This window comes from Sphingomonas gellani (assembly GCF_900110035.1).
Classification (GTDB): domain Bacteria; phylum Pseudomonadota; class Alphaproteobacteria; order Sphingomonadales; family Sphingomonadaceae; genus Sphingomonas; species Sphingomonas gellani.
The window spans coordinates 1-220,263 of record NZ_FOCF01000006.1; the positions used below are offsets into that span (position 1 = coordinate 1).

Sequence of the window (220,263 nt, forward strand, 5' to 3'; positions counted from 1 at the left end):
CCGAACCCAAGGGCAGATTCCCACGCGTTACGCACCCGTGCGCCACTAGACCCGAAGGTCTCGTTCGACTTGCATGTGTTAGGCATGCCGCCAGCGTTCGTTCTGAGCCAGGATCAAACTCTCAAGTTTGATGTTCCATGATCTCGCAGGTGGAATAACCCGCGAAACCACAGCTCACGACAAGAGCCGATTTCCTGCACATCACATATACTGTGGATATGTAACGAGACATATGAGATCGGCTTACTAGCTTAACGTGTATCCACGGGCTTGCCACCCGCAACACACGAGCCGCCGCCCACATGTCCCTTCATCTCAATTACAATGTCAAAGAGCCAAAAACCCCGGCGCGCCATCAACTCCCCCTCAAGAGAGCCTGCACACCGGCCGTTTCCAGAACCACTCCAGCAACCCGTCCGGGTCACCGCTGCGGTGAGAGGTCATCTAGATGGCGATTCGGATTCGCGCAAGCCCGAATTTCAATTTTTTGACAGCATCGGACCTTCCGGCCCTCACGTGCCTCGCACGCGTGCGTACAGGCACGCTGAGTGGTAGACCGGCCTGGAGGAGCAAAAGCCATGAAACTCAGCGCCCGCAATCAGATCCCCGGCCGCGTGACCGCGATTACCCCCGGTGCCGTCAACGGGACCGTGAAGGTCGACATCGGCAACGGCATCATCGTCACCGCCAGCATCACGGAAGAGGCCATCGCGGACCTTCACCTTTCCGAAGGCGATCGGGTCACGGTGGTGGTAAAAGCCACCGACGTCCTGATCGGCAAGTGACGTGCAGCTCGGCCCCTTCAAGCTGAAGCTGCAGTTCGCGTGTGGCGACGGCTACGCGCTCGGGCCCGGCAAAGCCGATCTCCTCGATGCGATCCATCACGATGGCTCCATCTCCGCCGCCGGCCGCACATTGGGCATGAGCTATCGCCGGGCCTGGCTCCTGGTCGACGAGATGAACCGGTGCTTCGACGAGCGTGTGGTGGAGACGGCTCCCGGCGGTGGCCGCAAGGGCGGCGCCCGCCTGACCGACGTCGGGCTGGCCATCCTGGCCGACTATCGCGAACTGGAGCGGGCAGCCGCCGAGCTTGCGGCCCATCCGGCCCATGATCGCCTGACCGCCCGCCTGCTCGATTGGCCGACCACGCCGCGACAAGGGTGATCGCCAGAGCTGACGCCTAATAACAGGATTTCGCTTGCACTATATCCAGTCGGATATTGTGTTCGTACGGATATGGATGGATAGCGCCGCCCACCTATCGGGGGTGGCCTTCATGAGAATCAATCCAACAGCACTGCTATCTCTCGCGGGGCTGATGTCCCCTGCCCCACTCGCGGCGCAGACGATGGCAACGGCGGATGACGGTCCGCAGATTGTGACCGGCGGAACCCGGACCGCGGGCGAAACCCGAATGCCCGACGTGATCGTCACCGCACGCCGCAGGGAAGAGAATGCGCAGGCGGTCCCAGCGTCGCTCAACGTCGTGGGCGGCGACCTGCTCGACCTCAGCTACACCGTCAATACGCAAGGGGTGACCGCGCTGATCCCCAGCCTGAACTACAGCTCGGCCAACCCCCGCAACACCGCGCTCACCATTCGCGGGCTGGGCTCCAGCGTCGTTGCCGTTAGTCAATCCAATGACGGCCTCGAACCCGGCGTCGGCTTCTATGTCGATCAGGTCTATCACGCCCGCCCGGCGACGGCCGCATTCGACTTCGCCGACATCGCACAGATCGAGGAACTGCGGGGGCCTCAGGGTACGCTGTTCGGCAAGAACACGACCGCCGGCGCGATCAACATCACGAGCCGTGCGCCGACCTTTACGCGCGAAGGGTTCGCGGAGCTGAGCTACGGCGATTACAACCTGGTCCAGGCGCGCGGATGGGTATCGGGGCCGATCAGCGACACTGTTGCCTACAGGCTGTCAGCGGTGGCGACCCGACGCGACGGCATCCTCGACAATGTCGCCACCGGGCGGGCGGCCAACACCGTCGGCACGCAGGCAGTGCGCGGGCAGTTGCTGTTCAAGCCGAGCGAGACGCTCCAGACCCGCATCATCGCCGACTTCACCAACTTTCAGGCCTATTGCTGCACCCAGGTCTTCGTCCGGGTCGGCGAGACCCAGCGCCCCTTGTCGCGCCGATATGCGTACCTCGCCGGGCAATTCGGCTATGCCCCGGCCAGCACGGACCCTTATGATCGCCGGATCAACTATGACGGCCCGCTCGGCGTCGACACCAACGAGGGCGGCGTGTCGGCGATCACCGATTGGCGTGTCGGTATCGGCACGATCACGGCGGTGACCGCGTGGCGGTTCTGGAACTGGGACGCGGAAAACGACCGCGACTATACCGGCCTTCCCATCCAGCTGTCGCAACACATCCCCTCCCGCCAGGACCAGTACAGCCAGGAGATCCGCCTCGCCTCCGACGGGGAGCGCCGCATCTCCTATGTCGTCGGCCTGTACGGGTTTCGTCAGCGGATCACCGGCCGCCCGATCAGCATCTACGGCCCCGCCGCCGCCGGCTGGCTGATCGGGCAGACCACCGGCGCCAACAACACGCCGGTGCCCACCAACCTGCTCGACGGATACGGCCAAGACGGACGCACCGACTTCCGCACCCAAAGCTACGCCGCGTTCGGGGAAGTGAATGTCCGCATCGTGCCGACGCTGACCGCGACCGGCGGCCTGCGCTACACGCATGAGGACAAGGACGGGTATTACTCCACCTTCACCTTTGGCGGGCCGGCCGCGACCAGCTCAGCGCTCATCAACGCACGCCTCGGCATCCTGCGCGGTCAGAGCTACCAGGCGCACGACAAGGACGGCAGCTTGTCCGGCCGCGCCAATCTCGCCTGGAACGTCACCGACGGCGTGTTCGGCTATGCGAGCTATGCACGCGGGTTCAAATCCGGCGGGATCAACATGTCCGGCCTGCCGCTCAACGCGCAGAACCAGCCGGCGCTCGCCACGGCCGTCGTGCGCCCGGAACGCAATACGACCTATGAGGTGGGCCTGAAAACCCAGCCCTTCGATCGCCGCCTCGTGTTCAACATCGACGGCTTCTACACCCGCGTCCGCGATTTCCAGGCCACGATCGTCGACAGCAGCCAGACCGCGGCCCTGCGCGGCTATCTGTCGAACATTCCCAAGGTGACGGTGAAGGGGATAGAAGCGGACGCGACCGCCATCGTGGTGGCGGGCCTCACGGTCCGGGCCGGCGTCGCTTATTCGGACGGTCGCTATACCGACTATCCCGCCGGCCCATGCCCGCTGGAGCTTCAGACGAACCAGACGGCGGTGTGCAGTCTGACGGGAAAGCGGCTCGCCTCACTACCGCCATGGGCGATCACCGCCGGCATCGACTATTCGCATCAGGTCGCCGGAGGATCGGTGTTCCTCCACGCCGACACTGCCTCGCGCAGCGGCTACAATGGCGATCCGACCCTGTCACGCTACACGAGGATCGACGCCTACAACCTAACCAATGCCAGTATCGGGTACCGCTTCGCCGGCGGGCTGGAACTGGCGGTGTTCGCCCGCAACCTGCTCGATTCCAACTATCTTCAGAACGTCACGGTCCAAGCCGGCAACTCCGGCCTGATCCTCGGCACGCCGGGCGATCCTCGCGTCATTGGCGTGACGCTGCGCACCCGGCAGTAAGACCTGGCGGTCGCCGGACGCGGGGGCGACCGCTCGGCCAAACGCTGACTTACGGCCCGACGTCCGCCTCGTCCGTCTTGACCCGCAGCGCCTTGCCAGCCTTGAACCCCAACGCAGAGCCGACCCGGTCGTCCCAGCCATAGGGGTCGTTGCGGACGATCGGTTCGCCCGCGTCGTCGAACAGCACCGTCTGGTACAGCATGCGCACCGGGATCTGCCGGGGCAGCTTGACGAAGGTCTCCTTGCCGGTCGCACGCGCCTGATGCCACTGGTCCAGCACGCCCTCGTCGGTCGCCAGCATCTCCGCAAAGCCCAGCGCGTCGTCGACCCGCACGCAACCATGGCTGCGCTGGCGCTGGACCAGCCCGAACAGCGGCTTGGCCGGGGTGTCGTGCAGGTAGATCGCGTGGTCGTTCTGCATGTCGAACTTGACCAAGCCCAGCGAGTTCTTCGGGCCCGATGCCTGGACGATCCACCCGTCCTTCCAGCTCATGTTGTTCGCCTTCAGATAACCGGCGCCCTTGCCGGCGATCTCCTTCTGCTGGACCGATCGTGGAACGGTCCATGTCGGATTGGCGACCAGGCGAAAGATCGGCGAACCCAGCTGCGGCGTTTCCTTGTCCGGCTCACCGACCACGACCTTGCGGCTGTTGACCAGCTTGCCGTCGCGCCAATAGCTCAACCGTGCCGCCGCCAGGTTCACGTCGATCCGGGTCGCTGGCGGCGTGCGTTCCAGCCAGCGCAGCCGTTCCATGTTGACCGCAATGGAACGCGCGCGATCCACGTCCGACATGTTCAGGATGCCCAGCGCGTCCGCGCCGATGACGCCGTCCGGCTCCATGCCGTAATCAGCCTGCATCCGCTTCACCGCGGCGACCATGGTGGGCGTGTAACGGTCGCCCGTTGCCGCCGCCTGGTCCAGATAATCCAGCACGACCAGCTCCCGCGCGATCACCGGCAAGCGCGGGTCGCTGGCGCCCGGCTTGATCGATTCACCCGCGTCGGAGATGGCCGGGGTCGGCGCCGCCGGCTTCTTCCGCAACGCCAGATAGGCCTGACCCAGCTTCTTGTAGTTCGCATCCTGCGGCGCCAGCGAGTTCAGCCAATCACCGACCTTGCCGGCGCGCAGGGCGTCGGCCAGGCCACGGCGCAGGTCGGGCTCCGGCCGCGGCACCGTGTACACGTCGTACAGCTTCTTCGGGTCGGTCGCGCCGTGTGCGAGCGCCCCGGCATAGCTCAACGCCGTCTGCGTCAGCGCCGCGTCGTCGGTCCCGCTCACCGCGAACGGCATCTGGTCGAGGCCATGCATCGCCCGCTTGCCGATCGCGTCGCGCAATTGCGCGGTCGTGTCCTTGGTCCACCCCGCCTGATCCGGCGTTTGAGCCGATGGCGCCGTGGCGTTCCCACCCTGCCCGCTCGGTTGCCCGCAGCCCGCGACAAGGAACACTGCCGCCAGCGCCGATCCCGATAGCAAACCCCTCACCCGCGACTCCCTTTCAATCCGGCGCAAGAACGCCTCTGCCGGTCGAAAGGCTCCGAGGCCGCATCGGGATCGCGTACGGGGTGGACGGGAGAACGGCGTAGCAGTCGGCGCCGCCCCCGGCGCGAACTCAATGCGTCCCAGCCTAACTCACCCGCACTTGCTGTACCCGCACTGATGACAGGTCAGGCAACCCTCCATCATGTACGCGGTCCGGCGCTTGCACGACGGGCAAGGCTCGCCATCCTCGTCGAACAGCTCGCGCTGGGGTTCGGAATGCTGCCGCAGGATGCGTCCGATCAGCGCGATCAGGCTGGGTGCGTAGCTGCCCTTGGCCTCGTGCTCCAACCGGATCAGCGCACCGCCCTTGGGCGAATGGACCCGTTCCAGTTCCTCGAACAGGAACGTTGCATCGCCACGCCGGCACGCCGCCGACAGCGTGCGTGTCAGCGCCGCCATGGTCTCGAAATTCTCGACCGAGCTGGTGGAGATGAAAATCTCGAACGGCACGCGGCGACCGTCATCGTGCACATAATCGTTAATCGTCAGGTAATAGTTCTCGCCGTCGATCGGCCATTTGATCTTGATCGTCTTGCCGCTCAGCACCTCCGGCCGCTTCAGCACTTCGCTGGTCGCTGCGGGATTCGGCACCACCTTTTCGGCGGGGGCGTCCTGCTTCACGCTCAGCACCGCGCCGCGCACGCCGCTCGGGCGATAGGTGGTGCACCCCTTCATCCCCGCTTCGTACGCGGACAGATAGACCTGGCGGAACTCCTCATAGGGCATGTCGGCGGGGCAGTTGATCGTCTTGGAGATCGCCGCGTCGACCCATGCCTGCGCCGCCGCCGCGACGGCGATGTGATCCTCTACCCCCAGTTCCAGCGCGGTGACCATATAGTCGGGCATCGGCGCGGCGCCGTCATGATCGGGGCGCCGGCTGTACAGGTGCCAGCCGTAATCCTCGACCTCGAACGTCTCGTGCTGCTGCTCGGTCGCGGTCTGCTCGACCACCACGTTGCGCGTGTAGTGCCAGGCGAAGGTCGGCTCGACGCCCGACGAGACGTTGCCATACAGGATCGACGTCGTCCCGGTCGGCGCCAGCGTCAGCAGCACGCCGTTGCGTATGCCGTGTGCGGCGATGTCTGCGACCAGATCGCCCGGCAACTTCGCCAGGAACGGCGCCTTCGCGAATCGCACCTTGTCATAGGCCGGGAACACGCCCCGCTCCTTCGCCAGCGTCACCGACGTCCGGTACGCCTCCTCCGCGATCGCCCGCCCGACCTCCTCGACCAGCGGCACCGCCTGCCGGCCGTAGCGAACGCGCATCTGCTGGAGCAGGTTGCCAAGGCCGGTGTAGCCCAGCCCGATGCGCCGCTTCGCCAGCGCCTCCGCCTTTTGCTCGGGCGTCGGGAATGGCGACGTGTCCAGCACGTTGTCCAGGAACCGCACACCCACGCGGACGGCCGCGCGCAGCCGATCCCAATCGACCCGAGCCCGGTCCGTGAACGGGTCGAGCACCATGTTCGCAAGGTTGACGTGCCCCAGGTCGCAGTCGCCGTTGGGTGGCAACGGCTGCTCCCCGCACGGATTGGTGGCGCTGATCGTCTCGCAATAGTTCAGGTTGTTCAGCCGGTTGACCCGGTCGATGAAGATCACGCCGGGTTCGGCATAGTCGTAGGTGGTGCGCGTGATCAGGTCGAACAGCTCGGCCGCCGGCATCCGCCGATAGACGTACCAGGGCCGCCCATCGCGTTCCGTCACCGCGACATGGTTCCCGTCGGCGCGCGGCACCGAAAAGCCCAGGTCCCAGTCCGCACCCTGCCTGACCGCGGCCATGAAGTCGTCGGTTACGGCCACCGAGACGTTGAAGTTCTTCAGCACGTCCTTCTTCGTCTTGGCCGTGATGAAGGCAACCACGTCCGGATGCCAGATCGGCAGCACGCCCATCATCGCGCCGCGCCGCGATCCGCTCGACCGGATGGTCACGCACATACCGTCCCACATTACCATGAACGGGATCACGCCCGACGAGATCGACCCGGTCCGCCCGACCAGCGCGCCGTCGGGCCGCAGCGTCCCGAAATCCATGCCGATCCCGCCGCCCTGCTGCTGGGTGAAGGCGGCGACGTTCAGCGCGGGCATGATGCCCGCGCCCGGCAGGTCGGGCTCGCTGTCCATCGAATCCTGGATGATCGGGCTGACGAAACAGTTGATCCACGTCACCCGCTTGCCCGTTCCCGCGCCGGCAAAGATGCGGCCACCGGGCACCCAGTCCCGCGCCTCCAGCGCCGCCAGCGCCGCCAGCGCGCGGTCGCGTTCTTCCGCACTATCGTTGGCATAGACACCGGCGACGACGCGTCGGAACGTCTCCGAAACGCTTGCCTCGTCCGCATGGCGGTACTTCTCGCGCCAGATATGCGTCGTGATCGGCTGCGCGAGCGGGCCGGTGGCAGTGTCGGTCATGCTGTTCCTCACCTCGACGGCAGATGGTTTGCCGAGTCGCCGCCGCGAACGGGCGGGCTTGTGGCCAACCGCATTACGGTGCGACGACGGCATGCTATTCATATAGGCGTTCGGTCACGTCGCGCGATGTCGGGCAACGATTGTCGCGATCACGACAGACGCCCGGATCACGATTCGCGAGCCAAGGCATCAGGTGCAAGGTTTCCGCCCATCTGGACCTCCAGCCCTCGACGCGAACCGCCGATGGAGCGATCCGGATGCAACCTCCTACCGACAGCATCATCCGCCGCTACTCCGGTGCGATACGTACAGACATGCGGCTCCGCGTCGTGCCCCACCGATGGCGCTTCGATCGAGGTTTGCACGGACGAGATCAGCCAAGGGCATCGATGCGCCGCCAAGGCCGCCGATCACCGGCTCGGCACATCGGGCTGGATGACGAGGCCGACCCGGATCGCAGGGGAAGTGGCGGAGAGGGTGGGATTCGAACCCACGGTACGTTTACACGCACAACGGTTTTCGAGACCGTCCCAATCGACCACTCTGGCACCTCTCCGCATGGAGGCAAGGCCGCTGGGTGGCGGCCCGATCGCTTGGAGGGCGCGCCTCTAACGCATGTCTTTACGTTCCACAAGCGGCTCGCTTGTGCGATTGCGAACAGGCACTAGATTGGGTCGATGCCTCGTCACGATCCGGTCGATCCGGCCACCAGTGCTTCCGTCATCGCCCCGCCGATCGCACACGCCCGCTTCTCCATCGGTGAGGTGGTGCGTCACCGCTTGTTCGATTTCCGCGGCGTGATCTTCGACGTCGATCCCGTCTTCGCAAACACCGACGAATGGTACGACGCGATTCCGGAGGCGATCCGGCCCGGCAAGGACCAGCCCTTCTACCACCTGCTCGCGGAAAACATGGAATCGACCTATGTCGCCTATGTCAGCCAGCAGAACCTGATGGCCGACGACAGCGACGAACCGGTGGACCATCCTGCCATTGCCGGGCTGTTCACCGGTTTCGCCGACGGGCGCTACCGCCTGCGCAATCAGCACCGTCACTGAACTGTCGCGCCGGAGCCATGACTCCGGTTGACATCGGCCGGCCCGTCGCTTAGCTGCCCGGCTTCATCCCGGCGGGGCCACCCGTGCGGGCACATGTTTTTCGGGAAGTGAATCAGGCCATGTTCGCAGTCGTGCGCACGGGCGGCAAGCAGTACCGCGTCGCCGCCGGAGACAAGATCGTCGTCGAAAAGCTGGACGGCGATGCCGGCAGCCAGATCACGCTGGGCGACGTTCTGCTCGCCGGCGAGGGTTCGGAGCTGAAGAGCGTCGAGGGTTTGACGGTCGCGGCCGAGATCATCGCGCAGGCGAAGGCGGACAAGGTCATCGTCTTCAAGAAGCGCCGCCGCCACAACTATCGCCGCCGCAACGGCCACCGCCAGCAGCACACGATCCTGAAGATCGTGTCGGTCGGCTGAACGCAGCGAAGCGCAGGAGCAAAATAGCATGGCACATAAAAAGGCAGGCGGTTCGTCGCGCAACGGTCGTGATTCGGCCGGTCGTCGTCTTGGCGTGAAGAAGTTCGGCGGTCAGGAAGCGATCGCGGGCAACATCCTCGTGCGTCAGCGCGGGACCAAATTCTATCCGGGCAAGAACGTCGGCATAGGCAAGGATCACACCCTGTTCGCGCTCGTCGATGGCCGCGTGGTGTTCCACGACGGCAAGCTCGGCCGAAAGTTTTGTTCGGTGGAACTGGCGATTGCCGCCGAGTAACATTGGGTAACCAGACGGGTTGCCCACCAGGGTGACCCGATCCCCGCCACCGGCGGGGACTTCAAACAAGGGAGGCGGGTCACCCCGGCTCCCTTTTTCTTTGCTCCCTCGGCCCATTGTCGCCGCCGTGTCACGTCGACGCGGCAGCGGCCGACACGAGGAGAGCGCGCATGTTCGCACGAACGGCAAGACTGACGCTGCGTCCCGGCTGGCCCGAGGACGCCCCCGCCCTGTTCGACGCCATCGCCCATGAGGCGGTGGCGACCCGGCTGGCCCATGTGCCATGGCCCTATCGCATCGATCATGCCCGCGACTGGCTGGCGCCCGATGCCGCGGCGACCGGGGCATCGACATACCGCATGCTGATCCTGGCGCACGATCGTGGTCCCTCCCCCGTGCTGATCGGCGGCATCGGCCTGCGCCATGAGGGCGGTAAGCGCGGGCACGCGGCGGAACTCGGCTATTGGCTGACTCCCGCCGCCTGGGGCCGTGGATATGCGACGGAGGCGGGGCGCCAGGTGGTCGCGATCGCGCGGGACGCGCTGGGATACCGCCGGTTGGTTGCGCATCACCATCTCGACAACCCGGCGTCCGGTCGCGTGCTGCGCAAGCTGGGCTTTCGCGAATCGGGCCGCGCGGCGCGCCCGTCGCTGGCCCGGCGCGCGATCGTCGACAGCGCCGCCTATGCGCTGGACCTGGACAGCGACGGTGGCGACCGACCCGCCATGCCGCTCGCGGCATGATCGATGCGGACCGGCGGCTGTGACGGCCGCCGGTCCGCATGCGGGTCGCTTTACCGGAGCCGACGCGCTAGGCGCTGATCCATGCATTTCCTCGATCAGGCCAAGATCTTCGTCCGCTCTGGCGCCGGTGGCCCCGGCGCGGTCAGCTTCCGGCGCGAAAAGTTCATCGAATATGGTGGTCCCGACGGCGGCAACGGCGGCAAGGGCGGCGACATCGTGTTCGAGGCGGTGGCCGGTCTGAACACGCTGATCGACTTCCGCTACACCCAGCATTTCCGCGCCCCCCGTGGCCAGGGTGGTGCCGGCTCGAACATGACCGGCGGTGGCGGCGACGACCTGGTGATCCAGGTGCCCGTCGGTACCCAGATCCTGGCCGACGACGAGGAGCGCTCGCTGCTGGTCGACATGACGACGGTGGGTCAGCGCGTCATGTTCCTGCGCGGCGGCGATGGCGGGCGCGGCAACGCCAGCTACAAGACCTCGACAAACCGGGCCCCGCGCCAGCACGGCACCGGCTGGCCCAGCGACGAGGCGTGGCTGTGGCTGCGCCTCAAGCTGCTCGCCGATGCGGGGCTGGTGGGGCTTCCCAATGCGGGCAAGTCGACCTTCATCAACGCCGTGACCAATGCGCAGGCAAAGGTCGGGGCCTACGCCTTCACCACCACCCGCCCGCAATTGGGCGTGGTCCGCCACAAGAGCCGCGAGTTCGTGCTGGCCGACATCCCCGGCCTGATCGAGGGCGCGGCGGAGGGTGCCGGCATCGGCGACCGGTTCCTGGGGCATATCGAGCGGTGCCGCGTGCTGCTCCACCTGGTCGACGCGAACGACACCGATGTCGCCGAAAGCTACCGGATCGTGCGCGATGAGCTGAACGCCTATGGCGCGGGGCTGACCGATAAGCCGGTGGTCGTCGCGCTGAACAAGATCGACACGCTGGATGACGAACTGATCGCCGCCCTGTCCGCCGAACTGGAGGAAGCCAGCGGCGCGATCGTGATCCCGCTGTCCGGCGCCAGTGGCACCGGCGTCGATTGGGCACTCGACAAGCTGTTGGAGATGATCCCGACCACAGACTCACCAGTCGACGACGATGGTGCCGAGGACGAGGTGCAATGGTCGCCGGTGTGATTCAGCACTGATCGGCCGGCAACCGAAGCCGGTTGGCGGTTCGATCCAGCCGCGTTACCCACAGCCATGCTTTTTCCCCCCGCCTCCTGCCGCCGGATCATCGTAAAGGTCGGATCGGCGTTGCTGGTGACCCCGGACGGCGAGGTTCGCACGGACTGGCTGCGCGGGCTCGCCACCGACCTCGCCGCGCGCCGACAGGCTGGGCAGCAGGTGGCGGTCGTGTCGTCCGGTGCCATCGCGCTGGGTGCCCGGCGCCTCGGCCTGTCCAAGGGCGGCCGCGCGTGCCTGGAGGACGCGCAGGCCGCCGCCGCCGTCGGCCAGATCGCGCTGAGCCAGGTGTGGGCCGAGGTGCTGGCGGCGGAGCAGCTGACCGCCGCACAAATGCTCGTCACCCTGGGGGATCTGGAGGATCGCCGCCGCTACCTCAACGCATCCGCCACACTGGACCGCCTGTTGTCGCTCGGTGCGGTGCCGGTGCTGAACGAGAATGACTCGGTGGCTACCGAGGAAATCCGCTTCGGCGACAACGACCGGCTAGCCGCGCGCGTGGCGCAGGCGGCCGGCGCCGGGGGCGTGATCCTGTTGTCCGACATCGACGGATTGTACGACCGCAACCCCGCGCTGGCGGGCGCGCGCCACATCCCGCGCGTCGAACGCATCGACGACGCCATCATGGCGATGGCCGACACCGGATCGGGTTCCGGCATGGGATCGGGCGGCATGGTGTCGAAGATCGGCGCCGCCCGCATCGCCAACGCGGCGGGCGCACATCTCGCGATCGCGTCCGGGCGGATCGAGCGCCCCCTTTCTACCGAGCGCCGGCACAGCCTGTTCGTGGCGGAACGCAGTGCGCCCGCACGAAAGGCGTGGCTGGCCGGCGGCCTGACTGCGGCAGGACGCATCCATGTCGATGCCGGTGCCGCCGAAGCGCTCGCTCGCGGCGGCAGCCTGCTCGCGGCGGGCGCGACGGGGGTGGAGGGGCGATTCGCGCGCGGCGATCTGGTCGCGGTGCAGGGACCGGCCGGCGGCACCATCGCGCGGGGCCTGTCGGAATATGACGCCGACGATGCCGCACGCCTGATCGGCAGGCGCACCGCAGACCATGCCGAAATCCTGGGCCATGCGCCGCGTGGTGCACTGGTCCACCGCGACCATCTGGCGCTGCTGTGATCCTGGCCCTGACCGGCGCGACGGGCTTTGTCGGTCGCCACACGCTGGACCGTGCGCTGGCGGCTGGCCATTCGGTGCGAGCCCTGACCAGGCGCGCCCAGCCGGCACGTGATGACGTGATTTGGGTAGAGGGGGCGCTGGACGACGCCGCGGCGCTCGACCAGCTCGTGATCGGCGTCGACGCGGTCGTCCATATCGCCGGCGTGGTCAGCGCGCCCGACCGCGCGGGCTTCGCCACCGGCAACATCGACGGCACGCGCATGGTGGTCGCTGCGGCGGAACGGGCAGGCGTTCCGCGATTGGTTCACGTCTCCTCCCTCGCCGCGCGGGAGCCGGGCTTGTCACTCTACGGCTGGTCGAAGCGTGAGGCGGAGGCGGTCGTGGAGAGCAGCCGCCTGCACTGGACCATCGTGCGACCCAGCGGCGTATACGGCCCGGGCGACACCGAGATGGTCGACATGTTCCGCCTCGCCCGTTTCGGCGTGGCGCTGACGCCGCCTGCAGGACGCGTGTCGCTGATCGCGGTGGAGGACCTGGCCGCATTGCTGGTCATCCTTGCCGAGAACGGCCCCGCGAACGCGCTGTACGAGGTCGATGACGGAATGCTGCTCAGCCATGCCGCACTCGGTCGCGCGATCGGGCGCGCGGTCGGCCGCCATCACCTGATCCCCATCGCCCTGCCCGCCGCCGCGCTGCGCCTGGGCGCGCGCATCGACCGTCGGCTGCGCGGCGCGCATGCGAAGCTGACGCCCGACCGGGTCGGCTATCTGCTCCATCCCGACTGGACCGCCGATCCGGCCCGGCGACCGCCCGCCACGCTGTGGGCGCCCGCGACCCCGTCCGACATCGGCCTTGCCGCGACCGCACGGTGGTATCGCGACAGAGGCTTGCTATAGCGCCGCAACGTCGCCGCATTTGCGGGCAACACCGGAAACCATCATGACCGACCGTAGCCAGATCTTCGACACCGTCGCCGCCCAGATCGAGCCCTTCAACAAAAAGGGCGTGAGCTTGAGCGAGGCGACCACGTTCCAGGGCGACCTGGAATGGGACTCGCTGACCGTGATGGACTTCGTCGCGGCGATCGAGGACGAATTCGACATCATCATCACCATGAACATGCAGGCGGAGATCGAGACGATCGGCCAGTTGGTCGACGCCGTCGCCAAGCTGAAGAACGACGCGGCATGACCGAAACCGGCCTGCAGCCGGAACGGCTGGACCTCGACCCCGCACCGGTCGCGCCCGAACGCGACTTGATGAGCAAGTTCGACCCGCTGATCGCGGAGCGGCAGCGCCTGCTCGACAGCGGCGTCACCGACCCCTTCGCCATCGTCATGGAGGAGGTCCGCTCCGCGACCGAGGCTGTGATCAAGGGGCGGGAAACGATCCTGCTCGGCACCTACAATTACATGGGCATGACCTTCGACCCGGACGTGATCGCGGCCGGCAAGCAGGCACTGGAGCGATTCGGGTCGGGCACCAACGGCTCGCGCATGCTCAACGGCACGTTCCACGACCATATGGAGGTCGAACAGGCGCTGCGTGACTTCTACGGCGTGTCGGGCGCGATCGTCTTTTCGACCGGCTACATGGCCAATCTGGGCATGATCTCCACGCTGGTCGGCAAGGGCGAATACGTCATCCTCGACGCCGACAGCCACGCGTCGATCTACGATGGCTGCAAGCAGGGTTATGCGGAGATCGTCCGCTTCCGCCACAATTCCGTCGAGGACCTCGACAAGCGACTCGGCCGCCTGCCCAAGGAGGCCGGCAAGCTGGTGGTGCTTGAGGGCGTGTATTCGATGCTGGGTGATGTCGCCCCGCTGAAGGAGATGGTCGCCGTCGCCAAGAAGCATGGCGCCATGGTGCTGTCGGACGAGGCGCATTCGATGGGCTTTTACGGCCCCACCGGACGCGGCGTGTACGAGGATCAGGGCCTGGAGGGGCAGGTCGATTTCGTCGTCGGTACCTTCTCCAAATCGGTCGGCACGGTCGGCGGCTTCTGCATTTCCGACCATCCGAAGTTCGAGGCGATCCGCCTCGCCTGTCGCCCCTACATCTTCACCGCCAGCCTGCCGCCGAGCGTGGTGGCCACGGCCACGGCCTCCATCCGCAAGCTGATGACCGCCACGGAAAAGCGTCGGCGTTTGTGGGACAATGCCCGCCACCTGCACGGCGGCCTGACCCAGCTGGGCTTTCGACTCGGTACCAAGACGCCGGACAGTGCGATCGTCGCGGTGATCCTGGAGGATCAGCAACAGGCCGCGGCGATGTGGCAGGCGCTTCTGGACGGCGGGCTGTACGTCAACATGGCGCGGCCACCCGCGACTCCGGCCGGCACTTTCCTGCTGCGCTGCTCGCTGTGCGCCGAACATAGCCGGGAACAGCTGGATCGGGTGTTGGGCATGTTCGCCGATGCGGGCCGCGCCGTGGGCGTGATCGCATAGGTTATCGCCCCAAGCGGGCAAGGATAATCCCTTAGCTTTTCGCTAACGATTGCATGTCCTATGCTGTGGCCGTGGAGCGCGACAGGGGCAGTCGGATTCCCGCGAAGGGACAGGGCAACTGGCGGACCATCACGCTCGTCGTGATGGGGCTGCTGGGGGCCGCGACGCTTGTCGCGCTGATCTTCATCCTGGGTGGCGCGACTCGGGAACGCGACCATGCGCTGCGGGCGCAGACGCATAGCTACGACGTGATGATCCTGGCGCGCAGCCTGTCGGGTACCATGGCCCGGTCGGAAGCGTCGCTGGGCCGCTACGTCATCTCCGGCGACCGGTCGCTAGGCCAGTTGTACTTCGACCAGTGGCGCCTCGCCGCCAGCCAGATCGACCGACTCGGCCGGTTGACTCATGACGACGCGGGACAGGCGGGCCGCATGGAACGCCTGCGCCGCGCCTTCGACGCGCGGGGCCGCGAACTGGCCGAAACCGCGTTGGCGACGAATTACGGCAAGAACAGCCAGGCCTTTGCCCGCTACTACCAAGCGCGAAAGGCGCAGCCGCTGACCGCGCTGGACGGCACACTGGACGCCATCATCGCCCGCGAACGCGCCCTGCTGGACCAGCGCACCAGCGCAGCCGACGCGACCGTGGTCCGCGCCAGCCGCATCGCATTCGCCTTGGCGGTCTTCGGCGTGCTGCTGGTGCTGGGGGCGATCGCGCTGGGCTGGGTCACCGTGATGGCGGTGGAGGAACGCGCCAGCGCGAAGGAGGAGGCGGAGGACCAGCGCGAACGGGCAGAAGAACTCGCCACCGCCGTGGCTCAGGCGACGCACGAGCTGCGGGCGCAGGAGGCGAAACTGCGCCAGGCGCAGAAGATGGATGCGGTCGGCCAGCTGACCGGTGGCATCGCGCACGACTTCAACAACATGCTGGCGGTGGTGCTGGGCGGGCTGGAGCTGGCCGCGCTGCACCTGGACGACCACCCGGACTTGGCGCGGCGCAATATCGACAGTGCCGCGGAGGGTGCGAACCGTGCCGCCGCGCTGACGCGCCGCCTTCTCGCCTTCAGCCGTGAGGAAGCGCTGCGGCCCGAGTCGCTCGTCGCGGCGGACCTGGTCACCGGCATGTCCGACCTGCTCGATCGAACGCTGGGCGACGCGATCACGCTGCTCTTCGATGACCGATCGGTCGGATGGCGGGTGCGGGCTGATCGGGTGCAGCTGGAAAACGCGGTACTCAACCTGGCGGTGAACGCGCGCGATGCGATGCACGGGCGCGGCACGCTGAGCATCGCGACCAATTTCCGAACTCTGAAGGCGGGGGAAGTCGACGGCTGCGGCGCTGGCGATCATGTGACGCTGGCTGTCACGGACACCGGCCACGGCATGACGCCCGAAGTGGCCGAACGCGTCTTCGAACCCTTCTTCACCACCAAGGAGGCGGGCAAGGGCACCGGGCTGGGGCTCAGCCAGATCTTCGCCATGGTCGACCAGATGGGCGGCGGCATCGCCATCGATACCGCGCCCGGACGGGGGACGACGGTGACGCTGTTCCTGCCGCGCGACATGGCCGTATCCGCCGCGCAGCCGGTCGACGCGCCGGCCCCGCTCCGCCCCCGTGCGCCCGACAATCTGCGCGTGCTGGTGGTGGAGGACGATCCCCGCGTCCTCGCCGCTACCATGAGCGCGCTGGAGGAACTGGGCCATCATCCGATCCCCTGCGACGATCCGCTGACCGCGCCCGACCTGCTGGACCGGCACGATCCGGTCGATCTGGTGGTCAGCGACGTGCTGATGCCGCGCCAGACCGGGCCGGAGATGGTCGCCAACTTCGCCGCACGGCATGGTGACGTGGCGGTGCTGTTCGTCACCGGGTTTGCCGGCGACAACAATGCCGTCGATTTCGGCGACCGCCCCGTGCTGCGAAAGCCATACACGCTGGTCGGGCTGGAACGCGCGATCGGCGCAGCGATCACGGCGGAGCGACCCCGCATGACGAGCCAGGGAACCGCAGCGACCATGGACCCCGACAGCATCGCGGCGGAATAACGGCCGCACGCATTGGGGGCTGACGCTTAGCCCACCGTTCCGTATAGACAGGACCATCCGCCCGCCGGAGGCCGCGTTTCCCGCCGATGAATTCCCTTGACCGCTACATGGCCCGGCTGATCGCGGTGCCATTGTTCTCCACCCTGCTGATCTCGGCCATGCTGTTGGTGCTCGACCGCATGCTGCGCCTGTTCGACTTCGTCGCGACGCAGGGCGGCCCGATCAGCGTGGTGTGGCGCATGCTCGCCAACCTGCTGCCGGAATATCTTGGCCTGGGCATTCCCATCGGCCTGATGCTGGGCGTCCTGCTCGCGTTTCGCCGCATCGCCACCAGCAGCGAGCTGGACGTGATGCGCGGTGTCGGCATGAGCTATTCGCGGCTGCTGCGCGTGCCCTATGTCTATACGATGGTGCTGGCGCTGCTGAACCTGGGCATCGTCGGTTACGTCCAGCCTCAGGCGCGCTTCGCCTATGAACGGTTGCGGTTCGAGTTGCGCACGGGCGCGCTGGGCGCATCGATCAAGGTCGGCGAGTTTACCCATCTGGGCAATCGCATGACGATGCGGATCGAGAAGAGCCGCGACAGCGGGCGCGAATTGTCGGGCATCTTCGTCCATGCCCAGACGCAGAAAGGCGACTGGCTGGGTGTCACTGCGGACAAGGGACGGTTTTACCGCACGGACGATCCCGACGTCATCATCTTCCGCCTGAACCACGGTGTGCTGATCCACAATCGACCCGAATTTCCCGCGCCGCGCGTGCTGACCTTCTCGCAGCACGACCTGCCCATCGACCTGCCCAAGTTCGGCAGCTTCCGCCAGCGCGGCGGTGACGACGATGAGCGCACGCTACCCGAACTCGCCATTTCCGGGCACAGCAAGGCCGCGCCGCCAGAGCAGCGCAACGCCAGCCGCGCGGAGTTCCACTTCCGCGTGACGGAGGTGCTGTGCATGTTCCTCCTTCCCCTGCTCGCCCTGGCGCTGGGCGTCCCGCCGAAGCGGTCGACCTCCGCGCTCGGCGTCATTGTGGGCATCGTGATGATCGTGACCTACTTCAAGGTAAGCCAATATGCGCAAAGCGTGGGGGAACTCGGCCGGGTCGACCCGCTGATCGCGCTGTGGACGCCGCTCGCGGTGTTCGCGGGCCTGACCTTCTGGATGTACTATGTCATTGCCTACGTGCCCGGCGGCCAGCCCATCGGCGCGCTGGAACGCGCGTTCGACAAGGCGCTGAAGGCGGTTACCCGCTATCTGCCCAATCGCCGCCGCAAACATGCGGTGGCCGCCTGATGCTCTCGGCCATCTTTCCGTCGCGCACCGTGGCGCTGTACATGGTGCGCCTGTTCCTGGTGCGGACCTTCGGCATCGTCGCCGGTCTGGTGCTGGTGCTGCTGACGCTCAACCTGCTGAGCGAGTCGGGCAAGATCCTGGCGGTGCCGGGCAACGGCCAGGACCAGATCTGGACCTATGTGTCGTTGCGGGGGGCCGAGCTGATCGCCTTTGCCGTCCCCTATTCGGTTCTGCTCGGCACCATCCTGACGCTGATGCAGATGAACCAGAACAGCGAGATCATCGCGCTGAAATCATCCGGCCTGTCCGCGCATCAGGTGCTGGCGCCGCTGCTGCTCGCCAGCGTCGGGGTCGCGCTCGCCTCGTTCGCGTTCAACGACCGGGTGGTCACCCGCGCGACCGCGACGCTGGGGCGGTGGCAGGACCTGGATTATGCCGCAGTGCCGGTCGATCGGGGCGAGCGGACCGACGTCTGGGTCCGCAACGGCGACGACCTGCTGGAGGTGGATCGCATCCGGGGCCACGGCAACGCCGCACGCCTGAGCGGCGTGACGCTGTACGATCGCACCGGCGGCAACCTGATGGCGATCCTGCGTGCCCCCCATGCCCGGCGGGAGGGCAATGCCTGGCGCGTTGACGATGCGACCCGGTTCGACGTGGCAAGCGGCAAGCAGACCAAGCTGGGATCGGTCCTGATCGCCCCCGGCGTCGGGCCGGATCAGTTCACGCTGGCGACCGTCGATGCGGACGGGCTGTCGTTCCGCGCGCTGCGCTCCGCGATCGATGACCTGGACGCCGCCGGCCGCCCGACCAAGGCGCTGGAAGGTGCGTTGTGGCACAAGCTGTCGGGGCCGCTGTCCGCGCTGCTCATGCCGTTGCTGGGCGCGGTGGCGGCGTTCGGGATCGCGAGGTCGGGCAAGCTGTTCGTGCGTGCAGTGATCGGCATGGCGCTCGGCTTCACCTATTTCGTAGCCGACAACTTCGCACTCGCGATGGGCAATCTCGGCGCCTATCCGCCGTTCCTTGCGGCCTGGGCCCCGTTCCTGCTGTTCTTCCTGATCGGTGAGGCGGTGCTGATCCGCACGGAAGAGTAGAGAAAAGGGGCCGCCGTTCACGCGAACGACGGCCCCTTTTTTTGACTTCCCTGAACAACCCGATCAGCGGCGCGGGCGCATCGTGTTCGACACGAGATAGCGCACCAGCCCCGGCAATCCGCCCGGATAGCTCGCCTTGTGGTAGGAGGACCCTTCCTCCAACGCCGCGCTGATCCGCCGATGCGCCTCACCCAGCGAGTGATAGGGCAATCCCGGCAGCAGGTGATGCAGCGCATGGTAGCGCAGCCCGACCGGCGCCCACAGTCCCGGTAGCAGCGCGGGCGGCGGCACGTTGACCGAGTCGAGATACTGGGCGGTCAGGCTCATCACCTCCCCATCCTCATTCTCCCACAGATGCGCGACCAGCGTGCGGACTTGGTTCAGCAGCGCCACGGCCGACACGATGCCAATGCCGATGCCGAACGAGCGGAGCGGGATCACGCCCGTCGCCACCATCGTCAGCAGCGCGATCGCCCAAACGCTCGCCGCCGCATCGATGCGGTTGAACTGCTTCAGCGCAGCCCCCTCGGGCACCTTGCGACGGAACTGCGGATTGATCGCCAGCGCGGAGAACCGCTCGATGACCGGACGACGCAGCGGCGGGACGATCACCGACAACGGCGCCAGTATCGCGAACCGGATCAGGAAGCCGACCGGTGCCAGGATCGAGATCAGCAGAAACAGCGGCAGCGTCCATGGCTTCATCGACGCCAGCGGCAGATATTCGGGATCCTCCGCCGTACCGTAACGGTGCTTGGTGTGGTGCAGGTTGTGCACGCCCTCATACATGAAGGACGGCGTCAGCATCGGCACACCGACGATCGCGTTCCAGCCCAACCGGAAATGCGGCAGGGCGGAGTGCTTCATGTGGCTGATTTCATGGATGAAGAGCAGCGCCCGGTACAACGCCAGCACCGACACGATCCCCGCCGCCACCGCCAGCCACGTGACATGCGTCGTCGCGGCAACCGCCAACGTGGCGTATCCGAGCAGCGCGGACCCGACCATGTCGGACCAGTACAGCGCCTTGTTCGGGCGCGCGAGATCGCGGGTCAGTTCAGCCGCGGCGCGCAGCATCGCCTTGTCGTCGGCGATCACCGGCCTTGCGGCACGGGCAGGTGTTGCGGCTTGCGGCGACGAGGCTGCACGCGGCAGGGTCAGCGAGCTGTTCATGGCTTGATCCATTGCCTGGATATAGTGGCGGCAGCATGGCGTTTCGACCTAGGGAATCCACGGAAACGCCACTCGCCATGATCGATCGAGACGCTTAATACACGTCCATCAGGGGGAAGCATGACCGATCAACTCACCATCCGGCCAATCGACACGAAGCGGGATCGGAAAGCGTTCGTCGACCTGCCTTTCCGCCTGTATCGCGATGATCCGAGCTGGGTACCGCCGCTAAAGGGTGAGGCTTTGGGCCTGATCACGCCGGAAAAGAACGGCTGGTACAGCCATGCCAAGGTGCAGCTGTTCCTTGCCGAGCGCGCGGGTCAGGTGGTCGGCCGCATCTCCGCGCATATCGACACGCTGGCGCTGACCATGCCCGCCGAACAGGGTTTCGGTCCCGGCACTGGCCAATGGGGCCTGATGGAGGCGGAGGATGAGAGCATCTTCACCCAGCTTCTCACCCATGCGGAGGGCTGGCTGCGCGAACAGGGCATGGTGCGCGCTCTTGGCCCCATCTCCCAGTCGATCTGGGAGGAGCCAGGCCTGCTGATCGAGGGGTTCGACCACGCCCCCACGATCATGATGGGGCACGCCAAGGCCGAATATCGCGGCTGGATCGAGCGTGCCGGCTATCAGCCGGTCAAGCAGCTGCTGACCTACGAACTGGATATCACCCAGGAATTTCCGCCGATCGTGAAGCGGATCATCCAGGCCGGGGAAAAAAACGCGCGCATCGTGGTGCGCCAGGTCGACAAGTCGAAGTTCGAGGAGGAGGCTGCGATCATCCTCGACATCCTCAACGATGCGTGGTCCGACAATTGGGGCTTCGTTCCGCTGACCCCGCCCGAAATCAAGGACGTCGGGGTCAAGCTGAAGCCCATCGTGTTCAACGACCTGATCCGGATCGCGGAACTGGACGGCCGGCCCGTGGCGTTCATGATCACGCTTCCCGACCTGAACGAGGCGATCAAGCCGCTGAAGGGCAATCTGCTGCCCTTCGGCTGGGCCAAGCTGCTGCTGTGGCTGCGCGCGCCAAAGGTGCGCACGATGCGCGTCCCGCTGATGGGGGTGCGCAAGGAGTTCCAGTCCTCTCGCCTGGCCAGCCAGCTTGCCTTCATGATGATCGAATATATCCGCCGCGCCTCGGTCTCGCGCTACGGCGCCAGTCGTGGGGAGATCGGCTGGATCCTCGACGACAATCAGGGCATGCGCTCGATCGCGACGACGATCGAGAGCCACGTCAACAAAGTGTATCAGGTCTACGGTCGCGATCTGTGACGGCCGGCCACGACGCGCATCCGGCGCGTCGTGGCGGCTGTCCGTGCCTCACTTCTTGAGCGGATCGAAGCCTTCGTTCAGCCATTCCGCCCGCGTCATGCAGGTCTTGTGACGGATGCGCGAACCGGTCGCCTCGGTCATCACGCAATAGCGGGTCGGCTTCGCAGGCGCGGCCTGGCTTTCCGAAGCGACCGGCGCCGGTTCCGGCTTCGGCTCGCGGATCGCGAGCGCGGGGGTGGCGGCGATCAGACCCAGGCCGGCGAACATCAACAACGACTTCATGGCATCATCCCTCAAGATGGAGCGGCCCGTTTGCCGCTCACCCTCAAGGCCTTGCATCCGCCGTGCCAAGTCTGGTCGCGCCCAATATCAATGACTTAGCCAAACGGCGCTCACGCCCGCCGCCAAGTGGTGGCAAACCCCGCCATCGATTGGGATCAGAAGAGGATCGCGCCGCCAAAGGCCAGCCGGATGTCAGGCGTGCTGTGGTTCAGACCGGCGGCGGCGAGCAGGTCCAGCTGGGTGCGCCTGGTCGGTTTGAAGGCGATCGACTCCGCAGCCAGCACGTGTGTCTCGCCGCCCATAGGGTCGTCGTCCCGCTCCACGGACACTTCGCTGGTCAGCGTGACCTGTTCCGACACCTGGTATCCCAGGCCGACGATACCGCTGTCATTCAGGTGTCGGCCGTGGCCGTCCTCGTCCGCCAGTGCGGCGACCTGGCCAGTAAAGGCGAGGTTGAGCGATTTGCTGAGGTCGTAGGTGACCGGGATCACCGCACCGCCTTCCCAGGCACCGTCGCCGATCGGCTGCCGGCCCAGCGGCAGAATGACGAATGGCTCGATCCCGAACGACAGGCCATCGCCGCCCGGATTGCGGAGGTTCTGCCGCACCGCCAGTCGCACATCGCCCACACCGTTGGTGTGGGTGACACCGCCCGCAGCCTTGTTCCGCTCCCGATCGGTGCCGAACGCGGTCCAGCCGACCTGCACCTCCGTCTGCGGGCCGATCCCGATCCGTGCCAGCAGGTCCGCGACGATGAACTGATCGTCGCGTGCATCGGCGGTGTCATCGCGCTGCCAGTCGAGTGCTGAGTACTCGAACTGCACATGGCCGGGCTCGGTCGTGCACGCCGACGACCCCAGGCTGGGGCGGTTCGGGCAAAAGCGCGGATCGTCCCCGCCACTTCCGCCGCCGCTGCCGGACTGCGCCAGCGCCGGCGACGCAGCCACGACCGTCGCCGCGACCAACCCAAACAGGAGTGCCCGTGTCTTCATGCGCCTGAAATCCTATCCGGGCGTGTGGTTAGCCCGAAGCGCCCTAACGCAGCCTTACCCAAGTGGGTGCATGGTCGCTGGCTTTTTCTCGGCCGCGATGCGCCTTGTCGACGCCGGCATCGACCAGGCGGTCGGCCGCGCGCGGGCTGAGCAACAGATGGTCGATACGGAACCCGGCGTCCCGCTGCCACGCCCCGGCCTGATAGTCCCAGAACGTCCAGATCTTTCCCGCAGGATGACGCGTGCGCAGCGCATCGGTCCAGCCGTCCGCGAGCAGCCGGCGATACCCGGCCCGGCTCTCCGGCTGCATCAGCGCGTCCTCTGCCATGGCACGCACGGAGAAGGTGTCGTCGTCATGCGGAATGACGTTGTAGTCGCCGGCGAGCACCGCTGGCACCTCTTCGCTGAGCAACTCCGTCGCGCGCGACCGCAGCCGGTCTAGCCATCGCAACTTATAGTCGAACTTGGGCCCCGGCCGCGGATTGCCGTTCGGCAGGTACAGCGACGCGACCACCATGGTGCCGCCATTGCCGTCGGGCACTTCGCATTCCAGATACCGGCTGTGCTCGTCCTCCGGCTCCCCGGCCAGGCCGCGCACCCGCTCGATCGGCTGCGCACCCCGGGTCAGCACGGCCACCCCGTTCCAGCTCTTCTGACCATGCCAGACCGCGCCATAGCCCGCGGCCTCTATATCGGCCGCCGGAAAGCTGTCGTCACTCGCCTTCAGTTCCTGGAGGCAGACGACGTCCGCGTCACCCTCGGCCAGATACTCCAGCAGACGCGGCAGGCGCGCCTTGATGCCGTTCACATTGTAGGTGACGATCTTCATGTCGCTGTCCAGTCCGACGATCAGATCGCGAAGCTGGAGCCACAGCCGCACCCGGACGCAGCGTTGGGATTGTCGACGCGAAACGCCGCGCCGCCCAGCGACTCCACATAATCGACCTGGCAACCCCGCACCAGGTCCATGCTGACGCTGTCGACGACCAATCGCACGCCATCGATTTCCGCAACCGTATCGTCCGCGTCGGGGCTGTCGGCGAAACCGAACCTGTACTGAAAGCCCGAACAGCCGCCCCCATCGACGGCCAGCCGCAGGATCGCGGGCTTGTTCTGCTTCGCCGCGATCGCCGCGACGCGCGCGGCGGCGGAGTGGGTCAGGGCGATGTCGGGAGCCGGGTTGTGCATAAGGAGCATGTAAGCGGCGGGCGAGCCTGCGACAACCGCGCCAGGTCCGCCGCATCAGCGTATGAAAGCGGTGGCGATCAGTCCTGCGGAGCCGGGCCGTCGACCGACACCGGGATGGCGTGGACCGACTGATCCTTGGCGGCCAGTAGGTAATCGGCCGTGGTCAGGAACGGGATCGGGTTGACCGCATGACCGTCGATACGAACCTCGTAGTGCAGGTGTGGGCCGGTCGAACGACCCGTCGAGCCCATCAGCGCGATCAGCTGCCCGCGCGTGACCTTCTGCCCGTCCGACACCAGGATCTTCGACAGGTGGCCGTACCGGGTGGCGATGCCCTTGCCATGATCGACCTCGACCATGTTTCCGTAACCGCCCAGGCGGCTGGCATGATCGATGATGCCATCCGCAGTGGCGTAAACGGGGGTGCCGACCGGGCCGGGAATATCGACCCCGGCATGCATCGCGGCGGTGCCGCGGAACGGGTCGGAGCGAATGCCGAAATTGCTGGTGAAGCTCAGCTTGTTGACCGGCTGCACGGACGGGATGGCGATCGCACCGTGGCCGCCCAGGCCGGGCTGACCGATCGTGTCCAGCTTCTTCCAGCTCATGAACAGCGAGCGGAATTGCTGATCCGCCTTCAGGTCGTTCGTCGCCTCGACACTGTTGACCGGAACCAACGGGCCTCCGACCGCCGCCGCCTTGCCACCGTCACCCTCCGCCGCGTGTGCCGCCATGGCGGGAGCGATGGCGAGAGCGGCAAAAAGTGCCAGCGAAACGGGAAGCTTGGTCATCAGCCCTCTTCATGCCGTGCACCGAAACCGCGACGGGCCGGCACTGATTTGATCCACCCTGTCGGCGCCGTTCGACCCGCGCCTTACGAGTGGGTTTGTGACCGATTGTCTCAGGATGACGCAAGGGGCTCGTAGAAATCGCGCGTCAGACCGGCTGACTCGCGCGCCGAGTCGTTGAACGGAGGCTTCAGGCCACCGCGAAAATGCCGTGAAACCAACGCTTGCCAGTGCGTTGCAGGCCGCTCGACGCCATCGCGGGCGCATCCGTGCAGGAACCAGCGGGTCCCCACCGACACGTGCCGGATCTCGTCGGAATAGATTCGTTGCAGGATACGCGCGCTGGTCTCGTCGCCCGCCGAACGGAACCGGGCCACCGTTTCCGGCGTCACGTCCAGTCCCCGCGCCTCCAGCACCATCGGCACAACCGCCAGCCGCGCCAGCTCGTCCTCGGCGGTGCCTGTCGCCGCCTGCCACAGGCCGGCATGAGCGGGCATCGCGCCATAGCGGCTCCCCAACCGCTTCAGCCGGCGATCGAGCAGCGCGAAGTGGATCGCCTCGTCCGCACCCACTCCGATCCAGTCATCCACGAACGCCCGCGGAAAGTGCGCACCGAACCGCCCGGCCATGTCGAACGCCAGATCGATCGCGACGAACTCGATATGCGCCAACGCGTGGATCAAGGCGAGGCGCCCGCGATCGGAACCACCCTTGCCCCGTTTCGGCATGCGGTTCGGCGGCAACAGCTCGGGCTCGGCCGGCCGTGCAGGTTCGACGGGCATTGCGATGTCGAACCGCCACGCCAGCAGCCCGCGGCGCCACTGACGCGCCGTGCGCCGGGCAAGCCTCACTTTGGTCGCCGGATCCGCCGCGTCCAGCACGTCCCGGCATGCTTCCGCGATCGTCTGAGGCGTCGCCCCGCTCATGGTGCGGTCTGCAACGCGCGGACCGCCTCCAGCACCGCCTCGGCATGGCCCGCGACCCGCACCTTTCGCCAGATGCGGACCGCCCGCCCGTCGACGCCGAACAGAAAGGTGGCGCGCTCGACACCCATATATTTGCGGCCGTACAGCGTCTTCTCGCCCCAGACGCCGAATGCCTCCGTCACCGCGCCGTCCTCGTCAGACCCCAGCCTGATCGACAGGCCGTGCTTTTCGGAAAAGCGAACATGGCTGGCGGCACTGTCACGGGATATGCCGGTCACGCTCGCTCCCGCGGCGGCAAACGCCTCCGCCAGCGCGGAAAAGTCCTGCGCCTCACGCGTGCAGCCCGACGTATCGTCCTTGGGATAGAAATAGATCACCGCCGGCAGGGGCAGGTCGGACAGCGCCATGCGTGTCCTGTCCGCCAGCACCATCGCGATCGCCGGCATCGTGTCGCCCTCGTTCATGCAGTCTCCTCCGACACGGCGGCCCATACCGCCGCCACCTGTTGTCGCGTTCGATCCAATCTGGCGACCACGTCCTCCCAATCGCCCGCACCGACCGCGCCCGCGATCAGCACCCGCGTCGCTGCCGATGGCTCCGTCGCATCGGGTGCGACCAGTCGCATCGTCACCAGCATCCGTGTCAGGAAGTCATGCGCCGCCGCCATCGGCTCCGGCAGCAGATCCGCCCCGACCAGCTGAGCGATGGCGCGGCCCAGATCCGGATCGAGCCCGACGCGGCCGGTCAGCTGAGCAACGTGGACCGCGAACTCCAGGTCGACCAGCCCGCCCGGCAACAACTTCGCATCCAGCGGGCCGCGCGGCGGCTTGTGCGCGGCCATGTCGCCCCGCATCGTGCGTGCATCGGCCCGGATGTCACGCGCGGGCCTCTCGCCGCTCAGCACGCGGGCGATCACCTCCTCCACCGCAGCGCGCGCAGCCTCGGACCCGAACACCGGCCGGGCGCGGGTCAGCGCCATATGCTCCCATGTCCATGCCTGCTCACGCTGGTACAGCGCGAACGAATCGAGCGATACCGCGATGGGCCCCGCCGCCCCCGACGGACGCAGCCGCGTGTCGACCGGATAGAGCGGCCCTGCCGCCGTCGCGACCGACAACGCCGCCGTCACCCGCTGGCACAGCCGGTTATAGTAGAGCGTCGCGCCAAGCGGCTTCGGCCCGTCCGACTCCCGCGCGAAATCGCCCGTGAACAGGTAGATCAGGTCCAGGTCGGACGCATGGGTCAGCGCCCCGCCCCCGAACCGGCCCAGCGCCAGGATGACCAGCTCGCTGTCCGGGACCACGCCGTGCGCGCGCTCGAACTCGGCCACCGTCGCTGCGGCCAGAACCTGGGTCGCCGCCTCCGCCACCCGCGCGTAGCCTGCCGCCACCGCCAGCGGGTCGGATGCGCCGGCGACCACCTGAGTCCCTAAGGCGAAGCGCGCCTCGCCCACCACGCGGCGGACATGATCCAGCCGCGCGCCATAATCGCCGCGCACGTCGCCGCCGCGCATCGCCTCGGCAAGCGCCGCGACCGGCGGCACATCGTCCAGCGCGCTCGCGTCGATCAAGCTATCGAGCAGTTCCGGCCGCCTTGCCAGCGCCTCCGCCAGTGGCGGCGCATGGCTCAGGATCGCGGCGAGCAGCGCGGTCAGCGTGGGACGCGCCTCCAGCAAACGGAACACGTTCACCGCGCTCGGCAGGCGTTCGAGCAGCCGGTCGAAGCGCGTCACCGCCTCACGCGGGTTGGGCGCACCGGACAGGGCCGGGATCAGCACGGGCAGTACCGCCTCCAGTGCCTCCCGCGCCGCCGCGCTGCGCAGCGCCGGATAGACGCCTGCCCGCCAATGGCCGATCCGCTCCGCCACCCCGGTGTCCGCCAGACCCTGTTCGGTCAGTGCCTCCGTCAGCATCACCGGATCGCGGGACAAGGCGGGGCGCCGACGGTCGTCCAACGCGTCATAGATGCGCGCCACCGCCTCGACATGCGGGCGCAGCAACGCGACCAGCTCCGGCCCATCCTCCAACCCATGAAGCCGGGCGACCCCGTCCAGCGCCGCGCCCGTCGGCAGGGCGTGGGTCTGCCGGTCGTCCACCATCTGCACCCGGTGCTCGATCGTACGCAGCAGCGTGTAGGCGTCGCTCAGCGCGGCCGCTTCTACGGGATCGATGCGCCCTGCATCGGCCAGTCGTGCCAGCGCATCGCGCGTGGCCGGTGCGCGCAGGGCCGGGTCGCGCCCGCCATGGATCAGCTGGTGAATCTGCGCGAAGAACTCGACCTCGCGGATGCCGCCACGCCCCCGCTTCAGATCGAAGCCGGGACCCAGCACCTGGCCCTGCGCATGATGGTCACGGATCCGCGCGGAGATATCGCGAATCTCGCGCAGGGCGCCGAAGTCGAGCCCACGCCGCCAAACGAACGGACGGATCGCCTGGAGGAAGCGATCCCCCAGGGCGCGATCGCCCGCCGCCGCACGCGCCCGGATGAACGCCGCGCGTTCCCATGGCAGCGCCTGGCTTTCGTAATAGCTGACCGCCGCATCGAACGGCAGCGCGATCGGCGTAACCTCCGGCGACGGTCGCAGGCGCAGATCGACGCGCAGCACGTAGCCATCGCCGTCACGCGCCTGCAACAGCTCCACCACCCGGCGCGCGATCCGCACCGCCGCGTCCTCCGGCTCCTCGCGCGGTCGGCATGGCAGCGTGTCGGGATCGAAGATCAGGATCGGGTCGATATCGGACGAATAATTGAGTTCGTGACTGCCCTGTTTGCCGAGCGCGATCGCCGCAAAGCCGATCGGCTCCGCGCCCGGGGTCCGCTCCGCGATGGCGGCACGAATGGCTTCATCCAGCGCTCGATCGGCAAAGCCGGTCAGCTGCCCCGTCACCGCCGACAGGTCCAGCGCGCCGGCCAGGTCGCCGATGGCGACGCGCAGCGCGAGTTGCCGCCGCTCCAGACGCAACCTGCGGCCGATAGGCATGTCCGCGTCCGTCGTCATTCGTTCGGAGACGTCCCCCGACGCCAGCGCCTGCGCCTGTTCGGAATTGCGGTTCAGCAGGTTGGCGAGGAACGGCGACCACGTCGTCGCGCGCATCACCGCGCCGCCCCAGTCGGGCGCGTTCAGCGCTGGCATGATACTTTACGCAAAGACACGGCTTTTGTGGGAAACCGCAGCCGCTTCCGGCCGTTCAGGACCCCATGGTCACGCCGACGCCCCCTGCCACGAAGCGACCAAAGCCCCAGGTGGTCGCCCTGCCGCGCGAGTCCGATGCCTTGGGCGCGAGCCTGCGCGGGGCCTTCGCAATGCCGGATATGTCCGACGACCTGCGGACGCTTCTGTCGCGACTCGATACCGCCACAACACGCCACTAGAGCAAGCGGGTTACTGGCTGAGAAGCGCTCAGCCGGCTCACGTTTTCTGCGACTATCCACGCTCAACCATCCCAGCGCTCTATCGCAGGGCGGCGCGCCCCTTCAACGTCCGCGGCTGAGCGCGTCGACGTCTCCCATGATCGAGTCGAGCGCGGTGACATCGGGATCGACCTCATGCTCCCGGCGCGACGGCAACCTGCCCTCCGTCAGTATCGCTTCCAGCGCCACACGTCCGCGCGCGACACGGCTCTTGATCGTGCCGACGGCCACCTGACAGATGTCGGCCGCCTCTTCATAGGCGAACCCACCCGCACCGACCAGGATCAGTGCCTCGCGCTGCGGCTGCGGCAGGTGCATCAGCGCGCGTTGCATATCGCCCAACTCGACGTGACGATCCTGGCTCGCGGGAGCGGCCAGAATACGATCAGCCACCAGATCGTCCCATTCCCCCTTGAAGCGCGCGCGGCGCATCTGGCTGAGGTACAGGTTGCGCAGGATGATGAAGGTCCAGGCACGCATGTTGGTGCCGGCCTGGAACCGCTTGCGCGCCGCCCATGCCTTCAACAGCGTTTCCTGCACCAGATCGTCGGCCAGATCGCGGCTGCCGGACAGTGACCGACCAAAGGCGCGCAGATGAGGAATGACCTGCGCCAGCTGCGTCTTGAACTCGGGATCGGACAGCGACACGTGCTCAACGGGCGGCGCGTCCGCCTCGTCATGCTCGTTGCGCGTTGCGGCTTGGCTCATGGAAATCCGATCGGAAGGGCGCGCACGATTGTCGCCGCCCGAATATAGGGGGCGGGGCGGGCATTGCCAAACCCCGTGCAAAAAAGGGCAATCAGCCCAGAACGATCCAGGCGAAGACCACGATCACCAGTACCAGGGATATGGGCAGGATGTACCGCGTCATGTGCGGGGTCGCCCCCGCACGCGCCTTGTCGGTTTCGATCTGGATGCGCTCGTTCGGATCAGCCATGCGCGTTCAAACCCCCGGAATCCGTTTTGGGTCCGTAATTACCTTATGCCTCCGCCGGCACCGTGCTCTCATCGAAGAACAGGGCCTGGCTGATCGCCGCCTTCACCGTCGACCGCTGGAACGGTTTGGTGATCAGGAACGTCGGCTCCGGCCGCTCGCCGGTCAGCAGCCTCTCCGGGAAGGCGGTGATGAAGATCACCGGCACCTCGAACTCGGCCAGGATGTCCTTCACCGCATCGATGCCCGACGAATCGTCGGCCAGCTGGATGTCGGCGAGCACCAGGCCCGGCCGATCCTCCAGCGCCAGCGCCAGCGCCTCGTCCCGCGTCACCGCCACGCCCGTCACGTCATGACCAAGGTCGCGGACGATGGTTTCGATATCCATCGCGATGATCGGTTCGTCCTCGATGATCAGGACGCGCGCGCGGGTCTGCTTCTCGATCTCCGCCAGCGCCTCCGCGACCAGCCGCTCCACCTCGCTGGTGTCGACCTCGATCAGGAACGCCGCATCTTCCGGAGTGAACCCCTCCATCGCGGTCAGCAGCAGCGCCTGCCGCGACAGCGGCGTCATGCGTGCGAGGCGAGCCTGCGCCACCGCCTCCTGCCCTTCGGCACCGCCGGCGGACGGCTCATCCGCGACGTCATAGTTTGCCGAATTCCAGATGCCCTGGAACATACGGTACAGCCCCAGGCGCGGATCGATGTCGCGAGGGAACTCCGTCGGCGCGGCGACGATCGCTTCCAGCGTCGCACGGACATAAAGATCGCCCTGCTCCTGGCTGCCCGTCAGCGCCCGGCTGTAGCGCCGCAGGAATGGAAGATGCGGCGCGAGTTGCTGTCCCAGCGACATGGATGTGTGTAACTCCGTGAAAGGCGTGCCGTACGCTGTGCGCCGGACCGCTCCTTAAAGCAATATTGGGCGAGGCGGTCGGTCGTTCCCCGGCCCGTTTCAGGACCGATGGTCGGATTTTTCGCTCGACAAGGGAACCAACGACCGGGCATTTGGTTTCAGCGCGACAAGATCATGCGAGTGCCGGACCGGCGCTGGTTCGGGTCGTGTTCATGCCATGCTATTGCCCGTTGTGGCCGTGCAAGGGGGAAGTCTTTGAGTTCGGGCCACGATACGCCGATGAAGCCGTCTGCCACTCCACAGGCGGCAGGGGAAAAGGCGGAGGTGACACAGCGCCGCACGTCCGACAAGAACGCCGCATCCGGCGGGGCCGGACAGGATCGCGACATGGGTTCCGCCTTGCGGTCCGTATATCAGTGCGCCGTTGACGAGGCGATTCCGGACGACCTGCTCGATCTACTCGGCAAACTAGACTGACGGGGGCCTGATGGCCTCCCTGACAAGGCCCGTTGCCGACCCGGTGGACGGTGAATTGCCTGACTCTCTCACCGACCAAGGCGAGGCGGACATGTCCGCTGCCGGCAGGCCGCTGTCCGCGGTCGCTCGACTGCCCACCGGCATCAAGATCTTCCTGATCATCAGCACGGCACTGCTGCCGCTGGCCCTGATCGCAATGGTCGCAACCTTGCAGATCACGCGGCTGGCCGATGCGGAAACGCGTGCCAGGCTGCGCGTCGCAACCGATGAGAGTGCGCGGGCGATCGCCATCGAACTGGGCGGCGACATGAGCGCACTCAGGGTCGCCGTCGCTGCGCTCGCCGCCGATCCTGGCGATGCCCCCAGTTGCGCTCGTGCGCAGGGCGTGTTCGCGCAACAGGCCGCGCGGGGCACGCGGTTCGCGATCCTCGATCGCTCCGGCCACCTGTTGTGCGGCCAGGCCGTCGCCGCCGCGGCGATGGACAGCGACGCACCGCGCGGCCCGATCCATGCCGCCATCGTTCCGGGCGAGGGGTTGGTGCTGGAAACGGCCGGCCCCCGCCGCAACCTGGTTGCCCGCGCCTTCTTCTCGCTCGACTTCCTGCGTCAACTGGGCACGCCCAGCACGCGCGAGAGCATCTACGCCTCCGAACTGGTGCAGGAGGGTGAGGCGCTCGACCTTTTCCCGGATCGCGAGCGCGCCGCCTTCGACCGCGTCGAGACGGTGATGATCGACCTCGGCATTGATGACCTCGCCTTGCGCAGCAGCGTTCGCCGTGCGCCCATTTCGTCGTCACTGGTGGTCGCGCTGCTGTTGCCGCTCGTCATGTGGGCCGCCGCGGCCGGGATCGCCTGGTTCGTGGTCGACCGGCTGCTGATCCGCCCGTTGCGACAACTTCGTGCGGGCGTCGCCGCCTATCGGCCGGGCGAGGAGATCGAGACCGGCATCGTGCGTCAGATGCCCGCCCAGGAGATACGCGAGCTCGGGGAAACCTTTCGTGCGATCAGCCGCACGGTCGCCGTGCACGAGGCGGGCCTGGCGGAGGGTGTAGTCCGCCAGACCAAGCTTACCCGCGAGGTCCATCACCGCGTGAAGAACAACCTGCAGGTGATCGCCAGCCTCATCAGCTTTCACGCGCGCAGCGCCGTCAGCCCCGATGCGGCTGCCGCCTATGCCTCTATCCAGCGGCGGGTGGACGCCCTGGCCGTGGTGCACCGCAACCACTTCGCTGAAATGGAAGAAAGCCGCGGGCTCAACCTGCGCGCGATGATCGGTGAACTGGCTGGCAACATCCGGGCAACGGCGCCGGAAAGCTCGCACGGTATGGGCATCACGCTCGAGGTCGAACCGCTGTTCGTCAATCAGGACGTCGCGGTGGCGGTCGCGTTTCTCATCACCGAAACCATCGAACTCGCGCTGAGCGTCGATCCCGTCGCCCAGATCCGCGTCGCCATGCGCCAGGATGCCGACGCGCCGGATCGCGGAACGATCCGCATCGTTTCGCGCGCGCTGGTCGAAAGCGATCTGCTGAAGGAGCGTATCGGCGGCCGTTACGGGCGGGTGCTGGAGGGCTTGTCCCGTCAGTTGCGTTCGAAGCTCCATCAGGATCCCTTGAGCGGCGCCTTCGAGATCAGCGTCGCCATTCTGGGGCGTGATTGATCTGACGTTTTCGGATGTTTTTTGCAACTCGTCGCGGAACCGGGTTCTCCCATCGCCGTTATGCTCTTCGGATAGCGACCTTGTGCCCCCCGCTCTCGCTATCCATGACATAGGCCCGAAGGCATTCACCCTCCCCCCCCCCGGTGATGTCTTCGGGCCTTTTGGCATTTTTGGGAATGCACGCCAAACCTTCCCGCCATCTCCGCCGTACCTCCGCGACTACGCGTTCGGAGCAGAGCGAGCGTCTTGCTGCCGCCCAGCGAGAGTTTGGCCGGATCCTCACGCTCGCGGAACGATTTCCCCGGTCGAGACATTGCGATGGTGGCAATTGCCTTTTTGGAGAACAAAGATGGTCAAGGTTCTGCGTGTCGCACTGGTCGCCGGCACTCTTCTGGTCAGCGCCTGCAACACGGTCGAGGGCATGGGTCGCGACGTGAGCTCGGCTGGCAAGACGGTCGCCAAGACTGCCGACGACGCGAAGTAAAAGGCTTGGCCGCCGCCTTGTGGGTGGCGGCCGCCTGGTCCTGTTCGGACACGGGAAACGGGCTCCTGCTTTGATGGCGGGAGCCCGTCGTCATTCTACCGTTAGGGCGCGGCGAGAAGACCTTGCGCCGTTATTCGCCGAGAAAAGCTCAGTCCGTTGTCGCCGGCACCTGCGCCTCGCGTGACCGCTGACGCTCGGTGAACCAGATGCCGATGATCGCCAGCTCGTACAGCGCGATCAGCGGTATCGCGAGCAGCACCTGGCTCATCAGGTCGGGCGGCGTCAGAACCGCCGCTACGGCCGTCGCCCCGACGATCGCATAGCGCCGGGCAGAAATAAGGCCCTTGCGCGTCACGATGCCCGCCCGCTCCAGCAGCATCAGCAGCACGGGCAACAGGAACGCGGCCCCGAACCCGAACAGGAACTGCATGATGAACGTCAGGTAGTTGCCGATCGCAGGCAGTGCCTCCTGATGAACCCCGCCGATGTTTCCCTGAAAACCTAGCGAGAACCGCAAGGCCATCGGCACAGCGACGAAATACGCGAGAGCGGCGCCCGACAGGAACAGTACCGGTGTCGCGAACAGGAAGGGGAGAAGAGCCAAGCGCTCCTTCCGATAAAGGCCCGGAGCCACGAACTGCCACAGCTGGTTGGCGATTACCGGGAAGGCGATCATTATAGACGCAAAGAACGCGACCTTCACCTTGACGAAGAACGCCTCGAAAATCTGCGTGTAGATCACCGTCTTCTGACCCGCCGACAGCAGCGGCTGGACCAGGAACGCGAAGATGTTTTCCGCAAAGTAGTAGCTGACGCCAAACGCAACGACGATCGCCGCGATGCAGTAGAGCAGGCGCCGCCTGAGTTCGATCAGATGATCGAGCAGCGGTGCGCGGCTGTCGTCCAGTTCGTCGCGAACGGTGTCGTCGTCGAGATCGCTCACGATGTCACTCCGTCGCCATGAGCGGAGCCGGCGCGTGGACCGGCGCGGTCCGCAGGCGCTGGCTCGACATGCGGCGTGTCCACGAACAACGGTGCCGGAGTGGAAAGGGCCGGGCGGTCCTCGTCCGCGTGAGCCGCGATGTGCCCCTCGCCTTCATGGCCGCTGTCATGGGGCGGCAACGCTCCATCCCCTGCGGACACGGGTTCGTTGTCCCAGCTACGCTCGACCGGTTCGGCGGGCGTGGGCGGATGTTCGCGCATGATGCGCTCGTTCTCCGCCGCCCACTTCTTCTCCATTTCCTCCAGCTCGGCCTCGCGCACCATGTTGTCGAAGCCTTGGCGAAACTGGCGCGCCACCCCGCGCGCGCGTCCGACCCAATAGCCGACGACGCGCATCGCCTTCGGCAGGTCCTTGGGCCCGATCACCACCAGCGCCACCAGCGCGATGAGCAGGAGTTCGGAGGAGTCGATACCTAGCATCGGCGCTGTGGCCCCGCGTCAGGCCGGGACAGCCGGCACGGTTTGGTCGAAAAAGGAACGCGCGATCAAGCTTCGTCGTGGACGCGCTTGCCGTCGCGGTCGAACGCCGGCTCCGCCGCCTTCTGCGCCTCGATGCGGGGGGACGGCTTGCTGCGCGGCTCGTCTTCCTCGGCCATGCCCTTCTTGAAGTTCTTCACGCCCTTGGCGACGTCGCCCATCAGGTTGGAGAACCTGCCCCCGCCCAACAGCAGGATGGCGACGATGGCGAGGACGAGCAGGTGAATGGGGCTGAAGCTGCCCATGGCGTTACACTCCTGAAGGCTATGGCTTATCTAGTCGCGATCGTCGTCCATTGCCACCGGCAAAGCCGCTTCGCCGTCTTCCCCCTCGTCGATGTTAATTTCCGCCGGCACGGGGTCGAGCAATCCGGCCGCGCGCAGGTCCTCTATGCCCGGCAGGTCACGGCGACTCGCCAGCCCGAAATGATCCAGGAAGCCGGCGGTCGTGGCAAAGGTGAGCGGCCGACCCGGCACCTCGCGCCGGCCGGCGGGGCGGACCCACCCCGCCTCCATCAGCACGTCCAGCGTACCCTTGGCGGTCTGCACGCCCCGGATCGCCTCGATCTCCGCGCGCGTGACCGGCTCGTGATAGGCGATGATGGCCAGCGTCTCGATGCCTGCGCGGCTCAGGCGACGGGAGTCCTCCCGATCGCGGCGGAGCAGGTGCGCCAGGTCGCCCGCCGTCTCGAAATGCCAGCGCTCGCCACGTCGGACCAGCGCGATGCCGCGTCCGGCATAATCGTCCGCCAGCCGGTCGAGCGCCGCGCGCACCGCGCCCGCCGGCACATCCTGCCCGACATGGCCGCGGATCGTCTCCGCCGACAGCGGCTCGGTCGCGGCGAACAACACCGCCTCCACCGCGCGGACGATCGGGTCGGCGGGCGTCATGACAGGCGGCGCAGGTACAGGGGTGCGAACGGCTCCTGCTGGCGCAGTTCCACCCGCCCCTGCCGCGCGAGTTCCAGCGCCGCGAGGAAACTCGACGCCAACGCCGACTTGCGCAGCCGCCCCTCCGCCTCCGGCAGGAACCGCTCGATCACCTGCCAGTCGACCGCGATGCCCAGCAGCGCGGACACCCGCTCCAGCGCAGCGTCCAGCGTCATCACCTGACGGTCGGCGACAACGTGCATGACCGGGCGGGTGCGGGCGGTTACACGACCATAAGCGGCGATCAGGTCGAAAATTTCCGCCTGCCAGCGCGCATGGCGCACCATGCGCAGCCCCTCCGGCGCGCCGCGCAGGAACACGTCGCGGCCCATCCGGTCCCGCGCCAGCAGGCGCGCGCCCGCGTCGCGCATCGCGCCCAGCCGCTCCAGCCGCAATTGCAACCGCGCCGCCAGCTCCTCCGGGCTAGGCTCCACCGTCGGATCGCGCGGCAACAGCAGCGCCGACTTGAGATAGGCGAGCCACGCCGCCATCACGAGGTAATCGGCCGCGACCTCCAGCTTCAGCGCCTGCGCCCGGTCGATAAAGGCCAGATACTGCTCCACCAGTTGCAGGATGGAGATGCGCGTCAGATCGACCTTCTGCGTACGCGCCAGCGACAGCAACAGGTCGAGCGGCCCTTCCCAACCGTCCAGATCCAGGGTCAGCGCATCGTCGGCCATGCGCGGACGCTAGAGCGGAGTCGCCCCATGGGGAAGCGCCCCGCTCAGTTCGCCAGCGCGAGCAGGCGGTCCCGCGTCTCGGTCAACGCCGCAATGTCCCCGGTCGGCGGGCCGACACTGGCCATCGCCCGTGCCAACCGCGCTTCCCCCTTTGCCGCGATGCTATCGAGCCGCCCGGCGATCTCGACCATCTCGTCCATCCGCGCCCAGCAGTCGAGCACCACGTCGCATCCCGCGGCGATCGCGCCCGCCGCTTTCTCGCCGGCCGTGCCAGAGAGCGCCTTCATGTCGATGTCGTCGGTCATCAACAGGCCGTCGAAACCGATGCGGCCGCGAATCACATCCTCGATCACACGGGGCGACAGGGTCGCGGGGCGCTCCTTGTCCCAGGCCTCGTAGACGATGTGGCTGGTCATCGCCATCGGCGCCTGGGCCAGGGCGCGAAACGGGGCGATGTCCTCCTCCAGCTCCGCGTCCCCGGCGGTGACGGTCGGCAGCAGGTGGTGCGAGTCGACCAGGGCGCGGCCGTGACCCGGCATGTGCTTGACCACCCCGACCACCCCAGCTGCCGCCATGCCCTCCAGCGTCGCGCGTCCCAGCGCCGCGACCCGCATCGGTTCATGGCCGTATGCGCGGGTGGAGATCGCCTCCGTCGTTTCGGCGCGCGCCACATCCAGCAGGGGCAGGCAGTTCACGGAAACGCCGACATCCGCCAGCATCAAGCCGAGCGCCTGACCATTCGCCCGCGCCGCCTCGATCGCGGACATCGGCGCGATCTCGTACAATCGGTCGAACGCCGGGCCGGCGGGAAAAGCCGGCCAGTGCGGCGGCCCCATCCGCGCCACCGGTCCACCCTCCTGATCGATCAGGATCGGCAGGTCGTCGCGCCCCGTCAGCGCCCGCAGCGCATCCGTCAGCGCCCGCAATTGTACCCGATCGACGATGTTGCGCCGGAACAGGATAAACCCGACGGGTTCCGCTTCCGCGAAGAAGGATCGCTCGTCGGCGGTGAGTTCTGGCCCCGACAGGCCGAAGATGACCGGCTTCATCCCGCCCGCCTAGCCGCTTTGCGCCGACGGTGCGAGCAGTCGCTGTCCGCGCGGCTCAGCTTGCGACGAAGCACGACTCTCCGGCGACGCGCAGGCGGCCGCACAGTTCGGATGCCTGGTTGGTGCTGCCAGCGTTGACGCGCAGCCGAAACAGGGTGCGGCCACCGGTCGCCACCGGCTGCACCGACTTGCCCAGGGGCGCGAGATAGGCGAACCGCTTGGAATAGCTGGTCCACGCCGCGTTCGCCGCCGCCTCCGTCGGATAAGCGCCGAGCTGGACAAGCGATCCGCTGGCGGTCGGGGCGGCAGCGTTGCCGCGCGTTTCGCCGACCGGCACCGCCGCCACCAGCTTGCCGGCGCGCGAGGGAACTTTCGCCACCGCGGTCGATCCGGCGGTCGCCTCCGGCTTGGCGGGTGCAGACACCGCCCGCTTGCCCTCCACAGGGACTTCGGGAACCGCGTTCAGGTCGATCGCGCCGGTGCCGCCGTTCTTGCCCGCGCTGGTCGCGATGGCGGCGTCACCCTCCCCCTTCACCTTCATGCCGCCCGTGTCGGTCGGGCGCACCTTGTAGTCGCCCTCCTGCGCTGCAATCAGTTGTCCGTCAGGCGTCGCCTGCCCGCGTTGCAGCGCGTAGACGGCGTACACGATGCCCGCCAACACGACCAAGCCCAGCAGCACGAACGCGATCACACGACCCATCGGCGGGCCATGCGGCTGGTCCGGCTCCACCGTTTCCAACCAGGGAAGCCGGTCCTCGTCACGCAGGTCGATGTGATCGGCCATCACTTCATCTCCGAAACCGCCTCGACCCCCATGATGCCGAGTCCGTTGCGGATAATCTGCGCCACCGCATTCGCCAAGAACAGACGCGCCGCGCTGACCGCGTGGTCGTCCTCCTGCAGGAAGCGGCGGTCCGGACGGTCGTTGCCGACGTTCCACAGGGCGTGGAAGGCAGCCGCCAAGTCATAGAGGTAGAACGCAATTCTGTGCGGTTCGCGCGCCGCCGCCGCCGTCTCCACGGTGCGCGGGAACTGTGCGGCGAACTTCACCAGCTCCAGTTCCTCCGTATCAAGGCGGGACAGGTCGGGCACGCCGGCATCGATCGCGATCCCCGCCGCCTCGGCACGCCTGCCCAGCGATGCGATCCGTGCATGGGCATATTGGACGTAGAAGACCGGGTTGTCCTTCGACGCCTCCACCACCTTGGCGAAGTCGAAATCCATCTGCGCATCGGCACGCCGCGTCAGCATGGTGAAGCGGACCACGTCCTTGCCCACTTCACGCACCACATCGGCCAGCGTCACGAAGTTGCCGGCGCGCTTCGACATTTTCACCGGCTCGCCACCGCGCAACAGGCGGACCATCTGCACCAGCTTGACGTCGAACCGCGTCTTGCCGTCGGTCAGCGCCGCGACCGCCGCCATGATCCGCTTCACCGTGCCCGCATGGTCGGCGCCCCAGATGTCGATCAGCTGGTCCGACCCTTGCGCCTTTTGGTAGTGATAGGCGAGATCGGCACCGAAATAGGTCCATTGACCATTCGACTTCTTGATCGGCCGATCCTGGTCGTCGCCAAAGGCGGTGGACCGGAACAGCGGCAGCTCCACCGGCTCCCAGTCGTCGGGAACCTCCCCCTTGGGCGCGTCCAGCACGCCGTCATAGACCAGCCCGCGCGCGCGCAGCTCCGCCTCGGCCGCTGCCGGCTTGCCCGCGGCCTGCAACTCCGCCTCCGATGCGAACAGATCGTGGTGGATGCCCAAGAGCGCCAGATCCTCGCGGATCATCCCCATCATCGCGGCCACGGTGCGGGTGCGGAACAGCGACAGCCACTCCTCCTCCGGCGCAGCGACGAAGCAGTCGCCGAACTCCTCGGCCAGGGCCTGCCCCACCGGCACCAGATAGTCGCCCGGATACAGCCCTTCCGGGATCGCACCGATCGCCTCGCCCAGCGCCTCGCGGTACCGCAGGTGTGCTGAGCGGGCGAGCACGTCGACCTGACCACCCGCGTCGTTGACGTAGTATTCGCGCGTCACCCGGTGCCCGGCGAATTCCAGCAGGCTGGCCAGCGCATCCCCCACCACCGCGCCGCGGCAATGCCCCATGTGCATGGGCCCGGTCGGGTTGGCGGAGACATATTCGACGTTGACGCTGGTCCCCTCACCCGCCGCGGACCGGCCATAGGCATCCGCGTCGCGCAGGATCGTCGCCAGTTCGTCGCGCCAGGTATCGTCGGTCAGCCGCAAATTGATGAAGCCGGGACCGGCCACCGTGACCTCCGCCACCTCGGGCAGCTTGCGCAGCTCCGCCGACAGCGCCTCGGCCAGCGCGCGCGGATTGGTCCCCGCCGGCTTCGCCAGCACCATCGCGGCGTTGGTGGCCAGGTCGCCATGGCTCGCATCGCGCGGCGGCTCCACCGTGACGTTCTTGCGGTCCAGGCCGCCGGGCAGCGTCCCGGCCAGCGTCAGGTCGTCGAGTGCGGCATCCAGATGCGCGGCAAAGCGGGTGTACAGGGTCATAGCCGCCGCGCCCTAAACGATGCGCCGCGCTTGCGCAAAGCGGCGCGCTGCTTGAGCGTAACAGGGACAGCGCCGCGTCTGGTCAGAACCCTTCGGGCAGGTCGATCGGGCCAACGACTGCCCTGTACCGCGAGACCGCGAACCGATCCGTCATGCCTGCGATAAAGTCGGCGATGTGGCGGCTGCGCCATGGCTCCCCGACCGGCAGGCGCTCGCTCCACTCAGGCGGCAGCGCGCCGGGATCGGCGGCATAGGCGGCGAACAATCCCGCGATGACGCGGTTCGCAGCGTCGGCCGCCTCCAGCTGCCGGGGGTGGTGATAGAGGTTGGCGTACATGAACCGCTTCAGGTCCCGCTCCGCACCCCGCATCGCGTCGGAAAAGCCGACCAGCGCCCGGCCTGCCTGACGTACATCGTCGACGCTTTCCACGCCGCTGGAGGAGAGACGCGCACGCGTCTCGGCGATCAGGTCGTTGACCATCGCACCGATCTGGCCGCGTACCAGCTCCCCGATCAATCGGTCCCGCGGCACGTCCGGGAACCGCGCGCACACCCCCGCCCAGCCCTCCGCGACCAGCGGCACAGCCAGCAATTGATCCAGGGTCAGCAATCCCGCGCGCAACCCGTCGTCGATGTCGTGATTATCATATGCGATGTCGTCGGCCAGCGCCGCGACCTGCGCCTCCAGCGACGACCAGCTGCCGAGGTCTAGGGGGAATTCCGCATCCGCCTCCGCCAGCGCCCATCCCGGACGCCGCACCGGCCCGTTGTGTTTGGCCAGTCCCTCCAGCGTCTCCCACGTCAGGTTCAGTCCCGCCCAGCGCGGATAGGGTCGCTCCATCGCGGTCAGCGTCCGCAGCGTATGGCCGTTATGATCGAAGCCGCCGCGCCCCTCCAGCGCCGCCTTCAGCGCATCCTCGCCGGCATGGCCGAACGGCGGGTGGCCGATGTCGTGCGCCAGGCACAACGCCTCTGTCAAATCCTCGTTCAGGCCCAGCGTCCGCGCGATCGTCCGCCCGATCTGCGCCACTTCCAGGCTATGGGTCAGCCGCACGCGGAAGTGATCGCCATCTGGGGCCAGGAACACCTGCGTCTTGTGGCGCAGGCGGCGGAAGCTGATCGAATGGATGATCCGGTCGCGATCACGCTGGAACGCGTCGCGCGGGCCGCGGTCGGTGGCCGCGCCTTCCGCATGGAGGCGGCCCCGGCTGTGCGCCGGGTCGGCCGCCCAGGACGCGCGTGCGATCATTTCGTCGCGGGCAGCTTGGACAGCTTCTGTCCCGCATCGCTGGTGAAGGTGGACGCGGACACCCCCTTCTTCGCCAGGCCATTGACGAACGCCTGCGCCTCTTCCTGCGTCTTGAACGGTCCCGTCACCACGCGGTTGGTCGCGCGAAGGGGCGTGGTGTAGCCGCTGCGCCCCTTGAACGTGTCGGGCGCCTTGGTCCGCACACCGGACCACGCCTTGGCCAGATCGCCCTGGCGGGCGCCGGTCGCGACCTGAACCCAGATCCGCTCCGGCTCAGCCTTGGCGGCCTTCTTTTCCGCTGCCTCCTTGGCGGTGGCGGCGTCCTTGGCAGCCGCGGCGCGACGCTCGGCCGGAGACTTCCGCGCAGTCGCCTCCCGCCGCGCAGTCGCTTTGCCGCCCTTCACCGGCGTGTCGGCGGCGTCATCCGCCTCGTCGGCAGCCGCACGCTGCGAAGCCGCACCGCGTTTGCGCGCAGTGGCGCTTGGACGATCGCTGTCGGCGTCTGCGGTGCGAGCCCCCCGGCGGCCAGCCCCGGCCGAACGGCTGGATGCGCCCTCCGCCTCGTCAGCATTCGCCGCGGCTCCGGCCGTTCGCCGTCGACCGGGCGTCGCGGAACGACCGGTCCCGGACCCTGCCTCGTCAGCGGTGTCCACAGTTCCCGCCGCCCGGCGCCTTCCTGTGGTGGCGGACCGGCCGGTCTCGACATCCTGTCCCTCTGCGGCCGCGACGGGCGTTCCCCGACGAACGACTGCCCGGCGCGTCGAGGGCGACGATGCCGGCACGACTTCCTTGTCGGCCGCGGCGATCTTTTCCACGGCCTCGCGACGGTCGGCACTGTCCTCGTCCGCCTTGGCCTTCGCCTCCGCGACACCGGCGCTCGGCAGGCGCGGTCGACGAACCGGCGCTTCGACGCCCAGCTCGGACGCAGGGATGGACAGGTTGGCGATAATGCGCGCCAGAACCGCGTCCTGCGCCGGCCGCACCGGCGGCGGCGGGGTTCCGACCGAGCCGGCATCGGCCGCAGCACCCGCGGTCACGAAGCCGGGTTGCACCGTCGATCCGCCGGGACCGGCGGGCTGCACCACCGCAACGCTGGCGTCGGCGGGCACTGTTGCCGAACCCGAACCAACGCTGGCAACCGTGGCGCCGCCAACCGGCTGCACCACACTCGGCGCCGCGCCAGTAACCGGAACGGAGGGCACGGCCGCGACATTCGTAGTCGTGATCGTCGGCGCGGGCGAAGGAAGCGCCGTACCGACCGCCTGGGCCGAGCCACCAGTCGACGAAACGCTGCTTGGTGCTACGCCCGCAACCGATGTTGGAACAGGCTGAACCGACCCAACCTGCACGGGGGCAACCGCCACGGGCGCCGCGCCCACCGGCGTGACGGAGGTCGTCGGCTGCGCGATCGGCGGCGACTGCGTACTTGTGGCCGCCAAAACGACGCCAGCGGCCGGTCTGCGCGCCACGCCCGCGCGTGCGTTGGCGCGGCGATCCGCCTCGCTGGAGGGAAGCGGCTGCACATAGACAGGCTGCGTCGTCGGGGCCGCGGCATACAGCGTGCCGCTGACCGGCGGGACCACTGCGTTTTGCGCATTGCCGGCAACCGCCGATGCCACTTCCGTCCGGCCGCCGCGCCGCCGCGACTCGCGTGTCGAGCGCCGATCCGGCCGCGTCGCCACGGGCGCGACGACCTGGTTCGCAGCAAGCGCGACAGGCTCCTGCGGCTCGGGCGCCAAGGGGGCCAGCGCTGGTGTCAGGCGCGCATCGGCCAGCCGCTCGGGCGTCGCGCGCACCTCGCCGAAATGGACGGCAAAGGCCCGGTCCACCGCGCCCAGCATCGGCAACCGCTGCAAAAACGGCTGCAATCCTTGCGCCATGCCCGGCGGCATCATGGTGGTGGCGATGGTCGACCCGCCACGCACGTCGCCGTTCATCGCCAGGATGAACGCCCGCGCGCGCCACGCTCCGCGATCCGACTTGCGCACCAGCGGCTCCAGCACCGCCAGCGCCTCGTCCTTGCGACCCGAAATACCCAGCGACAGCGCGTAGCGGCGTGTCGTTTCGTCGTCCGCCCCGGACTTCAGGGCCAGCCGATAGTCCCGCTGTGCCCGGTCCTGCTGACCGACCAGATCATAGGCCAATCCCCGATCCGCCGCGATGCGCGACGGCGCGATCCCGAATGCCTCGGCTTGCTGGAAATAGCGCAGCGCCTCGCCGGGCCGCTCCGCGCGGACCAGGATGGTGGCCATTCCCGCCTTCGCCCGTGCGCTGCGCGGATCGACCTTGTCCGCGCGCGCGAACAGCGACGCCGCGCCGCTGAGATCGTCGATCTTCAACGACAACTCGCCCGCGTCGAGCAACGCCTCGACATTGTTGGGGCTGACCGCCAGCCGGCGCATCGTGTCGGCCAGCCGATCGGCATCGGTGGAGCCCGGCAGGGGCTGCACCACCGCTTGCCCGCGCGCGACGGCGGGACTGCACAAAAGCACCGTGGCCAGCGCCAGGGAGGAGGGGATCAAGGATCGCATGAGCAAGGGTCGGACTAAGCCACATCGCGGGTGAACCGGCAATGTCCCGACCTGTTCCGGCACGACGAACCGTCCCGCGCCGGCGACGGGCCGGCGCGGGACGGACGTCTCACTGGTTGTTCTGGCGGTGCAGGAAACGCGGAATGTCGAGCGGCGGCTGACCATCGCCCTCCGCCTCGTCCTTCTGCGCGCCGCGGGCGGCATTGCTCATCCGCTCGAACAGCGTTCCGCCCAGCTTCACGCGAGGTGCTGCCGGCGCGGCGTCCGCCTCACCGTCGCTGCCGGGGGCCAGCCAGCGACGCCGCGCGTTGGCGTCGTCCGACACCGGCTTCGCAGCGGAGGGCTGGGCAGCGGCAGGCTGGGCGGCAGCGGGCTGAGCCGCCGGCCGGGCGGTGACGCTCGGCTGGACGGGGGGCCGCTGCGCCTGCACCGGTGCGCGGGCGGAGATGGTCGGGGAGGGCGCACGGGCCGGCGCGGCGGGGGCTGGCGGTGTCGGCGCGGCGGGCGCCTCCACGACCGCATCCGCACCCAGCACCAGCTCCTCCGCATCCGCCACAGGCTCGTCGCCATGCGGCTCGGACGCACCGAGGTCGAGCGGCTCCGCCTGCGCGTCACGCCCATCCGCCTGTTGCGAAGTGGCCGGATTCGGCTGCGATGCAGAGGCCTGAGGCTGGCCGGGCTGTGCCTGCGTGGCACCGCTCGGCCGGTACGATGCCGCCTCGTCGGGCTTGCGGCCCAGGCCGAAGCTGAAGCCGCGCGTGGTCGTCGGCTCCGGCTGGGCGGCCTGCTGCGACGCCTGCGGACGCGCTTCGGCCTCAATGCCGGTGGCGACCACGGACACGCGGATGCGCCCTTCCAGCTCCGGGTTGAAGGCCGAACCCCAGATGATGTTCGCGTCCGGATCGACCAGTTCGCGAATATGGTTCGCCGCCTCGTCCACTTCCAGCAGGCGCATGTCGTCGCCGCCGGTGATGGAGATGATGACGCCCTTTGCCCCCTGCATCGACACGCCGTCGAGCAGCGGGTTCGCGATCGCCTTCTGCGCCGCTTCCAGCGCGCGGTTGTCGCCCTCGGCCTCGCCGGTGCCCATCATCGCCTTGCCCATTTCCTGCATCACCGACCGCACGTCGGCGAAGTCCAGGTTGATGAGGCCGGGCATGACCATCAGGTCGGTGATCCCGCGCACGCCCTGCTGCAGCACCTCGTCCGCCATCGCGAACGCTTCCTTGAAGGTGGTGTTGGCGTTCGCGATCAGGAACAGGTTCTGGTTCGGGATGACGATCAGCGTGTCGACATACTTCTGCAGCTCTTCGATGCCCTGATCGGCGGCCTTGGACCGGCGATTACCCTCGAAGCTGAACGGCTTGGTCACGACACCGACCGTCAGGATGCCCATGTCGCGCGCCGCCTTGGCGATCACCGGGGCCGCGCCGGTGCCCGTGCCGCCGCCCATGCCGGCGGCGATGAACACCATGTGGCTGCCCTCCAGCTGCTTGGCGAGCTGGTCGATCGTTTCCTCGGCGGCGGCGCGGCCGATCTCCGGCCGGGCACCCGCGCCCAGGCCCTGCGTGATCTTGGAGCCGAGCTGCACCCGGTGCGGCGCGATCGACTGCTTCAACGCCTGCGCGTCGGTGTTCGCGACAAGGAAGTCCACGCCCTGCACGTCCGCGCGCATCATGTTGGCGATGGCGTTGCCGCCCGCGCCACCGACGCCGATCACGGAGATGCGCGGGGTCAGTTCATCCACATCCGGCGCAATGAATTCGATGCTCATCTTGTTCGTGTCCTTCCGCCCAAACCCCGGGTCAGGTCGGGGGCCCAGTTAACCGTCGTAGCTTAGCCTGCGCGATGTTTCACCCGAAAACGCGCGCCGCCCCATCGAATCAATAGTTCGCCCTCGCCGCCTGCATCAGCTTGCGGAACACGCCCATACCCTTTGGCCGATGAACGGCGGTGTGCCCGACCGGCGCGATCGCGCGCAGGTCGACCGGATTGGCCGCCGCGTAGAAGGCGAGCCCCGCCAGCGTGGCGAACGCCGGCCCCGCATGCGCATCGGGCAGCGCCGTCAGCCCACGCGGACGGCCGACGCGCACCGAGCGACCCAACGCCTGCTGCGCATAGTCGGCGATCCCCTTCAACTCCGCACCGCCACCGGTCAGCACCACCTGGCGACCCACCGGCCCCTCGAACTTCAGCTGCGCCAGCGCCTTGCGCACCTCGCCCATCTGATGCTCCAGCCGCTGGCGGATCACGCCGATCAGCGCCGCCTTCGTGATCTGGGTATGGCCGTGCGCATCGTCCTCGCTGCCGACCGGCACCACCGGGATCATGTCATGATTGTCGCGCGGTGACGCGTTGGCCGACCCGTGGAAGCATTTCATCCGCTCCGCCTCAGAACGGCGGGTGCCGAACGCGGATGCGATGTCGTCGGTGATGTCGGCCGCGCCCATCTGGATGGAGGTCAACCCGACCAGCATGCCGCCCGCGAACAGCGACACGTTGGTGATGCCTGCCCCCATCTCCACCAGCGCCACGCCCAGTTCCCGCTCCTCTTCGGACAGGCACGCCAGGCCGGTCGCGACCGGGGAAGCGATGATCGTCTTCACCTCCAGATGGGCCGACCGAACGCATAGGTCCAGGTTGCGCACCGGCGAGCCGTCCGCCGCGACGACATGGATGTGCACGCCCAGCCGATCCGCGTGGAGGCCCAGCGGCTTCTTCACCCCGGTCAGCCCGTCCAGCGTGTACAAGGCAGGCTGCGCATGCAGCACCATGCGCCCCTGCGGATCGATGGAGTTGCGCCCCGCCGCCAGCAGCGCGTCGATATCCGCCTGTTCGACCCGGTGGCCGCCCAGCTCGAACTCCACCTCCGCCACGTCGCTGACCAGTCCGCCGGCGGAAAAGCCGACCCACACGTCCTCGATGTTCAGGCCCGCGATCCGCTCCGCCTGTTCCACCGCCTCGCGCACGGCGGCTTCCGTCGCGCCCATGTCGGCGATGTAGCCGCCCTTGACGCCCCGGCTCTCGCGCTGGCCCGTGCCCAGCACGATCAGTTCGCCGCCATCGCCCTTTTGCGCGATCATCGCCGAAACCTTGGACGATCCGATGTCGAGCGCCGTGATCAGGCCCTCGGGTGCCGCCTTTGCCATCAGCCTTCTCCCCCACTCGTGCTTGCAACGGCCTGCGCCGCCGGACCGCTGGAATTGCCCGCCTTATCGTCGCCCGCTCGGCCGGCGCTCTTTTCCTCGGCCGTCGGCGCGGGTGCGCCGTCGTCCTGCAACCGGTGCGCCATGCTCGCGCCCGGCCGCCGCGCGACCAGCTTGACCGGATCGCGCATGTCGAAGCTCAGCCAGCCGCGCCCGAGCAGTGGATGCGCACCATCCTTTTCCGCGAACTGCACCAGTGCCGCCGCCGAGCCCTCTTCGGGCAGCTTCAGCGTTTCGCCCGATTCGAACGTCAGGTCCCAGCGCCGGTTGCCGACCCATGTCGCCGCCCGGATGCGCGGTTTCAGCGCGGGCGCAGCGGCCAGCAACGCCTGATAGGCGACCTCCTGCCGATCCGCGCCGGGTCCGATGACCAGCGGCAGGTCCGGCATCGCCGCCGGATTGACCGGATCGAGCAACTGCCCCGTCTCATCGATCAGCGTCAGCTGGCCGCGGTCCTGCCACACTGCCGCGGGCGTGCGTTCGGTGATGCCGATCAGCAGCGTGTTGGGCAGTCGCCGTGACACATGCGCGTCCGCGACCCAGCCATAGCGGAGCAGGCTCTGGCGCACCTCGGCCAGGTCGATGGCGAAGATCGCCTGATCCTTGTGCCCCTGCAACGCCAGCGCATACACCGTGTCGCGGTCCATCCGCTTCAGCCCGACGATGTCGATCTGCTCGACGCGGAACCCGGCGCGGCCGGCCCCCTCGGCCAGCGCACCGCCGATCATGCCGGGCACGCCGGCCCAGACCGCCGCGCCCAGCACCGCCACGCCGCCGATGCCCGTGATCGTCCACGTCACGATGCGGCGCAGCGTATCCTCGCCGACCGGCAACGCACCGATCAGCCGGTCCATCACCGATACCTGCTTGACCGGCACCTTGCGGCGCGGTGCCGGGCGCTTCGGCGGTGGGCCGCGGCGGATCGTGCGGCTCATGGCGGACCCGCCCCGACCGCCGCATCGCGCAGCGCCTCGTCAACGATCGCCTGCACCAGCGCGGGATAGCTCATGCCGTTGTGCCGCGCCTGTTCGGGCACTAGGCTCAGCGGCGTCATGCCGGGTTGGGTGTTCACCTCCAGCAGGAACAGCCCGTCGACGCCGCGCTCGTCGTCCCAGCGGAAATCGCTGCGGCTGCACCCCTTGCACCCGAGCAGGCGATGCGCCTCCAGCGCGAGCCGGTTGCACGCGTCCGTGATCTCGTCGGGAATCGCGGCCGGATAGACATGCTCCGTCATCCCATCGGTGTATTTCGCGTCAAAATTGTACCAGCCGGACTTCGGCCGCAGTTCGGTCACGCCCATCGCGCGGGGGCCTTCCGCGCCGGCCAGCACCGCCGTGGTCAGCTCCCGCCCGCGTACATAGGGTTCGGCCAGCAGCTCATCGAACTCCTGCCACGGCCCCGCCACATCGCGGCCGATGGGCATGCCGTAATTGCCGTCCGCCGTGACGATCGCCACGCCCAGCGATGACCCCTCGTTGACGGGCTTCACCACATAAGGGCGCGCGAGCGGATCGCCCTCGAACAGATCCGCCGACTTCACCACGCGCCCGCCGGGCATCGGAATGCCGTTGGGGACCAGCGTCTGCTTGGTCAGCACCTTGTCCACCGCGATCACCGACGTGGCGAGCCCGCTGTGCGTGTAGCGCAGGCCCATCAGGTCCATCATCCCCTGCACCGTGCCGTCCTCTCCCGGCGATCCGTGCAGCGCGTTGAATACCAGATCGGGCTTCGCCTCCGCCAGTCGTGCGGCGACATCGCGGTCCATGTCGATCCGGGTGACGCGGTGTCCCAGCGACTCCAGCGCGTCGGCCACGCCCGCGCCGGATTGCAGCGACACCGGCCGCTCGCCCGACCAGCCGCCCATCAGCACGACGATATGCAGCGGCGCGGTCATGCCGAACGCCCGACCCGCTGGATTTCCCATTCCAGCGTCACGCCCGACTGTGCCTTGACCCGGCTCCGCACGTCTTCTCCCAGCGCCTCGATGTCCCCGCTCGTCGCGTTGCCCAAATTGAGCAGGAAGTTGCAATGTTTTTCCGACACCTGCGCACCGCCATGCGTCAGCCCGCGACATCCGGCGGCATCGACCAGCGCCCAGGCCTTGTGCCCGTCCGGGTTCTTGAACGTCGACCCGCCGGTCTTCGACCGCAACGGCTGCGACGCCTCTCGCTCGGCGGCGATCCGGTCCATCTCCGCGCCGATCACCGCCGGCTCGCCCGGATGGCCGCGAAAGGTGGCGGCGATCACGACCGCGCCGTCCGGCAGGTCGCTGTGCCGATAGGTGTAGCCCAGCGCCGTCGCCGGCAGCACCCGCCGCTCGCCGGACCGCAGGATCACCTCGCACTCGACCAGCACGTCGCTCGTCTCGCGCCCGTACGCGCCGCCGTTCATCCGCACGAACCCGCCCACGGTGCCCGGAATGGAGCGCAGGAACTCCAGCCCCGCGATGCCACGGTCGCGCGCGGTGGAGGACACCAGGATGCCGCTCGCCCCGCCGCCGCAGCGCAGGATCGTCGGCTCCGGGCATTCGACCTTCGCGAACGGCTTGCCCAGCCGGATCACCACGCCGGCCACGCCGCCGTCGCGCACGATCAGGTTCGACCCCAAACCCAGCGCCATGACCGGCACTGCCGGGTCGAGCGCGCCCAGGAAAGCGCTCAGGTCCTCGGCATCAGCCGGCTCGAACAGCCACTCGGCCGTGCCGCCCGACTTGAACCAGACCAGCGTCGCCAGCGGCGCGTTCGGGGTCAGCCGGCCACGCACCGTCGGCATGTCACCCGGCGCCGCTGCAGGGGCCGTGACCGCGATCATGCCGCCTCCACCCGTCGCCCGGCAATCGCATCGGCCAGACCACCGGCCCATTTGGTGATGTCGCCCGCGCCCAGGCACACCACCATATCGCCCGCCCGGATCAGCGTCGACAGTTCGTCGGCCAGTTCCCCCGCATCCGCCACCGTGCACGCCGACCGGTGCCCGCGCCGCTTCAATCCCTCGACCAAAGCCGCCGCATCCACGCCCGCGACCGGCGCCTCGCCAGCGGCATAGACGGGCGTGACGATCACCTTGTCGGCGTCGTTGAAGGCGCTCTGGAACTCCTCCATCAAATTGCCCAGGCGGGAATAGCGATGCGGCTGCACCACCGCGATCACGCGGCCGGTGCTGCCGCCGGACACGCTCTCGCGCGCGGCGGCCAGAACCGCGCGGATCTCCACCGGATGGTGCCCGTAATCGTCGATGATCGTCGCGCCGGCCACCTCGCCCACGCGGGTGAAGCGCCGCTTCACGCCGTCGAACGCGTGAAAACCGCGCGCGATCGTCGCGTCGTCGATCCCCAGTTCCAACGCCACGCCGATCGCCGCCAGCGCGTTCTGCACGTTATGCCGACCCGCCATGGGCAGCTCCACACCCTCGATCAGCCGGGTACCGCCGTCGCGTTCGCGCACCACACAGTCGAACCGGTTGCCGCCCGGCATCGGCTGCACATTGGCGCCGCGCACGTCCGCCTGCGCCGAAAAGCCGTAGGTGACGACGCGGCGGTCGCGGATGCGCGGCAGGATGCCCTGCACCTCCGGATGGTCGAGGCACATGACCGCCGCCCCGTAGAAGGGCACATTCTCCACGAACTCGACATAAGCGTCCTTCGCCGCGTCGAAGGACCCGTAATGGTCCAGATGTTCGGGATCGATGTTGGTGACGACCGCGATCGTGCCGTCCAGGCGCAGGAAGCTGCCGTCGCTCTCGTCGGCCTCCACCACCATCCAGTCGCTTGCACCCAGGCGCGCGTTGGAACCGTAGCTGTTGATGATCCCGCCGTTGATGACGGTCGGATCCACCCCGCCCGCATCCAGCAGCGCGGCGACCATCGACGTCGTCGTCGTCTTGCCGTGCGTGCCCGCGACCGCAACGGTCGATTTCAGGCGCATCAGTTCGGCCAGCATCTCCGCGCGGCGCACCACGGGAATACGCTTCTCCAGCGCCGCCTCGACCTCCGGATTCGATCGAACAATCGCGGTCGACACCACCACCACCGCCGCGTCCGCGATGTTGGCCGCCGCGTGGCCGATCGTCACCGTGATGCCGCGATCGCGCAGCCCCTGGACGACATAGCCCTCCGCCACGTCGGAACCCTGCACGCTATAGCCCAGGTTCTTCATCACCTCGGCGATGCCGGACATGCCGATGCCGCCGATCCCGACGAAGTGGATCGTGCCGATATCCGTCGCGACACCCCTCATGCGAAGGCGGCCTTCGGCTTGGCAGGCGCACCGACCGGCAGGCGCACCAGCGGCGCGTCGAGGCTTTCAACCAAATCGGCCAAGTCGCCGACCGCATTTGGCCGTCCGACGCTCTTCGCACGACCCGCGGCATTCTCCAGCGCGGCGGGATCGAGGCCCAGTTTCTGCATCTGCTTGGCCAGTTCCACGGCGGTGAATTCAGATTGCGCGATGGTCCGCGCACCGCCCACGCGCGTGATCTCCCGCGCATTGGCGGTCTGGTGGTCGTCGGTCGCACCGGGCAGCGGCACCAGGATCGCGGGCCGCCCCGCCGCCGTCAGCTCCGCGATGGTCGACGCACCCGCGCGTCCGATCACCAGATGCGCCCAAGCGAGCTGTTCGGGCATGTCGGGGAGGTATGTGGCCAAATCGGCGGCGATCTGATGCTCCGCGTATTGGGCGCGCGCGGCATCGATATCCTCGATCCTCGCCTGATGCGTCACCTGCAAACGCCGCCGGAACTGCACGGGCAGCATGGCCAAGCCATCGGGCACAACCTTCGACAGGATCGACGCGCCCTGACTGCCGCCGGTGACCAGCACGCGAAAGATGCCGTCCTCCTCCAGCAGCGGATAGGCGCGGGTGCGCAGCGCCAGCACCGCCTCACGCACCGGGTTGCCGACCAGATGCACCTTGTCCGCGAAGCGCGAGGACAGCCGCTCCGTCTTGTCATAGCTGGTGGCGATCGCCTGCACCTGGCCCGCGACCAGCCGGTTGACCCGGCCCAGCACCGCATTCTGTTCGTGAACCGCAGTCGGGATGTCCTGCGCAAAGGCGGCGAGCAGCGCCGGGAACGCCGGATAGCCGCCGAACCCGATCACCGCCGCCGGCTTGAACGTGCGGTACAGCTGTCGCGCCAGCGCGCGGCCCCGCCACATCTCACGCGCCGCCGGCAACCAGCCCGCCGGCCGCTTCGCCTGGAACCGCCCAGCCGGCAGCACATGCGTCTGGATGCCGTCGAACAGTTCCGGAAAGCGGCTGCCGCGCGGGTCGGTGATTAGCGCCACGCGGTGCCCGCGCCGCGTCAGCTCGGCCGCCAGAGCAGCGGCGGGGACCATGTGCCCCCCCGTGCCGCCCGCCGCCAGAACGAAGTGCTTGGCCGTCATGCCGTTCCCCATTTCACCACATAGGGGCTGCGCGTCAGGAAGGGATTGCGCCGGGTAAAGGCGAGCAACAGCCCCATGCCCACCGACAGCGCGATCATCGACGACCCGCCATAGCTGATAAAGGGCAGCGTCATGCCCTTCGATGGCGCCAGCCCCGTGTTCACCGCCATCGACACCAGCGCCTGCGCGCCGAACTGCACCGCCAGCCCGGACGCGGCCAGCAGCTTGAACTCGTCATGTTCGTCCAACAGCTTCACGAACACCCGCACCACGATCGCCAGGAACACCAGCGCCACCACCGAACAGGCGATCAGCCCGAACTCCTCGCCGATGACCGAGAAGATGTAATCCGTATGCGCCTCGGGCAGCCCGAACTTGGCGCTGCCCGCGCCCGGTCCGGTCCCCGTCCAGCCACCGGCGGTCAGCGTGCGGTGCGCCGCATTGACTTGAAAATGGTCGGCGGCGCCCTCCCCCTCCAGGTCGGGGAACAGGAACGCATCGATCCGCGCCCGTGCGGTGCCGTAGAACAGATACGCCGCGACCAGCCCCGCCGGCACGCACGCGATCAGCCCGACCAGCACCCGCGTCGGCGTGCCCGCGATCATCAGCAGCGCCATCCACACGGTGCAGAAGATCACCGTCTGACCGAAATCGGGCTGCATCATCAGGATGCCCGCCACCAGCGCGGTCATCGCGCCGGTGATCAGCACCGTGGGCAATTCCTCGTCCTTGGCCTTCAGCGACAGCAGCCACGCGATCGACACGATGAACAGCGGTTTCAGGAACTCCGACGGCTGGAACTGCGCGAAACCGCCGCCCAGCCACCGCTTCGCCCCGTTGACCTGCACGCCCAGCACCGGCGTGAGCGCGAGCAGCGCGACGAACACCGCCGCGCCCACCAGCGCAAAGCGGCGCGCGGTCGGCACGGGCAGCATCGAGACGCCGATCATCACCGGCAACGACACGCCGACCCACATCAACTGGCGCCAGAAATAATATAGCGGGGTCAGCTTGTGATGCTCACCCGAATAGCGGACCGCCGTCGCCGGCGACGCCGCCGCCACCGCCACCAGCCCGATCGCGATCAGGAACAGGGTGAGCAGCAGCAGCATCCGGTCGATGTCCCAGAACCACGTGCCTAGCGGCGAACGATCGCCCCGGCCGCCGCGCCGCTTCACCTTCGCGATGATGCCAGCGTCCTTGATGCCAGCGTCGGCGTTCATGCCCCCACCTCCTTGCCCAGCGCATCGACCGCTGCCCGGAACGCGCGCCCGCGATCCTCGAAATCGCGGAACTGGTCGAAGCTGGCACAGGCCGGCGACAAAAGCACCACGTCGCCCGCAATCGCCTGTGCCGCCGCGAGACGGACCGCCGCATCCAGCGTTCCCGCTTCCTCCACCGGCACCTCGTCCTTCAGGATCGCGGCGAAGCGCGGCCCCGCCTCGCCGATCGTGTAGGCGCGCACCACATGGCCGAACGCGGGCGCACAGGCGTCCAGATCGTTGCCCTTGGCCTGTCCGCCGACGATCCAGTGGACGCGCGGGTACGCCGCCAATGCCGGTGCGGCGCTGTCCGGATTGGTCGCCTTGCTGTCGTTGATGTACGTGACGCCATCGATTGTCGCGACCCGCTCCATCCGGTGCGGCAGCCCGGAAAAGCTGCGCAAGGCCCGGTCGATCACGCGATCCTCGACGCCCAGCACCCGGCACGCCGCCACCGCCGCGCGCGCATTGTGCAGATTGTGCGGGCCTTGCAGGCTCGGCCAACCGGCCCGCCCGTCCAGCGGCACGTCGTCGATGAACAGGATCGGCAGACCGTCCGCCGCGCCGCTCAGCACGTCATGCTCCGCCTCCGCCCGGTGGTCCACCACCGCGACATGGGGCCCGGCCTGCATCGCGAAAAGCCGCGCTTTCGAGGCGGCATAGCCATCCAGACCGTCATACCGATCGAGATGGTCGGGCGTCACGTTCAACAGCACCGCGACGTCGCAATCCAGGCTTTGCGTCAGGTCGATCTGGTAACTGGACAGCTCCAGCACATAGACGCCGCCCTCCGGCAGCGGCTGCTGCGCCAGGATCGGTAGGCCGATATTGCCGCCCATCAGCGTCGGCACGCCCGCTTCCTTGCAGATGTGCGTGACCAGCGCGGTGGTCGTCGACTTGCCGTTGGTGCCGGTGATGCCGACCACCTTGTGCGGCGGCAGGTCGGCGCGCGCGTGCGCGAACAGCTCGATGTCGCCGATCACCGGCACACCCGCCGCCCGCGCACGCGCCGCCAGCGGATGCGTGTTCAGCGGCACGCCGGGCGACACAACCAGCGCATCGAAGCCCGCCAGGTCCAGCGTGTCGAGGTCCGCGATCGTCACGCCCGCGACGTCCTGTCGCCGGCCGGAGTCGCTGTCCCACGCCATCACCTCGGCACCGCCCGCGACCAGCGCCTGCACCGTCGCCGCGCCCGAACGCGCCAGACCCAGCACCGCAAACCGCCGGCCCCTCCAGGCGCGCGCGACGATCACCGCAGCTTCAACGTCGACAGGCCAGCCAGCATCAGCACGAAGGCGACGATCCAGAACCGGATCACCACCGTCGGCTCCGACCAGCCCAGCTGCTCGAAATGGTGATGGATCGGCGCCATGCGGAACACCCGCTTGCCGGTCCGTTTATAGAAGAACACCTGGATGATGACGGACAACGCCTCCACCACGAACAGGCCGCCGATGATGCCCAGCACGATCTCGTGCCGCGCGACCACCGCGATCGTGCCCAGCGCGCCGCCCAGCGCCAGGCTGCCCGTGTCGCCCATGAACACCGCCGCCGGCGGCGCGTTGAACCACAGGAACGCCAGCCCCGCGCCGACGATCGCCCCGCACAGGATGGTCAGGTCGCCCGCGCCCAACACGTGGTGGATGCCCAGATACGCGGCAAATTTCGCGTTGCCGACCAGATAGGCGATCACCATCAGCGCAATGGACGCGATGATGACGGGCATGGTGGCCAGGCCGTCCAGTCCGTCGGTCAGGTTGACCGAATTGCCGAACGCCACGATCACGAACGCCGCAAAGAACGGATAGGCATAGCCCAGGTCCAGGTACATGCGCGTCGTGAACGGCAGGTACAGGTGCGTCCCCGCCTTCCACGTGATCAACGCCGCCGCCAGCCCCGCGATCAGGAACTCCAGCAACAGCCGGGTGCGGCCCGACACCCCGGCGGTCGACGCCTTTCGCACCTTGTCGTAATCGTCCAGGAACCCGATCGCCCCGAACCCCAGCGTCACCGCCAGACACGCCCAGAAGAATGTGTTCGCGAGGTCCATCCACAACAGGGTGGACAGCGTCAGGCTGGTCAGGATCATCAGCCCACCCATGGTCGGCGTCCCCCGCTTCGACAGGTGCGTCTGCGGTCCGTCGGCGCGGATCGGCTGCCCCTTGCCCTGGCGGATGCGCAGCCAGCCGATGAACTTCGGCCCGATGATCAGGCCGATCAGCAGCGCGGTGGCGACGGCCCCGCCGGCGCGAAACGACTGGTAACGGATCAGGTTGAGCAGACCGGGAAACCCGAGATGCTCGGCGATGAGATACAGCATCTGGCCCCTATTGCCCCCGCAGCGCCGCGACCAGCCGCGACAGGCCCACGCCGTTCGATCCCTTGATGAGTACCGCGTCGCCGGGGGACAGCAGGTCGCGAAGTCCCTCGATCGCGCGCGCGGTGTCGGGCACATGAACGACCCGCACCGTTTTCTCAAGCACCCCGGCCAGCGGTGTCATCGCTTCACCGACCAGCAGCGCCGTTTCGACGCGTGCGGCCATGACCGCGTCTGCCAGCCCTGCGTGATAGCGGGCCGAGTCCTCGCCCAACTCCCGCATTTCGCCCAGCACCGCGATGTGGCGTCCCGGCTCCTCGGCCAGCACCGCCAGCGTCGCTCGCATGGAGGCGGGATTGGCGTTGTAGCTTTCGTCGATCACCAAAGCCTCGCCCCCGCCGACCCGCGCGAGAAAGCGTGCGCCCCGCCCGGCCAGCCCGCCCAGCTCCGCCAGCGCAAGTCCAGCCAGGCCCAGGTCGGCACCGGCCGCATCGACCGCCGCCAAGACGGCGAGCGCGTTGGACACCCAATGCGCGCCGGGCTGTGACAAGGTGAAGCTCAATTCGCGCGGGCCCAGCCGCGCCGTCACGAAGCTGGCACCGGTCGGAAGGCGTATCGCCTCCACCGCGCGAACATCCGCGTCCTTGCCCGTGCCGAAGGTGACGATCCGGCCGGCATGCGGCTGTGCCGCCGCGATCAGCCGGTCGCGATGCGGGCTGTCGAACGGGATGATCGCCGCGCCGCCCGGCTCAAGGCCCTGGAAGATCTCGCCCTTGGCATCGGCAATGGCGGCCTCGTCGGCGAAGAACTCGGTGTGCGCCGGCGCGATGGCGGTCACCACCGCGATGTGCGGTCGCACCAACCGGGTCAGGTGCGCCAGTTCGCCGGGATGGTTCATGCCCATTTCCAGCACCGCCGCACGCGTACCGCGCGGCATTCGCGCCAGGCTGAGCGGCACTCCCGTATGATTGTTGTAGCTCTTCACCGATCGATGGACGGTTCCGGGAAACGACCCCCGCATCGACCGGTCCAGCGCGGCGAACAGCGCTTCCTTCGCGCTGGTCTTGCCCACCGATCCCGTGACGCCGATCACGGTTGCAGCGGTGCGAGACCGCGCCGCGCGAGCCAGATCCTCCAGCGCGGCGAAGCTGTCGTCCACGCGGACATTTGGTCCGTCCGCGTCTTCGCTGACCAGCGCGCCGGATGCCCCTTGCGCGAAAGCCTGCGCCAGGAAGCGATGTCCGTCCGTCGCGTCACCCTTCAACGCGACGAACAGGTCACTGGGACCGACTTCGCGGCTGTCAAAGGCGACACCCTCGACCGAAAACGCGGCCGATGCCGTGCCGCCGGTCGCGTCCGCGATCTCGGCGGCGGTCCACAGGGTCACTTTTCGCCGGCCTCCCCCGCGGGGCGGGCCTGTTCGCCGCCGAAGCGCAGGCCCAGCTTTGGCCGGGGCTGCCGCGCCGGCTGCGGCCGGATGGGCTGTTGCTGGTTCACGATGGTCGCTGCACTCACGCTGCACTCTCCCGCGCCACGGTTACGTCGTCGAATGGCAGGACCAGGTCGCCGACGACCTGTCCCTGCTCGTGTCCCTTGCCGGCGATCAGGACGATGTCCTCCGGCCCTGCTTCGCGGATCGCGGTCGCGATCGCCTGGCGCCGGTCACCGATCTCCTCGGCGCTAGGCGCACCCTTCAGGATGGCGGCGCGGATCGCGGCGGCATCCTCGGTGCGCGGATTGTCGTCGGTGACGATCACCCGGTCCGCCTGCGCTTGGGCGACCTGGCCCATCGTCTCGCGCTTGCCCGCGTCACGATCGCCGCCCGCGCCGAACACCACCGACAGCCGGCCGCCGGCATGCGGCTTCAGTGCCGCGATCGCCGCCTCCAGCGCGTCGGGCGTATGCGCGTAATCGACATAGACCGGCGCGCCGCTGCGCGCGATGGCCGCACGCTCCAGCCGGCCGCGTACGGGTTGCAGGCGGGACAGGTTGGCCAGTGTCTGTGCCGTGTCGCCGCCACAGGCGATCACCAGCCCGGCAGCCACCAGCGCGTTTGCCGCCTGATATCCCCCGATCAGCGGCAGCCTGACGCGGTGCAGCGCACCCTCCGCCTCGATCACCAGTCCCTGCCCAAGCAGGGTTGGATCGCGCTCCACCAGGCGCAGCGTCGCGCCCCGTGTACCGACCGTCACCAGCCGATTGCCCCGCGCATGCGCCAGGTCGATGACCCGCGCGGACTCGACGTCGTCGGCCCAGACCACCGCCACGCCATTTGCGCTCAGCACCTCGGAAAACAGCCGCAGCTTTGCGGTCAGATAGGCGCCCATGTCGCCATGATAATCGAGATGGTCCCGCGACAGGTTGGTGAACGCCGCCGCCGCGACATTCAGCCCCTCGGTCCGATATTGCGTCAGGCCGTGGCTCGACGCCTCGAACGCCAGGTGCGTCACGCCCTCGCGCGCCAGGCCCGCGGCGTTGGACAGGAACGTCACCACATCGGGCGTCGTCAGCCCGGTCGACACACGCTCATCGGCCGTTGTCACGCCGAGCGTGCCGATCGACGCGGCGGCATGCCCCGCCATGCGCCACAACTGCCGCGCCATCTCCACCGTCGACGTCTTGCCGTTGGTGCCGGTCACCGCGACCGCGATTTCGGGGAACGGCGCAAAGAAGAGTGCCGCCAGTTGCGCGAGGCGTTCGCGCGGGTTCTCGGCGGCGATGTGCACCGCGCCCGTCACCCGTGCCTCCGGCCGGGCGACCACCGCCACCGCGCCGGCCCTGATCGCGTCGTCGATGAAGGCCTCTCCGTCGACCCGCAATCCTCGGAACGCGCCGAAGATCGTCCCCGGCGCGACCTTGCGGTGATCGATCGCAAAGCCGGTAACCGTCGCCGTCTCGCTTCCTCCGGTCAGTTCGCCAAGCTTCATCGGCCGCTCCTCAATTCGCGTCCGTCTGCTTCTCGCCCGGCGCCGTCCACAACAGCGGCAACAGGTCCGATTCGTCGATATCGTGGGTCGCGTCGGGGATGACGCCCAGCATCGCACCGACGCGGCTGACCACGCGCCCGACCACGGGTGCCGCGTTCCAGGCCGCGGTCTTCCAGCCAAAGGTTTCCTTCGTCGCCTGCGGGGAGTCCAGCATGGACAGCACGACATAGCGCGGATGGTCGATCGGGAACGTGCCGACAAAGGTCGCCATGTTGCGCGACCGGTCATATCCGCCGGCGGACGGCACCTCGCCCGTGCCCGTCTTGCCGCCCAGCCGATATCCCGGCGCATCGCCCTTGCGGCCGGTCCCCTTCATCACGATCAGGCGCAGCATCTGGCGCATGCGATAGCTGGTCGCCTCGCTGATCACGCGACGGCCCGCCGCGACGGGATGATCCGGCCCGACCTTGAGCAATGTCGACGGCCGCCAGGTACCGCCATTGACCAGCGCGGCATAGGCGGCGGCGAGTTGCAGCGGCGTGACGGCGATGCCGTGGCCATAGGCCGTCGTCATCGTGGTGGTGCGCGCCCAATAGGTCGGCCACAGCGGCCGGCCCTTTTCGCGAAGCTCGATATCGGGCTGCGTATTCAGGCCCAATTTGCGGAACATCGTCTGCAGGCGCTGCGGCCCCAGTTCGTCGGCCACGCGCGCGGTGGCGATGTTGGACGAATAGATCAGCAGTTCCGGCATGTTCAGCCAGCGCTTCGGATCGCCGCGCTCGTCATGGATGGTGAAACGCCCGACATGCAGCGGCGCGGTCGCATCGAAACGGCGGCTGATGTCCTTCACCACGCCGGTTTCCAGCGCGGTCGCCACGGTGATCGGCTTGAAGGTGGAGCCGAGCTCGTACACGCTCTGCACCGTGTTGTTGCGCAGCTGTTCGCTGCCCGACATGCCGACCCGGTTCGGGTTGAACGTCGGCAGCGACACCATGGAGATCACCTCCCCGGTGTCCACATCCAGGACGATGCCCGCCGCGCCGCGTGCCGAGAATGTCGCCATCGCCCGGCCCAGCTCGGACTCCATTGCCGCCTGCACGCGCGTGTCGATCGACAGGTGGACCGGGTGCCCGGTGGTGGACGGATCGAGCAGGCGGGTATCCAGCACGCGCTCCATGCCGCTCATGCCGTGGCCGTCGGTCGACAGAAAGCCCAGCGCGTGCGCGGCCAGCGTGGATTGCGGATAAAGCCGCTGGGTCTGGCGGCCGAACTCGATCGCCGGCTCACCGATCGCGTTGACCTGTTCGACCAGCGCCGGGCTGGCGCGCTGCTGCAACCAGACGAAGTTCACGTTGCGGGTCAGCTGGCGATAGAACCAGGCCTGATCGCCCCGGTCGGGCATCAGCGCCGCCAGCTTCGCCGCGATCTCCGCCGGATCGCCGAGCAGCTTCTTGGGATGCACCGCGATGGTCCACGCGTCGATCGTCCGCGCGAGCGGCGCACCGTTGCGGTCGACCAGATCGCCACGCGCCGCCAGCGTCGCCACCCGCGCCGTCTCGTCCGCCGGCGCGGCGAACACCGCCAGCTGCACCAGCCGGCCGATGACCAACAGCACCGCCGCAAGGAACAGCGCCAGCAGCATCATCAGCCGCGTGTGGCTGGTCGCGACCAGTTGCTGGCGCTGGCCGGCGCTACGCTGCTGAACGACGGGACGGGCGACCAGAACGCTCAACGACGGCGACCCGCCTCGGCCCGTGCGCCCGACAATAGGTCACCCAGCGTCGTATCGGACAACAACTTGCGATCCAGCATCGCCATCGCTTGCGGCCGCACCTTTGCGACCGCCGCGTTGGCGCGCTCGGCACTGGCCAGACGCGCCGCCGCCGGGGTGGCACGAGTCGGGACGGGCTCCAGCGCCTTGATCTTGGCGACGCGCGCTGGGCTGGCGCTCGCCACCGCAACCGGAGCCGATGCAGAGGTGCGGGCGGAGGCCATGCGCACCGGCGCACTGACGGCAACTGCGGGCTGCACGCGCGGGGGAGCGATCGTCGGCTGGACGGGAGTCACCGGCGGAACCGTCGCGACGACCGGCGCCGAAGGCACGACCATCAACGCCGCGGTCTGGATGCCCGGCGCGTTCGGTGCGCTGACGTCCATCGCCGCCAGTTGCGCCTCGTCGCCGACATACTGGCCGGCGACGGGCGCCGACAGGGCCAGCGTGTCGCCGTTCCACTTTTCCAGCTGGGCCAGATTGGCGCGCGTGTCGAACTCGGTTTCCAACGCGCGGATGTCCCGCTGCGCCGCCTCGATCTGGCGGTTCATCGCCTCCAACTTCTTGCGCTCGGCGGCGACCTGCAGCGACACCAGGTAGAAGCCGAGCACGATCGCGACGCAACTCGCGAACCAGCCCAGCCCCTTCAACCGATACGCCGCGATCATGCCACCACCTCTTCCAATTCGATCGGTTGATCCCAGGCCGGCGCAGCCGTGCGCCACGCCGTCCGCAACGTCGCGGAGCGCGCGCGCGGATTGCGTGCCAGTTCCGCCTCGCCCGCGCGCACCGCCTTGCCGACATTCTCGAAACTCGGCGTCCGTGTGGCCTTCACCGCGGGTAGATGACGCGAAGCTGAAGGGGCAGCACCCGAACGGTCGCGCAGGAACCGCTTCACCATGCGATCCTCCAGGCTGTGGAACGTCACCACCGCCAACCGGCCGCCGGGCTTCAGAACACGCTCCGCCGCCGCCAGACCGTCGGCCAGTTCGCCAAGCTCGCGGTTCACATGGATGCGGATCGCCTGGAACGCCCGGGTCGCCGGGTCCTTCTTGTCGTGCGGACGGTGGCCCAGCGCCTTGCGGATCACATTGGCCAGATCACCCGTGCGCGTGATCGGCCGCGCCGCGACGATCGCCCGTGCCACCCGGCGCGACTGACGCTCTTCGCCATATTGATACAGCACATCGGCGATCTCGCCCCCGTCCGCCTCGTTGACGAAGTCGGCGGCGGACAGCCCCTCCTGGCTCATCCGCATGTCCAGCGGTCCGTCCGCCTGGAACGAGAAGCCGCGGTCCGCTTGGTCGAGCTGCATTGATGAGACGCCGATGTCCATGACCACGCCATCGACGGGCGCGTCCAGCGCCTGCTCCATCGTGGAGAAGTCGGCGTGCACCAGTTCGAGCACACCGTCCGACGCGTCGACCAACGCCTGCCCGGATGCCACCGCCTGCGGATCGCGGTCGAACGCGATCACCCGCGCCCCCGTGCCTAGCAGCGCGCGGGTGTAGCCGCCCGCGCCGAACGTCGCGTCCACCATCGTCTGTCCGGCCATCGGCGCCAGCGCGGCGACCACCTCTTCCAGCAGCACCGGGATGTGCGGCGCGTTGAGGGGTGTGGCGGACGCGCTCACAGCTGCACGCCCTTTTCGGCCATGTAGAAGCGGATCATCTTCTTCACGGTCTTGTCCAGCGTCTCGTCCGCCAGAGCGGTCGCCGGGTCCCAGATCTCGATCCGGTTGTTCATGCCGAAGAAAAAGGCGTGCTGGCCGATATTGGCGTGGAAGCGCGGAAAGGCCGGCATGATGAAGCGGCCCGATCCGTCGAAGGGCACGGCCTCTCCCGCCATCGCGCGCCGCTGGATGTTGTAGTCGTAGCTGCCGTCGGCCGCCGTGTGCTCCGCCTCATGCGCGTCGAGCTGCGCGGCCTTCACCTCCACATAGGCGGGGTCATAGGCGACCAGGCATTCCTGCACCTCGTGCGGGCCGATGATGATGGTTCCGCCATCCTTGCCATCAGGACGCGGCGCGTTCGCCGCCAGCGTGGTGCGGAGCGCATTGGGGATCGCGACCCGGCCCTTGTCATCGACAAGACCGATCCCGTGCCCCTGATATCGCCCCCTGGATGCCACCTACGCCCTCGCACACGGCGGAAGCCTCACTGTCCCGGCGAGCGCCTGAAGGTCACCCGGCCCGATCGAACACGAACAGTGAATCTGCCGCCTTTGTCACGTCGCCAGACGTAACATAGGGCATATGGGGAAACAACGGGATATTCGGGGATAATCGGGGATTGGGCGACTAAGACCCTGTTTTCACTGCGTTCAACGCGTTTCGACGACGCACGCCCAAGGGCGCCAAGGCGCGGCAGAAGCGCGCGATTTGGCGATCACGGGGCGCGATCCCCGATTCTCCCCGGTCGTTCCGGGCCGTCATGTCAGTTGGCCGGCGAGGACGCGGCGTTGCCCGCGCTGGCGGTCACGCCCAGATCGGCAAGCGGCTCTCCACCCGAATCCGTGATGTTGGCGACGGTCATGTTTGCGACCACGTCGGCCCGCGACGCGCCTACGGCGGCGACCGGCCGCTCACGGTTTACGGCGCGCATCACCGCGCCCGCGATCCCGATCAACAGGATCACCGCGACCAAGCCGATCAGCCCGACCTTGGCACGCTGCATCGCTTGTGAAGTGTCTCGCGCGGTTGTCATGCGTCGGTCGCACGCCTTAGTCGATCGGACGCCCGATGTCGATTCGCGGCCATGGCGTCAGGTCGCCGCCGGCTCCACCAACCCCTTTTCGCGCCGCCATTCCGGGTTGTGCAGAGAGGAAAGATAGCGGAACCCGGTGTCGCACAGGATGGTCGCCACCCGCGATCCCGGACCCAGTTCGCGCGCCAGCCGGACCGCGCCCGCCACGTTGATGCCCGACGACAGGCCGAGGCACAGCCCTTCCTCGTCCAGCAGCCGGCGCACCCAGGCATAGCCCTCCTCGTCACCGATGCGATATTGCGTGTCGATCGGCGCCCCTTCCAGATTGGCGGTGATACGCCCCTGCCCGATTCCTTCCGCCAGGGAGGACCCTTCCGACTTCAACTCGCCACGTGCGTAATAGTCGAACAGGGCCGCGCCATGCGGGTCGCTGAGCGCGATCCTAACCCGTTCGTCCTTCGCCTTCAGGCCCAGCCCGACGCCCGCCAGCGTCCCGCCGGTTCCCACCGCACAGGTGAAGCCGTCGATGCGGCCGTCCATCTGTGCCCAGATCTCCTCCGCGGTGCCGGTGATGTGGGCGCGACGATTGGCGACGTTGTCGAACTGATTGGCCCAGATCGCATTGTCATGCTCCTCTGCTAGTCGCCGGCTGGTGTGCACGAAATGGCAGGGGCTTGAATAGGGCGCGGCCGGCACCAGCACCAGTTCGGCACCCAGCGCGCGCAGCGTGTCCATCTTCTCGCGGCTTTGCGTTTCGGGCATCACGATCACCGTGCGATAACCCTTGGCATTGGCGACCAGCGCCAGGCCGATGCCGGTATTGCCCGCCGTGCCCTCCACGATCGTGCCGCCGGGCCGCAGCACGCCCCGCGCCTCCGCATCCTCGACGATGCCCAGTGCCGCGCGGTCCTTCACCGATGCGCCGGGATTGGCGAACTCGCACTTGCCAAAAATGTCGGCGCCCGCCGCCTCGCTCGGCCCTTTCAGCCGGACCAGCGGGGTGTTGCCGATCAGGTTCAGCGTGTCGGGGATCGTGGTCATCGCTGCTAGATGGAGGCGCCACACGGTTCGGGCAAGCGAGCATGGCTTGGCGACGGGCAAGCTGGACACGCCCCACTCCCGCGGCGCATGCACCGCGCCGATGGCCCCTGACGACGCGTTGAAGACCTCCTTCCCTCCGGTGACCAACACGGCCACCCGCGTGCTGGTGCTGGGCAGCCTGCCCGGCGACCGATCGCTGAAGGAAAGGCGCTACTACGCACACCCGCAGAACCAGTTCTGGGCGCTGGTCGGCGCGGCGGTCGGCCGCGACCTCGCATCGCTGACGTACCCGGATCGGCTGACCGCGCTGCTCGCATCGGGCATCGGATTGTGGGACGTGATCGGCACCGCCCGGCGGCAGGGGAGCAACGACGCGGCCATCCGCGACCACCGCGCCAACGATCTGCGCGCCTTGTGCGATCAACTGCCCCATCTGCGCGCGATCGCCTTCAACGGCGCGACCGCGGCGCGTATCGGCACTGCCGAACTCGGCGCGCAGGACGACGGTCGCGGTATCGCGCGACTGACGCTGCCGTCGTCCAGCCCGCTGCATACCGTTGGCGTCGCCGCGAAATTGCCTGACTGGATGGCGATACGCGACTTCCTGAATTGAACATGTTCTCCTATTGTTCACATCGAAATGAGTCGTGTCCTCGCCCTGCCGCCGCGTCCGCTGCGCTGGCTGTTCCTTGACCTGAACAGCTATTTCGCCAGTTGCGAGCAGCAGCTTCAGCCAGCCCTGCGTGGCCGGCCCGTGGTGGTCGCGCCGGTCGGGACAGACACCACCGTGGCGATCGCGGCATCCGTGGAGGCGAAGCGGTTCGGCATTTCCACCGGCACGCCGATCTGGGAGGCGAAGCAGCGGTGCCGCGAGTTGGTCGTCACCCCCGCGCGACACGAGCGCTATGTCGCCTTTCACGACGCGATCGTGGCGGAGGTCGGCCGCCACATTCCCGTCACCCAGATCTGCTCGATCGACGAAATGGCGTGCCGGCTGCTCGACAACGAAAACGCGCGCGACGATGCGGTGGCCCTGGCGCTCCGGATCAAGGCGGGCATTCGCGAACGCGTCGGCACCTGCCTCACCTCATCGGTCGGCATCGCGCCCAACCGGTTGCTGGCGAAGCTCGCCTCCGACCTGCAGAAGCCGGACGGACTGGTGGTGTTCGAGGAGTCCGACCTGCCCCATGCGCTGTTCCGGCTGAAGCTGACCGACATCGCCGGGATCGGCACCAACATGCAGCGGCGCCTCGCCCGCGACGGGGTCAACGACATCGCCCAGCTGTGCGAACGCACCCCGCGCCAGGCCGGCGGCGCATGGGGCGGGAGGGACGGCGACCGGCTATGGTTCCTGCTCCACGGCGTTGACCTGCCCGGCCGCGCCAGCAGGACCCGCACGGTGGGGCACAGCCACGTGCTCTCGCCCGGACGTCGCGGCGCGGAACCGGCCCGGCTGACCGCCCGCCGCCTGGCGCTGAAGGCGGCGAGCCGTTTGCGGCGCAAGGGCTTTCGCGCCCGCCTGCTGGTGCTGCATGCCCGGTTCGAGGACACAAAGGCTCCCTGGCGCGGCTCCATCCGCCTGCCCGCGACGGAGGACAGCTTCACCGTCCTGCGCCACCTGGACGCGCTGTTCCCCCGCCTCCACGCCGCCGCACGCGAACGGCCGGGCGGATTTCGGCTGCGCATGATCGGCGTCACGCTTGCGGAGATCGAGCCGGCGGAGGCGCAACAGGGTTCGCTGTTCGCGCACCTGTCGCCCGACGATCCGCTCGCCCGCGAGACACGGGGCCTGTCCCTGTCGCGGGCGATGGACCGGATCAACGCGCGCTTCGGCCGCAACGCGGTCGCCGTCGGGCCGCTGAACGGCGGCCGGCTCGACCGCATCGGCACCAAGATCGCGTTCGGCCGCATACCGGAGCCGGGGGAGTTCCACGAATAGTTCCGGTATGCGACACCCGCATCATCAACGCTTGACGCGATTTGCTGCATGCGCGAAGCGACCGGGCGCTATGAAGAGCCCCCTTCTCCTCCCCACCGCCGTCCTGCTGCTCGGCTTGTCCGCCTGCAACAAGTCCCAGCCCCAGGTCGTTGAGTCCAACCCAGATCCGATGGCGACCGCGCTCGCCAATCGCCCGCCGGTCGAGCTGCCGCCGTCGATCAAGGCGGACAAGACCATGCGCTGCAAGGACAACAGCCTGGTCTATGTCACCTTCTTCGATGGTGAGAAGCAGGCGCTGGTCCGCACGGAGAAGACGGGCACCCCGACCCGCCTGACCGCACCCGCTGCCGGCGAGCCGCTGACCGCGGAAGGCGGCTGGAAGATGACGGGCACCCCCGCCACCATCACGCTGACCCGTCCGGGCAAGGCAGCGCTGTCCTGCAAATCCTGACGGTCTGATCAGGGCTAGACTCCATTCGGGTCGGCAGCATCGCTGCCGGCCCTTTTTCATGGCTCCACATCGCACAGCCGACCGGCCGGCATCTCCGTTACGGCCGCGAACGTGCTTGCCAGTCCGGCCGGGCCCGTCCACCCTTGCCGGCCGATGACCTCTCTCGATCCGCAACTCGTCCTTGGCGCCTATGCCGTGGGGGTGTTCCCGATGGCGGACGGCCGCGATGCGGACAGCGTCTATTGGGTGGAGCCACGCACGCGGGCGGTGATGCCGCTGGACGGGTTCCGCCTGTCGCGGTCGCTGCGCAAGGTCATCGCAGGCAACCGCTTCCGCGTGACCGCCGACACCGCCTTCGGTGCGATGATCGACCTTTGCGCCGAACAGGCGGAGGATCGGCCGGACACGTGGATCAATCCCGGTATCGCACAGGTCTTCGCGCGGCTGCATGCCATGGGTTTCGCCCACTCGATCGAGTGTTGGGATGGCAACCGGCTGGTCGGGGGATTGTACGGCCTGGCGCTGGGCCGCGCCTTTTTCGGCGAGTCGATGGTCAGCCGCACGAGCAACGCATCGAAAGTGGCGCTGGCCTGGCTGGTCGCCCGGCTGAGGGCGGGTGGCTACACGCTGCTCGACTGTCAGTTCCAGACCGACCACCTCGCCTCGCTTGGCGCGGTGGAGATCAGTCGGGCCGATTACGTCGCGTTGCTTTCGGAGGCACTGTCCGGCGTGGTGGGTGCGGGGCTGACGGCGGGTGCGTCGCCCGATGCCGCATCGGCGGCCGGCGACTTCTTCGCTTTGGACCGGGCCGGTCGATCGGCGGCGGCGTCACCCGACAGTGTGTCGGCGGCGTTGTCCGGCCACGACATCGTGCAACTCTTGACCCACACGTCGTAGACCGGGTGTTGCACCACGTTCAGCGCCGGACGCTCCTTGAACAGCCAGCCTGAGAAATAGCGGCGCCAGTGCCGGTCCGTGCCCTTGGCATCCAATTGGACGAACGCGCCGGTCAGCTGTTCCTGCTCCCACGGCGCCGCCTTCTCGCACGCACGCAGGCGGATCACCGCATCGCCGACGCGTACAGCAGCCCCCGGCTTCATCGTCAGGTCGCGGCTGACGCCGTTGCGCTTGTTCAGCAGGCCCAGCACCGCGACGCGCTGCGCCATCGGTGTACCGCCGGTCGGCAGCGCCGATGTGGTCGCGTCCACCGTCTCGATGGTTTCCGCCGGCGCGGCATCGTGGTCGCCGCCGGGCACGAGCGCCGTTTCGGAAGGTTCGACGAAACCGGCCCGCTGCCGCTGCCACGCCTGCCATCCGAACCAGCCGCCGACCAGGACGGCCAGTGCCAGCACGGCGATCGCGATCGCGCGCCCATGTTTCATGCGCGGTCCCCGACGCCACGGCGCCAGGGGACGCCGGCGCGGCTCACGCGTCCGGGGTCCAGGCTTCGTAATCGCCGGTCGCCGCCTGGCGATGGCCGCCCTTCTCCAGGGCGCCGGGCGGACGATAGGCGAGCGCGGTGCCCGTCATGTTCGCGACGGCCGGCTTCTGCCACGTGCGACGCGGCGGCAACGCACGGTCGGGTACGTCGTCGATCTGGTGGTGCAGCCAGCCGAACCATTCGGGGGGCACGCGGCTGGCGTCGTTGGAGCCACCATAGATGACCCAGCGCCGCGGGCGCCCCATGGTGTCGCTTCCACCCTGCCAATAGGCGTTGCCCAACGCATCCTCACCCACCCGGGTCTTGCCGCGCAGGCCGTACAGCACGGTGCTCCAGCTTGCGCCGTTCCACCAGGTGAAGGGGTTGAGGTTGATGCCCATGCGCCCGCGCTTACCCTCGGCAGCGTCTGCCTTCAACCATTCATGCCGACGAGGAGGAGCGGAGGCCGGGGATCGCGCGCGTCACCGCTTGGGCGGCAGCGTCACGCGATCACCCTCCGCCAGGCCCAGTTCGCCCGCACGGCCGCCGACCAGTTCCAGCACCGCCGCGACCGGCTCGTTGGACGATATCGGCTGTTCCGAATAGGGCACGGTGTTCTCCGCGATGCGCGCGATCGTGCCGTCGGCTCGGATGAATAGGATGTCGAGCGAGGTCGGCGTGTTCTTCATCCAGAAACTGGCCACGCGCGGCGAGCTGCCATCGGGCGGGTACGGATAGAACAGCATGCCGCCGTCCTTTTTCAGGTCGGTACGGAACATCAGACCGCGTTCCTGAGCCTCGGGCGTGCTGGCCGCTTCGACGGACAATCTGGTCGAGCCGGACGATCCCGCCAGCGTCACCGGCACCGTTCCCGTCGGCGTCGGATCAGACCGGGCGCAGCCGCACAGCAACAGGGTCGTCGCGACGATCAGCATGGGCGTGCGCATCACTGGTCCTCCGCCCGCCGTTCCTCGACGACGACCGCCAGCGGCCCCTTGTGCGCGTCCGCGATGCGGGCCCGCATCGGCAGGTCGGGCTCGATCCCCGTCAACCCGGCGCGGCGCAGCGTCTCCATATGGACGAACACGTCGCTGCCGTCGCTGTCGCGCACCAGGAAGCCATAGCCCTTCAGGCGATTGAACCATTTCACTGTCACGCCCTCGAACGATCCCGCATGGTCAATCAGCGACACGGGATCGATCCGATCCCCTTCGCGCCGCGCCCGTGGCTGCACCTCCTCCACCGCGCCCGTCAGGTCGATGCCGACGATCTCGCGCGCCTGATAGCCACGGCCGCGCAGAACCGCCCGCGTCTCAACGCGCGCGCCCTCGGGCAGGCTGCGCCGGCCGTGCGGTTGCAGAACGGAAAAATGGATCAATATGTCGCCCAGCGCCGGATCGTCCGCCACCGCGAATCCGAACCCGCGCGTGCCGTCGAACCACTTGATCGTGCCATCGGCCGCGATCAGGTCGCCCGTATCGGCGTTCCCGTCCCTGTGCGTGTCCTCGCGCATGTTCGTTGCCCCCAACGAGCCCTCTGCTAGCATGGTTCGACGTCATCGCAACGCACCAGTGCCGTCAAATCGTCCGCAAACGGCTCCCCAGGCGGGGTTTCGAGGATTTGGCGGGCCAGCGACAGGCCGTGCCCCGCGCGCAGCATGGCGGCGAGCTGCTTTTCGCGCACCGCGCGATCGGCCGGCTGCGTGGCGAACGGCCCCAGTCGCCGCCGCCTGGCAAAGGTCATTGCCGATTCGACCGCCGCCGCCTCGACCTGGGGCGCGACGGTCGCCGCGTCCTCGGCATCGATGCCCGCCGCGCGCAGCGTCACTTTCACCCGTCGCTCGCCCAACCCGCGTCGCGCCATGCCCCGCGCCCGCGCCTCCGCAAAGGCGAGATCGTCGATATAGCCGAGTTGCGCCATCCGCTCCGCCACCGCCACGGGGTCGGCGGGCGGCCCGTCCCAGCCGCGCTCCCGCACCTTGCGGCGCAGGTAATCGGCCAGCTTTCCCCGCGTCGTCGCGAACCGCTCCACATAGCGGAGCGCCAGCCGGTCGAGCTTTGCGGCGTCCAGCGGGGGCGGGCGGCGCCGCTCGGGATGGGATGGCGGGGACATCAGGCCATGTTTGTGCCACAGTGACGACCGAATGATAAATGGGGATCGCTCGCCGGGCGCTTTCCATGACCGAATTGCATGACGAACCGGGACACTGATCTGCCGATGACCACCGACCGCCAGCCAACGGGCTCCCCCGTGCCGACGCCCCCGGTTTCGCTCGTCCCGACGCCAAGCGTGGACGACATGCCACGCCGCTTCGCGGACTTCGCGACGCTGGGCGAGGCATTGGACTATGCGGCGAAGGGCGAGCGCGGGCTGAACTTCCACGACGCGCGCGGCACGCTGGTGCGCCCTTATCCCTTCGCGGAACTGCGCCGCGATGCGTTGGAGGCGGCGCATCGCCTGATCGCGTCGGGCATCGCGCCGGAGGATCGGATCGCGCTGGTGGCGGAAACCGGACCCGAATTCGCGGCCCTGTTCTTCGGCGCAGTCTATGCCGGCGCATGGCCCGTACCGCTGCCGCTGCCGACATCGTTTGGCGGTCGAGACTCCTATGTGGAACAGTTGCGCGTGCAGCTGGCCAGCTGCGACCCGCGCATGCTGATCTTTCCGGCCGAACTCGCGCCCATGGCCTCGGAGGCCGCGCGCCTGGCCGATGTCGAGGGGATCGACTGGGAAAGCTTTGCCACCCGCGAGGCGCCGGCCGGTTCGCTGCCCGCTGCCGACACCGACGCGATCTGCTACCTGCAATATTCCAGCGGCTCGACGCGCTTTCCCCATGGCGTCGCGATCACCCACCGCGCGCTCCTCAACAATCTCGCCGCGCACAGCCATGGCATGGAGATCGCGGGCACTGACCGCTGCGTCTCGTGGTTGCCCTGGTACCACGACATGGGGCTGGTCGGCTGTTTCCTGTCGCCGGTCGCCAACCAGGTGTCGACCGACTATCTGAAGACGGAGGATTTCGCGCGGCGTCCGCTGGCGTGGCTGGACCTCATCACCCGCAACCAGGGCACCACCCTCTCCTATTCGCCGACCTTCGGCTACGACATTTGCGCCCGGCGCATGTCGTCGCAGACCAAGGCGTCGGACCGGTTCGACCTGTCGCGCTGGCGCGTGGCCGGCAACGGCGCCGACATGATCCGCCCCGATGTGATGCAGAGCTTCGTGGACGCGTTCGCCGACGCCGGCTTCCGCGCCTCGGCCTTCCTGCCCTCCTATGGTCTGGCGGAGGCGACGTTGGCGGTGTCGCTGATGCCGCCGGGTGAGGGCATCCGGGTCGAGTTGGTCGAGGAGACCGAGCTGTCCGGTGGCGGTCACGGCCAGACCGGCCCGCAACGCCGGCCTCAGCGGTTCCGTGCGATCGTGAACTGCGGCAAGCCGGTGCGCGACATGGCGGTCGAAATCCGCGAGGAGGACGGCACACCCCTGCCCGATGGCGCGATGGGCAAGCTGTGGTGCAAGGGGCCGTCGGTGATGGTCGGATATTTCCGCGATCCGGAGGCGACCGCCGCCTGCATGACGGATGGGTGGCTGGACACGGGCGACATGGGCTACATGTCCAACGGCTATATCTACATCGTCGGCCGCGCCAAGGACATGATCATCGTCAACGGCCGCAACCACTGGCCGCAGGACATCGAATGGGCGGTGGAACAGCTGCCCGGCTTCAAGGCCGGCGACATCGCCGCGTTCGCGATCACCACGCCGGGTGGCGAGGAGACGCCGGCCGTGCTGGTCCAGTGCCGCGCATCCGATGAGGAGGAACGCGTCCGCCTGCGCGAGGAGATTCGGGAGCGGGTCCGCTCCGTCACCGGCATGAACTGCGTGATCGAGCTGATCCCGCCACGCACCCTGCCGCGCACCAGCTCGGGCAAGCTCAGCCGGGCAAAGGCGCGCAACCTGTATCTGGCCGGAGAGATCAAGCCGTACGATCTGGCCGCCTGATGCACGACCGACCTTGAGCAGGGCTCGCTTCGGCTCGGCGCCGCAGGAGGGTCCCTCAAGGTCGAACGTGGAATAACAGGCCGACGCTTTTTTTGCGGGTTTCCGCTCGGGTTGCAAACGATCCGCTAACCTCGACCCGCTACGCCGGGCGCGTGACCACGACACCCGCTTCCGACACCAGCAACGCCGACCTGTCATGGCCGGTCCTTCTCGGCCTGCGCGCGGGATCCGACCCCGCGGAATGGGGCCGCATCCGCGCAAGCCAGCTGCACGCCGCGCGCGGGCTAGCCGTGTTCCTGCTCGGCGTGAACCTCGTCTGCGCGGCCCTGACGGTGTCGCTTTTCATGGAGGCCACGCCGCTGCTGCCCTTGGCCGGATGGGCGGCGCTGGTCACCGCGGTCGCCGCGACGATCAGCGTACGACGCCTGTCCACGCCGCGCGTGCCGGACGGCTATGTCTCTATGGAGACTTTGCGCAAGACGGCGTGGGAGGGTGCCGCGCTGGCGCTGGCGTGGTCGGTGCCGCTGTTGCTGTTCGGATCGCAGCCCGGATCGCCGTCGGCCTATGGCCTGTGGCTCGTCATGTCGCTGCTGATGATCGCGACCGTGCTGGCGCTGTCGCCACTCGCCTTGTCCGCGCTGCTGTTCCTGGGCATCCTCGGCCTGGTCGGTACCGTCAACGTCGCGCTGGCGGGGGAGCAGGTCGCCGCGATCGCGACGGCGCTGGTCACCGGCCTGCTGGTCTTCGCGTGTCTCAACCGCGCCCGGTCGCTGGTGGTCATCCGCGCCGCCGAGCTGGCTCTGAGCGAGCGCGACGACACCGTCAGCCTGTTGCTGCGGGAGTTCGAGGATTCGGGCGCCGACTGGCTGTGGGAAACCGATTCCGCGCGACGGGTGGTCAAGGCCAATCCCCGTTTCGCCTTTGCCTGCGGCTTCGACCCGCTGACCATGAACGGCATGCCGCTGTTGCAGGTGCTGGCCGGCCCGGCTTGGGAAACCGGCAATTTCGCCGCCGGGCTTCGCCAGCTCGCCGAGAAGCTGAAGAGCCGCGAGAGCTTTCGCGACCTGCGCCTGCCCGTCCACGTCAAGGGCGAGGAACGCTGGTGGGAGATTTCCGCCAGCCCCCGGTTGGATGAACGCGGCACGTTCTGCGGCTTTCGCGGCGTCGGCTCCGACGTCACCGAACAGCGCGCTTCGGCCGACAAGATCAACCGCATGGCCCGGTTCGACACGCTGACCGGCCTGCCCAATCGCCTGATGATCAACGAAACGCTGGTCCGCGCCATGCAGGAAGCGGACAAATGGGGTTCCCGCTCCGCGTTCATGATGCTTGATCTCGACCGGTTCAAGGCGGTCAACGATACGCTCGGCCATCCGGTCGGCGACCGGCTGCTCGGCCGCGTGTCGGAACGGCTGGCGCAGTTGATGAGCCCGAACGAGATGTGCGGCCGGCTGGGCGGCGACGAGTTCGCCGTCGTGATCCGCGACGCGCGCGACACCGGCGCGGTGGAGGCGCTGGCCCATCGTATCATCGAAACCCTGTCGCGCCCTTATGAGGTCGACCAGCATACGCTGCACGTCGGCGCGTCCGTCGGCCTGGCGGTCGGTCCGCGCGACGGGCGCACCGCGGAAATGCTGATCCGCTCCGCCGATCTGGCGCTGTACCGCGCCAAGGATGCCGGCCGTGGCGTGTTCCGCACGTACGAGCCGCAATTGCACGTTCAGGCGGAGGAGCGCCGCGTCCTCGAAATGGCGCTGCGCAAGGCGATCGAGAACAACGAGATGCACCTCAACTACCAACCGGTGGTGGACGCGGGCACCGGCGGACTCACCGGCTTCGAGGCGCTGTTGCGCTGGACCCACCCGGAACTGGGGCCGATTTCTCCCGCGAAGTTCATCCCGTTGGCGGAAGAGGCCCGGCTGATCGAATCGATCGGCGAATGGGTGCTGCGGACGGCCTGTGACGAGGCGGCAAGCTGGCCGTCCCACATCCGCATCGCGGTGAACGCGTCCGCCGATCAGTTGCAGAACGCGAATTTCGTCACGGTGGTCACCTCCGCCCTCGCCAACAGCGGCCTGTCGGCGGAACGGCTGGAGCTGGAGGTCACCGAAAGCGTGTTCATGCACGAAGGGCTGGGCGCGACCAAGACGTTGGAACGCGTGCTGGACCTGGGCGTCCGGCTAAGCCTGGACGATTTCGGCACCGGCTATTCCTCACTCGGCTACCTGTCGCGCACCCGATTCTCGTCGATCAAGATCGACCGCAGCTTTGTGCAGGGCGCATCCAAGGGCGTGCGCGAAGCGATCGCGATCATCCGCGCGGTGGTCGCGCTGGCCAAGAGCCTGGGCATGGCCACCACGGCGGAGGGCGTGGAGACGGAGGCGGAGCACCAGATGGTGCAGGACCTGGGCTGCACCAAGGTTCAGGGCTTCTACTTCGGCCGCCCCCTGCCGGTCGAGGAGGCTCGCACGCTTGCCAACCGCCGTTGGAGCGACGCGCAGGCTGCATGACTTGAGGACGCGCTCGTCAGTCCCAGTGGCTGACGGCGCGCTTTTACGCAGCGATCGGGGACGCGGCGTTCAGGCCTTGGCCGGGTCGTGGCCCCAGTTCATCAGCGAATAACGCCAGCGGGAATGCTCCTTGTCCTCCGCCGGTCCGCCTTGTGCCAGGTGACGGTGCACATAGCCGATCACCTTCTTCATGTGCGCGTAATCGTCGTCGGTCAGGTCCGCCTTCTTCTTGCGCTTGATCGCGACGATCAGCGTGCCGGAATGATGGCCGACGCTCTCGCCCGATCCATGGCCATCCTCGCCCTTCCAGCCCACTTCCTTGGACTCGGGCGTATCCAGCCATTTTTCCAGCGTGGCGGGGCTCATGTTCACCGCGCGATCGAAATCGGCGTGTAGCGTTTCACGAGCATCCTGTTCGGCCATCGGGCACCTCCTTGTGCCGGCTGAACGCGAGTTTCACGCGGGAGTTGCGCGAGTGCCGATGCGACTGGCTCAACGGTCCCGCCAGAAGCGGAAGGCGATGCGTTGCAGGCGCTCCACCTCGTCCATCGCACCCGGTCCGACCCACGCGCCGGCATAACCCGTCTCGGCGACATGGCCGGTCCACCATCCCTGCCCCGGCAGACCGTCGGCCGCTCGGACCACCAGCACCGCCAGTTCCGGCTCGTCGGCCACCACAGCATCGGCATCGATCCGGTCCAGGGTCCGGCACAGCGCGCGCATCTTCGGTCGGGAGAATGCCAGGCCCAGCCGTCCCAGCAGTCCGGAATAGCTGACTGCGTGACCCTCCGCAGCCGCCTCGATCAACAGCGCGCGGACGCGTGGCACGTCCGCGATGGCGGAGGCGGGGCCGTTGGAGAACGCCTCCGCCACCCCGCCCCGCTCAGGATCAGAAGTGCAGCGCGCGGCCGTAGGCGCCGAGGATGCTTTCATGCATCATCTCGGACAGGGTCGGGTGCGCGAACACCGTTTCCATCAGTTCGTGCTCGGTCGTCTCGAGCTGGCGCGCGATCACATAGCCCTGGATCAGTTCGGTCACTTCCGCCCCGATCATGTGCGCGCCGAGCAGTTCGCCGGTCTTCGCGTCGAACACCGTCTTCACGAAGCCCTCGGCCTCGCCCAATGCGATCGCCTTGCCGTTGCCGATAAAGGGGAATTTGCCGACCTTCACCTCATGACCCGCTTCCCTGGCCTTCGCCTCGGTCAGGCCGACGCTCGCGACCTGCGGCCGGGCATAGGTACAGCCCGGGATGTTCCAGGTCTCGAACGGGCGCGGATCCTTGCCCGCGATCTTCTCGATGCAGACGATCCCCTCATGGCTCGCCTTGTGCGCCAGCCAGGGCGCGCCGGTCACGTCGCCGATCGCATAGATGCCCTCGACATTGGTGCGGCCGAAGCCATCGACCTTGATCTGGCCGCGCTCCGTCTCGACGCCCAGCGCCTCCAGCCCGATATTCTCCGTGTTGGGCACGATGCCGATCGCGACGATCACATGGCTGTAATCCTCGACAGCGACCTTTCCGTCCTTGCTCTTGATCGACGTCTTCACCCCGTCGGCGCCCGTCTCGATCTTTTCGACACCAGCGCCGGTCAGGATCCTGATCCCCTGCTTGGTGATCTGCTTCTCCATGAACGCGGACACTTCCTCGTCCTCGACCGGCAGGATGCGGGGCAGCATCTCGACGATCGTCACTTCTGCGCCCATGTCGTGGTAGAAGCTGGCGAACTCCACGCCGATCGCGCCCGATCCGATGACCAGCAGCTTGGTCGGCATCACCTCCGGCACCATCGCATGGCGGTACGTCCAGATGCGCTTCCCGTCAGCCTTGGCGAAGGGCAGGTCGCGCGCGCGGGCGCCGGTCGCCACCATGATGTGCGGCGCGGTCAGCTCGGTCGTCTTGTCGCCCTGCTTGACCGACAGCTTGCCCTTGCCCGTAAGAGCGCCGACGCCCTCGTACACGGCGACCTTGTTCTTCTTCATCAGGCCCTTGACGCCGGCGTTCAGCTGGCCCGCCACCTTGCGGCTGCGATCGACGATCTTGCCCAGGTCGAACCCGACATTCTCCGCCTTCAGCCCGTAATCGGCCGCGTGGGTCATGTAATGGTACACCTCCGACGTGCGCAGCAGCGCCTTGGTCGGAATGCACCCCCAGTTCAGGCAGATGCCACCCAGCCGCTCGCGCTCCACGATCGCGACCTTCATGCCCAACTGGCTCGCGCGGATCGCCGCCACATAGCCGCCGGGGCCGGAGCCGAGGATGATGAGGTCGAAATTGTCAGCCACTGATTGCTCCTTGAGGGAGATGTCTTGAAGAATATGGGAAGGGGCGATCAGCCCGCCATCCCCGCCACGCGCCGCGGTTGGCGATCCTCGCCGATGGCGACGAAGACGAAGCGGGCCTGCGTCACCTTGTACGCCTCGTCCGAATGACGGCCGCGGCGCCATGCCTCGACCTCGATCGTCATGGACGTGTTGCCGGTCGCGACCAGCGTCGCATAGACCGACACCTCGTCGCCGACGATCACCGGGCGGTGGAACTTCATCCCCTCCACCGCGATCGTCACCGCGCGTCCGCCGGCATGGTGCGACGCGACGGAGCCGGCGGCCAGATCCATCTGCCCCATCAGCCAGCCGCCGAAGATGTCGCCATACGGATTGGCGTCGGCCGGCATCGCAGTGACGCGGATCGTGGGATAGGTCGTGGGCAGGCTGGTCATCTCGTTTCCCTGTCCAACGCGACCGCACGGCGCAGCGGCGCGATGCCCATCAGCACGGTCGCAACCATGGCGAACACACCGCATCCCCAGATCACGTCGCCGCCGAGCGGATAGGCCCAAGCGGCACCACCGGCGACCGCGGCGGCGATCAGCAGCCCCGCCGCGATGTACAGGAGTTCGGTCAGCACGTGCCGCCCCACCACCGATGCCTCAGGCGAGCATGCCCAGCGGCTTCTCGACCAGCGTCTTGAACGCGCGCATCAGCTCGGCCCCGTCGGCGCCGTCGATCGCGCGATGGTCGAAACTGCCGGTCGCGGTCATGATCGTCGCCACGCCCAGGCTGCCGTCGTCCAGCACCCATGGCCGCTTCTCGCCCGCGCCGACGGCCAGGATCATGCCCTGCGGCGGGTTGATGACCGCGTCGAACTGCTTGATCCCGTACATGCCCATGTTGCTGAGCGAGGCGGTGCCGCCCTGATATTGTTCGGGCTTCAGCTTGTTGTCGCGGGCCAGCGCGGCCAGTTCCTTGATCTCCGTCGCGATCGCCGACAGCGACTTGCTGTCCGCCTCCGTCACGACCGGGGTGATCAGCCCGGTCGGCGTCGACACGGCGACCGAGATGTCCGCGCGCTTGAAGCTGATCAGCTGGTCCGGCGTGAACATCACGTTGCACTTGGGCACCTGCACCAGCGCCACGGCCAGCGCCTTCACCAGCAGGTCGTTGACCGACAGCTTGACCCCACGCGATTCGAGCGAGGCGTTCAGCTCGCCGCGCAGCGCCAGCAAGGCATCCAGCTTCACGTCCACCGTCAGGTAGATGTGCGGCACCGTCTGCTTCGACTCGGTCAGGCGGCGCGCGATCGTCTTGCGGATGTTCGACAGCTTCGTCGCTTCGTGCGGGATGTCGGGCACCTGCGCCGGCTTGGGCGCGGCGGCGGCGGGTGCCGGGGCGGACGCCGTCTCGGTGGCAGCCTGCGGCTTCGCGGCGGCGCCGGTTTTCGCGCCCTCCACGTCGGCGCGGACGATTCGGCCATTGGGCCCGGACCCGGTCAGCGCGGACAAGTCCACGCCCTTTTCGGCCGCGATGCGCCGTGCGAGCGGACTGGCCTTCACCCGATCGCCGGTCGACTGACCGGCAGCGGCTCCCTTGTCGTCGGCGGGCTCGGCATCGCCGGTCGCGGGGCGGCCATGATCCTCGGCCTGGGCGTCGGTACGTTCGACGGGCTTCGCCTCGCTGCCGGTCTTGTTGGGATCGCTGGCCTCGGGCGTGCCCTTGAACACCGGATCGGTCGGCTGTGGCGTTTCGGACTTGGTCGCGCCGCCGGCGCTGGCGGCCGCGGACACGTCCTCACCCTCTTCGGCCAGGATCGCGATCACGGAGCCAACCTTCACATTGTCGGTGCCCTCGGTGACCAGCACCTTGGCGATGACGCCCTCGTCCACCGCCTCGAATTCCATGGTGGCCTTGTCCGTCTCGATTTCGGCCATGATGTCGCCGGACTTGACGGTGTCGCCTTCCTTGACGAGCCAGCGCGCCAGCGTGCCCTCCTCCATGGTCGGCGACAGCGCGGGCATCTTGATCTCGATGGGCATGAACGTCCTCGGGGGGTCTTGGTTTGGCCACCCTCTCGCGCCCTCGTCCCGCCGGGTCAAGTTTTGCGTCCCCGTTGCGCGGCTTTGCGCATCCGCTTGCAGGACGATGCGCGCTCCGCCACGATGCGGTGATGCGCATCTATCTCGTGGTCATCGACGACAGTCCGGAGGCGGAGGTCGCCCTGCGTTTCGCCGCGCGGCGAGCGGTGAAGACCGGCGGCGGGGTGGAGATCCTGTCGCTGGTGCCGCCGCAGGAGTTCATGGCGTTCGGCGGGGTACAGGCAACGATCGAGCAGGAAGCGCACCAACATGCGGAAGGGCTGGTCGCCGCGGCGGCGGGCACGCTGATCGAGGAGTCCGGCCTGCGCCCCTCCATCACCGTCCGCGAGGGTGAGGGGCCGAAGGTAATCCGGGAGATGATCGCCGCGAACGGCGACATCGCCGCGCTGGTGCTGGGCGCCGCCGCCAGCGGCGCGCCCGGCCCGCTGGTCACCCATTTCGCCGGCGCAGATGCCGGCGCGCTGCCCGTACCCGTGATGATCGTGCCCGGTTCGCTGACCCCGGAGGCGATCGACCGACTCAGTTGAGGACACCCATGTCGCTACGCATGCTCACCCTTTGCGCCGTTGCAGCCGGAACCGTCGCAGCCGCACTGGCGCAACCCGCCCTTGCTCAGGATGCGAAGGACGCGCCGCGCCGGTACCGCGTCGCGCTGGGGCCGCAGGTGCTGCCCAGCTATCCCGGTGCGGACGGCTCCAGGTTGCGGCCGTTGATGGACCTCGATCGCGCGCGCGGCGACACGCCGTTCCCGTTCGAGGCGCCGGACGAAAGTTTCGGACCCGGCCTGCTTCGAACGAACGGGTTCGAGTTCGGGCCCGCGGTCGGCCTGGACGGGCGTCGAACGCGCGGGGACACCGACGACCGCCTGCCGCGGATCAGATCGGCCGTGGAGATCGGCGGCTTCGTCAATTACCAGGTCGCACCGGCCTTTCGCCTGCGGACGGAGGTGCGGCGCGGCGTTCGCGGCCATCATGGATGGATCAGCACGATCGGTGCCGATTACGTCACACGTGACGCCGATCGCTGGCTGTTCTCGCTGGGGCCGCGCGTGACGCTGTCGGACGGGCGGTACAACCGCACCTATTTCGGCATCTCTCCGGCCGACGCCGTTGCTGCCGGCCTGCCAGCCTATCGTCCGGGCGCGGGCCTGCAGGCGCTGGGCGGCACGGCGGGGCTGATCCGGCAATTCACGCCGCATTGGGGCATCTACGCCTACGCCAAATACGACCGGCTCGTCGACGATGTGGGCCGGTCGCCGGTGCTGGCGGCGTTCGGATCGCGCAACCAGATCTCGGGCGGCGCTGCACTGACCTACACCTTCGGCAAGGGGATGCGCTGACCTCTCGCCGGCCCCAAGAGCAATGTCGCCCCGGGTTACCCCGAGGCGACACAGCGGACGACCGCGAACGGCCGTCCTCCCCACTGCACGAAGGGGATCAGCGGCAGTAGCAGCGCGGCCTTGATGCCCGGCGCTTCCTGTACACCTTGTGCGCGACCGGGCGGCTATAGGTCACGCGGTCCTCATAGACGTCGGTCGTCGTCGTGGTGGTCACGACAGGGGCGCTCTGCACCGTCACGGTCGTCGTGCCGCCGCCATAATAGCCGCCGCTGCTGGTGGTCACCACCGTGGTCGCCCCATCCGGCGAGGTCCAACTGTTCGGCCCAGCCCAGCCGTTCGGCCCAGCCCAGCTATTTGGCCCAGCATAGTCGGCGCCATAGCCCGCATAGGGCGCGGGCGGATAAGGCTCCGCCGAGTACGGCGCCACGGGCGGACGCCGACGGCGGCGATCCTGCGACTTGTCGACGGCATAGCCCGCGGCCGCTCCTACGCCGGCGCCGATCAGCGTCCCGCCCAGCCGATTGCCGCGCCCCGCGATCAGGTTGCCCGCCACGCCGCCCGCCACGGCACCCACGGCCGCGCCGCCCAGCCCGCTGCTGCGGTCGGCATCATAGCTGCGGTCATAGGCAGGAGGCGGCGGATAGTCCGCGCCGTACCCGTCGCTGTAGCCACCGCTGTACCTGCCATCGTCATATCCGCGCCCGGCGTCGACGGGCGCAGGGTAGGCAGGCGCGGGATACGTGGCGGCGGTATAGGCGGGACCGCCCAGGCCGTCCCAATCCAGACCCGTCACGCTGTCATACACCGACCCGCGCGTGTCGATCAGCACGGCGTCATCATAATATCGCGACCAGTGATACCCCTGCGGCGGCGTCGACAGGCCATAGGTCGACCAGTCGTTGACGGCGAAGCGCGGCGCGATCCAATATGTCGGCAGGGCATAGCCGCGCGCCGGCCGGCGGTACGCACTCCAGCCACCGGGCGCGTTCGATCCGCCCCACCAGCGTCCGTCTACCCGGCTGCCCCAACGGCTGGTCCGCGGTGCCGTCGTCGAAGCAGGCGCCGGGTACGCACCAGGATAGCGGCGCGCCGTGTCCGGACCACCGACGCGCGTTTGCGCCGTCGCATCCCCGCCGGCCAGCAACGCCATGCCGGCCACTGCGCCGAACAGAAGCATCCGCATCTCGATCAACTCCCCGTTTGCCAGGCCGAAACCTACCATTACTTGCCGCAACGCGCGATTGGTTACGGCGTTGCTTACCGAACGGCGCGGGGAGCCGCCAGTCGGTGGGCCGTCCCGAAACGGGTCAGCCCAGGCGGTCAGCCAGCAGCGCCGCCACCGCCTCGCACCCGCGTGCATCGTCCGTGTCGAATCGCGCCGGAATTGGGCTGTCGAGATCGAGGACACCCAACACCACGCCGTCACGGACCAGCGGCACGACCAGTTCCGACCGGCTCGCCGCGTCGCAGGCGATGTGGCCGGGAAAGGCGTGGACGTCCTCCACCCGCTGCGTCGCGCGCGTCGCCGCCGCCGTGCCGCACACGCCCTTGCCGACCGGGATGCGGATGCATGCCGCCTTGCCCTGGAACGGCCCCAGCACCAGCTCACCGTCGACCATCCGGTAAAAGCCGGCCCAGTTCAGGTCGGGCAGGTACTGCCAGATCACCGCCGCCGCGTTTGCCATGTTGGCGATGGCATCGGGCTCGTCGGCGGTCAGCGCGTCGACCGCGGCCAGCAGGTCGCGGTACAAATCCTCTTTGCTGCCGGTGGCCACGTCGAACGCGTACATCAGTCGGTCCTTACCTTTCCACGCGCGGCCTTGATCGCGCCGCGTCCCTTTTTCTCGTCCACGCGCTTCGCCTTGGCGGACCGGCTGGGCTTCGTCTTCACCCGCCTCGCCTCACGCTTTTCCGCCTCGGTGAGGAGTTCGGCCAGTCGTTGGCGCGCATCCTGCCGGTTCGCCTCCTGCGTCCGGTATCGCCGCGCCGTCAGCACCAGCGTCCCGCCGCTCGTCAGCCGACTGCCCGCCAGCACCTTCAACCGCCGATAGGTTTCCGGATGCAGGCCCAAGCGGAAGACATCGACGCGCAGCTGGCACGCGGTCGCCACCTTGTTGACATTCTGTCCGCCCGGACCGGTCGCCGCCAGGAAGCGTTCGTCGATCGCCTCCTCCGGCACGGGGATCATCCCAGAAGCTCCGCCGGCCATTCGCCGAACCGAGCTGGCAAGGGCGCCTCCGCCACGATCGCCGGCTTGGCACCGCGCGGCACGGTCAGCGCGGCCGCATGCAGCAACATGCCGGCCCGGTCGGCGCGGCCGTACACCGGGTCGCCAGTCACCGGCACGCCCAGCCCGCTTGCCGCATGAACGCGGATCTGGTGGGTGCGCCCTGTGTGGGGGAGGAACTCCACCATCGCACGCCCGTCGCGCACGCCGAGCAGCCGCCAGTCGGTGCGCGCCGCCTTGCCCTTCGGATCGGCGACCATGCGCCATCCTTCCTCGACGCTGGACACCTTGGCGAGCGGCAGGTCGATCGTACCACTTTCGCCCTGCGGCACCCCGTCGAGCACAGCCAGGTACCGCTTCTGCACCTCCCCACGCTCGAACGCCTGGCCGAATCGCGCACCCGCCTTCGGATTGCGCGCCAGCAACAGGCAACCGCTGGTGTCGCGGTCCAGACGGTGCACGGCGGTCGGCCAGCGTTGAAAGCCTAGGCGCAGCGCCTCCAGATGGTTTTCCAGGCTGAGCGATCCATCACGCGGGCGGTCGACGGGCAGCCCGGCGGGCTTGTCGATCACCAACGCCTCGCCATCGATGAACAAGATACGGTCGGGGTCCATGTCCACTCGCCCTTGCCACTCCCGCGCGCGCCATGCCAGTGCCACGTCATGCGCCGCTCCCATCCCGCTCTCCGTCCGGTGACCGTCCTGCGCGGTCTCGCCATGTTCGCCCTGGCTCTCCCGGCCGACGCGCTGGCACAGGGGTGCGAGGCGCGGGCGCCGGTTTCCGCCGACGGACGCATGCTGGGGCACCTGCCCTATGGCGAGGCAGCGGCCGCCGACCTGATCTCCGCGCCGGACGGCTTTGGCTTGCGCGGCGGGTGCCGCATCCGGCGAGAGGTGCTGGCCGATCTGCAACGCCTTCTCGCCGCCGCCAGCGCGGACCCGTCCACGCGCGGCACCCTGCGCGCGGTGTCGTGCCATCGCGGCATTGCGTGGCAACAGTCGGTGTTCTGTCGGGAGTTCAATCCGAATGCCGCCGACCGCGCGATCTCCGTCGCGCCGCCGGGCCACAGCGAGCATTCCACCGGCTATGCCATCGATTTCGCGATCCGCCCGTCGCCCAATTGTCCCGATGCGGAGGCGTGCATGGCCGCGCTGCCGGCGGCGAAATGGCTGCGCATCAACGCGCCGAGATACGGGTTCGAACAATCCTTCCCCGGCGGCAACAAACAGGGCGTCAAGTGGGAACCGTGGCACTGGCGCTGGGTCGGCACATCCGCCACCGCGCCCGGTGCGGCGCGCGCACGGTTCCTGTTCGCACGGGCCCGGCGGGACTTCCCCGCCGAACCCGCCGTCGATTGAATGATCAGCCCTTCAGCTTGCCGGCGACCTCCGCCACCCGGCGGCCCTGATAGCGGGCGCCGTCCAGCTCCACGTCGCTCGGCTGGCGCTGACCGTCGCTGCCCGCGATCGTGCTGGCGCCGTAAGGGGTCGCGCCATGCGCCTCACCCGCGCCGGCATGCCCCTCGAATCCGTAATCCAGGCCGACGATCACCATGCCATGATGCATCAGATTGGTGATGATGGAGAACAGCGTCGTCTCCTGCCCGCCATGCTGGGTGGCGGTGGAGGTGAAGGCGGCGCCGACCTTTCCGGCCAGCGCGCCCTTGAACCACAGCGGCCCGGTGGTGTCCCAGAATGCCGCCATCTGGCTGGGCATGCGGCCGAACCGGGTCGGCGCGCCGACGATCACGGCATCATAATCGGCCAGGGCATCGGGCGACTCGATCTCCGCATGCGCGGTGTCGGTCTTGAAGTGAGCGGCCTCAACCACCGCCGCCGGCGCGGTTTCCGCGACGCGACGGATGTCGACCTCCGCCCCCACTCCACGTGCGCCCTCCGCGACCGCGTCGGCCAGCTTTTCGATATGGCCATAGGACGAGTAGTACAGCACCAGAACCTTGGTCATCATTCGCTCCTTTGTGTTCGTCAAAATCCGTTTGGGACGTCAGTCGGCATCGACCAGAACGATCTCCGCGTCATCCAGCGCCACGATCGTCACGGTGCGCCCGCCGTAAATCGCTACGCCGTCTCGCGTCTCGATCCGCTCGCCATCCAGCGACACCGCGCCGCTGGCCGAGACCAGATAGGCGTGGCGCCCCTCGCCCACCGTATGGCTGACGCTTTCGCCGGCCTTCAGCGTCGCGCCCATCACCCGTGCGTCGGCCCGGATCGGCAGCGCCTCCCCATCCTCGGCAAAGCCGGACGCCAGCGTCACCAGCCGCCCGCTCCGCTCGCCTCGCGGAAAGGGCTTGGCGCCCCAGCTCGGCGAACCGCCGGCCCGCTTGGGCTCGATCCAGATCTGGAAGATGCGCGTCGTGTCCCCTTCCAGGTTGTATTCGGAATGGCGCACGCCGGTGCCGGCGCTCATCACCTGCACGTCGCCGGCCACGGTGCGGCCCTGGTTGCCCATCGAGTCGCGGTGCGTGATCGCCCCTTCGCGGACGAAGGTGATGATCTCCATGTCGCGATGCGGGTGCGGCGGAAAGCCGGTGCCCGCCGCGATGGCGTCGTCGTTCCACACGCGGATCGCGCCCCACCCCATGCGGGCTGGGTCGTAATAGTTGGCGAACGAGAAATGATGCCGCGCGTCCAGCCAGCCATGATCGGCATGGCCAAGCGTTGCGAAGGGGCGGCGGTCGATGCCGGTGTCGGCTTCATGTCGGACAGACGTGGTGGCGGTCATGATGGAACCTCCTTGTTGGCGCCAACATAGGACCGGCGCACGGGTCGGAGAACCGAAACGCTGGAAACCGATCGTTTCCCGCAATACGATGCCGGCATGCGCTTGCCCGATCTGGAAGCCTGGGCGATCTTCGCCTCGGTCGTGGAACACCGCTCGTTCAGCGGGGCGGCCGACGCGATCGGATTGAGCAAGGCGACGGTGTCCAAGGCGATCGCCCGGCTGGAGGCGAGTCTCGGCCAGTCGCTGTTCCATCGCACCTCGCGCCGCTTGGCGCTGACCGAGGCGGGCCGTCCGCTGGCGGACCATGCCCGCCGTATCCTGGCGGAGGCGATCGCCGCCGAAGAGGCCGCGCGCGACGGCGCCAGCGCGCCCGCAGGCCGCATCCGGGTCGCCGCACCGATGAGCTTCGGCGTAACCAGCGTGTCGCCGCTGCTGGCCGAGTTCCTGCACGCCCATCCCGGTGTCGAGATCGACCTGCACCTGTCGGATGCGCGGGTCGACATCGTTGCGGAGGGGTTCGACATCGCGCTCCGCATCGCGGACCTGCCCGACAGCTCCCTGCGCGCCCGCCGGCTGTGCGGCATCCAGGTTCATGTCTGCGCCTCGCCCGCTTATCTCGCCGCCCATGGCACGCCGCGCCACCCGGCCGAGCTGGGCGATCACCGTCTGCTCGGCTATTCCAACATTCCCGGCCCATGGCATTTCCGACGTGCGGACGGGGCGGAGGTGGCGGTCCGCCCGGCCGGACCGCTGACCGCGAACACGGGGGATGCGCTAATCCCGGCGCTGCTCTGCGGGCTGGGCATCGCCAGCCTGCCCGGCTTCATCGTCGGCCCGCATATCGCATCCGGCGCACTTTCCCCGATCCTGATCGACTGGACGCCGCCGCCGGTCGGGCTGCACCTGCTCACCCCGCCCAGCCCGCTCCGCCCGGCGCGGGTGGAGGCGCTGATCGCCTTCCTCGCGGAGCATCTGCGGGATCCGTGTGCGACTGTTGCGCGGAGCGACGATGTGCCACGGTGACCGGATGCCCCGCATTCGTCACCGTGATCCTGCTCCTTACGAATCGTACCTGTCGCGCCCGCTGAGGTCGTCGCCCGCATGAAGCGGCTCGCCCCGGATGCCGAGGATGCGCGCTTCATCCGCCGGGTCCTGATCCTCCTGACGATCGCCGCTGTCGTCGCCGCGCTGATCCGGGCCGGTGACCTGCTGATCCTGGCGTTCGGTTCCATGCTCGGCGCGATCGCCATCCACGCGCTGGCCGACCTGTATCGCCACCATCTGCGCGCGCCGCGCAAGCTGGCGCTCGGGCTGGGCATGGCGACGGCGCTCGGCGTGATCGGTTTTCTCGGCTGGCTGTTCGGTGTCGCGTTCCGCGAACAGGTGGACATCCTGGTCACGCGCCTGCCCGGCATATTGGACCAGTTCGCCGCCTGGGCATCGAAAGGGGCGGTCGGGGCCAAGCTGGTAGATGCCGTGCGCTCCGCCTATGCCGGCAGCCAGGCCGCGCAGGATGTCGGCGGACTCGCCCGCGGTGCGGGTGAGCTGGCGCTCAACGCCCTGCTGCTGCTGGTCGGCGCGATCTTCTTCGCCGCCGATCCAAAGGTCTATGAGCGCGGGTTCCTGCTGCTGATCCCGCCGTCCAACCGCGCGGCGTTCGAGGACGCGCTGTTCGATACCGCCTCCACGCTGCGCCTGTGGTTGCGTGCGCAGTTGATCCAGATGACCACCATGGGCGTGGCGGTCGGCATCGGCCTGTGGATCGCGGGCGTTCCCTCGGCGGCGGCGCTCGGCCTGCTTGCCGGCCTGTCGGAGTTCATTCCCTATATCGGCCCCACCGCCGCGATGCTGCCGGCGCTGGGACTCGCCGCGACGAAGGGGACCGGGCCGATCATCGGCACGCTGGTCACCTATGCCGTGGTCCGCCTGATCCAGTCCAACGCGATCACTCCGTTCGTCACCAGCCGCGTGGTGGCGATCCCGCCGGCGATGACGTTGTTCGTCATCATCGGTATCGGTTACGTCTTCGGACTGTTCGGCCTGTTCTTCTCCGCGGCGCTGCTTGTCGTGATCTACACCCTGATTCGCAGCCTGTATCTGCGCGACGTGCTGGGGGAGGACATTCCCCGAGCCGAACACCAGACCTTGCTTTCCCCGCCAGAAATGCCGCGTGAGTCACGGGGAAGGCTGGATTAATCGCGAATTAACCTTTTGCGTTCAGATGTGCGTTGGTTAATGAATTCGGGTCGGCCTGCGAATGGAACAGCGGGCCGCAACGGGGGACATGCTGATGCGCGTGCTGTTGATCGAGGACGAGCCGACCACGGCGAAGGCGATCGAGCTGATGCTGAACACCGAGGGGTTCAACGTCTACACGACCGACCTGGGCGAAGAGGGTTTGGACCTCGGCAAGCTCTACGACTACGACATCATCCTGCTGGACCTGAACCTGCCGGACATGCACGGATATGACGTGCTGAAGAAACTGCGCGTGGCGCGCGTGTCGACGCCCGTGCTGATCCTGTCGGGCATCAACGAGATGGATTCGAAGGTCCGCTCCTTCGGCTTCGGTGCCGACGATTACGTCACGAAGCCGTTCCACCGCGAGGAACTGATCGCCCGCATCCATGCGGTCGTGCGCCGGTCCAAGGGGCATTCGCAATCGGTGATCCGCACCGGCAAGCTGGCGGTGAACCTGGATGCGAAGACCGTGGAGGTCGACGGTGCCCGCGTCCACCTGACCGGCAAGGAATATGCGATGCTGGAGCTGCTGTCGCTCCGCAAGGGCACCACGCTGACCAAGGAGATGTTCCTGAACCATCTCTATGGCGGGATGGACGAGCCCGAGTTGAAGATCATCGACGTCTTCATCTGCAAGCTGCGCAAGAAGCTCAGCCTGGCCTGCGATGGCGAGAACTATATCGAGACGGTGTGGGGCCGCGGCTATGTGCTGCGCGAGCCGGAGGAAGCGGTGGCGGTCGCGTAAGCGCCGTCACCTCTCCCACTGCGTCGACCGTCGCGCGGGTGTTTCGGCCCGGCGCGACACTGTTACATCACCATTGCCTCGGCCGGTTTTTGGTCCCATCTGCCTCGCCAGGAAGAGGCAAGATGACGTACGAAGACGACGATCAGGAATATTTCTACCACCGCGCAGAGGCCGAAATCGAAGCGGCCCAGCGATCCACCTCCGCCCCCGCCGTCAAGGCGCATGTCGAACTGGCAGAACGCTATCTCGAAAAATGCGTGGATTATCAGCCGGAAGGGGACGAGGAGTAGCCGAACCGTTCAAACGGTGAAGCTTTCCCCGCACCCGCAACTGCCCTTGGCGTTGGGGTTGTCGAAGACGAAGCCGGCGGTGAAATCGTCCTCCACCCATGTCATGGTCGATCCGACCAGATACAGGATCGACCCCCCGTCGACGAACAGCGTGCCGCCGGGCGTGTCGATGCGCTCGTCGAACGGCTTCGCCTCGGTCACGTAATCGACGGAATAGGCGAGCCCCGAACATCCGCGCCGTGGCGTGGACAGCTTGACGCCGACCGCGCCCGCCGGTGCCTTGGTCATCAGATCGGCGATGCGGGCCTCTGCGGAAGGGGTCAGGTTCAGTGCGGCAGGGCGCGGGCGTAGGGTCGTCGCCATTCTTGGTCCTTTCTCGATCAAAGTGTCACTTCGATCGACGGCTACAGCATGCCCAGTTCAAGCTTGGCATCGTCCGACATCTTCTGCGGATCCCAGGGCGGGTCCCACACCAGATTGACGTCCGCCAGCGCTATGCCCGGCACGCTGCCGACACGCAGTTCGACCTCGGCCGGCATCGACTCGGCCACCGGGCAATGCGGCGTGGTCAGCGTCATGGTGACGGTCGCGTGCCCCTCATCGGTCACGTCCACGCCATAGATCAGGCCCAGGTCATAGATGTTGACCGGGATTTCGGGGTCGTAGATGTCCTTCAGCGCGTCGATCACGCCGTCGTACAGCGCGCCGCCCGGCTCACCGGCTGCAACACCCTGAGGCTGCTGCGCCAGGAATCCGTCTAGATAGTCGCGCTTGCGCTCCGCCGGTTGCGCGGCATCCTCGACCCGCGCACGCGGGGCCGGTGCCACGCCCTCCACCTCTTCGACCTCGTAGCTCATCCAACAATCCTACCCGAAGATCCGCGACACCCGCTCGACCCCGCGCACCAGCGCATCGATGTCGGCGGGGCCATTGTACACGCCGAAGCTGGCCCGTGCGGTCGCCTCCACGCCCAGCGCCTCCATCAGCGGCTGTGCGCAATGATGGCCCGCGCGGATCGCGACCCGGCCCTCGTCCAAGATGGTAGCGACGTCGTGCGGATGCACCCCCTCCACCACGAAACTGACGATGCCGGCCGAATCATCCGGGCCGAGCAGCCGGACCGAGTTGATCCGTCCGAGTGCATCGCGTGCACGGGCGACCAGAGCGGTTTCGTGCACGTGGATCGCGTCGAGGCCGATGCCCTCCACATAATCGATCGCGGCATGCAGCCCCAGCACGCCGACGATGTGCGGCGTCCCCGCCTCGAACCGTCCCGGCGGCGGGGCATAGGTGGTGCGCGCGAACGACACCTTGTCGATCATCGATCCGCCACCCTGATAAGGCGGCATGGCATCGAGCAGCTCGGAACGGCCCCACAGCACGCCGATCCCCGTCGGCCCGTACAGCTTGTGGCCCGAGAACACGTAGAAGTCGCAGCCCAACGCCGCCACATCGACCGCCAGCCGCGGCACGGCCTGGCACCCGTCGAGCAGGATCTTCGCACCCGCCGCATGCGCAATCCGCACCGCACGCTCCGCGTCCAGCACCGATCCGAGCACGTTGGAGACATGCGCCAGCGCGACCAGCTTGTGCTCCGGGCGGATCATCCGCTCCATCGCATCCAGGTCGATGCGGCCATCGGCGGTCAGCGGCACCACGTCCAGGCCTAGCCCGTTGCGCTCCGCCACCATCTGCCACGGCACGATGTTGGAATGATGCTCCAGCATCGACAACAGGATGCGGTCACCGGCCTTCAACTGCGTGCCTGCCCAGCACTGCGCGACCAGGTTGATCCCCTCCGTCGCGCCGCGCACGAACACGACCTCATCCGGTGAAGGCGCGCCGATGAAGCCCGCCACCCGCCGGCGCGCGGCCTCGAACGCCAGCGTCATGTCGGCGGAGCGCTGGTACACCCCGCGATGCACGGTGGCATAGGTTTCGCCATACGCGCGGGTGATCGCGTCCACGACGGGCGCGGGCTTCTGCGCGGTGGCGGCCGTGTCGAGATAGGCCCACCCTTCCGGGATCGCCGGGAAGTCGGCAAGCCGGTCGAGCGGTGCGGCGTCGGGCATCAGCATGACGGTTGCAAGGATGTGAAGTGGAGAAAGTGGAGAGCTGAAACGCTATCTCTCCACTTCACCCCGCGCGCGCTCTGGATCGATGGCGACAGGGACGGCGCGGCGGTCATCACCTCCGTCTGCCGATCCGCGCCCTTGTAGGACAGCGCGGTCACAGCGCGCCGTCCAGCCACGCATCGGCATCCGCCGCGAACGCCTCGCGCACCGGCTCCGACGCGATCCGATCCAGCGCATCCGCGACGAAGGCGCGCGTCAGGATCGCCTGGGCGCGGGGCTTCGGGATGCCACGCGACTGCATGTAGAACAGCGCCCGCGTGTCGAGTTCCCCGACCGTCGCGCCATGCGCGCACTTCACGTCGTCGGCGAAGATCTCCAGTTCCGGCTTCAGGTTCACGGTCGCGGTACGCTGGAGCAGCAGGCCGCGCAGCGACTGTTCGCCGTCCGTCTTCTGCGCGTGGCGCGCCACCTCTACGGCCGCGGCGAGGCTGGCGACCGAAGTGTCGGCCGCTACCGCGCGCCACAGCTGGTGCGACTGCCCGTTCGGCTCGGCATGGCGGACCCGCACCGCGCATTCCTGCCGCTGCTGTCCGGCGGTGAGCAGCGCGCCGCCCATTTCGGCATAGCCGCCCTCACCGACGACCACCTGCCCGTCGATCCGTGAGCCCGCCTGCCCGGCGCCCAGGAACACCGACACCAAGCTGGCACCAGAGCCCAGTTCCGCTTCCTCGCGCAGCGAGACGAAGCCGCCCGCCTGCAACAGCCGCACCGATCGCTGCAACCGCGCCGAGCGGCCGAGCGCGATGCGCGTCGCGCGGTTGGACCAGCCGGCGCCGACGAAGGTCTCCACCACCGTGGCGACCGCATCGTCGGCCAGCACGATCTCGGCGGGCAAATGGTTCTCACCGCCCGTCGCGACGTGCACGACCTGCACCGGATCGGCGGCGGCATCCGTGTCGAGGCGCAGCGACCAGCCGGTGCCCTGCGCGTGCCGCCCGAGCGCATGGTCGCCGGCGACATGCTCGATGAGAGTGACGCGGTCTAGCACCGAATGCACTTCGTCCAGCACGCCGTTCACGAACAGCAGCCGCGCACCGGGCAGATCAAGGAAATGTTCCTCATGCTCCGCCCGCGCGATCGGCGCGAGCGCGGCGGCGGCGGACAGCGCGCCCATATCGGCCCAGCGCCACGCCTCCGCGCGGGTGGACGGCAGGTCGAGCAGCTCAGGCACCGACGGCCGCCTCCACGCCTGCGCCGAGAGCGCCATAGCCCTCGCGCTCCAGCTCCAGCGCCAGCTCCGGGCCGCCCGATCGGACGATACGCCCGTCGGCCAGCACGTGAACCCGGTCCGGCTGCACATAGTCGAGCAGCCGCTGGTAATGGGTGATGAGCAGCACCGCCTTGTCGGGCTTGCGCATGATGCGGTTGATGCCGTCACCGACGATGCGGAGCGCGTCGATGTCGAGGCCGCTGTCGGTTTCGTCGAGGATCGCGAACTTCGGGTCGACGATGCCCATCTGCACCATCTCGTTGCGCTTCTTCTCGCCGCCGGAGAAACCGACATTGACCGGACGCTTCAGCATCTCGGCGTCCATGTCGAGCTTCTTCGCCTCTTCGCGCGCCAGCTTCAGGAACTCGCCACCGGACAACGGTTTCTCGTCGCGGCTCCCGCGCTGGGCGTTCAGGGCCTCGCGCAGGAACTGGACGTTGGACACGCCGGGGATCTCGACGGGGTACTGAAAGCCGAGGAACAGGCCGGCCGCCGCGCGCTCATGCGGCTCAAGTTCGAGCAAGTCTTGGCCGTCGAAGGTAATCGAGCCATCCGTCACCTCGTAACCCGGACGCCCGCCAAGAACGTAGCCGAGCGTCGACTTGCCCGCCCCGTTCGGCCCCATGATCGCGTGGATCTCGCCCGCGTTCACTTCGAGCGAAAGGCCCTTGAGGATCGGCTTGCCGTCGATCTCGGCGTGGAGGTTTTCAATTACTAACATCGTCATCCTTCAAGCCCCTCCACTTCAGGGGAGGGGTTGGGGTGGGGCGTCGCCGCAACCTCAGGCCGCGCGATCATTCGGACGATCGCCGCAGCCATGCCGTCCATATTCGTCAAGATATCGGCATTGGTGACGCGCATCGTTCGATAACCGCTTGCCGCAAGCGCATCATCACGCAGCCGATCCTTCTCGACATCGTGCGTGTCGCCATCGACCTCAACGATCAGCGCTTCCTGCGGACAAAGGAAATCCGCAATGAAGGGGGCGACAACAGCCTGGCGGCGAAACTTGCGGCCAGCCAGCTTCGAGCCGGAGAGAAGGCGCCACAACCGCTTTTCCGGTTCACTCGGATTCCCACGCATGTCGGCCGCACGCGCGTGCAGTTCGGCCAAAGCGTTCGCGGACAGGCCCCACCCCCGGCCCCTCCCATGCAGGGTAGGGGTGTTCGGTCGCCGATCCTCGTCCTGCGGGGTCATCCCACCGAACCCTCAAGGCTGATCCCGAGCAGCTTCTGCGCCTCGACCGCAAATTCCATCGGCAGTTGCTGGAGCACCTCCCGCGCAAAGCCGTTGACGATCAGCGCGACCGCCGCTTCCTGATCCAGCCCGCGCGACATGGCGTAGAACAGCTGGTCTTCGCTGATCTTCGACGTCGTCGCCTCATGCTCGATCTGCGCGGACGGGTTGCGGACCTCGATATACGGCACAGTATGGGCGCCGCACTGGTCGCCGAGCAGCAAACTGTCGCATTGGGTGAAGTTGCGCACACCCTCGGCGGTCGGCGCAACCCGTACCAGCCCGCGATAGGTGTTGTCGGACCGTCCGGCGCTGATCCCCTTCGACACGATGGTCGAGCGCGACCCCTTGCCCAGATGGATCATCTTGGTGCCGGTATCCGCCTGCTGCCGGTTGTTGGTGACGGCGACGGAGTAGAACTCACCCACCGAGTTCTCGCCCGCGAGCACGCAGCTGGGATACTTCCACGTCACCGCGCTGCCGGTTTCGACCTGCGTCCACGACACCTTGCTGTTGCGGCCCTGGCAGAGCGCGCGCTTGGTGACGAAGTTGTAGATGCCGCCGACACCGTTCTCGTCGCCCGGATACCAGTTCTGGACGGTCGAATATTTGATCTCGGCATCGTCCAGCGCGACCAATTCCACCACCGCCGCGTGCAACTGGTTCTCGTCGCGCATCGGGGCGGTGCAGCCCTCCAGGTACGACACGTACGCGCCTTTGTCGGCGACGATCAGCGTGCGTTCGAACTGGCCGGTATTTTCCGCGTTGATGCGAAAATAGGTGCTCAGTTCCATCGGGCAGCGTACACCCTCCGGCACATAGACGAACGTGCCATCGGAAAAGACCGCGCTGTTGAGCGTGGCGAAATAATTGTCGCGCTGCGGCACGACCTTGCCCAGCCACTTCTTCACCAGCTCCGGATATTCGCGGATCGCCTCGCTGATCGAGCGGAAGATGACGCCTGCCCGCTCCAGTTCGGCGCGGAAGGTGGTCGCAACCGACACGCTGTCGAACACCGCGTCGACGGCGACACGACGCGGCGGCTCGGCACCCTCGACATTGGCGAGCAGCTTCTGCTCCTCGATCGGAATGCCGAGCTTTTCGTAGGTGCGGCGGATTTCGGGGTCGAGGTCGTCCAGCGACTTGATCGTCGCCTTCGCCTTCGGCTCCGCATAGTAATACGCGTCCTGGTAGTCGATCGGCGGGATGTTGAGCTTGGCCCAGTCGGGCGCCTCCATCGTCTGCCACAGGCGAAACGCCTTCAGCCGCCAGTCGAGCATCCATTCGGGCTCGTTCTTCTTGGCGGAGATGTAACGAACAGTGTCCTCGCTCAGCCCCTTGGGCGCGAAGTCCTGCTCGATGTCGGTGGCGAAACCCCACTCATACTTCTTGGATACGGCCGCATAGGCCTCTGCGTTCTTGGTGGCCATCAGGCGATTACCTCTTCGCGCGGCGCCGGGACAGGCTTCGCGGACGGAATGGGGGCGGACGTAACAGGAGAGGCGGCGGCGAGACGCGACAGGCTGACCTCGGCGAGCGCGCCGCGCACGGCCTGGTTGACGATCGCCCAATGCGGCTTGACCTGACACTGGCGATCGATGGCGCAATCGTGCCGCGCATCGTCGACACAGGTGGTGAGCGCGATCGGTCCCTCCACCGCCTCGATCACATCGGCCAGATTGATAGCATCGGCCGGGCGCGCCAGGCGGAACCCGCCGCCCGTGCCGCGCGCGCTTTCCAGCAGGCCGGCGGCGGACAGGCGGCTGACCAGTTTTTGCGCGGTCGGCAACGGCACACCCGTCTCCTCCGCCAGCAGCGTCGCGTTGGGCCGCACCGCACCGTCGGGCGCACGCCGCGCCAGGGCGGTGAGCATCACCACCGCATAGTCGGCAAGGCTGGACAGTCTCATGTTGCGAAGCGTTCTCAAATCGGACAAGATCGTTCCGATTGGGCAGATGGTCGCTGCGCTGCGCCGCGTCAACCGGCATCCGCCGATCAGCGTGACAAAGCGCGTCGATCACCCCGCTTTTGACACGTCGGACACGCGATGCGATGCGCGCGCCATGACCAGCCTGATGCGCGCCGTCCGTTCCCTCGACCCCGAGCGCGCGCATGGCCTGGCGATCGCGGCGCTGAACGTCTGGAATCGGATGGGCGCGCCGGGCGGGCGCAAGGGGGACCGCTTTCCCCGACTGGCGACGCGGGTCGCGGGTCTCGACTTCGCCAACCCGGTCGGCATCGCGGCGGGATTGGACAAGGACGGGCGCGCGATCGACGGGCTGTTCGCGCTGGGCGCCGGCGCGGTGGAGATCGGCACGCTGACCCCCCTGCCCCAAGCCGGCAACCCGCGCCCACGCCTGTTCCGGCTGGCGGAGGACGAGGCGGTGGTGAACCGCTACGGCTTCAAGAATCAGGGGCTGGCGGCGGGTGTTGCGCGCGCGGCGGCGGCGCGACGGCGCGGCGTGCTGGGCATCAACGTCGGCGCCAACAAGGACGCGGCCGACCGCGTCGCCGATTACCGAACGGGCGTGGCGGCGGCGGTCGGCACCGGGCGCGCCGATTATGTCGCGATCAACATCTCCTCCCCCAACACGCCGGGGCTGCGCGACCTGCAACAGGGTGCGGCGCTGGCCGAACTGCTGGCGGCGGCGAACGCGGTGCGGGGGACCACGCCCCTGTTCCTGAAGGTCGCGCCGGACCTGGACAGCGCCACGCTGGACGGGATCACCCGCGCCGGGATCGAGGCGGGGATCGGCGCGCTGGTCATCGGCAACACCACCGTGTCACGGCCGGGCGGCCTGCGCAGCGCGGCGGTTGGGGAGGCCGGCGGCCTGTCCGGTCGCCCCCTCGCACCGCTTGCCCGCCAGCGACTGCGCGATTTCCGGGTCGCAAGCGGCGGCACGCTGACCCTGGTCGCGGCGGGCGGGATCGGTGACGGGTCGGAGGCCTATGCCCGCATCCGCGCGGGCGCCAGCCTGGTGCAGCTCTACACCGCACTGGCATTCGGCGGGCCGGGGCTGGTGTGGCGGATCGTCAGCGATCTGGACGCCCTGCTCGCCCGCGACGGCTTCGCGCATGTGGCGGATGCGGTGGGCGTCGACTGAGCCGGCAAGCGACCAGGGGTTGCGCACGGGAGGCCGGCCGTTAGGGTCCGGGGGCGATGAAACGCCTTTTCCTGATTGCCCTGCTGCTCGCCCCGGCAGCCGTCGATGCCCGCCAGCTGCGCGCGACCCCACGCGTGGAGGGCATGGTCAGCGCCGCCGATCCACGCGCGGCGGCGGCGGGCGTGGAGATGCTGCGCGCCGGCGGCACCGCGACCGACGCGGCGATCGCCACCATGCTGGCGCTGAACGTGGTGGAACCGCAGAGCAGCGGCATCGGCGGCGGCAGCTTCTGGGTTATGCACGCCAAGGGCGGCAGGCTGTCGACCATCGACGCACGCGAGGCCGCGCCGGCGGCGGCGAACGGGCGCTGGTTCTACGACGATGCCGGCCGGCCGATGAGCCATGCCGACGCGGTGCCCGGCGGGCGCAGCGTCGGGGTGCCGGGCGCGCTGCGCGGCATGGCGCTGGCGCATCGCGGCGGGGGCAGGCTGCCCTGGGCACGGCTGTTCTCTCCGGCGATCCGGCTGGCCAGGGGCGGCTTCACCGTGTCGCCGCGCCTGGCCAACGCGCTGGTGAGTTTCGGCGGCGACCTGTCGCCGCAGACGCGGACGCTGTTCTCCGGCCAGGACGGCCGGCCGCTGACCGCCGGCACCACCTTCCGCAACCCGGCGCAGGCCGCGCTGCTGGAGCGGATCGCGAAGACCGGGCCGGACAGCTTCTATGTCGGCCCGCAGGCGGCGAGGCTGGTCGCGACCGTCAACGGCGCCGCGCGCAATCCGTCGCGGATGACCGCCGGCGACCTGGCCAGTTACGACGCGAAGCCGCGCGATCCGCTGTGCGCGACGTACCGCGTGTACCGCATCTGCGGCATGGGGCCGCCCTCGTCGGGCGGGATCACGGTGCTGATGATCCTGAAACAGCTGGAACGGTTCGACCTGTCCGCGCTGGGCAAGGACTCGCCGGTCGCCTGGCACCTGTTCGCGGAATCTTCCCGCCTCGCTTACGCCGATCGCAACCTGTACCTGGGCGATCCGGATTATGTGCGGGTGCCGCTGAAGGGCCTGCTCGACCGGAGCTATCTCGCGAGCCGGTCCGCGCTGATCGCGCCCGATCGCACCATGGCCAGCGTCGCGGCCGGAACCCCGCCGGGCGCCCCCGCCCGGACGCCCGCGCCGGTCAGCGAAGTGCCGGGCACCACCGACCTCGCCGTGGCGGATGCCGCCGGCAACGTGGTGGAAGTGACGACCACCGTGGAGGGTCCGTTCGGATCGGGCCTGTCGGTGGACGGGACGATCCTGAACAACGAACTGACCGATTTCGACATCGTGCCGACCATGCCCGATCCCAACGGCGGGGGGTATCTCGTCGCCAACCGGGTGGAGGGCGGCAAGCGTCCGCGCAGCTCCATGGCCCCGACCATCGTCTACAATCCCGATGGCAGCGTGCGGCTGGCGGTCGGCGCGGCCGGCGGTTCGACGATCATCGCGCAGGTGGCAAAGGCGATCGTCGGCGTGCTGGACTGGAAGATGTCGGCGCAGGACGCGATCGCCACCGGCCTGCTCTACGCGCCCGGCTCGGTCGCCACCGCCGAAAAGGGCACGGAGCGCGCCGCCATGGTGCCGGCCCTGCAAGCGCTGGGCGAACGGGTAGAGGTCGCATCGCTGGGGCTGAAGGCCAATGCGGTGGAGCGGGTCGGCGGTCGCTGGGTCGGCGCCGCCGATCCGCGCAGCGAAGGCGTGGCGATCGACATCGCCGGCCGCACCACCGCGATCACGCGGGCGGGTCGGATTGGCGGCCCCAGCGACTGACGAGAAAAACGCCGGCAGCGACCGGCCAGACGCGCAAACGGGAGAGCGCATGACGGCACTGGAACACTTCCCAAACCTGGTCGCGATGTTCTTCGCACGCGCGGCACAGCGGGGCGACGCCCCATTCCTGTGGACCAAGACGGGGGGACAATGGACCGCGATCAGCTGGGCCGAGGCCGCGCGCCAGGTCGCCGCGCTGGCGACGGGGCTGAAGGCGGCGGGCCTGAAGCCCGGCAACCGGGTCATGCTGGTCAGCGAGAATCGCCCCGAATGGTGCATCAGCGATCTGGCTATCATGGCCGCCGGTTGCGTCACGGTACCGACCTACATCACCAACACCGAACGCGATCACCAGCACATCATCGAGAATTCGGGGGCGTGCGCGATCATCGTGTCCACCGCGAAGCTGGCGAAGACGCTGCTGCCCGCCGTGCTGAAAAGCAACGAGGCGCATATCGTCATCGGCATGGAGGACATGCGCGTGCCGGCCGGCGCGGTCACCTACCACGACTGGCACCGGCTGATCGCGGATCATGCGACCGACCCCGCCACCATCGCCGCCGCCGCGACGTTCCGCCGCGAGGAGCTTGCCTGCATCATCTACACCTCCGGCACGGGCGGCGCGCCGCGTGGGGTGATGCAGCACCACGGCGCGATCCTGCAGAATGTCGCCGGCTGTCTCGCGATCATCGCGGAAGATTTCGGCTGGGGGGACGAGGTGTTCCTGTCCTTCCTGCCGCTCAGCCACGCCTATGAGCATACCGGTGGCCAGTTCCTGCCGATCGGGCTGGGCGGCCAGATCTTTTATGCCGAGGGGCTGGAGAAGCTCGCGTCGAATATCGAGGAGGTGGGGCCGACGATCATGGTCGTCGTCCCCCGCCTGTTCGAGGTGCTGCGCACCCGCATCGTCAAGGCCATCGAGAAAAAGGGCGGGCTGGGCGCGCGCCTTCTGGAACGCGCGCTCGATCTGGGCGCGCGGCAATATCATGGCCGGCTGCGCTGGACGGACCGGCCAGCGATGCTGGCGGTGAACACGCTGTTCAAGCCGAAGGTGGCGACCCGCTTCGGCGGCCGGCTGAAGGCGATGGTGTCGGGCGGCGCGCCGTTGAACCCGGAGATCGGCCTGTTCTTCCACAGTGTCGGGCTGACCGTGTTGCAGGGCTATGGCCAGACGGAGGCGGCGCCCGTCATCTCCTGCAACCGCCCCCGCGCCGGCATCCGCATGGATACGGTCGGACCGCCGATGAAGGATGCGGAGGTCCGCATCGCCGAGGACGGCGAGATCCTGGTGCGCGGCGAACTGGTGATGCACGGCTATTGGCGCAACGAGGCGGAAACCCAGCGGGTGCTGAGGGACGGGTGGCTGCACACCGGCGATGTGGGGGTGATCGACGAAGCAGGACGCATCAAGATCACGGATCGCAAGAAGGACATCATCATCAGCGACAAGGGCGACAACATCGCGCCCCAAAAGGTCGAGGGGATGCTGACCCTGCAACCGGAGATCGTGCAGGCGATGATAACCGGTGACCGCCGGCCCTATGTGGTGGCGGTCATCGTGCCCGATCCGGAATGGGTGCAGGAATGGTGCGCCGCGAATGGCGATGTCTGCCGCTTCGACAAGCTGGCCGAGAACAGCGAATTCCGTACCGCGCTGGGTCAGGCGGTGGAACGGGTCAACAAGGACCTGTCCGTGATCGAGCGGGTACGCCGCTTCATCCTGGCCGATGCGCCGTTCACGATCGAGAACGCGCAGCTGACGCCCAGCCTGAAGATCCGCCGGCACGTCCTGCGCGAAGTGTACGGCGAGCGGCTGGACGGGTTGTACAAGGCCTGACGATACGATTGCATTTTCTGCAAGCGTGATCGATCATGTTGCAATTGCGAAATGGCTCGCTGCGCTGCAAAAGGAGTGTGCCTTTCAGGCATCCTCTCCTAAAAACTTTTCGGCCGGTCATTGACCGGCCTTTTTTTTTGGCCCGCATACGGCTAGCGCGATCCGGCATCGTCTTGTCGTTCATAAAAAATGCAGCGTGCAGGAGCGGAGCCGCCGGTAAGACCGGCACCGGCAAGACGAGGTATGCGGGGGATCGAGCGGTCAGATGACCTGCTCTCCCCCGTGAGTTCCAGGACATAAGGACGCGGCCGCGAAGGCCGATATGGGTACGGCCACAAGTTGCAACCCACTGAATTCCCGACTCGCTATTCCCATGCGCTGGAAACGCGGTCTCTCATCCTGATCGGCGCGGCGCGGGGACCATCACGCGAGAAATGCTCAAGCAGCCCGGTCCGACGCCGCAGTACGTTTGCGACGCCGACGCTTGAGGCCACGCCGGGGCCACTGCCGCCCCCGTCTGCGAGCAAGTGCGCGCGCCGAGTGCGACCGTCCCTAGCTCAACGCTGCGGCGTGCTGCCCCCGGCCGCGCCCGACGCTTGGCCCCCATCCGCGCGGGGCAGCACCGCCATGGTCCAGTCCGCCTCCGGCCGCAGATATTTGCGCGCCGTATCCTGCAACACGGCGGGCGTGATCGCGATCAGATCGCGCGGGAACGACCGCGCCGCATCGTACAGGCGCGGATCGCGGGTCGCGCCACCCAGCTGCCGCAACCAGAACAGATTGCCCGTGCTGGCCCGCAGGAACGCCTGACCCATCGGTGCCAGCACGCGGCGCAGTTCGTCATCGCTGACCGGCCGCGCGACCAGATCGGCCGCGATCTCCCGCGACAGGCGGAAGAAATAGTCGACCTTGTCGGGGGTGATCTGTCCCATCGCCACCAGCTTCCCCCCGGTCGGCAGGCCCATCGGCCACTGGCTCTGCACGCTGGGGGTGTAGCTCGCCCCCGCCTCGTTGCGCAGCCGCTCGAACAGGCGATCGGAAAAGACCTGCGCCAGCACGTCGAGGCGCCGGCTTTCGGCGACACCCTCGACTCCGCCGCCGGTCGGCCACGCGATCACCGCCGCCGCTTGCGTGGGCTGGCCGCTGTGAAAGCGCACCACCGGGCGATCGACATGGGCGGGGAAGCGGATCGGCGCCGTCGCCGGGCCGGTCGCGTCACGCGGCTTCAGCGCACCCAGCGTCCGGCCGACCGCGGCAATCGCCTCGTCCGCCTTTACGTCGCCGAACACCGAAACCTCCACGGGCCCTTCCGCCAGGCGAGGCGCCCAGAAACGGCGGAACGCGGACGGGGTCAGCGCGGCGATCGCATCGCGGTCCGGCGTCGCCCACCGCGGATCGCCCGCCCGCAACAACCCGTCCAGATCGCGGGAGATCACCCCGTCCGGAGACGCGTCGAACCCGGAATAGCCGGCCAGCGCCACCGCCTTGGCCCGTCCGACGGGCGCGGGATCCCATCCCGGCACCGCCAGCTTGGCCGCGATCAGGCGCAGTTCGTCCGGGTAATCGGCGGGCGAAGTGATCGCACCCAGCGAATAGGCATCGTCACCCAGGTCGAAGTCGAGCCCAAGCCGGCGTCCGGCGGTCAGCTGGTCGAGATCACCTTGGTTCAGCTTGCCGATGCCGCTTTGCACCAGCGCCAGATCGCCGGCCCAGCCGGGGCTGGTCCGATCGGCCGGCAGCGACACCTGGCCGTGCCCGAAGCGCACGCGGACATAGACGCGCCCCGATTCGGACGCGTTGGGATAGAGCAGCAGGCGGACGCCGTTTGAGAAGGTCACCTGCTCCATGTCCAGCTCGGCGACCTTCTCGCGCGCGGTCACGGTGGCGGGGCGGCCCAGCTTCGGCAGGCGATCGATGCTGACCGCCGCCTGCGCCCGCCGCTTTCCGGCCAGGCCCGAAACGTCGGCCTTCAGCGCCGTCGCCAGCTTCGCCGCGGCGGAGGGGTCGGGCGTGTGCACGTTGACCAGCGCGCGCGTCGCGTCACCGACGAAGATGCGGCGCGTGGATGCCAGCAGCGTTTCCGGCGTGAACATCCCCTTTTCCCGCGCATCCTTCAGCACGGCATAGCTCGCCTGCGGACTGGTGGTGGTTTCGCGGATGTCCAGCGCCTCCGTCATGTCGTCGGCCAGCTTGGCGCCCGCCTCCACCCGCGCGGTCTCTACCGAAGTCCGCATTGCGGTGTCGTAATCGGCATATTCGCGATCGACCTCCGCCTGTGTCGCAGGCGTCGCCATCGCGTCGGCGATGACCGCGCGCACGTCCTTCAGCGCCGCTTCCCAGGTGTCGCCGACGGGCACGATCGACACGGACGTGACGTTGGCGGACCGAGACACGTCGTCCAGGCTGACCGACGCCTGCAGGTAGCTGGCCCCGGCGCGCGCGCGCTGCTCCAGCCGGCGGCTGATGAGGCGGGTGGCGAGCGTGTCGACCAGCCGTTTCTGGTTGAAGATCACGGTGTCGGCGTTGAACGTCCACGGACGCAGCACGCTCATCGCGACCAGCGTCGGCAGGCCCGGTTCGACCAGCGCGGCGCTGACCGGCTGCTTGGGATCGGGCTTGCCGAAATCGGGCTCGGCGGGCTTCGCGCCCTTGCCCTGCCAGCCGGCGAAGTTCCGCGCGATCATCTGCGCGGCCTGTTCGGGGTCCATGTCGCCGGACACGATCACCACCGTCCGCTCCGGCCGGTACCAGCGGTCGTGGAACGCCGACACGCCCTGTGCGGTGGCGGCAGCCAGCGTTTCGGGCGTGCCGATCGGCGACCGGGACGCGAGCCGCTGGCCCGCGAAGAAGGTGCCGCGCATCGCATCGCTCAGGCGCACCTGCGGCCCCGGCAACTCGCGCCCCTCCGCCAGCACGACGGGGCGTTCCGCGTTCACCGTCTGCGACGTGATCGCCGGCGCGGACACCATGCCGGACAGGATCTTCAGGCTTTCGTCGACGCTGCCGCTGGTCGCGCCGGGCAGGTCCAGCTTGTACACCGTCTGCGTGGGTGTGGTGCTGGCGTTGGTGTCGGAGCCGAAGGTGGTGCCCATCCGCTGCCACACCCGCTTGGCCTCGCCATCGGGGACATAGCGCGATCCGCGAAACGTCAGATGCTCGATGAAATGGGCAAAGCCGCGCTCCGCATCCTCTTCCATCAGGGAGCCGGCGTCGATGCGGACACGGATGGCGACCTGCCCCGGCGGCACCCCGTTGCGCCGCACGGCGAAGCGCAACCCGTTGGGCAACGTGCCGAATTGCCACGCCGGATCGGGCGTGATGTCGCTGCCCTTGTACAGCCAGGCCGTGCGATCGATCGCGACGGGCGCGGCCGGTGCAGGCTGGGCCGCCGCCGGCGCTGGCCGGCGCGGCGTGGACCGGGCGGACTGCTGTGCCGCCAGCGGCTGCACGAGAAGCGGGAACAGGAGAACGAAACGCGACGCGCGGGAAAGAAACGCCATGCGCACCCTTCTAGCCGCCCTTCCCCACCACCGCCAGCGCGCCATGATTTGGACCAACATCGCCGCTACGCCGAGTCTCATGGCCATGCGCCACACGCATGAACGCAACGGAGAACCAACGGCAGCTGCCGCCCCGGTCGGGCGACATGCGGTTGAACGGATGTCGAAACGAACCGCGATGACGACCAGCGCCTATCCAGCCGCCCAGCGGAACCGTCGACCCGCCGATGGTCGCGATCACGCGCGCGTCGGGCCTGACGCACCCGCTTCGCGTGGCATCGGCGGCCCGGTCGGCGTCCTGCTGCGCGACCTGCTCGACCGGCTGATCGGTGCATCGTCCCTGGTGCCGGACGCGCCGGTGCTGGATGTCCGCCGTTTCGCCTGGACGGCGATGCTGCGCGAGAACTGGCGAACGATCCGTGACGAGGCTGTGACGGCGATCGATCGCGATGGCCGCGCGGGCGGGTCGCCCGACGCGGCGCGCTGTCCCGTCACCGCGGCGCTGATCCGGCGCATCCCCGGCCTGGACGACGCCAGCTTTTCCGTGCTGGCGCCGGACACCCATCTTCACGACCGGCGCGGCGCGACAAAGGGGCTGATCACCTGCCACCTGGGCCTGGTCGTGCCGCGCGACGGCGATGTCCGGATGCGGGTGGACGACCGCATCGTCCGCTGGGCGGAAGGCGAGACGCTGGTGTTCGACGACACCTATCCGCACGAGGTGTGGAACGAGGCGCGCGGGGAGCGGCTGGTGCTGGCCATCCGCTTTGCCCGCCCGCTGAAGCGGCGGGGCCGGTGGCTGGCGGCCCTGCAACGGCGATCGCGCGCGGCCGCGCAAGGGTGAAGGCGCTGCTTCGCGCGGGGAAAGGGATCGTTTCCGCCCCTTGCGCTTGATCGGCCCGGCAACCCAGCCCACATGCGGTTTATGCTGATCGAGACCGAAGCCACGCCGAATCCGGCGACGCTCAAGTTCCTGCCCGGCCGCACCGTGATGGATGCCGGCACCCGCGATTTCGCCACCCCGGAAGAGGCGGAGGCGAGCCCGCTGGCGGAGGCGATCTTTGCCCTGGGCGACGTGACAGGCGTTTTCTTCGGCCGTGATTTCGTGTCGGTGACCGCCGCCCCCGGCACCGACTGGCGCGACCTAAAGCCCGACGTGCTGGCGATCCTGCTCGATCACTTCGCTGCGCAGATGCCGTTGTTCAAACCGGCCAGCGCCGGCTTCGCGGTGGCGAGTGAGCACGAGGCGATCCCGACCGACGATCCGGCGGACGCGGAAATCGTCGCGCAGATCCGCGAGCTGATCGACACCCGCGTCCGTCCGGCGGTGGCGAATGACGGGGGCGACATCGTGTATCGCGGGTTCGACAAGGGCCGCGTGTTCCTGCGCATGCAGGGCGCCTGTTCGGGCTGTCCGTCCTCCACCGCGACGCTGAAGAACGGGATCGAGCAGCTGCTGAAATATTACGTACCCGAAGTCACCGAAGTGAGGGCCGTTTGATGCCGTCGATCAACGACCAGGCGCTGGATCAGATGTTCCGCCAAGCGCGCACCTTCAACCATTACACCGATCAGCCGGTCGGCGAGGATACGCTGCACGCCATCTGGGACCTGATGAAGATGGCGCCGACCAGCGCCAACCAGATGCCGGCGCGCTTGGTGTGGTGCACCAGCCAAGACGCGAAGGAAAAGCTGGCGCCGTGCACGTCCGGCAACAATGGCGACAAGATCCTGGCCGCGCCGGTCAGCGTCATCATCGCCATGGATACCGAGTTCCACGAGCATCTGCCGATGCTGTACCCCCATGCCGATGCGAAGAGCTGGTTCGACGGCAATGCCGAACTGCGCCAGGCATCCGCGTTCCGCAACTCGACCTTGCAGGGCGCGTATTTCATCATGGCGGCGCGCGCGCTGGGCCTGGATACCGGGCCGATGTCGGGTTTCGACGCGGGTGCGGTGGACAAGGCGTTCTTTGCTGACCAGCCGTCGGTGAAGACCAACTTCATCTCCACGCTGGGCCATGGCGACCGGGCCACGCTGCACGACCGCCTGCCCCGCCCGGCCTTTGAACTGTTCAACCGCATCGCCTGAGCGCAAGGCGGTCATGCGGACGCTGGTGATCGAGACCGCCACGGCGGCCTGTTCGGTCGCGCTGATCGACGATGGCGTGGTCGTGGCTGCGCAGCATGTCGTGGTCGGGCGCGGTCATGCCGAACGCCTTGTCCCGATGATCGCGCAATTGCCGGACGGCGGCAGGGCCGACCGCATCCTGGTCGATTGTGGCCCGGGCAGCTTTACCGGGGTCCGGGTCGGACTGGCGGCCGCACGCGGGCTGGCGCTGGGTTGGAGCGTGCCGGTTGCCGGCTATTCCTCGCTAGCCCTGGTCGCTGCGACGGCGATGACACGTGGCGGAGCACCCGAGGTAGCGGCGGTGCTGGAGGGCGGCCATGGCGAGCTGTTCGTGCAGATGTTCGCGCGGCCCCTAGTTCCGACGGGGTCGCTAGCCTCGCTGCGCCCCGACGCCGCGCTGGCTGCGATCGGCGGTCGGCCGGCGGCGGGCAACGGCGTCCGCGCGCTGCTCGCGATCGACCCCGGCTTGCCCGTAAGCGACGTGCTGCCCAATGCCGCCGAGGCCGTGCGCCTGCCCGCCGATCTGGCCGACCTGCCGCCACGCCCGATCTATGGCCGCGCCCCGGATGCCAAGCTGCCGGGCGGCGTGACGCCGCCAGCCGCGTCGACGACCGCCCCATGACGAACGGCTGCGCGATCAGCCTGCACGCCGGCTACCCGCGCGACATCGCGGAAGTCGACGCACTGATGGCGACCGCGTTCGACGCCCGCTTCGGAGAGGCATGGACCCACGGTCAGGTATTGGGCGTGCTGGCCATGCCGGGCGTGCGGCTGACGCTGGCGCGGACCGACGATGTTCCGGCGGGATTCGCGCTGGTCCGGCAGGTGCTGGACGAGGCGGAGCTGTTGCTGCTGGCGGTCGATCCCGCCTTTCGTCGGCGCGGGATCGGCGGCGCGCTGATGCGGCAGGTGATCGCGGACGCGCAGGCCGGCGGCGTCGCCATGGTGCATCTGGAAGTGCGCGCCGACAACAAGGCAAGCCGCCTGTACACCCGCCACGGCTTTGCGAAGGTGGCGGAGCGGCGCGGCTATTACCGGGGCAGCGACGGCACGGTCCGCGACGCACACAGCTATCGCAGAATGCTGACACCCGCCTGAACCGGCAATTTGATAAGTCTTTTTTTATCCGGGGCTTGTGGTTCGAGGCGGTCGCCACGATAGGCATCGTTCCGTTATTTTCTTACAAGTGGAAGCAAGTCTTCTTCATGGAACGTCAGTCCGATCCACAAGCGCTTTTGACGATGACCGCGGACATCGTCGCCGCGCATGTCAGCAACAATTCCGTTCCGACCGACACTCTGCCGGACCTGATCCAGACCGTGCACGACGCGCTGGCCTCGCTCGATCCATCCGGCCCGCCGCGCCCGGCACCCGCCGTCTCCGTTACGGAGTCGGTCGGTCAGGACCATCTGGTCTGTCTGGAGGACGGGAAGAAGCTGAAGACGCTGCGCCGCCACCTGATGATGCGGTACGGCATGACGCCCGAGCAGTATCGCGCGAAATGGAACCTGCCTGCCGATTACCCGATGGTCGCACCGGCCTATGCCGAACGCCGCCGCAGCCTGGCGAAGCAGATCGGCCTGGGCACATCGGCCAATCGCCGTCGTGAGACGGCCGAGGCGGAATAATATTGCGAGTCGCTTTCGCTTTCCGCGACCGGCGTTCCGTTCTAGATTGCCGCAATGCCGCGTAAGATAGACCTTGAAGCGCTTTGCAACCAGAAGGGGCTGCGCATCACCGAGCAGCGCCGCGTGATCGCGCGCGTGCTGTCGGAAGCCGACGACCACCCCGACGTCGAAAAGGTGTATGAGCGCGCCTCCGCCATCGATCCGGGCATCTCCATCGCGACGGTGTACCGCACGGTGCGCCTGTTCGAGGAGGCGGGGATCCTGGATCGCCACGATTTCGGCGATGGCCGCGCCCGGTACGAACCCGCGCCCGAGGCGCACCACGACCATCTGATCGACGTCGAATCCGGCCGGGTGATCGAGTTCGTCGATCCCGAGTTGGAGCAGCTGCAAAAGGCGATCGCGGAGAAGCTGGGCTTTCGCCTGGTCGACCACCGCATGGAGCTGTACGGCGTCAGCCTAGACCGCAAGGGGTGAGGTCGGCGACCGCTCGACGGCCGGCATCCGGGCGGATCGGGCCTGTGTCGGCCGGTTCATCGACATGAGACGGGTGCGGCTGATCGGCCGTATCGTAGCCCTGATCGCCGCGCTGAGCTTCGGGCTGATCCTGCACGCAACATGGCGGCTGGCCCGCCGCCCGTCGCCATGGCCGCGGCGGTTCCTGGCGGCGGTGGCGTGGATCACCGGAGCCCGGACGCGGATACAGGGCTCACCGCTCACGCGCGACGTGGTGTTCGTCGCCAATCATCTCAGCTGGCTGGACATCCCCCTGCTCGCCGGTGCGACAGGCACGGCGTTCGTCGCCAAGGGTGAACTGCGCCGCGCGCCGCTGGTCGGATGGCTCTCGACGTTGAACCACACGCTGTTCGTCAGCCGGGAGAACCGGATGGGCGTGGCGGGCCAGGTGGCGCAACTGCGTGCCGCGCTGGCCGGCGTGCCGTGCGTGGCGATCTTTCCAGAGGGTACCACCGGCGACAGCATCACGTTGCTGCCGTTCAAGCCGGCGCTGCTCGCCGCGCTCGACCCGCCGCCGCCGGGCGTTCGCGTGCAGCCGGTTTGCATCGACTATGGCCCCGAGACGGCCGCGCTCGCCTGGGTCGGTGACGAGCACGGCGCCCACCACGCCGCACGCGTGCTGGGTCGCGCCGGGCATTTCGTCGCCACGCTCCACTTCCTGCCCCCTTTCGATCCCGCCCCCCTCGGCGGGCGCAAGGCGATCGCGGCAGAGGCGCGCCGGCGGATCGAGCAGGCGATGAACACGGCGCAGTGATGCGGCTGGCTTCGGGAGGCGCCGCCTGCGCTTCGGGAGCGACGGGCCTGCCGGTCGCAATATGGTGCGGAAGGTGGTAACGGCGCGGGCATGACCGTCCCCGCCGACACGCATGCCAAGGCCCCGCCGAAATCCTTTCACGTCAAGTCGTTCGGCTGCCAGATGAACGTCTATGACGGGGAGCGCATGGCCGAGCTGATGGCCGCGCAGGGCATGGCCGCCACCACCGACGCCAATGCCGCCGACTTGGTCATCCTGAACACCTGCCACATCCGCGAAAAGGCGACGGAAAAGGTCTATTCGGACATCGGCCGCCTGCGCAAGAACGCGCGGCTGGACGGGCGCGCCGCACCGATGATCGCGGTCGCCGGCTGCGTCGCGCAGGCGGAGGGCGCGGAGATCGTGGAGCGCGCCAAGGTCGACGTGGTGGTCGGGCCGCAGGCGTATCACAACCTGCCCTCACTCGTCGCGGATGCGGCTGCAGGCGCCCCCGCGCTCGACACGGACCTGGCGCGCCTGTCGAAGTTCGGCCGCCTGCCCGCGCGGCGCAAGGTGGGACCTGCCGCCTTCCTGACCGTGCAGGAGGGATGCGACAAGTTCTGCACCTATTGCGTGGTGCCCTATACGCGCGGCGCGGAGATCAGCCGCCCGTTCGACGCGCTGGTCGACGAAGCGTGCGCACTGGTGGATGCCGGCGCGGTGGAGATCACGCTGCTCGGCCAGAACGTCAATGCGTGGGAGGACGGTGAGCGCGGCCTGCACGACCTGATCCGGGCGCTGGATCGCATCCCCGGCCTGTCGCGGATCCGCTACACCACCAGCCACCCCAACGACATGCGCGAAGGGCTGATCCGCGCGCATGGCGATGTCGAGAGCCTGATGCCGTTCCTCCACCTGCCGGTGCAGGCTGGCAACGATCGCGTGCTGAAGGCGATGAACCGCAGCCACACCGCCGATGGCTACCTCCGCCTGCTCGACCGAATCCGCGCGGTCAGGCCCGATATCGCATTGTCGGGCGACTTCATCGTCGGATTCCCCGGAGAGACGGAGGCGGAGTTCGCCGACACGCTGCGCCTGGTCGACGCGGTCGGATACGCACAGGCGTTCTCGTTCAAATACTCCCCCCGCCCCGGCACGCCCGCCGCCGACCTGACCGACCATGTCGCGCCCGAGGTGATGGACGACCGGCTCCAGCGATTGCAGGCGGCGCTGAACCGCGATCAGCAGGCGTTCAACGCCGCCACGCTCGGGCGGACCTGCACCGTGCTGGTGGAGCGTCGCGGCAAGCTGCCCGGCCAGATGCTGGGCAAGTCGCCATGGCTGCAATCGGTCCACCTGATGACCGACGCCCCCATCGGCGCGCTGGTCGAGGTGGAGCTGGTGCAGGCCGGCCCGAACTCCTTGGCGGGTGTGAAGCGGGTGCGGGCGGCAGCTTGAACTGGCTGGCCGACTTCGTCGCCATCGCCAGGCAGCTGGCATCATCAGCGGGATCGTCGGCCACGCGCTGAACCGATGGAGCGAGCGAAGCAACGCCAAAGTCCAGGCGCGCTATCTGGCCCTGCGCGTCGCGATCACGCTGGAGCGGTTCGCGGGAGATTGCCTCAACCTGATATCGGAGATCGATGCAGGGGTGGAACTGAACGCCGATCCTTCCACCCTGCCGACCAATCTCCCCATCTTGAGCGACTATCCGACCGACGACGCGGGATGGCGGGCGATCGATCCCGCACTCGCAAACGCCGCCCTTGGCATGCATGTCGAGCGTGTCGCCGCACAGGGCAGGATCTCTGACGAATGGACCTATGCCGGGCCGAGCTCGGCACCGTTCGAATGCGCCCGCTTGGCTGCGCGAACACGATTGCGGGCATGGGATGTGGCCAGCAGGCTTCGCCGCGCCTACGCCCTGCCCGCCTACGATCCCGAATACGCGTTTGCCGACAGTCTGCGCGCGCGTCGACCGCGACGAACAGGCCCGGCAGGACAGCATCGCGCGCACAAACGCGCTGTTCGGTCACGCCAGCGACGCGCAAAGGCCTCATCCTTGATCCAGCCTGTTGCACTAGCCCGCTGGACGCATCACCTTGTCGCCATGCCCATCGAAAGGACCGCATGAGCCGCAAGCCCGTTCCCGCCCAGATCGGTGATCGTTCCCGGGTGGAGATGTCGTTCGAGAAGCCGCAGCTGCTCGCCCAGCTGTTCGGCCAATATGACCGCAATCTGGTCGCGCTGGAAAACCGGCTGGGGGTGTACATCACCGCGCGCGGCGACCGGGTGAACCTGGAAGGATCGGCGGAACAGGTCGCGATCGCGCGCGGTGTGCTGCAGGACCTGTACCACCGCGTGTCGCGCGGCGAGGAGGTCGACCACGGCCTGGTCGATGCAGCGATCGCGATGGCGGCGGAACCGCATCTGGACGGCATCATCCGCGTCGAACCGGGTCCCGGTGCGCCGCCGGTCATGATCCGTACGCGCAAGAAAACCATCGTGCCGCGCACCCCCGCCCAGGCGCATTACATGCGCGCGCTGACCAGCCACGAGATGATCTTCGCACTCGGCCCGGCGGGTACCGGCAAGACCTATGTCGCGGTGGCGCAGGCGGTGGCGCAGCTGATCACCGGTTCGGTCCAGCGGCTGATCCTGTCGCGTCCGGCGGTGGAGGCGGGCGAGCGGCTGGGCTTCCTGCCCGGCGATATGAAGGAAAAGGTCGATCCGTATCTGCGCCCACTCTACGACGCGCTGTACGATTGTCTGCCCGCAGAGCAGGTGGAACGGCGGATCGCGAGCGGGGAGATCGAGATCGCGCCGATCGCCTTCATGCGCGGGCGCACGCTGGCCGACGCGTTCGTGATCCTGGACGAGGCGCAGAACACCACGCCGGCGCAGATGAAGATGTTCCTGACCCGATTCGGCCAGAACAGCCGCATGGTGATCTGTGGCGACCCCAACCAGACCGACCTGCCCGGTGGCGTTCAGGCATCGGGCCTGGCCGACGCGACACGACGGCTGGAGGGGGTGGAGGGCATCGCCATGGCGCGGTTCGGCGCCGGCGACGTTGTCCGCCACCCGATCGTCGGGCGGATCGTCGAGGCGTATGAGGGCGCCGCCGGCTGATGTTCCGCTGGTTCCGCCGCGCGACCATCCTGGTGGTGGGACTGCTGGCGGCGTTGATGATCCATGTCGGTGCGCCGGCCGCCCTGTGGTGGTGGGCGACCGCGCTGCCCTTCGCGCTCTGGGTGATCGGCGCGGCCATTGCGCCGTTTCTGTTCGCCCTGCGCGCGAGGGATCATGGGTCGGTCGCGGCGTTGCTGGTCTTCTTTATGGGCAGCACCATCGCAGCGGGGGTTGCCTATTACCACGCCTTCTTCGTCTCGGAATCGTCCACGGCGGCGCTGGCGCTGATCTTCGTGCCGCTGTGGCAATGGTGCGGCGCCTTGCTGGGCGCGAGCGGCTGTGCTTTGGCCGCGCGCATCAGGATCGCGCGTTTAGGAACACGGCCCCATGCTTGAGATTGCCCTGAACCGCGAGGATCCGTGGCCGCAAGGCGATTGGGACGCTTTGGCGGAGCGTGCGGCGCGCGCCGCGATCGGCCGGACGCCGCATGGCGAGCTGCTCACCGCGGCCGCCGCGATCGAACTGTCGGTACGCCTCGCGTCCGACGAAGAGGTGCGGACGCTGAACGCGCAGTACCGGCACAAGGACAAGGCGACCAACGTCCTGTCCTTTCCCATGATCCAGCCCGACCTGATCGAGACGATCAGCCAGAATTCGGACGATGGCGAGGTGCTGCTCGGCGACATCGTGCTGGCGCACGGCGTCTGCACGGCCGAAGCGGCGGAGCGCGGCATTTCGGTGGAGGACCATGCAACCCATTTGATGGTGCACGGCGTTCTGCATCTGCTAGGATATGACCATATCGAGGACGGAGAAGCGGACGCCATGGAGGAGATCGAGCGCCAGGCGCTCGGCACCCTGGGCATCGCGGACCCTTATCTCGTCAGGGAGGACTGAATAAGCGGCCATGGCCGAAGATCGAAGTAGCGTCGCGACTCATGGCGACGAAGGCAGCATCTGGCGCGGGCTGAAGGGCCTGATCTTCGGCGCGGATGCGGAGGAAACGCTGCGCGACCAGCTGGAAGAGGCGCTGGACCGGCATGAGGGCGATCCCGCCCCCGACGAACCGGGGGACCTGTCGCCGCTGGAACGGCAGATGGTGCGCAACCTGCTCCATTTCGGCGAACGCGATGCCGGCGATGTCGGCGTGCCGCGCGCGGACATCATCGCGGTGGAGGAACGCACCAGTTTCGACCACCTCGTCCAGATCTTCGCGGAAGCGGGGCACAGCCGCCTGCCGGTGTACCGCGACAATCTGGACCACATCATCGGCATGGTGCACGTGAAGGACGTGTTCGCCATCCTGGCGACGGGCGCGGACAAGCCGGACGAGATCGGCACGCTGATCCGCGAACCGCTGTACGTGCCGATGAGCCGCGGCGCGCTGGACCTGCTGGCCGACATGCGGGCGAAGCGGGTCCATCTGGCGATCGTGCTGGACGAATTCTCCGGCACCGAAGGGCTGGTGACGATCGAGGACCTGATCGAGGAGATCGTCGGCGATATCGAGGACGAGCATGACGAGGCGCCCGCCGCGCTGCTGGTGCCGATCGATGGCGGCGCGTGGGAGGCGGATGCCCGCGCCGAGCTGGAGGACGCGGCCGAGTTGATCGACGCGCGGCTGGGCGAGGCGGACAGCGACGTCGATACGCTGGGCGGGCTGGCGGCGGTGATCGCCGGACGCGTGCCGACGGTGGGCGAATGCGTCGACCACCCATCCGGCTGGCGGTTCGAGGTGACGGACGCGGACGAACGCCGCATCAACCGCCTGCGCCTTCACCCGCCGGTCGAGCGGGTCGAGGAGGACGCCTGACCCGCTGACCGCCCCGCCGCCCGACCGGCAACACTTCCTTACGGCAACAACGGCTGAGGCGCGCGTTGGTCGGGAAGGTGCCGGCGAGCCGGCGGGCCCGGCATCGCATGGTCGATGGAGCGGGTGTGGCGAAAGGAACGGACATGCTCATCCTGCTTCACGGCATCCTGATGGCGGCGAGCGCGGCTGCGCCGCTTGCGATGCCGGACCACAACACCACGCTGCCGCATGCGGCCGGCCCGGTGCACAGCACATATCGTGCCGATGTCACCGTTACGCACGAACAGGTCGGCACGGTCGGTGCACCGGGGCGGCCGGCGACGCTGGGATGCCGCTGGACCGCCGGACTGAACGTCGCCCGGCAGGCGCGACACGCGTCCGGCGCCACCCTGTCGCGCTCGATCGATCGCGACACGGTGTTGAGCGGCCAACGAGCCGGCTGGTGCGACACGCACCGGGAGGCGATCCGCGTAGAGGTGGCGGCACGATCCGGCGAACTCCGCGCCGCGCTGCTCGCCGCCGCCGAGGAGGATGGCCCGGTGCTGACGGCGGAACTGGACCGACTGCACGGGAACGATCGCACGGGATGACGACGCTGTTCAGGATTATCGCCACCACGACCATATTGCTGACCGCGACCGCCGCGGCGCAGGCACAACGCCTGTCGTCGGCGGGCGTCGAGGTGACGAGCGACGAGAACCGGCGCGGCCTGAGTTGGAGCGGCGGTCGCGCGGCGGTGGCGGCCGATGTCGCGGTGGACGTCGGCGCTTGGGATGCGACCGCCCGACTGGTGACGGTGCGCGGCGCGGCCAGGCATGGGGGTGCGGATGCGGTGGCCGACCTGACGCTGGGCCATGGCTGGGACTTGGGAGGTTTTCGGCTGCGCGCCAGCGGAACGGCGCATCTGTTCGCGGGGGCGAGCGGCCGGCTGGATTTTGGTGAGTTGGGCGCCGATGCCAGCTACACGCTGGGGCCTGTCCAGGTGATGGGCGGTGCCGTCTATGCGCCGCGGCAACGCGCGATCGGCGGCGACAATCTGTACCTGTTCGCGGGCGCGAACGCTGGCATTCCGGCGACGCCTTTCACGGTGTCCGCAGGCATCGGCCACAGTTCCGGCAGCCGGATTTTCGACGACGGGCAGAGCGACGGCCGCGCCGACCGGCTGCGCCCCGGCGGCGCCTATACCGACTGGCGATTGGGCGTCGAGCATAACAGCGGGCCGCTGACGCTGGGGCTCGATTATATCGGCAACGACGTCCGCCGCGGCCGCGATGTCGGAGAGCCGCCGATCGCGGCCATGGGCGACGCCGGCAACAGCGGCGACCGCATCCTGGCCCGCACGCGGCTGAGTTTCTGAAGCGGGGCAGGCGCCGGACCGTATGGCACCGCCCTCGCCGTGCCCGGGCGGTGGCGCTCAATCCTCCAGCTTGGGCCGTCCGGGCGCAGCACGTCCTGACACGAGTTCGGCGTCGGAGAAGCGCACCGGCGTGCGCAGCCCCTTCAGGCGCAGGCCGTCGTCGCGCGCGACATCGATCACCATGCCGCGGTGAAGCGTCTGCGGGTCTGACAGCGCCTGGGCGACGCTGTTGATCGGTCCCGCCGGTACGTTCGCCGCCTCCAGCCGGGCGAGCAGCGCGTCGCGGGTGAACGCGCGGAACGCTTGCTCGATCAGCACGGTCAGGTTGTCGCGATGCGCCACCCGGCTGCGATTGTCGGCGAAGTCGGGATCGTCGGCCAGGTGCAGACCCACCGCATCGCAGAACCGGCGGAACTGGCCGTCATTGCCGACCGCCAGGATGATCCACCCGTCCGCCACGGCAAAGACGGCATAGGGCGCGATGTTGGGATGGGCGTTGCCCAGCCGCACCGGGTCCACCCCGCCGGCCAGCCAGTTCATGCCCTGATTGGCCAGCACCCCGGTCATGGTGTCGAACAGCGACAGGTCGAGATGCTGCCCGCGCCCGGTCCGCTCACGCATCAGCAGCGCCGCCTGGATCGCGTTGGCCGCGTACAACCCGGTCATGATGTCGGCAAAGGCGACGCCGATCTTTTGCGGGGCACCATCGGGCTCGCCGGTCAGGCTCATGATCCCGCTCATCCCCTGCACGATGAAATCGTATCCGGGCCGATGGGCGTAAGGACCCGTCTGGCCGAAGCCGGTGATGGAGCAATAGACCAGCCGCGGATTGACCGCCGACAGCGCCGCATAGTCCAGGCCGAAACGGGTCAGGCCGCCGACCTTGAAATTTTCCACCAGCACGTCGGCGTCGGCCGCCAGCGCGCGCACGGTGTCCTGCCCTTGCGCCGTCGCGAAGTCCGCCGCGATCGATCGCTTGCCCCGGTTGCAGCTGTGGAAATAGGCGGCGTCGCGGCTGCCGTCCGGATTTTCGACAAAGGGCGGCCCCCAGCCGCGCGTCTCGTCGCCGGCCGCGCTTTCTATCTTCACCACCTCCGCGCCGAAGTCGGCCAGCAACTGCCCGACCCACGGGCCGGCCAGGACGCGGGCGAGTTCCACCACCTTCAGTCCGGACAGCGGGCTGTTGCCGCCCGTCATCAGCGGTTGTCCAGTCGGTGAAGGGCTCGGCCGGAGAGCGTCGGATCGTAGATGGAGGACGGAAAGCGGATCATCCGGCCAGCCTGCCGGTATCGGCCAGGTTCTGCAATGCGCCGGCCCGACGCCGCCTCCGCAGCGCGCTCGGTTGGCGAGCAGCCAGGCCCCCGCCGCGACGGTGCCCCAGCCGGCAACGGCCGTGCCGGCGATAAGGCCCAGGGCAGCACGCGGCCGGATCTTCTTCCGGCAGCGGCGCGTCGGTAGGGCCAACGCATTCTTCGAGATCCTGAATTTCCGATCGATGCGCGTCGAGATGTGCGACGCCGACGGCAACCGTCTCCACCCGGCGCGATGACGATCGCATCACCCGCTTCGGCCGGATCATCCGCCGCACCAGCATCGACGAATTGCCGCAATTCCTGAACGTGATCGGCGGGTCGATGAGCCTGGTGGGCCCGCGCCCCCATGCGCTGGGCTCGCTGGCCGGCGAGCATCTGTTCTGGGACGTCGACGAACGCTATTGGCAGCGCCACGCGTTGAAGCCGGGGATCACCGGCCTGGCACAGGTGCGCGGATTCCGGGGTGCGACCCATCACCGGGACGACCTGTCCAACCGATTGCAGGCGGATCTGGAATATGCCGCCGACTGGTCCGCGTGGCGGGATATGTCGGTCCTGGTCAACACCTTGCGGGTGATCGTCCACAAGAACACCTATTGATCGCACCGTCGACGCGTCGGTCCGAGGGCGTGGATCGACAGACTCGGTGTGATCCCGTCCGGACACCTTGCCGGCTCACGCATCAGCGGCGATGAAGCGCTATCATGCCGATCTTCAAACCCCTGCTGGCGGGCGCCACCCTGCCCGACCGTGCCATCGCCTGCCTGGGTGCCGCGATCGGCATCGGGACGACCATGGCGATCTGCTCCGCGATCATGCCCGGCGGCGGCGTGCCGGCGATCGTTGCACCGCTTGGGGCATCGGCGGTGCTCGTGTTCGGGGTGCCTGCCAGCCCGCTGGCACAGCCCTGGTCGGTGCTGGGCGGCAATGTCGCATCGACGCTGGTCGGTGTGATCGCCTATCGCCTAATCCCCAACCTGGCGCTTGCGGCCGGAATCGCCGTCGGCGCCGCCATCCTCCTGATGACGCTGCTGCGGTGCCTTCATCCGCCGGGTGGGGCCGCCGCGCTGACGGCGGTGATCGGCGGCGGCGCTGTACACGATGCCGGGTTCGGCTTCGCGCTCGCGCCGGTCGGCATCAACTCCCTGCTGCTGGTGTTGATCGGCATCGCGTTCCACCGCGCGACGACGCACAGCTATCCGCATCGTCTGGTGCCGGTTTCAGTCCCGACAGACGAGCCCCAACTGGAACGGTCGGACATCGACGCCGCGCTGGGCGAGATGCACGACAGCTTCGACATCGACCGCGCGGACCTGGAGGCCCTGCTCGCGCTGGCCGAACATCACGCCACCCAGCGACGCCTGACCCGGCGGTAAGACCCCGCCGCCGAGGAAACGGGGGACACCTGACGACGGCAGGCGTCCCCCGGACCGGTCACTCCACCGTGACGGATTTCGCCAGGTTGCGCGGCTGGTCGACGTCGGTCCCCTTCGCCACCGCCACGTGATAGGCGAGCAGCTGGACCGGCACGGCGTAGACGATGGGTGCGATCAGCGGGTGGACCTTGGGCATGGTGATGGTCGCCTCGCAACCCTCGCCCGCCGCCTGGATGCCGTCATAATCGCTGATCAGGATCACGCGCCCGCCGCGCGCGCGCACCTCCTGCATGTTGCTGACCGTCTTCTCGAACAAGGGCCCTGACGGCGCGATGACGATCACCGGCACCTGGTCGTCGATCAGCGCGATCGGCCCGTGCTTCATCTCGCCGGCGGCGTATCCTTCCGCATGGATGTAGCTGATCTCCTTGAGCTTCAGCGCCCCTTCCAGGGCCAGCGGATAGTCGGTGCCGCGGCCGAGATACAGCACGTCGCGCGCGCCCGCGACGCTGCCCGCCATCGCCTCGATCGTCTCGTCATAGGCCAGCGCGCCGTTGATCGCGGCGGGCGCCTCCGCCAGATGGCGAACGATGTCGCGTTCCTCGGCATCGCTGAGCTTGCCCTTGGCGCGGGCAAGGTTGGCGGCGAGCGCGGCAAGCACCGCCAGCTGACAGGTGAACGCCTTGGTCGAGGCGACGCCGATCTCCGGCCCCGCATGGGTGGGCAGCAGGATGTCCGCCTCCCGTGCCATGGAGCTGGTCGGCACGTTGCACACCACCGCGATCCGCTGCCCCTCGCGCCGGGCATGGCGCAGCGCGGCGAGGGTATCGGCGGTCTCGCCCGATTGCGAGATGAACAGCGCGAGGCCGCCCGCCTCCATCACCGGCTCGCGGTACCGGAACTCCGATGCGACATCCAGGTCGACGGGCACCCGCGCGAATTGTTCGAACCAGTAGCGTGCGACCATGCCGGCGTAGAAGCTGGTCCCGCACGCGACGATGGTGACGCGGCGCACGTCCGACAGGTCGTTGTCCGGGATGGGCAGCGTCACATGGCCCTCCATCCGTTGCAGGTAAGACCGCAGCGTCTGGGCGACCACGACCGGCTGTTCGTAGATTTCCTTCTGCATGAAATGGCGGTGATTGCCCTTGTCCGCGGCATGGCCGAACACGCCCGAATTCACCACCGGCCGCTCGACCGGGTTGTTGTCGCGGTCGTAGATCTCCACCGCGTCGCGGGTGATGACCGCCCAGTCGCCCTCGTCCAGATAGGCGATGCGCTGGGTCAGCGGTGCCAGCGCATGCGCGTCGGAACCGAGGTAGTTCTCCCCCTCGCCGTAACCGACCGTCAGCGGCGCACCGATACGCGCGCCGATCAGCAGGTCGGGGTCGTTGCGGAACAGCACGCCCAGCGCGAACGCGCCGTGCAGGCGCGGCAGCACCGCGGCCACCGCCTCACGCGGGGCGGCGCCACGCTGCACCTCCCGGTCGATCAGGTGAGCGACCACCTCCGAATCGGTCTGACTGAGAAAGGTGCGGCCGTCCGCGATCAGCTCGTCGCGCAACGGCTTGAAGTTCTCGATGATGCCGTTGTGAACCACGGACACGTCGCCGGCGATATGCGGATGGGCATTGTCCTCGGTCGGGCCGCCATGCGTCGCCCAGCGGGTGTGCGCGATGCCGACGATGCCCGGCAGCGGATCGGCGGCGAGACGTTCGGCCAGGTTGGACAGCTTGCCCGGTGCGCGGCGGCGATCCAGCTCACCGTCGTGTGCGGTGCAGATGCCGGCCGAATCGTAACCGCGATATTCCAACCGCTTCAGACCAGCGAGCAGCCGGTCGGCGACCGGCGCATTGCCCAGGATTCCAACAATGCCGCACATGATTTTTCGTCCCGTGAAGATCAGTTGATTGGGGTGATCTGGTCGGCATGCCGCACGACCACATGCGTCTGGTAGTAATATTTGCCGGTCGGCGCGCCGTCGGCAGTGAAGTCGATGCGCACCCGCATCGCCTCTCCATCGACGCGGATGTCGCGGCCCTTCAGCACCGTGTCCAGCGGCGTGCCGAAGCGGCTTTCCAGCCCGACCTGCGCCGCCGGCAGGACCGCCACCGACAGGTTGCGCTGGTCGCGATAGTCCGCCTCGCTGTTAAGGAACAGGCGACCGTCCTGCCGACCCGTTGCCTGCACGCGGAACCGGAAACTGCCCGGCACGCCGTGCGGCGCGGCCTGAGCGGCGCGCATCACCGCCTGTTCCGGCACCATGTCGTCGGTCAGCACCCGCTCCGCCGCGCAACCGGACAGGGCCAGCATCATCGCCGCGACGACAAATGCATTACGGTTCACTTCGCCGCCTTGCGCGCCGCCATGGTCGCGCGGAAGCGTGCCGCCCAGCCTGCTCGCGCGGTCTGTGGCGGGCGGACCAGCGCCAGCGCGTCCGCCTCCACGTCCTGCGTCACCACCGCGCCCGCGCCGACGATCGCGCCCGCGCCGATCGTCACCGGTGCGACCAGTGCGGAGTTCGATCCGACAAATGCGCCCGCGCCGATCTGCGTGCGATATTTGAAGAAGCCGTCGTAATTGCAGGTGATCGTGCCTGCGCCGATGTTGGCGCCCGGCCCCACGCTGGCATCGCCCAGATAGGTCAGGTGATTGGCCTTCGCCCGTTCACCCAGCGTCGCGTTCTTGACCTCGACGAAATTGCCGACCCGCGACCCGCGTTCCAGCACCGCACCGGGCCGCAACCGGGCATAGGGTCCGACCGAGACCCCCTCGCCCACCCGTGCGCCCTCCAGATGGCTGAAGGCGTGGATGGTCGCGCCGTCCGCCACCGACACGCCCGGCCCGAACACCACGTTCGGCTCGATCGTCACGTCGCGACCGATGACCGTGTCGTGGGAGAACCACACCGTGTCCGGCGCGACCAGCGTCGCCCCGTCGGCCATGGCGCGGGCGCGGCGGACCTGCTGCCACTGACCCTCCAGCGCGGCGAGTTCGCCCCGGCTGTTGACGCCCGTCACCTCGTCCGCGCCCGTCTCGATCACCGCGGAGGCGCGGCCGTCCTTCGCCGCCAGCATCACCACGTCGGGCAGGTAGAATTCACCGGCCGCATTGTCGTTGGTCACGCGGGTCAACAGCGCGAACAAATCCTCCGCCCGCGCCGCCATCAGCCCCGAATTGCACAGCGTCTCCGCGCGCTCGTCCGGCGTCGCGTCCTTCCACTCAACCATGCGGTCGATCCGGCCCGACGCATCCGCAATGACCCGGCCATAGGCGCCGGGGTCGGCGGGGCGGAAGCCGAGCACGACCGTGGCGGGCGCGTCATCGGCATGCAGCCGCTCGATCATCCGCCGCATCGTGTCCGTCGTGACCAGCGGCACGTCGCCGTACAGCACCAGCACGTCGCCGGAGAAACCGTCCAGAGCCTCCCGCGCCTGCGCCACCGCATGGCCGGTGCCCAGCTGCTCCGCTTGCAACGCCGTCAGCACACCGTGCGGCGACACCGCCGCCTCCACCTGTTCGCGCCCAGCGCCGGTCACCACCACCGTCCGTTCCGGCGACAGCTCCCCAACGGAGGCGAGCAGGTGGAGCAACATCGGCCGTCCGGCCAGCGGATGCAGCACCTTGTGCCGGTCGGATTTCATGCGGGTGCCCTTGCCGGCGGCAAGGATGATGGCGGCAAGCGGACGCGTCGTCATTCCGGTCGACTGACATAAAGAGGTTGCGAAGGCCATAGCGACACTGGCAGGCGCGCCCACCATGACGCAGATTTCACCCGACCGTTTTCCCTTTGCCATCGTCGGTTTCGACCTGGACGGTACGCTGCTGGACACCAGCGGCGATCTGGCGGCGGCGGTCAATCACGCGCTGTCCTCCGCCGGCCGGCCGACGCTGACCACGGATCAGGTGCGACCGATGATCGGCGGCGGATCGCGGCACATGCTGGCACAGGGCATGGCGGCGACCGGCGGTTGTTCGGAGGAGGAGCTGGACGTGCTGCAACGCCGCCTGCTCGACTATTACGAGGCGAACATCGCGGTGGAGACACGGCCCTTCCCCGGCTGCCTCGACGCGCTCGACACGCTGGCGGGCATGGGCGTCCGGCTGGCTGTGGTGACCAACAAGCTGGAGGGGCTGGCGCGCACGTTGCTGGATGCCTTGCACCTGTCTGCCCGTTTCGACACGATCATCGGCGGCGACACGATGGGGCCGGGACGCGGCAAGCCGGCGCCCGATCCGGTGCTGGCGATGGTGGAGCGGTGCGGCGGCGGAACGGCCGCGTTCGTGGGCGATTCGATCTACGACGTCCGTTCCGCCCAGGCCGCCGGCCTGCCGGTCGTGGCGTGCAGCTTCGGCTTTCTGCAACAGCCCGTGGAGACGTTGGGCGCAGACGCGGTGATCGACGGATACGACGATCTCATCCCCACCTTGAGGACGCTGGGAGCGCGGCCATGACGCTGGAACAGCGCACCACCGCCTTTCGCCTGTTGCTGGCGGCTGCGGTCGTCTTTGCCGTGACGATGGCGCTGCTGCCGAAGCCGCCGCACCTGCCGATCGACCGGTTCGGGGACAAGTTCGGCCACATGCTCGCCTTCGCCACCATGGCCGCGCTCGCCGCGCCGGCCTTTCCACACGAGCCGCTGTTCCGGATCGGGGAGCGGCTGTCGTTCCTGGGCGCGCTGATCGAGGTGTTGCAGGCGATCCCCTCGCTGCACCGCGATTGCGACATCAAGGACTGGATCGTGGATACGATCGCACTGTCGGTCGTGCTGCTGACCTATGCGGTGGTCAGGCGCCGGGGGGCTTCCGCAGCCACTTGATCCACAGGTGCCGCGCCAGCATCGCGGGCGGCATGCGCAGCCAGTGGGAGCGGACGTAGAAGGCCAGCCGCGTTGCGGGGCGCGTAGGACGGCCCCAACCGTCCCGTGCCAGCAAGCGGCGCACGAACCACCCGTCCGACGGTCGTGCCGCGCCGGCCAGCGCCGGATCGACGGGCGTGCCGTACAGGCGGTGCGACAGCCGCAGCGCCAGCGCCACGGTGTCGGCCAGATTGTGCGCGGCCGCGTGACGCCTCAGCACCGCCGCCGCATCAGGATCGTCCCACTCCCGCACCAGCCGGTCGATATCCCACAGGTTGCGCAGCCCCCCGGCCAGATCGCCATCGGCCAGCAGATGCGCGGCGGCATGGACGATCATGTCGGCCGGGTGCAGCACAGACAGGCCGTTGCCGAGCGGCTGCGCGGCCGCGATCAGCGCACCCGCATCCGGCCTGCGCCGCGCCGTCAGCGGCAAGATGGTGTGATGCACGTCGATCATGCGGTCGCGCTCCCGGTGGATCATCGGTGGCAGCTCGTGCATCCAGCGGCGGTAATAGGCATCGTCATAGGGATCGGGCTTCACCCATTCCCACCCCGCGTCGATCAGCGCCGTCTCCACCGCCGCCATAGCGTCGCGCGGCACCAGCAGGTCGAGGTCGCCGATCGCCCGCCCCTGTCCGGCCGCCAGCCCCGCCGCGACGAAGGCGGTGCCTTTCAGCAGGATCGCCGGGACGCCCAGCGGCACCAGCGCCCGGCGCGCCATCTCCGCCTCCCACAGCGCCCCTCGCCGCGCCGCCTCCGCCGCGTCGCGGGCATCGGCCAGAATCGGCGCGACCCCGGCGGGCAGCGCCAGCCCATCGACCCGCCAGGCCAGCGTACCGAGCAGCTGTTCGGCCCGTGCGCAGGCGATCAGGCCGGTCCAGCCAGCGACGTCGAGCGTCGCCGCCGCGCCCGGATCGCGCAGCACGCGCACCAGCGTGGCGGCCGCGCTCAACGCCACAGCTCCTCGATCAGCGTCAGCGCGACGTCGGTGTCCGGATAATCGATCGCCGCCATCGGCACATGGTGCACCAGCCGGGTCAGCGTCCGGAACCCCGCCTCTCCCAGCCCGGTGTAATTGGTGGACGCGGTGGTCAGGCGAACAAAGCCCTCACTGCCGCCGACCTCCCGCGCCGCCGCGTCGAAGCCGAAGCGGGGAAACAGCAACAGCGCCGGCACGGCCGGCCGCGTCATCGCCGCGATCGACGCCGGGTCGGGGATCAGATGCCGGATGTCCCCCTTCGGCGTCCCGGTCAAAAGCGACCCCCAGCGCCCGTGATCACGCAACAGCGCGACGCTGCTGTTCTTCAGGCTGATCGGGCGGGGAAACGGATGAACATCGCCCGTGGCCGGGTCGATCAGCGCGAACTCGTCGCCCAGCAAGCGCCATCCGGTGCGGTGCAGCATCGCCGCCAGCGTCGACTTGCCCGCACCCGACTCGCCGCACAGGATCAGCGCGCGTCCGTCCCGCTCGACGGTCGCGGCGTGGAGCAGCAGGTGTCGGCGCCAGCCCAGCGCCATCTGCAAATTCATCGCCATTTCCGCCGCCAGCAACCCATGCGCGAGCGGCAGGGGCGCCGCCTCCGGCAAGGTGAAATCGCCACCGATCGCGACCGACGGCCTGATCCAGCGTCGCCAGGGACGGGCCGCAGACAAGCTGACCGTGAAATCGGGCACGCCGCCGAACGCCGGATAATCACGGTAAAGGTCGCGCAACTGCTCGATCGGCGAGCGCCAGTCCGCGCCGACGCGGAACGCCGCCGGGCCGACCCGCACCGTCACGCTGTGCCTCACGCCGCCGGCTCCGCCGTCACCAGCCCGGCTGCGACCAGTTCCGCCATGCGATCGGCAAGGCCCTCCGCATCCTCCAGCTGGAACGCGGCGGCCAGCGCGTCATGCAGATCGCTGAGCGACAGCGGCCCATCCGCGAGGGCCGCCAGCATCTCCGGCGCGGGCGACACCAGCAGGTGGGTCTGGCCAGAGGGCCGGTGGAACACGGCGGTGAAAGGATCGAGAGAAGCCTGGAGCAGCGCATCCGCCGGCGCCGCGCGGAACCGCATGGAGGCCCTTCAGCCGCGCGGCATCTGGAGCGAGGCGAAACAGGTGAAGCCGCCCTGCCCCCGCTGGAGCCGGCGGATATAGTTCACATAGGCGCGGTTGCTCTCGTACGTCGTGCCGGGCAGGCGCCCGCCCGCCATCGCGCGTTTCACGTCCTCACCCTGGAAAGGACGACCGGGCGGGGCAAAAGCACCCTTGGTCCCGGCGGGAACGGTTGAGCCGTCCGGCGCGATGAAGCTGCCCGCGCGACCGCTGTCGGGAACCGGGATCTGACAGGTCAGCACCGACCCGGCGGTCTGGGCCAACGCCGGGCGGATCGACAGCACCGCACCCGCCCCGGCCGCACCCAGCGCCAGCACGCGCCGGCGCGTCTGGGACACGGGCGCCACAGGTTGCCCGTCCGCAGCCTCAACGGCTTCGTCGATCGGATAGTCGGGTCGATCGGGATCGGTCATGCTGTCACCCCTGCTCACCATGCCCTTTCATATTCGTGAAGCGGGGGCAAGCGGACAGGGGCAGGCAGGGCGTACCGGTGCGGGACGCACGTCGCCGCGACGCCAAGTACCGGCGGCCGAAGCGATTCACCGATGCTAAAGTAAATCAGTGTAGTCAGTGAGTTATGTTGCCGCCGCACTTCACCATCCAGACCGAACCGGACCGGCGCCTCGTTCACATCACGATGGCCGGCTTCTTCATGCCGGACGACATCGCCGGCTTCGCGCAAGCGGCCGGTCGGGCGATCCTGGGCATGCCCTGCCCGCCCAACGAGCATGTCACGCTGGTCGACATCTGCGCGATGAACATCCAGAGCCAGACCAGCGTCGACGGGTTCGCCCGGTTGCTCAACACGCCGACCATCCGATCGCGCAAGATCGCGTTCGTGGTCGACACCAGCCTCTGCCGCATGCAGATCCAGCGCGCCGCATCCGGCCGCGACGCCGGTTTCTTCAAGACCGTCGAAGAAGCGGAGGCCTGGCTGTTCCCGGACAGCTGACCCGAGGCGACAAGCCCCGATCGGCACAGCGGATGGCCGAGGCGCGCCCGATCGGCTAGGATCGCGGCCGCCATGCTGATGTCGTCGCTGTTGATCGGATTCGGACCCCGCGCCCGCTGGGGACTGGTCGTCGCGATCCTAACCGCGCTGGCCGTGCCCCTGGTCGGCGGCAGCGTGGACGTCGCGGCTGTGGTGCTGGTCGGCGGGGCGGCGGCGGCGCTGGCGGCGGCGGGTCCGATCGAGCCGGCGGAGGCGCCCGTACCGATCGTCACGCAAGCGAGCATCATGCTGCCGGAGGTGCTCGACGCCATCGCGGAGCCGGTGCTGATCGTCGGCGACGGACGCATCGCCGCCGCCAATCGTGCCGCCCGCGACGCGCTGGGCCAGCATATCGTCGGCGAGGACCCACGGTTGGCCATCCGCCATCCGGCGGCGGCCGACCTGATCTCCGCCGGCAATGCGGGGGAGGCGGTGGAGCTGGCCGGACTGGGCGGCATCGACCAGCGTTGGGAAATGCGGATGGGTGAGACGGCCGACGCGCGCCGCATCGTGCACCTGCGCGACCGCACAGCGCAGCACGCCGCGGAGCGGATGCGCGTCGATTTCGTCGCCAATGCCAGCCACGAACTGCGCACCCCCCTCGCCTCCATCCTGGGCTTTGTCGAAACCCTGCAGCACGAGGCTGGGGAGGACCCGCCCACGCGCGGACGGTTCCTGAAGATCATGGGCGACGAGGCGGCGCGCATGCAGCGGCTGGTCGGCGACCTCATCAGCCTGTCGCGGATCGAGGCGGACAAGCATCGGCCGCCCAGTGGAACGATCGACCTGGCGCCTCTCGTCACCGAAGTCGCGGCGGAACTGCGCCGGACGCGCGACGGTCGTGGCAGCGACTTGGTCACCAGCGTCGACCCGCTGCTGCCCCCCGTCGTCGGCGACCGGCCGCAATTGTCGCAACTGCTCCACAACCTGATGGGCAACGCGCTGAAATACGGACGCGCGGGCACGCCGGTCGACGTGTCGCTGGCACGTGACGGCGCGGCGGGCGTGCGGCTGACCGTGGCCGACCAGGGCGAGGGGATCGCGGCCGAGCACCTGCCGCGCCTGACCGAGCGGTTCTACCGCGTCGATGCCGGGCGCAGCCGTTCGGTGGGCGGGACGGGGCTGGGTCTGGCCATCTGCAAGCACATCGTGGAGCGGCATCGCGGCCGGCTGCGCATTGCCAGCCGGGTGGGTGAAGGCACCACCGTCACCGTCACCCTGCCCGTCGCGCCGCCGGCCGCGCTGTCATGAAGCGGTAACGGCGATGTCACAACGGGGCGACGACATGGCGCGCCGCCTCCTTCAGACCTTGTTCCCGCTGGGCGCGCTCGTCGCGTCGGTGACCGCGTGCCACGATCAGGCACTGGGCGGCATGGGCGGGCGCGACAGCATCGCGGCGGTCGGTTCGTCCACCGTCTATCCCTTCACCACCACGGTCGCCGAGCTGTACGTGGCGACGCACCCCCACGCCGCCGCCCCCGTGATCGAGGAAACCGGCACGGGCGCGGGCCTGCGGCTGTTCTGCGCAGGCATCGGCTCCGCGTTCCCCGACATCGCCGATGCATCACGCCGGATGCGGGCGGACGAATACCGCGCCTGCGCCCGTAACGGTGCGGGCGCGTTGGTGGAGGTGCAACTGGGGCTGGACGGCATCGCCATCGGCCGCTCCCGTGCCGGCCCGGCCATCGCCCTGACCCCGGCCCAGATCTACCGCGCCCTTGCCGCCGCGCCGGGTGGGCGGCCCAACACGGCCCGACGCTGGTCGGACGTGGATCCCGCCCTGCCCGACAGCCCGATCACCGTCTACGGACCGCCCGCGACCAGCGGCACCCGCGACGCTTTCGGCCAGTTGATCCTGCTGCCCGGCTGTCGCGCGGCGGAGAGGCGGGCGACGCCGGCGTGCCTACGCATCCGCGAGGACGGCGCCTATGTCGATGCGGGCGAAAGCGACAATGCCATCGTGCAGAAATTGTCCGCCAACCCGGCCGCGCTGGGCGTGTTCGGATTCTCCTATCTGGCCGAGAATGCAGACTCACTGGCGGGCGTGCCGATCAACGGTATCGCGCCGGATCGGCCGAGCATCGCCACCGGCCGCTATCCCGGTGCCCGGCCCCTGTTCCTGTACGTGAAGAAGGCGCATCTGGACGCGGTGCCCGGGCTGCACGCCTTTCTGGACCTCTACGCGCGAAGCTGGGGCAAGGGCGGTCCGCTCGCACGACACGGGCTGATCCCGGCGCCGGCCGCGGTGCAGGCGCGCGGGGTGGCGGCGCTGCGAGGGGAAACGCTGCTCAACCCGGCGGAGCTGTCCTGATGGCGGGCATCACGCTCTTGGTGCTGTTGATCGGACTAGCTTCGATCTTCTGGCAACTGGCGCGGGCGCGTGCGGTGCAGTTCCGCCGCGCGGTGCGCTTCGGGTCGCTGCCCGCGCAACATGGCTGGACGGTGGCGCTGTGGGCGGTCCTGCCTGCGCTGGCCCTGCTCGTCGTCTGGCAGATTGCCGCCCCGGCGCTGGTCACCGATGCGGTGCTGCGCACGCCGGCGGCGGCCGACCTGCCGCCACCCGGTTTCGCGCGCGCCACGTTGTTGAGCCAGGCACGCGCGCTGGCCACCGGGCACGGCGCCGAGTCGGTGGAGCCGCTCTCCCGCCGTCTGGCGCCGGCCTATGCGGCGGCGACGCGGCGGTCGCACTGGATCGCGACGGTGGCGGTGCTGGCGCTGGCGATCGGCGCCGGAGCGGCCGCGCTGGCCCGGGTCCGTGCCGGCACGCCTGCGCGGACGCGGGTGGAGCGGTTGGTGACGGCGCTGTTGTTCGCCGCGTCGCTGGTCGCGATCCTGACCACCGCTGGCATCCTGTTCAGCCTGGTGTGGGAGTCGGGACGATTCTTCGCGACCGTGCCGGCGCAGCGGTTCCTGTTCGGCACGCATTGGAGCCCGCAGTCGATCGTGGACGACGCGCCGGGCGACGTGCTGGGCGCGCTGCCGCTGTTCTGGGGCACCTTCTTCATCGGCGCGGTGATCGCGATGGCGGTGGCGGTGCCGCTGGGGCTGCTCAGCGCCATCTACCTGTCGCAATATGCCGCCGGGTCCACCCGCCGCCTGTTGAAGCCGGCGCTGGAGGTGCTCGCCGGTGTTCCCACCGTGGTCTATGGCTATTTCGGCGCGCTGACCGTGGCGCCGGCGGTGCGGCGGCTGGGCATGGCGCTGGGCATGGCCGACGCCTCGTCGGAAAGCGCGATGGCGGCGGGGCTGGTCATGGGGGTGATGATCCTGCCGTTCGTGTCCTCCATCGCCGACGACAGCCTGATCGCAGTGCCGGTGGAACTGGGGGAGGCCAGCCTGGCGCTGGGGGCGACCACGTCGGAAACCGTGCGCCAGGTGCTGTTGCCCGCTGCGCTGCCCGGCGTCGCGGGCGGCGTGCTGCTGGCGATCAGCCGCGCGGTGGGGGAGACCATGATCGTGGTGATGGTCGCATCCGCCGTCGCCACGCTCAGCGTTAATCCCTTTGCCAGCGCGACCACCGTGACCCGCCAGATCATCGACCTGCTGACCGGAGAGGCGACGTTCGACAGCCCCAAGACGCTGGCCGCGTTCGCGCTGGGGTTGACGCTGTTCGTGGTCACGCTGGCGCTCAACATCGCCGCGCTGGCGCTGGTCCGACGGCACCGGGTGCGCGGTGGCTGATCTCCGTCCCCACGCCATCTCGGCACCGCTGGGCCGGCGGCTCGCACGGCGCCGGGCCGCGGAGCGCCGGTTCCGCCGCACCTGCCAGGGCGCGGTGATCGTGGCGCTGGCCTGCCTGATCTACCTGCTCGTGACCATCGCGGTGCAGGGTGTCGGCGGCTTCGTCCGCACCACCATCGCGCTGCCGATCGACATGGCGACGGCGTCGCGCGGTCCGGGGCCATCGGGTCCCGCAATGGCCGGCTTCGTCGATGCGGCGGCGGTGCGCGCGTACGGTCCGGGTGGCGCACGCCTCATTTCCGACGGCGCGTGGATGGCGGTCCGCGATACGCTGCGTGCCGATCCGACGCTGGCGCGCAGGCGCTTCGTCATCCACGTGCCCGCCTCCACCGCGATAGACATGGCGTACAAGCATGGCGGCACGCCCGCGGCCGATGCGATGATCGCCCGGCTGCGGCCCCATCTGGGCAGCGAGCTGAACACCGGATTCCTGACCGGTGCGGATGCCACCGATCCGACCCGCGCGGGCATCGCGGGCGCGCTGGAGGGGTCGTTGCTGACGATGGCGGTGACGCTGTTGCTGGCGGTTCCCACGGGCGTCGCGGCGGCGGTGTATCTGGAGGAGTTCGCGCCGCGCAACCGCTGGACCGACCTGATAGAGGTGTCGATCAACAATCTGGCCGCCATCCCCTCCATTATCTTCGGCCTGCTCGGGCTGGCCCTGTTCCTGGGCGCGCTCGGTCTGCCGCGCTCGGCACCGCTGGTCGGTGGGCTGACACTGGCGCTGATGACGCTGCCGATGATCGTGATCGCCGCGCGGGGTGCGATACGCGGCGTCGCGCCTTCGGTGCGGGAGGCGGCGATGGGAATCGGCGCGTCGCCGCTGCAGGTCGTGTTCCACCACGTCATGCCGCTGGCCCTGCCCGGCGTGCTGACCGGCGCGATCATCGGCACCGCGCGCGCGCTGGGAGAGACGGCACCGCTGCTGCTGATCGGCATGCGTGCCTTCATCGCCGGATCGCCGGGCAGCCTGACCCGGCCCGCCACCGCGCTGCCTGTGCAGATCTTCCTGTGGTCGGATCAGGTCGATCGCGGCTTCGTGGAAAAGACCTCCGCCGCGATCATCGTGCTGCTCGCGGCCTTGCTGCTGCTGAACGGCGTGGCGGTGGTGTGGCGCGCGCGAGTGGAGCGACGGGCATGACGGTGAAGATCGCGGCCCGCCATGTCAGCGCCTTCTATGGCGACGTGCGCGCGCTGGACGATGTGTCGATCGACATCGACACCGATCACGTCACCGCGCTGATCGGGCCGTCGGGTTGCGGCAAGTCGACGCTGCTCAGGACGCTGAACCGCCTGACCGACACGGTACCCGGCGCGCGGGTGGAGGGCGACATCCGGCTGGACGGCCGCGACATCCATGGCCGCGACATGGACGTGGTGGAACTGCGCGCACGCGTCGGCATGGTGTTCCAAAAGCCGAACCCGTTTCCCAAGTCGATCTACGAGAACGTCGCATATGGCCCGCGCATCCACGGGCTGGCACGCGGGCGTGGGGAACTGGACGCGGTGGTCGAAACCTCGCTGCGCCGCACCGGCCTGTGGGACGAGGTGAAGGACCGGCTGTCGGACCGTGGCACCGCATTGTCGGGCGGCCAGCAACAACGGCTGTGCATCGCCCGCGCGCTGGCGATCGAGCCGGAGGTGATCCTGATGGACGAGCCCTGCTCCGCGCTGGACCCGATCGCCACCGCACGCATCGAGGAACTGATCGGCGCGCTCAGCGGGCGCTACGCCATCGCCATCGTCACACACAACATGCAGCAGGCCGCGCGCGTGTCGCAGCGGACCGCCTTTTTCCATCTCGGCCGGCTCGTCGAATATGGCGACACGTCCGACATCTTCACCAATCCCCGCGCGGAGCGGACCAAGGATTACATCACGGGGCGTTATGGCTGAATCCCGCACACTCGCGACACACACCGTGTCCGCCTTCGACCAGGAGATCGGCCAGCTGCGCGGGCTGGTCGCGCAGATGGGCGGGCTGGCCGAACAGGCGGTCGGCCGGGCGATGCTGGCGTTGCAGCGCGGCGACCTGGAACTGGCCGCGCAGGTCAGCGCCGCCGATCGCGCGATCGACATGCTGGAGGCGGAGGTGGAGCGTGCCGCCGTGCGCCTGATCGCGCTGCGTGCGCCGATGGCGGACGACCTGCGCGAAGTCGTCGCGGCGCTGAAGATCGCGGGCGTGGTGGAACGCATCGGCGATTATGCCAAGAACATCGCCCGCCGCGTGCCGGCCATCATCTCCGACCACCGGATCGAGCCGATATCCACCCTGCCCGCCATGGCGCGCATGGCGCAGGAGATGGTGCACGACGCGCTGGACGCGTTCGCCGCGCGCGATCCCGCCGCCGCGCTGGAGGTGCGCCAACGCGACACCGCGCTGGACGATTTCTACGACTCCATCTTCCGCACGCTGGTGACGTATATGGTGGAGAACCCGCGCACGATCAGCCAAGTCGCGCACCTGCTGTTCGTCGCCAAGAACCTGGAACGGGTCGGCGACCACGCCACCAACGTCGCAGAGATGGTCTATTACGCCGCCGCCGGCCGCCATACCGAGCCGCGCGGCCTCAGCGCAGGAGAAGTGCAATGAAGGCGCGCATGCTGCTGGTCGAGGACGACGCCGCACTGGCCGAACTGGTCGCGTGGCATTTCCGCCGCGAGGATTTCGAGGTCCGCCAGACCGTGGACGGGGAGGAGGCGCTGCTGCTCGCGCGGGAGGCGGCGCCCGACATCGTCCTGCTCGACTGGATGATCGAGGGTTTGTCGGGGCTGGAGGTGTGTCGCCGCCTTCGACGCATGCCCGAAACGCAGAACGTGCCGATCATCATGCTCACCGCGCGCGGCGAGGAGGAGGACCGCGTCCGCGGGCTGGAAACGGGCGCCGACGATTACGTGACCAAGCCGTTTTCCCCGCGCGAACTGGTCGCGCGCGTCGGCGCCGTGCTGCGCCGCGTCCGCCCGGCGCTGGCCGGAGAGACACTGAGCTTCGCGGACATCGAGATGGACACGGTCGGGCACAAGGTGCGCCGCGCGGGACAGGTCGTGCCGCTGGGGCCCACCGAGTTCCGCCTGTTGCGGCACTTCCTCGAACATCCCGGCTGGGTATTCTCGCGAGAGCGATTGCTGGACGCGGTCTGGGGGCACGACAGCGACATCGAAAGCCGCACGGTGGACGTGCACATCCGGCGGCTGCGCAAGGCGATCAACCTGCCCGGCACGGCCGACCTGATCCGCACCGTCCGGTCCGCCGGCTATTCACTCGATACGGCAGAGTAACGGAAACAAGATCGCGGTCGCGCGTTGCCCGCTCGCAATTCAAAACTGCCTGAGGAGAATCGACGTGAAGATGACCCTGATGGCCGCGGCCGCGTTCCTTGCGGTCCCCGCTTTCGCTCAGACGACCCCGCAGACGACGCCCGATACCGGCGCGACGACGGGTCAGACCATGCCCGCCGATCAGTCGTCGACCACGCCGGCCGACCAGTCCACGGCGGCGCCGACCACCGGCACCACCGGCGACACGATGCAGAGCGGTTCGTCGGGCACGATGACGACGCAGGACGCGACGAATTCCACCATGACGACCGGTGGACAGAGCAATCCGTCCATGGCGACGCCCCCGGCGCCGGCGGACGGCACCACACCGGCCGGCGGTTACGCGCCGTCCAACAACACCTCGGGCTCCATGACGCCGAGCCAAGCCTTCCCGCCCCCGGCGCCAAAGTCCAGCTACCCGATCTGCAAGGCCGGTCAGTATGACGAGTGCATGCAGGCGAGCGACGCCCACGCCGGTGCGAAGCGCACCACCCGCGCCCGCGCGCGTCGTCGCTGACCCGATCGACCGGCGGGGCATGATCTCCGCCGGTCGGTTCAGAAAAGGGGCGCGTTCCCGTCGCGGAACGCGCCCCTTTTTCGTGCGCAAGTGCTCAGGCGCGCGACGGCGCTAATCCTCGACCAGCTTCATCAGGCGCCGCTCCACCGGGGCCAGCACCGGGCCCAGTTCGTGCCCGCGCTTCAACACCGCGCCCTGCTCCCCGATCAGCGCCCACATGCCCTGGCGATTGCGAAGCACAGGCCGCTTCTCGATCCGATATTCCGGACGCTCCGCGGCGCGGCGGAACGCGGCGAAGATCGCGGCGTCGCGGCCCAGGTCCATCGCATAGTCGCGCCAGTGCCCCGCCGCGACCATGCGGCCGTACAGGTCCAGGATCCGGGTCAGTTCGGCGCGATCGAACCCGATCTGCGCCGGCGCGCGCGCGCCGGCCGGGAAAGGCGTCACGATCCCCATCAGGCGCGCTTCGACTCTTCTTCCGCCATCAAGGCATCGAGCCGCTTGCGCAGCGTCTCCAACTCGCAGCGCATCGATTCCAGACGCTGCGTCTGCGGATCGAACGCTTCGCTGCACGGCGTGCCATAGGGGACGAAGCGGGGTGCCGGGCCGGCGCCGCCCTCCACCATCGTCGGGCGTGCCGGGATGCCGACCATCACCGCGCCTTCCGCCACGTCGCGCGTAACCACGGCATTGGCGCCGATCCGCGCGCGCCGCCCGACCAGGATCGGTCCCAGCACCTGCGCGCCCGATCCGATGATCGCCCCGTCCGCGATCGTCGGGTGACGCTTGCCCACGACGCCGTTGTCCGGGCTGGTCCCGCCCAGCGTCACGCATTGGTAGATGGTGACGTCATCGCCGATCTCTGCCGTCTCGCCGATCACCGTAAAGCCATGGTCGATGAAGAAATTGCGGCCGATCTTCGCGCCGGGATGGATGTCGATCGCCGTCGCCCAGCGGGAGATGTGGTTGACCAGCCGCGCCAGCAAGAACAGCCGACGCCGGTACAGCGCATGGGCGACACGGTGCAGACCCAGCGCCCAGACGCCCGGATACAGCAGGATCTCCGCGCGCGAATGCGGGGCCGGATCACGCGCCCGGATCGAATCGAGATAAGCGCCCAACCGGCTCGGCATCCGCAACCCCTTCAAACCGGGCGCATCTAGGCAGCCCGTTGCGCGATTACCAGACGGAGGCGGTTCGGGGAAAGGTTGCACGCGCGCCGCTCTGCCCCCACGGAGGGCGCATGGCCGCGACATACCTCCCGACGTTGAAGCAGCTGCAATATCTGGTGGCGCTGAAGGACCATGGCCATTTCGGCCGCGCGGCGGAGGCGTGCTTCGTGACGCAGTCGACCCTGTCGGCCGGCCTGCGCGAGCTGGAAACGCTGATCGGCGTGGTTCTGGTCGAGCGCACGCGTCGCGTCGTCCGCTTCACCCCGCTGGGGGAACGGATCGCGGACAAGGCGCGGCGCGTGCTGCGCGAGGCGGAAGAGCTGGGCGATCTCGCCCGTGCCGCCGGCCGGCCGCTGTCGGGAGTGATGCGGATGAGCGTCATCCCCACCATTGCCCCGTTCATGTTGCCGCGCATCCTGCCGCGCCTGCGCGCCGACTATCCCGACCTGCAACTCTTCCTGCGCGAGGAGCCGAGCGCCGCGGCGTGCGAGGCGCTGAACAACGGCCGCGCCGACTGCGTCCTGCTCGCACTGCCCTATGCCTGTGGCGAGGTTGCGGTGCAGGAGCTGTTCGACGACCGGCTGTTCGTCGCCTACCCGGCGGGGGAAGTGCCGGAAACGCCCACCGTCTCGGCGGAAACGATCGATGAGGCGCGGCTGCTCCTGCTCGAGGACGGGCATTGCCTGAAGGATCATGCCCTGGCCGCCTGTGCCCGGCCGGAAATGCGGGCGGAGGCGACCATGCTGGGCACGTCGCTTCACACCATCGTGCAGATGGTCGACAACGGCCTGGGCGTCACCATGCTGCCGCAGATGGCGGTGGACGCCGGCATCCTTGACCACACGCGCGTGACGGCGCGACCGATCGATGCCGACAAGGCGAAGCGGCGCATCGCACTGGCCTGGCGCCGCGCGTCGCCGCGTGAGTCCGACTTCCGCCTGCTGGCCGACACGCTGGCCGCGCTGCGCTGACGCATGAGGTGTGGACCGGTCAGCGCCAGCGCGCGGCCGCGTCCACGTCGCCCGTGCGCTGTTCCACCCAGCGCGCCTGTCCGCCACGACTCTCCCGCTTCCAGAACGGCGCGTCGGTCTTCAGCCGGTCGATCAGATAGGCACACGCCTCCAGCGCCGCCGCGCGGTGCGCCGCCGCCGTACCGACGAACACGATCCGCTCGCCCGGCCGCATCGGGCCGACGCGGTGGACGATGCTGACCGCCGTCAGCGACCAGCGCGCGGTCGCCTCCTGCGCCAGATCGGTCAGCGCGCGCTCGGTGACGCCGGGATAATGTTCCAGTTCCAGCACGTCGACGCCATCGTCCGCGCGGACCAGTCCGGTAAAGGTGGCGATGCCGCCGGTTCCTTCCGCCTCCAGCCGCATCATTTCGGCAGACAGGTCGAACGGCTCGGTTTGAACGAGGACCCGGATCATCCGCCCGTCACCGGGGGAAAGATCGCCACCTCCGCCGCGCCCGACAGCGGCGAGTCGAGCGGTACGAACGCGCCGTCCACCGCCGCGCGCAACCGCTCCCGCTCGCCAAAGGCATCGGCATGACCGCCGCCGTGCGCCGCCAGCCAGTCGAGCAGGTCGGCCACAGTGACGACGGACGCCGGCGGCGCCACCTCCTCCGCGCCCGTGCCCACCCGTTCGCGCACCCAGGCGAAATACACCATCTTCATGCCGGTCAGTCCATGTGCCTGAGGCCGACGCGCAGATAGTCCCAGCCCGTCACCAGCGTCAGCGCCGCCGCACCCCACAGGCTGGCCAGCGCCACCGACTTGACCCAGTCCCAATGCGGCAGTGCGCCCGCCAGGATCAACCCGCCCAGCGCGACCAGCTGCAGCGTCGTCTTCCACTTGGCCAGCCGCGACACAGGGACCGACACCTGTAATTGCGCCAGGAACTCGCGCAGGCCCGACACCGCGATCTCCCGCAACAGGATGATGAGCGCGGCGATCACGTGCAGCCCGGTGATGTCGCCCGTGCCGACCAGCATCAGGATCACCGCCGCGACCATGATCTTGTCGGCGATGGGGTCCAGAAAGATGCCCAGACGCGACACCGCGCCATTGGCGCGGGCGAGATAGCCGTCGAAATAATCCGTGATGCCCATCAGGCAATACAGCGCGAAAGCGAGCGCATAGCCCGCCGCCCAGTGCGGCCACCACAACAGGCCGACCAGCAGGGGCACGGCCACGATGCGCGACAGGGTGAGGAGGTTGGGCAACGTCAGCATCGCGCCGCCGCTTAGCGGGTTTTGCCGCCCGGCGAAACGGTTGCGACCGATCGTCATGTGGTTGCGCGAACAAGTTGCCGGTTTGCGCGACGGGGCCGCTCCGCTATGCCCGTCGCCATCAGGAACGATCGAGGCCGCTTCCACAGATGATCAATGCATTGGGGTTGTTGAAGCAGCGGCGCTTCCTGCCCTTGTTCGTGACGCAGTTCCTGGGCGCCTTCAACGACAACCTGTTCAAGACGTCGATGGTGCTGTTCGCCACCTATGCGGTGTTCAACGACGCCGGGGTGGAGGCGAACTTCAACGCGCTGGCGACGGGCATCGGCATCCTGCCCTTCTTCCTGTTGTCCGCGCTGGCCGGCCAATTGGCGGATAGCCATGACAAGGCGCGCATCATCCGGCTGGTGAAGACGGCGGAGATCGCGATCATGGGCGTCGGCGCGCTGGGGCTGGTCGTCGCGCGCATGGGTCATTCCGGGCTCGGCATCGGGCTGATGCTGGGAGCGGTGTTCCTGCTGGGCATCCATTCGACCTTTTTCGGGCCGATCAAATACGCGATCCTGCCCCAGCATCTGCCGCCCTGCGACGTGCTGGGCGGCACCGGGCTGGTGGAGGCGGGCACGTATCTAGCCATCCTGCTCGGCACGGTGGTCGCCGGATGGATCAGCGTGGAGGGCGCCGCCGCGACCGTCCTGGGTGTCGCGCTGCTCGGCTGGTGGACCGGCCGCCAGGTGCCGCCCGCCCCGCGGGAGGGACCGCCGCTCAGGATCAACTACAACCCCTTCACCGCGTCGTGGCGGCTGATCCACGCGACCCTGCACATCCCGCGCCTGTTCCTCGCGATCTGTGCGATCAGCTTTTTCTGGACGATCGGGTCGGTGCTGATCATCATCTTCCCGCCGCTGGTGAAGAACGTGCTGACCGCCGACGAACGGGTGGCGAGCGGCGCCATCGCGATCTTCTCCGTCGGCGTCGCGATCGGATCGGTGGTGGTGAACACCCTGTTGAAGGGGCGGATCTCCGCACGCTACTCGCCCGTGTCGGTGGTGGCGATGGGCGCCTTTGTCGTGCTGTTCGGCGTGCTGGTGCGCGAATGGACGCCGGCGCCGGCGGGTATCCTGTACGGGTGGAGCGACTTCATCGCACAGCCGGTGGCCTGGCCGATCGTCGGCGCGCTGCTCGCCATCGCGATCACCGGCGGGATGTTCGTGGTTCCGCTCTACGCGTTCCTGACCACCACCGTGGACAAGGACCAGACCGCGCGCACCGTGGCGGCCAACAACGTCGTCAACTCGGGCGCGATGACGCTGGGCGCGGTGGCGGTGCTGCTGGTGTCGCAGGCGGGTGTGACGCCGGAGAACATGTTGTTCGTGGTGGCCGGCATGTGCCTGGTCAGCGCCTGGATCGCACAGAAGCTGCATTTGGCCTGCGACTGATCAGGCCGGCCACTGATTGGGGCGACGGGCGCGCGATGCGACGGCCCGGCCGCGCCTAAAGCAGGAACGTGTAGAAGCAGATGAAGAAGGCGAAGAAGCTGAGCGTGAACAGCTTCCAGTCCTCATCGTCGCGCGGCACTGCGCGCACCGCCGCGGGCGGCGGCAGGGTCCGCCGGAAGGGGTGCCCCGCACCCTCGTTGGTCAGCACGAGTCGTCGTTTCATGTCGACGAGTTAACGCTTTGTTTACGATTTCGACTAGGCGCAAAGGGGGTTAACCCGCGACTGTCCCCGCGCGGGACACCTCTGCCGGGGTGTCGGAGGCGCGCGCACGAGCCACGCCCCCGACCCGGCCCTTAGTGGATGGACGCGACCTCGCCCTGCCGGTGCACCACCGCCGCGCGTCCCGCCGCCAGCGCGAACCCGCACAGCACGGCGTAGCAGATCGCCGGCAGGATCAGCGCGGCGCTGTACCCCGCGCCGTCCGCCAGCGCGCCGACCAGCAACGGGATCAGCGCGCCGCCGACGATGGCGGTGCACAGCAGGCCGGACGTCGCCTCCGCACTGGCAGTGGACCGCTCCAGCGTCAGGGTGAAGATCACCGGGAACATGATCGAGTTGAACAACCCGATCGCCAGCGCGACGAAGCCCGCGCCGACGCCGCCGACCAGCACCACGTACAGGCACATCGCTCCCGCGATCGCGGTGAACAGCGCCATCAGGCGGTGCGCGGCGAAACGGGTCAGCAGCGACGATCCGACCGCACGACCGATCATCGCGCCGCCCCAGTACAACGCCACCGCCTTGCCCGCTTCCTGCAACGACACGCCGGTCACGCCGTCGCTGCCCATCAGTGCGGACAGGCCCGGCACGCTGAACGGCGCGTCGGACCGGCCCCAGATGCTGTCGCTGTTGAGGAACAGCGCCATCTGCGTGCCGATCGCCACCTCCGCGCCGACATAGAGAAAGATCGCGCCCGCGCCGAGCAGCGCCCAGCGCGAGGAAAAGGCGGTCATCAACCCGCCGCCCGACGCCACCGGCGGCGCCGCACGCGCCACCACGCCGCGGCCCAGCCAGAAGAACAGCGCCAGGCAGGCGAGCAGCGCGCTGAGCCACAGATAGGCCTGGTCGATACCGGCCAGCGCCTGCGCCCGCACGGCCGCATCCAGTGCGCCCCCGCCCTTCACCTCCACGCCCTTCAGGAACAGGTGCGCGCCGAGCAGCGGGCCGAGAAATGTGCCGACGGAGTTGAACGTCTGGCTGAGCACCAGCCGGAAATGGCTGCGCGACGGGGCGCCCAGCGCGGCCGCAAGCGGATTGGCCGCGACCTGCAACACGGTGATACCGCTCGCCAGCACGAACAGGCCGATCAGCACCAGCCAGTAATTGGCGATGTTCGCCGCGCCCAGCATGATGAGGCAGCCCGCGACCATGGTGCCGAGCGCCAGCAGCACCGCCGTGGTCGGACGCAGCCGCGACACCAGTCCGGCGGCGGGCAGCGACATCACGAAATAGGCGAGGAAGAACGCCGATGCGCTGGCCTGCGCCTGAAGGTTGCTGAGCGTGAAGATGCCCTTCACCGCCGCGACCAGCGGGTCGACCAGAGAGGTGATGAAGCCCCAGGCGAAGAACAGGGTGGTGACGATGGCGAACGCGGCGCCGGCCTGCCCCCCGCCGGCCTGCCTACCGCCAGACGTGCCGCCCGCTTTCACCGAGACACCCGGTGTTGTGCTGCCCATCGACCCATTCTCCTCTCCGAAACGGGGCCGTTGCTAGCAGATGACCCGCACGCGGCAAGGGCACCGCGAACCGCCCCGTCCGTACAACCCCGGATACCGTCCGCGCCGGGCGCCACTAAGTCGTTGAAGCCACACGGAACGGGAGCGGATCATGAGCGACGCGACACAGGCGCGAAAAGCGCGCGGCCGGGGCGGCTCCGCCCGGGTCATCCGCCATCTGGTGGTGCTGGGCCATCCCGCCGCCGACAGTTTCAACCATGCCGTCGCCCACAGCTATGCCCAGGCAGTGGAGGCATGCGGGCAGCAGGCGATCGTCCGCGACCTCTATGCGCTCGGTTCCGACCCCGTGCTCCAGGCGCATGAACGGGCCGGCGCAGCAGACTTCCGATTGTCGGCGGATGTGGAGGAGGAACTGGCGCTGCTGGCCAACGCCGATGCGGTGGTGCTGGTCTATCCGGTCTGGTCCGGCATGCCGCCCGCGATCGTCACGGGCTATGTCGACCGCGTGATGGGAGCCGGCATAGGCGACCGCGCGATCCTGGCGGGCGAAGCGCCGGGCGCGGTCGCCGGCAAGCAGCTGGTGCTGCTCACCACCTCCGCCGCGACGCGGCCCTGGCTGGCGGAGCGAGGGCAATGGCATGGACTGGCCGAGGGGTTCGCGAGCTATCTGGAATCGATCTTCGCCTTTGCCGGGACGCGGCACCGGCATCTGGACGCGATCGTGAGTCCCCTTGCTCCCGACTATGCGGCGCAATGCCTGGGCCGGGTCGCCGATCAGGCGCGCGAGACGTGCGGCACGCTGCTCCATCTGGCGCACCGTGCTGCCCTTGGCCGCTCAGATCCCGCCTGACACCAGGCCGAGCGAGGCGCGCAAAGCACGTGCGAGCGGCGCCAGAATGCCCTTGGACGCGATCAACCGCTCGCCTCCTTCGGCCACCTGGAACCCCAGCGTGCGCGTCTTGGCGAACCCGTTCAACGCCACCATCGACACGCCGGCGGTGGCGAAACAGGCCGGCATCATGGTCACGCCCAGCCCGCTCTGCACATAAGCCAGCGCGCGTTCGTCGTTGGTGGTGCGCGCGGCGATGCGCGGCCTGACGCCATGGCCGGTGAAGAAGCTGCTGATCGCCGGCAACGCCTCGCAATGCCGCCGCACCAGCATGGCGTCGCCGGCCAGCGCGCGCACGTCCAGCGCGGCACCATCCGGACGGACAAGCGGATGATCCGCCGCCAGCGCCATCAGATAGGGTTCGCTGCCGATCGCCAGCGTACGGGGTTCGTCGGGGGCGACCAGCGTCACGATCGCATCCACCCTGCCCCGGCCCAGCAACGACGACAGATCCGCGCGACGGCCTTCCATCACCTCCGCCACCATCCCCTCCGGCATGCCGTCGTGCAGCGCACGGGCGAGCTTTGCCGCAGGCAGCGACAACAAGACGCCCAGCCGCAGCGCGGTGCGCGGCGCATGCTCCACCACGCTCATCGCGGCGGCCGCGAATTCCGCCTCGATCCGGCGGGCGTGGTGCAGGAACCGGCTGCCCGCCTCCGTCAGCGCGACGCGCCGATTAGTGCGGTCGAACAGCTGGCAGTTCAGCATCCCCTCCAGCTTGGAGATACCGACCGACAGGGTCGGTTGCGACACCCCGCAATGCTGGGCCGCGCGGGAGAAGTTGCCCTGTTCCACGACCCCCAGGAAATAGCGCAGCAGATAGCGATCGATCATAGACACGATCTATGATGATCCTTGCCCCGGTTCAATTTTCATGCAGCCGAAAGATGGTGTAGGACCCGGCGCAAACAGGAGAGGCCAATGACGCCGGACATGGATTTCGGGCTGGGCGAAACGGCGGAGATGATCCGCGACACGACCCGCCGCTTCGCCAACGATCGCATCGCGCCGTTGGCGGCGAAGATCGACGCGGAGGACTGGTTCCCCCGGCATGAGCTGTGGCCGGCGATGGGCGAACTGGGCCTGCACGGCATCACGGTGGATGAGGCGGACGGAGGCCTGGGGCTGGGTTACCTGGAGCATGTCGTCGCGCAGGAGGAGGTCGCCCGCGCCTCCGCCTCCATCGGCCTGTCCTATGGCGCGCATTCGAACCTGTGCGTCAACCAGATCCGCCGCTGGGGCAATGCGGAGCAAAAGGCGAAGTACCTGCCCAGGCTGATTTCCGGCGAACATGTCGGCAGCCTCGCCATGTCGGAGGTGGCGGCCGGGTCTGACGTCGTGTCGATGAAGCTGAAGGCGGAAAAGACCGCGTCCGGCTACCGCCTGAACGGCACCAAGTTCTGGATCACCAACGCCGCCCATGCCGACACTTTGGTCGTCTATGCCAAGACGGGCGAGGGATCGCGCGGCATCACCACCTTCCTGATCGAACGCGACACGCCTGGCTTCGTCATCGGCCAGCATATCGACAAGATGGGTATGCGCGGCAGCCCGACCGCCGAACTGGTCTTCACCGATTGCGAGGTGCCGGACACCGCGGTGATGGGGCCGGTCAACGGAGGCGTCGGCGTCCTGATGAGCGGGCTCGATTACGAACGCACGGTGCTGGCGGGCATTCAGCTAGGCATCATGCAGGCGTGCCTGGACGTGGTGCTGCCCTATGTCCGGGAGCGTCAGCAGTTCGGCAAGCCGATCGGCGCGTTCCAGCTGATCCAGGCCAAGGTCGCGGACATGTACGTCGCGTTGAACTCGGCACGTGCCTATGTCTATGCGGTCGCGCGGGCGTGCGACGCGGGCAAGACGACGCGCTTCGACGCGGCGGGCGCGATCCTGCTCGCGTCGGAGAACGCGTTCCGTGTCGCGGGAGAGGCGGTGCAGGCGCTGGGTGGCGCAGGGTATACGCGCGACTGGCCGGTGGAGCGCTTCCTGCGCGACGCGAAGCTGCTCGATATCGGGGCGGGCACCAACGAGATCCGGCGCATGCTGATCGGGCGCGAGCTGATCGGCCACAACGCCCCGGCGGCGCAGTGAGCGCGCCCGTCCTGCGCACGACGGTCCTGCGCGACAGTGATGCATTCCGCGCCAATGCCGATCACAACGCCGCGCTGGCCGACGAACTGCGCGACCGGGTGGCGCAGGCGGCGCTGGGCGGCAGCGACAAGGCGCGGGAGCGTCACACCGCGCGCGGCAAGCTGTTGCCCCGCGACCGCGTCGAACGCCTGCTCGATCCCGGCACGGCCTTTCTGGAAATCGGGCAACTGGCGGCGAACGGCCTGTACGGCGACGAGGTGCCGGGCGCGGGGCTGATCGTCGGGATCGGCACGGTGTCCGGGCGACAGGTGATGATCGTCGCCAACGACGCCACGGTGAAGGGCGGCACCTATTACCCGCTGACCGTCAAGAAGCACCTGCGCGCGCAGGAGATCGCGCAGGAGAACCGCCTGCCCTGCATCTATCTGGTCGATTCGGGCGGCGCCAATTTGCCGCATCAGGCGGAGGTGTTTCCCGACCGCGATCATTTCGGCCGCATCTTCTTCAACCAGGCGAACATGTCGGCGCTCGCCATCCCACAGATCGCCTGCGTCATGGGCAGCTGCACCGCCGGGGGCGCCTATGTCCCCGCCATGTCCGACGAAACGGTCATCGTGCGCGAACAGGGCACGATCTTCCTCGCCGGCCCCCCGCTGGTGAAGGCCGCGACCGGTGAGGTCATCAGCGCGGAGGAGCTGGGCGGCGCGGACACGCATGGCCGCCGGTCCGGCGTGGTCGACCATGTCGCGGAGGATGACGCCCATGCGCTGACCATCGTGCGCGACATCGTCTCCACCCTGCCGCCGCCGCCCGCGATCGACGTGAACCTGGCCGAAGTACGCGACCCCGCCTATCCGGCGGAGGACCTGTACGGCATCGTACCGCAGGACGTGCGTGCGCCCTATGACGTGCACGAAGTGATCGCGCGGCTGGTCGACGGATCGCAGTTCCACGAGTTCAAGGCGCTGTACGGCAGCAGCCTGGTCTGCGGGTTCGCCCATATCCACGGCGCCCCGGTCGCGATCCTCGCCAACAATGGCGTGCTGTTCAGCGAAAGCGCACAAAAGGGCGCGCACTTCATCGAACTGGCGTGCCAGCGGCGCGTGCCCTTGCTGTTCCTCCAGAACATCTCAGGCTTCATGGTCGGGGGCCGTTACGAGGCGGAGGGCATCGCCAAGCATGGCGCGAAGCTGGTCACCGCCGTGGCCACCGCCAGCGTGCCGAAGATCACCGTGCTGATCGGCGGCAGCTTCGGCGCGGGCAATTACGGCATGTGCGGCCGCGCCTATTCGCCCCGCTTCCTGTTCACCTGGCCGAACAGCCGGATCAGCGTGATGGGCGGCGAACAGGCCGCGTCCGTGCTGGCCACTGTCCACCGCGACGCGGACGGCTGGACCCCCGAACAGGCCGAAGCGTTCAAGGCGCCCGTGCGGCAGAAGTACGAGGACGAGGGAAACCCCTATTACGCCACCGCGCGCCTGTGGGACGACGGCGTCATCGACCCCGCCCAGACTCGCGACGTGCTGGGCCTCGCACTGCGCGCCTGCCTGAACGCCCCCGTGGAGCAGAAGGCGCGCTTCGGCGTGTTCCGGATGTGATCGGTTTTCCGCAACCGCTGCGCGAACTTGCGTCGGGGGCCCGCTTCGCAGCAACATCCGCCCTCCCCTACCGGAATCCGCGCCCATGACGATCCGCTCGCTCCTGATCGCCAACCGCGGCGAGATCGCCTGCCGTGTCATCCGCACCGCGCGTCGGCTCGGCATCCGCACCGTCGCGGTGTATTCCGATGCGGACGCCGACGCCCTGCATGTCCGGATGGCGGACGCGGCGGTGCATGTCGGCCCCGCGCCGGCGCGCGAAAGCTATCTGATCGGCGAACGGATCATCGCGGCCGCACACGCCGCCGGGGCCGACGCGATCCATCCCGGCTATGGCTTCCTGTCCGAAAACGCCGATTTCGCGCAAGGCGTGATCGATGCCGGCCTGACATGGGTCGGCCCCGACCCGTCCAGCATCCGCGCCATGGGCCTGAAGGATGCGGCAAAGGCGCGGATGATCGCGGCGGGCGTGCCGGTCACGCCGGGCTATATGGGCGACGACCAGGGTGCGGAGCGGCTGGCCAATGAGGCGGGACGCATCGGCTATCCCGTCCTCATCAAGGCGGTGGCCGGCGGCGGCGGCAAGGGCATGCGCCGGGTCGACGATGCCGCCGACTTCGCCGACGCGCTCGGCTCCTGCCGGAGAGAGGCCGCATCCTCGTTCGGCGACGACCGCGTGCTGATCGAAAAGTACATCCTGTCGCCCCGCCATATCGAGGTGCAGGTGTTCGGCGACCGCCACGGCCATGTCGTCCACCTGTTCGAACGCGACTGCTCGCTCCAGCGCCGCCACCAGAAGGTGATCGAGGAGGCGCCCGCCCCCGGCATGGACGAGGTGACGCGCGCGGCCGTTTGCGCGGCGGCGGTGAAGGCGGCGCGCGCGGTCGACTATGTCGGCGCCGGCACGATCGAGTTCATCGCCGACGCGTCGAATGGCCTGCACCCCGACCGCGTGTGGTTCATGGAGATGAACACCCGTCTCCAGGTCGAGCATCCGGTGACGGAGGCGATCACCGGCCAAGACCTGGTGGAATGGCAACTGCGTGTCGCGGCCGGCGAACCGCTCCCCCTGACCCAGGAGGCGCTCTCCATCCACGGCCATGCGATCGAGGCGCGGCTGTATGCCGAGGATCCGTCGCGCGGCTTCCTCCCCTCGGTCGGCACGCTGGAGGCGTTCGATCTGGGCGACCCTGCCGAGACGGGCGTGCGCATCGACACCGGCGTGGAAGAGGGTGCGGTCGTCTCCCCCTTCTACGACCCGATGATCGCCAAGCTGATCGCGCATGGCGCGACGCGCGAGGATGCGCGTCGCGACCTGGCCGACGCGTTGTCGGATGCGGTGATCTGGCCGGTGCGCACCAATGCGGGCTTCCTGGTCGAGGCGCTGGAGCATGCCGACTTCGTCGCGGGCGCCGTCGATACCGGCATGATCGCACGCGAGGGCGAGGCGCTGCTGCCACCCGACCGGCCGAGCGAAGAGGCACTGGCCGCCGCCGCCGCCGAACTGGCCGGAGCGACCTTCCTCCCCGGCTTTCGCCTCAACGCGGCCCCGCGCCGGTCGGCCACGTTCCTGCTCGACGGAGCGGCGGTCGCGATCGACTTCAGCGAGGCGCCCGTGGCGGATGAGGCTGTCGACACGCAGGTGCTGGTCACCGAGGGCGGCCAGACATGGGCCCTCGCGCCGTTCCGTGGCGAGGGCGCGGCGGGCGGCGGAGCCGGCGATGGCGCGATCCTGTCGCCGATGCCCGGCCGCATCATCGCGGTCGAGGTGACGGCGGGCGCAAGCGTGCTTTCGGGCCAGAAGCTGCTGACGCTGGAGGCGATGAAGATGGAACATGCCCTGACCGCGCCCTTCGACGGCGTCGTCGCGGAACTGAACGCGGACACCGGGGCACAGGTCGCGGAGGGCACGCTGCTGGTCCGTATCGCGCGGGAGGAGGCGTGATGGCCGGCCGGTACTACGATGAATGGCATGTGGGCGACCAGATCGAGCATGAGATCCGCCGCACCGTGACGGAGACGGACAATCTGCTCTTCTCCACCATGACCCACAATCCGCAGCCGCTGCACCTGGATGCGGAGGCGGCGAAGGCGAGCGAGTTCGGGCGCATTCTGGTCAACGGCACCTTCACATTCTCGCTGATGGTCGGCCTGTCGGTCGGCGAGACCACGCTGGGCACGCTGATCGCCAATCTCGGCTATGACAAGCTGGCGATGCCCGCCCCCGTGTTCATCGGCGACACGCTGCGCGCCAGCAGCGAAGTGACGGAGATGCGCGACAGCAAATCGCGGCCCGATGCCGGGCTGGTCACGTTCCGCCACGACATGCGCAACCAGCGCGACCAGCTGGTGTGCCGGTGCCTGCGCACCGCGCTGTTGAAGAGGCGGCCCGAATGAGGCTGCGCTCGCTGTTGTTCGTGCCGGGTGACAGGCCGGAACGCTTTGCAAAGGCGGCCGCCAGCGGCGCGGACGCGATCATCCTCGACCTGGAGGATTCGGTCGCCGCCGAGCGCAAGGACTTCGCCGCCGACGCGGTGCGCGACTATTTGGGCGACCGCGTCGGCGTCACCCGTTTGGTGCGGATCAACCCGCTTGGCGGTGCGGGTCAGGCGCGCGACTTGTCCGTCGCCGCGCTGGCGGACGCGGTGATGCTGCCCAAGGCGGAGGGCGCCGCGACGATCGCGGCGTTGCTCGACGCGCTGCCCGGCTGCCCACCCATTCTGCCGATCGCTACCGAGACGCCGGCCGCGCTGTTCCAGCTGGGCAGCTACACCGCGCATGCCGACCGGCTCTGCGGCCTGACCTGGGGTGCGGAGGACCTACCCGCGGCGATCGGCGCCGCCACCAGTCGGGAGGAGGACGGCAGCTACACCGCGCCCTATCAGCTGGCGCGCTCGCTGACCCTGTTCGGCGCGCATGCGGCGGGCGTGGCGGCGATCGAAACGGTGTTTCCCGCTATCCGGGACATGGAGGACCTGGCTGCCTATGCCGCGCGGGGCGCGCTAGACGGGTTCACCGGCATGATGGCGCTGCACCCGGCACAAGTGGAGCCGATCAACGCCGCCTTCACGCCCTCTGCCCAGGCGGTCGCGTGGGCGCGCGCGGTGGTCGACGCCTTTGCGACGTCGCCGGGTGCGGGCGTGCTGACGGTGGATGGCAAGATGGTCGACGCGCCGCATCGCAAGGCGGCGGAGCGCATCCTGGCGCGTACGGATCAGGACGCGCGGTAGTCGACCGTCACGCTCATCGTTTCGCCGGGCGAGAGCCAGCGCATCTCTCCCTCGCCGCCGCGCATGTTGATCGCGTCGGTGAAGTGGCTGACCGGCTCGACACAGAAGAAGTCGCGGCCGGCGGGGACATAGACCACCGTCGACGACAATGCGTCCGATGGCGAGATCGTCAGCGTCAGGTCGCGGTCCGGCCATGCGATGACCAGGGCGCCTGACCGGCCGGCAAACACCGTATCGACATTGCGCGACGCGACCGGGCGTCCGTCCCAGCCATCGGTCGGCGCGTCGAAGCGCTCCAGCCGTTCGGGCAGGCCATCATCTGCGGTCCGCCACTCGCCCAGGTGCAGCGCGTGATACAGCGTCTGGTCGTTGCGCGGGAAATAGGGGTGGAAGCCCAGACCGGCCGGCATCGCGGTGTCGGACAGGTTCGTGACCGACAACCCCTGCCGCAGCCCGTCCACGGACAGGTCGAAACGCTGTTCGGCGACGTAGCGCCAGGGCCATTCCCCCGCCTCATGCCGATGGCGAAGCAGCGTGTGATGCTCCGAGCGCTCCCTCACCTCCCACGCCGCCAGCCAGCCAAAGCCATGCAGCGTGTGCGGATGGTCCTCACCCGGAAAATTGGGGGCCAGCCGGATCGCCTCGGTGCCCGCATAGAAGCGGCCCTGCGCGATCCGGTTGGAGAAGGGGACCAGGGGAAAACAGGCCGTGTCGAGGATGGACGGCCCGCATGTGGCGCGCAGCAGTGCCTGCCCGGCCCATTGGAACGCATCGACCGAACCGCCGCGCGCCGGCGCGACAGTCAGGCGATACTTGCCGGCCGTCAGAACGACCTCGTCCATCCTCTGCAACCCTTTGCTGGACCGGCGTCTTACACGAAACGGTTGATGATGTTCTCCAACCGCTCCTGCTTGCCCGACTTGTGCGCCGGGTTCAGGTCGCGTTCGACCGCCACGTCGGCGATGTCGGCCAGGCTGGTGCCCTGCTTGTGGATCATCTGGCCCAGCTCGCCGTCCCAGCCGGCATAGCGCTCCTTCTTGAACGCATCCAGGCGACCGTCCTCGATCAGCTTTTCCGCGTTGAGCAGCGCTGCGGCGACGACGTCCACGCCGCCGATATGGCCGTGGAACAAGTCCTCGGCATCGACCGACTGACGACGCACCTTGGCATCGAAGTTGAAGCCGCCGGTGGTGAAGCCGCCCGCACGGATGATCTCCAGAACTGCCAGCGTGGTCTCCTCGACGGAGTTCGGGAACTGGTCCGTGTCCCAGCCATTCTGCGGGTCGCCGCGGTTGGCGTCGATCGACCCGAAGATGCCCAGCGCGCCGGCCGTCGCGATCTCATGCTCGAACGTGTGGCTGGCCAGCGTGGCGTGGTTCGCCTCGATGTTGACGCACACCTCGTTCTCCAGCCCGTAGCGCTTCAGGAAGCCGTACACGGTGGCCGTGTCGAAATCGTACTGGTGCTTGGTCGGCTCGAACGGCTTCGGCTCGATCAGGATCGTGCCGGTGAAGCCGATCTTGTGCTTGTGCTCGACCACCAAGCTGAGGAAGCGGCCGAAATTGTCCAGCTCGCGCTTCAGGTCGGTGTTGATGAGCGTCTCGTAACCCTCACGACCGCCCCACAGGACGTAATTCGAGCCGCCCAGCCGGTGCGTCGCTTCCAACGCGGCACGGACCTGCATCGCACCCCAGGCATAGACCTCCGGGTTCGGGTTGGTCGCGCCGCCGGCGGCATAGCGCGGGTCGGAGAACAGGTTGGCGGTGCCCCACAACAGCTTCACGCCGCTGTCGCCCTGCAGCTTTTCCAGATGGTCGACGGCGGTGCCGAAATTCTTCTGGTATTCGGAAACGTTGCTGGCCGCTTCCATCACGTCGACGTCGTGGAAGCAGTAGAAGGGCAGGTCCAGCTTCTTGACGAACTGGAACGCCACCTCGCGCTTCATCGCGGCTGCTTCGCCCGAATGGGCATGCGCCTGCCACGGACGGTGGAACGTGCCGGGACCGAACACGTCGGACCCCTGCCAGCAGAAGGTGTGCCACATGCACACGGCGAAGCGGAGCTGCTCCTCCATGGTCTTGCCGAGCACGACCCGGTTCTTGTCATAAAAGCGATAGGCGAGTTCGTTGGTCGTTTCTGGCCCTTCGAACTTGATCGTGTCGATCGCGGCGAAATAGTCGGTGGCGGCAGACATTATTGGCCTTTCTTCGGGGTAATACGGGGATAGGCGTCGCGGAACGCGGCCTTGCGCGGGGCAAGCCGCTCGACCAGCGTCGCTTCGGGGTCGATCTGGCGCGCGATGGGGGGCTGGGCGCAGACCTGTTCGGGCGTGCCGCCGTCGACGGCGATCTGCGCAAGCCGCGCCGCGCCCAGCGCCGGGCCGACTTCGCCGCCCTGCAGGTAGACCAGCGGCACCTCGAACGCGGATGCGATGATGCGGCCCCAATAGCCTGAGCGCGCACCGCCGCCGATCACCGACAGGCGGTCGACCTGGGTGCCGGCGTCACGCAGCGCGTCGAGGCCGTCGGCCAGGGCAAAGGCGACCCCCTCCAGCACCGCCTGAGACAGGCGGCCGGCGTCGGTGTCGTTGTCCAGGCCCAGGAACGCGCCGCGCACATGCGCATCGTTATGCGGCGTGCGTTCGCCGGACAGATAGGGGAGGAAGATCTCCGCGCCCGTACCCGGCCCACTCGTCTCCGCACGCGCGAACAGGTCGGCCGGACCCGCGGCGCCGGTCAGCCGCGCCACCCAGTCGATGCAGGACGCGGCGGACAGGTGGACGCTCATCTGGTGCCACATGTCGGGCAGGCAGTGGCAAAAGGCGTGCACCGCCCGCGCCGGATTGGGCCGGAACGTGTCCGTCGCGACGAAGATCACGCCAGACGTGCCCAGCGACAACAGCGCGTCACCGTCCTTCACCACGCCGACACCGGCCGCGCCCGCCGCATTGTCGCCGCCACCGGCTACCACCGGCACCGCCGGCATGCCCCATAGCTCGGCCACCTCGGGCCGCAGCGTGCCGGTCGCCTCCGTCCCCTCGAACAGGCGCGGCATGGCCGACTCGTCGAGACCGCACGCGGACAGCAATTCCGCGCTCCACGCCCGCTTCGCCACGTCCAGCCACAGCGTACCGGCGGAATCGGACAGGTCGGACGCCTTGTCGCCCGTCATCTTCAGCCGGACATAATCCTTCGGCAACAGAACGGTGCGGACGCGGTCGAACACGTCCGGCTCATGATTGCGCACCCACAACAGCTTGGGAGCGGTAAAGCCCGGCATCGCAATGTTGCCCGCGATATCGCGCAGGGCGGGCACCGCCGCCTCCAGCTCCGTGCACTCCGCATCGGACCGGCCGTCGTTCCACAGGATGGCTGGCCGCAGCGGGCGGTCCGACTCGTCCAGCAACGTCGCGCCGTGCATCTGGCCCGCCACGCCGACGCCGCGCACGGAGCGTCGCAGCGCCGGATCGATCGCCTGCACCGCCGCCGTGGTCGCCATCCACCAGCTTTCGGGATCCTGTTCGGACCAGAGCGGATGCGGGCGCTGCACCGTCAGCGCGGCGACGCCCTGACCGGCGACCGCGCCAGCCTCGTCAAGAACCACCGCCTTCACGCCGGATGTCCCGACGTCGATGCCTAGAAACACCCCGGCTCCTCCCTGTAACGCCCATGCCATGCCGCTGGGTCTGCGCGTATGTTAGCGCTACTATTAGGGGCCGTCGAGTGGTTTGTCCGGCAGTTCACCGCCCGCGCGTGTCAGCCGGTCTGGACCGCCGCTGGCAGGCGCAAACGGACCATCAGGCCGCCCAGATCCTCGCTCTCTTCCAGCGCCACCGTGCCGCCATAGATTTCCGCCACGTCACGCACGATGGCGAGACCCAGGCCAGTGCCCGGCTTGCCCGTGTCCAGCCGCACGCCCCGGTCGAAGATGCGGACGCGGTCGGCCTCGGGAATGCCGGCGCCGTCGTCCTCGACCAGGATCTCGACATAACCCGCCTCCGCCCGCACCGTGACGAAGACGCTGCCGCCGCCATATTTGGCCGCGTTCTCGATCAGGTTGCCCAGCATCTCGTCCAGGTCCTGACGCTCGACATGGACCTGAAGCCCTTTGGGGCCGTCCATGTCGATCCGCACGTCGCGGTACAGCCGCCCCACCGCGCGCTCCACCGACTCGACCGAGGGCCACACATCGGCGCGGCTGTGCGCCGATCCGCGCCGGCCGACGGCGCGGGCGCGGGCCAGATGGTGGTCGACCTGCCGCCGCATGGTGCGCGCCTCCCGCACCACCGTTTCCGCCAGGTCGTCTGCATTGGCGGTCGCCGCGTTCATGATGACCGTCAGCGGTGTCTTCAGCGCATGGGCCAGGTTGCCGGCATGGCGCCGCGCCTCCTCCGCCTGCCGCTCGTTGTGTTCGATCAGCGCGTTCAATTCCTCCACCATCGGCGCGACCTCGACCGGCATGGCGGACGATACGCGACTCGACCGCCCCTCGCGCATGCGGATGATCTCCGCCCGCACGCGGCGGAGCGGCCACAGCCCGTAAAAGGTCTGCAACGCCGCCAGCACCGTCAGCCCCAGCCCGAGCAGCACGAAGCTGCGCACCAGCGTACGGCGCAGCACGGCGATCTGTTCGTCCAGGCCGCTGCGGTTCTGCGCCACCTGGAAACGCCAGAAGACGTTGGATCCCGGCAACCGCGCATCACGCTCCACGATCTGCAGCTTTTCGCCGCCGAGTTGCACCGACTCGTAATAATGCGTCTCGCGATACCGACGATTGGCGCCGTAGCGCAGCCGTTGGTCCCACAAGGAGCGAGAGCGGAACGGCTCCAGCCCGGGCGCCGACACCTGCCAGTACAGACCGGAATTCGGCTCAACGAAACGCTGGTCGGCCAGTTCGCGGGTGAACAGCACCTCCCCATCCGGTCCGATTTCGGAGGTCAGCAGGCGCGACTGGAGCCAGTATTCCAGCTGGTCGTCGAAATTGCGCGTCACGGCGCTCGCCAGCACCTTGTCGAGCGCATAGCCGCCGCCGCTCAGGAGCAGCGCGATCCACACCGCCGCGATCAGGATCATCCGCCGCGACAGCGATCCGGTGGTCGGACCGCGCCGCGCGGACGCCTGTACGCTCGTCATGTCATCCGGCCGGCCGGCCTCAGCCGACCCGACCACGCGCGACGGGTCCGCTTCCGCCACGCCGGGCGACCTCAGGCCGGCTCTTCGAGGCTGTAGCCGAGACCACGGATGGTGGTGATGACATCCTGGCCCAGCTTCTTGCGGATGCGGGTCACGAACACCTCGATCGTGTTGGAATCGCGATCGAAATCCTGGTCATAGATATGCTCGATCAACTCGGTCCGGCTGACCACCTTGCCCTTGTGGTGGAGCAGGTAGCTGAGCAGCTTGTATTCCTGCGCGGTCAGCTTCACCGGCTCACCCGCCCGCGTGACCTTGCCCGACCGCGTGTCGAGCCGCACGTCACCCGCCGTCAGTTCGGACGAGGCGTTGCCGGACGCGCGGCGGATCAGCGCGCGCAACCGAGCGATCAGTTCCTCCGTCTGGAACGGCTTCGCGACGTAATCGTCGGCGCCCGCGTCCAGCCCGGCGACCTTGTCCGACCAGCTGTCGCGCGCGGTCAGCACCAGCACCGGCGCGGTGCGCCCCTCCTTGCGCCAGCGGTCCAGCACCGTCAGCCCGTCCACCTCCGGCAGGCCCAGGTCGAGCACGATCGCGTCGTAATTTTCCGTGGAGCCGAGGAAATGCCCCTCCTCACCGTCCGTGGCGAGGTCGATGGCGTACCCTGCCCCCTCCAGCGTGTTCTTCAACTGCTGGCCGAGAGAGGGTTCGTCCTCGACGATCAGAACGCGCATTCGTGTGTTTCCCTTCCCAATCGCTTGGCCGATCCCGGCCGGCCGCCCATGCTACCTGTCGGTGCGCCCGACGATGTTGCCCGACCGGCCGTCGACATAGATCCAGATCACCTGGCCGTCGCGCAGGAACTTCAGCGTATAGGCGGCGGAGCCCATGTCGAAGTCGAAGCCGAGATATTGCGCACCCTTCATCGCCGGGATCACCCTGGCCTCTATGGTGCGGATCGACAGGATACGGCCGTCGCGCCGCGCCTCGAACGCCTCGGCCTGTTCGCTGTGCCGCTGCGCCGCGACAGGCGCGGGGGCGGCGAAGGCGAAAAGCAGCAGGAGGGGTGCGGTCATCCTCATGACGTGCTGCCATAGCCGCATGGCATTGAACAGCCTGTGAATGATCGCGCGGTTGATCGCGCACCCGCGCACCACGCGCGCCTGCTTGCCCGCATGGCCAACCAGCCCTACCTCGCGGTGCATCATGGCAGCTCCCATTCTTGCGTTCGAAGACCTCGGCATCATTCAGGGGTCGGGGTGGCTGTTCCGCCATCTCGACGTGTTCATCGGCGCGCGCGACCGGCTGGCGCTGATCGGTCGTAACGGCGCCGGCAAGACGACGTTCCTGAAACTGCTCGCCGGCCGCATCGATGCGGACGAGGGGCGGCGGACCATTGTACCGGGCACCAACGTCGTGCTGCTGGAACAGGACCCCGACGTCTCCCCCTTCGCCACCCTGGCGGATTACGTGCTGAGCGGCGCCAATCCGCCGGAGCGGTACGAGGCGGAGGCGATCGCGGGGCAACTGGGCATCGACCTGTCGCGAGAGGCCAGCACCGCGTCGGGCGGCGAACGGCGCCGCGCAGCGATCGTCCGCGCGCTGGCGCAGAACCCGGACGTGCTGCTGCTGGACGAGCCGACCAACCACCTCGACATCGCCGCCATCGAGTGGCTGGAAGGGTGGCTGTCCCGCTTCACCGGCGCGTTCGTGGTCATCAGCCACGATCGCACTTTCCTCACCCGCCTGACCCGCCAGACGCTGTGGCTCGACCGCGGCGCCGTGCGCCGGGCGGAGATCGGGTTCGGCGGCTTCGACGCCTGGACCGAACAGGTCTATGCCGAAGAGGAGCGCAACGCCGCGCGCCTCGACGCGAAGCTGAAGATCGAGGAGCATTGGCTCCAGCGCGGCGTGACCGGCCGGCGTCGCCGCAACCAGGGCCGCCTCGCCAAGCTAAAGGAGATGCGCGCGGTCCGGGCGGCGATGATGGGGCCACAGGGTGCCGCCGCGATCGCGCTGGGCAATGACGACGCCAAGTCGAAGATCGTGATTGACGCGGAGCATGTGTCGAAGACGTTCGGCGACCGTGCCGTAATCCGCGACCTGACCCTGCGGGTGACGCGCGGCGATCGTATCGGCATCGTCGGCGCGAACGGCGCGGGCAAGACCACGCTGCTGCGCATGCTCACCGGCGAGCTGGAACCGGATACCGGCACCGTGAAGCGGGCGAAGACGCTGGACGGCATCGTCATCGACCAGCAGCGCCGCCTGATGTCTCCGGAAAAGCGGGTGCGCGACGTGCTGGCGGACGGCGGCGACTGGATCGACGTGCTCGGCACGCGCAAGCATGTCCACGGCTATCTCAAGGAATTCCTGTTCGACCCCTCGATCGCAGAGGCGCGGGTCGGCACGCTGTCGGGCGGCGAGCGATCCCGCCTGTTGCTGGCGCGCGAATTCGCCCGCCATTCCAACCTCCTGGTGCTGGACGAGCCGACCAACGACCTCGACCTGGAAACGCTGGACCTGTTGCAGGAGGTGATCGCCGATTACGACGGCACCGTGCTGATCGTCAGCCACGACCGCGACTTCCTCGACCGCACCGTAACGGTGACGCTGGGGCTGGACGGGTCGGGCAAGGTCGACGTGGTCGCCGGCGGGTATGAGGATTGGGAGCGCAAGCGCACGCCGCCGGCGGAGGCCCGCAAGGCCCCGGCCAAGGCGACCGCCGCCCCTGCGCCGACCGCTCGCCCGGCGCGCGCGAAGCTCAGCTACAAGGATCAGCGCGACTACGACCTGCTGCCCACCCGCATCGAGGAGATCGAGGCCGCGATCGCGCGTGACGAGGCGGCGATGGCCGATCCGAACCTTTACACGCGCGATCCCGCCGCCTTCGACCGACTGAGCCGCGCGATCGACGCCGCGCGCGCCGAAAAGGATGCGGCCGAGATGCGCTGGCTGGAACTGGCCGAACAGGTGGAGACGCTGGCGTAACGGGACTGGTGTAGCCCCCGCGAACCTACCCCGCGCGGCCGCAAGTCACGGTAAATTAGGACTTCATGCGCCATGGCGGGCGTCATGGACGTGAAACGATGAGCGGATGCGAGGGGTGCCGGCAGGCTGGCGCACAGTTCGACCTGGCCATGGCCTTTCAGCCGATCGTCGACATCCGGACGGGTCGGGCCTGGGCCTATGAGGCGTTGGTGCGCGGTCCGAACGGAGAGGGCGCGGGCCATGTGCTGGGCGCCGTCACCAGCGAGAATCGCTACGCCTTCGACCAGCAATGCCGGGTCGCCGCGATCACCGGGGCCGTCGCCGCCGGGATCGTCCACACGGGCGCGCGCCTGTCGATCAACTTCCTGCCCAACGCGGTCTATTCACCCGTGGCGTGCATTCAGCTGACGCTGAAGACCGCGGCGGCGGTCGGCTTTCCCACCGACCGTCTGATCTTCGAGTTCACCGAGAACGAGGAGATGGCCGACACCGCGCATGTCGCCAACATCATCGAAACGTACAAGCGGATGGGCTTCGCGACCGCTTTGGACGACTTCGGCGCCGGCCATGCCGGCCTGTCGCTGCTCGCGCGCCTTCAGACCGATGTCGTCAAGCTGGACATGGAGCTGATCCGGAACATCGATGCCAGCCTGCCCCGGCGCATGATCGTCGAGGGGCTGATCCAGATGTTCGACCGCATGAACATCGGCGTCATCGCGGAAGGGATCGAGACGTTCGGCGAATACGAGACGCTGCGCGACATGGGCGTGCGCTACATGCAGGGGTATCTGCTCGCGCGGCCGGGTTTCCGCACGCTAGCCGCCCATGTGATCCCGGACGCGCAGGCCGAGCGGCAGCGCATGTAACGTCGCAGGCATTTCTCCGACCCGCCTGAGCTGCGCAACGGGCTTCGCCTGCGATCGTTCGATCAAATCGCGCGGCCCTCCCGCCCCGCCAGCTCCACCACATACTGCCACGCCACGCGTCCCGAGCGGCTGCCGCGCCGCGTCGCCCATTGCACCGCATCGTCGGCATCGAAGGGCAGGTCGTGCCGCGCGGCATAGGCGGACACGATGGCAAGATACGCGTCCTGGTCCAGCACGTGGAACCCCAGGCTCAGGCCGAAACGGTCGGCCAGCGCCAGTTGATCGTCGATCGCGTCGCGCGGGTTGATCGCGCTGGACTGCTCGTCCAGGTCGCGCGGCAACAGGTGCCGGCGGTTGGCGGTGACCAGCAGCCGCGTGTTGACGGGCCGCTCCTCCGCCCCGCCCTGCAACAGCGACCGCAGCGCCCGCGCCTCCCCCGGCTCGTCGAAGCCGAGATCGTCGATGAACAGCACGAACCGACGCGGCACCGGCGCCAGCGCGGCGAACAGCGCGGGCAGTGTGTCCAACCCCGCGACATCGACCAGCGCCAGCGCCGCCGGCTCGTCCGGTCGGTCGGCTTCCGCCTGCACGGCCGCCACCGCACTTTTCACCAGCGCCGACTTGCCGGTTCCCCGCGCGCCCCACAACAAGACATCGTGCGCAGCATGGCCCGCCGCGTGCCGCCGCAACATACCGAGCAGCGCCGCCTTTTGCCGGTCGATCCCGACCAGCATGTCCAGCGGCACCGCCGCGACGCGCTGCGCATCGACCAGCACGCCGTCGCGCCAGATCATCGCGGGCGCGGTGGCCGGGTCGGCGGCCGTAGGCGGTGGCGGCGCCAGCCGCTCCAGCGCGGCGGCGATCCGGTGCAGGCTGTGTCGAAGGGCGTCGCTCATGCCAGCCGCCGTAGCGCAGTCGGATGCCCCGCGTCAGCCCGCCGCCATCGTCTGTGCCTTCGCCTCAAGCTGGGCCGCACCGTCCTCGTCACCCATCGCGTGCAGCACGGCGGCATAGGCGCCGATCACCGCCGCTTTTCCGGGCATCAGGCGATAGGCCGCGCGCGCGGTCCGGAGGGCCGCGTCACCCCTGCCCGCGCCCGCATAGGCCCGCGCCAGATCGGCCAGCAGCGCCGCGTCGCGGCTACCCACCCGGTCGCGCACCCGCTCCAGAGAAGTTATGGCGGCACTCCATTGACCGGCCGCCACCTGCCAGTGACCGACCAGCCGCAGCGCGAGCGTACTGGTCGGGTTCTGCGCCAGATAGGTGGCCAGCACCCGCGTCGCCTCCCCCGCCCGACCTGCCCGGCCCAGCGCATCGACCAGCCTCAACAGGCCCGGTTCGTCGAAGCGCAGGTCGGCGGCACGGCCGAACGCCAGCGCGGCACCGGCGGCGTCGCCGCGCATCAGGCGCACGTCGCCCGCCGCGATCTGCGCCGCCGGCGCGCCCGGACTGGCCCGCGCCAGCCTGTCCGCCGCCGCCAGCGCTCCCGCGCCGTCGTGGCTGGCGATCAGGCCACGGATCAGCATCAGCACGCGCGTCGGTTCGGTCGGACCTTCATCCACATCGGCCGCCAGCGTTCCGATATCGGCGGCGGCGGGGAAGCTGGTCGCCGCCCCCTGCGCACCCCGCATGGCCCGGTCGTGCAGGCGCGCCGCATCGCCCCTGTTGCCGGTCGCGGCCATCGCACGCGCCGCCACCTCCAGCGTATAGGCGTCCGCATCGGCGCGCATCCCCACCGGCCGCAGGATCGCCACCGCCCCTGCCGGATCGCCCGATCGCAACAATGCGGCCCCCAGCAAACGCCGCGCGACGATGTTGTTGGGCTGCATGCCGACCAGCTGCCGCAATTGCGCCACCGCCGCCTCCGGCGCGTTGCCCGCATAATCGAGCGCTCCGCCCAGAAACAGCGCCGCCGGCGTGCTCCCGACGCCGTCACCCGCATAATCCAGCAGGCTGCGCGCCAACACAGGCCGGCCCGCCCGCGCGGCCAGCACCGCCTGCAGGTACAGGGCCTGTGGCGATCCGGGCCGGACCGCCAGGGCCCGCCGGGTCGACGCCAGCATCTCGCGATACAGGCCCAGATCACCCAGCGTCGCAGCCTGTTCGATCAGCGCAGGGTGGTCGGCCGGATCGCGCTTCAACGCCTCCGCAAACCATGGCAGCGCGGCCGCAGGGCCATAGCGCTTGCGCACCACCTCGCCTTGCAGAGTTAGCGCGGCAGCGTCGCTCCGGTCCAGCGCGACCGCGCGCGCCGCCGCATCGGCGGCAGCGCCAACCTCTCCGCCGGTCAAGCGGATGCGGCCCAGTTCGCGCCAGGCCTGCGCGTCGCCGGGCGTTTCCTCCAGCAGGGCCACCAGCTCCGCCTGCGCCGCGCCGCGCTTCCCCGACGCCGCCAAGGCTCGTGCGCGCACCCGGCGCGCAGCCGCGACATAGGGAGACCGTGCGCGTGCCGCTTCGGCCAGCGCGCCGTCGTCGTCCCCCTGCAACAGCCTGGCTTCCGCACGCAGGTGATACAACCGGGATCGCGGCACCCCCGCCGCTCTCGCCCGCGCCAATGCAGCCTCTGCCGCGACACCGTCGCCAAGCGCCAGATAGGCGCGCGCCAGGATCATCTGCGCCGGTGCGGAGCCGGGCATCCCCCGCGCGGCCGCCAACGCCGCGTCGCGGGCCGCCGTCCATCGCCGTTCCTGCAAGGCGCTACGCGCCTGCGCCAGTGACTGCACGGGATCGCGGCCGGGTGCCTGCACCGCCAACAGCGCCAGCAGCCCGATCGCCACCACCAGGATCGCCGCCGCAATCCAGCGCCGCCACGCCAGCCCGGACAAGCGCCAGCGGCGTCTCGACCGTCGCCGCCGCCGATACAGGGGGTAACGCACGGCCTCAGCCATGCATGCCATAGCCCTTGAGCAGGTCGTACAGCGTCGGCCGGCTGATGCCGAGCAGGCGTGACGCGCCGGAGATATTCCCCTCCGCCCGCGCCAGTGCCCGCGCGATCGCCTTGCGGTCCGCCGCCTCGCGCACCACGCGCAGGTTCAACGCGTCGCCCTCATCCTCCGGCTCGGACAGGTCCAGATCCGCGGCGGTGATCAGCCGCCCGTCCGCCATGATGACCGCCCGCTTTACCCGGTTCTCCAGCTCACGGACGTTGCCCGGCCAGCGCCAGCCATCCACCGCCGCGCGCGCATCGGGGGACAGGCCGGTCACCGCCGGGTTCAGGCTCTTGGCGTGCCGCGTCACGAACGCCTTGGCCAACAGCGCCGCGTCGCCCGTCCGTCCGCTCAGCGGCGGGATGCGCACCACGATCTCCGCCAGGCGGTAATACAGGTCCTCGCGGAACCGCCCATCCGCGACCATCGCATCCAGGTCCTGATGCGTCGCACAGACGATGCGCGTGTCCACCGGGATCGCCTTGCGCCCGCCGATCCGCTCGATCACCCGTTCCTGAAGAAAGCGGAGCAGCTTGACCTGCAACGCCAGCGGCACGTCGCCGATCTCGTCCAGGAACAGCGTGCCGCCGGCCGCCGCCTCGATCTTGCCCTCGGTCGTCTTGACCGCGCCGGTGAAGGCGCCCTTTTCATGCCCGAACAGCTCGCTTTCCAGCAGCGTTTCCGGAATGGCGGCACAGTTGATCGCGACGAACGCACCCTTGCGGCGCGGTCCCGCCTCATGCAGCCCGCGCGCCAGCACCTCCTTGCCCGTGCCGCTCGCCCCCAGCAGCATCACCGACACATCGGCCGGCGCGACGCGTTCCAGCGTGCGGATCACCTTGGCCATTTCGGGCGCGGCGGTGATCAGGCCGCCGAACCTGCCGACGATCGTTCCCGCCGCCAGCCGTCGGTTCTCCGCCTCCAGCGCCTGAACGTGGAACGCGCGGGCGACGATCAGCCCCAGTGCGTCGATGTCGATGGGCTTGCTGTAGAAATCCCACGCCCCCTCCGCGATCGCGCGTCTGGCCGATTCGCGCGCGCCATGACCGGATGCGACGATGACCTTCAGGTCCGGCTTCAGCGCCAGCATCGCCGCCAGCGTCGCGAAGCCTTCCTCCACCCCGTCGGAATCCGGCGGCAGCCCCAGATCGAGTGTCGCGACCGCCGGCTCATGCAGGCGAAGCGCGTCGATCGCAGCGGCGCGATCGGCGGCGATCACCACCTCATAGCCCTCATAGGCCCAGCGCAGCTGGCGGCAGAGTTCGGGATCGTCCTCCACCACCAGCAACACGGGCCGCCCCTCCGCCACGCGGCCGCTCATGCCGCGGCCTCCAGCGTCGCCGATCCCAACCCTGCCGGTCCCAGCCCCGCCGGTCCCACTGCCACCGGTAGGACGATGCGGAACCGCGTCCCCTCCCCTTCGCGGCTGGTGACGCTCAGGCGCCCGTTCATCGCTTCCACCAGCTGGCGCGCCTCATGCGCACCCAAACCGAACCCGCCCGCCTTGGTCGACACGAAGGGGCGGAACAGCTCGTCGCGCACAAAGGCGGGCGACATGCCACAGCCATGGTCCGCCACCTCCACCCATGCCTCACCGTCGCGCTGGCCCGTCGACAACAGCACCGGCTCGCCCGCGTCGCTGGCCTCCGCCGCGTTCTGGATCAGTTGGCGCAGCACCTGTTCCAAGCGGCCGGACTGCGCGCGCACCCACACGGGCCCCGTGGCGCGTGCCGCGATCGGATGACCGGCCTTCCGCTCGGCCGCGAGGCGCGCCGCCAGTGCGGACGCGTCCACCGCACCCACCGGCTCGTCCGGCGGCAGCGCCCGCTGCGACAGGCGCGCGAGCAGCATCGTCATCCGGTCCGACGACCCACGCAGCGTCTCGATCATGTCAGCGCGGAACGCCGGATTGTCGGCATGACGCTCCGCATTGCGGGCGACCAGGCTCAGCTGGCTGGCCAGGTTCTTGATGTCGTGCATGATGAAGGCGAAGCGGCGGTTGAACTCGTCGAAGCGATGCGCGTCGGCCAGCGCGGCATGCGCGCGATCCTCGGCCAGGTAACTCGCCGCCTGACGCCCTGCGACGCGCAGCAGGTCCAGGTCCTCCCAGTCCAGCGATCGGTCGACCAGCGGCCGTGCCAGCAGGATCGCACCGACCAGCGCCTCCGCATGCAGCAACGGTACCAGCGCCCACGCATCCGGCCGATCGATCATCCATTGCGGCACCGCTGCCGCCTCTTCCGCCGGCACGCGGTCGCCGCGCGAATCGGCGCGGATCTGGTCGAGTTCGACGATGCGCTGCGTGGTGCAGAGATGGCGGGCGATCGCCTCGTCCCCATCGCCCTCCGGCGCGACGTCCATGTCCCACGACCAGCCTTGTCGCGGCACCAGCCCGCCACCCTCGACCAGCAGCAACAGCCCGGCGGGGGAGCCGGTCATTTCTGCCACCGCCTTCACGATGCGCGTGGTGAGCGGCGGCGCGCCTTCGCCCGGTCGGCCCAGCGTTTCCGCGAACCGCTGCCATTCGGCGCGATAGTCGTAGCGGTGCCGGAACAGGTGCTTGGCGACCATCACCCCGATCCACGACCTGAGCCAGGGGGTGGAGGCCAGGGTGACGAGCGCGGCGGTGGCGCCGAACACTATCGCGGTCTGCGCGATTCGCGCACCCTCGCCCCAGACCCGGCCGGCCAGCGCCGTCACCAGCAGCACGGCGCCGACATACAGCGCCAGCGCCACCGCCACCACGGACCGCACCGCGACCGCGCGAGAGATCGATACCGCCCAGTCGCCGCCCTTGCGCGCACCGGTCCAGGCCAGCAGCGCGATGGGGATCATCGCCACGCCGCGCATCGCCGCCAGCACGTCCGAACTGCCCGGGATCATGTAATCGGCGCTGAACAGCAGCAGGTCCGTCGCCCACATCCCCGCCAGCGCCAGCGCGACCAGCCTGAGGCCCCCCGCTCGTGCGCCGCCGCCACCGAGCAACAGGTCGCGCATCAGCACCAGGGCGCTGACCGCGGTCATCATCCGCAGCAGGACCATGGTGGCGGTGACATCGGCCAGCGTCGCCGGCTGCCGCACCACGCTGGCCGCCATCGCGAGCAGGGTCGCCGCCGCCGTGACCAGCATCACCACGCCATAGACCAGGGCGACACCCCAGCCGTTGACCCGGCCGCGCCGGACCAGCGCCAGCATGAAGCCCAGCCACGCGATGTCGCGCACCGACTCCGCCAGCCGCGCGGCCAGGTCCCCCGCGTCGATCCCCGCCACCGCCAGCGCCCACAGGCCGGTCGACGCCAACGCCACCGCGAACGCGCGCCGGGGCAGGCCGCTCCCCGTGACGCGTTGCGCCAGTGCCGCGCCGAAGATCAGCGCGACAAGCGTGTGCGTCCACAGGGTGAGCAGGGCGATCACCACTCGCTCACCGGGCCCCCGCCGGCCACAGCACCACGCGCAGGGTCTGCAACAGGATCAGCAGGTCGAGGAACGGCGAATAATTCTTGGCGTAATACAGGTCGTATTCCAGCTTGTGCCGCGCATCCTCGATCGACGCGCCATAGGGAAAGTTGATCTGTGCCCAGCCGGTGATCCCCGGCTTCACCGTGTGCCGCTCGGCGTAAAAGGGCAGCGCGCGTTCCAGCTCTTCCACGAACTGGGGCCGTTCGGGTCGCGGCCCGACAAAGCTCATCTCGCCCTTCAGCACGGTCCAGCACTGCGGCAACTCGTCGATCCGCACCTTGCGGATGAAGCGGCCGATGCGGGTCACGCGCGGGTCGGCCTGCGCCGCCCAGACCGCACGCCCGCCACTCTCCGCATCCTGCCGCATGGATCGCAGCTTCAGGATGTCGAAGCTCTGGCTGTACAGGCCGACGCGCCGCTGGCGGTAAAAGGCCGGACCGGGCGACTCCAGCTTGATGAGCAGCGCGGTCACCAGGATCACCGGCAGCGTGACCGCCAGCAGCAGCAGGCTGGCGGCGATGTCGAACGCGCGCTTGGCCGCGCCGGACAGCATGCGTCCCGACGCAAACCCGTCAGAAAAGATCAGCCAGGACGGATTGACGCTCGCCAGGTCGATGCGACCGGTTTCGCGTTCCAGAAAGGTCGACAGGTCGCTGACCTGGATGCCCGCCGTCCGCACCTTCAACAGGTCCTTGAGCGGCAGGGCGTTGCGACGCTCCTCCAGCGCCAGCACCACCTCCGACGCGTCGAGGCGCACCGCATGATCGGCCAGGTTGCCGACCCGGTCGCGCTGTTCCGCCTGAACCGCCCCGGCCGCATCGCCGCCCATCGCGACGAAGCCCGCCACTACGAAGTTGATCCCCGGCTCCGTCGACAGCGCCTGAACCTGCGCCGCGCGGCGCCCCGCGCCCAGCACCAGCACGCGCCGCTTGAACCGCTCACTGCCCAACGTCCGCCCCAGCAGGGCGCGCACCGCCACCAGCAGCACCCCCGCCATCATCATCGCGTACAGCAGGTTGGAGCGCCACAGGCTGAGCGGCGGCACCAGGAAATAGACCAGCGCCAGGAATATCGTGCCCAGCGAAATCGCCACCACCAGTCGCGCGGCGGCGAAGCGCAGCGATCGGAACGACGCCGCGCCGTATGCCCCGACCGCGACCAGGGCGAGCTGCATCGCGGCCGCGAAACTCACCATCTGCGGCAATCGCTCGGCCAGCGAACCCGGCGCCATATCGATCTGCCGCGCGCGCACCAGCCAGCTGAGATCGGCCGCGATCAGCAGCGACAACGCGTCCACCACGCCGAGCAGCAGCACCGCGTGTGGGACATAATGCTTGAACAGCCGAACCATGTCGCCCTTGACCTCGCCGGACCCGTGTAAGCTTTTCCGACATGCGGCTGTGACCGAAAAGGGCTAACAACCCTTGAATCGTTACGCGGGTGAAACCCGTTGCGTCCGCCCGTGTTATACGACAGCAACGGTGGCGTCCGCCGCCCACAGGGAACAACAATGCAGTCTTCCATCGTGCCCGTCATCCTGTCGGGCGGTTCCGGTACGCGTTTGTGGCCCATGTCGCGGGCCGAAAAACCCAAACAGCTGCTGGCCCTGACGGCCGATGAGACCATGCTGCAACTGACCGCCGGCCGCACCGCCGGCGAGCGTTTCGCCGCCCCCATCGTGGTCGCCAACGCGCAGCATGCCGATATGGTCGAGGAACAGCTGGCGCAGGCGGGGCAGGCGCCAAGCGCGCTGGTGCTGGAACCGATGGGACGCAACACCGCGCCCGCCATCGCCCTCGCCGCGATCGTGGCGGGTGGCGGGTCGCAGGCGCTGCTGGTGATGCCGTCCGACCATGTCATCGCCGACCTTCCGGCGTTCCACGCCGCGATCCAGGCCGCGCTGCCCAAGGTGGAGGCTGGCTGGCTGGTCACGTTCGGCATCTCCCCCGACGCCCCGGAGACCGGCTATGGCTGGATCCAGGTCGGCGAGGCGGTCGGCGAGGGCGTTCACCGCGTCGCGCGTTTCGTGGAAAAACCGCCGCTGGAGCGGGCGCAGGAGATGCTGGCGTCGGGCGACCATGTCTGGAACGGCGGCATCTTCCTGTTCCGGGCAGACACCTATCTCGCGGCGCTGGCCGAGCATGCGCCCGGCATGCTCACTGCCGCGCAGGAGTCGATGGCGGCCGCCCGGCATGACGGCACGCGCATCTTCCCCGACGCCCGCGCGTTCGGCGCCTCCCCCTCCGACTCGATCGATTATGCGGTGATGGAGCGCGCCGACAAGGTTGCAGTGGTTCCGGTCGCGATGGGTTGGAACGATGTCGGCAGCTGGGACGCGCTGCACGGGATCAGCGACACTGACGCCGCCGGCAACGCGCATCGTGGTGAGGTGCTGGCGATCGAGACGGCCAATTGCCTGGTCCATACCGACGGCCCGCGCGTGGCGCTGGTCGGGGTGGAGGATCTGATCGTGGTCGCCAGCGGCAACGACGTGCTGGTGCTGCCGCGCGGCCGCAGCCAGGAGGTGAAGAAGCTGATCGAGGCGATGAAGAACGACCCGGCGAGGACCTGAGCGCCGAAATTCGCCTACGACCGACAGGCGGCGGGGCGCGCGGGCATGACGGGTCGGATCACCGTCACCCCATCCAGCGTCATCGCACGCGCCCGCAGGCCGGCCGGCACCGGTTCCCCCCGATAGAGCAGGACCAAGCGGTCGCCGGGGACCTCGCCGCGCAGGAAGGCCCGCCGCTCCCCGGCAAGGCGCTGCTCCGCCGCGCGCGGCACCCGCGACACATACATGAAGCGCATCGGGCGGCAGGCCAGCATCGCGCGCCAGCCGACCTCCTCCAGCAACTGCCCATCGCGGAACGGATCGGGCGGCTGCACGTCGATCGCCCCGGCCTGTGCGATCATCGCGGACCAGCGCGGGTCCCGCGTGCGGCGGAAGGTGCGCGTCGAGGTGGCCGCTGAAGTTTCCGCGCGGATCGTCGCCATCATCGGCACCATGTCGGCGACCTGGAGAATAAGCGCCGCCGCCACGATCACATCCCGCCGCGGCATCCGCCAGACGGCAAGCAGTGCGGCATAGATCATCGCATAGGCGACCGGCCAGAACAGGCGCCCCGACGCTCGCACCAGATCCAGACCGTCGATCACCCATTGCGGCGGCCGCGCATGAAGCAAGCGGTGCGATCCGAAGACGACCACGTCGCTGACGGCCACCATCGTCAGCACGGCGAAGGCGGGTAGCAGCCACACCATTCCGTCCACCCGCGGCCGTCGACCGATGGCGGACAGGATCGCGATCCCGACCAGCAACAGCAGCCCGACGCCCAGATACTGGAACCCTTCAAATCCCTGATTGGCGTTGAGCATCGTGCCGGGCAGAAACGCGCTGTATCCCGGACCCGTCGGGTTCCACAGTGCGTCCAGCGCCATGGGAAAGCTGCCATAGGTGCCCGTCGACACCGGTGCCTCGCCGTTCAACCCATGCAACAGCACCAACAGCACGCCAAGGCCGCTCGCCCCCAGCACCGATGCCATCGCGCCGCGCCGATCCGGACCGAGCGCCACTTCGCGCAGCACCGCACTGCCCCAGATCGCCAGCACGATCAGCAGCAGATAGCTGTGGGTCATGCCCGCCACGCCGATCAGCGCCAGCCATGCCCACCAGCGCCGTGCGCGCACGCGGTCGGTGAACAGCCACAGGCCGCACAGGATCAGCCAGTGCGCCGCCAGATTGGGGTGTGGAAAACGGTTGAAGAAGCTGGGCAGCAGGCACAACAGCGCCGTTCCACCGAGCACGTGCGCGCGGGTCGGCGCATGGTCGCGGACGAGAATCCATGCAAACATCACCTGCAACGCCACATCGGCGAACATCATCCAGCCGATGAACTGAACCCCCGCCGGGATCAGCCAGCCCGCGAACGGCTTCAGCACCAGCCCCAGCAGCGGGTTGCTGTCCATAAGCAGCAGGTGGATGCCATCAGGCGCCAGGATCAGCGGGGTGGCCGTGCCGGGCCAACCGCCGCGGCGAAGGTAGGCGGCAAGTCCCAGCGCGTTCTGCCCCCAGTCCTTGCCGTTCAGCGTCCACCCGGCCCTGTTGATGTCGAGCACCTGGGGGTGCAACCACCAGCAGAACAGCACCAGCGTCAGCGCGAACAGCGCGAGGAGGACAGGCAGGCGATGCATCGGTGGCCTCTCTGCACCGCGATCGGTCGTGGAATGGTTAACGAAGGCGTTGGGTCGCTGGAGGGTCGGTTCCGAGGTGGGTTGGCTTCCCGCTCCTTAGCTTGATCGTTCCAGGCGTGGTGGTTGGAGCGTCCATATGCCCCGGCGAGCGATGGTGGCCGCAATCGCGTTGCGGCTCCGTCGCGACTGGGCCGCCACTGCCGACGCAGACCAGACGGCAGAAGCGAGGCGCCCACTCTGCAAAAGCCGGATTCATCTTGGCCGGCTCAGGCGAGCCAGGGCGCCTGTATGGCGGGGCCACGGCAGGCAGGTTGGGTCCGATCCCGTACGCGCCGCCCATTTGAGCGCGTGACGAGACACGCGGCGCGCTTGGACGTCACATCGCAACGCAAAAGAAAAAGCCGGCGGGGCTACCCACCGGCTCTTCGTTATGGATCGGGTGGCAGCGGCAAAGCCGCCGCCTGACGTCGAACGTGCGCGGAGGCGTGGCCTCCGGTACGCCGGCCGTTCCGACTTCGTCTTGGGCGGAGCGTCGCTCCGCCCATGCGAAATCAGAAGTCCATGCCGCCCATGCCGCCCATGCCGCCGCCCGGCATCGCCGGCGCCGCCTTGTCGTCGGGCAGTTCGGCCACGGTGGCTTCCGTGGTGATGAGCAGGCCAGCGACGGAGGCCGCGTTCTGCAGCGCGGTGCGAACGACCTTGGTCGGATCGATCACGCCGGCCTGGACCAGGTTCTCGTACGTGTCGGTCGACGCGTTGAAGCCGAACGAGGTATCGGTGCCGTCGAGCAGCTTGCCCGAAACCACCGCGCCGTCATGGCCGGCATTCTGCGCGATCTGGCGAACCAGCGCGGTCAGCGACTTGCGGACGATGTCCACGCCGCGGGTCTGGTCGTCGTTCGCGCCGGTGACGCCGGTCAGCGCCTTGGTCGCGTACAGCAGAGCCGTACCGCCGCCGGGAACGATGCCCTCTTCGACGGCCGCGCGGGTCGCGTGCAGCGCGTCGTCGACGCGGTCCTTGCGCTCCTTCACCTCGACCTCGGTCGCACCACCGACCTTGATGACCGCAACGCCACCGGCGAGCTTGGCAAGACGCTCCTGGAGCTTCTCGCGGTCGTAATCGCTGGTGGTGTTCTCGATCTGCGCACGGATCGCCTCGGTGCGGCCCTTGATCGCGTCGGCTTCACCCGCACCGTCGACGATGGTGGTGTTGTCCTTGTCGATCGTGACGCGCTTGGCGGTGCCCAGCATGCCGACGGTGACGTTCTCGAGCTTGATGCCGAGGTCCTCGGAGATCATCTCGCCCTTGGTCAGGATCGCGATGTCCTCGAGCATTGCCTTGCGGCGATCGCCGAAGCCCGGTGCCTTGACGGCCGCGACCTTCAGGCCGCCGCGCAGCTTGTTGACGACCAGGGTCGCCAGCGCCTCACCCTCGATGTCCTCGGCGATGATCAGCAGCGGACGACCCGACTGCACCACCGCTTCCAGGATCGGCAGGATCGCCTGCAGGTTCGACAGCTTCTTCTCGTGGATCAGGATGTACGGATCGGCGAGTTCGACCGTCATCTTTTCCGGGTTGGTGATGAAGTAGGGCGACAGGTAGCCGCGGTCGAACTGCATGCCCTCGACGACGTCCAGCTCGAACTCGAGACCCTTGGCCTCCTCGACGGTGATGACGCCTTCCTTGCCGACCTTCTCCATCGCTTCCGCGATCTTCTCGCCGACCTCACGGTCGCCGTTGGCGGAGATGATGCCGACCTGCGCGACTTCCGACGAACCGGACACGGGCTTGGAACGCGACTTCACGTCCTCGACCACCTTGGCGACGGCGATGTCGATGCCGCGCTTCAGGTCCATCGGGTTCATGCCGGCCGCAACCGACTTCATGCCCTCGCGCACGATGGCCTGGGCCAGCACGGTCGCGGTGGTGGTGCCGTCGCCGGCGATGTCGTTGGTCTTCGAGGCCACTTCGCGCACCATCTGTGCGCCCATGTTCTCGAACTTGTCCTTCAGCTCGATCTCCTTGGCGACGGTGACGCCGTCCTTGGTGATGCGCGGTGCGCCGAAGCTCTTGTCGATCACGACGTTGCGGCCCTTCGGGCCCAGCGTGACCTTGACTGCGTCGGCGAGGATGTCGACGCCGCGCAGGATGCGCTCACGCGCGTCGCGGGAGAACTTTACGTCCTTGGCTGCCATGATTGCTGCCTTTCAATGATGTGAAGTGGAGGAAGTGGAGAGCTGGAAAACGGCTCGGATGGCTCGACCCGCCCGGTCGAACCCGTCGGCGTCAGCCGACGATGCCGAGGATGTCCGATTCCTTCATGATGATCAGGTCTTCGCCGTTGACCTTCACCTCGGTGCCCGACCACTTGCCGAACAGGATGCGGTCGCCGGCCTTGACGTCCAGCGGAGTGACCTTGCCGTCATCGGCCTTGGCACCGGTGCCGGCGGCGACGACTTCGCCTTCCTGCGGCTTTTCCTTGGCGGTGTCGGGGATGATGATCCCGCCGGCCGTCTTTTCCTCGGCCTCAACGCGGCGGACGAGAACGCGGTCGTGCAACGGACGAAAGTTCATTGCTTGATCCCTCTTTGCGGTTCGTGTGACAGTTTTCTGGCACTCGCATGATCCGAGTGCCAACCCGGGTGGATATGTGTCGCGGCCGGATCAGCGTCAACAACCCCGCGCATAAAAAAATGAACCAATCGTCAGCTGGAGCGTGCACCCACCAGCCCCAGTCGCGCGCGCGCCGTCCAGCGCCACAGCAGCAGCGCCGACGTGACACCCAGCCCGACCGCCAGACCCAGCCAGACGCCGACCGCGCCCCAGCGCAGGCCGAACCCCATCAGCACCGCCGCGCCCAGCCCGGCGGCCCAGTATCCGACCGCCGCCATCACCATCGGCACGCGCGTATCCTGCACCCCGCGCAGGATGCCCGCCGCCACCGCCTGCGCCCCGTCCAGCAGCTGGAACATCGCCGCGATCGCCAGCAACCGCATCGCCAGCGCAATCACCGCCGCGTTGGCCGGATCGGACAGGTCGAGATAGCCGCCGATCAACAGCCGCGGCACCGCCCAGATCGCCGCCGCCGTCACCGTCATCACGCCGATGCCCAGCAACAATGCGGCGCGCCCCGCACGACCGATCCACGCCCGGTCCTGAGCACCAAAGGCCATGCCGACCCGGATCGTCGCGGCCTGCGCGATGCCGAACGGGATCTGGAACGCGACGGCCGCGATGTTCAGCGCTACCGCATGCGCCGCCACCTCCGTCACGCCGATCAACCCGACCAACAGGCCGGCGCCGCCGAACAGCCCGCCCTCGAACGTCACGGCCAGCGCGATCGGCGCGCCCAGACACGCGATGTCGCGCAACCGGGCGTGGTCGATCTGCCACCAACGGCCGAACAGGCGATACCGGCGCAGCTTGCGATCGAACGCCAGGATCACGACCCAGGCCAGTGCCGTGACCGTCGTGGTCAGCACGCTCGCCAGAGCCGACCCCTCCAGCCCCAGCGCCGGCATGCCGCCATGGCCGAACACGAACAGCCAGTTGAACAACAACCCCAGCCCCAGCGCCATGCAGGTGACGCCCAGCGCCCATCCCGGCCGGCCGAGCGCGGCGGCCGTGCCGCGCATCGCGCCCGTCAGCGTCGCGGGCACCGTCGCGATCAGCAGCAGGTCCAGGAACGCCCCCGCGCGCCGCGCCACATCAGGGTCCTGTCCCGCCCAGCGCAACAGCGTCTCGCCATGCGCCAGCATCAGCAACACGGGGAGGGAGGCCAGCACGCCCAGCCACAGGCTCATGCGGAACGTCCGCCGCACTTCGCGCACGGCATGGCGGCGCCGGCCCAGCTCCGCCGCGATCAGCGGTGCGCCGGCGCTGACCAAGCTCATCAGCGCCCACAGCGTCAGGCTGAACAGGAACACGCCCAGCGTCGCCGCCGCCAGCTCGCGCGTGCCCAGCCGCGCCACGAATACCACGTCGACGGCATACACCGCCATCTGCAACAGGTTCGCCGCGACCAGCGGCCCCGCCAGCCGGCCCAGCGCGACCAGTTCGCCGCGCAGGCGATCAGGAGCATGGCCGGTCAGCGGCATCGGGGCACCGGGAACGGCCATGCCCCGCCCCTAAAACCATTTGCCCGGCGGAACAATCGCCGCAAGCCCAGGCCGAACGGTGCGATCGGCCATTTGACTATCGGCAGGCGGCGGGTATCGCATCAGGCATGCGCGAGCGAGCGGCGCGAGGAGAATGGACGTGAAGCTGGTTCGTGGCGCGTGGAAGCTGTTGGTTGGCATCAAGGACGCGCTGGTCCTGTTCGCGATGCTGTTGTTCTTCGGCCTGATCTTCGCTGCCCTCAACGCACGTCCGAACCCGGCCGCGATCCGCGACGGCGCGCTGGTACTCGATCTGGACGGCTCGATCGTGGAACAGCCCGAGCAGGTGCAGGCGCTGGCCATCCTGTCGGGCCGCGACGGCCCGCGCCAGTTCCGCCTGCGCGACGTGGTGCGCGCGATCGATGCGGCCCGCGACGACGCGCGGGTCAAGGCGGTGGTGCTGGACCTGGACGGCTTCAGCGGTGGTTATCCGGCCGCGCTGAACGAGGTGGGCGAGGCGCTGGCGCGGGTCCGCGCGGCGAAGAAGCCGGTGCTGACCTATGCCAGCGGCTATACCGATGCCGGTTACCGCCTGGCGGCCAATGCGTCGGAGGTGTGGATGCACCCGATGGGCCAGACGTTGTTCACCGGCCCGGGCGGCACCACGCTATATTACAAGGGGCTGATCGACCGGCTGGGCGTCAACGTCCATGTCTATCGCGTCGGCCGCTACAAGTCGTTCGTGGAGCCCTATACCCGCGCCGACCAGAGCCCCGACGCGCGTGCCGCAGCGCAGGCGCTGTACGGCAGCCTGTTCGAGAACTGGAAGCAATCGATCGCCAAGGCGCGACCAAAGGCGCAGACGGCACGCTGGCTGGGCGACGCGGCGGGCGTGGCCACTGCGGCGCAGGGCGACTTCGCGAAGGCGGCGCTCGACACCGGGCTGGTCGACCGGCTGGGCGACCGTATCGCCTTTGGCCAGCGGGTGGCCGCGCTCGCGGGGGTCGACACCGGCAAGCCGGCGGGCGCGTTCAACCGTATCGCCTATGACGACTTCCTCGGCGCGCATCCGATGCCGACCACGGGCGATGCGGTCGGCATCATCACGGTCGCGGGCGACATCGTGGATGGCACGGCGGGTCCGGGCACAGCCGGCGGCGACACGGTCGTGCAATTGCTGCTGAAGGGCATGGCCGACAACAACCTGAAGGCGCTGGTGGTGCGCGTCGACTCGCCGGGCGGCTCTGCGCTGGCATCGGAGGAGATCCGCCAGGCGGTGTTGCAGGCCAAGGCCAAGGGGTTGCCGGTCGTCGTGTCGATGGGATCGATCGCGGCATCGGGTGGCTATTGGGTCTCCACGGCGGGCGACGCGATCTTCGCCGAACCATCCACCATCACCGGGTCGATCGGCATTTTCGGCATCGTGCCGACCTTTGAAAAGGCGCTGGCGAAGATCGGCCTGACCTCCGATGGCGTACGCACCACGCCGCTGTCGGGCCAGCCCGACGTGATGGCCGGCACCACGCCGGAAGTCGACACGCTGTTCCAGGCGGGCATCGAGCACGGCTATCGCCAGTTCATCGGCCGGGTCGCCGCCGCCCGCCACATGACGCCCGATCGGGTCGACCAGATCGGCCAGGGTCGCGTCTGGGACGGCGGCACCGCGCGCCAGATCGGGCTGGTCGATCGGTTCGGCACCCTGTCCGACGCGGTGGCGGAGGCGGCGCGCCGCGCGAAGCTGGACCCCGGAAAGGTCCATGCCGAATATCTGGAAAAGAAGCCCGGCACGCTGGACCAGTTCATCGCCGCTTTGCGCAAGCGCAACGACGATGGCGACGACGCAGCCGGTGGTGACGCGTTTACCCGGCTGGCGACGATGCGGCGTGATGCGCTGGTCACCGCGGTCGGCGACGCGCGGCGGCTGGCAACCGGCGCGGCGGTGCAGGCACGTTGCCTGGAATGCGGCGGGCTAGGCCCGGCGCGTGCCGATGCGGCGGACCGGACGCTTGTCGCCGCTCTGCTCGCCCGGCTGGGTTTCTGACGCCGATGGTCGAGATCCGCACCGCCTGCGAAGCGGATGCCGCGGCCATCGCGGCGATCTACGCGCCGCACGTCACCGCAGGCGTCGCCTCGTTCGAGATGGAGGCGCCCGATGCCACGGTCATGGCCGCGCGCATGGCCTCGTCACGCGGCCTGTATCCCTGGATCGTCGCGACGGAAGCGGACGCGGTGATCGGCTACGCCTATGCCGGGCTGTTCCGGGAACGCGCCGCCTATCGGTGGATGGTGGAGACCAGCGTCTATCTCGCTCCCGACGCGCAACGGCGCGGCATCGGCCGCATCCTGTACGGCGCGCTGCTGGCCACGTTGAAGCGGCAGGGATTCACCCAGGCGCTGGGCGCGATCTCCCTGCCCAATCCGGCCTCGATCGCGCTGCACGAGGCGGTCGGCTTTCGCCGCGCGGGCGTGCTGCGCCAGGCCGGTTTCAAGCACGGTCAGTGGATCGACGTCGGCTATTGGCAGCGTGAGCTGGTCCATCCGACGGGCACACCGCCTGAACCGCTGCGCTTCGCGGACATCGGGCTGGAACTGTCCTGACGATCGGGCGCGTCCCGGCCGCTCCGCTTCAATGCCGTCCGGGATAGGCGGGCAGCGCCAGACGCCAGCGGATCGCCGCCGCCCGCAACGCGAAGCCGGCCAGCGCCGCCAGCGGCGCGGCGACCGCGACCGGCACGCCGACCAGCACCAGCACGACATGGCTGGTCGCGGCCAGCGCGGCGGCGGTGACGTAGAGTTCGGGCCGCATCAGGATCGACGGCTCGCCCGCCAGCACGTCGCGGATGATGCCGCCGACACAGGCGCTGACCACGCCCATCAGCGCGGCCGGGATCGGCGGCACGCCGTAGCGCAGCGCCTTTGCCGCACCGAACACCGCATAGGCGGCAAGCCCCACCGCGTCGAACCAGTCCAGCGCCGCGTCGCGCCACCAGCGTTGCGGCGTCGCCCAGATCGCCGCCGCGACCAGCAGGCACACGGTCGCCGCGCGCGGATCATGCACCCAGAACACCGGCGCACCGATCAACAGGTCGCGCAGCGTGCCCCCGCCCACACCGGTGATGAGCGCGAAAAAGGCGAGCGTCACCGCCGTCTGACCCGCACGCGCCGCCGCCAGCGCGCCCGACGCGGCGAACACGGCCAGCCCGGCCGTGTCCAGCCAGGGCGCGAACGCGGGCAAAAGGGTCGCGGGTTGCAGCACATGGCCGGTGTGGCCGGTTCGTCGCAGTACGGCAAGACGCAGGGATCGCCTGGCTGAACGGGACGTTGTTTTGCGTTCATGCAACAACTCCGCCGCGCGCGACGTTACGCACCCAGATCAATCAAGATACGGGAGTGCAATGTGATGCGTAAATTGATGCTTGCTCTGGGCGCCACCGCCATGGTCGTCCCCTCGCTGGTCCTGCCGGCCACTGCCGCCGAGGCGCAGCGCCGGTACAAGTATCGCGAGTGGCGCGACAACCGCGGTCAGGTCCGCTGCCGCAAGGCGGATGGCACCACCGGTCTGGTCGTCGGCGGCGTCGCCGGTGCCCTGCTCGGCCGCACGATCGATACGCGCGGCGATCGTACCATCGGTACGTTGGGTGGCGCCGCCGCAGGTGCGCTGGCAGGTCGTGCGATCGATCGCGACCGGAGCAGCCGCCGCTGCCGCTAAGCCGGAATTGACCACATAGTTTGAGGGGGGCGGCGCATCCAAACCGGCTGTTGCCGCCCCACTCGTCTCTCAGGTGGAGACAATCCATGCGCTTTACCTTGATCGCCGCCGCGATGGCGGCAACGCTGATCGGTCTGCCGGCATCGGCCCAGACCTATCGCGACGCGGATCGGAACTATCGCGAGAACGTCCGCGATGCCCGCCAGGAATATCGTGAGGATGTGCGTGACGCACGTCGCAATGATCGCCGCGACTGGCGTAACGATCGCCGGGACTGGCGCGATGGGCGCCAGAACGGCCAGCGTGATTGGCGCAATTACCGGTCCTACGACTACAACCGGTTCGAGAACGGCCAACGCGGCTATTATGCCGACCGTTACTATCGCGACGGCCGCTATTACCAGACGCGACGCCTTGGCCGGAACGACCGCATCTATCGCGGTGAGAACGGCCGGTACTATTGCCGCCGCAACGACGGAACCACCGGCCTGATCATCGGTGGCGTAGCGGGCGGGCTGCTCGGCAACGCGCTGGACAATGGACGGTCGTCATTGCTCGGCACGCTGGTCGGCGCCGGCGGCGGTGCTCTGCTCGGCCGGTCGGTCGATCGCGGTCAGGTCAACTGCCGCTAAGCAGCCCCTCGCTGTTCGGATGAGGAAAGGGGCTCGGCGTAATCCGCCGGGCCCCTTCTTCGTATCAGATGAAGCCGCCGCCGAGCGACAGGCGGATGGCGAAGATCACGATCAGCACTAGGTTCAGGTTGCGCCCCGCATTGCGCCGGGACAGCGCCCCCAGCGCCGCGCCGACCACCGCGATCGGGATCACGAACCAATATCCCCAGGCAAGAAACGGCAGAAACGGCACAATTCCCAGCACCAGGGCGAACAGACCGATCAGGATCGAAATTACGTTGAACATGGAGACACCATGGCCACGACCCGGCGCGCATGCAACGCTCCACCGCCGACGTCAGTCGTCAACCCGACCTTAAATTCCCGTCTGGTAATATCCGCGGCGTGGATCGCTCCTCATTCTTCAGCGCGGGCCGGTGCGCCGTCGCAACGACCCTGCTGCTGCTAGCCGGATGCAGTGGCGGCGGTAGCGTTTTCTCAGGGGAAAAGGACGACAGGCGGCTGGCCGACCCGGCGGTCGCGGCGGCGATCAACGCGCCGATCCTGACCGATCCCGGCCTGCAGCAATGGGCCAATGCCGACACGATCCGCCCGCCAACCATGCCAGACCTCCTGTCCGTTCCGCCCGACGAACTGGGAGCGACCAGACCGGATCGCCTGCCAGCGGCCGCGCCGACACGCGGCGGCGGCTGTCCCGAATGCGACGCGGCGTCGGACGCGCTCACCCTGACGGCGCTTGCGGCGCGACAGACGGACGCCCGGATATCGGCATGCGCCGCCGGGCTGCGCTACGCGACCGAGTGGGCGAACGAGCTGCCGGCTTCGCTTCTGCCGCCGGTGGCGCGGGTGACGGAGGCAGCCGGCAACGACGACGCGTCCTGCCATCTGCGTGCGGTGACCTTGGCCGCCAGCGCTTCGCCCGACCGCGCGGTGGACGCGATGTTCGCCGCGATGATCGCGGGCGGTTATGCGCCCGAGCACTGGCGCGGTGGTACGGCTCATCTGCTGCGCGGCCGGCGTGGCGATGCGACCCTCACCGCCTATGTCACGGGTGACGACGATGGCGGCAGCGACATTCGCCTGTTGTTCACGCAGGCGCCTGTTGTTCACGCAGGGCTGAACGCTGGCCCCTGCCCTCAGGGCCATTGCCGCTGACCGCCCCGCGGCCTAGGGCTGTGCGATGCAGGCGCTTCTTTATGTGATGCTCGGCGGCGCGATCGGATCAGGGGCGCGCCACCTTGTCGGCCGGGCCATGCTCGGCTGGCTGGGCACCGGCTTTCCCTTCGGCACATTGACGGTGAACTTGGTCGGCGGGCTGTTGATGGGCTTGCTCGCGGGAACGCTGGCGCGTGCCGGCGGCGCGGGGGAGGCATGGCGCCTGTTCCTGGCGGTCGGCGTGTTGGGCGGGTTCACCACCTTTTCCTCGTTCTCCCTCGACGTGGTGCTGATGTGGCAGCGCGGCGAGGCGTCGGCCGCGGCGATCTATCTGCTCGCCTCCGTCACGGGCGCGATCGCAGCGCTGGCCGCCGGCCTGTGGATCGCCTCCGCCGCGACGCGGGTGGCGGCATGAGCGACACCGTGCGCCAGTTCACCGTCGCCGAGGACGATGACGGAATTCGCGTCGACCGCTGGTTCAAGCGGCACCTGCCGGACACCAGCTTCACCCTTGTCGCCAAATGGGCGCGCACCGGGCAGCTGCGCCTCGACGGTGCGCGGGTCGGACCGGGCGACCGGATCGAGACGGGCCAGGTGCTGCGCGTCCCTCCGGCCGAAGCGGCGCCTGCCGCCACGGCCCGTCCCCAGCGTCAGCGCCCGCCCCTGACGGAGGACGAGGCTGCGTTCGCGCGCGACATGGTGATCCACAAGGACAACGCCGCGCTGGTGCTGAACAAGCCGCCGGGCCTGGCGACGCAGGGCGGCACCAAGACGACCGCGCATGTCGACGGCCTGCTTGATGCCGTGCAGTTCGAGGCGGAGGGCCGGCCCAAGCTGGTCCACCGGCTGGACAAGGACACGTCGGGCGCGCTGCTCGTCGCGCGATCCGCGCGTGCGGCGGCGTTCTTCGCCAAGACATTCTCCGGCCGCACCGCCAAGAAGGTGTATTGGGCGCTGGTGGTCGGCGTGCCCTCGATCGACGACGGCACCATCGAACTGCCGATCGCCAAGCAGCCGGGCACCGGCGGCGAAAAGATGCATGTCGACGAGGCGGAGGGTCAGGCCGCACGCTCCCGCTACCGCGTCATAGAACGCGCCGGCAATCGCGCCGCATGGGTGGAGCTGCAACCCTTTACCGGCCGCACGCACCAGCTGCGCGTCCACATGGCCGCGATCGGCCATCCCATCGTCGGGGACGGCAAATATGGCGGCCCGGCGGCGTTCCTGACGGGCGGCATCAGTCGCAAGATGCACCTTCATTCGCGGCGCATCCGGGTCGATCATCCCGATACGGGCCCCATCGATGTCGAGGCGGAGCTGCCGACCCATTTCGCCGAAAGCCTGGCCAGCCTGGGATTCGACCGGATGCTGGGCGACCAGATGCCGATCGATGATTTCACCCCGCCCACCCGCGCCGACAAGAAGCAGGCGGCGCGCGCCCATGCCAAGGATGTGCGCAAGGCGCGGCGCGGCGAGCGGCGGAGCCGGACGCGGCGCTGAACCAGGCCGGCCGCTACGATGCGGCCGGGGCGGTGGAAGGCTTCAGGAGCCGAGAGCCATTCGACTCGGCGTGGGCTCTGCAAGGGTTTCCGCACCGCGCCTCAGCCACAGTGGCGCTACCGCCCGGTCACGTGCAGGCTTGCCGACCCGGTCAGGCGATCGCCATGACGGCGGCCTTCCCCATCAACAGCACGGATGCGCTGGCCGACATGCCGAACAGGACATAGCCGACCCGCTCCAGCATCATCGGGTTCGGCCGCTGCAATCGCCGGTTGTGCGACGCCCCCGACAGCACGAAACTGGTCAGCAGACCATAGGTGAACATCGCCACGCCGACCATAACCACACCCCTTGCAAACTCCGACGGCCACTCCCCCGTTCGGTCGGCACGTCGTCGGGATTAACCATAGAAGCTGCCTTGCTTTAAAAGAGTTAACGGCACGCGGTTGCGAACCGCAGCCGCTCCACCAAGGGCAGCGTGCGCAGCAAGCAGCCGCTTCCCCCCGCTCCCCGGACGCCGTAATGCGCCCGTGATGACCGTAAAACTCGCCCTGTTCGACTGCGACGGCACGCTGGTCGACAGCCAGGCCAATATCTGCCGCGCGATGGAGAATGCCTTTACCCAGCATGCGCTCCCCACGCCCGATCGCGCCGCCGTGCGGCGCATCGTCGGCCTGAGCCTGCCGGAGGCGATGGGGGCGCTGTTGCCGGATGCGTCCACGGAACTGCACCGCGACCTTGCCGAAAGCTACAAGCGGACGTTCCGCGCCATGCGCGACGACGGCACACTGGATGCGGAGCCGCTGTTCGACGGCGTCGCGGCGACGCTGCGCAGCCTGCGCGACGACGGCTGGGTTCTGGGAGTCGCGACCGGGAAGTCGGATCGCGGGCTTGCCCATATCCTCGATCATCATGGGATGACCGACCTGTTCGTGACCCTGCAAACGGCGGACCGGCACCCGTCGAAACCCGATCCGGCGATGGTGTTCGCCGGCATGGCAGAGGCCGGCGCATCCCCATCCACCACGGCGATGATCGGCGACACCAGCTTCGACATGGCGATGGGCCGCGCGTCCGGCGCGCGCACGGTGGGTGTCGCCTGGGGCTATCACACGGTCGGCGAGTTGATGGCCGCGGGCGCGGATGTCGTGGCCGAACACGCGATGCAACTGCCCGGACTGGTGGCGCGGCCATGAGCACCAACGAAACGGTCGCCTTTCAGCGCTGGCTGCTGCTGACCCTGGCGCGGATCGTACCGGCGGCGGGCGCGGTGCTGGGCGTGGTGCTGGCCGGACGCGCCGTCGACATGCCGACCAAGCTGTTGGGGGTGGGCATCGTCGTGTCGGCGCTGCTTGTCCTCGCCACCCTGCCCCGCCATCTGGCCCGGCGTTGGAGGTCGCGGTGAAGCGGTTCTGGACGCAGGTTGCGGTCGACGCGTCGCGCGGTATCACGCTGGACGGCCGTCCTGTACGGACACCCGGCCGCATGCCGCTCACCCTGCCGACCGACGCGCTGGCCAAGGCTGTCGCGGAGGAATGGCGCGCGGTCGGTGAGACCCTCGATCCGCGCGCGATGCCGCTGACCGGGCTGGCCAACGCCGCGATCGATTGGATCGCCCCCGACCCGGAGCGGTTCGCGGCCGATCTGGCCCGCTATGGCGAAAGCGACCTGCTCTGCTACCGCGCCGACGCGCCGGATCCGCTTGTCGCGCGGCAAGCGGCGGCATGGGACCCGGTGCTGGATTGGGTGCGGACGCGCTACGACGTCCATGTCGACACCGTCACCGGCATGATCCACCGGGCACAGCCGGCGGCGACGCTGAACCGGCTGGGAGACGCCGTGATCCGTCAGGATGCATTCACACTCGCCGGGCTCTCGCCGGTGGTGACCCTGACCGGGTCGCTGCTTCTCGCCTTGGCCGTGCTGGAACAGGCGATCGACGCAGACGCGGCATGGAGCGCGGCGCATGTCGATGAGGATTGGCAGGCGGACCAATGGGGCGAGGACACGCTCGCCCGCCAGACACGCGAAACGCGCCGCCGCGAGTTCAACGCAGCGACGCGATTTCTAAAACTGCTCCGCTAGGGCGCGGTCCGGCCGAAGCCGACGCACCCTAGTCGGAGACAGGATCAGTTGCTGTTGGAGTCGTCGTCGTCGTCGACGGCGATGATGATGCCACCCGCAACGATCGCCGCACCCAGCACCAGGGCGATGATCGAACCCGGAGCCGCCAGCTTGTCGCCACGGCTGGACGAACCGGCGCGGACCGACGAACCGACCGACAGCTTCGCGGCGGGGTTCACGTCGGCCGTCGGGGCCGGAGCGGCCATCACGGGAGCCGCAGTCAGTACAATCGCGGCAGTCGCAGAGGCAATCTTCTTCAGCATAGTCTCGTTCCCTTCAAACTTGTGCACCGCAACGCAACACATATTGTCATGTTCCGCGCCTAGGTATTTCGCACAAATGTGCGACATCTCGGCATCACCGCCGCATTTTCGCCGGTGTTGGCCAGCAGATCATACGGTCTCAGCGTAGCATCGCGTCACGATCTTGTTGTTGGCGATCGCATCGCAGGCCGCCGTCACTGCCGAGAAGCGCGGCGCACCAGAGCGAATCGGCCTCTTGGCCCCGTCCGCGAAAGACTGCGCTGCCGCTGCGGCGGACGAGGTGGTGGTCTGCGCCCCCGACGATCCGATGCGCTTCCGCATCAAGTCCCTGCCGCCCCCACGACCGAAAGCACCGGTGCGTGCAGAAACGACGCTGGTCGGCCAGGTCAAAGGCTCGGTGACCGCCGATCAGCAGACGATGCCCGACGGCATGATCAGCCGCCGCGCGATGGTGAACCTGACCCTGCCCTTCTGACCGAACCCTGCCCTCCTGACCAAACGGCTGAGCGGTCAGCGTGTCAGGCGGCGGATGAAGCCGATCAGCCCTGTCTGGCGCGACCGCTTCAGACGTTCGGCGCACAGGATGGTGCGCACGCCCGAAAAGCACCGCTCCACATCGTCGTTGACCAGGACATAATCATACCCGTCCCAGTGGCTGACCTCGTTGGCGGCGCGGGCCATGCGCGCCTCGATCACCGCCTCCGAATCGGTTGCCCGACCCGACAGGCGCCGGCGCAGTTCCTCCATCGATGGAGGGAAGATGAAGACGCGCACCACATCGCCGCCCGCGATCTGGAACAGCTGTTGCGCGCCCTGCCAGTCGATGTCGAACAACACGTCCTTGCCGGCCGCCAGCATCGATTCCACCTGCGCGCGCGGCGTGCCGTAGCGATGGCCGAAGACGTGCGCCCATTCCAGGAACTCGTCCGCCGCCGCCATGCGCCGGAATTCCTCCAGGTCGACGAAATGATAATCGCGCCCCTCGACCTCACCCGGGCGCATCGGCCGGGTCGTCGCGGATACCGACATGGCCAGGTCCGGGTCGGCGGCCAGCAGCTTGCGCGCGATGGTCGACTTGCCCGCACCCGATGGCGAGGACAGCACGAACAACATGCCGCGGCGTTTGAAGCCATGGGCATCGGCGCCATGAGGATCAGACCCGTGGGGATCCGGCTGGAGGTCGGGCTGGGCGGGAGCGTCCATGCGCGCTAGTGGGGGTGCGATGGGGCGGGCGTCAAGCATCGGCGAGCGTGTCGCGGCGAAAAGTGCATGGCTGATCGCCGCCATCGTCATGCTCGCCGCCCTGGGCTTGCTGGTGGAGGGACGCCCCCCGATCTGTCCGTGCGGCACGGTGAAGCTGTGGCACGGCACCGTGCAATCGGCCGAGAACAGCCAGCAACTGCTCGACTGGTACAGCCTCAGCCACGTGGTCCACGGCCTGCTCTTCTATGCGGCGGGGTGGATGGTGCTGAGGCGCTGGCCGCCCGCTGCCCGCCTGACCCTCGCGGTACTGATCGAGGCGGGTTGGGAAGTGCTGGAGAATTCACCGATCATCATCGACCGCTATCGTGCGGTGACGCTGGCTTGGGGCTATGCCGGCGACAGCATCGTCAATTCCATGGCCGACATCACCTGCATGGCGGCAGGTTTCCTGATCGCACGCCGACTGCCGCCATGGGGCACCGTCGCGCTCGGCGTCGCGCTGGAACTGATCGCCCTTGCGGCGATCCGCGACAATCTGACACTCAACCTGTTGATGCTGATCCACCCGGTCGATGCGATCCGGGTGTGGCAGGCGGGTTAGCGGGTCGTGCGCGCCTCCCGCCGACGATCATAGGCCTTCTTCGCGACATAGCCGCCGCCGAGCAGCAGGCCGAGCGGCCCCATGCGCCGCATCGCGCCGACCGCGAGTGCGCCGACCAGGGCACCCCTGGCCCCACCACCGCCCTCGCAACGGTCCAACTCACGCCCGACCAGCGCGCCGATCACCTTGCCGATCATTGCTGCACCTCTCCGAACACACGATCCTTGAGCACGCCCGCGCCGCGCAACACCGCCCAGCCCACGGCGTAGGTCACCGCTATCGGCGCCACGACCTTCAGCACATTGGCCGCGATCGCGCCCTTGATCGCGCCGTCCGCCGCCGAATCGTCGCCGCTCATGCTGTCGATCGCGCCGCCGATCAGGGCGCCGATGGTGGTTGCACTCACTGAAGCATACTCCTTTGGCAGCAAGACGCGGGAAGCGCGGGCGGAGTTCCCGTCATGGCGCAGCCGCCTCGTCCGACGGTCGCTCAACTGCCCCGGCCGGACCAACCGGCCTGGCGCCGCCTGCGCGCTAGCCCCGCTCGCCCAGCATCGCCTCCGGCTTCACGATGCGGTCGAACGTCTCCGCATCGACCAGCCCCAGTTCCAGCCCCGCCTCCTTCAGCGTCTGCCCTGTCTGGTGCGCGTGCTTGGCGATCTTGGCCGCGTTGTCGTACCCGATCTCCGGCGCCAGCGCGGTGACCAGCATCAACGATCGGTCGACCAGCGCCTTGATGTTGTCGCGCCGGGCGATCGTCCCCTCCACCGTCCGCTCGGCAAAGCTTTCCATCCCGACCGACAGCAGCGCCACCGACCGCAGCACGTTCGCGCCGATCAGCGGCTTGAAGACGTTGAGTTCCATATGCCCCTGCATTCCGCCCGCGGTGACCGCGACGTTGTTGCCGATCACCTGCGCCGCGACCATGGTCAGCATCTCGCACTGGGTCGGATTGACCTTTCCCGGCATGATCGAACTGCCCGGCTCGTTGGCGGGCAGTTCCAGCTCGCCCAGCCCCGATCGCGGCCCGCTGCCCAGCAGGCGGATGTCGTTGGCGATCTTGGTCAGCGCGACCGCCAGCACGTTCAGCGTCCCGTGCAGGTCGACCAGTCCGTCGTTCGACGCCAGCGCCTCGAACTTGTTGGGCGCGGTGACGAACGGCAGGCCGGTCAGGTCCGCGATCTCGCTGGCCACGTCCTCCGCAAAGCCTGCCGGCGCGTTCAGGCCGGTACCGACCGCCGTGCCGCCCTGCGCCAGCGGCATGATGTTGCGCTCCAGCGTCCCTTCGATCCGCTTCTTCGCGTTCCAGATCTGCTGCGCATAGCCGGAGAATTCCTGCCCCAACGTCAGCGGCGTCGCGTCCTGCAGGTGGGTACGCCCGATCTTGACCAGATCGGCCCATTCCTTCGCCTTCGCATCCAGCGCGGCGTGCAGGCGGTCGAGTGCCGGATAAAGCTGCCGCGTAACCGCCAACGCCGCCGCGACGTGCAGCGCGGTGGGGAAGCTGTCGTTGGACGACTGCCCGCGATTGACGTCGTCATTGGGGTGAACCGGGCTCTTGCCGCCGCGCGTGCCGGTCATCGCCTCGTTGGCGCGGCCGGCGATGACCTCGTTGACGTTCATGTTCGACTGTGTGCCGCTGCCCGTCTGCCAGATGACAAGCGGGAACTGGTCGTCCAGCTTGGCCGCGGCGATCTCCGCCGCCGCCGCCTCGATCGCATCGGCCTTTGCGCTGTCCAGCCCGTGGCGGCGGTTTACCCGTGCGCATGCCTGTTTGACGATCGCCAGCGCATGGATGATGCCGATCGGCATCCGCTCGCGTTCGCCGAACGGGAAATTCTCCAGGCTGCGCTCGGTCTGCGCCCCCCAATAGGCCTGCGCGGGAACCTCGATCGGACCAATCGAGTCGGTTTCGGTGCGGGTGGCGGTGGTGGCGTCGGGCTGGGTCATGCCGGCATGAACGGAACTGGCCCGCACAGGTTGCGTCGGCATAGGCGCCGCCGAAATGGTCCGGCCTCGTCGGGACAAGTGCTCGGATCGACGTCCAGATGCCTTTGTCCTTTCGGCTCGGCCACACAGCGCGCTCGCTTCGTCGCAAAGCGCGGGTACTTTACGGATGGGATTAAGCGGTTGTGAACCCTGCCCCTTTATCGCAAGGCACATGCAGACCGCCGTTCTCGATCACACCCGCTTCGTGAAGCGCGCCGAGCGGCTGGAGCTTTCATTCCCGACAGAGATCAGCGGTCCGACCACTGCCCCCTTCACCGCGTTGGCGATGAATATTTCCCGCTCCGGCATGCTGGTCGACGATGCCGGCTCGCTCCAGGTGGATGATTTCGTCATCGCCATCCTGCCCAAGCTGGGCGGCGTGCTGTGTCGCGTGGCGCGTCTCAGCAAGGGGCGCGCGGGCCTGAAGTTCGACCGTGAGATCGACCTGAAGCCGCTGCTCTCCTGAACAGCGGATCAGAGCGCCGGGATCAAGGCGCCAGCAGGTTACCGTCGCTCACGTTCTTTTCGCCCACATCCTTTCTGGGGACATAGGCGACCACCCAGTGCGGGTGTCCGTCGGGCGACATCTCGATATCGGGAAAGCCGACCGGATCGCTGCCCGTCTCGATCCATCCCGCGCCCAGGCACGGGTCGCAGATCATTCGCTTGCAGCGAAAGCTGACCAGATCGATCTCAACATTCCATTCGCCGTGGCCTCTGCACACCGGGCACTGCGCGTCGAGCGATCCGTTGCGGGGCTTCAGGGGAACGATGTCAAAGGCATGCGGGCTGTCGGGCCCGTCGCACGTCACGATGTCGCTGGCATGGGGCATGGTGCGGCGGTGAACGCGCGGAACCGGGTTATCGGTTCCGACTGTGGCGTGCGTTTGACCGAAGTGGACGCATGCCACACGGCGGATCGGGGAGACGGTGCCTCAAGCCAGCGAGTGTGACGGAGCGCAGCGTCGGAAGGCTGCCGAGACTGGCCGAGGCGACAGCGGAGGGCGGTCGCAGGCGCAGCTAATGTCGGCCACGCGATGGTAGTCGTGAGGCGATGTGCCCTTACCTGACCGGCGCGCCTTACGAGGCTCCGGTGCCGATCAAGCCAGCCCGCGCCACGTCCTTCGTTCCAGGATTATGCCCGCCGAGCCGGCGCACGCAAATACGGTCAGCGGTGCAAATCGCAGCGACATTCAGCCACGGGGATAGCCTTGGCGTCGATCGGCGTAGACCGGCCCGCCGATGCGGGCCCGCCTCGACCCGGCTCAGCGCGCACCTTGAGTCCGGCCGGCTCCCGCCAGAACGAGCTCGCATGCCGACCACCGGCCCTGCGGCCGACTCGCCGGCCACACCTTACTTCTTCCGCTTGAAATCCACGCTGACGACGTTGGAGCCGTCCTCGACCGGCTGCACCGCCGGGCCGTCATTCTCCGCCTCGTCATGCGGCTCCGGCGTATCCTCGCCGTCGATCTGCGCCTGGAACCGCAGCTCGAAATTGACCGCGGGGTCATGGAATCCGGTGATCGCGGAGTACGGCACCACCAGCTTCGACGGGATCTGGTTGAAGCTCAGCCCGACAGAGAAACGCTGGTCGTCGACCAGCAGGTCCCAATAACGATTCTGCAGGACGATGGTCATCTCGTCCGGGAACCGCTCCACCAGCCGGCGCGGGATGTCGACGCCGGGGGCCTGCGTCTTGAAGGTGATGTAGAAATGATGCTCGCCCGGCAGGCCACCATCCTTGGCCACCGTGCCCAGCACACGGCCGACCACGGCGCGCAGCGCCTCCTGGACGATTTCGTCGTACGGAATCAGACTGTCGGGCAGGCCATCGCTCATGTCCCTTGGCGTAGCGTCCTTTGTTGAGGGGTCAAGATTGCATGGGCGCACGGGTGCGCTATTTGCGGTCGCAACCATGCGCACCGCGACCATCACCCGCAACACGGCCGAAACCCGCATCGCCGTTTCCGTCAACCTGGACGGCACGGGGATCTACGACGTCCAGACCGGCGTCGGATTTTTCGACCACATGCTGGAACAGCTGTCGCGCCATTCGCTGATCGACCTGCACGTCCGTACGGAGGGCGACCTGCACATCGACCAGCATCACACGGTCGAGGACACGGGCATCGCGATCGGTGAGGCTGTGGCAAAGGCGCTGGGCGAAAAGCGCGGCATCCGCCGCTATGGCGACGCGCTGTCCCCGATGGACGAATGCCTGACGCGGGTCGCGCTCGACATTTCCGGGCGCCCCTGGCTGGTGTGGAAGACGGCGTTCTCGCAGGGCAAGATCGGCGACATGGACACCGAGCTGTTCGAGCATTGGTTCCATTCCTTCGCCCAGGCCGCCGGCATCACGCTGCACGTCGAGACGCTGTACGGCCGCAACAACCACCACATCGTCGAAAGCGCGTACAAGGGCCTGGCCCGCGCGCTGCGCACCGCGCTGGAGATCGACGCGCGCAAGAGCGACGCGATCCCCTCGACCAAAGGCGTGTTGTGAGGCGCAGCGCGTCGCTGGCGCTGATCGATATCGAATCGGGCAATCTCCATTCGGTCGAAAACGCATTGCGGGCGGCCGGCGCGACCGACATCGCGGTGACCGCCGACCCGTACGTGGTCGCGGGGGCGGATCGCATCGTGCTGCCCGGTGTCGGCGCGTTCGGCGCCTGCGCGGCCAACCTGCGCCGGGTCGACGGGCTGGAGCAGGCGCTGAACGCCGCGGTGCTGGAACGGGGCACGCCGTTTTTCGGCATCTGTGTCGGCATGCAGTTGATGGCGGAGACCGGCGAAGAGCTCGGCACGCATCGCGGTCTCGGCTGGCTGCCCGGCCGCGTGCGGCGGCTGGAGCCGGGCACGATGGACGCCAAGGTGCCGCACATGGGCTGGAACGACGTGGTGCCGACGGGCGAACACCCCCTGCTCCGCCACGGCGAGGCGTATTTCCTGCACAGCTTCGCGTTCGAGGGCGAGGATGACGCTGGGGGCGTGATCGCGACCACCGATCATGCCGGCCCCGTCACCGCCGCCATCGGCCGCGACACCATGGTCGGCGTGCAATTCCATCCCGAAAAAAGCCAGCGCTACGGCATCGATCTGCTGTCGCGTTTCCTGGAGTGGCAGCCTTGAGCGACGTGACCCAGCAACACCCGGCCGACGCCGCGACACCCGGCCTGATCGTCTTTCCCGCCATCGACCTAAAAGGGGGCAAGGTCGTCCGCCTGGCCGAAGGCGACATGGACCGCGCCACCATCTATGGCGACGATCCCGCGGCGCAGGCCGCCGATTTCGCCGCGGCGGGCGCGGGATATCTGCATGTCGTCGACCTGGACGGCGCCTTTGCCGGCGAAAGCGTCAATGGCGGTGCCGTGGCCGCGATCCTTCAGCGCTTTCCCGGCCACGTCCAGCTCGGCGGCGGCATCCGCACCCGTGCCAGCGTCGAACGCTGGTTCGATCTGGGCGTCAGCCGCGTCGTGATCGGCACCGCCGCGCTGGAGGATCCCGATTTCGTGCGGGACGCCGCGCGCGACTTTCCCGGCGGCATCGTGGTCGCGGTCGACGCAAAGGACGGCCTGGTCGCGACCAAAGGCTGGGCCAGCGTGTCCGACGTGACGGTGGTCGACCTAGCCCGCCGGTTCGAGGATGCCGGCGTCGCCAGCCTGTTGTTCACCGACGTCGGCCGCGACGGCCTGCTGAAGGGCTGCAACGTGGAGGCGACGGTGGACCTCGCCCGCGCAGTGTCGATCCCGGTGATCGCCAGCGGCGGGGTGAAGGGCATCGGCGACATCCACCTGCTCGCCCTGCACGCAAAGGACGGGGTGGAGGGCGTCATCACCGGCCGCGCGCTGTACGACGGCCGCCTGGACCTGTCCTCCGCGCTCAGCATCGCGGCCGCCGCCTAAGGGCAAGCCGGCGTCAGCGGTCGGGGTCCGATCGGGGTATCAGGGGCTTGTCCATAAGCTCCAGCCGCAGGGTCGAGCCGCTCGGCAATCGCAGGTCGAACGGCCGTACGGGCGCATAGCCGAACGACGCATAGAAGGGCACGGCCGGGATGGTCGACGTCAGCTCTGCCCGCGCAAAGCCGGCCGCCCGCGCGCCATCCTCGCTGAGCCTCAGCAACACCGCGCCCACACCGCGCCGCACATAGGCGGGATCGACATAAAAGGCCCGCACCCGCGCGGCATCCATGGCGGGATCGAGCCGGTCGCCGGGCGGGTCGTCCGGACCATGGGCGCCCGCGATGGTCTGTCGGTAGCTCCAGCCACCCGCACCCACGACGGCGCCATCGATCTCCGCAACGAAGTACGTCCCGTCGCGGACCAGTTGCCAGTCCACGCCATAGGCATGGCTGACCGCCTCATCGATCACGGCGGGATCATAGCTGTCGGCATGAAGCGCACGGATTGACCGTGCGGTCAGCGCGTTGATGCCGGGCACATCGGCCGGCTCGGCCAGCCTCCACGACAATGCGGTGGTCATCGAACGCCTTTCCCAAGACAGCCCGTATGGGCCTGCTGATATAGACGGACCCGCCGATCCAAACCCGTGAACTCGCGATATGACGTTGCGGAAGGCCAGTCGCCCGTTGGCCGCGCTCTCGACAGGTCCGATCCCGCTATCACCTTGCTTCGGGAACGACGCTCCGCTGGCTGCATTGCTGCGTCGGGCACGCGTTGGCGGGGCGGAGACGACCATGGAACAGCAGGTGATGGAAGTGACGGCATTCGACCACATCGTGTTCAATGTCAGTGACGTGGAACGCTCTGCGGCGTGGTACGCCAGCGTGCTCGGCATGGAGCGCCACGATAGCAGGGCAGAGGACGGCTCCACCCGCACGAGCATGACTTTCGGCATAAACAAGATCAATCTGCGCCCCCTCTCCGCCTCCCAGGAAGAATGGTTCACCGCGCACACCCCCGCCGCCGGCAGCGCGGACCTGTGCTTCCTCACCGACATACCGCCTGGTGCGGTGGCCGACCATTTTCGGGTGTTGGGCGTGGCCATCGAGCAGGGGCCCGTCACCAGGAACGGCGCACGCGGCCCGATCCGCTCCGCCTATGTCCGCGATCCCGATGGCAGCCTGATCGAGGTCGCCTCCTACGAATGACCCGATCCGCTCACCGGTTCTCCAGACCGGCGGCCGGCTGCGACTGCCCGCCCTGCCGCTCTATCGCAGCGGCACCTGCCGTTCAGCCCCGGCAAGCCCCCCTTCGCCAAAGCGGCTGGCATCAACGCCCTCAGGTGGTAAGCTGCCCCGTCACGAAGGAACCAGAGCCATGCCGCCGTTCGTTCCCGTCATCCTCCTCGCCGTCGCGGCCGACCTGCCCGCAAAGCCGATCTGTCAGGACGCTCGGATCAAACCCGTCGACGCGGCCGGGCCCGCGCGTCCGCACGCGCTGGGCAAGGAGCCGCCCGCCCAGGCCATCTACACCGTCCTGCGCAGCACGGACGGCTGCTCGCGCCCCGTGCCGGTCAGCGACCGGCAGGTCGGTACCCCCGCTCCCCAGCGATAGGCGCGCCGCTCCCCTGTTGCCCTGTTCCGCCCGAGCGGGCATGGCGCGCGCATGACCGTTCGCGCCCGCGTCATCCCCTGTCTCGACGTCGCCAACGGCCGGGTGGTCAAGGGCGTCAACTTCGTCGACCTGATCGATGCCGGCGATCCGGTGGAACAGGCCCGCGCCTATGACGCGGCCGGCGCGGATGAGCTGTGCTTCCTCGACATCACCGCCAGTCATGAGGATCGCGGCACCATCCTGGACGTGGTGCGTCGCACGGCGGCGGAATGCTTCATGCCGCTGACGGTGGGCGGCGGGGTGCGTAGCGCCGACGACGCGCGCGCGCTGCTGCTGGCCGGGGCGGACAAGGTCGCGGTGAACTCCGCCGCCGTGTCCCGGCCCCAGGTGGTGGCGGAGATCGCGGAGCGGTTCGGCGCGCAATGCTGCGTCGCCAGCATCGATGCCCGCCGCACCGATGCCGGATGGGAAGTGTTCACCCATGGCGGCCGCCGCGGCACGGGGATCGACGCGGTGGCGCACGCGCTACACCTGGCGGAACTCGGCGCGGGCGAGTTGCTGGTCACCTCCATGGACCGCGACGGCACTCGCTCCGGCTACGACCTGGACCTGATCCGCGCGATCGCCGACCGCACCACGGTGCCGGTGGTCGCGTCGGGAGGCGTCGGCGGGCTGGACGATCTGGTCGCCGGCGTCACGCAGGGCCATGCCTCCGCCGTGCTCGCCGCGTCGATCTTCCATTTCGGCGAGGCATCGATCGCCGACGCCCATGCGGCCTTGGCGGCCGCAGGCGTGCCGGTGCGGACCCCGGTCGGCGCGGCTTAGCGGTTCGGCAAGGCTTTCGTCCCTACGATGCCGGCCATGCCCGACCGGCCCTATTCCATCGCCTTCCACCCCGAACTCGATCTGTGCGACATCCATTGGACGCGCCTGTTCACGCCGGACATGGCGGAACTCTACGCGACCGACCTGACCGGCCGCTTCGTCGCGGCCGGGTTCAGCCCGGGCTATCGCCTGCGCATCGCCATGAGCGCGTGCCTGGTCCAGCCAAGGGACGCGGCGCTGGCGATCAACACCCGCCTCAGCGATTTCCCAAAGGCGAGCCGCATCGCGGTCGTCGTCGGCAGCACGCTGCAACGCATGCAGGTCCGCCGCTTCATGAGCCAACCCTATCTGCAGATCTTCGACGACCGGAACGCATCTTATCGCTGGCTGCTGACGGAGGATCGCGACGCGGCGTGACCGGCGTGGCCGAGCGTCGCCTGTTTCACCGCGCCTCGGAAAGGACAGTCATCACTACCGCGCCGCAAGATAACCCGAGCGATCGATCAGCGCCCGCACCGCCGCCGGATCGTCGTAGCGCACCTCGATCAGGTCCTTCACCGCGCGTCGCTTGTCACGGGCCGCCTCATAATAGCTGCGCGCGATGCTATACCCGGCATAATAGCCCACATCGCTGACCCCGAACGCATTGCTTGCGCTGTTCCACAGCCAGTTGTCGTAATCGTCCCCACGCATCTCGGCCAGAAAGCGCTGCCGGATCGCCGCGTCGTGCGCCGGGCCATAGGTGTAGACGGGCAGCGCCGGCTTCCGGTTGGTGATCAGCTCCGCCACCAGTTCCGCCACACCCTCGCGCAGGACCTGCTGCGCCAGGCTGCCCTGCGTCTCCTGCTGCTGGGTATGCACATATTCGTGGATGTTGTTCTGCGCGTTGTTCGCGAAAGGGCGCGACGCAAAGAAGACGCGAAGACGCGCGCGCAGCGGCTCGGGAAGCTCAGACACGTCGACGCTTTCGTCGCCCAGCGCCAGCTCGGCCCCGATCAGCACCTTGTCCCCGGTCGTCGTACCCCCGGTGCGCAGCACACCGATGGCGTAGGTGATCGAGGCCGGGCGCAGTTCCGGATACAGGCGACGGAACCGGGCCACGTCCCCGTCGAGGCTCGCGACCGCCTGACGCGACCGCGCGGTTAGCGGCCTGACGGACCGCCAGAAATGCGGCCAGTTGACGATGGCATCGACATATTGCTGCGCCGTATAACTCCGCGCCGCCATCAGGGCGTGCAAGCCCGGCGTACCTGGATCGATGTAAAGCGTCCGGATCAGGCGAAGCCGCTCGGCCGGATCACCGGTCGCGCCGATGGCGTCATAGGCCCGCCAGAAACGGTCGATATCCCGATCGGAAACCGACTGCGACGCTACCCTGCCCTTAACCGCGGCGGACGATTGTGCCGTCACGAGGTGCAAAGGCACCGCGACGCTCGCCGCGATCAGACAGGCAACACCAAGAACACCGCGCCTCACGACCACTCCCCCCGTCATGCGTTACCTGCATTCAACCGGAAGGTTGGTAAAGCCGCCATGATCGACCAGCGCGGCTGAAGTTTGCGGACTATTCAGCGGCTTTGACGCTTTGCCTCGTCGATATTGATGTCCGTGTCTGGTGGAGAGCGGCCAGTCCGCTTTTGAGGAGCAAGGGCGGCTTAGCGGACCTTAATGCGTTCGACGCGGGCATAGAAGTCGAAGGACACCTTGCCTGCAATACAGGTAAGCGCGCGTTGGCCCGCCTCATTGTTTGCGATGAGCATCTCGTTGCCGTGATCGTAGCTTAAGCCGCGCCATTGGAGGCGTCGCTGCCCGCAACTCAACGCTGCTTCTGTCAAAGCTCGAACGCGATCGACGGATGCCGGTTGGCCAATCTCATCGACCCAGCGCCACGTTCCCCGGAAAAGTCGCCCAGCGTATCGATCTTTCACAGGCGGGTTAGGCACGCCGGGCAGACTTATCACCAGCGTTGAGCTGCTTCGGGCGTGTATCTGCGCTTCAGCCGGAACGGACGGGAGAAACACGAGGCCGAAGACGAGGACGAGGCGTACCATGTAGCAATCATGTCGCCGCGATCGAACGTCCGCAATCGGGCTGCGCAGCACAAGCCATGATCGACTGGTTATGGGCGGTAGCGGAACGTCTGCTCCTATTGATGGAAAGCGGACGATCTACAGACAACGCTTGAAGCAATAAGCGCCTACGGGAATGGGCGTTAGTAGACGCGACGTGCCGGTAGCAGAAGCGCAGCGAGCATAGCTCCGAGCGCCAGCGCTGAAGCGGTAAAGAGAGCAGGTCGGTTGGGATCGTCCGAACCGATCCAAGAGAACATCAGCGTCCCTGATATGAGCGACAGCGTCCCCGACAAGCCATGCCTCTGCGTTCGTAAGAAGGGTGAGAGCCAAGCTGCCTTCACCCATATCAGCGGCGGGATGATGAGAGCGAACCAAGCCATCCACTCGTTTTTAGCCGCTTTGAAGCTCCGCTGCCAGTGTCCCCAAAAGGCTTTTCTTCCAGACAGCCTAGCTCCCGCCCCCCTCAATCATGCGTCGGGGCGACGGGATGCGCGGCCAGGTTGATCGTCAGTTGCAGGCTGAGCGCGTGGTCCATCTGTCCCCGTGCGCCGCCACGGGCGGGCCGATACTGGTTCAAATATCCCACGTCCGCACTGACCGTCGGTGCGACGGGAAGCATCAGGCCGACCACGTTGCGCATCCTTTCATAGCCGCGCCGCTGGCCCCAGCTGGTGCTGTTGGGCAGAATGAAGCTCTCGTGACTGACGAACAGCGCCAGCCCGTGCGGGTTCAGGCGGTGATTGTAACGGATCAGCGGGCGAATGCGGAACGCGGTGTCCGACGCGCCCCGGCTGAAGCGTTCGTCCACCCGCAGCCGTGTCGTGAACGCGCCGAACGTCGCCACCACCTGCTGACGCAACCGATCCTCGCCATCGGCGGTGTTGCCGTTATGCGCCCCGACATCGCGATAGCCGAAGCCGAGTTGCACGCCCTTCGCCACCCGATATTCGAGCAGGCCGCCGAACTCCGTCTGGTACAGGCCGTCCTGCCGGTCGCTGAACCGAGCGATCTGTTCCAGCGTCACCCGTGCATCGGTGGCCAGCGGGACGATCGTGTTGACCTGCAACCATAGCTGTTCGTCCTGCTGCTGCGCCCGTGCAGGCGTCGCGCAAAGGAGGAACAGCGCTGCCGTCAGGGCAAGCGCGGACAGGGAGCGGGCGGCGGGGAGCATGGCAGGCGCTGCTATGTCGCTTTCCGCGTTGCCGCGAAAGGGTGCCGGCTTGACCGGATCGGCGGCGCCCGCCACCACGCGCGGCCATGGAGCCGCCCATGCCCGACGCCCTCGACCGCCTCGAACACATCATCCGCCAGCGTCGGGGGACCGATCCGGCATCGTCCTATGTCGCCAGCCTGTTCGGCAAGGGCCGGTTGAAGATCGCGCAAAAGCTGGGCGAGGAGGCGGTTGAGACGGTGATCGCCGCGACCGCGGAGCCGGCCAAGCTGACCTCGGAGGCGGCGGACCTCATGTTCCACCTGCTGATCCTGTTGGCGGACGCGGACCTGTCGCTGGACGACGTGCGCGCGGAACTCGCCCGGCGCGAGGGCGTGTCGGGGCATGAGGAAAAGGCGGCGCGTCCACGCTGATCCGAACGCAGGTGCCGGAAACGCATGGCATGGGGCTGTCCTACAGGGCGGGCCTGTGGCAGCCTTTGGAACGATGAGCACGCCGCGATCCCGCCAATGCCCTGCCGCCGCCGGATCGACATCGAAGGTTGTTGGAAAACACCGCGTTCAGCTCTCCACTTTCTCCACTTCGTAAACTTCGCCGGATGCATCGCCCATGCCGATCGACGCCACGCTGCCCTACGACGACACCAACATCTTCGCCCGGATCCTGCGCGGGGAGATCCCGTCGACGCGGGTTTATGAGGATCAGTGGGCGGTCGCCTTTCACGACATCGCGCCCCAGGCCGCGACCCACATCCTGGTGATCCCGCGCGGCGCCTATGTGTCGTGGGACGACTTCTCCGCCAATGCCCCGGCGGAGGAGATCGCCGGTTTCGTGCGCGCGGTGGGGCATGTCGCGCGTGAGCAGGGGCTGGTCGCGGACGGTTACCGCCTGCTCGCCAACACCGGCGGCCATGGCGGGCAGGAGGTGCCGCACCTGCACGTCCATCTGTTCGGCGGCGCGCCCCTGGGGCCGATGCTGGCGCGCTGAGTCGCCGGCGACGCTGTGTTGTCACGCCATTAAGCTATTGCGCCCCCCTGTTTTGGGACTAGGCTCCGCGCCTTCACCGATGCCGCGGCGCAACAGCGGCTTCCCCGGGGGGATGAGTTGATGATTTTCGGGCGCGTCAAACCACTCGACGCAATCCTTGCCACCGCCGAGAAAAAGGGGCTGCAACGCTCACTCGGCGCGTTTCAGCTGACCATGCTGGGCATCGGCGCCGTGATCGGCACCGGCATCTTCGTTCTGACCAGCGAGGCCGCGCAAAAGGCCGGGCCCGGCATGATGCTGTCGTTCATCGTCGCCGGCTTCGTCTGCGCGGTGGCGGCGCTTTGCTATTCGGAACTCGCCTCCATGGTCCCGGTCGCCGGGTCCGCCTACACCTACACCTATGCGGTGATGGGCGAGCTGCTGGCCTGGATGGTCGGATGGGCGCTGATCCTCGAATATGCCGTCGGCGCGTCCGCGGTCGCGGTCGGCTGGTCCGGCTATGTCGTGGGACAGTTCCAGAACCAGTTGGGGATCACCCTGCCCGCCGCGCTGGTGAACGGGCCCTATGCCGGGGGCGTCATCAACCTGCCGGCCGTGCTGGTTTCGCTGCTGGTCACCTGGCTGCTGGTCGTCGGCACCACCGAAAGCGCGCGGTTCAACGCGGTGCTGGTGTGCATCAAGGTCGCGGCGCTGACCCTGTTCATCGCGCTGGCCGTGCCGGTGGCGCAGAAGGAGCATTTCGAACCGTTCATGCCGACCGGCTTCACCGGGGTCATGGGCGCCGCCGCGTCGATCTTCTTCGCCTATGTCGGCTTCGACGCCGTCTCCACCGCTGCCGAGGAGACCAAGAACCCGCAGCGCAACGTGCCGATCGGCCTGATCGGCAGCCTGTTGTTCTGCACCGTCTTCTACCTGCTGGTGTCGGTGGGCGCGATCGGATCGCCTTTGGGCGCACAGCCGGTGCGGGACGCCGCCGGGACGCTGCTCGACCCGGGCACGACCGAACTCGCCGCGCGATGCAAGGCCATCGTCGCCGGCGGTGCGCTGGAGCCGCTGTCCTGTTCGCGGGAGGCGCTGGCCCATGTGCTGCGCACGATCGGCTGGGTAAAGGTCGGCAATCTGATCGGCCTGGCCGCGACGCTGGCGCTGCCGTCCGTCGTGTTGATGATGATGTTCGGCCAGACGCGCGTGTTCTTCACCATGGCGCGCGACGGACTGCTGCCGGAAAAGTTGGCATCGGTTCACCCGAAGTACCACACACCGCACGTCGTCACGATCGTGACCGGCATCGCGGCGACGTTGGCGGCGGCGTTCCTGCCGGTGGGCAAGCTGGCCGATTATTCCAACTCGGGCACGCTGTTCGCCTTTGCCATGGTCGGCGTGTCGGTGTTGGTGCTGCGCCGCACCGATCCGGGCCGTCGCCGGCCGTTCCGCACCCCGCTGGTCGGCATCGTCGCACCGCTCGCCATCGCCGGCTGCGTGTACCTGTACGTGTCGCTGCCCTGGGCGGCGATCCTGGTGCTGCCGGTGTGGGGCGCGATCGGGCTGCTGATCTATTTCGGCTACAGCCGCAAGCGCAGCTATGTCGGGCGGGGCATCATCGACACGCTGGACGATCCGCACATGCAGCCGGAGGTCGCCCGGCCGCTCCACTGATCGGAGCGTCCACGAAAAAAGGGCCGGGGGAGCGATCCCCCGGCCCTTTTCATGTCCTCGGTCAGGTAGGGCTCAGCCCAGTTTCTGCGCCACCAGCGCCTTCAGGTCGACCTGCGACCGCGCGCCGAAATGGCTGATGATCTCCGCCGCGCAGATCGCGCCGAGCTTCAACGATCGCTCCAGGTCCCAGCCCTGAGCCTGGCCGTGCAGGAAGCCGGCGGCGAACAGGTCGCCGGCGCCGGTGGTGTCCACCACCCGCTCGATCGGCTCCGCCGCGACCTCTGCCCGGTCGCCGTCCTGGATCGCGATCGCGCCGTGCGCACCGCGCGTCACGACCAGCGTGCGGACCTGCGGCGCAACCTTCGCCACGGCCGCCTCAAAATCCTCGACCTCGGCCAGCGCGGCCAGTTCGTTCTCGTTGGCGAACAGGATGTCGATCAGACCGTCCGCGACCAACTTGCGGAAATCATCACCGTGGCGCGAGATGCAGAAGGTATCGGACAGGGTGAAGGCGACCTTGCGCCCCGCATCATGCGCGATCTCGATCGCGGCGCGCATCGCGGCGCGCGGCTCTTCCGGATCCCACAGATACCCTTCGAGATACAGGATCGCCGCGTCGCGGATCAGGTCGCGGTCGAGGGCGGCCGGCGGCAGGAACTGGGACGCGCCGAGGAAGGTGTTCATCGTCCGCTGCCCATCCGGCGTGACGAAGATCAGGCACCGCGCGGTGGTCGGCTGACCCGCACGCACGGGCGTGTCGAACTGGATGCCGACGGAGCGGATGTCATGCGCGAAGACCTGACCCAGCTGGTCGTCCGCCACCTGTCCGATGAAGCCGCAGGTGCCGCCCAGCCCGGCGACGCCCGCGATCGTGTTCGCCGCCGATCCACCCGAAGCCTCCAACCCCGGGCCCATCTTCGCATACAGGTCGTCGGCGTCCTCGGGCGAAAAGACGAGCTGCATCGACCCCTTGGTCATGCCCTCCGCCTGGATGAACGCGTCGTCGGTCTGGGACAGGATGTCGACGATCGCGTTGCCGATCGCGACCACGTCGTAGCTGGGTCTGGTCAAGAGGATGCTCCGGTGAGGTAAAGCCGCGCCGTAGAGCCCAGCCCCGGCTCGCGCAACGCCGGGCAGGAATGCTATGACCGTCGCCATGACATTCGCACACGCTCGCCGGATGGCGGCACGGCCGGCCGTTCTTTGCTCCGCACTCACGCTCGCGGGATGCGCGGTCGCGCCGACGCCATCCGCCGCGCCCGTGCCGGCGGCCCCCAGCTTTTCCACCGTGGGGCTGGAGCGGGTGATGGGCCAGCCCGCATCGACGCTGATCCAACTGTTCGGACAGCCCGATGCCGACCTGCGTGAGGGCAGTGCGCGCAAGCTGCAGTTCGCCGGGCGGTTCTGCGTCCTGGACGCCTATCTCTATCCCAAGGAGCGCGAGGAGCCGCGCGTCACCTACATCGACGCGCGCGAACCCGACGGCAGCGCGATCGACCGGGCCAGTTGCGTCGCCGCGCTGACCCGGCGCGAGGGAGGACGGTAGAGGGTCAGGGCAGCGGCCCGCTGTTCCATTCCCCCATCACCTCGGCATCCGGCTCCAGCGCGACGCGCACCTCCCGCTCCGCTCGCCATCGCGCCGGATCGATCCGCCCCAACGCCCACGTCGCCGCCCCCCGCACCGATGGCGCGGGATCGTCAAGCAACTGGGCCAGCGAAGCCGCCAGTGCCGGGTCGCCGCTGTTCCCCGCGGCCACTGCGGCGTTGCGGACCATCCTGTCGCGGCCGATGCGCTTGATCGGAGAGCCGGCGAACACCTGCCGGAAACCGGGGTCGTCGAGAGCGAGCAGGTCGGCCAATTCGGGCGCCACCATCTCCGCACGCGGCAGAAACGCGGCGTTCGCCGAGGCGGCGGCGGCGAACTTGTTCCAGGGACAGACCGCCAGACAGTCGTCGCAGCCATAGATGCGGTTGCCGATGGCGGCACGGAATTCGTGCGGGATCGCCCCGGCATGCTCAATCGTCAGGTATGAGATGCAGCGCCGCGCATCGAGCTGATAGGGCGCAGGGAACGCGTCGGTCGGGCACGCTCGCTGGCACGCGTCGCACGATCCGCAACTGGTCCGGCCGGCGGCGTCGGGCAGCAGGTCGAGCGTGGTGTAGATCGCCCCCAGGAACAGCCAGCTGCCGTGGTCGCGGCTGACCAGATTGGTGTGCTTGCCCTGCCAGCCCAGCCCCGCCGCCTCGGCCAGCGGCTTCTCCATCACGGGCGCGGTGTCCACAAAGACCTTCAGCGGCGCGGGCGCCTCAGCCGCCAGCCATCGGCCCAGCGCCTTCAGCGCCTTTTTGACCACATCATGGTAATCGCCGCCCTGCGCATAGGTGGAGATGCGGCCGCGCCCGCCCTCTCCGGCCAGGGCGAGCGGGTCGGTCGCCGGGGCATAGCTCATGCCCAGCGAGATCACGCTCCTGACCTCCGGCCACAGCCCCGCCGGGCTTTCGCGGTGGTGCGCGCGTTCCTCCATCCAGATCATGCCGCCGTGCCGCCCGTCGGCCAGCCATTCGCGCAACCGTTGCCCCGTCCTGGGCGCCACGTCCGCGCTCGCGATCCCGCACGCCGCGAAACCGAGTGCGGCGGCCTGATCCTTGATGCGCTGTTCCAATGACTTGTGTTCGGACACGTGGCCCCGCTACCACGTCCTGCGGCTCTTCGCACTTGGGCCTGCGTTTGTGGCGAACGGGGGCTGGATGACGACGGGCGATTGGGCGTGCAGCGCATCCGGGCTGGTGAAGCGGTTCGGCGACCGGCGCGTGGTCGACGGCATCGACATCGCGGTGCCGCGCGGCGCGATCTATGGCGTGCTCGGCCCCAACGGCGCGGGCAAGACCACCACGCTCAGGATGATGCTGGGCATCATCGAACCCGATGGCGGCACGCGCCAGTTGCTGGATGCCGAGCACCCGCGCGATGCCAGCGACCGCGTCGGCTACCTGCCCGAAGAGCGCGGGCTCTATCCGGCGATGAAGGCGCGAGAGGCGATCGCCTTCATGGGCGCGCTGCGCGGGCTGGACTGGCGCACCGGGCGCAGGCGCGCGGGCGTGCTGCTGGAACGCGCCGGCCTCGGCCACGCCGCCGACAGCAAGATCCGCAAGCTGTCCAAGGGCATGGCGCAGCTGGTCCAGCTGCTGGGGGCGGTGGTGCATGAACCGGACCTGCTGGTGCTGGACGAGCCGTTCTCCGGCCTCGATCCGGTGAACCAGGAACGCCTGGAGGCGCTGATCACCGGGGAGCGGGACCGGGGCGCGACCGTGATCTTCTCCACCCATGTCATGGCGCATGCCGAACGGCTGTGCGACCGGCTGGCCATCATCGCCGGTGGCAAGCGGCGGTTCGAGGGAACGGTGGACGATGCGCGCGGCACCCTGCCCGCCCGCGTTCATTATGTGCCGCACCACGTCGGAGCCGGACTGGCGGCCGTGCTGCCCCCCGACGCGCGCGCGGATGGCGATGGCTGGCGGTTCCAGCTGCCCGCCGAAGGGATCGAGCAGTTGCTGGTCCGCCTGATCCAGGCGGGCCACGGCATCTCCGGCCTGTCGATCGAGCGACCCGGACTGCACGAGGCGTTCGTCCGCATCGTCGGCCGCGACGCGCTGGAGGCCGCGGCATGAGCGACACCTCCCGCAACCGGCTGCGCCGCTCCATCCGCCAGACGCTGACCATCGCCCGTCGCGACTTCATCGCGACCGTGTTCACCCCGATCTTCCTGTTGTTCCTGTTCGCGCCGATGATCTTCGGCGTGATCGGCGGCACGGTCGGCGGGATGAGCGCGGCCAGCATGGCGGGTGGCGGCGACCGCTCCCGCATCGTGGCGATCGTCGCGGCGGATCAGGCCCGCACCGTGGCGGACGCGGACAGGCGCCTGCGCGCCGTGTTCCGCGACTCGCAGGAGCCGCCGCCGCTGACCACGCTGAGCCCGGCGGCGAACCCGGCCGCGCAGGCCCGCGCGGCCTTTTCCGCCAAGGACTATGACGCCGCCGCGGTGCTGTACGGCCCGCTCGACCGGCCGACGATCCTGTTCGGTGGCAGGAGTGACCGCACCGCCGACTATCTGGCGACGATGGCGGCGGAAACGCTGGCGGCGGAGCGGCTGGGCGGACGCATGCCGGCCGTCGCCGCCACGAAGACCCGCTTCGTGCCGCCCCATCCCGCCGCCGGCCCATCGAACCGGCCCAACCCGTCTGCCTTCTTCGCGGTGTTCGGCATCTTCTTCCTCACCCTTTTCCTGTCGGGGCAGGTGGTCGGCACCATGGCGGAGGAGCGCAGCAACAAGGTGGTGGAGGTGCTCGCCGCCGCCGTGCCGCTGGAAAGCGTGTTCCTCGGCAAGCTGCTGGGCATGTTCGGCGTGGCGATCCTGTTTGTCGGGTTCTGGGGCACGGTGGTCGGCAATCTCGGCCTGTTGCTGCCCGGCGACATGGGCCGCGAGCTGGCGAGCATCACGCCCGCTGTCGGGGCGGCCCCTTTCAGCCTGCTGTTCGCCGCCTATTTCACCACGGCCTATCTGCTGCTCGGATCGGTGTTCCTGGGCGTGGGCGCGCAGGCCAGCACGATGCGAGAGATCCAGTTGCTGTCGCTGCCCATCACGTTCGTTCAGATGTCGATGTTCGGCCTGGCCGCCGCCGCGGCCGGACGGCCGGGCAGCTGGATCGCTTCCATGGCGGAGGTGTTTCCGCTCTCCTCCCCGTTCGCGATGGCAGGACGGGCAGCCAATCGGGCGGAGCTGTGGCCCCATGTCGCGGCGATCGCGTGGCAGCTTCTGTGGGTCGCGGTGTTCATCACGGTCGGCGCGCGGCTGTTCCGGCGGGGAGTGCTGCAATCGGGCAGCGCGCGTCCGTGGTGGCGACGCAGGCGGGTGGCCTAAGCCGCTCAGTTACCAACCCCTTTTCACGGCCCTGCCTCTGGCGGCGTTCGGCTGGTCAACCCATATCCGGGTCATGACTCAGCCGCACGAAAAGCTCGCCGCCGATCGCCGCACGATCCTGTCCACCCTTGCCGCAGGCTTGGCCGGCGTCGCCTTCTGGTCCGCGCGGAGCCGTCCAGCCGAAGCGGCGGAGCGGTTCGCTGTCCAGCACAGCGACGCCGAATGGCGCCGCATGCTGCCCGCGCCCGCCTATGACGTATTGCGGCATGAGGGGACCGAGCGGCCCTTTTCCAGCCCCTTGAACGACGAGCATCGTGCCGGCACCTTCCAGTGTCGGGGCTGCGGGCAGGCGCTGTACAGTTCCAAGACGAAGTTCGACAGCGGCACCGGCTGGCCCAGCTTCTGGGCACCGATCAACGGCGCCGTCGCGACCAAGACCGATCGGTCGCTGCTGATGAGCCGGACGGAGGTTCACTGCACCCGTTGCGGCGGCCACCAGGGCCATGTTTTCAACGATGGTCCGCGCCCAACCGGCAAGCGTTATTGCATGAACGGCGTGTCGATGACGTTCAAGCCGGCCTGACATGGAAAGGGCCCCGCCGTTCCCGGCGAGGCCCTTCACATTCGGCGTCGAAAGTCGGCGGGTTACGGGCGTACCGTCGCCGCGGTGGCGATGACCAGCGTGTCGCCGATGCGCTCGACCGGCGCGGCGGACTGGCTGGACAGCGCGTGATCGGCGTAGATGAAGCCGTTGGTCGGATAAACGCTGGTGCCCAGCCCGCCCTGCGGCCCGTACCACACCTTGACCGCGCTCCAGTCGCCCGCCGCCGAAACGTCCACCGCCCGCACGTCCGTCTCGACACGGCCGGGACGCGACCAGTTGGCGTGGGTCAGCAGCACTTCGCGGTCGCTCACCACCTGGGACACCATCGCGACATGGCCGACGCGCATGCGGCGGGTCGCCTCGAACGACAGAACGGAGCCTACGCGGGGCGTGTGGCCACGGTCGTAATGGCCGGCGGCCTGACCCCACCAGGTGTTCGCGTTACCGCGGATCTCGATGCCGGAGATCTGGCGGGCATAGGGCGCGCACTGCCAGAACTGCGCGGAGGCTGGAACTGCGCCGACCACCGCCGTCATCAGGGTGCACGAAACCACCAGCGCAAAACGCGCTGCCAACGTCTTCAAATTCATTGTTGCGACCCCCGCCGCTCGAAACCGATGAGTGTCGGCTAGGGGAGCGGCGGCGCGAACGAAAGCGTTCAGCGATGAGGCGTTTCAACCGACGGATGAGCGGCCGATGAACGTGGGAACAGGCGTGACAGAGGTGTGTAGCTCCCTGGCGAAAGGCGACCTGGATTACGTCACCGGCATCGACAAGCGGCGGGTCGCGGCGGGTCCGGACGGGCTGCGCGACACGGTGGCCGCGCTGCTGCGGGAGGGCGGCGCCGCGCGCGTGCGGTACAGCCCGTCGACCATAGCCTGTCTTCGCATGGCGCTCGCATTCCTCGACCGCGCGCCCTTGCCGGCATATCGCCGGGCCGCCTGGCGCTCGCCACGCCCGCCTGCATGATGCGACAACGGGCGCTCACTCGGCCCGCCGTCGCATCATCTTGTCCTCAGCGCGCGATCTCGCCCGCGGCCAGAACGGCCAGCGTCACCAATTCGCTGGCGGTTGCGGTCATGGGGGCGATCTGCACCGGCTTTTCCATGCCGATCAGCATCGGGCCGATGACGCTTTCGCCGCCCAGCTCGCGCAGCAGCTTGGCGGAGATGTGCGCCGATTGCAGGCCCGGCATGATCAGGATGTTGGCGGGCGCCGACAGGCGGGCGAAGGGGTAGTTCGCCAGCTGCTTCGGGTTCAGCGCCACGTCCGGCGGCATCTCGCCCTCATATTCGAAGCCGACGCCGCGCCCGTCCAGCACGCCGACCGCCTCGCGGATGTTGTCGAGATAGACGCCCTTCGGATTGCCGAACGTCGAATAGCTGAGGAACGCGACGCGCGGTTCGTGTCCCATCCGCCGGGCGACGGCGGCGGTCTGTTCGGCGAAGTCTGCCAGCTGCTCGCCGGTCGGACGCTCGTTGACCGTGGTGTCGGCGATGAAAACGGTGTGGCTCTGTCCGACCATCAGGTGGATGCCGAACGGCGTACGGCCCGCCTCCGCGTCGATCACGCGCATGATCTCGCGCATCGTCTGCGCCCATGTCCGCGTGATGCCGGTGATCATCGCATCCGCCTCGCCCAGCTGGAGCAGCAGCGAGCCGAAGATGTTGCGGTCCTGGTTGACCATGCGCTCGATCTCGCGGCGCAGATAGCCGCGACGCTGAAGCCGGGCGTAGAGGAAATCGACCATCTTCGGCACCAGCGGCGACACGCGGCTGTTGTGCAGTTCGTATTCGGACGGGTCCTTGATGCCCAGCGCGCGAAGCTTGTCGTAGACCTCGTCGCGACCGACCAGTACCGGGGTGCCATAGCCCCCTTCCTTGAAGGCGATGGCGGCGCGCAGCACCACCTCCTCCTCACCCTCGGCAAAGATGACCCGCTTCGGCCGCGCCCGCGCGCCTTCATAGGCCATACTGAGGACCGAGGTCGTCGGGTTCAGGCGCGCGCGCAGCTTTGCCCGGTACGCGTCCATGTCGGTGATCGGCCGGGTCGCGACGCCCGAAGCCATGGCGGCCTGCGCCACGGCGGAGGGGACAAGCTCCATCAGGCGCGGGTCGAAGGGCGCGGGAATGATGTAGTCCGCGCCGAAGCTGTGCTGCACCCCATACGCCAGCGCGACCTCTTCGGGCACCCGCTGCCGCGCCAGTTCGGCAATGGCGTTGGCCGCGGCGATCTTCATCTCGTCGTTGATGCCGGTCGCGCGCACGTCCAGCGCACCGCGGAAGATGAAGGGGAAGCCGATGACGTTGTTGACCTGGTTCGGGTAATCCGAGCGCCCGGTTGCCACGATCGCATCGGGCCGAGCCGCCTTCGCTAATTCGGGGCGGATTTCCGGTTCCGGGTTGGCCATGGCGAAGATGATCGGGGCCGGCGCCATGTCCTTGACCATTTCCGGCTTCAGCGCGCCTGCCGCCGACAGGCCCAGGAACACGTCGGCGCCGTGCAGGGCCTCGGTCAGGGTGCGCCTGTCCGTGGTGGCGGCGTGCGCCGATTGCCACTGGTTGACGTCCTCGCGCCCGCGATAGATCACGCCCTCCCGGTCGCACATCAGCACGTTGTCACCGCGGACGCCCATCGCCTTCATCAATTCGGTGCAGGCGATCGCGGCCGCGCCCGCGCCGTTCACCACCACCTTGATCTCCGACAGCTTGCGACCGGTCAGCAGGCAGGCGTTGATGATGCCAGCCGCCGTGATGATCGCGGTGCCGTGCTGGTCGTCGTGAAAGACGGGGATGTTCATCCGCTCGCGCAGCGCCTGCTCGATCACGAAGCATTCGGGCGCCTTGATATCCTCAAGGTTGATGCCGCCGAACGTCGGCTCCATCAACTCCACCGCGTCGATGAAGCGGTTCACGTCCTCCGTCTTCAGCTCGATATCGATCGAGTCCACGTCGGCGAAGCGCTTGAACAGCACCGACTTGCCTTCCATCACCGGCTTGGAGGCGAGCGCGCCCAGATTGCCCATGCCCAGGATCGCGGTGCCGTTGGAGATGACGGCGACCAGATTGCCCTTGGCCGTATAGTCATAGGCGGTAGCGGGGTCGTCCGCGATCGCCTGCACCGGCACGGCGACGCCCGGCGAATAAGCCAGCGCCAGGTCGCGCTGCGTGGTCAGCGGCTTGGACGCGATGATCTCGATCTTGCCCGGTCGCCCTTCCGAATGGAACAACAGCGCCTCGCGCTCGGAAAACTGGATGGTATTGGTATCGGGCATCGTTCGTGGCTCCAGGGTTGCGGGCACCTTAGGCAAGCAGGCCGCGCGCGTCACCACCGCATCACGCCCGCGATGGATGTCGCCCAGGGTGGATGACGGCCACGACAGATGACGGGGCCGGCGATCTGGTCTAGCGGACCGGCATGGCCGCCGCCGTCCCAAGCCCCGCCCCCACCCCGATGATGGCCCAATATCTGTCGCTGAAGGCGGAGGCGGGCGATTGCCTGTTGTTCTACCGCATGGGCGATTTCTTCGAGCTGTTCTTCGAGGACGCGCGGATCGCGGCCGGGTGTCTGGACATCGCGCTGACCGCGCGCGGCGAACATGACGGGGAAAAGGTGCCGATGTGCGGCGTGCCCGTCCACGCCGCGACCGCCTATCTGCAACGGCTGATCAAGGCGGGGCACCGCGTCGCCATCGCCGAACAGACCGAAAGCCCGGAGGCGGCACGCAAGGCGCGCGGGTCGAAGGCGCTGGTCAACCGCGCCATCGTCCGCTTCGTCACCGCTGGCACGCTGACCGAGGAAGCGCTGCTCGACTCGCGGGAGCACAACTGGCTCGCCGCGATCGGCGAAGCGGGTGGCGAGGTCGCAGTGGCGGCGGCCGATATCAGCACCGGCCAGTTCCGCATCTGCGCGGTCGGCGCGGACGGACTGGGCGCGGAACTGGCGCGGCTGCACGCGGCGGAGGTGATCGCGTCGGAGGCAGGCGACCTGACCGACGCCGCGACCGCGCTGCGGCCCCGATCGGAGTTCGACAGCCGCGCAGGCGAGGATCGGTTGAAGCGCCTGTTCGGCGTCGCGACGCTGGACGGGTTCGGGGAGATCGGCCGCGCCGGGCTGGCCGCGGCGGGCGGGCTGGTCGCGTATCTGGAGCATACCGCGCGCGGCGCGCTGCCGTTCCTGCGGCCGCCCAGCGTCGCGGCGGCACAGGAAAGCGTGGCGATCGACGCCGCGACCCGCGACAGCCTGGAGCTGACCGAGGCACAGGGCGGCGGGCGCAAGGGATCGCTGCTGGACGCGGTGGACCGCACGGTCACCGGCGCAGGAGCGCGCCTGCTCGCCGCCGATCTCGGCGCACCGCTGATGGATGCGAGCAGGATCGAGGAGCGGCTGGCGCTGGTCGGTTTCTTCCATGACGGCGCGGGCGCACGCGAGCGGCTGCGTGGCACGCTCAGGGCGCTGCCCGACATCGGCCGTGCGCTGGGGCGGCTGGCGGCGGGGCGTGGATCGCCGCGCGACCTGGGTCAGTTGCGCGACGGGTTGGACGGGGCGTGGCAGCTGGGCGAGCGGCTTGCCGGGGTGGAGGCGCCCCCTGCCCTGCTCGTGCAACTGGCGCCGCGGCTGCGCGGGCATGGCGCGCTGATCGACCTGTTGCGCCGCGCGCTGGTGCCGCAACCGCCGATCGATGCCGCGCAGGGCGGCTATATCGCCGCGGGCTATGACGTGGCGCTGGACGATCTGCGCGACACCGGTGCGGGCGGCCGCCGCGCCATCGCCGCGCTGGAGGCGGAGCTGAAGGCGCAGACGGGGATCGCCGCACTGAAGATCCGTCACAACGGCGTGCTCGGCTATCATGTGGAGGTGCCCGCCCGCGCGGCCGACCCACTGATGGCGGCGGAGTCCGGCTTTACCCACCGCCAGACGCTGTCGGGCGTTGTACGCTTCAACACGCCCGCGCTGCATGAGGTCGCGGTGCGCGTGTCGCAGGCCGGCGCCCACGCCCTGGCCGCGGAGGCCGCGCATCTGGAGGAACTGACCGCCGCCGCGCTGTCGTCACGCGAGGCGATCGCGGATACCGCCGACGCGCTCGCCCGACTGGACGTTGCGGCCGGGCTGGCGGAACGCGCGGCGGAGGGCGGGTGGACACGGCCCCGGCTGGTCGACCGCCCCTGTTTCGAGGTGGAGGGCGGCCGCCATCCGGTGGTGGAGGCGGCCGTCGCACGCGCGGGCGAGCGCTTCGTGTCCAACGACTGCCGCTTGTCGGCGGACAAGCGGCTGTGGCTGGTCACCGGGCCCAACATGGGCGGCAAGTCCACCTTTCTGCGTCAGAACGCGCTGATCGCGGTGCTCGCGCAGGCAGGCAGCTTCGTTCCCGCCACCGCCGCGACGCTGGGCCTGGTCGACCGGCTGTTCAGCCGCGTCGGTGCATCCGACAATCTGGCACGCGGGCGGTCGACCTTCATGGTCGAGATGGTGGAAACCGCCGCCATCCTGGCACAGGCGACACCGAACAGCTTCGTGATCCTGGACGAGGTGGGACGCGGCACCTCCACCTATGACGGGCTGGCCATCGCATGGGCGGTGGTGGAGGCGATCCACGAGGTCAATCGCTGCCGCTGCCTGTTCGCGACGCACTATCATGAACTGACGCGGCTGGCGGAGCGGTGCGACGCCTTGTCGCTGCACCATGTCCGCGCGCGGGAGTGGAAGGGCGACCTAGTGCTGCTGCACGAGGTCGCGGACGGCCCCGCCGACCGCAGCTATGGCCTGGCGGTTGCGAAGCTCGCCGGCATGCCGCCCGCCGCCGTCGCGCGCGCCAAGGCGGTGCTGGCCAAGCTGGAGGCGGGGCGCAGCAAGACCGGGGGGCTCGCCGCCGGGCTGGACGACCTGCCGCTGTTCGCCGCGGCGCAGGAGGCGGAGGAAGCCGAATGCGACGCCATCCGCGCGGAGGTGGAGGCGCTGGACGTCGACGCACTGACGCCGCGCGAGGCGCTGGAAACGCTGTACCGGCTGAAGGCACTGGCGCGGGAGGGCTGAACCGCCGGGACTACGCCCCCATCTGAGGAGGGGATGCCGCGCGCCTCGATCCGAGGATGGGTGGCGGGGCCGCCTTCCGGCAACTTGCCCGGCGGACCCATCCGGATGCGCGGCCGTTGGGGTGGCATGCTCGCGCTGATCCTCGCCGCACACCTTGCCGGCGCAACCGCCCCGCGCCCCTTGCCCACAGCTGTAGCGCCGCTGGGCGCGAACCTGGAGCGGTTCGCCTATCCCTACCCCGTCCACTGGTTCGACAGCGGCTCGTTGCGCATGGCGTATATGGACGTCGCCCCGACCGCGCCGGCGAACGGGCGGGTGGCGGTACTGCTGCACGGCAAGAACTTCTGCGCCGCGACATGGGGCGACACCGCCCGCGCGCTGGCCGCGCAGGGATACCGTGTCATCGTCCCCGACCAGATCGGGTTCTGCAAGTCGAGCAAGCCCGTCGGGTTCCAGTACAGCTTTGCCGCGCTGGCGACCCTGACTCGCGACCTGCTCGCCCATGCGGGGGTCCAGCGCGCGGTCCTGGTCGGCCATTCCACAGGCGGCATGCTCGCGATCCGCTATGCACTGCTCTGCCCCGCCCAGACGGAGGCGCTGGTGCTGGTCAATCCGCTGGGGCTGAACGACACGCTGGCGGAGGGCGTGCCCTACGCTCCCCTCGACCGGCTGCTCGTCGAGGAGGCGAAAACGGATGCGGCCTCGATCAAGGCGTATCAGTTGCGCAACTATTATCACGGTGCGTGGCGGCCCGATTACGATCGCTGGGTCGCGATGCTGGCGGGGCAATATGCCTCCGCCGACGGCGACACCGTGCGCGACGCGCAGGCGCGGCTGTCGGACATAATCGAGACGCAGCCGGTCGCGGCGGAACTCGGGCGGCTGATGGTGCCCGTGACGCTGTTGATCGGACAGGCGGACGTGACCGCGTTTCGCGCGTCCAGCGCGCCCGAGGCGCTCCGCCCCCGCATCCGTACCGTGCCGCAAGCGGCGGAGACGGCGGCGGGGACGATCCCCGGTGCCCGCCTGGTACGGCTGGACGGTCTGGGCCATGCGCCGCAGGTGGAGGCGCCCGCGCGCTTCCAGGCGGCGCTCTTTGATGCACTGAAGGAGCACTGAACCTGCGCCCGTGACGTGTGCGCAAAGCGTGCCTATATGGGCGCGCGCAGCATCCCGCTGCCTTCCACACAAAGGTCCATCATGTCCGCGCTTTTCCGTATCACGCTGCCCGACGGTTCCGTCCGTGAGGTAGCACCGGGGACTACCCCGGCGGACGTCGCGGCGGCGATCGGGCCGGGCCTGGCGAAGGCGGCGATCGCGGCCCGCGTCGACGGGCATGTCCGCGACCTGTCGCGCCCGTTCGACGGCGATGCCGAACTGGCGCTGGTCACGTTCAAGGACGAGGCGGACGCGCTGGAGCTGGTGCGCCACGACTATGCGCACGTCCTGGCGGAGGCGGTGCAGCACCTGTTTCCGGGCACGCAGATCACATTCGGCCCGGCGACCGATGACGGCTTCTACTACGACTTCGCGCACAAGGAGCGGCCCTTCACCGAGGAGGACTTACCTGCGATCGAGGGAGAGATGCGCCGCATCATCGCCCGCAACGAACCGTTCGTGCGCGAGGTTTGGAGCCGTGAGCAGCTGATCCAAACCTGGCGGACGCAGGGCGAGACGTTCAAGGCGGAATGGGCGGCCGAGCTGCCCGACGGCGAGGAACTGACCATCTACCGTCAGGGTCAGTGGCTCGACATGTGCCGCGGCCCGCACATGCCCTCCACCGGCCGCCTCGATCCCAACGCCTTCAAGCTGACGCGCGTGTCGGGCGCCTATTGGCGCGGCGACCAGAACAACGCGATGCTTTCCCGCATCTACGGCACCGGCTGGCTCAACAAGAAGCAGCTCGATGCACACCTGACCATGCTGGAGGAAGCGGCCAAGCGCGACCATCGCAAGATCGGCGCGGAAATGGACCTGTTCCACCTCCAGCCAGAGGCGCAGGGATCGGTGTTCTGGCACCCCAAGGGCTTCATCCTTTGGCGCGCGATGGAGGCGTATATGCGCCGCCGGCTGGACGCCGCCGGCTATGCGGAGGTCAAGACGCCGCAGCTGATGGACGCGCGCCAGTGGGAGCAGTCGGGCCATTGGGGCAAGTATCGCGAGAACATGTTCGTGGTGCCCGACGAGATCCCGAACACCGAGGACGAAGGGGCGGTCCTGTCGGGTGACGCCGACCTGATGGCGCTGAAGCCGATGAACTGCCCCGCGCACGTCCTGATCTTTCGCCAGGGGATTAAGTCGTATCGCGACCTGCCGATCCGCATGGCGGAGTTCGGCTGCTGCCACCGCAACGAGCCGCACGGCGCGCTGCACGGCATCATGCGCGTGCGCCAGTTCACGCAGGACGATGCGCACCTGTTCGTGCGCGAGGACCAGCTGGTCGGCGAAGTGGCGGCGTTCATCGACCTGCTCGACTCGGTGTACCGCGACCTCGGGTTCGAGGAGTATGCGGTGAAGCTGGCGCTGCGTCCCGAAAAGCGGTTCGGCAGCGACGAAATGTGGGACCTGTCGGAGGACGAGCTGCGTCGCGCGGTCGCGGTGTCCAACTTGCCCGACACGATCAAGGACCGATTCGAGGAGCTGGAGGGCGAAGGCGCATTCTACGCGCCGAAGCTGGAATTCCACCTGACCGACGCGATCGGGCGGACGTGGCAGGTCGGCACCATCCAGTCCGACCGCGTGCTGCCCGAACGGCTGGACGCGAGCTATGTCGGGGAGGACGGCAACCGCCATCGCCCGGTGATGCTGCACCGCGCGATCCTGGGCACGTTCGAACGCTTCATCGGCATCCTGATCGAGCATCACGCCGGACGCTTCCCGCTGTGGCTGTCGCCGGTGCAGGCGGTGGTCGCGACCATCGTGTCCGACGCGGACGACTATGCCCGCGACGTGGAGGCGAAGTTGCGCGCCGCCGGCCTGCGGGTCGAGACCGACCTGCGCAACGAGAAGATCAACTACAAGGTGCGTGAGCATTCGGTCGCCAAGGTCCCGGTGCTGCTGGTCGTCGGCAAACGCGAGGCGGAAGAGGGCAAGGTCGCCATCCGTCGCCTGGGCAGCCAGGCGCAGCAAGTGGTGACGCTGGACGAGGCGATCGCGATGCTGACGGCGGAGGCGGTGCCGCCCGACCTGCGCTGACACCCGCGAAACGGGCCCGCGACGACCGGCCGGGCGGAGCGATCCGCCCGGCCTCTTTGCGTGCGACATCTTTTGCTTGACCGGCCGAATTACTATATCGGGCGCAACGACACCTGAGGAGAATCACCCATACGTCCGCCCATGATGCGCCGCCCGATGCAGGCGCCCCCGATGAACGGCCCCCGCTTCAACGAGTGGATCCAGAGCCCCAAGGTCCGCGTGATCGACCATGAGGGTGAGAATCTCGGCGTGATGTACACGCGCGAGGCGATGGCGCAGGCGCAGGAAGTCGGCCTTGATCTGGTCGAGGTGTCGCCCAACGCCGATCCGCCCGTCGCCAAGTTCCTCGATGTGGGCAAGTACAAGTACGAGGCCCAGAAAAAGGCCAATGCCGCGCGCAAGTCGCAGAAGACGCAGGAGATCAAGGAGATCAAGATGCGTCCCAATATCGACGACCACGATTACGACACCAAGATGAAGAAGGTGGCGGAGTTCATCGAGGAAGGCGACAAGGTAAAGGTCACCATGCGCTTCCGCGGTCGCGAGTTGAGCCACGGCCAGCTGGGCATGAACGTCCTTCAGCGCGTTGCCGAACAGGTGGCGGAGGTCGCAAAGGTCGAGGCCTATCCCCGCATGGAAGGCCGCCAGATGCTGATGGTGCTGGCACCGAAGTGATCTTCGCGGGCGTCATCCGCGCCTGACGACATGCAAGCGGCCGGGTCGATGACCCGGCCGTTTTGCCATGGGCTTCTCCCCGCGCCGCATGCGCGTGGCGCGACCGGCCTGAGCGCCACCGGACGCGCAGGCGATTGCCGCTTGCGCACAGGCGCTCGCTTGCTGGTGCTGCCGCCCCGGTCTAACCCTCCTCGGCAAAAGGGGAACACTCACATGCGTCGACTGATTACCATGGCCTTGCTGGCGGGGACCGCCGCGTCCGGGCTGTCGGCGCAGCTTCCTTCTCCCGCTGCCCCCGCAGCGAACGTCGCAACGTCACGGCAGGATGCCGCGTTCGCCGCGCTGGCGAAGGCCTATCTGGCTGAACAGGCGCGGCTGCACCCGGGCTATGCGACCTATCTAGGCAACCATGCCTATGATGCTGAGGTGGAGGATCTGTCCGCCGCCGGTCGCGCGCGGGATGCCGCGTTCGTCGCGCGCACGCTGGCCGCCTTGGAACGCATCGACCGGAGCCGCCTGTCGCGCGACAACCAGGTCGATGCAGCACTTCTCCTGAACGATCTGCAATATCGCCAGTGGCAGGCGAACGCCTTGCAGGAGTGGACCTGGAACCCGATGGACGCCAACGAGGCGATCTCGGGCGGGCTGTACCTGCTGGCGGCGCGCGATTTCGCGACCTGGGCTGACCGACTGCGCTCGGCCACCGCCCGCATGGAAAAGGCGCCGGCGATGTTCGCACAGATGCGTGCCAATCTGGTGCCGGCGCGCGTGCCGGCGATCTATGCCCAGACGGTCGCGAAGCAGAATGGCGGCATCCTCGACATCGTCGACACCATGCTGGCGCCGCATAAGGGCGAGCTGAACCCCGCCGAGGCCCGCCGCTTCGACGCGGCCGCCACCCGGCTGCGCGCGGCGGTGGCGGAGCAGCAGCATTGGCTGGACACGGTGCTGGTGCCCCAGGCCAAGGGCGATTTCCGCCTGGGTGCGGAGAAATACGACCGAAAGCTCGCATTCGCACTCGTGACCGACCGGACGCGCGCCCGGATCAAGTCCGACGCACAGGCCGCGTTCGACGGAACCCGCGCCGAGATGTACGCGGTCGCGCGCGAGGCGCTGGCCGGCCGCACGGGCGCGCCAGCGACGCCTGCGAACCCCACCCCCGCCCAGATGCAGGCAGCGATCGAGGCCGCGCTGGAATTGAGCTACGCCCACCGCCCGGCGCGGGACGGCGTGATGGCAAAGGCGACCGACACCCTGCGCCAGGCGACCGCCTTCGTGCGCGCCCGGAACCTCGTGTCCGTGCCCGACAGCCCCGTGCAGATCATCGAGATGCCGAAGTTCCGCCAAGGCGTCGCGGTCGCCTATTGCGACAGCCCGGGGCCGCTGGAACAGCAGCTGGGCACCTTCTACGCCATCTCCCCGATCCCGGCGGACTGGAGCGACGCGCGCGCGACCTCGTTCCTGCGCGAATATAACGACTACATGCTCCACGAGCTGTCGATCCATGAGGCGATGCCGGGCCACTACCTCCAGATCGCGCACGCCAACGCCAATCCGTCCACGCTGCGCGCGGTGCTGGCGTCGGGGTCCTTTGTCGAGGGCTGGGCCGTCTATGCCGAACGCCTGATGGCGGAGGCGGGATATCTCGACAACGACCCGCTGTTCCGGCTGACCGTGCTGAAGATGCGGTTGCGATCGATCACCAACACGCTGCTCGACATCGGCATCCATACCGAGGGGATGACGGAGGCGCAGGCGATGACGCTGATGACCAGGGGCGCTTTCCAGCAGGAACGCGAGGCGGCCGGCAAATGGGTGCGCGCGCAATTGTCGTCGACCCAGTTGCTCAGCTACTTCGTCGGCTATTCGGAGCATGTCGCGTTGCGGGAGGCGGCGCGGGCGCGTGACGGGTCGGCCTTCGACCTGAAACGCTACAACGACGCGGTGCTGTCCCACGGCTCGCCGCCGGCCCGCTATGTGCGGGCGCTGATGTTCGACCAGCCGATCCGTTGAGCGGAAACCGGCGCCGTTTTGGAAGGAACTCTTCCTCCAACGGCGCCCTTCGCGGCGTTTGTTACCGATCCGCTAACCCTGCCAGCCATAGAGTTGCCGCCACCAACACCGGGGGAAAGCAGGTCGGCATGGCGCCCATCATGGCACAGGCGAGCGAGCGGCGTGGATTGCACCGCCGCGGCATCGCGGTCGAGGGTGAGTTGTGCAGCATCCGCCTGGGCCGTTCGTCCTGCGCGGTGGTCGACCTTTCGCCGACCGGATGCCGCGTCATCCGCACGCCCCGACTGGCGCCGGAAGATCGCGTGATGCTGCGCCTGCCCAGCTTCGCCCCGCGCGGCGCGCGGGTGGCATGGTGGCGCGACGGGATCGCCGGTCTGGAGTTCGGCACGCCGCTCGGCACCGCGGTCGTGGATCACATCGTCGCCCGCCACGGCACGCGGGACTAGCGACCGGGCGCTGCACCGCGCCGGCCACGAGGCCTGCTCAGGCCAGCCCGAACGGCACCACCCGATTGTCCCTGTCATGGCCGATCAGCGCCGGGCCGAGATAGGGCACGCCCCCCTCGGTACACCAGCGCCGGATCATCTCGTCGGGCGTCCCCTGCCATGGCGGATCGTTGGCGATCACGTCCTTTATCATGCCCAACCGGACCCCCGCGATCCCCTTCAGCTGGGTGGCATGGGTGATCGTGAACAGCATGCGGTCGATGCGGTACATCGGCTCCGACACCTCCTCCACCATCAGCACATGGTCGGTCAGATCGGGCAGCCAGGGCGTGCCGATCAGCGCGTCCAGGATGGCGATGTTGAACGCCGCCGCCGGCCGCGTGCCCAGGCTCGGCTCCAGCACGCCGCGGTCGCCACGCGCCAGCCAGGCGAGCGCGCGCGATACGCAGGCGCCGCCATCATCGCGGTTCACCTCAGACGGCATCGGCCCGTGCACAGGCCGCCCGATCCGCCGCGCATACAGCGCCGCCAGCAGGAAACCGTTGTCGGAATATCCCAGATACGTCTTGTGCCGCGCTGCCGGGCCGAGTTGCGGCATGACCTGGTGCAGGATGCGGTTCGAGCCATAGCCGCCGCGCGCGAACCAGATCGCATCGAATGCGGGGTCGTTCGCCAGTTCCAGCAGCGCCGCCGCGCGCACCGCGTCCGATCCCGCGAAATGCCCCTCGCTGGCATAGCATTGTGGGTGGAACACCAGATCCACGTCCGGAAAGCTGATCGCGGCCAGCGCCGACAGCTTCGCCTCCACGATCCGGTCGATCGGCCGTGCCGGCGCGCAGATGCCGATCCTCAATGCCGTCCCTTACCCTTGCCCGATGCCATGCAAGCGCGATAGCGCGGCGTCATGGACGTCATCAAGCTGGCAGAACGCGGCCTTGCCGGGCAGCAATGCTTCTTTGTCGGGATCGGCGGGTCGGGCATGATGCCCCTCGCCACCATCGCCGCCGCACGCGGGGCGATCGTCGCCGGCTCCGATCGCTCGCTCGACCAGGGGCGCGTGCCGGCCAAGTTCGACGCGCTGGCGGCGCGCGGCGTGGCGCTGTTCCCCCAGGACGGCAGCGGCATCGTGTCGCCGGACCAGCTGGTGGTTGCCTCCGCCGCGGTAGAGGCGAGCGTGCCCGACATGGTGCGCGCGACCGAGCTGGGCTGCCCCCGCGCCACCCGCGCCGAACTGCTCGCCACCCTGTTCAACGCGGCCGACACCGGCATCGGCGTCGCGGGCACCAGCGGCAAGTCGACGGTCACCGGCATGATCGGCTGGATCCTCCACGCCGCCGGGCGCGACCCCACGGTGATGAACGGCGCGGTGATGAAGAACTTCGCAGGGACCGACGCGCCGTTCGCCAGCGCGCTTGTTGGCGACGGAGACGTGTTCGTCAGCGAGGTGGACGAAAGCGACGGCTCCATCGCGCTCTACACGCCGCGCGTGGCGGTGCTGAACAATGTCAGCCTCGACCACAAATCGCTGGAGGAACTGCGGGACCTGTTCCGTGCCTTCGCGGAAAAGGCGGACACGACGCTGGTCAATATCGGCGACGAGGAGGCCGCCGCGCTCGCCGCGACGCTGCCGGCCGACCGGCTCGTCACCTTTGCCGTCGACATGCCCGCCGATCTGACGGCGGCGGCGTTGGCGCCCGAACCGTTCGCCATCGCCTTTGACCTGGTCGCGGATGGAGAGCACCGGCGGGTGCGTTTGTCCGTCCCCGGCCGCCACAACGTCGCCAACGCGCTCGCCTCGATCGGTGCGGCACGCGCGGCTGGCGTGCCGCTGGATCAGGCCTGCGCGGCGATCGAGGGCTTTGTCGGGCTGAAACGCCGGTTCGAGCTGGTCGGCACGGCCGCCGGCGTGTCGGTGATCGACGATTTCGGGCACAATCCCGACAAGATCGCCGCCACGCTGGACACGCTGCACGCCTTCCCCGGCCGATTGCTGATCCTGTTCCAGCCGCACGGCTATGGCCCGCTCAAGGTGATGCGGCGCGAACTGGTGCAATCGCTCGCCGCGCGCCTGTTCCCCGGCGACGTGCTGGCGATGCCCGACCCCGTTTATTTCGGCGGCACCGTATCGCGCGAGGTCGGGAGCGCTGAGGTCGTCGCCGACCTGCGCGCGCTGGGCCACGACGCCCGCCACATCCCCGACCGCACCGCCGCCGCCGCCGCACTGGTCGACACGGCACAGGCCGGCGATCGCATCATCGTGATGGGCGCCCGCGACGACACGCTCAGCCTGCTGGCGGCGGATATTGTGGAGAGGCTGCAGGGCAGCACGTAAAGCACGCTTGCCGTAAAGCACACTTTCCATGTAAAGCGTCCTTCACACCAGCTGAAGGAGATTCGTGATGTCCGTGTCGTCCGCCCGTGTCCGCTACAACAAGCGCGTGCTGTTGTTCTGCCTGGGCTACGTGGTCACGCTGATCGGTGGGGTCAGCTATTTCCGCAATCATCCCGGCGCGCATGGTGTCACCGCTTACGCCGCCGCCGTCGCGCCGGCGCTGCTGGTAATCGGCGTGTTCTTCGCGGTCGGCCGCTATCTGGTCGAGGAGCAGGACGAATATGTCCGCATGCTGATGGTGCGCCAGACGCTGATCGCGACCGCCTTCGCGCTCAGCCTGGCGACATTGTGGGGCTTCCTGAACGCCTTCGACCTCGCGCCGCACATCGACAGCTATTACATCGTCGTCGTCTGGTTCGCCGGTCTGGGGATCGGCCAGTGCGTCAATACGCTGCTGGCCGGCCGCAGCGCATGAACAACAGCCTGCGCGCGCTGCGAGCGGAGCGTGGCTGGTCGCAACAGGACCTGGCCGAGCGGCTGGAGGTCAGCCGCCAGAGCGTCAACGCGATAGAAACCGGCCGCTACGACCCCTCACTCCCCCTCGCCTTCAAGATCGCGGAGTTGTTCGATCTCGCCATCGAACAGGTGTTCATCAGCCCTTCCAGGGAGGCGTAAGCCATGGCCCTCCCCATCCCCACCGCGCCGGACGCCTTTCTCAACCGGTAAGGGGTGGCTAGGATGGCGGGCATGACCGACGCCACCCGCGCCCAACCCGGCTCCAGCCCCCGCCCCCGCCTCGCTTATCACCTGACCCCCGGCACCGGGCCGGCGGTGGTCTTCCTGCCCGGCTACGCGTCCGACATGTCGGGTACCAAGGCGGTGGCGTTGGAAGCATGGGCCCGCGACGCGGGGCGCGGCTTCCTGCGCTTCGACTATGGCGGCTGCGGGCAGAGCGAGGGCAAGTTCGCGGACCAGACGCTGGCCGGCTGGCTGGAGGACGTGCTGGCGATGATCGACCATGCCGTTGCCGGGCCGGTGGTGCTGGTCGGATCGTCGATGGGCGGGTGGCTGATGCTGCTGGCGGCACGGGCGCGCCCGGACCGGGTGGCCGGGCTGGTCGGCATCGCGCCGGCGCCCGACTTCACCGACTGGGGCTTTTCCACCGAGGAGAAGATGACGCTGCTACAGGAAGGGCGGCTGGAACGATCGAACCCGTACGGGCCGGAACCGACGCTCTACACCCGCGCCTTCTGGTCGTCGGGGGAGGCGAACCGGCTGATGTTCGGGGAGGTCGCGATCGATGCGCCGGTGCGGCTGATCCAGGGGCAGCGCGATCCCGACGTGCCGTGGAACCGCACCGTCCATCTGGCGACGCTGCTTCGTTCAGCGGATGTGCAGGTGACGCTGGTGAAGGACGGAGACCACCGCCTGTCGCGCGACACGGACGTCGCGCTGATCGTCCGCGCGGTGGAGGACCTTGTCGGCCGCTCATGATCCTGCCCCTGCTGCTCCTGTCCGCATCCGTTCCGGCGGACCCCGCCTTTCCCGATCGCTGCCTGGAATGGGTCCGCGATGACCCGGCCAAGGCGGTCGCGCAGGCGAACCGCTGGAAACTGGAGGGCGGCGGCGTCGCGGCCCAGCAATGCGTCGGGCTGGCGGAGGCGGCGCAGGACCGCTGGCCGGCCGCGGCCGCCGCGTTCGAGGCGGCGGCGCGGGCGGCGGAGGTCGCGCACGACCCGCTCGCCGCGACATGCTGGGCGCAGGCGGGGAACGCCTGGCTGGCCGGCGGCGATCCGGCGCGGGCACGCACCGCGCTGGATACGGCACTGTCGGCCGGCACGCTGAGCGGCCAGCCATTGGGAGAGGCGCGGCTGGACCGGGCACGCGCGGCAGTCGCGGCGGGCGACACAAGGGCGGCGCGCGACGATCTGGACGCGGCGCTTGCCGCCGCGCCCGACGATCCGCTGGCATGGCTGCTCTCCGCGACGCTGGCCCGGCGGCAGGGCGACCTGCCGCGGGCGAAGGCGGACATCGCCCAGGCGCTACGCCGCTCCGCCGACGATGCGTCGGTACAGTTGGAGGCGGGTAACATCGCCGCGTCCGCCGGCGACGAGACGGGCGCCCGCGCCGCCTGGACGGAGGCGAGCCGGCTTGCCCCCGACGATCCGCGCGGGCGCTCCGCACAGGCGGCGCTGAAACAGTTCGAGACGCCGGCCAAGCCCTGAAGACAGCACGGAACCTGTGGGGGCGGCGCGCGCTTCCCTCACGACCATCTCCGGAGCTTCCCATGCGTTACCTGCACACCATGATCCGCGTCGCCGATCCCGACGCGACCATCCGCTTCTTCGAACTGCTCGGCTTGCAGGAGGTGCGCCGGATCGAAAACGAGGCGGGACGCTTCACGCTGATCTTCCTGGCCACGCCCGAGGACATGAATGCTCCGGGAGAGCGCGCCAATGCGGAGGTCGAGCTGACCTATAACTGGCCGGAAGAGGGCAAGGCGGCGGAGGATTATACCGGCGGCCGCAATTTCGGGCACCTCGCCTACCGCGTCGACAATATCTACGACAGTTGCCAGCGCATGATGGACGCCGGCGTCACGGTGAACCGGCCCCCGCGCGACGGCAACATGGCGTTCGTGAAGTCGCCGGACGGCATCTCGATCGAACTGCTCCAGACCGGCGACCCGCTGCCGCCCGCCGAACCATGGGCGTCCATGCCCAACACCGGGACCTGGTGAGGTGGCGGACGCCCCGAAGCTGGAGGTCGTCGGCGTGCCCGTCCTGTCCGACAATTACGCTTGGCTCCTGTTCGATCCCGCCACGCAGGAGGCGGGCGTGGTCGATCCGGGAGAAGCGGAGCCCGTGCTCGCCGCTGCGAACGCGCGCGGCTGGCATCTGGGGCAGGTGTGGGTCACGCATTGGCACCAGGATCATGTTGGCGGTGTCGAGCAGATCCGTCGCACCACCGGCGCGCTGGTGACCGGCCCCAAGGCGGAGGCGGACAAGATCGCCGCCCTGGACGCGTTGGTCGACGAGGGCGACGTGATCCGTCTGGCCAGCCATACCGCGCAGGTGATGCGCGTGCCCGGCCATACGCAGGGGCATGTGGCGTTCCACTTCGCCGAGGACAGTGCGCTGTTCACCGGCGACACGCTGTTCGCCATGGGATGCGGCCGTCTGTTCG

233 protein-coding genes, 1 tRNA gene, 1 rRNA gene and 2 pseudogenes (1 of these 237 only partly in view) are annotated in these 220,263 nt (G+C 68.5%); 116 read left to right on the top strand and 121 right to left on the bottom strand.

Features of this window, described 5'->3' with window-relative positions:
• Positions 1-129: ribosomal RNA gene (locus BMX37_RS12065) — 16S ribosomal RNA — on the bottom strand; the annotation flags it as partial.
• 449 nt (positions 130-578) lie between these two features.
• On the opposite strand from BMX37_RS12065, the gene BMX37_RS12070 reads away from it, so the two are divergent.
• From BMX37_RS12070 to BMX37_RS12080, 3 genes are all read left to right on the top strand, one after another.
• Positions 579-785, top strand: coding sequence for a TOBE domain-containing protein (locus BMX37_RS12070; RefSeq protein ID WP_093666017.1), 207 nt, complete (start codon positions 579-581; stop codon positions 783-785).
• A 1-nt stretch (position 786) separates the two neighbouring features.
• Complete coding sequence (locus BMX37_RS12075; RefSeq protein ID WP_093666018.1) at positions 787-1,164, top strand: winged helix-turn-helix domain-containing protein; 378 nt, start codon at positions 787-789, stop codon at positions 1,162-1,164.
• A gap of 112 nt (positions 1,165-1,276) precedes the next feature.
• Positions 1,277-3,667 (top strand): TonB-dependent receptor, encoded by a 2,391-nt coding sequence (locus tag BMX37_RS12080; protein ID WP_093666019.1) that lies wholly within the window; start codon positions 1,277-1,279, stop codon positions 3,665-3,667.
• Between the two features lie 49 nt (positions 3,668-3,716).
• Here BMX37_RS12080 and BMX37_RS12085 read toward each other — a convergent pair whose 3' ends face one another.
• From BMX37_RS12085 to BMX37_RS12095, 3 genes are all read right to left on the bottom strand, one after another.
• Positions 3,717-5,150, bottom strand: coding sequence for a L,D-transpeptidase family protein (locus tag BMX37_RS12085; protein ID WP_244501558.1), 1,434 nt, complete (start codon positions 5,148-5,150; stop codon positions 3,717-3,719).
• 147 nt (positions 5,151-5,297) lie between these two features.
• Positions 5,298-7,610, bottom strand: a complete 2,313-nt coding sequence (locus tag BMX37_RS12090) for an adenosylcobalamin-dependent ribonucleoside-diphosphate reductase (protein ID WP_093666020.1) — start codon at positions 7,608-7,610, stop codon at positions 5,298-5,300.
• Positions 7,611-8,076: 466 nt separating this feature from the next.
• Positions 8,077-8,166: transfer RNA gene (locus BMX37_RS12095), tRNA-Ser, on the bottom strand.
• A 121-nt stretch (positions 8,167-8,287) separates the two neighbouring features.
• On the opposite strand from BMX37_RS12095, the gene hspQ reads away from it, so the two are divergent.
• The 12 genes from hspQ to lptG all read left to right on the top strand — a co-directional run bounded on the left by hspQ (position 8,288) and on the right by lptG (position 19,298).
• Entirely contained in the window at positions 8,288-8,668 is a 381-nt protein-coding gene (gene hspQ, locus BMX37_RS12100) for a heat shock protein HspQ (RefSeq protein ID WP_093666021.1), read from the top strand.
• Positions 8,669-8,787: 119 nt separating this feature from the next.
• Positions 8,788-9,084: a 50S ribosomal protein L21 gene (rplU, locus tag BMX37_RS12105; RefSeq protein WP_093666022.1), complete on the top strand. Its 297-nt coding sequence runs from the start codon at positions 8,788-8,790 to the stop codon at positions 9,082-9,084.
• Between the two features lie 28 nt (positions 9,085-9,112).
• Positions 9,113-9,379, top strand: a complete 267-nt coding sequence (gene rpmA / locus BMX37_RS12110; protein ID WP_093666023.1) for a 50S ribosomal protein L27 — start codon at positions 9,113-9,115, stop codon at positions 9,377-9,379.
• Positions 9,380-9,549: 170 nt separating this feature from the next.
• Positions 9,550-10,122 (top strand): GNAT family N-acetyltransferase, encoded by a 573-nt coding sequence (locus BMX37_RS12115; RefSeq protein WP_244501559.1) that lies wholly within the window; start codon positions 9,550-9,552, stop codon positions 10,120-10,122.
• 81 nt (positions 10,123-10,203) lie between these two features.
• Positions 10,204-11,250, top strand: coding sequence for a GTPase ObgE (gene obgE, locus BMX37_RS12120; protein WP_093666024.1), 1,047 nt, complete (start codon positions 10,204-10,206; stop codon positions 11,248-11,250).
• Between the two features lie 66 nt (positions 11,251-11,316).
• Positions 11,317-12,420, top strand: coding sequence for a glutamate 5-kinase (proB, locus tag BMX37_RS12125; RefSeq protein ID WP_093666025.1), 1,104 nt, complete (start codon positions 11,317-11,319; stop codon positions 12,418-12,420).
• Entirely contained in the window at positions 12,417-13,316 is a 900-nt protein-coding gene (locus tag BMX37_RS12130; RefSeq protein WP_093666026.1) for an NAD-dependent epimerase/dehydratase family protein, read from the top strand. Before proB ends, BMX37_RS12130 begins: the two co-directional genes overlap by 4 nt.
• A gap of 43 nt (positions 13,317-13,359) precedes the next feature.
• Positions 13,360-13,611 carry an acyl carrier protein gene (locus BMX37_RS12135; RefSeq protein ID WP_093666027.1) on the top strand — a complete coding sequence of 84 codons (252 nt, stop codon included), beginning with the start codon at positions 13,360-13,362 and terminating at the stop codon, positions 13,609-13,611.
• Complete coding sequence (gene spt / locus BMX37_RS12140; RefSeq protein ID WP_093666028.1) at positions 13,608-14,870, top strand: serine palmitoyltransferase; 1,263 nt, start codon at positions 13,608-13,610, stop codon at positions 14,868-14,870. The genes BMX37_RS12135 and spt overlap by 4 nt, the downstream gene beginning before the upstream one ends.
• Before the next feature lie 143 nt (positions 14,871-15,013).
• Positions 15,014-16,915 (top strand): ATP-binding protein, encoded by a 1,902-nt coding sequence (locus BMX37_RS12145; RefSeq protein WP_425288460.1) that lies wholly within the window; start codon positions 15,014-15,016, stop codon positions 16,913-16,915.
• Between the two features lie 86 nt (positions 16,916-17,001).
• Positions 17,002-18,204, top strand: coding sequence for an LPS export ABC transporter permease LptF (gene lptF, locus BMX37_RS12150; RefSeq protein ID WP_170841957.1), 1,203 nt, complete (start codon positions 17,002-17,004; stop codon positions 18,202-18,204).
• Positions 18,204-19,298, top strand: coding sequence for an LPS export ABC transporter permease LptG (gene lptG, locus BMX37_RS12155; protein WP_093666030.1), 1,095 nt, complete (start codon positions 18,204-18,206; stop codon positions 19,296-19,298). Before lptF ends, lptG begins: the two co-directional genes overlap by 1 nt.
• Positions 19,299-19,361: 63 nt before the next feature.
• Here lptG and BMX37_RS12160 read toward each other — a convergent pair whose 3' ends face one another.
• Positions 19,362-20,471, bottom strand: a complete 1,110-nt coding sequence (locus tag BMX37_RS12160) for a fatty acid desaturase family protein (protein WP_093666233.1) — start codon at positions 20,469-20,471, stop codon at positions 19,362-19,364.
• A 120-nt stretch (positions 20,472-20,591) separates the two neighbouring features.
• Between BMX37_RS12160 and BMX37_RS12165 the strand changes: the two genes are divergently transcribed.
• The gene (locus BMX37_RS12165; RefSeq protein ID WP_093666031.1) at positions 20,592-21,746 is read left to right on the top strand and encodes an N-acetyltransferase; all 1,155 of its coding nucleotides are present in this window, start codon (positions 20,592-20,594) and stop codon (positions 21,744-21,746) included.
• A 48-nt stretch (positions 21,747-21,794) separates the two neighbouring features.
• Here the strand turns inward: BMX37_RS12165 and BMX37_RS12170 are convergent, their stop codons facing one another.
• The 11 genes from BMX37_RS12170 to BMX37_RS12215 all read right to left on the bottom strand — a co-directional run bounded on the left by BMX37_RS12170 (position 21,795) and on the right by BMX37_RS12215 (position 31,120).
• Positions 21,795-22,028, bottom strand: a complete 234-nt coding sequence (locus BMX37_RS12170) for a hypothetical protein (protein ID WP_093666032.1) — start codon at positions 22,026-22,028, stop codon at positions 21,795-21,797.
• Positions 22,029-22,183: 155 nt separating this feature from the next.
• On the bottom strand, positions 22,184-23,020 hold the full coding sequence (locus BMX37_RS12175) for a transporter (protein ID WP_093666033.1): 837 nt from the start codon (positions 23,018-23,020) through the stop codon (positions 22,184-22,186).
• Between the two features lie 43 nt (positions 23,021-23,063).
• Positions 23,064-23,849 carry an exodeoxyribonuclease III gene (gene xth, locus BMX37_RS12180; RefSeq protein WP_093666234.1) on the bottom strand — a complete coding sequence of 262 codons (786 nt, stop codon included), beginning with the start codon at positions 23,847-23,849 and terminating at the stop codon, positions 23,064-23,066.
• Positions 23,850-23,869: 20 nt separating this feature from the next.
• The gene (gene erpA, locus BMX37_RS12185) at positions 23,870-24,208 is read right to left on the bottom strand and encodes an iron-sulfur cluster insertion protein ErpA (RefSeq protein ID WP_093666034.1); all 339 of its coding nucleotides are present in this window, start codon (positions 24,206-24,208) and stop codon (positions 23,870-23,872) included.
• 77 nt (positions 24,209-24,285) lie between these two features.
• A complete protein-coding gene (locus BMX37_RS12190; RefSeq protein WP_093666035.1) occupies positions 24,286-24,999 on the bottom strand; it encodes a M23 family metallopeptidase in 714 nt (237 codons plus the stop codon).
• Between the two features lie 110 nt (positions 25,000-25,109).
• A complete protein-coding gene (locus tag BMX37_RS12195; protein ID WP_093666036.1) occupies positions 25,110-25,922 on the bottom strand; it encodes a ferritin-like domain-containing protein in 813 nt (270 codons plus the stop codon).
• Positions 25,919-26,386 carry a peroxiredoxin gene (locus BMX37_RS12200; RefSeq protein WP_093666037.1) on the bottom strand — a complete coding sequence of 156 codons (468 nt, stop codon included), beginning with the start codon at positions 26,384-26,386 and terminating at the stop codon, positions 25,919-25,921. The genes BMX37_RS12195 and BMX37_RS12200 overlap by 4 nt, the downstream gene beginning before the upstream one ends.
• Positions 26,383-29,055 (bottom strand): bifunctional [glutamine synthetase] adenylyltransferase/[glutamine synthetase]-adenylyl-L-tyrosine phosphorylase, encoded by a 2,673-nt coding sequence (locus BMX37_RS12205; RefSeq protein WP_093666038.1) that lies wholly within the window; start codon positions 29,053-29,055, stop codon positions 26,383-26,385. The genes BMX37_RS12200 and BMX37_RS12205 overlap by 4 nt, the downstream gene beginning before the upstream one ends.
• Positions 29,056-29,396: 341 nt before the next feature.
• Positions 29,397-30,041, bottom strand: coding sequence for a sigma-70 family RNA polymerase sigma factor (locus tag BMX37_RS12210; protein WP_093666039.1), 645 nt, complete (start codon positions 30,039-30,041; stop codon positions 29,397-29,399).
• A gap of 91 nt (positions 30,042-30,132) precedes the next feature.
• Positions 30,133-30,270 (bottom strand): hypothetical protein, encoded by a 138-nt coding sequence (locus tag BMX37_RS18840; protein WP_170841958.1) that lies wholly within the window; start codon positions 30,268-30,270, stop codon positions 30,133-30,135.
• A 43-nt stretch (positions 30,271-30,313) separates the two neighbouring features.
• Positions 30,314-31,120 (bottom strand): response regulator, encoded by an 807-nt coding sequence (locus BMX37_RS12215; protein WP_093666040.1) that lies wholly within the window; start codon positions 31,118-31,120, stop codon positions 30,314-30,316.
• Positions 31,121-31,399: 279 nt separating this feature from the next.
• On the opposite strand from BMX37_RS12215, the gene BMX37_RS12220 reads away from it, so the two are divergent.
• The 3 genes from BMX37_RS12220 to BMX37_RS12230 all read left to right on the top strand — a co-directional run bounded on the left by BMX37_RS12220 (position 31,400) and on the right by BMX37_RS12230 (position 33,741).
• Positions 31,400-31,597, top strand: coding sequence for a NepR family anti-sigma factor (locus tag BMX37_RS12220; protein WP_093666041.1), 198 nt, complete (start codon positions 31,400-31,402; stop codon positions 31,595-31,597).
• 10 nt (positions 31,598-31,607) lie between these two features.
• Positions 31,608-33,257, top strand: coding sequence for a sensor histidine kinase (locus BMX37_RS12225; protein ID WP_425288459.1), 1,650 nt, complete (start codon positions 31,608-31,610; stop codon positions 33,255-33,257).
• Positions 33,258-33,606: 349 nt separating this feature from the next.
• Positions 33,607-33,741, top strand: coding sequence for an entericidin A/B family lipoprotein (locus BMX37_RS12230; protein WP_093666042.1), 135 nt, complete (start codon positions 33,607-33,609; stop codon positions 33,739-33,741).
• A 148-nt stretch (positions 33,742-33,889) separates the two neighbouring features.
• Here BMX37_RS12230 and tatC read toward each other — a convergent pair whose 3' ends face one another.
• From tatC to BMX37_RS12370, 29 genes are all read right to left on the bottom strand, one after another.
• Positions 33,890-34,684 carry a twin-arginine translocase subunit TatC gene (gene tatC / locus BMX37_RS12235; protein ID WP_093666043.1) on the bottom strand — a complete coding sequence of 265 codons (795 nt, stop codon included), beginning with the start codon at positions 34,682-34,684 and terminating at the stop codon, positions 33,890-33,892.
• Entirely contained in the window at positions 34,681-35,163 is a 483-nt protein-coding gene (gene tatB / locus BMX37_RS12240) for a Sec-independent protein translocase protein TatB (protein ID WP_093666044.1), read from the bottom strand. Before tatB ends, tatC begins: the two co-directional genes overlap by 4 nt.
• Positions 35,164-35,228: 65 nt before the next feature.
• Complete coding sequence (locus BMX37_RS12245; RefSeq protein WP_093666045.1) at positions 35,229-35,465, bottom strand: twin-arginine translocase TatA/TatE family subunit; 237 nt, start codon at positions 35,463-35,465, stop codon at positions 35,229-35,231.
• A gap of 30 nt (positions 35,466-35,495) precedes the next feature.
• Positions 35,496-36,110 carry an SMC-Scp complex subunit ScpB gene (gene scpB, locus BMX37_RS12250; RefSeq protein ID WP_093666046.1) on the bottom strand — a complete coding sequence of 205 codons (615 nt, stop codon included), beginning with the start codon at positions 36,108-36,110 and terminating at the stop codon, positions 35,496-35,498.
• Positions 36,107-36,829, bottom strand: a complete 723-nt coding sequence (locus BMX37_RS12255; protein ID WP_093666047.1) for a segregation and condensation protein A — start codon at positions 36,827-36,829, stop codon at positions 36,107-36,109. Before BMX37_RS12255 ends, scpB begins: the two co-directional genes overlap by 4 nt.
• Positions 36,830-36,873: 44 nt before the next feature.
• On the bottom strand, positions 36,874-37,878 hold the full coding sequence (locus tag BMX37_RS12260; RefSeq protein ID WP_093666048.1) for a glycoside hydrolase family 3 N-terminal domain-containing protein: 1,005 nt from the start codon (positions 37,876-37,878) through the stop codon (positions 36,874-36,876).
• Positions 37,879-37,933: 55 nt separating this feature from the next.
• A complete protein-coding gene (locus BMX37_RS12265; RefSeq protein ID WP_093666049.1) occupies positions 37,934-38,662 on the bottom strand; it encodes an SPOR domain-containing protein in 729 nt (242 codons plus the stop codon).
• Entirely contained in the window at positions 38,662-40,395 is a 1,734-nt protein-coding gene (gene argS / locus BMX37_RS12270) for an arginine--tRNA ligase (RefSeq protein ID WP_093666050.1), read from the bottom strand. The genes BMX37_RS12265 and argS overlap by 1 nt, the downstream gene beginning before the upstream one ends.
• A gap of 82 nt (positions 40,396-40,477) precedes the next feature.
• Positions 40,478-41,644, bottom strand: coding sequence for a deoxyguanosinetriphosphate triphosphohydrolase (locus tag BMX37_RS12275; protein ID WP_093666051.1), 1,167 nt, complete (start codon positions 41,642-41,644; stop codon positions 40,478-40,480).
• Positions 41,641-44,166 carry an SPOR domain-containing protein gene (locus BMX37_RS12280; protein ID WP_170841959.1) on the bottom strand — a complete coding sequence of 842 codons (2,526 nt, stop codon included), beginning with the start codon at positions 44,164-44,166 and terminating at the stop codon, positions 41,641-41,643. Before BMX37_RS12280 ends, BMX37_RS12275 begins: the two co-directional genes overlap by 4 nt.
• A 118-nt stretch (positions 44,167-44,284) precedes the next feature.
• Entirely contained in the window at positions 44,285-45,949 is a 1,665-nt protein-coding gene (gene ftsZ / locus BMX37_RS12285; RefSeq protein WP_093666052.1) for a cell division protein FtsZ, read from the bottom strand.
• A 109-nt stretch (positions 45,950-46,058) separates the two neighbouring features.
• Positions 46,059-47,324 (bottom strand): cell division protein FtsA, encoded by a 1,266-nt coding sequence (gene ftsA / locus BMX37_RS12290; RefSeq protein WP_093666053.1) that lies wholly within the window; start codon positions 47,322-47,324, stop codon positions 46,059-46,061.
• On the bottom strand, positions 47,324-48,316 hold the full coding sequence (locus tag BMX37_RS12295) for a cell division protein FtsQ/DivIB (protein WP_093666054.1): 993 nt from the start codon (positions 48,314-48,316) through the stop codon (positions 47,324-47,326). Before BMX37_RS12295 ends, ftsA begins: the two co-directional genes overlap by 1 nt.
• A complete protein-coding gene (locus BMX37_RS12300; RefSeq protein ID WP_170841960.1) occupies positions 48,313-49,275 on the bottom strand; it encodes a D-alanine--D-alanine ligase in 963 nt (320 codons plus the stop codon). Before BMX37_RS12300 ends, BMX37_RS12295 begins: the two co-directional genes overlap by 4 nt.
• Entirely contained in the window at positions 49,272-50,192 is a 921-nt protein-coding gene (murB, locus tag BMX37_RS12305; protein WP_244501560.1) for a UDP-N-acetylmuramate dehydrogenase, read from the bottom strand. The genes BMX37_RS12300 and murB overlap by 4 nt, the downstream gene beginning before the upstream one ends.
• Positions 50,189-51,616, bottom strand: a complete 1,428-nt coding sequence (murC, locus tag BMX37_RS12310) for a UDP-N-acetylmuramate--L-alanine ligase (protein ID WP_093666055.1) — start codon at positions 51,614-51,616, stop codon at positions 50,189-50,191. Before murC ends, murB begins: the two co-directional genes overlap by 4 nt.
• Positions 51,613-52,761, bottom strand: coding sequence for an undecaprenyldiphospho-muramoylpentapeptide beta-N-acetylglucosaminyltransferase (gene murG, locus BMX37_RS12315; RefSeq protein ID WP_170841961.1), 1,149 nt, complete (start codon positions 52,759-52,761; stop codon positions 51,613-51,615). The genes murC and murG overlap by 4 nt, the downstream gene beginning before the upstream one ends.
• Entirely contained in the window at positions 52,758-53,984 is a 1,227-nt protein-coding gene (locus BMX37_RS12320) for an FtsW/RodA/SpoVE family cell cycle protein (RefSeq protein ID WP_093666057.1), read from the bottom strand. Before BMX37_RS12320 ends, murG begins: the two co-directional genes overlap by 4 nt.
• Complete coding sequence (murD, locus tag BMX37_RS12325; protein ID WP_093666058.1) at positions 53,981-55,276, bottom strand: UDP-N-acetylmuramoyl-L-alanine--D-glutamate ligase; 1,296 nt, start codon at positions 55,274-55,276, stop codon at positions 53,981-53,983. Before murD ends, BMX37_RS12320 begins: the two co-directional genes overlap by 4 nt.
• On the bottom strand, positions 55,273-56,343 hold the full coding sequence (gene mraY / locus BMX37_RS12330) for a phospho-N-acetylmuramoyl-pentapeptide-transferase (RefSeq protein WP_093666059.1): 1,071 nt from the start codon (positions 56,341-56,343) through the stop codon (positions 55,273-55,275). The genes murD and mraY overlap by 4 nt, the downstream gene beginning before the upstream one ends.
• Positions 56,344-56,350: 7 nt before the next feature.
• Positions 56,351-57,727, bottom strand: a complete 1,377-nt coding sequence (locus BMX37_RS12335) for a UDP-N-acetylmuramoyl-tripeptide--D-alanyl-D-alanine ligase (RefSeq protein ID WP_093666060.1) — start codon at positions 57,725-57,727, stop codon at positions 56,351-56,353.
• Positions 57,724-57,855, bottom strand: a complete 132-nt coding sequence (locus BMX37_RS19325) for a hypothetical protein (protein WP_280139245.1) — start codon at positions 57,853-57,855, stop codon at positions 57,724-57,726. The genes BMX37_RS12335 and BMX37_RS19325 overlap by 4 nt, the downstream gene beginning before the upstream one ends.
• Positions 57,852-59,267 (bottom strand): UDP-N-acetylmuramoyl-L-alanyl-D-glutamate--2,6-diaminopimelate ligase, encoded by a 1,416-nt coding sequence (locus tag BMX37_RS12340; protein WP_093666061.1) that lies wholly within the window; start codon positions 59,265-59,267, stop codon positions 57,852-57,854. Before BMX37_RS12340 ends, BMX37_RS19325 begins: the two co-directional genes overlap by 4 nt.
• Positions 59,268-59,277: 10 nt before the next feature.
• Positions 59,278-60,999, bottom strand: a complete 1,722-nt coding sequence (locus tag BMX37_RS12345) for a peptidoglycan D,D-transpeptidase FtsI family protein (protein ID WP_093666062.1) — start codon at positions 60,997-60,999, stop codon at positions 59,278-59,280.
• Positions 60,996-61,706: a hypothetical protein gene (locus BMX37_RS12350; protein ID WP_093666063.1), complete on the bottom strand. Its 711-nt coding sequence runs from the start codon at positions 61,704-61,706 to the stop codon at positions 60,996-60,998. Before BMX37_RS12350 ends, BMX37_RS12345 begins: the two co-directional genes overlap by 4 nt.
• Positions 61,703-62,671, bottom strand: coding sequence for a 16S rRNA (cytosine(1402)-N(4))-methyltransferase RsmH (rsmH, locus tag BMX37_RS12355; protein WP_280139246.1), 969 nt, complete (start codon positions 62,669-62,671; stop codon positions 61,703-61,705). Before rsmH ends, BMX37_RS12350 begins: the two co-directional genes overlap by 4 nt.
• Positions 62,668-63,168, bottom strand: coding sequence for a division/cell wall cluster transcriptional repressor MraZ (locus BMX37_RS12360; protein WP_093666064.1), 501 nt, complete (start codon positions 63,166-63,168; stop codon positions 62,668-62,670). Before BMX37_RS12360 ends, rsmH begins: the two co-directional genes overlap by 4 nt.
• 305 nt (positions 63,169-63,473) lie before the next feature.
• On the bottom strand, positions 63,474-63,743 hold the full coding sequence (locus BMX37_RS12365) for a hypothetical protein (RefSeq protein ID WP_244501561.1): 270 nt from the start codon (positions 63,741-63,743) through the stop codon (positions 63,474-63,476).
• A 57-nt stretch (positions 63,744-63,800) separates the two neighbouring features.
• Positions 63,801-64,784 carry a cysteine synthase A gene (locus BMX37_RS12370; protein WP_093666066.1) on the bottom strand — a complete coding sequence of 328 codons (984 nt, stop codon included), beginning with the start codon at positions 64,782-64,784 and terminating at the stop codon, positions 63,801-63,803.
• A 46-nt stretch (positions 64,785-64,830) separates the two neighbouring features.
• Here BMX37_RS12370 and BMX37_RS12375 point away from each other — a divergent pair, with 46 nt between their 5' ends.
• The 4 genes from BMX37_RS12375 (at position 64,831) to aat (ending at position 68,071) form a co-directional block, all read left to right on the top strand.
• Positions 64,831-65,397: a DNA-deoxyinosine glycosylase gene (locus tag BMX37_RS12375; protein WP_244501562.1), complete on the top strand. Its 567-nt coding sequence runs from the start codon at positions 64,831-64,833 to the stop codon at positions 65,395-65,397.
• Between the two features lie 27 nt (positions 65,398-65,424).
• Positions 65,425-66,723 carry a Y-family DNA polymerase gene (locus BMX37_RS12380; protein WP_093666067.1) on the top strand — a complete coding sequence of 433 codons (1,299 nt, stop codon included), beginning with the start codon at positions 65,425-65,427 and terminating at the stop codon, positions 66,721-66,723.
• A 70-nt stretch (positions 66,724-66,793) separates the two neighbouring features.
• Positions 66,794-67,174 (top strand): hypothetical protein, encoded by a 381-nt coding sequence (locus BMX37_RS12385; RefSeq protein ID WP_093666068.1) that lies wholly within the window; start codon positions 66,794-66,796, stop codon positions 67,172-67,174.
• Positions 67,175-67,327: 153 nt separating this feature from the next.
• On the top strand, positions 67,328-68,071 hold the full coding sequence (gene aat, locus BMX37_RS12390; protein WP_093666069.1) for a leucyl/phenylalanyl-tRNA--protein transferase: 744 nt from the start codon (positions 67,328-67,330) through the stop codon (positions 68,069-68,071).
• A gap of 35 nt (positions 68,072-68,106) precedes the next feature.
• Here the strand turns inward: aat and BMX37_RS19375 are convergent.
• The 5 genes and pseudogenes from BMX37_RS19375 to BMX37_RS12415 form a co-directional block, all read right to left on the bottom strand.
• A pseudogene (locus BMX37_RS19375) lies at positions 68,107-68,556 on the bottom strand (DUF2155 domain-containing protein); the annotation flags it as partial.
• Positions 68,557-68,599: 43 nt separating this feature from the next.
• Positions 68,600-68,995: an NADH:ubiquinone oxidoreductase subunit NDUFA12 gene (locus tag BMX37_RS12400; protein ID WP_093666070.1), complete on the bottom strand. Its 396-nt coding sequence runs from the start codon at positions 68,993-68,995 to the stop codon at positions 68,600-68,602.
• An 81-nt stretch (positions 68,996-69,076) separates the two neighbouring features.
• Positions 69,077-69,541 (bottom strand): DUF192 domain-containing protein, encoded by a 465-nt coding sequence (locus BMX37_RS12405; protein WP_093666071.1) that lies wholly within the window; start codon positions 69,539-69,541, stop codon positions 69,077-69,079.
• Positions 69,541-70,107, bottom strand: a complete 567-nt coding sequence (locus BMX37_RS12410; protein ID WP_093666072.1) for a cold-shock protein — start codon at positions 70,105-70,107, stop codon at positions 69,541-69,543. Before BMX37_RS12410 ends, BMX37_RS12405 begins: the two co-directional genes overlap by 1 nt.
• A 26-nt stretch (positions 70,108-70,133) precedes the next feature.
• Positions 70,134-70,706: a regulatory protein RecX gene (locus BMX37_RS12415; protein ID WP_093666073.1), complete on the bottom strand. Its 573-nt coding sequence runs from the start codon at positions 70,704-70,706 to the stop codon at positions 70,134-70,136.
• A gap of 105 nt (positions 70,707-70,811) precedes the next feature.
• On the opposite strand from BMX37_RS12415, the gene BMX37_RS12420 reads away from it, so the two are divergent.
• A complete protein-coding gene (locus BMX37_RS12420) occupies positions 70,812-72,596 on the top strand; it encodes a fatty acyl-AMP ligase (protein WP_093666241.1) in 1,785 nt (594 codons plus the stop codon).
• Between the two features lie 152 nt (positions 72,597-72,748).
• Entirely contained in the window at positions 72,749-75,106 is a 2,358-nt protein-coding gene (locus tag BMX37_RS12425) for a putative bifunctional diguanylate cyclase/phosphodiesterase (protein WP_093666074.1), read from the top strand.
• Positions 75,107-75,175: 69 nt separating this feature from the next.
• Here the strand turns inward: BMX37_RS12425 and BMX37_RS12430 are convergent, their stop codons facing one another.
• The 6 genes from BMX37_RS12430 to BMX37_RS12455 all read right to left on the bottom strand — a co-directional run bounded on the left by BMX37_RS12430 (position 75,176) and on the right by BMX37_RS12455 (position 79,417).
• Positions 75,176-75,529 carry a DUF3140 domain-containing protein gene (locus BMX37_RS12430; protein WP_093666075.1) on the bottom strand — a complete coding sequence of 118 codons (354 nt, stop codon included), beginning with the start codon at positions 75,527-75,529 and terminating at the stop codon, positions 75,176-75,178.
• Between the two features lie 69 nt (positions 75,530-75,598).
• Positions 75,599-75,979 (bottom strand): ribose-phosphate pyrophosphokinase, encoded by a 381-nt coding sequence (locus BMX37_RS12435; RefSeq protein ID WP_244501563.1) that lies wholly within the window; start codon positions 75,977-75,979, stop codon positions 75,599-75,601.
• A gap of 16 nt (positions 75,980-75,995) precedes the next feature.
• Entirely contained in the window at positions 75,996-77,390 is a 1,395-nt protein-coding gene (gene lpdA / locus BMX37_RS12440) for a dihydrolipoyl dehydrogenase (RefSeq protein ID WP_093666076.1), read from the bottom strand.
• A gap of 47 nt (positions 77,391-77,437) precedes the next feature.
• Positions 77,438-77,824, bottom strand: a complete 387-nt coding sequence (locus BMX37_RS12445) for an acyl-CoA thioesterase (protein ID WP_093666077.1) — start codon at positions 77,822-77,824, stop codon at positions 77,438-77,440.
• Positions 77,821-78,012 (bottom strand): hypothetical protein, encoded by a 192-nt coding sequence (locus BMX37_RS12450; RefSeq protein ID WP_244501564.1) that lies wholly within the window; start codon positions 78,010-78,012, stop codon positions 77,821-77,823. Before BMX37_RS12450 ends, BMX37_RS12445 begins: the two co-directional genes overlap by 4 nt.
• Positions 78,013-78,034: 22 nt before the next feature.
• The gene (locus BMX37_RS12455; RefSeq protein ID WP_093666079.1) at positions 78,035-79,417 is read right to left on the bottom strand and encodes a pyruvate dehydrogenase complex dihydrolipoamide acetyltransferase; all 1,383 of its coding nucleotides are present in this window, start codon (positions 79,415-79,417) and stop codon (positions 78,035-78,037) included.
• 131 nt (positions 79,418-79,548) lie between these two features.
• Between BMX37_RS12455 and BMX37_RS12460 the strand changes: the two genes are divergently transcribed.
• Both BMX37_RS12460 and BMX37_RS12465 read left to right on the top strand, forming a co-directional pair.
• On the top strand, positions 79,549-80,004 hold the full coding sequence (locus tag BMX37_RS12460; RefSeq protein ID WP_093666080.1) for a universal stress protein: 456 nt from the start codon (positions 79,549-79,551) through the stop codon (positions 80,002-80,004).
• A 20-nt stretch (positions 80,005-80,024) separates the two neighbouring features.
• A complete protein-coding gene (locus BMX37_RS12465; protein WP_212611443.1) occupies positions 80,025-80,816 on the top strand; it encodes a MipA/OmpV family protein in 792 nt (263 codons plus the stop codon).
• A 97-nt stretch (positions 80,817-80,913) separates the two neighbouring features.
• On the opposite strand, the gene BMX37_RS12470 is transcribed toward BMX37_RS12465, so the two are convergent.
• The 4 genes from BMX37_RS12470 to BMX37_RS12485 all read right to left on the bottom strand — a co-directional run bounded on the left by BMX37_RS12470 (position 80,914) and on the right by BMX37_RS12485 (position 83,657).
• Positions 80,914-81,999, bottom strand: a complete 1,086-nt coding sequence (locus BMX37_RS12470) for an RcnB family protein (RefSeq protein WP_093666243.1) — start codon at positions 81,997-81,999, stop codon at positions 80,914-80,916.
• 124 nt (positions 82,000-82,123) lie between these two features.
• Positions 82,124-82,606 carry a GAF domain-containing protein gene (locus BMX37_RS12475; RefSeq protein ID WP_093666082.1) on the bottom strand — a complete coding sequence of 161 codons (483 nt, stop codon included), beginning with the start codon at positions 82,604-82,606 and terminating at the stop codon, positions 82,124-82,126.
• Entirely contained in the window at positions 82,606-83,004 is a 399-nt protein-coding gene (gene arfB / locus BMX37_RS12480; RefSeq protein WP_093666083.1) for an alternative ribosome rescue aminoacyl-tRNA hydrolase ArfB, read from the bottom strand. The genes BMX37_RS12475 and arfB overlap by 1 nt, the downstream gene beginning before the upstream one ends.
• A complete protein-coding gene (locus BMX37_RS12485; protein ID WP_093666084.1) occupies positions 83,001-83,657 on the bottom strand; it encodes an RluA family pseudouridine synthase in 657 nt (218 codons plus the stop codon). Before BMX37_RS12485 ends, arfB begins: the two co-directional genes overlap by 4 nt.
• A gap of 48 nt (positions 83,658-83,705) precedes the next feature.
• On the opposite strand from BMX37_RS12485, the gene BMX37_RS12490 reads away from it, so the two are divergent.
• Positions 83,706-84,401: a M15 family metallopeptidase gene (locus tag BMX37_RS12490; RefSeq protein WP_170841962.1), complete on the top strand. Its 696-nt coding sequence runs from the start codon at positions 83,706-83,708 to the stop codon at positions 84,399-84,401.
• Between the two features lie 4 nt (positions 84,402-84,405).
• On the opposite strand, the gene wrbA is transcribed toward BMX37_RS12490, so the two are convergent.
• Complete coding sequence (gene wrbA, locus BMX37_RS12495) at positions 84,406-85,008, bottom strand: NAD(P)H:quinone oxidoreductase (protein ID WP_093666245.1); 603 nt, start codon at positions 85,006-85,008, stop codon at positions 84,406-84,408.
• 39 nt (positions 85,009-85,047) lie between these two features.
• Positions 85,048-85,785: a pirin family protein gene (locus BMX37_RS12500; RefSeq protein WP_093666085.1), complete on the bottom strand. Its 738-nt coding sequence runs from the start codon at positions 85,783-85,785 to the stop codon at positions 85,048-85,050.
• A 96-nt stretch (positions 85,786-85,881) separates the two neighbouring features.
• Between BMX37_RS12500 and BMX37_RS12505 the strand changes: the two genes are divergently transcribed.
• The 4 genes from BMX37_RS12505 (at position 85,882) to BMX37_RS18845 (ending at position 89,061) form a co-directional block, all read left to right on the top strand.
• On the top strand, positions 85,882-86,808 hold the full coding sequence (locus BMX37_RS12505) for a LysR family transcriptional regulator (RefSeq protein ID WP_093666086.1): 927 nt from the start codon (positions 85,882-85,884) through the stop codon (positions 86,806-86,808).
• 78 nt (positions 86,809-86,886) lie between these two features.
• Entirely contained in the window at positions 86,887-87,981 is a 1,095-nt protein-coding gene (locus tag BMX37_RS12510; RefSeq protein WP_093666087.1) for an AI-2E family transporter, read from the top strand.
• Positions 87,982-88,075: 94 nt separating this feature from the next.
• Positions 88,076-88,771, top strand: coding sequence for a response regulator transcription factor CtrA (gene ctrA, locus BMX37_RS12515; RefSeq protein WP_093666246.1), 696 nt, complete (start codon positions 88,076-88,078; stop codon positions 88,769-88,771).
• 122 nt (positions 88,772-88,893) lie between these two features.
• Positions 88,894-89,061 carry a hypothetical protein gene (locus BMX37_RS18845; RefSeq protein ID WP_170841963.1) on the top strand — a complete coding sequence of 56 codons (168 nt, stop codon included), beginning with the start codon at positions 88,894-88,896 and terminating at the stop codon, positions 89,059-89,061.
• A 9-nt stretch (positions 89,062-89,070) separates the two neighbouring features.
• On the opposite strand, the gene BMX37_RS12520 is transcribed toward BMX37_RS18845, so the two are convergent.
• The 8 genes from BMX37_RS12520 to BMX37_RS12555 all read right to left on the bottom strand — a co-directional run bounded on the left by BMX37_RS12520 (position 89,071) and on the right by BMX37_RS12555 (position 95,551).
• A complete protein-coding gene (locus BMX37_RS12520; protein ID WP_093666088.1) occupies positions 89,071-89,424 on the bottom strand; it encodes a HesB/IscA family protein in 354 nt (117 codons plus the stop codon).
• A 41-nt stretch (positions 89,425-89,465) separates the two neighbouring features.
• On the bottom strand, positions 89,466-89,918 hold the full coding sequence (locus BMX37_RS12525; protein ID WP_093666089.1) for an SUF system Fe-S cluster assembly protein: 453 nt from the start codon (positions 89,916-89,918) through the stop codon (positions 89,466-89,468).
• 9 nt (positions 89,919-89,927) lie between these two features.
• A complete protein-coding gene (locus tag BMX37_RS12530; RefSeq protein WP_093666247.1) occupies positions 89,928-91,133 on the bottom strand; it encodes a cysteine desulfurase in 1,206 nt (401 codons plus the stop codon).
• Between the two features lie 157 nt (positions 91,134-91,290).
• Positions 91,291-92,403: a SufD family Fe-S cluster assembly protein gene (locus BMX37_RS12535; RefSeq protein WP_170841964.1), complete on the bottom strand. Its 1,113-nt coding sequence runs from the start codon at positions 92,401-92,403 to the stop codon at positions 91,291-91,293.
• A complete protein-coding gene (gene sufC, locus BMX37_RS12540; RefSeq protein ID WP_093666091.1) occupies positions 92,360-93,127 on the bottom strand; it encodes a Fe-S cluster assembly ATPase SufC in 768 nt (255 codons plus the stop codon). The genes BMX37_RS12535 and sufC overlap by 44 nt, the downstream gene beginning before the upstream one ends.
• A 2-nt stretch (positions 93,128-93,129) precedes the next feature.
• Complete coding sequence (locus BMX37_RS12545) at positions 93,130-93,603, bottom strand: endonuclease domain-containing protein (RefSeq protein WP_093666092.1); 474 nt, start codon at positions 93,601-93,603, stop codon at positions 93,130-93,132.
• Positions 93,600-95,072, bottom strand: a complete 1,473-nt coding sequence (gene sufB / locus BMX37_RS12550; RefSeq protein WP_093666093.1) for a Fe-S cluster assembly protein SufB — start codon at positions 95,070-95,072, stop codon at positions 93,600-93,602. Before sufB ends, BMX37_RS12545 begins: the two co-directional genes overlap by 4 nt.
• Entirely contained in the window at positions 95,072-95,551 is a 480-nt protein-coding gene (locus tag BMX37_RS12555; protein ID WP_093666094.1) for an SUF system Fe-S cluster assembly regulator, read from the bottom strand. Before BMX37_RS12555 ends, sufB begins: the two co-directional genes overlap by 1 nt.
• 154 nt (positions 95,552-95,705) lie before the next feature.
• On the opposite strand from BMX37_RS12555, the gene BMX37_RS12560 reads away from it, so the two are divergent.
• Genes BMX37_RS12560 through BMX37_RS12570 form a run of 3 tightly spaced genes read left to right on the top strand, consistent with a single transcriptional unit; the run spans position 95,706 to position 100,391 of the window.
• Complete coding sequence (locus BMX37_RS12560; protein WP_093666248.1) at positions 95,706-96,746, top strand: quinone-dependent dihydroorotate dehydrogenase; 1,041 nt, start codon at positions 95,706-95,708, stop codon at positions 96,744-96,746.
• Positions 96,747-96,802: 56 nt separating this feature from the next.
• Positions 96,803-98,554 (top strand): gamma-glutamyltransferase, encoded by a 1,752-nt coding sequence (gene ggt, locus BMX37_RS12565; protein WP_170841965.1) that lies wholly within the window; start codon positions 96,803-96,805, stop codon positions 98,552-98,554.
• A 49-nt stretch (positions 98,555-98,603) separates the two neighbouring features.
• Positions 98,604-100,391 (top strand): AMP-dependent synthetase/ligase, encoded by a 1,788-nt coding sequence (locus BMX37_RS12570; protein ID WP_093666250.1) that lies wholly within the window; start codon positions 98,604-98,606, stop codon positions 100,389-100,391.
• A gap of 557 nt (positions 100,392-100,948) precedes the next feature.
• Here BMX37_RS12570 and BMX37_RS12575 read toward each other — a convergent pair.
• Positions 100,949-103,891 carry a M16 family metallopeptidase gene (locus tag BMX37_RS12575; RefSeq protein ID WP_093666095.1) on the bottom strand — a complete coding sequence of 981 codons (2,943 nt, stop codon included), beginning with the start codon at positions 103,889-103,891 and terminating at the stop codon, positions 100,949-100,951.
• A 178-nt stretch (positions 103,892-104,069) separates the two neighbouring features.
• On the opposite strand from BMX37_RS12575, the gene BMX37_RS12580 reads away from it, so the two are divergent.
• From BMX37_RS12580 to BMX37_RS12655, 16 genes are all read left to right on the top strand, one after another.
• On the top strand, positions 104,070-104,735 hold the full coding sequence (locus BMX37_RS12580; RefSeq protein ID WP_093666251.1) for an aspartyl/asparaginyl beta-hydroxylase domain-containing protein: 666 nt from the start codon (positions 104,070-104,072) through the stop codon (positions 104,733-104,735).
• Positions 104,736-104,816: 81 nt separating this feature from the next.
• Entirely contained in the window at positions 104,817-105,392 is a 576-nt protein-coding gene (locus BMX37_RS12585) for a NifU family protein (RefSeq protein ID WP_093666252.1), read from the top strand.
• Entirely contained in the window at positions 105,392-105,982 is a 591-nt protein-coding gene (locus BMX37_RS12590) for a malonic semialdehyde reductase (RefSeq protein ID WP_170841966.1), read from the top strand. Before BMX37_RS12585 ends, BMX37_RS12590 begins: the two co-directional genes overlap by 1 nt.
• A 13-nt stretch (positions 105,983-105,995) precedes the next feature.
• Positions 105,996-106,643, top strand: coding sequence for a tRNA (adenosine(37)-N6)-threonylcarbamoyltransferase complex dimerization subunit type 1 TsaB (tsaB, locus tag BMX37_RS12595; RefSeq protein ID WP_093666097.1), 648 nt, complete (start codon positions 105,996-105,998; stop codon positions 106,641-106,643).
• The gene (rimI, locus tag BMX37_RS12600) at positions 106,640-107,119 is read left to right on the top strand and encodes a ribosomal protein S18-alanine N-acetyltransferase (RefSeq protein WP_093666098.1); all 480 of its coding nucleotides are present in this window, start codon (positions 106,640-106,642) and stop codon (positions 107,117-107,119) included. The genes tsaB and rimI overlap by 4 nt, the downstream gene beginning before the upstream one ends.
• A 107-nt stretch (positions 107,120-107,226) precedes the next feature.
• Positions 107,227-107,649, top strand: a complete 423-nt coding sequence (locus BMX37_RS12605; RefSeq protein WP_093666253.1) for a Ros/MucR family transcriptional regulator — start codon at positions 107,227-107,229, stop codon at positions 107,647-107,649.
• Positions 107,650-107,703: 54 nt separating this feature from the next.
• A complete protein-coding gene (locus BMX37_RS12610; protein ID WP_093666099.1) occupies positions 107,704-108,126 on the top strand; it encodes a Fur family transcriptional regulator in 423 nt (140 codons plus the stop codon).
• Positions 108,127-108,190: 64 nt separating this feature from the next.
• Positions 108,191-108,919, top strand: coding sequence for a lysophospholipid acyltransferase family protein (locus BMX37_RS12615; RefSeq protein WP_093666100.1), 729 nt, complete (start codon positions 108,191-108,193; stop codon positions 108,917-108,919).
• A 90-nt stretch (positions 108,920-109,009) separates the two neighbouring features.
• The gene (gene miaB, locus BMX37_RS12620) at positions 109,010-110,356 is read left to right on the top strand and encodes a tRNA (N6-isopentenyl adenosine(37)-C2)-methylthiotransferase MiaB (protein ID WP_093666101.1); all 1,347 of its coding nucleotides are present in this window, start codon (positions 109,010-109,012) and stop codon (positions 110,354-110,356) included.
• A gap of 193 nt (positions 110,357-110,549) precedes the next feature.
• The gene (locus BMX37_RS12625) at positions 110,550-111,032 is read left to right on the top strand and encodes a hypothetical protein (RefSeq protein ID WP_093666102.1); all 483 of its coding nucleotides are present in this window, start codon (positions 110,550-110,552) and stop codon (positions 111,030-111,032) included.
• Positions 111,029-112,030: a PhoH family protein gene (locus BMX37_RS12630; RefSeq protein WP_093666103.1), complete on the top strand. Its 1,002-nt coding sequence runs from the start codon at positions 111,029-111,031 to the stop codon at positions 112,028-112,030. The genes BMX37_RS12625 and BMX37_RS12630 overlap by 4 nt, the downstream gene beginning before the upstream one ends.
• Entirely contained in the window at positions 112,030-112,425 is a 396-nt protein-coding gene (locus BMX37_RS12635) for a hypothetical protein (RefSeq protein ID WP_093666104.1), read from the top strand. The genes BMX37_RS12630 and BMX37_RS12635 overlap by 1 nt, the downstream gene beginning before the upstream one ends.
• Complete coding sequence (gene ybeY, locus BMX37_RS12640; protein WP_093666105.1) at positions 112,418-112,927, top strand: rRNA maturation RNase YbeY; 510 nt, start codon at positions 112,418-112,420, stop codon at positions 112,925-112,927. Before BMX37_RS12635 ends, ybeY begins: the two co-directional genes overlap by 8 nt.
• A gap of 10 nt (positions 112,928-112,937) precedes the next feature.
• Positions 112,938-113,843: a hemolysin family protein gene (locus tag BMX37_RS12645; RefSeq protein WP_093666106.1), complete on the top strand. Its 906-nt coding sequence runs from the start codon at positions 112,938-112,940 to the stop codon at positions 113,841-113,843.
• A gap of 143 nt (positions 113,844-113,986) precedes the next feature.
• Positions 113,987-114,433 carry a hypothetical protein gene (locus BMX37_RS12650; protein ID WP_139198086.1) on the top strand — a complete coding sequence of 149 codons (447 nt, stop codon included), beginning with the start codon at positions 113,987-113,989 and terminating at the stop codon, positions 114,431-114,433.
• Positions 114,430-115,200, top strand: a complete 771-nt coding sequence (locus BMX37_RS12655; protein WP_093666108.1) for a TorF family putative porin — start codon at positions 114,430-114,432, stop codon at positions 115,198-115,200. Before BMX37_RS12650 ends, BMX37_RS12655 begins: the two co-directional genes overlap by 4 nt.
• 57 nt (positions 115,201-115,257) lie before the next feature.
• Here BMX37_RS12655 and BMX37_RS12660 read toward each other — a convergent pair whose 3' ends face one another.
• Complete coding sequence (locus tag BMX37_RS12660) at positions 115,258-116,397, bottom strand: CaiB/BaiF CoA transferase family protein (protein ID WP_093666109.1); 1,140 nt, start codon at positions 116,395-116,397, stop codon at positions 115,258-115,260.
• A gap of 223 nt (positions 116,398-116,620) precedes the next feature.
• Here BMX37_RS12660 and BMX37_RS12665 point away from each other — a divergent pair.
• Positions 116,621-117,113, top strand: a pseudogene (locus BMX37_RS12665) (sugar transferase); the annotation flags it as partial.
• 104 nt (positions 117,114-117,217) lie between these two features.
• Positions 117,218-117,889 carry an HPP family protein gene (locus BMX37_RS12670; protein ID WP_093666110.1) on the top strand — a complete coding sequence of 224 codons (672 nt, stop codon included), beginning with the start codon at positions 117,218-117,220 and terminating at the stop codon, positions 117,887-117,889.
• A 58-nt stretch (positions 117,890-117,947) separates the two neighbouring features.
• Here the strand turns inward: BMX37_RS12670 and glmS are convergent, their stop codons facing one another.
• The 3 genes from glmS to glmU are packed head-to-tail and all read right to left on the bottom strand — an operon-like array spanning position 117,948 to position 121,587.
• Entirely contained in the window at positions 117,948-119,771 is a 1,824-nt protein-coding gene (glmS, locus tag BMX37_RS12675) for a glutamine--fructose-6-phosphate transaminase (isomerizing) (protein WP_093666111.1), read from the bottom strand.
• Positions 119,772-119,791: 20 nt separating this feature from the next.
• Positions 119,792-120,235, bottom strand: coding sequence for a hypothetical protein (locus tag BMX37_RS12680; protein ID WP_244501565.1), 444 nt, complete (start codon positions 120,233-120,235; stop codon positions 119,792-119,794).
• Positions 120,232-121,587 carry a bifunctional UDP-N-acetylglucosamine diphosphorylase/glucosamine-1-phosphate N-acetyltransferase GlmU gene (glmU, locus tag BMX37_RS12685; protein WP_093666112.1) on the bottom strand — a complete coding sequence of 452 codons (1,356 nt, stop codon included), beginning with the start codon at positions 121,585-121,587 and terminating at the stop codon, positions 120,232-120,234. The genes BMX37_RS12680 and glmU overlap by 4 nt, the downstream gene beginning before the upstream one ends.
• Positions 121,588-121,648: 61 nt before the next feature.
• On the opposite strand from glmU, the gene BMX37_RS12690 reads away from it, so the two are divergent.
• Both BMX37_RS12690 and BMX37_RS12695 read left to right on the top strand, forming a co-directional pair.
• A complete protein-coding gene (locus BMX37_RS12690) occupies positions 121,649-122,344 on the top strand; it encodes an HAD-IA family hydrolase (protein ID WP_093666113.1) in 696 nt (231 codons plus the stop codon).
• Complete coding sequence (locus BMX37_RS12695; protein WP_093666114.1) at positions 122,341-122,709, top strand: hypothetical protein; 369 nt, start codon at positions 122,341-122,343, stop codon at positions 122,707-122,709. Before BMX37_RS12690 ends, BMX37_RS12695 begins: the two co-directional genes overlap by 4 nt.
• On the opposite strand, the gene BMX37_RS12700 is transcribed toward BMX37_RS12695, so the two are convergent.
• From BMX37_RS12700 to BMX37_RS12715, 4 genes are read right to left on the bottom strand one after another with little or no spacing between them, the layout of a single operon-like run.
• Positions 122,678-123,700: a nucleotidyltransferase domain-containing protein gene (locus tag BMX37_RS12700; RefSeq protein ID WP_093666255.1), complete on the bottom strand. Its 1,023-nt coding sequence runs from the start codon at positions 123,698-123,700 to the stop codon at positions 122,678-122,680. The two genes, BMX37_RS12695 and BMX37_RS12700, sit on opposite strands and share 32 nt — an antisense overlap.
• Entirely contained in the window at positions 123,697-124,539 is an 843-nt protein-coding gene (locus BMX37_RS12705) for an HprK-related kinase A (protein WP_093666115.1), read from the bottom strand. The genes BMX37_RS12700 and BMX37_RS12705 overlap by 4 nt, the downstream gene beginning before the upstream one ends.
• A complete protein-coding gene (locus BMX37_RS12710) occupies positions 124,536-124,805 on the bottom strand; it encodes an HPr-rel-A system PqqD family peptide chaperone (RefSeq protein WP_093666116.1) in 270 nt (89 codons plus the stop codon). Before BMX37_RS12710 ends, BMX37_RS12705 begins: the two co-directional genes overlap by 4 nt.
• 9 nt (positions 124,806-124,814) lie before the next feature.
• On the bottom strand, positions 124,815-125,258 hold the full coding sequence (locus tag BMX37_RS12715; protein WP_093666256.1) for a hypothetical protein: 444 nt from the start codon (positions 125,256-125,258) through the stop codon (positions 124,815-124,817).
• A 164-nt stretch (positions 125,259-125,422) separates the two neighbouring features.
• Here BMX37_RS12715 and BMX37_RS12720 point away from each other — a divergent pair, with 164 nt between their 5' ends.
• The 9 genes from BMX37_RS12720 to BMX37_RS12760 all read left to right on the top strand — a co-directional run bounded on the left by BMX37_RS12720 (position 125,423) and on the right by BMX37_RS12760 (position 133,412).
• Positions 125,423-125,797: a hypothetical protein gene (locus tag BMX37_RS12720; protein ID WP_093666117.1), complete on the top strand. Its 375-nt coding sequence runs from the start codon at positions 125,423-125,425 to the stop codon at positions 125,795-125,797.
• A gap of 72 nt (positions 125,798-125,869) precedes the next feature.
• Positions 125,870-127,087, top strand: a complete 1,218-nt coding sequence (locus BMX37_RS12725) for a sensor histidine kinase (RefSeq protein WP_244501566.1) — start codon at positions 125,870-125,872, stop codon at positions 127,085-127,087.
• Positions 127,088-127,121: 34 nt separating this feature from the next.
• On the top strand, positions 127,122-128,147 hold the full coding sequence (locus tag BMX37_RS12730; protein ID WP_093666118.1) for a substrate-binding domain-containing protein: 1,026 nt from the start codon (positions 127,122-127,124) through the stop codon (positions 128,145-128,147).
• On the top strand, positions 128,147-129,517 hold the full coding sequence (gene pstC / locus BMX37_RS12735) for a phosphate ABC transporter permease subunit PstC (RefSeq protein ID WP_093666119.1): 1,371 nt from the start codon (positions 128,147-128,149) through the stop codon (positions 129,515-129,517). The genes BMX37_RS12730 and pstC overlap by 1 nt, the downstream gene beginning before the upstream one ends.
• Positions 129,510-130,718, top strand: a complete 1,209-nt coding sequence (pstA, locus tag BMX37_RS12740) for a phosphate ABC transporter permease PstA (protein ID WP_244501567.1) — start codon at positions 129,510-129,512, stop codon at positions 130,716-130,718. Before pstC ends, pstA begins: the two co-directional genes overlap by 8 nt.
• Positions 130,715-131,473, top strand: coding sequence for a phosphate ABC transporter ATP-binding protein PstB (gene pstB / locus BMX37_RS12745; protein WP_093666258.1), 759 nt, complete (start codon positions 130,715-130,717; stop codon positions 131,471-131,473). Before pstA ends, pstB begins: the two co-directional genes overlap by 4 nt.
• The gene (phoU, locus tag BMX37_RS12750; RefSeq protein ID WP_093666120.1) at positions 131,466-132,170 is read left to right on the top strand and encodes a phosphate signaling complex protein PhoU; all 705 of its coding nucleotides are present in this window, start codon (positions 131,466-131,468) and stop codon (positions 132,168-132,170) included. Before pstB ends, phoU begins: the two co-directional genes overlap by 8 nt.
• Positions 132,167-132,856: a phosphate regulon transcriptional regulator PhoB gene (gene phoB / locus BMX37_RS12755; RefSeq protein WP_093666121.1), complete on the top strand. Its 690-nt coding sequence runs from the start codon at positions 132,167-132,169 to the stop codon at positions 132,854-132,856. The genes phoU and phoB overlap by 4 nt, the downstream gene beginning before the upstream one ends.
• A 70-nt stretch (positions 132,857-132,926) precedes the next feature.
• The gene (locus BMX37_RS12760) at positions 132,927-133,412 is read left to right on the top strand and encodes a hypothetical protein (protein ID WP_244501582.1); all 486 of its coding nucleotides are present in this window, start codon (positions 132,927-132,929) and stop codon (positions 133,410-133,412) included.
• A 111-nt stretch (positions 133,413-133,523) separates the two neighbouring features.
• Here the strand turns inward: BMX37_RS12760 and BMX37_RS12765 are convergent, their stop codons facing one another.
• Positions 133,524-133,868: a DUF2794 domain-containing protein gene (locus tag BMX37_RS12765; protein WP_093666123.1), complete on the bottom strand. Its 345-nt coding sequence runs from the start codon at positions 133,866-133,868 to the stop codon at positions 133,524-133,526.
• Positions 133,868-134,545, bottom strand: a complete 678-nt coding sequence (epsC, locus tag BMX37_RS12770) for a serine O-acetyltransferase EpsC (protein ID WP_093666124.1) — start codon at positions 134,543-134,545, stop codon at positions 133,868-133,870. The genes BMX37_RS12765 and epsC overlap by 1 nt, the downstream gene beginning before the upstream one ends.
• Positions 134,546-134,655: 110 nt before the next feature.
• Here epsC and BMX37_RS12775 point away from each other — a divergent pair, with 110 nt between their 5' ends.
• On the top strand, positions 134,656-135,555 hold the full coding sequence (locus BMX37_RS12775; RefSeq protein WP_093666125.1) for a hydrogen peroxide-inducible genes activator: 900 nt from the start codon (positions 134,656-134,658) through the stop codon (positions 135,553-135,555).
• A 19-nt stretch (positions 135,556-135,574) separates the two neighbouring features.
• Here the strand turns inward: BMX37_RS12775 and BMX37_RS12780 are convergent, their stop codons facing one another.
• The 3 genes from BMX37_RS12780 to pgsA are packed head-to-tail and all read right to left on the bottom strand — an operon-like array spanning position 135,575 to position 136,817.
• On the bottom strand, positions 135,575-136,012 hold the full coding sequence (locus tag BMX37_RS12780; protein WP_093666126.1) for a molybdenum cofactor biosynthesis protein MoaE: 438 nt from the start codon (positions 136,010-136,012) through the stop codon (positions 135,575-135,577).
• Positions 136,009-136,260, bottom strand: a complete 252-nt coding sequence (moaD, locus tag BMX37_RS12785) for a molybdopterin converting factor subunit 1 (RefSeq protein ID WP_093666127.1) — start codon at positions 136,258-136,260, stop codon at positions 136,009-136,011. The genes BMX37_RS12780 and moaD overlap by 4 nt, the downstream gene beginning before the upstream one ends.
• Positions 136,261-136,265: 5 nt before the next feature.
• Positions 136,266-136,817 (bottom strand): CDP-diacylglycerol--glycerol-3-phosphate 3-phosphatidyltransferase, encoded by a 552-nt coding sequence (gene pgsA / locus BMX37_RS12790; protein ID WP_093666260.1) that lies wholly within the window; start codon positions 136,815-136,817, stop codon positions 136,266-136,268.
• A 146-nt stretch (positions 136,818-136,963) separates the two neighbouring features.
• Here pgsA and BMX37_RS12795 point away from each other — a divergent pair, with 146 nt between their 5' ends.
• A complete protein-coding gene (locus tag BMX37_RS12795; protein WP_093666128.1) occupies positions 136,964-138,253 on the top strand; it encodes an MFS transporter in 1,290 nt (429 codons plus the stop codon).
• A gap of 55 nt (positions 138,254-138,308) precedes the next feature.
• Here the strand turns inward: BMX37_RS12795 and BMX37_RS18850 are convergent, their stop codons facing one another.
• Both BMX37_RS18850 and BMX37_RS12800 read right to left on the bottom strand, forming a co-directional pair.
• A complete protein-coding gene (locus BMX37_RS18850; RefSeq protein WP_170841967.1) occupies positions 138,309-138,476 on the bottom strand; it encodes a hypothetical protein in 168 nt (55 codons plus the stop codon).
• Between the two features lie 131 nt (positions 138,477-138,607).
• Positions 138,608-139,990 carry an MFS transporter gene (locus BMX37_RS12800; RefSeq protein WP_244501568.1) on the bottom strand — a complete coding sequence of 461 codons (1,383 nt, stop codon included), beginning with the start codon at positions 139,988-139,990 and terminating at the stop codon, positions 138,608-138,610.
• A 151-nt stretch (positions 139,991-140,141) separates the two neighbouring features.
• Between BMX37_RS12800 and BMX37_RS12805 the strand changes: the two genes are divergently transcribed.
• Positions 140,142-140,840: an NAD(P)H-dependent oxidoreductase gene (locus BMX37_RS12805; protein ID WP_093666129.1), complete on the top strand. Its 699-nt coding sequence runs from the start codon at positions 140,142-140,144 to the stop codon at positions 140,838-140,840.
• Here BMX37_RS12805 and BMX37_RS12810 read toward each other — a convergent pair.
• Complete coding sequence (locus tag BMX37_RS12810) at positions 140,826-141,713, bottom strand: LysR family transcriptional regulator (protein WP_093666130.1); 888 nt, start codon at positions 141,711-141,713, stop codon at positions 140,826-140,828. The two genes, BMX37_RS12805 and BMX37_RS12810, sit on opposite strands and share 15 nt — an antisense overlap.
• A gap of 87 nt (positions 141,714-141,800) precedes the next feature.
• Here BMX37_RS12810 and BMX37_RS12815 point away from each other — a divergent pair, with 87 nt between their 5' ends.
• The 5 genes from BMX37_RS12815 (at position 141,801) to BMX37_RS12835 (ending at position 147,798) form a co-directional block, all read left to right on the top strand.
• Positions 141,801-142,970, top strand: a complete 1,170-nt coding sequence (locus tag BMX37_RS12815; RefSeq protein ID WP_093666131.1) for an acyl-CoA dehydrogenase family protein — start codon at positions 141,801-141,803, stop codon at positions 142,968-142,970.
• Entirely contained in the window at positions 142,967-144,568 is a 1,602-nt protein-coding gene (locus tag BMX37_RS12820; protein WP_093666132.1) for a carboxyl transferase domain-containing protein, read from the top strand. The genes BMX37_RS12815 and BMX37_RS12820 overlap by 4 nt, the downstream gene beginning before the upstream one ends.
• 85 nt (positions 144,569-144,653) lie before the next feature.
• Positions 144,654-146,513: an acetyl/propionyl/methylcrotonyl-CoA carboxylase subunit alpha gene (locus BMX37_RS12825; RefSeq protein ID WP_093666133.1), complete on the top strand. Its 1,860-nt coding sequence runs from the start codon at positions 144,654-144,656 to the stop codon at positions 146,511-146,513.
• A complete protein-coding gene (locus tag BMX37_RS12830) occupies positions 146,513-146,965 on the top strand; it encodes a MaoC family dehydratase (protein WP_093666134.1) in 453 nt (150 codons plus the stop codon). Before BMX37_RS12825 ends, BMX37_RS12830 begins: the two co-directional genes overlap by 1 nt.
• Positions 146,962-147,798 carry an HpcH/HpaI aldolase/citrate lyase family protein gene (locus BMX37_RS12835; protein WP_093666135.1) on the top strand — a complete coding sequence of 279 codons (837 nt, stop codon included), beginning with the start codon at positions 146,962-146,964 and terminating at the stop codon, positions 147,796-147,798. Before BMX37_RS12830 ends, BMX37_RS12835 begins: the two co-directional genes overlap by 4 nt.
• Here the strand turns inward: BMX37_RS12835 and BMX37_RS12840 are convergent.
• The 6 genes from BMX37_RS12840 to BMX37_RS12865 all read right to left on the bottom strand — a co-directional run bounded on the left by BMX37_RS12840 (position 147,783) and on the right by BMX37_RS12865 (position 154,138).
• The gene (locus tag BMX37_RS12840) at positions 147,783-148,640 is read right to left on the bottom strand and encodes an aldose 1-epimerase (protein ID WP_093666136.1); all 858 of its coding nucleotides are present in this window, start codon (positions 148,638-148,640) and stop codon (positions 147,783-147,785) included. The genes BMX37_RS12835 and BMX37_RS12840 overlap by 16 nt on opposite strands.
• Before the next feature lie 29 nt (positions 148,641-148,669).
• Entirely contained in the window at positions 148,670-149,992 is a 1,323-nt protein-coding gene (gene xylA, locus BMX37_RS12845; RefSeq protein WP_093666137.1) for a xylose isomerase, read from the bottom strand.
• Positions 149,992-151,443: a xylulokinase gene (gene xylB / locus BMX37_RS12850; protein WP_093666138.1), complete on the bottom strand. Its 1,452-nt coding sequence runs from the start codon at positions 151,441-151,443 to the stop codon at positions 149,992-149,994. Before xylB ends, xylA begins: the two co-directional genes overlap by 1 nt.
• A gap of 110 nt (positions 151,444-151,553) precedes the next feature.
• Positions 151,554-152,930 carry a sensor histidine kinase gene (locus BMX37_RS12855; RefSeq protein ID WP_093666139.1) on the bottom strand — a complete coding sequence of 459 codons (1,377 nt, stop codon included), beginning with the start codon at positions 152,928-152,930 and terminating at the stop codon, positions 151,554-151,556.
• Positions 152,931-153,001: 71 nt separating this feature from the next.
• A complete protein-coding gene (locus BMX37_RS12860; RefSeq protein WP_093666140.1) occupies positions 153,002-153,664 on the bottom strand; it encodes a response regulator transcription factor in 663 nt (220 codons plus the stop codon).
• 51 nt (positions 153,665-153,715) lie between these two features.
• Entirely contained in the window at positions 153,716-154,138 is a 423-nt protein-coding gene (locus BMX37_RS12865) for a hypothetical protein (RefSeq protein WP_342027860.1), read from the bottom strand.
• Here BMX37_RS12865 and BMX37_RS12870 point away from each other — a divergent pair.
• Both BMX37_RS12870 and BMX37_RS12875 read left to right on the top strand, forming a co-directional pair.
• Positions 154,137-155,921, top strand: coding sequence for an ABC-F family ATP-binding cassette domain-containing protein (locus BMX37_RS12870; protein ID WP_093666141.1), 1,785 nt, complete (start codon positions 154,137-154,139; stop codon positions 155,919-155,921). The two genes, BMX37_RS12865 and BMX37_RS12870, sit on opposite strands and share 2 nt — an antisense overlap.
• Before the next feature lie 98 nt (positions 155,922-156,019).
• Positions 156,020-156,787: an EAL domain-containing protein gene (locus BMX37_RS12875; protein ID WP_093666142.1), complete on the top strand. Its 768-nt coding sequence runs from the start codon at positions 156,020-156,022 to the stop codon at positions 156,785-156,787.
• 62 nt (positions 156,788-156,849) lie between these two features.
• Here the strand turns inward: BMX37_RS12875 and BMX37_RS12880 are convergent, their stop codons facing one another.
• The 5 genes from BMX37_RS12880 to BMX37_RS12900 are packed head-to-tail and all read right to left on the bottom strand — an operon-like array spanning position 156,850 to position 164,524.
• On the bottom strand, positions 156,850-157,683 hold the full coding sequence (locus BMX37_RS12880) for a DUF815 domain-containing protein (RefSeq protein ID WP_093666143.1): 834 nt from the start codon (positions 157,681-157,683) through the stop codon (positions 156,850-156,852).
• Between the two features lie 33 nt (positions 157,684-157,716).
• A complete protein-coding gene (locus tag BMX37_RS12885) occupies positions 157,717-159,675 on the bottom strand; it encodes a tetratricopeptide repeat protein (protein WP_139198087.1) in 1,959 nt (652 codons plus the stop codon).
• A complete protein-coding gene (gene prsR / locus BMX37_RS12890) occupies positions 159,668-161,035 on the bottom strand; it encodes a PEP-CTERM-box response regulator transcription factor (protein ID WP_093666145.1) in 1,368 nt (455 codons plus the stop codon). The genes BMX37_RS12885 and prsR overlap by 8 nt, the downstream gene beginning before the upstream one ends.
• Positions 161,032-163,128: an XrtA/PEP-CTERM system histidine kinase PrsK gene (gene prsK, locus BMX37_RS12895; RefSeq protein ID WP_244501569.1), complete on the bottom strand. Its 2,097-nt coding sequence runs from the start codon at positions 163,126-163,128 to the stop codon at positions 161,032-161,034. Before prsK ends, prsR begins: the two co-directional genes overlap by 4 nt.
• Positions 163,129-163,135: 7 nt before the next feature.
• A complete protein-coding gene (locus BMX37_RS12900) occupies positions 163,136-164,524 on the bottom strand; it encodes a TIGR03013 family XrtA/PEP-CTERM system glycosyltransferase (RefSeq protein ID WP_093666146.1) in 1,389 nt (462 codons plus the stop codon).
• Between the two features lie 159 nt (positions 164,525-164,683).
• Between BMX37_RS12900 and BMX37_RS12905 the strand changes: the two genes are divergently transcribed.
• Positions 164,684-165,745, top strand: coding sequence for a mannose-1-phosphate guanylyltransferase/mannose-6-phosphate isomerase (locus BMX37_RS12905; RefSeq protein WP_093666147.1), 1,062 nt, complete (start codon positions 164,684-164,686; stop codon positions 165,743-165,745).
• 14 nt (positions 165,746-165,759) lie between these two features.
• Here the strand turns inward: BMX37_RS12905 and BMX37_RS12910 are convergent, their stop codons facing one another.
• The 4 genes from BMX37_RS12910 to BMX37_RS12925 all read right to left on the bottom strand — a co-directional run bounded on the left by BMX37_RS12910 (position 165,760) and on the right by BMX37_RS12925 (position 171,482).
• Complete coding sequence (locus BMX37_RS12910; protein ID WP_093666148.1) at positions 165,760-167,364, bottom strand: DUF6311 domain-containing protein; 1,605 nt, start codon at positions 167,362-167,364, stop codon at positions 165,760-165,762.
• A 551-nt stretch (positions 167,365-167,915) separates the two neighbouring features.
• Positions 167,916-169,559 carry a chaperonin GroEL gene (gene groL, locus BMX37_RS12915; protein WP_093666149.1) on the bottom strand — a complete coding sequence of 548 codons (1,644 nt, stop codon included), beginning with the start codon at positions 169,557-169,559 and terminating at the stop codon, positions 167,916-167,918.
• Between the two features lie 91 nt (positions 169,560-169,650).
• Entirely contained in the window at positions 169,651-169,938 is a 288-nt protein-coding gene (gene groES / locus BMX37_RS12920) for a co-chaperone GroES (RefSeq protein WP_093666150.1), read from the bottom strand.
• A gap of 131 nt (positions 169,939-170,069) precedes the next feature.
• Entirely contained in the window at positions 170,070-171,482 is a 1,413-nt protein-coding gene (locus tag BMX37_RS12925; RefSeq protein WP_244501570.1) for an MATE family efflux transporter, read from the bottom strand.
• A gap of 139 nt (positions 171,483-171,621) precedes the next feature.
• Between BMX37_RS12925 and sppA the strand changes: the two genes are divergently transcribed.
• Together sppA and BMX37_RS12935 are read left to right on the top strand one after the other, a co-directional pair.
• Positions 171,622-173,502 carry a signal peptide peptidase SppA gene (gene sppA / locus BMX37_RS12930; protein WP_093666265.1) on the top strand — a complete coding sequence of 627 codons (1,881 nt, stop codon included), beginning with the start codon at positions 171,622-171,624 and terminating at the stop codon, positions 173,500-173,502.
• Between the two features lie 5 nt (positions 173,503-173,507).
• Positions 173,508-174,059 carry a GNAT family N-acetyltransferase gene (locus BMX37_RS12935; RefSeq protein ID WP_093666151.1) on the top strand — a complete coding sequence of 184 codons (552 nt, stop codon included), beginning with the start codon at positions 173,508-173,510 and terminating at the stop codon, positions 174,057-174,059.
• Positions 174,060-174,087: 28 nt separating this feature from the next.
• On the opposite strand, the gene BMX37_RS12940 is transcribed toward BMX37_RS12935, so the two are convergent.
• Entirely contained in the window at positions 174,088-174,717 is a 630-nt protein-coding gene (locus BMX37_RS12940; protein WP_093666152.1) for a trimeric intracellular cation channel family protein, read from the bottom strand.
• 156 nt (positions 174,718-174,873) lie between these two features.
• Here BMX37_RS12940 and BMX37_RS12945 point away from each other — a divergent pair, with 156 nt between their 5' ends.
• Together BMX37_RS12945 and BMX37_RS12950 are read left to right on the top strand one after the other, a co-directional pair.
• Positions 174,874-175,170: a glycine zipper 2TM domain-containing protein gene (locus BMX37_RS12945; RefSeq protein WP_425288461.1), complete on the top strand. Its 297-nt coding sequence runs from the start codon at positions 174,874-174,876 to the stop codon at positions 175,168-175,170.
• Between the two features lie 86 nt (positions 175,171-175,256).
• The gene (locus BMX37_RS12950; RefSeq protein ID WP_093666154.1) at positions 175,257-175,802 is read left to right on the top strand and encodes a glycine zipper 2TM domain-containing protein; all 546 of its coding nucleotides are present in this window, start codon (positions 175,257-175,259) and stop codon (positions 175,800-175,802) included.
• Between the two features lie 64 nt (positions 175,803-175,866).
• Here the strand turns inward: BMX37_RS12950 and BMX37_RS12955 are convergent, their stop codons facing one another.
• Complete coding sequence (locus BMX37_RS12955; RefSeq protein ID WP_093666155.1) at positions 175,867-176,088, bottom strand: hypothetical protein; 222 nt, start codon at positions 176,086-176,088, stop codon at positions 175,867-175,869.
• Between the two features lie 98 nt (positions 176,089-176,186).
• On the opposite strand from BMX37_RS12955, the gene BMX37_RS12960 reads away from it, so the two are divergent.
• From BMX37_RS12960 to BMX37_RS12970, 3 genes are read left to right on the top strand one after another with little or no spacing between them, the layout of a single operon-like run.
• On the top strand, positions 176,187-176,957 hold the full coding sequence (locus BMX37_RS12960) for a hypothetical protein (RefSeq protein WP_093666156.1): 771 nt from the start codon (positions 176,187-176,189) through the stop codon (positions 176,955-176,957).
• Positions 176,958-176,982: 25 nt separating this feature from the next.
• The gene (gene crcB / locus BMX37_RS12965; protein ID WP_093666157.1) at positions 176,983-177,372 is read left to right on the top strand and encodes a fluoride efflux transporter CrcB; all 390 of its coding nucleotides are present in this window, start codon (positions 176,983-176,985) and stop codon (positions 177,370-177,372) included.
• Positions 177,369-178,457, top strand: coding sequence for an RluA family pseudouridine synthase (locus tag BMX37_RS12970; RefSeq protein ID WP_093666266.1), 1,089 nt, complete (start codon positions 177,369-177,371; stop codon positions 178,455-178,457). The genes crcB and BMX37_RS12970 overlap by 4 nt, the downstream gene beginning before the upstream one ends.
• Positions 178,458-178,608: 151 nt before the next feature.
• Here the strand turns inward: BMX37_RS12970 and BMX37_RS12975 are convergent, their stop codons facing one another.
• On the bottom strand, positions 178,609-178,797 hold the full coding sequence (locus BMX37_RS12975) for a hypothetical protein (RefSeq protein ID WP_093666158.1): 189 nt from the start codon (positions 178,795-178,797) through the stop codon (positions 178,609-178,611).
• Between the two features lie 193 nt (positions 178,798-178,990).
• Between BMX37_RS12975 and BMX37_RS12980 the strand changes: the two genes are divergently transcribed.
• From BMX37_RS12980 to BMX37_RS12990, 3 genes are read left to right on the top strand one after another with little or no spacing between them, the layout of a single operon-like run.
• Positions 178,991-179,653 carry an HAD-IA family hydrolase gene (locus BMX37_RS12980; RefSeq protein WP_093666159.1) on the top strand — a complete coding sequence of 221 codons (663 nt, stop codon included), beginning with the start codon at positions 178,991-178,993 and terminating at the stop codon, positions 179,651-179,653.
• On the top strand, positions 179,650-179,862 hold the full coding sequence (locus BMX37_RS12985; protein ID WP_093666160.1) for a hypothetical protein: 213 nt from the start codon (positions 179,650-179,652) through the stop codon (positions 179,860-179,862). Before BMX37_RS12980 ends, BMX37_RS12985 begins: the two co-directional genes overlap by 4 nt.
• A complete protein-coding gene (locus BMX37_RS12990; RefSeq protein ID WP_093666267.1) occupies positions 179,859-180,542 on the top strand; it encodes an ATP12 family chaperone protein in 684 nt (227 codons plus the stop codon). Before BMX37_RS12985 ends, BMX37_RS12990 begins: the two co-directional genes overlap by 4 nt.
• 44 nt (positions 180,543-180,586) lie before the next feature.
• Here the strand turns inward: BMX37_RS12990 and BMX37_RS12995 are convergent, their stop codons facing one another.
• Positions 180,587-180,844 (bottom strand): hypothetical protein, encoded by a 258-nt coding sequence (locus BMX37_RS12995; protein WP_093666161.1) that lies wholly within the window; start codon positions 180,842-180,844, stop codon positions 180,587-180,589.
• Positions 180,845-181,013: 169 nt separating this feature from the next.
• Here BMX37_RS12995 and BMX37_RS13000 point away from each other — a divergent pair, with 169 nt between their 5' ends.
• On the top strand, positions 181,014-181,319 hold the full coding sequence (locus BMX37_RS13000; protein WP_139198088.1) for a hypothetical protein: 306 nt from the start codon (positions 181,014-181,016) through the stop codon (positions 181,317-181,319).
• A 35-nt stretch (positions 181,320-181,354) separates the two neighbouring features.
• Here the strand turns inward: BMX37_RS13000 and gmk are convergent, their stop codons facing one another.
• Positions 181,355-181,957, bottom strand: coding sequence for a guanylate kinase (gene gmk, locus BMX37_RS13005; RefSeq protein WP_093666268.1), 603 nt, complete (start codon positions 181,955-181,957; stop codon positions 181,355-181,357).
• 109 nt (positions 181,958-182,066) lie between these two features.
• On the opposite strand from gmk, the gene BMX37_RS13010 reads away from it, so the two are divergent.
• The gene (locus BMX37_RS13010) at positions 182,067-182,648 is read left to right on the top strand and encodes a DUF2585 domain-containing protein (protein ID WP_093666163.1); all 582 of its coding nucleotides are present in this window, start codon (positions 182,067-182,069) and stop codon (positions 182,646-182,648) included.
• On the opposite strand, the gene BMX37_RS13015 is transcribed toward BMX37_RS13010, so the two are convergent.
• From BMX37_RS13015 to fumC, 3 genes are all read right to left on the bottom strand, one after another.
• Positions 182,645-182,845: a hypothetical protein gene (locus BMX37_RS13015; protein ID WP_093666164.1), complete on the bottom strand. Its 201-nt coding sequence runs from the start codon at positions 182,843-182,845 to the stop codon at positions 182,645-182,647. The two genes, BMX37_RS13010 and BMX37_RS13015, sit on opposite strands and share 4 nt — an antisense overlap.
• Positions 182,842-183,054, bottom strand: a complete 213-nt coding sequence (locus BMX37_RS13020; protein WP_093666165.1) for a hypothetical protein — start codon at positions 183,052-183,054, stop codon at positions 182,842-182,844. Before BMX37_RS13020 ends, BMX37_RS13015 begins: the two co-directional genes overlap by 4 nt.
• 127 nt (positions 183,055-183,181) lie before the next feature.
• The gene (gene fumC / locus BMX37_RS13025) at positions 183,182-184,597 is read right to left on the bottom strand and encodes a class II fumarate hydratase (protein ID WP_093666166.1); all 1,416 of its coding nucleotides are present in this window, start codon (positions 184,595-184,597) and stop codon (positions 183,182-183,184) included.
• A 211-nt stretch (positions 184,598-184,808) separates the two neighbouring features.
• Between fumC and BMX37_RS13030 the strand changes: the two genes are divergently transcribed.
• Entirely contained in the window at positions 184,809-185,102 is a 294-nt protein-coding gene (locus BMX37_RS13030; protein WP_093666167.1) for a hypothetical protein, read from the top strand.
• Positions 185,103-185,124: 22 nt separating this feature from the next.
• Here BMX37_RS13030 and BMX37_RS13035 read toward each other — a convergent pair whose 3' ends face one another.
• A complete protein-coding gene (locus BMX37_RS13035) occupies positions 185,125-185,469 on the bottom strand; it encodes a hypothetical protein (RefSeq protein WP_093666168.1) in 345 nt (114 codons plus the stop codon).
• A gap of 520 nt (positions 185,470-185,989) precedes the next feature.
• Positions 185,990-186,475, bottom strand: coding sequence for an SspB family protein (locus BMX37_RS13040; protein ID WP_093666169.1), 486 nt, complete (start codon positions 186,473-186,475; stop codon positions 185,990-185,992).
• Positions 186,476-186,551: 76 nt separating this feature from the next.
• On the opposite strand from BMX37_RS13040, the gene hisB reads away from it, so the two are divergent.
• From hisB to hisA, 3 genes are read left to right on the top strand one after another with little or no spacing between them, the layout of a single operon-like run.
• Positions 186,552-187,139 carry an imidazoleglycerol-phosphate dehydratase HisB gene (gene hisB / locus BMX37_RS13045; RefSeq protein WP_093666170.1) on the top strand — a complete coding sequence of 196 codons (588 nt, stop codon included), beginning with the start codon at positions 186,552-186,554 and terminating at the stop codon, positions 187,137-187,139.
• Entirely contained in the window at positions 187,136-187,765 is a 630-nt protein-coding gene (gene hisH / locus BMX37_RS13050) for an imidazole glycerol phosphate synthase subunit HisH (protein WP_093666171.1), read from the top strand. The genes hisB and hisH overlap by 4 nt, the downstream gene beginning before the upstream one ends.
• Before the next feature lie 44 nt (positions 187,766-187,809).
• The gene (hisA, locus tag BMX37_RS13055; RefSeq protein ID WP_093666269.1) at positions 187,810-188,538 is read left to right on the top strand and encodes a 1-(5-phosphoribosyl)-5-[(5-phosphoribosylamino)methylideneamino]imidazole-4-carboxamide isomerase; all 729 of its coding nucleotides are present in this window, start codon (positions 187,810-187,812) and stop codon (positions 188,536-188,538) included.
• Positions 188,539-188,551: 13 nt separating this feature from the next.
• Here the strand turns inward: hisA and BMX37_RS18855 are convergent, their stop codons facing one another.
• Positions 188,552-189,115 (bottom strand): GNAT family N-acetyltransferase, encoded by a 564-nt coding sequence (locus BMX37_RS18855; protein WP_170841968.1) that lies wholly within the window; start codon positions 189,113-189,115, stop codon positions 188,552-188,554.
• Between the two features lie 214 nt (positions 189,116-189,329).
• Between BMX37_RS18855 and BMX37_RS13065 the strand changes: the two genes are divergently transcribed.
• The 4 genes from BMX37_RS13065 (at position 189,330) to BMX37_RS13080 (ending at position 191,391) form a co-directional block, all read left to right on the top strand.
• Positions 189,330-189,743 carry a VOC family protein gene (locus BMX37_RS13065; RefSeq protein ID WP_093666270.1) on the top strand — a complete coding sequence of 138 codons (414 nt, stop codon included), beginning with the start codon at positions 189,330-189,332 and terminating at the stop codon, positions 189,741-189,743.
• 169 nt (positions 189,744-189,912) lie between these two features.
• The gene (locus tag BMX37_RS13070) at positions 189,913-190,149 is read left to right on the top strand and encodes a hypothetical protein (protein WP_093666173.1); all 237 of its coding nucleotides are present in this window, start codon (positions 189,913-189,915) and stop codon (positions 190,147-190,149) included.
• Positions 190,150-190,200: 51 nt separating this feature from the next.
• Positions 190,201-190,974 carry an imidazole glycerol phosphate synthase subunit HisF gene (hisF, locus tag BMX37_RS13075; RefSeq protein ID WP_093666174.1) on the top strand — a complete coding sequence of 258 codons (774 nt, stop codon included), beginning with the start codon at positions 190,201-190,203 and terminating at the stop codon, positions 190,972-190,974.
• A gap of 27 nt (positions 190,975-191,001) precedes the next feature.
• Positions 191,002-191,391: an STAS/SEC14 domain-containing protein gene (locus BMX37_RS13080; protein ID WP_244501571.1), complete on the top strand. Its 390-nt coding sequence runs from the start codon at positions 191,002-191,004 to the stop codon at positions 191,389-191,391.
• Between the two features lie 54 nt (positions 191,392-191,445).
• Here the strand turns inward: BMX37_RS13080 and BMX37_RS13085 are convergent, their stop codons facing one another.
• The 3 genes from BMX37_RS13085 to BMX37_RS13090 all read right to left on the bottom strand — a co-directional run bounded on the left by BMX37_RS13085 (position 191,446) and on the right by BMX37_RS13090 (position 194,292).
• A complete protein-coding gene (locus BMX37_RS13085; RefSeq protein WP_244501572.1) occupies positions 191,446-192,450 on the bottom strand; it encodes a DUF2268 domain-containing putative Zn-dependent protease in 1,005 nt (334 codons plus the stop codon).
• Between the two features lie 179 nt (positions 192,451-192,629).
• Positions 192,630-193,025 carry a hypothetical protein gene (locus tag BMX37_RS18540; RefSeq protein WP_139198089.1) on the bottom strand — a complete coding sequence of 132 codons (396 nt, stop codon included), beginning with the start codon at positions 193,023-193,025 and terminating at the stop codon, positions 192,630-192,632.
• 484 nt (positions 193,026-193,509) lie between these two features.
• Positions 193,510-194,292: a DUF2490 domain-containing protein gene (locus BMX37_RS13090; RefSeq protein ID WP_244501573.1), complete on the bottom strand. Its 783-nt coding sequence runs from the start codon at positions 194,290-194,292 to the stop codon at positions 193,510-193,512.
• A gap of 23 nt (positions 194,293-194,315) precedes the next feature.
• Here BMX37_RS13090 and BMX37_RS13095 point away from each other — a divergent pair, with 23 nt between their 5' ends.
• The 3 genes from BMX37_RS13095 to BMX37_RS13105 all read left to right on the top strand — a co-directional run bounded on the left by BMX37_RS13095 (position 194,316) and on the right by BMX37_RS13105 (position 196,860).
• Positions 194,316-194,630, top strand: a complete 315-nt coding sequence (locus tag BMX37_RS13095) for a phosphoribosyl-ATP diphosphatase (protein WP_093666274.1) — start codon at positions 194,316-194,318, stop codon at positions 194,628-194,630.
• Positions 194,631-194,826: 196 nt separating this feature from the next.
• Positions 194,827-195,204, top strand: a complete 378-nt coding sequence (locus BMX37_RS13100; protein ID WP_093666175.1) for a histidine triad nucleotide-binding protein — start codon at positions 194,827-194,829, stop codon at positions 195,202-195,204.
• Between the two features lie 120 nt (positions 195,205-195,324).
• The gene (locus BMX37_RS13105; RefSeq protein WP_093666176.1) at positions 195,325-196,860 is read left to right on the top strand and encodes an amino acid permease; all 1,536 of its coding nucleotides are present in this window, start codon (positions 195,325-195,327) and stop codon (positions 196,858-196,860) included.
• A 72-nt stretch (positions 196,861-196,932) separates the two neighbouring features.
• Here BMX37_RS13105 and BMX37_RS13110 read toward each other — a convergent pair whose 3' ends face one another.
• Positions 196,933-197,931 (bottom strand): adenosine kinase, encoded by a 999-nt coding sequence (locus BMX37_RS13110; RefSeq protein ID WP_093666177.1) that lies wholly within the window; start codon positions 197,929-197,931, stop codon positions 196,933-196,935.
• Positions 197,932-198,016: 85 nt separating this feature from the next.
• On the opposite strand from BMX37_RS13110, the gene BMX37_RS13115 reads away from it, so the two are divergent.
• Positions 198,017-198,406: a hypothetical protein gene (locus BMX37_RS13115; RefSeq protein ID WP_244501574.1), complete on the top strand. Its 390-nt coding sequence runs from the start codon at positions 198,017-198,019 to the stop codon at positions 198,404-198,406.
• Positions 198,407-198,410: 4 nt separating this feature from the next.
• Here BMX37_RS13115 and queG read toward each other — a convergent pair whose 3' ends face one another.
• A complete protein-coding gene (queG, locus tag BMX37_RS13120) occupies positions 198,411-199,541 on the bottom strand; it encodes a tRNA epoxyqueuosine(34) reductase QueG (protein WP_093666179.1) in 1,131 nt (376 codons plus the stop codon).
• 67 nt (positions 199,542-199,608) lie between these two features.
• On the opposite strand from queG, the gene BMX37_RS13125 reads away from it, so the two are divergent.
• The 3 genes from BMX37_RS13125 (at position 199,609) to msrB (ending at position 202,362) form a co-directional block, all read left to right on the top strand.
• Complete coding sequence (locus tag BMX37_RS13125; RefSeq protein WP_093666180.1) at positions 199,609-200,529, top strand: ABC transporter ATP-binding protein; 921 nt, start codon at positions 199,609-199,611, stop codon at positions 200,527-200,529.
• The gene (locus BMX37_RS13130; RefSeq protein WP_093666181.1) at positions 200,526-201,779 is read left to right on the top strand and encodes an ABC transporter permease; all 1,254 of its coding nucleotides are present in this window, start codon (positions 200,526-200,528) and stop codon (positions 201,777-201,779) included. The genes BMX37_RS13125 and BMX37_RS13130 overlap by 4 nt, the downstream gene beginning before the upstream one ends.
• 73 nt (positions 201,780-201,852) lie before the next feature.
• The gene (gene msrB / locus BMX37_RS13135; protein ID WP_093666182.1) at positions 201,853-202,362 is read left to right on the top strand and encodes a peptide-methionine (R)-S-oxide reductase MsrB; all 510 of its coding nucleotides are present in this window, start codon (positions 201,853-201,855) and stop codon (positions 202,360-202,362) included.
• Positions 202,363-202,424: 62 nt separating this feature from the next.
• Here msrB and BMX37_RS13140 read toward each other — a convergent pair whose 3' ends face one another.
• Entirely contained in the window at positions 202,425-202,973 is a 549-nt protein-coding gene (locus BMX37_RS13140; RefSeq protein WP_093666183.1) for a CHAP domain-containing protein, read from the bottom strand.
• A 106-nt stretch (positions 202,974-203,079) separates the two neighbouring features.
• Between BMX37_RS13140 and BMX37_RS13145 the strand changes: the two genes are divergently transcribed.
• On the top strand, positions 203,080-203,352 hold the full coding sequence (locus tag BMX37_RS13145; RefSeq protein ID WP_093666184.1) for a hypothetical protein: 273 nt from the start codon (positions 203,080-203,082) through the stop codon (positions 203,350-203,352).
• A gap of 46 nt (positions 203,353-203,398) precedes the next feature.
• Here BMX37_RS13145 and BMX37_RS13150 read toward each other — a convergent pair whose 3' ends face one another.
• Complete coding sequence (locus BMX37_RS13150; RefSeq protein WP_093666185.1) at positions 203,399-205,657, bottom strand: NADP-dependent malic enzyme; 2,259 nt, start codon at positions 205,655-205,657, stop codon at positions 203,399-203,401.
• A gap of 179 nt (positions 205,658-205,836) precedes the next feature.
• Here BMX37_RS13150 and mutS point away from each other — a divergent pair, with 179 nt between their 5' ends.
• The 6 genes from mutS (at position 205,837) to BMX37_RS13180 (ending at position 214,745) form a co-directional block, all read left to right on the top strand.
• Positions 205,837-208,416 carry a DNA mismatch repair protein MutS gene (gene mutS, locus BMX37_RS13155; RefSeq protein WP_093666186.1) on the top strand — a complete coding sequence of 860 codons (2,580 nt, stop codon included), beginning with the start codon at positions 205,837-205,839 and terminating at the stop codon, positions 208,414-208,416.
• Positions 208,417-208,542: 126 nt separating this feature from the next.
• Positions 208,543-209,535 (top strand): alpha/beta fold hydrolase, encoded by a 993-nt coding sequence (locus BMX37_RS13160; RefSeq protein WP_244501575.1) that lies wholly within the window; start codon positions 208,543-208,545, stop codon positions 209,533-209,535.
• An 81-nt stretch (positions 209,536-209,616) separates the two neighbouring features.
• Positions 209,617-211,611: a threonine--tRNA ligase gene (gene thrS, locus BMX37_RS13165; protein ID WP_093666188.1), complete on the top strand. Its 1,995-nt coding sequence runs from the start codon at positions 209,617-209,619 to the stop codon at positions 211,609-211,611.
• 141 nt (positions 211,612-211,752) lie between these two features.
• Positions 211,753-212,286 (top strand): translation initiation factor IF-3, encoded by a 534-nt coding sequence (gene infC, locus BMX37_RS13170; RefSeq protein WP_093666189.1) that lies wholly within the window; start codon positions 211,753-211,755, stop codon positions 212,284-212,286.
• A 213-nt stretch (positions 212,287-212,499) separates the two neighbouring features.
• Entirely contained in the window at positions 212,500-214,299 is a 1,800-nt protein-coding gene (locus tag BMX37_RS13175) for a DUF885 domain-containing protein (protein ID WP_093666190.1), read from the top strand.
• 128 nt (positions 214,300-214,427) lie between these two features.
• Positions 214,428-214,745: a PilZ domain-containing protein gene (locus tag BMX37_RS13180; RefSeq protein ID WP_093666191.1), complete on the top strand. Its 318-nt coding sequence runs from the start codon at positions 214,428-214,430 to the stop codon at positions 214,743-214,745.
• Positions 214,746-214,782: 37 nt separating this feature from the next.
• Here BMX37_RS13180 and BMX37_RS13185 read toward each other — a convergent pair whose 3' ends face one another.
• The gene (locus BMX37_RS13185; protein ID WP_093666192.1) at positions 214,783-215,598 is read right to left on the bottom strand and encodes an LD-carboxypeptidase; all 816 of its coding nucleotides are present in this window, start codon (positions 215,596-215,598) and stop codon (positions 214,783-214,785) included.
• Between the two features lie 51 nt (positions 215,599-215,649).
• Between BMX37_RS13185 and BMX37_RS13190 the strand changes: the two genes are divergently transcribed.
• The 7 genes from BMX37_RS13190 to gloB form a co-directional block, all read left to right on the top strand.
• Entirely contained in the window at positions 215,650-217,077 is a 1,428-nt protein-coding gene (locus tag BMX37_RS13190; protein WP_093666193.1) for a UDP-N-acetylmuramate--L-alanine ligase, read from the top strand.
• 67 nt (positions 217,078-217,144) lie between these two features.
• The gene (locus tag BMX37_RS13195; RefSeq protein ID WP_093666194.1) at positions 217,145-217,552 is read left to right on the top strand and encodes a hypothetical protein; all 408 of its coding nucleotides are present in this window, start codon (positions 217,145-217,147) and stop codon (positions 217,550-217,552) included.
• On the top strand, positions 217,549-217,752 hold the full coding sequence (locus tag BMX37_RS13200; protein ID WP_093666195.1) for a helix-turn-helix transcriptional regulator: 204 nt from the start codon (positions 217,549-217,551) through the stop codon (positions 217,750-217,752). Before BMX37_RS13195 ends, BMX37_RS13200 begins: the two co-directional genes overlap by 4 nt.
• 72 nt (positions 217,753-217,824) lie before the next feature.
• Positions 217,825-218,571: an alpha/beta hydrolase gene (locus tag BMX37_RS13205; RefSeq protein ID WP_093666275.1), complete on the top strand. Its 747-nt coding sequence runs from the start codon at positions 217,825-217,827 to the stop codon at positions 218,569-218,571.
• Entirely contained in the window at positions 218,568-219,302 is a 735-nt protein-coding gene (locus tag BMX37_RS13210; RefSeq protein ID WP_093666196.1) for a tetratricopeptide repeat protein, read from the top strand. The genes BMX37_RS13205 and BMX37_RS13210 overlap by 4 nt, the downstream gene beginning before the upstream one ends.
• 62 nt (positions 219,303-219,364) lie before the next feature.
• Complete coding sequence (locus BMX37_RS13215) at positions 219,365-219,817, top strand: VOC family protein (RefSeq protein WP_093666197.1); 453 nt, start codon at positions 219,365-219,367, stop codon at positions 219,815-219,817.
• A gap of 1 nt (position 219,818) precedes the next feature.
• Positions 219,819-220,263 carry the 5' portion of a hydroxyacylglutathione hydrolase gene (gloB, locus tag BMX37_RS13220; RefSeq protein WP_093666198.1) on the top strand. It continues 299 nt past the right edge of the window, so only the first 445 of its 744 coding nucleotides appear in the window; its start codon is at positions 219,819-219,821; its stop codon lies beyond the right edge, outside the window.

What these genes read in the sequence shown, in the direction of transcription:
- BMX37_RS12300 (WP_170841960.1), bottom strand. Translation starts at nt 49,275, where the DNA reads ATGACCGCGCCGCTGCATATCGTCGTGCTGATGGGCGGCTGGTCGGGC.
- BMX37_RS12575 (WP_093666095.1), bottom strand. Translation starts at nt 103,891, where the DNA reads ATGGCGTTTCTTTCCCGCGCGTCGCGTTTCGTTCTCCTGTTCCCGCTT.
- BMX37_RS12405 (WP_093666071.1), bottom strand. Translation starts at nt 69,541, where the DNA reads ATGCGCACGCCCATGCTGATCGTCGCGACGACCCTGTTGCTGTGCGGC.
- BMX37_RS12070 (WP_093666017.1), top strand. Translation starts at nt 579, where the DNA reads ATGAAACTCAGCGCCCGCAATCAGATCCCCGGCCGCGTGACCGCGATT.
- moaD (WP_093666127.1), bottom strand. Translation starts at nt 136,260, where the DNA reads ATGAAGATGGTGTATTTCGCCTGGGTGCGCGAACGGGTGGGCACGGGC.
- BMX37_RS12670 (WP_093666110.1), top strand. Translation starts at nt 117,218, where the DNA reads ATGCCGATCTTCAAACCCCTGCTGGCGGGCGCCACCCTGCCCGACCGT.
- BMX37_RS13100 (WP_093666175.1), top strand. Translation starts at nt 194,827, where the DNA reads ATGCCGATCGACGCCACGCTGCCCTACGACGACACCAACATCTTCGCC.
- BMX37_RS12400 (WP_093666070.1), bottom strand. Translation starts at nt 68,995, where the DNA reads ATGGGCATCAACCTCAACCCCTTCACCTGGTGGAACGGCGCAAGCTGG.
- BMX37_RS12935 (WP_093666151.1), top strand. Translation starts at nt 173,508, where the DNA reads ATGGTCGAGATCCGCACCGCCTGCGAAGCGGATGCCGCGGCCATCGCG.
- murB (WP_244501560.1), bottom strand. Translation starts at nt 50,192, where the DNA reads ATGATCGCGGTCACGGCCCCTGCAGCGGCGCCGGGTGACATGCCGACG.
- BMX37_RS12695 (WP_093666114.1), top strand. Translation starts at nt 122,341, where the DNA reads ATGACGCTGGAACAGCGCACCACCGCCTTTCGCCTGTTGCTGGCGGCT.
- BMX37_RS12225 (WP_425288459.1), top strand. Translation starts at nt 31,608, where the DNA reads ATGGCCTCCCTGACAAGGCCCGTTGCCGACCCGGTGGACGGTGAATTG.
- BMX37_RS12655 (WP_093666108.1), top strand. Translation starts at nt 114,430, where the DNA reads ATGACGACGCTGTTCAGGATTATCGCCACCACGACCATATTGCTGACC.
- BMX37_RS13190 (WP_093666193.1), top strand. Translation starts at nt 215,650, where the DNA reads ATGGACGTCATCAAGCTGGCAGAACGCGGCCTTGCCGGGCAGCAATGC.
- xylA (WP_093666137.1), bottom strand. Translation starts at nt 149,992, where the DNA reads ATGTCTGCCGCCACCGACTATTTCGCCGCGATCGACACGATCAAGTTC.
- BMX37_RS12830 (WP_093666134.1), top strand. Translation starts at nt 146,513, where the DNA reads ATGGCCGGCCGGTACTACGATGAATGGCATGTGGGCGACCAGATCGAG.
- crcB (WP_093666157.1), top strand. Translation starts at nt 176,983, where the DNA reads ATGCAGGCGCTTCTTTATGTGATGCTCGGCGGCGCGATCGGATCAGGG.
- rpmA (WP_093666023.1), top strand. Translation starts at nt 9,113, where the DNA reads ATGGCACATAAAAAGGCAGGCGGTTCGTCGCGCAACGGTCGTGATTCG.
- sufB (WP_093666093.1), bottom strand. Translation starts at nt 95,072, where the DNA reads ATGGCCACCAAGAACGCAGAGGCCTATGCGGCCGTATCCAAGAAGTAT.
- ggt (WP_170841965.1), top strand. Translation starts at nt 96,803, where the DNA reads ATGAAACGCCTTTTCCTGATTGCCCTGCTGCTCGCCCCGGCAGCCGTC.
- BMX37_RS13070 (WP_093666173.1), top strand. Translation starts at nt 189,913, where the DNA reads ATGCCGCCGTTCGTTCCCGTCATCCTCCTCGCCGTCGCGGCCGACCTG.
- BMX37_RS13030 (WP_093666167.1), top strand. Translation starts at nt 184,809, where the DNA reads ATGCAGACCGCCGTTCTCGATCACACCCGCTTCGTGAAGCGCGCCGAG.
- spt (WP_093666028.1), top strand. Translation starts at nt 13,608, where the DNA reads ATGACCGAAACCGGCCTGCAGCCGGAACGGCTGGACCTCGACCCCGCA.
- BMX37_RS13065 (WP_093666270.1), top strand. Translation starts at nt 189,330, where the DNA reads ATGGAACAGCAGGTGATGGAAGTGACGGCATTCGACCACATCGTGTTC.
- BMX37_RS12570 (WP_093666250.1), top strand. Translation starts at nt 98,604, where the DNA reads ATGACGGCACTGGAACACTTCCCAAACCTGGTCGCGATGTTCTTCGCA.
- argS (WP_093666050.1), bottom strand. Translation starts at nt 40,395, where the DNA reads ATGACCCTGTACACCCGCTTTGCCGCGCATCTGGATGCCGCACTCGAC.
- BMX37_RS12605 (WP_093666253.1), top strand. Translation starts at nt 107,227, where the DNA reads ATGGAACGTCAGTCCGATCCACAAGCGCTTTTGACGATGACCGCGGAC.
- BMX37_RS13195 (WP_093666194.1), top strand. Translation starts at nt 217,145, where the DNA reads ATGTCCGTGTCGTCCGCCCGTGTCCGCTACAACAAGCGCGTGCTGTTG.
- tatB (WP_093666044.1), bottom strand. Translation starts at nt 35,163, where the DNA reads ATGCTAGGTATCGACTCCTCCGAACTCCTGCTCATCGCGCTGGTGGCG.
- BMX37_RS12510 (WP_093666087.1), top strand. Translation starts at nt 86,887, where the DNA reads ATGAAGCGGCTCGCCCCGGATGCCGAGGATGCGCGCTTCATCCGCCGG.
- thrS (WP_093666188.1), top strand. Translation starts at nt 209,617, where the DNA reads ATGTCCGCGCTTTTCCGTATCACGCTGCCCGACGGTTCCGTCCGTGAG.
- BMX37_RS12420 (WP_093666241.1), top strand. Translation starts at nt 70,812, where the DNA reads ATGACCACCGACCGCCAGCCAACGGGCTCCCCCGTGCCGACGCCCCCG.
- BMX37_RS12955 (WP_093666155.1), bottom strand. Translation starts at nt 176,088, where the DNA reads ATGTTCAACGTAATTTCGATCCTGATCGGTCTGTTCGCCCTGGTGCTG.
- BMX37_RS12475 (WP_093666082.1), bottom strand. Translation starts at nt 82,606, where the DNA reads ATGTACGCGTTCGACGTGGCCACCGGCAGCAAAGAGGATTTGTACCGC.
- lptF (WP_170841957.1), top strand. Translation starts at nt 17,002, where the DNA reads ATGAATTCCCTTGACCGCTACATGGCCCGGCTGATCGCGGTGCCATTG.
- BMX37_RS12090 (WP_093666020.1), bottom strand. Translation starts at nt 7,610, where the DNA reads ATGACCGACACTGCCACCGGCCCGCTCGCGCAGCCGATCACGACGCAT.
- BMX37_RS12980 (WP_093666159.1), top strand. Translation starts at nt 178,991, where the DNA reads ATGACCGTAAAACTCGCCCTGTTCGACTGCGACGGCACGCTGGTCGAC.
- arfB (WP_093666083.1), bottom strand. Translation starts at nt 83,004, where the DNA reads ATGATCCCCGTGCCGGAGGAGGCGATCGACGAACGCTTCCTGGCGGCG.
- BMX37_RS12535 (WP_170841964.1), bottom strand. Translation starts at nt 92,403, where the DNA reads ATGGCGCTCTCGGCGCAGGCGTGGAGGCGGCCGTCGGTGCCTGAGCTG.
- gmk (WP_093666268.1), bottom strand. Translation starts at nt 181,957, where the DNA reads ATGTTGTTCGTGCTGTCCTCGCCATCGGGTGCGGGCAAGTCGACCATC.
- BMX37_RS12650 (WP_139198086.1), top strand. Translation starts at nt 113,987, where the DNA reads ATGCTCATCCTGCTTCACGGCATCCTGATGGCGGCGAGCGCGGCTGCG.
- BMX37_RS12245 (WP_093666045.1), bottom strand. Translation starts at nt 35,465, where the DNA reads ATGGGCAGCTTCAGCCCCATTCACCTGCTCGTCCTCGCCATCGTCGCC.
- ctrA (WP_093666246.1), top strand. Translation starts at nt 88,076, where the DNA reads ATGCGCGTGCTGTTGATCGAGGACGAGCCGACCACGGCGAAGGCGATC.
- BMX37_RS12760 (WP_244501582.1), top strand. Translation starts at nt 132,927, where the DNA reads ATGACCCTGATGGCCGCGGCCGCGTTCCTTGCGGTCCCCGCTTTCGCT.
- BMX37_RS12485 (WP_093666084.1), bottom strand. Translation starts at nt 83,657, where the DNA reads ATGGACCCCGACCGTATCTTGTTCATCGATGGCGAGGCGTTGGTGATC.
- BMX37_RS12200 (WP_093666037.1), bottom strand. Translation starts at nt 26,386, where the DNA reads ATGAACGAGGGCGACACGATGCCGGCGATCGCGATGGTGCTGGCGGAC.
- BMX37_RS12365 (WP_244501561.1), bottom strand. Translation starts at nt 63,743, where the DNA reads ATGACAACCGCGCGAGACACTTCACAAGCGATGCAGCGTGCCAAGGTC.
- BMX37_RS12560 (WP_093666248.1), top strand. Translation starts at nt 95,706, where the DNA reads ATGACCAGCCTGATGCGCGCCGTCCGTTCCCTCGACCCCGAGCGCGCG.
- infC (WP_093666189.1), top strand. Translation starts at nt 211,753, where the DNA reads ATGATGCGCCGCCCGATGCAGGCGCCCCCGATGAACGGCCCCCGCTTC.
- BMX37_RS13095 (WP_093666274.1), top strand. Translation starts at nt 194,316, where the DNA reads ATGCCCGACGCCCTCGACCGCCTCGAACACATCATCCGCCAGCGTCGG.
- BMX37_RS12545 (WP_093666092.1), bottom strand. Translation starts at nt 93,603, where the DNA reads ATGACCCCGCAGGACGAGGATCGGCGACCGAACACCCCTACCCTGCAT.
- BMX37_RS12945 (WP_425288461.1), top strand. Translation starts at nt 174,874, where the DNA reads ATGCTTGCTCTGGGCGCCACCGCCATGGTCGTCCCCTCGCTGGTCCTG.
- BMX37_RS12810 (WP_093666130.1), bottom strand. Translation starts at nt 141,713, where the DNA reads ATGATCGATCGCTATCTGCTGCGCTATTTCCTGGGGGTCGTGGAACAG.
- BMX37_RS12080 (WP_093666019.1), top strand. Translation starts at nt 1,277, where the DNA reads ATGAGAATCAATCCAACAGCACTGCTATCTCTCGCGGGGCTGATGTCC.
- xth (WP_093666234.1), bottom strand. Translation starts at nt 23,849, where the DNA reads ATGAAGATCGTCACCTACAATGTGAACGGCATCAAGGCGCGCCTGCCG.
- BMX37_RS12585 (WP_093666252.1), top strand. Translation starts at nt 104,817, where the DNA reads ATGCTGATCGAGACCGAAGCCACGCCGAATCCGGCGACGCTCAAGTTC.
- groES (WP_093666150.1), bottom strand. Translation starts at nt 169,938, where the DNA reads ATGAACTTTCGTCCGTTGCACGACCGCGTTCTCGTCCGCCGCGTTGAG.
- lptG (WP_093666030.1), top strand. Translation starts at nt 18,204, where the DNA reads ATGCTCTCGGCCATCTTTCCGTCGCGCACCGTGGCGCTGTACATGGTG.
- BMX37_RS12160 (WP_093666233.1), bottom strand. Translation starts at nt 20,471, where the DNA reads ATGAACAGCTCGCTGACCCTGCCGCGTGCAGCCTCGTCGCCGCAAGCC.
- BMX37_RS12780 (WP_093666126.1), bottom strand. Translation starts at nt 136,012, where the DNA reads ATGATCCGGGTCCTCGTTCAAACCGAGCCGTTCGACCTGTCTGCCGAA.
- BMX37_RS12720 (WP_093666117.1), top strand. Translation starts at nt 125,423, where the DNA reads ATGTTGCCGCCGCACTTCACCATCCAGACCGAACCGGACCGGCGCCTC.
- sufC (WP_093666091.1), bottom strand. Translation starts at nt 93,127, where the DNA reads ATGTTAGTAATTGAAAACCTCCACGCCGAGATCGACGGCAAGCCGATC.
- BMX37_RS12900 (WP_093666146.1), bottom strand. Translation starts at nt 164,524, where the DNA reads ATGGTTCGGCTGTTCAAGCATTATGTCCCACACGCGGTGCTGCTGCTC.
- BMX37_RS13150 (WP_093666185.1), bottom strand. Translation starts at nt 205,657, where the DNA reads ATGCCCGATACCAATACCATCCAGTTTTCCGAGCGCGAGGCGCTGTTG.
- BMX37_RS12145 (WP_425288460.1), top strand. Translation starts at nt 15,014, where the DNA reads ATGGGGCTGCTGGGGGCCGCGACGCTTGTCGCGCTGATCTTCATCCTG.
- BMX37_RS18840 (WP_170841958.1), bottom strand. Translation starts at nt 30,270, where the DNA reads ATGGCTGATCCGAACGAGCGCATCCAGATCGAAACCGACAAGGCGCGT.
- BMX37_RS13205 (WP_093666275.1), top strand. Translation starts at nt 217,825, where the DNA reads ATGACCGACGCCACCCGCGCCCAACCCGGCTCCAGCCCCCGCCCCCGC.
- BMX37_RS13200 (WP_093666195.1), top strand. Translation starts at nt 217,549, where the DNA reads ATGAACAACAGCCTGCGCGCGCTGCGAGCGGAGCGTGGCTGGTCGCAA.
- hisB (WP_093666170.1), top strand. Translation starts at nt 186,552, where the DNA reads ATGCGCACCGCGACCATCACCCGCAACACGGCCGAAACCCGCATCGCC.
- mraY (WP_093666059.1), bottom strand. Translation starts at nt 56,343, where the DNA reads ATGCTGTATCTCATCGCCGAGCATCTCGGGTTTCCCGGTCTGCTCAAC.
- hisF (WP_093666174.1), top strand. Translation starts at nt 190,201, where the DNA reads ATGACCGTTCGCGCCCGCGTCATCCCCTGTCTCGACGTCGCCAACGGC.
- BMX37_RS12525 (WP_093666089.1), bottom strand. Translation starts at nt 89,918, where the DNA reads ATGAGCTACGAGGTCGAAGAGGTGGAGGGCGTGGCACCGGCCCCGCGT.
- fumC (WP_093666166.1), bottom strand. Translation starts at nt 184,597, where the DNA reads ATGACCCAGCCCGACGCCACCACCGCCACCCGCACCGAAACCGACTCG.
- BMX37_RS12170 (WP_093666032.1), bottom strand. Translation starts at nt 22,028, where the DNA reads ATGAAGTCGTTGTTGATGTTCGCCGGCCTGGGTCTGATCGCCGCCACC.
- BMX37_RS12910 (WP_093666148.1), bottom strand. Translation starts at nt 167,364, where the DNA reads ATGCATCGCCTGCCTGTCCTCCTCGCGCTGTTCGCGCTGACGCTGGTG.
- prsR (WP_093666145.1), bottom strand. Translation starts at nt 161,035, where the DNA reads ATGAGCGGCCGCGTGGCGGAGGGGCGGCCCGTGTTGCTGGTGGTGGAG.
- ftsA (WP_093666053.1), bottom strand. Translation starts at nt 47,324, where the DNA reads ATGGCAAAGGCGGCACCCGAGGGCCTGATCACGGCGCTCGACATCGGA.
- BMX37_RS12725 (WP_244501566.1), top strand. Translation starts at nt 125,870, where the DNA reads ATGCTGATGTCGTCGCTGTTGATCGGATTCGGACCCCGCGCCCGCTGG.
- BMX37_RS12465 (WP_212611443.1), top strand. Translation starts at nt 80,025, where the DNA reads ATGCTCACCCTTTGCGCCGTTGCAGCCGGAACCGTCGCAGCCGCACTG.
- BMX37_RS12715 (WP_093666256.1), bottom strand. Translation starts at nt 125,258, where the DNA reads ATGACCGATCCCGATCGACCCGACTATCCGATCGACGAAGCCGTTGAG.
- BMX37_RS12470 (WP_093666243.1), bottom strand. Translation starts at nt 81,999, where the DNA reads ATGCGGATGCTTCTGTTCGGCGCAGTGGCCGGCATGGCGTTGCTGGCC.
- BMX37_RS12210 (WP_093666039.1), bottom strand. Translation starts at nt 30,041, where the DNA reads ATGAGCCAAGCCGCAACGCGCAACGAGCATGACGAGGCGGACGCGCCG.
- BMX37_RS18540 (WP_139198089.1), bottom strand. Translation starts at nt 193,025, where the DNA reads ATGGTACGCCTCGTCCTCGTCTTCGGCCTCGTGTTTCTCCCGTCCGTT.
- BMX37_RS13115 (WP_244501574.1), top strand. Translation starts at nt 198,017, where the DNA reads ATGACATTCGCACACGCTCGCCGGATGGCGGCACGGCCGGCCGTTCTT.
- BMX37_RS13105 (WP_093666176.1), top strand. Translation starts at nt 195,325, where the DNA reads ATGATTTTCGGGCGCGTCAAACCACTCGACGCAATCCTTGCCACCGCC.
- BMX37_RS12795 (WP_093666128.1), top strand. Translation starts at nt 136,964, where the DNA reads ATGATCAATGCATTGGGGTTGTTGAAGCAGCGGCGCTTCCTGCCCTTG.
- BMX37_RS12690 (WP_093666113.1), top strand. Translation starts at nt 121,649, where the DNA reads ATGACGCAGATTTCACCCGACCGTTTTCCCTTTGCCATCGTCGGTTTC.
- murC (WP_093666055.1), bottom strand. Translation starts at nt 51,616, where the DNA reads ATGAGGGGTGTCGCGACGGATATCGGCACGATCCACTTCGTCGGGATC.
- BMX37_RS12645 (WP_093666106.1), top strand. Translation starts at nt 112,938, where the DNA reads ATGGCCGAAGATCGAAGTAGCGTCGCGACTCATGGCGACGAAGGCAGC.
- groL (WP_093666149.1), bottom strand. Translation starts at nt 169,559, where the DNA reads ATGGCAGCCAAGGACGTAAAGTTCTCCCGCGACGCGCGTGAGCGCATC.
- BMX37_RS12710 (WP_093666116.1), bottom strand. Translation starts at nt 124,805, where the DNA reads ATGCGGTTCCGCGCGGCGCCGGCGGATGCGCTGCTCCAGGCTTCTCTC.
- BMX37_RS12385 (WP_093666068.1), top strand. Translation starts at nt 66,794, where the DNA reads ATGAAGAGCCCCCTTCTCCTCCCCACCGCCGTCCTGCTGCTCGGCTTG.
- BMX37_RS12985 (WP_093666160.1), top strand. Translation starts at nt 179,650, where the DNA reads ATGAGCACCAACGAAACGGTCGCCTTTCAGCGCTGGCTGCTGCTGACC.
- BMX37_RS12275 (WP_093666051.1), bottom strand. Translation starts at nt 41,644, where the DNA reads ATGATCGCACGCGCGTCCTGGGCGGCCGACCCGGCGCACAGCCGGGGC.
- BMX37_RS12855 (WP_093666139.1), bottom strand. Translation starts at nt 152,930, where the DNA reads ATGACGAGCGTACAGGCGTCCGCGCGGCGCGGTCCGACCACCGGATCG.
- BMX37_RS12995 (WP_093666161.1), bottom strand. Translation starts at nt 180,844, where the DNA reads ATGCTGAAGAAGATTGCCTCTGCGACTGCCGCGATTGTACTGACTGCG.
- glmS (WP_093666111.1), bottom strand. Translation starts at nt 119,771, where the DNA reads ATGTGCGGCATTGTTGGAATCCTGGGCAATGCGCCGGTCGCCGACCGG.
- phoU (WP_093666120.1), top strand. Translation starts at nt 131,466, where the DNA reads ATGGCTGAATCCCGCACACTCGCGACACACACCGTGTCCGCCTTCGAC.
- BMX37_RS12865 (WP_342027860.1), bottom strand. Translation starts at nt 154,138, where the DNA reads ATGATGCACCGCGAGGTAGGGCTGGTTGGCCATGCGGGCAAGCAGGCG.
- BMX37_RS13160 (WP_244501575.1), top strand. Translation starts at nt 208,543, where the DNA reads ATGCTCGCGCTGATCCTCGCCGCACACCTTGCCGGCGCAACCGCCCCG.
- BMX37_RS12840 (WP_093666136.1), bottom strand. Translation starts at nt 148,640, where the DNA reads ATGGACGAGGTCGTTCTGACGGCCGGCAAGTATCGCCTGACTGTCGCG.
- BMX37_RS12975 (WP_093666158.1), bottom strand. Translation starts at nt 178,797, where the DNA reads ATGGTCGGCGTGGCGATGTTCACCTATGGTCTGCTGACCAGTTTCGTG.
- msrB (WP_093666182.1), top strand. Translation starts at nt 201,853, where the DNA reads ATGACTCAGCCGCACGAAAAGCTCGCCGCCGATCGCCGCACGATCCTG.
- BMX37_RS12190 (WP_093666035.1), bottom strand. Translation starts at nt 24,999, where the DNA reads ATGACCAAGCTTCCCGTTTCGCTGGCACTTTTTGCCGCTCTCGCCATC.
- BMX37_RS13180 (WP_093666191.1), top strand. Translation starts at nt 214,428, where the DNA reads ATGGCGCCCATCATGGCACAGGCGAGCGAGCGGCGTGGATTGCACCGC.
- BMX37_RS12490 (WP_170841962.1), top strand. Translation starts at nt 83,706, where the DNA reads ATGCGCCGCTCCCATCCCGCTCTCCGTCCGGTGACCGTCCTGCGCGGT.
- BMX37_RS12580 (WP_093666251.1), top strand. Translation starts at nt 104,070, where the DNA reads ATGACGACCAGCGCCTATCCAGCCGCCCAGCGGAACCGTCGACCCGCC.
- BMX37_RS12460 (WP_093666080.1), top strand. Translation starts at nt 79,549, where the DNA reads ATGCGCATCTATCTCGTGGTCATCGACGACAGTCCGGAGGCGGAGGTC.
- BMX37_RS12950 (WP_093666154.1), top strand. Translation starts at nt 175,257, where the DNA reads ATGCGCTTTACCTTGATCGCCGCCGCGATGGCGGCAACGCTGATCGGT.
- BMX37_RS12445 (WP_093666077.1), bottom strand. Translation starts at nt 77,824, where the DNA reads ATGACCAGCCTGCCCACGACCTATCCCACGATCCGCGTCACTGCGATG.
- BMX37_RS12730 (WP_093666118.1), top strand. Translation starts at nt 127,122, where the DNA reads ATGGCGCGCCGCCTCCTTCAGACCTTGTTCCCGCTGGGCGCGCTCGTC.
- BMX37_RS12660 (WP_093666109.1), bottom strand. Translation starts at nt 116,397, where the DNA reads ATGACGGGCGGCAACAGCCCGCTGTCCGGACTGAAGGTGGTGGAACTC.
- rplU (WP_093666022.1), top strand. Translation starts at nt 8,788, where the DNA reads ATGTTCGCAGTCGTGCGCACGGGCGGCAAGCAGTACCGCGTCGCCGCC.
- BMX37_RS12555 (WP_093666094.1), bottom strand. Translation starts at nt 95,551, where the DNA reads ATGAGACTGTCCAGCCTTGCCGACTATGCGGTGGTGATGCTCACCGCC.
- glmU (WP_093666112.1), bottom strand. Translation starts at nt 121,587, where the DNA reads ATGACGACGCGTCCGCTTGCCGCCATCATCCTTGCCGCCGGCAAGGGC.
- BMX37_RS13010 (WP_093666163.1), top strand. Translation starts at nt 182,067, where the DNA reads ATGGGGCGGGCGTCAAGCATCGGCGAGCGTGTCGCGGCGAAAAGTGCA.
- pgsA (WP_093666260.1), bottom strand. Translation starts at nt 136,817, where the DNA reads ATGCTGACGTTGCCCAACCTCCTCACCCTGTCGCGCATCGTGGCCGTG.
- BMX37_RS12255 (WP_093666047.1), bottom strand. Translation starts at nt 36,829, where the DNA reads ATGGCCGACGATGCGCTGACCCTGGATCTGGACGGTTGGGAAGGGCCG.
- BMX37_RS12590 (WP_170841966.1), top strand. Translation starts at nt 105,392, where the DNA reads ATGCCGTCGATCAACGACCAGGCGCTGGATCAGATGTTCCGCCAAGCG.
- pstB (WP_093666258.1), top strand. Translation starts at nt 130,715, where the DNA reads ATGACGGTGAAGATCGCGGCCCGCCATGTCAGCGCCTTCTATGGCGAC.
- BMX37_RS12260 (WP_093666048.1), bottom strand. Translation starts at nt 37,878, where the DNA reads ATGAAGCCGGTCATCTTCGGCCTGTCGGGGCCAGAACTCACCGCCGAC.
- BMX37_RS12800 (WP_244501568.1), bottom strand. Translation starts at nt 139,990, where the DNA reads ATGGGCAGCACAACACCGGGTGTCTCGGTGAAAGCGGGCGGCACGTCT.
- BMX37_RS12295 (WP_093666054.1), bottom strand. Translation starts at nt 48,316, where the DNA reads ATGAGCCGCACGATCCGCCGCGGCCCACCGCCGAAGCGCCCGGCACCG.
- BMX37_RS13015 (WP_093666164.1), bottom strand. Translation starts at nt 182,845, where the DNA reads ATGATCGGCAAGGTGATCGGCGCGCTGGTCGGGCGTGAGTTGGACCGT.
- hspQ (WP_093666021.1), top strand. Translation starts at nt 8,288, where the DNA reads ATGCCTCGTCACGATCCGGTCGATCCGGCCACCAGTGCTTCCGTCATC.
- BMX37_RS13215 (WP_093666197.1), top strand. Translation starts at nt 219,365, where the DNA reads ATGCGTTACCTGCACACCATGATCCGCGTCGCCGATCCCGACGCGACC.
- BMX37_RS12455 (WP_093666079.1), bottom strand. Translation starts at nt 79,417, where the DNA reads ATGCCCATCGAGATCAAGATGCCCGCGCTGTCGCCGACCATGGAGGAG.
- BMX37_RS13080 (WP_244501571.1), top strand. Translation starts at nt 191,002, where the DNA reads ATGCCGGCCATGCCCGACCGGCCCTATTCCATCGCCTTCCACCCCGAA.
- BMX37_RS13140 (WP_093666183.1), bottom strand. Translation starts at nt 202,973, where the DNA reads ATGAATTTGAAGACGTTGGCAGCGCGTTTTGCGCTGGTGGTTTCGTGC.
- BMX37_RS12805 (WP_093666129.1), top strand. Translation starts at nt 140,142, where the DNA reads ATGAGCGACGCGACACAGGCGCGAAAAGCGCGCGGCCGGGGCGGCTCC.
- pstC (WP_093666119.1), top strand. Translation starts at nt 128,147, where the DNA reads ATGGCGGGCATCACGCTCTTGGTGCTGTTGATCGGACTAGCTTCGATC.
- BMX37_RS12215 (WP_093666040.1), bottom strand. Translation starts at nt 31,120, where the DNA reads ATGTCGCTGGGACAGCAACTCGCGCCGCATCTTCCATTCCTGCGGCGC.
- BMX37_RS12870 (WP_093666141.1), top strand. Translation starts at nt 154,137, where the DNA reads ATGGCAGCTCCCATTCTTGCGTTCGAAGACCTCGGCATCATTCAGGGG.
- BMX37_RS12410 (WP_093666072.1), bottom strand. Translation starts at nt 70,107, where the DNA reads ATGCGCGAGGACACGCACAGGGACGGGAACGCCGATACGGGCGACCTG.
- BMX37_RS12320 (WP_093666057.1), bottom strand. Translation starts at nt 53,984, where the DNA reads ATGAACGCCGACGCTGGCATCAAGGACGCTGGCATCATCGCGAAGGTG.
- BMX37_RS12370 (WP_093666066.1), bottom strand. Translation starts at nt 64,784, where the DNA reads ATGACCACGATCCCCGACACGCTGAACCTGATCGGCAACACCCCGCTG.
- scpB (WP_093666046.1), bottom strand. Translation starts at nt 36,110, where the DNA reads ATGACGCCCGCCGACCCGATCGTCCGCGCGGTGGAGGCGGTGTTGTTC.
- BMX37_RS12635 (WP_093666104.1), top strand. Translation starts at nt 112,030, where the DNA reads ATGTTCCGCTGGTTCCGCCGCGCGACCATCCTGGTGGTGGGACTGCTG.
- wrbA (WP_093666245.1), bottom strand. Translation starts at nt 85,008, where the DNA reads ATGACCAAGGTTCTGGTGCTGTACTACTCGTCCTATGGCCATATCGAA.
- BMX37_RS12970 (WP_093666266.1), top strand. Translation starts at nt 177,369, where the DNA reads ATGAGCGACACCGTGCGCCAGTTCACCGTCGCCGAGGACGATGACGGA.
- BMX37_RS12340 (WP_093666061.1), bottom strand. Translation starts at nt 59,267, where the DNA reads ATGAAGCTTGGCGAACTGACCGGAGGAAGCGAGACGGCGACGGTTACC.
- BMX37_RS13175 (WP_093666190.1), top strand. Translation starts at nt 212,500, where the DNA reads ATGCGTCGACTGATTACCATGGCCTTGCTGGCGGGGACCGCCGCGTCC.
- BMX37_RS12925 (WP_244501570.1), bottom strand. Translation starts at nt 171,482, where the DNA reads ATGGCCGTTCCCGGTGCCCCGATGCCGCTGACCGGCCATGCTCCTGAT.
- BMX37_RS12610 (WP_093666099.1), top strand. Translation starts at nt 107,704, where the DNA reads ATGCCGCGTAAGATAGACCTTGAAGCGCTTTGCAACCAGAAGGGGCTG.
- BMX37_RS12500 (WP_093666085.1), bottom strand. Translation starts at nt 85,785, where the DNA reads ATGACCGCCACCACGTCTGTCCGACATGAAGCCGACACCGGCATCGAC.
- BMX37_RS12815 (WP_093666131.1), top strand. Translation starts at nt 141,801, where the DNA reads ATGACGCCGGACATGGATTTCGGGCTGGGCGAAACGGCGGAGATGATC.
- BMX37_RS12135 (WP_093666027.1), top strand. Translation starts at nt 13,360, where the DNA reads ATGACCGACCGTAGCCAGATCTTCGACACCGTCGCCGCCCAGATCGAG.
- BMX37_RS12885 (WP_139198087.1), bottom strand. Translation starts at nt 159,675, where the DNA reads ATGGCTGAGGCCGTGCGTTACCCCCTGTATCGGCGGCGGCGACGGTCG.
- BMX37_RS12415 (WP_093666073.1), bottom strand. Translation starts at nt 70,706, where the DNA reads ATGTCCCCGCCATCCCATCCCGAGCGGCGCCGCCCGCCCCCGCTGGAC.
- BMX37_RS12835 (WP_093666135.1), top strand. Translation starts at nt 146,962, where the DNA reads ATGAGGCTGCGCTCGCTGTTGTTCGTGCCGGGTGACAGGCCGGAACGC.
- BMX37_RS12115 (WP_244501559.1), top strand. Translation starts at nt 9,550, where the DNA reads ATGTTCGCACGAACGGCAAGACTGACGCTGCGTCCCGGCTGGCCCGAG.
- ybeY (WP_093666105.1), top strand. Translation starts at nt 112,418, where the DNA reads ATGCTTGAGATTGCCCTGAACCGCGAGGATCCGTGGCCGCAAGGCGAT.
- BMX37_RS12380 (WP_093666067.1), top strand. Translation starts at nt 65,425, where the DNA reads ATGAGTCGTGTCCTCGCCCTGCCGCCGCGTCCGCTGCGCTGGCTGTTC.
- BMX37_RS18845 (WP_170841963.1), top strand. Translation starts at nt 88,894, where the DNA reads ATGACGTACGAAGACGACGATCAGGAATATTTCTACCACCGCGCAGAG.
- phoB (WP_093666121.1), top strand. Translation starts at nt 132,167, where the DNA reads ATGAAGGCGCGCATGCTGCTGGTCGAGGACGACGCCGCACTGGCCGAA.
- BMX37_RS12230 (WP_093666042.1), top strand. Translation starts at nt 33,607, where the DNA reads ATGGTCAAGGTTCTGCGTGTCGCACTGGTCGCCGGCACTCTTCTGGTC.
- BMX37_RS12505 (WP_093666086.1), top strand. Translation starts at nt 85,882, where the DNA reads ATGCGCTTGCCCGATCTGGAAGCCTGGGCGATCTTCGCCTCGGTCGTG.
- ftsZ (WP_093666052.1), bottom strand. Translation starts at nt 45,949, where the DNA reads ATGAGCATCGAATTCATTGCGCCGGATGTGGATGAACTGACCCCGCGC.
- BMX37_RS12530 (WP_093666247.1), bottom strand. Translation starts at nt 91,133, where the DNA reads ATGCCCGACGCCGCACCGCTCGACCGGCTTGCCGACTTCCCGGCGATC.
- tsaB (WP_093666097.1), top strand. Translation starts at nt 105,996, where the DNA reads ATGCGGACGCTGGTGATCGAGACCGCCACGGCGGCCTGTTCGGTCGCG.
- BMX37_RS12220 (WP_093666041.1), top strand. Translation starts at nt 31,400, where the DNA reads ATGAAGCCGTCTGCCACTCCACAGGCGGCAGGGGAAAAGGCGGAGGTG.
- BMX37_RS12265 (WP_093666049.1), bottom strand. Translation starts at nt 38,662, where the DNA reads ATGGCCGATCACATCGACCTGCGTGACGAGGACCGGCTTCCCTGGTTG.
- BMX37_RS13035 (WP_093666168.1), bottom strand. Translation starts at nt 185,469, where the DNA reads ATGCCCCATGCCAGCGACATCGTGACGTGCGACGGGCCCGACAGCCCG.
- BMX37_RS12175 (WP_093666033.1), bottom strand. Translation starts at nt 23,020, where the DNA reads ATGAAGACACGGGCACTCCTGTTTGGGTTGGTCGCGGCGACGGTCGTG.
- BMX37_RS12905 (WP_093666147.1), top strand. Translation starts at nt 164,684, where the DNA reads ATGCAGTCTTCCATCGTGCCCGTCATCCTGTCGGGCGGTTCCGGTACG.
- BMX37_RS12825 (WP_093666133.1), top strand. Translation starts at nt 144,654, where the DNA reads ATGACGATCCGCTCGCTCCTGATCGCCAACCGCGGCGAGATCGCCTGC.
- BMX37_RS12520 (WP_093666088.1), bottom strand. Translation starts at nt 89,424, where the DNA reads ATGGCGACGACCCTACGCCCGCGCCCTGCCGCACTGAACCTGACCCCT.
- BMX37_RS12205 (WP_093666038.1), bottom strand. Translation starts at nt 29,055, where the DNA reads ATGCCAGCGCTGAACGCGCCCGACTGGGGCGGCGCGGTGATGCGCGCG.
- BMX37_RS12430 (WP_093666075.1), bottom strand. Translation starts at nt 75,529, where the DNA reads ATGGCCGAACAGGATGCTCGTGAAACGCTACACGCCGATTTCGATCGC.
- BMX37_RS13040 (WP_093666169.1), bottom strand. Translation starts at nt 186,475, where the DNA reads ATGAGCGATGGCCTGCCCGACAGTCTGATTCCGTACGACGAAATCGTC.
- BMX37_RS13130 (WP_093666181.1), top strand. Translation starts at nt 200,526, where the DNA reads ATGAGCGACACCTCCCGCAACCGGCTGCGCCGCTCCATCCGCCAGACG.
- BMX37_RS18855 (WP_170841968.1), bottom strand. Translation starts at nt 189,115, where the DNA reads ATGACCACCGCATTGTCGTGGAGGCTGGCCGAGCCGGCCGATGTGCCC.
- aat (WP_093666069.1), top strand. Translation starts at nt 67,328, where the DNA reads ATGACCTCTCTCGATCCGCAACTCGTCCTTGGCGCCTATGCCGTGGGG.
- BMX37_RS13125 (WP_093666180.1), top strand. Translation starts at nt 199,609, where the DNA reads ATGACGACGGGCGATTGGGCGTGCAGCGCATCCGGGCTGGTGAAGCGG.
- BMX37_RS12615 (WP_093666100.1), top strand. Translation starts at nt 108,191, where the DNA reads ATGAGACGGGTGCGGCTGATCGGCCGTATCGTAGCCCTGATCGCCGCG.
- obgE (WP_093666024.1), top strand. Translation starts at nt 10,204, where the DNA reads ATGCATTTCCTCGATCAGGCCAAGATCTTCGTCCGCTCTGGCGCCGGT.
- BMX37_RS12860 (WP_093666140.1), bottom strand. Translation starts at nt 153,664, where the DNA reads ATGCGCGTTCTGATCGTCGAGGACGAACCCTCTCTCGGCCAGCAGTTG.
- BMX37_RS12195 (WP_093666036.1), bottom strand. Translation starts at nt 25,922, where the DNA reads ATGAGCGGGGCGACGCCTCAGACGATCGCGGAAGCATGCCGGGACGTG.
- BMX37_RS12880 (WP_093666143.1), bottom strand. Translation starts at nt 157,683, where the DNA reads ATGAGCGACGCCCTTCGACACAGCCTGCACCGGATCGCCGCCGCGCTG.
- erpA (WP_093666034.1), bottom strand. Translation starts at nt 24,208, where the DNA reads ATGCACAACCCGGCTCCCGACATCGCCCTGACCCACTCCGCCGCCGCG.
- BMX37_RS12165 (WP_093666031.1), top strand. Translation starts at nt 20,592, where the DNA reads ATGACCGATCAACTCACCATCCGGCCAATCGACACGAAGCGGGATCGG.
- BMX37_RS12875 (WP_093666142.1), top strand. Translation starts at nt 156,020, where the DNA reads ATGAGCGGATGCGAGGGGTGCCGGCAGGCTGGCGCACAGTTCGACCTG.
- BMX37_RS12630 (WP_093666103.1), top strand. Translation starts at nt 111,029, where the DNA reads ATGAGCCGCAAGCCCGTTCCCGCCCAGATCGGTGATCGTTCCCGGGTG.
- miaB (WP_093666101.1), top strand. Translation starts at nt 109,010, where the DNA reads ATGACCGTCCCCGCCGACACGCATGCCAAGGCCCCGCCGAAATCCTTT.
- epsC (WP_093666124.1), bottom strand. Translation starts at nt 134,545, where the DNA reads ATGCCGAGCCGGTTGGGCGCTTATCTCGATTCGATCCGGGCGCGTGAT.
- BMX37_RS12765 (WP_093666123.1), bottom strand. Translation starts at nt 133,868, where the DNA reads ATGGGGATCGTGACGCCTTTCCCGGCCGGCGCGCGCGCGCCGGCGCAG.
- BMX37_RS13210 (WP_093666196.1), top strand. Translation starts at nt 218,568, where the DNA reads ATGATCCTGCCCCTGCTGCTCCTGTCCGCATCCGTTCCGGCGGACCCC.
- mutS (WP_093666186.1), top strand. Translation starts at nt 205,837, where the DNA reads ATGATGGCCCAATATCTGTCGCTGAAGGCGGAGGCGGGCGATTGCCTG.
- rimI (WP_093666098.1), top strand. Translation starts at nt 106,640, where the DNA reads ATGACGAACGGCTGCGCGATCAGCCTGCACGCCGGCTACCCGCGCGAC.
- proB (WP_093666025.1), top strand. Translation starts at nt 11,317, where the DNA reads ATGCTTTTTCCCCCCGCCTCCTGCCGCCGGATCATCGTAAAGGTCGGA.
- BMX37_RS18850 (WP_170841967.1), bottom strand. Translation starts at nt 138,476, where the DNA reads ATGAAACGACGACTCGTGCTGACCAACGAGGGTGCGGGGCACCCCTTC.
- BMX37_RS13145 (WP_093666184.1), top strand. Translation starts at nt 203,080, where the DNA reads ATGAACGTGGGAACAGGCGTGACAGAGGTGTGTAGCTCCCTGGCGAAA.
- BMX37_RS12775 (WP_093666125.1), top strand. Translation starts at nt 134,656, where the DNA reads ATGGCCGCGACATACCTCCCGACGTTGAAGCAGCTGCAATATCTGGTG.
- BMX37_RS12350 (WP_093666063.1), bottom strand. Translation starts at nt 61,706, where the DNA reads ATGATCGCGGCGTATCGGTTGAAGGGGCTGGGCTGGTTCGCGAGTTGC.
- murG (WP_170841961.1), bottom strand. Translation starts at nt 52,761, where the DNA reads ATGACGGCCAAGCACTTCGTTCTGGCGGCGGGCGGCACGGGGGGGCAC.